Here is a 227,020-nt window from a genome sequence, read left to right as displayed (position 1 = left end):
GCCAAGGACTCGGTCGACGGCAAGGCCGACAAGAAGAACCAGAAGCTCGCGGGCAACTTCAACCAGCTCAAGAAGCTCAAGAAGGTCAGCCCCGACACCAAGATCATGATCTCGCTCGGCGGGTGGACCTGGTCGGACAACTTCTCCGACGCTGCCTCGACCGAGGCCGGTCGCAAGAAGCTCGTGAAGTCCTGCGTCGACCTGTACATCAAGGGCAACCTGCCCGAGATCGACGGCAAGGGCGGCAAGGGCGTCGCCAAGGGCATCTTCGACGGCATCGACATCGATTGGGAGTGGCCTGCCGCCGACGGCGAGCAGCCGAGCCCGCGTCCTGCCGAGGACAAGGCGAACTTCCTCGCGCTGCTGCAGGAGTTCCGCACGCAGCTCGACGCCTACGGCGCCAAGACCGGCGAGGACTACCTGCTGTCCGGGTTCGCCCCGGCCGGGTGGGCTCCGCGCACCAACGGCGGCTGGGTCGACCCGATCGCGGTCGAGGCGTTCGACTACATCAACGTCCAGGGCTACGACTACCACGGTGGCTGGGTCGGCAACCGCACCGGTCACCAGGGCAACCTGCACGTGTACGACTGGCCGGTCGACCCGACCGCGCCCGACGGCGCGCAGACCCAGGCCAACTGGGGCCTCGCCGCTGACGGCCTGATGAACGCCTACAAGGCCGCCGGCTACTCGGGCGACCAGCTCAACCTCGGCATGGCCATGTACGGCCAGGGCTGGGAGGGTGTCTCGGACGCGAAGCCGGGCTCGGCCGCGACCGCGTCGATCGGCACGCCCACGTACAAGGAGCTCCGCAACGCGGGCACCGAGTACTACGACGAGGTGGCTGGCGCCGGCTACATCTACGACGGCGACAAGTGGTACAGCCTCGACACCGTGCGCTCCGTGACGGCCAAGGCCGAGTGGCTCGCGACCAACGGGTTCGGCGGCGCCATGTGGTGGGACATCTCGGGCGACTACGAGAACGAGCTCGGCGACGCCGTCGGCTCGACGTTCCGTGCCGCGACCCCCGGGCCGGCCGTCGCGGACAACTGCGCGGCTCCCTGGTACGGGACCGGCATCTACAGCGGCAAGGACGTCGTGTCGTTCGAGGGCGACGAGTACGCCGCGCAGTGGTGGACCCGTGACCAGAAGCCGGGCGACGTGAACGGCCCCTGGAAGAAGATCGGCCCGTGCGGCACCGCTCCGGCCGTCGACGCCGACCAGTGCGCACCCGCGTGGGACGCTGCCGCAACCTACTCGGGCGGCGACAAGGTCTCGCGTGCCGGCGTGAACCACACGGCACGCTGGTGGACGCGCGGCGAGCAGCCGGGCACGAACCCGACGGGCGCGTGGGCTGCGGGCCAGCCCTGCACCACCGCCTGACGAACCCCCGGTGGTGCGGTGCGCTGAGCCAACCGCACCACTGGGATCGGTCGGTCGATTCGCGGGGGCCTCGACCGGCCAGACCGGGGGCCCGGAGCCGATTTCGGTTTCGGGCCTCCGGCCAGGTATCCTGCTCGGGCTGGGTTCGCCCGGCTGGGTAGCGTGTCCGAGCGGCCTAAGGAGCACGCCTCGAAAGCGTGTGTGGGTGAAAGTCCACCGTGAGTTCGAATCTCACCGCTACCGCAGTACCGAAGGGCCTCCCCCGCAGAATCTTGCGGGGGAGGCCCTTCGGTGTTTCCCACACGCTTTTCGAGTCGTGAGTCCTCGTTGCTCAGCGCGAGGCGAACTCCTTCGTGCCGTGCTGCGGCGTCTCACGCCGGACCGCCGCGATCAGCGCCGCGATCTCCGGGATCACCTGAGGCTCGCCGTCGAGCGCGGCGTCAACCTGGTCGAGTTCTCGCGGGGTCAACCGGATGACACGGTCCCGAAGAAGAACCTCGCGGGCGTGTTCCATCGCGGCGCCGAGCACGAACGCGGACACGTCCTGCTGCTGGGCTGCGGCTGCTTCGCGGATCGTGGCGAGCGCCTCAGGCGAGACCCGCATGTTGAGGCGTTCGGACCGCGCGTGTGCGGTGGGCATCTCTACTCCCTGTGCCAGGTGGGGTGGGCGCTGGTCCGCCATTGTGCATCCATCGTACGTACCTGGTGCGTACGGATCAACCTGGATCCATCGTGGCGAACGTCGCACGGAGGTCCTTGGTCGTGAGGAAGAGGTTGAGTTCGTGGTCCAGGAAGCGCCGGAAGCCGTGCCTGAGGTAGAAGCAGGCGGCGTCTTCATGGAGTGCATGAACGACGACGATCTCGAAGCCGATGTCGTTCGCTGCAGCCAAGAGCCTTTGCAGGGCGTCGAACAGGAGCAGGCGTCCGGCGCCGTGACCCTGGTAGTCGCTGTCGACCGCGAGTCGTGCGAGGAGCATCGCAGGGACGGGATAGCGGCGGCTGCGACCCATGGCTGAGGCCGCATCGGCGGCAGACAGCTCGTACGTGCGCATCGAGTAGTACCCCGCGATGCGGCACCGCTGCTCGTCGAGGAGCAGTGTCGTCCGGACGTTGTCTCTCTTCTCGCTCTGGCCGGCGAACTTGGCGAGCCAGTCGTCGAGCTCGGGCTCGCCGCAGCTGAACGGATGAAGCTTGAGGGCCGCCGAGTCGAACGGCTGCGTGATGAGCATCCTGCTGGCGTACCTTCCGTCCGCGGTGACGAGTGCTGCTGCGGTCACCATAGAGCCAGGCGGAGACGCTGGGGCCGGCGCCAGGATCGTCGCGACCAACGCGGCACGGACAAGCCCACCGCTACCGCCCCTGAAGACCCTGAAGTCCCCGAAGCCACACGATTCCGGGCCCGGCGTTTCGCATCACGGTCACGCCCAGAGTTCCGCGACCCGCCCCGCGACCCTCACGCCCTGCGCGTGCCCGGCCCGCGCCGCCGGCGCCCGGGCCGCGAGGTTCATCATGTCGTCGCCGAACGCGTCGAGCGCGGCGGCGTCGGGGCCGACGACCTCGACGGCGGTGCCCTGCGCCTCGAGCTCCTCGACCTGCGCCGCGAGCTGCATGCGCCAGGCGAGCGGGTGCCGGGTGCGGCCGCCGAACGGTGACAGCACGAGCACGCGGTCGGCGCCTGCGGCGAGGTCGGCGTTCTCGTTGCGGCGGTAGCCGCCGTCGAGGTAGAGGGCGTCGCCGATCCGGTAGGGCGGGCCGTTCGACGTGCTCGCCGCGACGGCGTCGACGAGGTCGATCCCGCTGTCCCGGTCGAGCGCGAGCGCGTCGCCCGTGCGGGCGTCGACCGCGGTGAGCACGAGGTCGTGCTCGGGCCAATCCCGCACGGCGAACCGTGCGGCGACCCTCTCGCGCCACCGTCCCGACCACGCGCCGTCCGACGCGGCGTCGAGGGCGACGGCCGCGGCGCCCAGCCGGCGGCGCATGTCGGCGGCGTCCGAGGCGGACGCGATGATGCGTGCCGTGCGGTCGAGGTGGTCGGACGTCCCGCGAGCGGGCGCGCGCCCGGGACGGGCGGCGCCGACGGGGGTCGCGAGGACGTCGGCGAGGAGCTGCTGCGGCGACGACCCGGCGAGCTGGGCGGCGGCGGTCGCGCCGGCGGACGTGCCGATGGTGAGGTCGGGGCGGGTCACGTCGATGCCTGCGTCGGCGAGGCCGGCGACGAGTCCGATCAGCCAGGCGTTGCCGGCCGAGCCGCCTCCGCCGAGGACGAGGGCGCGACGTGCGGTGCGAGGAGCGTTCATGGTGGTGCCTTCCGGGGTGCGGTGCGGCGCTCCCCGGGCCGTGTCAGCCGCGCGATCGCTCGGGGGAGGAAGCGCCCATGACGAGTGCTGCGTGCACGGTGCTCACCTCCTTCGACGGCCTTCGATCGGTCCCACGCTAGCAGTCCTGGTCGCGCAGTCCTGGCTGGGAGTGCCGGCTGCAGGGCCGTGCGGGTGGCCAAGACGTCCGGCGTTGCCCGGCCGGGACCGATGGTGCATGATTCGAGTTCGGACGTCCGAACTTCTATCAGCAGGGTGGTTGAACAGTGCACGACCAGGCCGAGCCCGCCGTCGCCCCGGCCCCCGTGTCGGACGCCGCCCCCGCGGTCCCGCCCGCCGCGCGGCCCTCGCACGGGCTGTGGCGCCTCCTCGGCCCGGCGTTCGTCGCCGCGATCGCGTACGTCGACCCCGGGAACGTCGCCGCGAACCTCACCGCGGGCGCGCGCTACGGCTACCTGCTGCTGTGGGTGCTCGTCGTCGCGAACGTCATGGCCGTGCTCGTGCAGTACCTCTCGGCCAAGCTCGGCATCGTCACCGGGCGCTCGCTGCCAGAGGTGCTGGGCGCGCGGCTCGGGCGCCGCACGCGCCTCGCGTACTGGGGGCAGGCCGAGGTCGTCGCGGCCGCGACCGACCTGGCCGAGGTGATCGGCGGCGCGATCGCGCTCAACCTGCTGTTCGGCGTGCCGCTCGTGGTCGGCGGGCTCATCACGGGCGTGATCTCGATGCTGATCCTCACGATCCAGCAGCGCCGCGGGCAGCGCGTGTTCGAGACCGTCATCACGACGATGCTCGCGGTGCTCACGGTCGGGTTCTGCGCCGGCCTGTTCTTCGGTCCGCCCGACCCGGTCGCGATGCTCGGCGGCCTCGTGCCGCGGTTCGACGGCGCCGACTCGGTGCTGCTCGCCGCGTCGATGCTCGGCGCGACCGTGATGCCCCACGCGATCTACCTGCACTCCTCGCTCGCGCGCGACCGGCACGTGCCGGACGGCGTCGTGGGCGCCGTCCGCCGTCGTCGCCTGCTCGTCGCGACCCGCTGGGACGTCGTCCTCGCGCTCGTCGTCGCGGGCGGCGTCAACGTCTCGATGCTGCTGCTCGCGGCCGCGAACCTGCCCGGGCGCGAGGGCACCGACACGATCGAGGGCGCGCACGCCGCGATCGCGGACACGCTCGGCCCTGCCGTCGCGGTCGTGTTCGCGGTCGGGCTGCTCGCGTCCGGTCTCGCGTCGACGTCGGTCGGCGCGTACGCCGGCTCCGAGATCATGGCGGGCCTGCTGCACGTGCGCGTCCCGCTGCTCGCGCGCCGCGTCGTGACGCTCGTGCCCGCGATCGTGCTGCTCGCGACGGGCGTCTCGCCCACGTGGCTGCTGGTCGTGAGCCAGGTGGTGCTGAGCTTCGGGATCCCGTTCGCGATGATCCCGCTCGTGCGGCTCACGCGCTCGCGCGAGCTCATGGGCGACGACCGGAACGCGACCGCGACCCAGGTCGCCGCGTGGGCCGTGGCCGGGATCATCGTCGCGCTCAACGCGACGCTGCTCTGGTTGACGTTCACCGCCTGAGCGACCATGGGCGCATGGACCAACGACTGCACTTCGTGACCCTCGCGACCCGCGACCTCGACGCGACCCGGAGCTTCTACGGCGCGCTCGGCTGGGTCTCGACGCTCGACGTCCCCGGCGAGATCGTGTTCTTCCAGGTCGCCCCGGGGACGCTGCTCGGGTTCTTCGACGCGGACAAGTTCGTCGAGGACCTCGCGGGCGCCGTGACGCACGCCGAGGTCTCGGGCGTGACCCTCGCGCACGACGTGGAGTCGCGGGACGACGTCGTCGCCGCGGTCGCGCAGATGGTGGCCGCGGGCGGCACCGTGCTCAAGGAGCCGCAGGACGGCGCGTTCGGCGGGATCTTCCACGCGCACGTCGCCGACCCGAACGGCGTCGTCTGGGAGGTCGCCCACAACCCGGGGTGGCGGATCGAGGACGACGGGCGCGTCGTCCTCGGCTGACGGGACTGTCGCCCGGGGCACCGCACCCTCTACGCTTCGTGCGGCGCGTCGGACCGGTGCGCCACAGGCACGCGTCGCATCGGCGCGCACGTGAGACGGAGACCCCATGGCGCACGGAACCCTCGGCTGGACGGTGCACGGCGACGGCCGCACCCTCGCCCCCGGAGCGGTCGTGGCCCCCGACGAGCGGCTGAGCTGGCCGCGCACGATCGGGATCGGCACGCAGCACGTCGTCGCGATGTTCGGCTCGACGTTCCTCGTGCCGCTGCTGACGGGCTTCTCGCCCGCGACCACGCTGTTCTTCTCGGCGATCGGGACCATCGGGTTCCTGCTCATCACGCGCAACCGCGTGCCGAGCTACCTCGGGTCGAGCTTCGCGTTCATCGCCCCCATCGGCGCCGCGACGGCGTCGGGCGGCCAGAGCGTGGCCGTGGGCGGGATCCTGGTGACCGGCCTCGTGCTCGCCGCGATCGGTCTCGTCGTGCACTTCGCGGGCGCCCGGTGGATCGACGTCCTCATGCCGCCCGTGGTGACCGGCACGATCGTCGCGCTCATCGGCCTCAACCTCGCGCCCGCGGCCTGGAACAACTTCCAACTCGCGCCCGTCACCGCGCTCGTGACGCTCGCGACGATCCTGCTCGTGTCGGTGCTGTTCCGCGGGATCCTCGGGCGGCTGTCGATCCTCGTCGGTGTCGCGGTCGGGTACGTCGTGGCCGTGCTCCAGGGCGAGGTCGACTTCACGGCGGTCGAGAAGGCCGCGTGGATCGGGTTCCCGGACTTCGTGACCCCGACGTTCGACGTGTCGGTCCTCGGGCTGTTCGTTCCCGTCGTGCTCGTGCTGATCGCCGAGAACGTCGGCCACGTGAAGTCGGTCGCCGCCATGACCGGTCGCAACCTCGACGCGTACACGGGTCGCGCGCTGTTCGCCGACGGCCTCGCGACGACGTTCGCGGGCATCGGCGGCGGCTCCGGCACCACCACGTACGCCGAGAACATCGGCGTCATGGCCGCGACGCGCGTGTACTCGACGGCGGCCTACTGGGTCGCCGGCGTCGTCGCGTTCGTGCTCGCGATGTGCCCCAAGTTCGGTGCGGCCGTCGCGACCGTCCCGCCGGGCGTGCTCGGCGGCGCGGCCACGATGCTATACGGCATGATCGGGATCCTCGGTGCGCGCATCTGGGTGCAGAACAAGGTCGACTTCTCGAGCCCGGTCAATCTCTCGACAGCCGCCGTGCCGCTCGTGGTCGGCATCGCGAACTTCACCTGGGTGGTCGGTGACGTGTCGTTCGAGGGCATCGCGCTCGGCACGGCCGCGACCCTCGTGATCTTCCACGGCATGGGCGCGATCGCGCGCTGGCGCGGCACGCACGAGGAGCCCGCGAGCCCGACGTCGCTGCCGGACGTGACGGTCGCCGACGCGCCCGACCCGAAGTAGACGCCCCGCCCCTCACCTCATCCACCCACCCCCTCGACGCGAGATAGAACCGAGCGCGCGAGATAGAACGTCCGACGTTTTAACTCGCGCGCTCAGCTCTATCTGGGGGGGCAGGACGCCGGCCGGTCAGGCATCGACCCGCTCGGCAGGTCGGGGCTCAGGGAGCCGGCCGGTCAGGCATCGACGCGACCGGGGTCTCAGCCGTCGACGCTCGTGATCTCGTTCGGGACCGACCCGAGCTCCGCCGTCCGCCAGACGTCGCCCGTGACCAGGTCGACCGCGTGCACGGCGCGCCCGGCCGGGTCGGTCACGTACGCGAGCTCGCCGCGCACGTGCAGCGCGGGGCGGGGCTGCTGCCAGTCGTCGGGCTCGGTCCAGGCGTCGACCACGTCGATGCTGCGCGTGATCTCTCCCGTGGCGGCGTCGATCACGTGCAGGGCGCCGTCGGTGCCGAGCACGAGCGCCTCGCCGTCCGGGCCACGGCCCAGCGAGCGGAACGAGTAGCTCGCGGGCAGGTCGACGAGGCGGAGGGTCGCGTCGCGCGTGTCGACGAGGGCCACGCGCTCGGGCCGCTCGAGCTCGGCGTCGGGGTCGCTCTTGTAGTCGCCGAGCACGATCGGCGACTCCTCGTGGCCGGCCTGGTTGCCCATGCGCCCGTAGGCGTCAGGGCTCGCGACCTTGCGGATCGTGTCGCCGCTGACCACGAGCATGCCGTCCTGGCAGCCGACGACGACGGTCTCGTCGGCCGCGACCGCCTCGCCGTGCACGCCGGGGCAGGTCTCGTCGCGGGCGACCTCGGCCCCCTCGGCGTCGAGCAGCACGATCCCGGTGCGCTCCTCCTCGGTGCCGAGGGTCAGCACGAGCGAGCCGTCCTCGCGCTCGACCGCGACGCCGTGGTGCGCGTGCTCGGCCTCGACGAGGTCGGCCTCGTCGGGCCCGTGCGCGACGTGGTCGGCGTCGACGACCCGGACCTCGCCCGTGCCGTCGTCGAAGAACGCCGTGCGCCCGCCGTGCACGACGACGTGCCCGGGCTTCTCGGCCGGGTACGTGACGTCGGTCAGGGCCGGGTCGCTCACGTAGTGGTGCGCGTGGTCGCCGTGCGCCTCGCTCCACGTGCCGACGTCGAGCAGGCGGAACCCGCCCTCGGTCGAGACGGCGACGTGGCGGCCGTCGCCCGCGGGGTTGACGCGCACGAACCCGTCGACCGCGACGTCGCCCACGGGCTCGAGCGTCTCGGCGTCGAGCACGGTGACCCCGTGGTCGTCGGTGAGCACGAGGCGGGGCGTGCGGGCCGCGGCCTCGCGGACGTCGCCGCCCGCGCTCGCGGTGTCGGACGCCGTCGCTCCGGTCACTGCGGGGTCGTCGGCGCCTGCTCCGGCGAGGTCGGCGCACGCGCTGAGCAGCAGCGTGACGACCGCCGCGAGCCCGCCGGCGAGCACGGTCCGCTCGCGGGCCGTGGTGGCGGACGGCGTCCGCGGGCCGTCGAGGTCGGGCGCCGTCCCGGGGGTGGTGCCATGCGTCGTGCCGGGCGTCGCGGGGCTGTTTTGGGATGTGCTCATGGGTGTCCGGGGGCGTGCGCGCAGCGCGACGATCCCCCTGCTCCTTCTCTGTCGAGCGGTCGGTGGCGCGCCGCCGCGGTCGGCGCACGCAGGACACTAGCAGAGAATGAGAATGATTACCGTTAAAAAGTGGAGGCAATGCGAAGGTCGAGCTGCTGGGCGGCAGCGGGACGCCGCGAGGTGGGCGGCAGCGGGACGCCGCGAGATAGAACTGAGCGCGCGAGATAGAACGTCCGACGTTCTATCTCGCGCGCTCGGTTCTATCTCGGCGAAGAGGCGCGCCCGGCGACGGGGCCGACCGGCGACGGGGCCGACCGGCGACGGGGGCCGACCGGCGACGAGGCGGGCCGGCGACGAGGCCCCGCGAGGGGAGGGTCAGGCGCGCAGGATCAGCGCGTCGCCCTGGCCGCCGCCGCCGCACAGCGCCGCGACGCCGAGCCCGCCGCCGCGCCGCGACAGCGCGAGCGCGAGGTGCAGCGCGAGCCGCGCGCCCGACGCCCCCACGGGGTGCCCGAGCGCGATCGCGCCGCCGTCGGCGTTGACGAGCGCCTCGTCGACCCCGAGGTCCTGCACCGACTGCAGCGCGACCGCCGCGAAGGCCTCGTTGATCTCGACCAGGTCGAGCTCGTCGACCGTGACGCCCTCGCGCTCGACGGCCTGCGCGATCGCTCGTGCGGGCTGCGAGTGCAGCGAGTTGTCCGGCCCCGCGGTCTGCCCGGCCGAGCGGATCTCGGCGAGCCACTCGAGCCCCTGCGCCCGCGCCCAGGCCTTGCTCGCGACGACGACCGCGGCCGCGCCGTCCGACAGCGGGGACGACGAGCCGGCGGTGATGGTCCCGTCCGGGACGAACGCGGGACGCAGCCCGGCGAGGGTCTCGACGGTGGTGCCGGGACGGATGCCCTCGTCGTCCGCGACGACGACGGGCTCGCCGCGGCGCTGGGGCACGCTCACGGGCGCGATCTCGTCCGCGAGCCGGCCCGCCTCGTGGGCCGCGGCGGCGAGCGTGTGCGAGCGGGCCGCGAACGCGTCCTGCTCGGGGCGCCCGATCTCGCGCGTCGCGCAGCCGCGGTCGGTCGCCTCGCCCATGAGCTGACCGTCGAACGGGTCGCGCAGGCCGTCGTGCGTGAGCGAGTCGGCCATGGTCACGTCGCCGAACGCGTGCCCGTCCCGCGAGCCGAGCAGCAGGTGCGGGGCGTTGGTCATCGACTCCTGGCCGCCCGCGACCACGACCTGCGCCTCGCCGGTGCGCACGAGGCGCGCGGCGTCGATGATCGCCGTGAGGCCCGACAGGCACAGCTTGTTGACGGTCGTCGCGGGCACGTCCCAGCCGATCCCGGCCGCGATCGCGGCCTGGCGTGCGGGCCCCTGCCCGGCCCCGGCCTGGATGACCTGGCCCATGATCACGGCGTCGACGTCGGACGCCGCGACGCCCGCCGCGTCGAGCGCGCCCCGGATCGCGTGCGCGCCCAGCGCGGTCGCGCTCAGCGACGCGAGCGCGCCGCGGAACCGGGTGAACGGGGTGCGGGCGCCGTGCAGGAGCACGGGGGTCGTGGCGTCGTCCGCGTCGTGGCGGTCGGTCGTGGCGCTGGTCATGGGGTGCCTCTCGGTCGCCCGGCCGCGCCGGGGTGGTCGAAACGACCCCGGCGCGGTGAGGAGGGCACCTCGCGCGCCGGGGCCGGGGAGCGTCGTCCTGCCGGACGACGCGGGGTCGGGCCCGCCGTCAGGGCCCGGCCTGGTCAGACGAAGGCGGACATGCCCGTGATGTCGCGGCCGACGATGAGCGCCTGGACGCTCTCGGTGCCCTCGTAGGTGTGCAGCGCCTCGATGTCGGCGAAGTGCCGGGCGACGCGGTTGGCGAGCAGGATCCCGTTGCCGCCGAGCATGTCGCGCGCGACCGCCGCGATCTCGCGGGCGCCGCGCGTGCACGTGTACTTGGTGAGCGACGCCTGCGGGCCGGTCAGGGTGCCGTCGGCCTCGAGCTCGGTCATCGCGGCGACGAGCAGCTGCATCTGGGTCAGCGTGCTCAGCATGCGCGTGAGCCGCTCCTGGATCATCTGGCTCTTGGCGAGCGGGCGCCCGAACTGCGTGCGGGTGCCCGCGTACGCGACGGCGGTCTCGTAGCACGCGACCGCGTGGCCGACCGCGGCCCAGGCCACGGCGAGGCGCGTCGCGCCGAGCACGCGCGAGGTGTCCTTGAACGAGCGGGCGCCCGGCAGGGCGTTCTCGGCGGGGACGAACACGTCGGTCAGGACGATGTGCGCCTGGTGGATCGCGCGCAGCGCGACCTTGCCCTCGATGACGGTCGCGTCGTAGCCGGGGGAGTCCTGCGGCACGAGGTAGCCGTGCACCTGGCCGTCGCCGTCCTCGCCGACCCAGCGGGCCCACACGACCGAGACGTCCGAGTTCGCGCCCGCACCGATCCACTTCTTGGCGCCGTTGAGGACGAACCCGCCCTCGACGCTCGTCGCGGTCGTCTCGAGCGAGACCGAGTCGGAGCCGTGCGTCGGCTCGGTCAGCGCGAACGCCGCGAGCTTCTCGCCGCGTGCGAGGGGCTCGGCCCAGGTGGCCTTCTGCTCGTCGGAGCCGAGCAGCATGATCGAGCGCAGCGCGAGCCCGCCCTGCACGCCGCAGATCGTCGAGACCGAGCCGTCGCCGCGCGACATCTCCATCGCGGCGAGGCCCGCGGCGAGCGGGCTGAGGGCCGGGCGGCCGGGCACGTCGACCGACTCGCGCAGGAAGTCGAGCTCGCCCATGCGTGCGACGAGCGGGTAGGGCACCTCGGCGCGCTCCCAGTACCCGTCGATCACGGGCAGCACCTCGTCCTGCACGAACGTGCGGACCGCGAGCTGGTGGGCGCGGTCCGCCTCGGTCGCGCGGCGGAAGGCCCCCGCGTAGTCGATGTCGAGCGGTGCGGAGAGGCCGTAGTCGGGCTCGGTGAGCCGCTCCTGCGGGGTGGTGGTGCGCTCGACGGACTCGATGGCCATGAGGGTTTCTCCCTGTCGCTGGGGTGCCGACGACTGCGGCGGTCCTTCCATCGTGCGCGCGATTGAGTCTCACGTCAAGATACGCAGTCTCATGCGATGGGGAGAGGGTGGACATCCCTCGCGCACCGGACGCCGCTTCGCTACGGTGTGGCTCGTCGCCGCAGGGCGGCGACCGCACGCCCGGAGTCGCGCGTGCGCAGGTCCCGGGCGACGGAGCCCGGCCGATGCAAGGGGGCACCATGCACGGAACCACGCTGCCTGAAACGACAACACTGCCTGAGACGGCCACACTGACTGACACGGTCACACCGCCTGAGACGACAACACCGCCCGCACGCGAGCACCGCACCTCGCGACGACCCTCCCGCGGCGCGGTCTTCCTGGCCGCGGGCGCCGTCGCGGTCACGGGCGTCGTCGGCGGCAGCGCCACGGCCGACGTCCGCTCGAGCGCGAGCTGGGGCTACTCGCAGGACATCAACCGGGCCTACCAGGTCATGGTCTGCGACACGCTCGGCGACTCGCGCGCGGTCTACGCCGAGTACACGCGCGTCGGCTACGCGGGCCAGTGGCGGTTCGACGACCGCAACGGCGCCAACAACGCGTGCGCGTACTCGGGCTACCAGACGCCCATCGGCAAGCACCGCGTCGGCCGCGACCAGCCGCTCCTGCCCGACAACCACGGGCCCTGGGTCTACGCCAAGTGATTCAGGTCCGCTCGCTCGGCGTCGTGCGGGGCGACGTGACCGTCCTCGCGGAGACCTCGTTCGAGGTCCCCGACGGGACGGTCACGGCGCTCGTCGGCCCCTCGGGCTCGGGCAAGTCGACGCTCGTGCGCTGCCTCGCCGGTCTCGCCGCACCGACGACGGGCACGGTCCTCGTCGACGGCGTCGACGTCGCGCGGCTCGGCGCGGCCGCGCAGGCCGCGTTCCGGCGCGACATGCTCGGGCTGGTCTTCCAGGACCCCGAGCTGCTCGACGAGCTCACCGCGGCCGAGAACGTCGCCCTGCCACGCCTCGTCGCCGGCGCACCGCGTCGCACCGCCCTCGAGGCGGCGCGCGCGGCGCTCGCGGTCGTCGGGTGCGAGCATCTCGCGGGCCTGAGGCCGGGCACGTTCTCGCGCGGCGAGGCCCAGCGCGTCGCGCTCGCCCGTGCGCTGGCGACGCCCGGGCGCAGCGTCGTGGCCGACGAGCCGACGGCCTCGCTCGACCGCACCAACGGGAGGCTCGTCGTCGACCTCCTGGTGCGGCACGCGCGCGAGCACGGCGCCGCGACGCTCGTCGCGACGCACGACCCCGAGGTGGTCGAACGCTGCGACGCCGTGGTCGACCTGCGCGCCGGGGCGGCGGTCGTCGGGTGACCCGCACGCTCCTCGCGCTCGCGGCGCGTGGCGCGACGACGCGCGACCTCGCGCACCGGTGGCGTCAGGTCAGCGTGCTCGTCGGGTCGCTGCTCGCGACGCTCGCGATCCTCGCCGCGACGGCGTTCGTGGTCGCGGCGCACGGCGCGCAGACCCGGGCCGACGCCCGCACCCCCGTCGTCACGGCCGACGGCACGGGCGCACCCCTGCGCATGGTCGAGCGCGGCACGGTGTGGGACCGGCGGCAGTTCCCGGTCGTGTGGCTCGAGGCGTCGGACGGCGCAGGCGACGTCCCCCTGCCGCCCGGTCTCGCCGCGCTGCCCGCGCCCGGCACGGTCGCGGCGTCGCCCGCGATGCTCGACGCGGGCGTGCTCGACGGCCTCGACCTCGTCGCGTCACCCGTGGGGACGGGGGCGCGCGGCGCGATCGGCGACGAAGGCCTGCGCGCGTCGTCCGAGATGCTCGCCTACGCGGTGCCCGCGCCCGGGCGGGGTCTCGGCAAGGGAGGGTCCGTCGTCGGGGTCACGGGGTTCGGGCCCGACGCCGCGGGTGTCGGCACGCTCCAGGGCTGGGAGACCGAGCCCGAGACCGCACCCGTCGCCTGGGTCGTGACGTTCGCGCTGCTCACGCTCGTGCTGCCGGGCCTCGTGCTGCTCGTGGGCTGCGCGAGCTCGGCCTCGGCGTACCGGGGTGGGCGCGCGGCGACGCTGCGCGTGCTCGGGCTGTCGCCGGGTCAGGTGCGCGCCGTCGGGGGTGTCGAGACGCTGCTCGTCGCGGTGCCCGGCGTGCTGCTCGGCGTGCTCGCGTGGATCGCTCTCGCCCCTGGGCGCTCGTTCCCGGGCGGCGAGCTCGTGCTCCTGCCGGGTGCGCTCGTGCTCCCGGCCGGCGCGGTCGCGGTCTGCGCGGTCGCCGTCGCGGGCGTCGCGGGGGTCGTCGGTGCCCTGCCCGCCCGGCCTGCCGCGCGCACGACCGGGGCGCTGACCTCCGCGCTGCGCGCCCGTGCCGGCTCGGGCCGCGCGGGCCTCGTGCTGCTCGGCGCGGGCTTCGCGGTGATGGTCGCGTCCCGCTCGACCGCGGGCGAGCTCGCGTACCTGGTCAACGGCGTGGGCCTGATCGCGACCGCGGTCGGGCTGCCGCTCGCGATGCCGTGGTTCGTGCGCGCGGTCGGGGCCGCCGTCTCACGCTCCGACCGACCCGAGGCGTGGCTCGCCGGACGTCGCCTGGTGCACTCGCCGGTCGCCCTGGCCCGGCCCGGGGTCGCGATCGCCCTGCTCGTGTTCCTGCTCGGGGCCGCGACGTCGGTGGTGCGCGACGCGGCGGACGTCGAGGGCTCGGGCACCGTCGTGGCGAACTGGCGCGACCCACGGCCGGGGGACCTCGCAGCGGTGCACGACCGCCTCGGGGTCGGGTCGCCCGGCGCGGGCGGTTTCGCCGTGGCGATGCGGTCGGACCGCGGCGCGACCCTGCACGTCGCGACCTGCGACGACGCGGCGCGCCTCGCGGGCCTCCCGGACTGCTCGGTCGTGGTCGGCGGCCCGGAGGCCGCGCTCGCCCGGGCCGCCGAGCGCGTGGGCGCGCTCGACGCGACCGTCGGCGACCCGCCCGAGCTGACGGACGCGGGCGCCTGGGACGTGGTCTACACGCTCGGGCCGGGCCAGCGGGTCGAGGACGTCGAGGCGGCGTTCGCCGGACTGCCCGCGGCCAACGTCGGCTCCGACATCGCGCTGCGACCGCCCGCGGCGATGGCGCTGGTCGGCCCCGCGATCCTCATGGCCGCGGGCCTGCTGCTCGCCGCCGCACTGCACGCGTTCGGGAACCGGTCGATCGGGCAGTCCGCGGACGACGGCCGGCTCCTGACCGTCGCGGGGATGACCGTGCGGCAGGTGCGCCGCATGCACCGCCGCACGCTCCTCGCGCCCGTGGTCGTCACGGTGCCGGTCGCGACCGGGGCGGCGGTCGTCGAGGCGTGGGCCATGACGTCGGTCGAGCTCACGCAGGTCGTGGTCGCGCCGCTCGTGGTGCAGGGCCTCGTCACGATCGGTGCGACCGCGCTCGTGGCGCTCGGTGTCGCGAGGTTCCAGCTGCGGCTGCTCGCGGCCGCGACCCGCTGAGCCGGCCTCAGGCCAGCGCGTCGCGGACGGCGCGGGCGACGTCGTCCGCGGTCGCGTCGTCCGCGGCCTCGACCACGGCCACGACGACGCGGGGGCGCCCCGCGGGAATGTCGCCGGTCGGGGTGACCGGTTCGCGTTCCGTCCCTCCGGGCGCGGTGCTCGCGGGCACGGAGTCCTCGGCCGCGGGGCCCGCGGCGCGCGCCGCCGCCCGGCGCAGGTCGCCGAACGCGTCCTCGAGCGCGGGGCGCATGTCGCGCTCGGGGTCGCGCAGCCACCGGCGCAGGATCGCGTTGTGGACCGCGACGACGGACGCCGCGAACGCGACCGAGGCGGTGTCGTTGTGCGGCCCCTCGGGCAGGCGTCCGCGCAGGTAGCGCGTGAACGCGCGCTCGTAGCGGTGGGTCGTGACGAGCTCGCGGTCGCGCAGCGCCGGGACCTGCTGGAGCAGCGCGTGACGGGCCCGGGAGATCCGCGGCTGGCTCACGTGGTGGTCGAACACGAGGCGGGCCGCGCGGCAGACCTCGACGAGCGGGTCGGCGGTGGACCGTGCGTCGCGGGACTCGGCGAGCAGCACGACCACGTCGTCGAGCAGCACCTCGTGGTCGGCGAAGACCACGTCCTCCTTGGACCCGTAGCGACGGAAGAACGTCGCGCGCGAGATGTTCGCGGCGTCGGCGATCTCCTCGACCGTCGTGCGCTCGTAGCCCTGACGGGTGAACAGCTCGATCGCGGCGTCGACGGCCTCGTGGTGCGCGCGGGTGGGGGTCATGCTCCGGACCGTACACGCCGTCTCACCGGCCGGTCACCGGTCTGAGACCGAGTGTCACCCCATCGTGACGTTCGCCCGGGGCGACGACGGGGACCCGCCCCGGGGCCGACGACGGGCGCGACACGACGGTCACCTCACGGGGCGACGAGCTCCCCGCACGCGAGCTCGACGTCGAGGCGGTTGCCCGGGGGTGCGAGCGGGCACGCCCACGCCGGGTCGTACGCGCACGACGGGTTGTAGGCGAAGTTCAGGTCGAGCACGAGCGTCTCGCGCGCCCCGGGCCCGAGGTCGGCGCCCTTGACCGTGTCGAGCAGGTAGCGCCCGCCGCCGTAGGTGCGCGGCCCCGCACCGGCGTCCTTGACGGGCACGAACAGCCCGCCGCCGTACGAGCGCAGCGCCCACACGTCGAGCGAGCCGAGGCCGTCCAGCGCGACCCGTCCGACCCGCTCGAACGGGACGACGCCGTCGGTGCCCGTGGGCACGTCGAGGCGGGCCGCGCCGTCGGCGTCGTCGGGCACGGGGTCGATCCCGACCTCGAAGCGCATCGCCGGGTCGTACGCGCCCACGGGCACGCCCCGGAACGCGGGCCGGTCCGTGGCCAGGACCGGGGTCGCGGGGTGGTGCGCGAGCATGTCGTCGCGCCCCGCGACCCAGTGCGCGTGGGCCGACGCCGGGTCGGTCGCCGCGATCTCGCGGACCGCCGCGTACAGCGCGTGCGTGCGCCGACGCCAGTCGGTGACGTGCAGCTCGGGGATCATGCGTGCCTCCTCGTGACGCACGAAGACCCCGCCCGGGGGAGGTGGGCGGGGCCTTCGGTCGATCGGCTCAGTGCTTGAAGGCGTCCTTGGCCTTCTCGCCAGCCTGCTTGACGTCGGCAGAGGCCTGGTCGGCCTTGCCCTCGGCCTCGAGGCGCTCGTTGTCGGTCACCTTGCCGGTGCCCTCCTTGAGCTTCCCCTTGGCGTCCTCCGCGGCGTTCGAGATCTTGTCTCCGAGTCCCATGAGAGCTCCTTCCGTTGACGTGCCAGGACCGTAGGCACGTCGCGCGGTGCTCGCACGTCGGGGCGGGTGATCCGCAGGATCCTGCGGATCGCGCGGCGTCCCGGCGGGGCACTTCAGCGCCGAGGGTCGCGCCGTGCCGGGTCATGTCGTTCAGGGTCGCGCCGCGCAGGGTCATGGCGCGCAGGGTCGTTGCGCGCGTCCCGTTCGCGCTGCAGCAGGCGCACCTCGCGCAGCGCGATCCCCGCGCACAGCAGGCACGGCACCCACGCCCACGGGTGCCCGCGCAGCACCCCGAGCAGCAGCGCGACGAGCGCGAGCACCCCGCAGCCGAGAACGGTCGCGAGGCTGTCCCAGCGCACCCCGAGCATCAGGCGCCCCGGTGGCGGGTCACGGCGTCCTCGAACACGTCGACGTCGACGTCGAACTGCGTGCCGGGCAGCGGCCAGTGCAGCACGACCTCGTCGATGCCCGCCTCGGCGTAGCGCCCGAGCGCGTCGTCGAACGCGTCGGCCGACGCGAACCACGGGTCGGGCGTGAACCCGGTCAGGAGCACCGTGCGCAGCGGGTCCCGCGCGGCGTCGCCCCCGGCGACCTCCGGACCGTCATGGGAAGTGACCTCCCGTAGCCGGGCCACCTGGGCCGCGACCGCATCGGACGACGCGACCGGGCTCGCGTCGTCCGGCAACCCGGGCGCACCCGTGGTCACCCAGCCCTGCCCGTGCCGCGCAGCGAGGCGCATGCCGCGCGGGCCGTTGCCCGCGACCACGAACGGCAGCCGCGGGGACTGCACGCAGCCCGGGATCGTGCGGGCCTCGTGCGCCGAGTAGTAGGTGCCGTCCGACGTGACGGCCGGGGTGGTCAGGAGCCGGTCGAGCAGCTCGACGAACTCCTCGAACCGTTCGGTGCGCTCGCGCAGCGGCCAGGCCGGCCCGCCCAGCACGGTCGCGTCGAAGCCGGACGACGTGCCCGCGCCGATCCCGAGCGTGACGCGGCCGCCCGAGACGTCGTCGAGCGTCATGAGGTCCTTGGCGAGCGTGACCGGCTCACGGAAGTTCGGCGAGGTCACGAGCGTGCCGAGCCGCAGCGTCGTCGTCGCGACCGCGGCCGCCGTGAGCAGGGGGACCGCGCCGAACCACGGGCCGTCGCGGAACGTGCGCCACGAGAGGTGGTCGTACGTGTACGCCGTGCCGAACCCGAGCTGCTCGGCGCGCTCCCACACGGCCCGGCCCTGCGACCACGGGTGCACGGGGAGGATCACGGTGCTGATCTGCGGGCTGCCTGACGCGCTCATGCGACCGAGCCTACGGCCGTCCTCCCGACGAGGGGCGTGCCCCGGGGTACCCGTACCGGCCGAGCGAGCGGTCGGCGACGACCGCGACCACGAGCAGCACCGCGACGACGAGCATGAACGCGCCCAGGTCGTGCAGCCCTGCGGTCGTCGCGCCGTCGGCGTAGAACGCGGCGTTGGTCGCGGCGGCGACCATGGCGCCCAGGTACATGAAGGTGCGCAGCAACCCGGCCGAGGAGCCCATCCGGTCGGGGTCGGCCTGCGCGTACAGCGCGTTCTGGTTCGCGAGCCCGTTGAGGCCCTGCGGCACACCGAGCAGCACGCCCACGCCCACGAGCGCGCCCACCGGGCTCGACCCGGTCAGCAGCAGGATGCTCGCGCATGCCGCGACGAGCGTGACCGATCCCGCCACGAGCTTGCCGCGCACCCCCGGGCGACGTCCGACCAGCACCGTGACGGCGATCGCCGAGAGCGACATGGGCAGCATGAGCAGGCCCGCGTGCGCGGGGGTCATGCCGCGACCGTCCTCGAGCCACTGCGTGAACCCGTACATGAACCCGTACGACACCGTGTACGCGAGCACCTGGCGGCCGTACGTCGCGAGGAGTGGGCCGTTGCCGCGCAGCACCCGCAGGTCGAGGAACGGCTCGTCGACGTGCCGCTCGCGCCGCACGAACCCGAGCGCCGCGATCCCCGCGAGGGCGAGCAGCCACCACTGCGCGAGGCCAGGGTCCATGAGGAACAGCAGGAACGTCGTCAGCGTCGCGGCGAACCAGGCCATGCCGACGACGTCGACCCGCACCGGCGGGTCGTCCGCGGTGCGGCGTGGGCGCCGGGGCAGGCGCAGCGCACCGAGCGCGAGGCACGCGAGCGACAGCGGCACGTTGATCGCGAAGATCAGGTGCCAGCCGCCCAGGCCGATCAGCACGCCCCCGAGCGTCGGGCCGATCACCGCGACGACCTGGTTCGCGATCGACAGCGCCGCGAGGATCCCCGCGGGGCTGCGCATCCCGGTGCGGTCCGACTCGGTCCGCAGCAGCGACATCGACGCGGGGTACGCGGCGGACGTGCCGAACCCGAGCAGCACGCGCGACGCGATCAGCACACCGAGCGTCGGGGCGACCACGCCCAGCAGCCCCGCGAACCCCACGAGCCCCGTCCCGATCAGGTACAGCGGGCGCGGCCCGAACGCGTCCACGAGCCGCCCGATCACGGGCTGCCCGATCGCGGTCGCGAGGTAGAGCGCCGAGACGAGCCACGCGGTCTCGGACGGCGGCGCCCCGAACGCCTGCCCGATCGGGATCAGCGCGACCGCGAGCATCGACGAGTTGATCGGGTTGAGGATCGACCCGAGGATCATCGGCGCGATCAGCCGGCGGTCGAACCCCGGCCGTGCGTCCCGCCCGGTGCCGGCCGTCACGGCACCTCCCGGGGCGCGGACGCGACGTCGTCCAGGATCGTCGCGGCCAGGACGACGGCCCGCAGCTCGTCGTCGGTGCACCGCGCGCGCAGCGCCGCGGCGAGCCACTCGCCGCGCGTCGCACGGCCTCCCTGGTAGCGCGCGCGGCCCTCGTCGGTGAGCGAGACGAGCAGGCGACGGCCGTCGTGCGGGTCCGGGTGCCGGACGACGAGGCCGGCCTTCTCGAGCGACGCGACCGTCGCGGCGGCGGACTGGGGGCGGATCCGCTCGGCCGCGGCGAGGGCGCTCGCGGTCGCCGGGCCGTCCTTGGCGAGGCGGCTGAGCAGTGCCGTCTGCGAGGGCGTGACCTCGTCGGCCGAGAGCTCGAGCAGGCGGCGGCGCAGCCGGGACAGGGCGGTGCGGACGTCGGTCGCGGCGCGCACGGGGAGGTCGGTCACGGCGTCCACCGTAGAACTTCTCAGTCTCAACTGTCCAGTCATGACTGCCGATCTGGACGGCGGTCGGCCGCGGCACCGCTGGACCGTGGCACGGCGGCACCGTGGCACGCTTGACGCATGACAGACCTCCGCATCTTCACCGAGCCGCAGCAGGGCGCCACCTACGACGACCTCCTCGCGGTGGCCCGCGCGACCGAGGACCTCGGCTTCGACGCGTTCTTCCGCTCCGACCACTACCTCGCGATGGGCGGCGACGGCGGTGCGGGCCCGACCGACGCGTGGACGACGCTCGCGGGCCTGGCGCGGGACACCGAGCGCGTTCGCCTGGGCACGCTCGTGTCGTCCGTGACGTACCGCACGCCCGGGATCCTCGCGATCCAGGTCGCGAACGTCGACCAGATGTCGGGCGGGCGCGTCGAGCTCGGGCTCGGCACCGGCTGGTTCGAGCGCGAGCACACCGCGTACGGGATCCCGTTCCCCGACAAGCGGTTCGGGATGCTCGAGGAGCAGCTCGAGATCGTCACGGGTCTCTGGGGCACGCCGCGCGGCGAGACGTACGACTTCGCGGGCGAGCACTACACGCTCGTCGACTCGCCGGCCCTGCCCAAGCCCGTCCAGCCGCGCGTCCCCGTGATCGTCGGTGGCCTCGGTCCGCGCCGCACGCCCGCGATCGCGGCCCGGTACGCGACCGAGTTCAACGCCACGTTCCCCGAGCTCGACGCGCTCGGCGGCCACCTCGACCGCGTGCGCGAGGCGTGCGAGGCCGTGGGCAGGCCCGCCGACGACCTCGACTACTCGGCGGTCTTCGTGCTGTGCGTGGGCAAGGACGAGGCCGAGTTCCGACGCCGCGCCGAGGCGATCGGGCGCGAGCCCGCCGAGCTGCGCGAGCACGGGATCGCGGGCACCGTCGCGGAGGCGGCCGACACCCTCGCACGCGTCGCGGCCGAGGGCCTCGACCGGGTCTACCTGCAGGTGCTCGACCTGGCCGACCTCGACCACCTCGAGCTCGTGGCGCGCGAGGTCGGCACCCAGCTCGACTGACCGACGCCCGGCAGGGTCTCACCGGCGCGTCAGCGCAGGTCGAGGCCCAGCGTCGTGCCGCCCGACGGCTCGAGCCGCGCGAACCCGAGGTGCTCGTAGAAGCCGATCGCGCGCAGGTTCGTCGCGGAGACCCCCAGGTGCACCCCCGGCACGCCGCGCTCGCGCAGCGCGCCGAACAGCGTCTCGAGCAGACGACGGCCCGCGCCGCCGCCCTGCGCCTGCGGCAGGAGGTCGACGTGCAGGTGCGCGGGGTGCTCCGCGAGCCACGGCTGCGCCGTGCGCCAGGGGGAGTGGATCTGCCGCACGAGCCCGGCGTCGGGGGAGCCGTCCGGGAACGCGTCGGGGCCGTACCGCTCGCGCAGGGGCGGCCACCACTCGCGCTCGAGCCGGTCCTCGAAGCTCGCGGTGTCGGCCGTGCCGACGACGTAGCCCACCGGGACGTCGTCCGCGTCGACGAGTACGAACGCGAGGTCCGGCTCGAGCGCGAGGTAGGCGCCGAGGTAGACCTCGCCGAGCAGGCGCGGGTCGGCGAACGTGCCGGTCGCGTCGTCGCCGTCGGCGCCCGTGCGCAGGCAGATCTCGTACAGGCGGTCGACCTCGCGCGGGTCGTGCGTGCGCGCGGGACGGATGCGGGGTGCGGGCATGGCGGGGCGGTCTCCGGACGGGACGGTGGGGCGGGTCAGCCCGCGGCGGGGGCCTCGGACGCCGTCGGCGTGGGCGTGGGCACGTGACGCGGCGTGATCGCGTCGGCCGGGTGGCAGCCCGCGGGCGCGACGAGCGGGGTCTTGGCCTCGAGCGGCACGACGTCCTCGGGCACGAACTCTTCGAAGTCGCCCCCGATCGCGACGCTCACGGTCGGCTCGGCGCGGTCGTCGAGCACCACGGCCGACTCCTCGAACTGCGCGGCGAGCGTGTACGCCGCGGCCAGGCCCTCGACGTTGGTCGAGATCTCGACGTAGTCGAGGCTCTGGCTCGCGTTGCTCACGTCGACCACGTCGAACCCGCGGTCGGCGAGCACGTCGCCCACGATGCCTGCGAGCCCGAGCCGGTCGCTCGCGTTGACGACCTCGACCTTGACGTCCGGGTAGGGCACGGGCAGCGCGTCCTCGGGCGGGCACACGACCACGGCGGAGTCGATGGCCGACGGCGCGGTGTAGAACTCGCGCTCGAACGGCGACTTGATCGCCCCGGTGTAGACGGCGAGCGCGCCGACGCCGACCACGGCCAGGAGCGCGATTATGACGCCGAACACGACGGCCTGCCGCTCGTGCTCGTGCCTGCGTCGGAGCGCGCGGGCACGCTGGGGATCGGGGGATGTCACGCGAGCAACCTACTAGACCGCGGGGTCGTCGACCGTCAGGACGCGGGCGTGCAGCACGGGTCGCTGCTGCAGGGCGGCCCGCATGGCCCGGTGCAGGCCGTCCTCGAGGTACAGCTCGCCGCGGTACTCGACCACGTGCGCGAACAGGTCCCCGAAGAACGTCGAGTCCTCCGAGAGCAGGTTGTCGAGGTGCAGGATCCGCTTGGTCGTCACGAGCTCGTCGAGCCGCACCTGGCGCGGCGGCACGGTCGACCAGTCCTTCGGGGACTCGAGGCCGTGCTCCGGGTACGGTCGGCCCTCCCCGACGGTCTTGAAGATCATGGCGGCCATCCTAGGCGAGCCGCTGCTCCTCGCACCGGGACGGTCACCCCGTGGCCAGGTCGCGGCGTCGGAACCCGACGAACGACCCCGCGAGGAGCGCCACGGCGACCACGACGAGCACCGCGAGGGGCCACCATGCGGCGTCCGCGTCCGCGAGGGTCGGCACGCTCGCGAACGGCGAGACGTGCACGGCCCACGACGGCAGGTCGAGGAGCGGGCCGAACATCCCGACCACGAACGCGTACGCGAGCAGGGCCCAGCCGAGCTGCACGAGCCGGCCCAGCACCCCGAACGCGAGCGCGCTCACGCCCACGAGCACCGCGACGGCCGGAAGGTACAGGAGCGTCGCGACGAGGATCTCGCCCAGCGCGCCGACCTCGCGACCCACCGCGACCTCGCCGAGGCCCAGCGACAGTCCCGCGCCCGCGAGCAGCACGAGCGTGCCGATCCCGGTGACCGCGAGGTGCGCCCCGAGCCAGCGGCTGCGCGAGACGGGGGCCACGAGCAGCGGCTCGGCGCGGCCCGAGGTCTCCTCGCCGTGCGCGCGCAGGAACGACGCGAGGGCCCACGCACCCACGCCGACCGCGAGGAACAGCACCATGACCGCGTCGAAGGCGTCGAGCACCTGGTCGGGACCGCCGAAGATCTCGGCCGCGAGCGCGTTGTCCTCGACCATCGCCGTGATGTCGTCCATCTGGTTCGCGAACGTCCCCGTCGCGAGCCCGAGCACCGCGATGCCCGAGCCCCACGCGACGACCGAGGCGCGCTGCTGGCGCCACGCGAGCGCGAACGGGCTGCGCAGCCCCGGGCGGGCGTCGGCCCGGCCCGGGCGCACGGGCACGAGCCCCGCGCCGAGGTCGCGCCGCGCGGTGAGCCGCACCGCGACGAGCAGGAGCACGACGACGAGCACGACCGGGAGCGCGAGCGGCCACCAGCGCAGGTCGACGTAGGGCCGCGTCTGCTGCGTCCAGGCGAGCGGCGAGAGCCACGAGACCCACGAGCCGTGCTCGGCCTGGACGTCGCCGATCGCGCGCAGCAGGTAGGCGAGGCCGAGCACCGCGAACGCGGCGCCCGAGGCGGCGCGCGCGTGCTCGGTGACCTGCGACGTCACGCTCGCCACGGCCGCGAACACGAGGCCCGTGAGGGCGACGCCGAGGCAGAGCGCGACCGTGTCGGGGACGGTGATGCCCGAGTCCTCGACGCTCGCGCCGCCGACCAGGAGCATCACGAGGCTCAGCACGCCGACCGCGAGGTTCGCGACGACCGCGGTGCAGAACGCGGCGAGGCCGGGCGCGCGACGTCCGACGACGCCGGCCCGCACGAGCTCGGCGCGCCCCGTCTCCTCCTCGGCGCGGGTGTGCCGCACCACGAGCAGCACGTTCATGATCGCGACGGCCGCCACGACCCAGAGCGTGAACTCGTTCGCGACCATCGCCCCGAGCGTGTAGTCGTCGGTGCCGTACCCGGGGCCGGTCATCATGATCGCGGCGGGGCTCGAGACGAGGTTCGCGCGCACCTGCCGGTCGGACGCGGTCGGGTAGACCGCGCCGAGCGCGACCGTCGCGTACAGGAACATCACGGACACCGAGAGCGCCCACACGGGGATGCGGACGCGGTCGCGTCGCACGAAGAACCGGGTGAGCGTGAGCGCCCCGGCGGTCGTCGGGCTCGCGGGCCGCGTGGTGCGCGGGGTCGCGGCGGTCGGCGCGCCCGTCGTCGCGCTCATCGCGGGCCCGCCGCGGTCGCGTCGCCGTACTCGCGCAGGAACAGCTCCTCGAGCGACGGCGGGGCCGACACGAGCGCGCGCAGGCCGAGCGACGCGAGCGCGCGCAGCACGGGGTCGGTGGCGTCGGTGTCGAGCGTGAACGTGACGGGCGTGCCCTCGGCGGTCACGTCGCCGACGGCGAGGTCGTGCACGCCGTCGAGGTCCTCGAGGCCACGCGGGTCGCCGGCGACCGTCGCGCGCACGGTCGAGCGGGTCAGGTGCCGCAGCTCGGCGAGCGTGCCGTGCTGCACGGCCGTGCCGGCGCGGATGATCGTCACGGTGTCGCAGAGCTTCTCGACCTCGCCGAGGATGTGGCTCGACAGCAGCACCGAGCGTCCCTGCTCCGTGGCCTCCTGGACGCACCGCGTGAACACGGCCTCCATGAGCGGGTCGAGGCCCGAGGTCGGCTCGTCGAGCACGAGCAGCTCGACGTCGGAGGCGAGCGCCGCGACGAGCGCGACCTTCTGCCGGTTGCCCTTGGAGTAGGTGCGGGCCTTCTTGCTCGGGTCGAGCTCGAACCGGTCGAGGAGCTCGGCGCGCCGGGCCGGGTCGACCCCGCCGCGCAGGCGGGTGAGCAGGTCGATCGCCTCGCCGCCGGTCAGCCCCGGCCACAGGTTCACGTCGCCCGGCACGTACGCGAGGCGGCGGTGCAGCTCGACGGCGTCGTGCCAGGGGTCGCCGCCGAGCAGGCGCGCGGTGCCGCCGTCCGCCCGGATCAGGCCGAGCAGCACGCGGATCGCGGTCGACTTGCCGGCCCCGTTGGGGCCGAGGAACCCGGCGACCTCGCCGCGCCGGACGGTCAGGTCGAGGCCGTCGAGCGCGTGCACGGTGCCGAAGTGCTTGTGGACGCCGCGCATCTCGATCGCGGGCGCCTCGGCGGACAGGGGGGTCGGGGTGGGCACGGGGGTCGGGGTGGGCACGGTGCCTCCAGCTCGTCGGGTCGGGGTCCTCGGGTCCTCTGCTCAGGTGTCGGACGACGCGGGGCGGGGCGGGTCCGGCGCGTGCAGCAGGTAGCCGTCGAGCATGTCGCGCGTGGTCAGGAGTCCGTCGGTGAAGAGCTCGAGGGCGGGCAGCGCCATGCGGTCGAGGTACGCGGCCATGAGCTCGCGCGGCGTGGCGGGGCCCGAGATCGCGACGTCGAGCAGCACGGCGCCGAGCGCGGTGAGCACGAGGTAGCGGGCGCGGGCGTGCTCGTCGCGGCTGGGGCGCAGCGTGCCGGCCGCGACGCCGTCGGCCAGGTACTCGACGGCGTCGTCGACGAGGTGGTCGACGAACGCGCTCGCGCGCGGGCCCCCGGTCTGGAGGCTGCGCACGAGGTAGGCGAACAGGGGGGCGTACGCGTCGACCGAGGCGAGGGCCTCGAGCATCGTGAGCGGCGTGCGGTCGCGCAGCACGGGCCCCTTGGCGTCACGCACCTGGGTGAACACGTGCTCGTCGCACGCGTCGCGCAGGCCGTCCTTGGACCCGAAGTGGTGCAGCACGAGCGCGGCGCTCACGCCCGCGTCGGTCGCGATGGCGCGCAGCGGCGCGTCGAAGCCGTCGGTCGCGAAGCGCACGACCGCGGCGTCGCGGATCCGTGCACGGGCCGTGGTGTCCGGCGGTGCTGAACGCATGTTCACCATGCTAAACGTGCGTTCAGCGACTGTCGAGGGACGCGCCGGGCCCGCTCGGGCCACGCGTCCCGCACCGGGGTTAGCGTCGAGGCATGCCCCGCACCTTCGAGGTCCCCCGCCAGCGCGCCGAGGTGTGGATCGTCGACGTCGCGACCGGCGCGTCGCGCCTCGTGCTCACCGCGCGCGACCGGCTGGTCGAGGCGCCCAGCTGGACCCCGGACGGGCGCTGGCTCGTCGTCAACGGCGACGGTCGCCTGTTCCGGGTGCCCGCGGCGCTCGGGGGCGGCACCGACGCCGACCTCGTCGAGATCGACCTCGGCGGGCTCCCTCCCGTCAACAACGACCACGTGCTCGCGCCCGACGGCCGCACGGCCTACGTCTCGTGCGAGGACGGCCACCTCTACGCCGTCCCGCTCGACGCCGCGTGCGACCGCTCGGGCGTGCCGCGCCGGGTGTCCGAGGACCGCGGCGAGGACTTCGCCCACTACCTGCACGGCGTCTCGCCCGACGGCGCGACGCTCGCGTACGTCGGCATGCGCCGGCTCCCCGACGGGGTGCGCACGGACATCCACCTCGTGCCCGTCGAGGGCGGCGACGTGGTCGCGCTGACCGACGACGAGCACGCCGACGACGGCTGCGAGTTCTCGGCGGACGGTGCGTGGGTGTGGTTCAGCTCCGAGCGGGAGGCGGACGTCCCCGGGCACGCACAGCTGTTCCGGGTGCCCGCCGCCGGCGGGACGCCCGAGTGCATGACGCACGGCGAGCGCGTCGACTGGTTCCCGCACCCGGCGCCCGACGGTCGTGTGGCCTACGTGAGCTTCCCGCCCGGGACGCTCGGGCACCCCGCGGACGTCGACGTGCTCGTGCGGCTGCGCGAGGTCGACGGCACCGTGCGGGACCTCGCCGCGGTGCACGGCGGGCAGGGGACCATGAACGTGCCGAGCTGGTCGCCCGACGGCTCGCACCTCGCGTACGTGGCCTACCCGGTCGAGGCCTGAGCGACGAGCGCGTCGAACCCGACCACGGGCACGAGGCGCGTCGCGCCCGCGACGAGCCGCGCGTCGTCCGCCACGAGGGCGTCTGCCTGCAGGACGGCGACGGCGAGGTACTCGGCCGCGAGCGGGTCGTCCCAGCCGAGGTCCCGGGCTACGCGCCAGGCGGTCGCGCGCGAGACCCGGTCGCCGAGTAGCCGGACCTTGAGCGACGCGAGCCGCTCGAGCTGGGCGAGCGCGGTGCGCTCGTCGAGCGACCCCGCCCGGACCTCGGCCCACAGCAGCGCGAGGACGTGGCTGCGCAGCACCGCCGGGCCGACGAGCGGCACGCGCGCGCCGGCGTCGGGGAGCTCGCGCACGAGGCGCAGCGCGGTCGCGGCGTCGATCGCCAGACGGCGGGGATGCTCGCTCACCCGGTCAGTCGACACCGGCGCGCACGGGGCCGCAACGCGAACGGGAGCCCGGCCGGTGGCCGGGCTCCCGTCACGATCTGCGGAGGATGGGGGATTCGAACCCCCGAGGGCTTTCACACCCAACACGCTTTCCAAGCGTGCGCCATAGGCCGCTAGGCGAATCCTCCTGACGCGCTGCACGAGGCAGCCGTTCGAGGATACCGGACCGTGGCGCTGCGACCGAATCCGCACCGGGCCACCGCTCGCGCGGCGTCGGGGGCCGGTGCCGGAGCCGGCGTGGGCGCCGGTTTCTGTCCCGCGCGGGTGCTGGGCTACTCTGTGGGCAGACCCCTCGTGCGGCGTCATCTCACTGAACTCCCCCAGGGCCGGAAGGCAGCAAGGGCAGGTGGGCTCTGGCGGGTGTGCGAGGGGTCCTTCACGTCCGGACGTGGGTGGTGCGCGAGGTTCGTCGGGATCGTCCTGTCTGATGCGTCACATCCAGGTCGACCGACTTTTCCCCGACCGTCCGGCCGTCCCACAATCGAGACCCTGGTGCCGCTCGCGATCCGCGCGGTGCCGACCTTCGACGCTGGAGCACCACCATGTCGCGAGTCCCGTCCGTAGCCCGTTCCGTCACGGCACGCCGTGCGTCAGCCCTGGCGGTCGTCGCCGCGCTGGGCGTCGCGGGGGTCGGCGCGACGGCGGCGATGGCGGAGGCTCCTGCGGCTCCCGTGGTGACCGCGGTCGTCCCGCAGTGCCCCGACGACGGCGACCTGCCGCCCGTGAGCCCGGACTTCCCCGCGTTCACCGACGACTCGGTCGCCGTCTACGTCGAGGGAGACTTCGTCGCGACGGAGAACGCCGCGGAGTCCGAGGGCCTCAACGTCGTCATGGGTGACGCGACCTTCGAGCGCCCCGGGATCTTCAACGTCGGCTCGGTCGGTGTCGGGTCGGGCATCGTCCCGTCGCCCGGGAGCACGATGCTCGCGGTCGGCGGCGACATGACGGTCGCCGCGGCGGGCAGCGTCGACGTCGGCGCGAACGTCTACGACGAGGACGGCGAGCTCGCCGGGGGCGCCGTGCGGGTGGGCGGCACGCTCGACAGCGCGGAGCGCGTCGAGACCAACAACGCTCCGCTCGAGTCCGACCTCGGCGCCGCGGCCACCGCCCCCTACGCCGACTTCGGCGGCGAGATCGACGCCGTCTCGACGGCGCTCGTCGCGCAGGACGACACGGGCACCGTGACCCGCGACGGCAACCAGCTGCGGCTCGTGGGCGACGGCGTCTCGGGCGACCAGGTCTTCACCGTCACGGCGGAGGAGCTCAACGGTGCGACCGAGATGTACTTCTCGGACGTCCCTGCGGGTGCCGGCGTCGTGGTCAACGTGATCGGCGGCCCCGTCGAGATCGCGCCCAACTACTGGGCCGTCGACGGGGTGCAGGTCAACAACCCGAGCTCGGAGTCGTTCGGCAACCTGACCGCGGCCCTGATGTGGAACTTCGCCGACGCGACCGACGTGTCGATCGGCCGCAACGACCAGTTCATGGGCTCGATCCTCGTGCCCGAGGGTGACCTCACGACCACGACGAGCACCAACGGGCGCGTGCTCGTGGGTGGCGACTACACGATGGCGGGCTCGGGCACCGAGCACCACAACTACCCGTGGACGCCTGGGTTCCCGTGCGTCCCCCCGGGCCCGACGCCGACTCCCACGCCGACGCCGACGCCGACCGTGACGCCCACGCCGACGCCCACCCCGACGGTCACGCCGACCCCGACCCCGACCCCGACCCCGACGCCGACCGTCACGCCGACCCCGACGGTCACGCCGACGCCGACGGTCACTCCCAGCGTGACCCCGACGCCGACCCCGACCACCGAGGTCCTGGGTGAGACGCTCCCGTGGACCGGCGCGGACGTGCTGCCCTGGCTGGGCGGCGGTCTGCTCCTGGTCCTCGCCGGGACGGGTGCGGTGCTGCTGGCTCGCCGCCACCAGCACTGACGTTCACAGGGTCTCCACGTGAGCGAGGGCGGACGACGCAGCACGCGCCGTTCGCCCTCGCCTAGTCTCTGGCCATGACCGATCAGGGGGCTCAGCAGGGGAGTGCCGTGCACGAACGACCAGCCGTCCACACGCGACCGCGACGGCCGCACCGGGTGCTGTGGTGGACCGCGCTGTGCGCGACGGGAGTGGTCGCGTTCACGGGCGCCGGCGTGGGTGCGCTCGCGTACCGCGTGGACCACAACATCGAGCAGGTCGAGACCGCGCCGCTGCGCGGGGCGGAGACCGAGCGGCCCGCGGCGCCGACGCCCGACCCGGACGACCCCAACGCAGGGGTCCCGCTCACGATCGCGCTGATCGGCTCGGACGACCGCTCGGGCGAGAACGTCAAGATCGGCGGCAAGGCCGACGGCTCGATGCGCTCGGACGTCACGATGCTCATGCACGTCTCGGCGGACCGGTCGCGCGTCGAGATCGTGTCGATCCCGCGCGACCTCGTCGTCGACATCCCGTCGTGCACCGTCACCGGAGGCGGGACGACGGCTCCGTCGCCGGCCACCAAGTTCAACTCCGCGTTCTCGTTCGGGTTCCTGTCCGGGCACGACCTCGCCTCGGCCGCGGCGTGCACCATGCGCACGATCGAGTCGGCGACGAACGTCCGCGTCGACGGGTTCATCGCGGTCGACTTCGTCGGGTTCCGCGACATGATCGACGCGATCGGCGGGGTCGACATGTGCATCCCCGAGCCGCTCGCCGACGACGAGGCGAACCTCGATCTCGCCGCGGGGAACCAGCACCTCGACGGCCTCGACGCGCTCGCGCTCGCACGGGCCCGGCACGACCTGAGCGACGGCTCCGACACCCACCGGCTCGACCGCCAGCAGGCGCTGCTCGCTGCGACGTCGGCCGAGGTGCTCAGCGCGAGCACGCTCGCCAACCCGTCCAAGCTCCTGAAGTTCGTCGACGCCGTGACGAGCTCGCTCACGCTCGACACGAGCCTCGGCGGGGTCAAGGACCTCACGGGCCTGGGCTTCTCGCTGCGGGACATCGCGCCGTCGCAGCTGACCTTCATGACGGCACCGACCGAGCCGTACGTCTACGACCGCAACAGGGTCCAGTTCTCGGCCGACGCCCCTGCGTTCTGGGCGCGGATGGCCGCGGACGAGCCCGTGGTCGAGTCGTCGCGCGACGTCGTGGCGGCGGCCTCGACCCCGACGGCCGACGCCGGCGTGACCGACGACGGCGTGACGGACGGCGGTGTGACCGGCGGTGGTGTGACCGACGGCGTAGCGGCTGACGACGTGCAGAGCCCCACCGCGACCCCGGTCGACCCCTTGGCGGACCGCACGCCCGGTGAGGCCATCACGGGAGCGGACGCGCGCACGACCTGCTGATGGCGGGTCCTGCTGCACGGCAGGGCGCCGCGTCCGGACCGGGATGAATCAGGACGAAACGGTGTTCTGTCCTGCGATGTGAGCCGGATCTCATCCACATGCCGAGATGATTCGGGATCCCGTTCGGCGGGAGCCGACCGCGCCCCGCATGATGATGACCATGACCCGCACCGCGCACCTCGCCGCCACCGCCCAGGGCCTCCGGCCCCGGCGTTCGGCGTGCCGAATGCCGGTCGCGTGCACGCAGGACGCGTGTCCGCAGCTCGCGTGTCCGCAGCGCTGACGCGTTGACCCGCCGTCGGGCACCCCGACGCACCGCTCCCTCGAGCACTCCCGCCCGCACCGGGCACCCCACCCCGCCGCGCCACGAGCGCGACCTCGCCTGCGCCGTCGTGCAGGCCCACCGGAAGGACGCACCATGCTCCGCAGGACCCTCACCTGGACGGCGATCGCCGCGACCGCAGCCCTGACCCTGACGGCCTGCGGGTCCGACGCCGAGGCCGGGTTCTCGGCCGGCACGGCCGACGACCCCATCGTGATCGGCGTGGTCAAGTCGTCCGACCAGTACTGGACCGACTTCACGGACGCGGCCGCCGACGCGGGCCTCACGGTCGAGATCAAGAACTTCTCGGACTACACGGTGCTGAACCAGGCCCTCGCCGAGGGCGAGCTCGACCTCAACCAGTTCCAGCACCTGCAGTTCCTCGCGGGCTACAACACCGACGCGGGCGAGGACCTCACGCCCGTCGGGGCGACCGCCGTCTACCCGCTCGCGCTCTACTCGACCGCGCACGCCTCGCTCGACGAGATCCCCGACGGCGGCCAGGTCGCGATCCCCAACGACCCGACCAACCAGGCGCGCGCCCTGCTCGTGCTCCAGGAGGCGGGCCTCATCACGCTCGCGGGCGGCGGCACCGCGTTCTCGACGCCCGCGGACATCGACGCCGACGCGTCCAAGGTCACGGTCACGCCCGTCAACGCGGCCCAGACCGCGCTCGCGCTCCAGGACGTCGACGCGTCGATCGTCAACAACGACTACGTCGGCGACGCGGGGCTCACCGAGGACGACGCGCTCTTCTCCGACGACCCCGACTCGGACGCCGCCAAGCCCTACATCAACGTGTGGGTCGCGCGGGCCGACGACGCCGACGACCCCGACGTCGCGAAGCTCGTCGAGATCTTCCACACCGAGAAGGTCGAGCAGGGCGTGCTCGAGGCCTCGGGCGGCACCGGCGTCATCAAGGACAACCCGGCGTCGGAGCTCCAGGAGATCCTCGCGCAGATCGAGTCCGACCTGAAGGCGTCGCAGGGCTGATGAGCGACGCGCTGACGGCGCCCGCGGCCGACGCCGCGGGCGCCCGCCCCGGGGAGCCGATCATCCGGTTCCGCGACGTGACCAAGGTGTTCCGCACGGGCAGCGAGGTGCGCGCCGTCGACGGCGTCACGCTCGACGTGCTCGCGGGCGAGGTGTTCGGGGTCATCGGGTACTCCGGGGCCGGCAAGAGCACTCTCGTGCGCCTCGTCAACGCCCTCGAGACCGCGACGTCGGGCACGATCGAGGTCGACGGCACGACCGTCACCGACCTGCCCGAGGCCCGCCTGCGGCCCGTGCGCGCCCGGATCGGCATGATCTTCCAGCAGTTCAACCTGCTCGGGTCGCGCACCGTGGCCGGGAACGTCGCCTACCCGCTGCGCGTCGCGGGCTGGCCACGGGCCCGGCGCGAGGCACGCGTCGCCGAGCTCCTGGAGTTCGTGGGCATCGCCGACAAGGCGCGCAGCTACCCGTCGCGGCTCTCGGGCGGGCAGAAGCAGCGCGTGGGCATCGCCCGCGCGCTCGCCGCCGACCCGCGCATCCTGCTCGCCGACGAGGCGACCAGCGCGCTCGACCCCGAGACCACGCAGGACGTGCTCGCGCTCCTGCGTCGCGTCAATCGCGAGCTCGGCGTCACGGTCGTGATCATCACGCACGAGATGGACGTCGTGCGCACCACGTGCGACCGGGTCGCGGTCATGGAGCACGGCAAGGTCGTCGAGACGGGTGACGTGTACGACGTGTTCGCGAACCCGCGGCAGCCCGTCACGCGGCGGTTCGTCGAGACCGCGCTGCGCGACCGCCCCGGCCCCGACGTCGTCGCGCGCCTGCGCACCCGGCACCCCGGCCGCATGGTCGTGGTGGGCGTCGACGAGCAGACCGGGTCGAGCGCGCGCGTGACCCAGACGCTGCGCACGCACGGCGTCGACGGCACGATCGTCTACGGCGGCATCACCGAGGTCGCGTCACGCCCCTACGGCTCGCTCACGTTCGAGCTCGTGGGCGACGGCGACCGGATCGCCCGCGTGGTCGCCGAGCTCGAGTCCTACACCGACGTCGTGGACCTCGGCACCGCCGAGGAACCGCGCGACGACGCGTCGTCCGAGGAGGTCGTCCGATGACCTGGGACCAGCTCGAGCCGCTCCTGTGGACGGCGCTCGGCGAGACGCTCCAGATGGTGCTCACGGCCATGGTCGTGGGCGGGTTCTTCGGGCTGCTGCTCGGGATCGGCCTCTACGTGGCCCGGCCCGGCAACCTGCTCCAGAGCCGCGCGCTGTTCGTGGTCATCAACGTGCTGATCAACCTCGTGCGGCCCATCCCGTTCATCATCTTCCTCGCCGCGCTCGGCCCGCTCACGCGCATCGTCGTCGGGACGACGATCGGCACGCCCGCCGTCACGTTCGCGATGTGCGTCATGACGTCGTTCGTGTTCGCGCGCATCGTCGAGCAGAACCTCGTCTCGCTCGACCCGGGCATGATCGAGGCGGCCCGGGCGATGGGCGCCTCGCCGTGGCGGATCATCGTCACGGTGCTCGTGCCCGAGGCGCTCGCACCGCTGATCCTCGGGTTCACGTTCCTGTTCATCGGCGTGCTCGACATGTCCGCGGTCGCGGGCTACGTCGGCGGCGGCGGACTCGGCGACCTCGCGATCGTGTACGGCTACCAGCAGTACAACTGGGTCGTCACGTACGTCGTGGTGCTGGTCATCGTGGTGCTCGCGCAGCTCGCCCAGCTGCTCGGCAACCTGCTCGCGCGCAAGGCCCTGCACCGCTGATCGCACGGGGGCGTGCTCGCACGCCCCCGTGTGGGCGGACCCGTCTAGAGTGGCCGGGGTGAGCACCGCTTTGTACCGCCGCTACCGGCCCGACGACTTCGCCGAGATGATCGGGCAGGATCACGTGACCGGCCCGCTCATGCAGGCGCTGCGTTCGGGCCGCGTCAACCACGCGTACCTGTTCTCGGGCCCGCGCGGGTGCGGCAAGACGACGTCCGCGCGGATCCTCGCTCGCTGCCTCAACTGCGCCGAGGGGCCCACGCCCACGCCGTGCGGCACGTGCGACTCGTGCGTCGACCTCGCGCGCGGCGGCTCGGGCAGCCTCGACGTCGTCGAGATCGACGCGGCCTCGCACAACGGGGTCGACGACGCGCGCGACCTGCGCGAGCGTGCGGCGTTCGCGCCGTCGCGCGACCGGTACAAGATCTTCATCCTCGACGAGGCCCACATGGTCACGCCGCAGGGGTTCAACGCGCTGCTCAAGATCGTCGAGGAGCCCCCGCCGCACATCAAGTTCATCTTCGCGACGACCGAGCCCGACAAGGTCATCGGGACCATCCGGTCGCGTACCCACCACTACCCGTTCCGGCTCGTGCCGCCCGACGTGCTCGGGCCCTACCTCGAGCAGCTCTGCGGTGCCGAGGGCATCGCGATCGGCGCAGGCGTGGTCCCGCTCGTGACCCGTGCGGGGGGCGGCTCGGTGCGCGACTCGCTCTCGGTCATGGACCAGCTCATCGCAGGCGCCGAGAACGGCGAGGTCGACTACGAGCGCGCGGTCGCGCTGCTCGGGTTCACGCACGCGACGCTGCTCGACGACGTGGTCGACGCGCTCGCGACGCGCGACGGCGCGGCGATCTTCCGGGTCGTCGACCACGTGATCGCGACCGGTCACGAGCCGCGCCGGTTCGTCGAGGACCTCCTCGAGAGGCTGCGCGACCTCGTGGTGCTCGCGGTCTCGGGCGACGCCGCCGACGCGGTGCTGCGCGACGTGCCCACCGACCAGCTCGACCGCATGCGCACCCAGGCCGCGGCGCTCGGCCTCGCCGAGCTCTCGCGCGCCGCCGACCTCGCCAACGCGGCCCTGACCGAGATGGCGGGGGCGACCTCGCCCCGCCTGCACCTCGAGCTGCTGTGTGCGCGCCTCCTGGTCCCGGCCGCGGACGGCGCGGGCGGCCTCGCCGCGCGCGTCGACCAGCTCGAGCGCGGGTTCGCGTCAGGTACGCCGGTGACCGCCGCGCCTGCGGGATCTGCCGTGCCCGTGGGCACCGCGACCGTCGCGGGCGCCGGACCCGTCGGGGTGCCGTCCGTGCCCGGCGCACCGGCGGGAGGCCCCCGGGTCGAGCCCGTGCAGTCCGGCCGCCGCGACCCGCAGGCCGCGGCGCGCGGTGCCGCCGCTGCGCGTGCCGCGCTCGAGGCCACGCGCGCCCGGTCCACCGGCCCGGCGACCGCTGCCGGGACGGGGGAGACACCGGAGCCGGCGCGCGGCCCGCAGCCCGTCGCGCGCGTGTCGGACGACGCGGGGACCGGTCACCCGGAACGTGCTTGGGACGTCGCCCGCGGTGAGTCGTCGGTCGACGGGGCCCGCGCTGACGAGTCCCGCGCTGACGAGATCGCGACCGATCAGGCCACGACCGATCAGGCCACGACCGACCAGGTCCCGGCTGACGAGCTCCCGGACGACGCGACGTCCGTCGATCCTTCCGCGGGCGTGACCGGCGACGACGTGACTCCCGTCAGCGAGGTGTCGGACTCGGACGAGCCGCCGGTCAGCGAGCCGCCCGTCGGTGACGGTCCGGACGACGAGCCGCCTGTCGACGAGCCGCTGGTCGACGTGGCCCCCGACGACGTGGCCCCCGACGACGCTGTCCCCGACGACGTGGCCCCCGACGACGCTGTCCCCGACGACGTGGCCCCGGCCGACGGCCGGACCGCGGGCGAGCCCGCCCAGGGGGCTCCCGCGCGCGCGATCCCCGCCGACGAGGTCAAGCAGCGGCTGCGCGAGCGGTGGGCCGACTTCATGGCCGACGTCCGCTCGACCGAGAGCCGCATCGAGCTCGTGCTGCGCGGCAACGCCGCGTGGGACTTCGCCGACGGCGCGGTGCTGCTTGCGCTGCGCGACGCCTCGGCGCTCGACCGCCTCGACTCGCTGCACGGCCGTGACGTGCTCCAGTCCGCCGCGAGCCGCGCGATCGGTGCGGCGGTGCGCGTCGAGGTCAGCGCGCCGCAGCCCGAGGCGCGGGCTCCGCACGAGAACAGCGCGACGTCGCCCGAGGCGGGTGACCCCGAGCCGGAGCCCGAGCGAGCGGCCCGCAGCGCGGCCGACGAGGCCGACGCCGCCTGGCTCGCCGGAACGTCCGCCACCAGGCCCACAGGTTCGGCGTCCACAGGTTCCACGTCTGCGGGTGCTGCGTCCTCAGGGATCCCGGCGGGTTCGGCACCCGACGGGGCAGCGTCCGCAGGTGCCACGTCTGCGGGGCCGTCTGTAGGTGCCCTGCCTGCGGGGGCAATGTCTGCCGATGCCACGGCTGCGGGGGCGATCTCTGCGGGTGCACTGCCCGCAGGCGCTGCTTCCGGTGCATCGGCCGGTTCCGCCGTCGGTGGCGCACCGGGCGCGGGCATGACGGCCGGAGCCACCGGCAGCACGGACGGGCCCGGCACGGAGGCCTCCTCCGCACCGGCCCGCCCGCCGGTCAAGCAGTCCGCCGCCGCGATCGCGATCGCCCAGGCCCGGCAGAACGCCGGGGCCGCGGCGCACGGCACCACGCGGCGTCCGGCACCGGTGAGCGCGCCCGACTACGAGGACTTCTCGGACGACGACCCCGACCTCGCGGCGTCGGGGCTCGTGGGCGTGCCGCTCGTCAAGAAGCTGCTCGGCGGACAGGTGATCGAGGAGATCGTCGACGACGCGTGAGGCGCGCCGCCCGGCTGCCCGCGATGTCGGCGCCGACCCGTACCCTTGCGGGGTGTACGAAGGCGCAGTCCAGGACCTGATCGACGAGCTCGGCCGCCTTCCCGGCGTCGGGCCCAAGAGCGCGCAACGCATCGCGTTCCACCTCCTCGCGGCGGACTCGTCCGACGTGCGGCGGCTCGCCGACGCGCTGACCGAGGTGAAGCTGCGCGTGCGGTTCTGCGACGTGTGCGGCAACGTCGCCGAGGCCGAGCTGTGCCGCATCTGCGCCGACCCGCGCCGCTCGACGGCCGTCATCTGCGTGGTCGAGGAGGCCAAGGACGTCGTCGCGATCGAGCGCACGCGCGAGTTCCGCGGCAAGTACCACGTGCTCGGCGGCGCGATCAACCCGATCGAGAACGTCGGTCCGGACGATCTGCGCATCAGCCAGCTCATGACGCGGCTCGCGGACGCGACGGTCGAGGAGATCATCATCGCGACCGACCCGAACGTCGAGGGCGAGGCGACCGCGACGTACCTCTCGCGCCTGCTCGTCCCGATGGGCGTGCGCGTGACTCGACTCGCGTCGGGCCTGCCCGTGGGCGGAGACTTGGAGTACGCCGACGAGGTCACGCTCGGTCGGGCGTTCGAGGGCAGGAGGGTGGTCGGTGGCTGACACCGCGACGAACCAGGCGCAGACCGACCTGCGCGCCGTCGCCGAGGCCGCGTCGGGCCACGCCCGCACGTTCCTGTCGACCGTCACCGACGTCGCCTCGGGCGCCGCGCCCGACGCCGCGATCTCGCTGCTCATCCTCGCGATCTCCGACGTCCTCGCCGCGGGCGCCCGCCTGGGCGCGATGGTCGACGTCGTCCCGCCCGACCGGTTCGAGCCGGACGCGGGCGACGAGACCGACCTCGAGCCGCTGCGCGAGGCGCTCGAGCTCCAGCTCGGGCCGCTCGACGAGTACGTCGAGATCGTCGACCCGGTGCTCGGCGCCGAGGTCGGCAAGGCGTCGGTCTCGGGCGACGTCGCCGCGGTCGCCGAGGCCATCGCCAAGGGGCTGCAGCACTACGACGCGGGCTGCACCGTCGAGGCGCTGTGGTGGTGGCAGTTCTCGTACCTGTCGCTGTGGGGCGAGCGCGGCGCGAGCGCGCTGCGCGTGCTGCAGATGGTGCTCGGGCACTTCCGGCTCGACGTCGACGACGACGTCGCGGCCGAGGCCGAGTACGACGCGCTGCAGGCGTAGGTGCCGCTCGACCTCGACGTCTCGACGATCCTGCTGCTCGTGCTCGCAGGGTTCACCGCCGGGTGGATCGACGCCGTCGTGGGCGGGGGAGGGCTCGTCCAGCTCCCCGCGCTCCTGCTCGTGCCGGGCATCAGCCCCGTGCAGGCGCTCGCGACCAACAAGCTCGCCGGGATCATGGGGACGTCGGTCTCCGCGGTCACGTACTACCGCCGGGTCGGCCCCGACCTGACGACCGCCGGGCCGATGGCCGCGACCGCGTTCGTCGGGGCGATCGGCGGGGCGGCGCTCGCGTCGTCCATCCCCGAGGAGCTCTTCACGCCGATCATCCTCGTGGTGCTCGTCGCCGTCGCGGCCTACACGATCGCGAAGCCGACGCTCGGGGCGACGAGCGACCTGCGCTGGCAGGGCAACGGACACCGGTGGATCGCCGCGGGCATCGGGCTCGTGATCGGTGCGTACGACGGTCTGCTCGGCCCGGGCACCGGGACGTTCCTCGTGATCTCGCTCGTGAGCGTGCTCGGCTACGCGTTCCTGCCGGCCTCGGCGCTCGCGAAGATCGTCAACTTCGCGACCAACCTCGGCGCGCTCGTGTTCTTCGTCCCGTACGGCGCGGTGCTGTGGGGCCTTGGGCTCGTGGTCGGCACCGCGAACCTGTGCGGCGGGTACGTCGGCGCACGCATGGCGGTCGCTCGCGGCAGCGGGTTCGTGCGGGTCGTGTTCGTCGTGGTCGTGGGCGCGCTGATCGTGCGGCTCGGCGGGGAGGTCGTCGCGGGGCTCTGATCGAGGGCGCGGGCTCCGAGGGCGAGGGCCGGACGCGGGTGGTCAGGATCCGGACCACGCCCGGCTGCGGCGTCCGCCCGTGCCTATCATGGAACGACCTTCACGCACCCGGCGGGCCGTTGAGACAGACGGAGGCCGGCGACAGACGGAGCATCACAGTGGCACTCATCGTGCAGAAGTACGGCGGATCGTCGGTGTCCGACGCCGCGAGCATCAAGCGGGTGGCCAAGCGCATCGCCGAGGCGAAGCGGGCCGGGAACGACGTCGTGGCCGTGGTCTCGGCCATGGGCGACACGACCGACGAGCTCATCGACCTCGCGCAGCAGATCACCCCCCTCCCGCCCCAGCGCGAGATGGACATCCTCCTGACGGCAGGCGAGCGCATCTCGATGTCGCTGCTCGCGATGGCCATCAACAACCTCGGCGTCAAGGCGAAGTCGTTCACGGGCCAGCAGGCGGGACTCATCACGGACGCCGTGCACGGCAAGGCGCGCATCGTCGACGTCGTCCCGCACCGCATCCGGGAGACCGTCGAGAAGGGCTCGGTCGCGATCGTCGCCGGGTTCCAGGGCGTCAACCCCGACGCGGGCGACGTCACGACGCTCGGCCGCGGCGGCTCCGACACCACGGCCGTCGCGCTCGCGGCGGGCCTCGGTGCCGACGTCTGCGAGATCTACACCGACGTCGACGGCGTGTTCACCGCCGACCCGCGCATCGTGCCCACGGCGCGCAAGATCGACCGCATCTCGTACGAGGAGATGCTCGAGATGGCCGCGTCGGGCGCCAAGGTGCTCGTGCTGCGCTGCGTCGAGTACGCGCGCCGGTACGGCGTGCCCGTGCACGTGCGCTCGACCTTCACGACGCACCCCGGCACGCTCGTGACGAACACCCCCAGCGACACCAGTGAGGAAGAGCCCATGGAAGCCCCGATCATCTCCGGCGTCGCGCACGACCGCTCCGAGGCCAAGATCACCGTCGTCGGCGTGCCCGACCGTCCCGGCATGGCCGCGCGGATCTTCGAGGCCGTCGCGGGTGCCGGCGTCAACATCGACATGATCGTGCAGAACGTCTCGGCCGCCGCGACCGGGCTCACCGACATCTCGTTCACGCTGCCCGCCGACCAGGTCGCCGACGGCACCGCGGCGCTCGACGCGCTGCGCGTCGAGGTCGGTTTCGCGTCGCTCCAGATCGACGACCAGATCGGCAAGCTCTCGCTCGTGGGCGCGGGCATGAAGTCCCACCCGGGGGTGTCCGCGAAGTTCTTCGGGGCGCTGCGCGACGCGAACATCAACATCGAGATGATCTCCACCTCGGAGATCCGCATCTCGGTCGTCACGCGCGCCGACTCGCTCGACGACGCCGTGCGCGCGGTGCACACCGCGTTCGACCTCGATGCGGACGCCGAGGCCGTCGTGTACGCCGGCACCGGCCGCTGACGGCCCCGGACCAGGAGGAGAGAACCATGACCGAGATCAACCCCGAGGGTGTGAACGTCGCCGTCGTCGGCGCGACCGGCCAGGTCGGCGCCGTGATGCGTCGCCTGCTCGTCGAGCGCGACTTCCCCGTCGCGAGCATCCGCTTCTTCGCGTCGGCCCGCTCGGCCGGCACGACCCTGCCCTTCGCGGGCTACGACGTGGTCGTCGAGGACGTCGCCGCGACGGCGACCGAGGACCTCGAGGGTATCGACGTCGCCCTGTTCTCCGCGGGCGGCGCGACGTCCAAGGTCGAGGCCCCGCGCTTCGCAGAGGCGGGCGCGCTCGTGATCGACAACTCGTCGGCCTGGCGCCTCGACCCCGAGGTGCCGCTCGTCGTCTCGGAGGTCAACCCCGAGGCGATCAGCGAGGCGGGCAAGGGGATCGTCGCGAACCCGAACTGCACCACGATGGCCGCGATGCCCGTGCTCAAGCCGCTCGCCGACGAGGCGGGGCTCGAGCGCCTCGTCGTCGCGACGTACCAGGCGGTCTCGGGCGGCGGCCTCGCCGCCGCGAACGAGCTCGCGTCGCAGGTCCAGGCCTCGCAGGGGCAGGAGCTGCTCGGCCTGGTCGAGGACGGCGCCGCCGTGACGCTCCCCGAGCCGTCGAAGTTCGTCGCGCCGATCGCGTTCAACGTGATCCCGCTCGCGGGGTCGCTCGTGGACGACGGGTCGGAGGAGACCGACGAGGAGCAGAAGCTCCGCAACGAGTCGCGCAAGATCCTCGGGCTGCCCGAGCTCGCCGTGGCGGGGACGTGCGTGCGCGTGCCCGTGTTCACGGGGCACTCGCTCGCGATCCACGCCGAGTTCGGTGCTGCGATCACGCCCGACCGTGCGCGCGAGCTGCTCGCCACGGCCCCGGGGGTCGCCCTGGCCGACGTGCCGACGCCGCTTGCCGCGGCCGGTGCGGACCCGTCGTTCGTGGGACGCGTGCGCCAGGACCAGTCGGTGCCCGGCGGGCGCGGCCTCGTGCTGTTCGTGTCGAACGACAACTTGCGCAAGGGCGCGGCGCTCAACGCGGTGCAGATCGCGGAGCTCGTCGCGGCCGACCTCGCGGAGCTCGCGACCCTCGACGTGGTGGACGCGGCAGCCGACGTCTGAGGCCCGACCTGCTTCTGCCGCGAGGTAGAACCGAGCGCGCGAGATCGAACGTCCCACGTTCTATCTGGCGCGCTCGCGTCTATCTCGCGGTCGGTGCCCCGCTGGCGGTGCCCGCAGCGTGCCCGTGGGGGCCGCCCACGGGCGTGGCCGACGCCGCGTGCCTAGGCTCGCAGCCATGAAGCCGTTCCTGCTGCTCGCGTCCCGCCCGGAGGACGACGCCGCCGACGCCGAGTCGGCGGCGTTCGCACGCTTCGGCGGGCTCGCGCCCCGGGACCTGCACCGCGTGCGCATGGAGGCGGGGCCGCTCCCGGCGCTCGACCTCGACGACTACTCAGGGGTGCTGCTCGGCGGGAGCCCGTTCACGTCGTCCGACCCCGAGGACGACAAGTCGGAGGTGCAGCGGCGCGTCGAGAAGGACCTCGCACCGCTGCTCGACGAGATCGTCGACCGTGACCTGCCGTTCCTCGGCGCCTGCTACGGCGTCGGGACGCTCGGCCTGCACGAGGGCGCCGTGATCGACGAGACCTACGGCGAGGACGTCGGGCCGGTGACCATCGAGGTCACCGACGCCGGCCGCGACGACCCGCTGCTCGCGGGCCTCCCGCCGACGTTCCAGGCGTACGTGGGTCACAAGGAGGCGTGCCGCACGCTGCCCGCGCACGCGGTGCTGCTCGCGACGTCCGCGACGTGCCCGGTGCAGATGTTCCGGGTGCGCGAGAACCTGTACGCGACGCAGTTCCACCCCGAGCTCGACCTGCAGGGGATCACGCAGCGCATCGAGGTCTACCGCGAGCACGGGTACTTCCCGCCCGACGAGGCCGACGCCGTGATCGCGCACGCCGGCACGCAGGACGTCACGGTCCCGTCGCGCATCCTGGCGGCGTTCGTGCGCCGCTACGCCCGGGCCTGACGGGCGCGGGCGCGTGCCGTCCCGTGACGCCGAGCACGGGGTTGGGCACACTCGGCGCTGCTGATCGTGTGCCCGACCCCGTGTTCGGCGGTGCCCAACCCCGTGCTCGGCGCGGGGCGGGCATGCTGCGGGCGGACGTCGCGCGCCCGGCTCAGCGCACGAAGTACGGCCCGCGCTCGGGCTCGGTGACCGCCTCGACGGCGTGCCGCAGCCGCACCCGGCTGCCGTCCGAGAGCCCCGCGGGCAGCGCGTCGAGCGCGAACCACGCGACGTCGAGCGACTCGTCGGCGACGTGCGCACCGGCCGCCGAGGCCTCCGAGACGGGCCGGCACAGGAACGTGAGGTCGACGAACTGGCACACGTCGCCGTTCGGGTACGTCACGGGCGGCGTGGTCAGGACCGCGACGAGCTGGTCGACGCTCACCTCGACGCCGGTCTCCTCGAGCACCTCGCGGGCCGCCCCGACGGCAGGTTCCTCGCCGGGGTCGAGGTGTCCCGCGACGAGGGCCCACTCGCCGGTGTCGACGCGTCGGCCGAGAAGGACGCGACCGTCGTCCGACAGCACGACGGCCGTGACGCCGGGGAGCCACAGCAGGGCCGTGCCCACGTGCTGCCGCATCGCGACGACGTACGGCGGGATCGGCATGCCCCGAGCCTACGGCCCCGCCCACGTTCACGGCCGAACGCAACGTTCGGCACCTCAGGACCGTCCAGGACGGTGCACAAGGTTGCGTTCGGCCGTGGGGGGGCAGAGCCGGTAGAGGTCAGACCAGCGAGTCGCGCCAGGCGCGGTGCAGCGACGCGTAGTGCCCGTCGCCCGCGATGAGCTCGGCGGGCGTGCCGTCCTCGACGACGCGCCCGTGCTCCATGACGAGCACGCGGTCGGCGTCGGCGACGGTCGAGAGCCGGTGCGCGATGATGATCGCGGTGCGGTCGGCGAGCAGGGTGCGCAGCCCGTGCTGCACGAGCCGCTCGCCCGGGATGTCGAGCGACGACGTCGCCTCGTCGAGCACGAGCACCGCCGGGTCGGCGAGGAACGCGCGCGCGAACGACAGCAGCTGCCGCTGGCCGGCGGAGACGCGACCGCCGCGCTTGTTGACGTCGGTGTCGTACCCGTCGGGCATGGCCGTCACGAACTCGTGCGCGCCCACGGCCCGGGCCGCGGCCTCGACGTCCTCGAACGACGCGTCGGGTCGGCCGATGAGGATGTTCTCGCGCACCGTCCCGGAGAACAGGTACGCCTCCTGGGTGACCATGACGACGGCGCGCCGCAGGTCGGTCGGGTCGGCCTCGCGCACGTCGACGCCGTCGATCGTGAGCCGCCCGGTCGAGACGTCGTAGAACCGGGTCACGAGCTTCGCGAGCGTCGACTTGCCCGCGCCGGTCGCGCCGACGAGCGCGACGGTCTGCCCCGCGGGGATGGTCAGGTCGGTGCGGGGGAGCACGGGCCGGCCCGGCACGTACGCGAACTCGACACCGTCGAACCGCAGCTCGCCGCGCGGCGACGGCAGCGGCACGGGGTGCGCGGGCGGTGCGACGGTCGTCTCCTCGGCGAGCAGCCCCGAGATCTTCTCGAGCGCGGCCGACGCGGACTGGAACGCGTTGTAGAAGACGCCGAGCTGGTGCACGGGCCCGAAGAACCGCTTGGTGTACAGCAGCGCCGCGAGCAGCACGCCGACCTCGACCGAGCCGTCGAGCACCCGTAGCCCGCCCACGAGCAGCGCGACGGTCAGCGTCACGTTGCCGATGAGCACGAGCCCCGGGTCGAACGTGCCGTTGAGCAGGAACGCCCGCGTGTTGGCCTGCCGGTACTCCTCGGCGAGGTCGCCGTACGCCTTCTCGTTGGCCTTCTCGCGGCGGAACGCCTGCACCGCGCGCATGCCGGTCATGGTCTCGACGAAGCTGACGATCAGCCGGGCGGACGTCGTCCGCGTGCCCCGGTAGTAGCGCGCGGACCGCTTCTGGTACCAGCGCGTGAGCATCGCGGCGGGCACGACCGCGACGAACAGCACGAGGCCCGTCTGCCAGTCGAGCGCGAACAGCGAGATCCCGGTGAACAGCATGAGCAGCACGCCCGAGACGATGCCGGTCAGGCCCGAGTCGAGCAGCTCGCGCAGCGCCTCGAGGTCGGACGTCTGCCGCGAGATCACACGCCCCGAGGTGTACCGCTCGTGGAACTCGAGGCTCAGCCGCTGCGTCTGGGCGAACACGCGCCGGCGCAGGTCGAGCAGCACGGCCTGCGAGATCCGCGCGGCGGTGCGCACGTACGCGGCGTAGGTGACGCCCGCGACGATCGCGAGCAGCACGTACAGGGTGCCGATGGTGAGGATCGGCGTGCGGTCGCCGTCGACGAGCGCGGGCAGGGCCCGGTCGATCGCGATCGCCACGAGTGCCGGCCCGGCGACCTGCCCCGCGGTCGAGACGATCACGAGCGCGGCGCCGAGCGTCAGCCTGGCCTTGTGCGGGCGCAGCAGCGAGCCGAGCAGCGCGCGCGAGCGCCCGCGCGCCTCGAGGTGCTGCGCGCGGTCCAGGTCGACGTGGTCCTCGGTCGCGGTCGCGCTCATCGTGCCCCCTCGCTGGTGGTGCTGGTGCTGGTGTCGGACGCCGCGGCCGCGGTCCCGTCGTCGTCGCCGTGCCGCTCGGGCCCGGTCCCGCGCACGACGCCGGCGGGCTCGGTGTGCCGCGCGTCGTCGTCCTGCTGCTCGGCGTCGAGCGTCGAGATGAGGTGCCGGTACGACGCGTGCGTCGCGAGCAGCTCGCTGTGCGTGCCGACCGCGGTGATGCGCCCGTCCTCGAGCACGGCGACCTGGTCGGCGAGCGCGACGGTCGAGGGTCGGTGCGCGACGACGAGGGTCGTGATGCCGGCGAGCTCGGTGTCGAGGCGGGCCTGGATCGCGGCCTCGGTCTCGACGTCGAGCGCCGAGAGCGGGTCGTCGAGCACGAGCACGCGGGGCCGGGCGGCGATCGCGCGCGCGAGGGCGAGGCGTTGGCGCTGGCCGCCCGAGAGGCTGAGCCCCTCCTCGCCGATGGTCGTCTCGACGCCGTCGGGCAGGTCGTGCACGAACCCGGCCTGGGCGACGTCGAGCGCCTGGGCGAGCGCGGCGTCGCCCGCGGGGCCGTCGTGGGCGCCCGCGGGCGCGCCGAGGAGGACGTTCTCGCGCACGGTCGCGGAGAACAGGGTCGAGTCCTCGAACGCGACCGAGACGACCGTGCGCAGGTCGGCGCGCGTCACGTCGCGCACGTCGACGCCGTCGAGCAGCACCTGGCCGCCCGTGACGTCGTAGAGGCGTGGCACGAGCATCGCGAGGGTCGACTTGCCGGAGCCGGTGAGGCCCACGAGCGCCGTCCGCCGCCCGGCCGGGACGACGAGGTCGACGCCGTCGAGCACGTCGGTGTCGGCGTCGCCGAACCGGAACCGCACGCCGCGCAGCTCGAGCTCGCCGCGCACGTCCGTCAGGGGCACGGGGTGCTCGGGGTCGGTCACGGCCACGGGCGTGTCGAGCACCTCGAGGTACCGCTCGAGCGCGGTGCGCGCGTTGAGCGTCATCGACAGGAGCATGCCGAGGTCGATCACGGGCGCGGCGAGCACCGCGGTGGTCGCGAAGAACGCGGCGAGCGCGCCCACGCCGAGCTCGCCCTGCGCGACGAGCCACACGCCGAGCACGAGGGCGACGCCGAGCGTGACGTCGGGGATCGCGGTGAACGACCCCTGGAGGGTCGACAGGATCCGGGCCTTGCGGATCTCGGTCTCGCGCAGGGTCGTGGCGCGCTGGGTGAAGCCCGCCATGGCGTCGCGCCCGCGCCCGAACGCCTTGAGCACGCGGATGCCGTGCACGGACTCCTCGACCGTGGTCGCGAGGTCGCCCGCCTGGTCCTGCGAGAGCCGCGCGACGCTGCGGAACCGGCGCGAGAACCGGAACGCGAGCACGGTCACGGGGATCGCGCCGCACAGGTAGACGAGACCGAGCCACACGTTGGTCGTGAGCAGCAGCACGGTGCCGACCGTGAGCGTGACCGCGTCGACCACGAGCATCACGACGCCGAACGCGATCCACCGGCGCAGCAGGCCGAGGTCGCTCATCGAGCGCGAGAGCAGCTGCCCGCCGGACCACCGGTCGTGGAACCCGACCTCGAGGTCCTGCAGGTGCGTGAACAGCCGCATGCGCATGGACTTCTCGACCTCGGTCGAGGGCGCGAGGATCAGGCGCCGCCGGGCCGCGATGAACGCGGTCTCGAGCAGCCCGAACGCGAGCACCACGAGCGCGCCGACGAGCAGGCCGCGCGTGTCGTGGTTCGCGACGCCGCGGGCGAGCGGGCCGTCGACGATCGTCTCGAGCACGCGCGGGATCGCGAGCGCGCACAGGCTCGCGAGCAGGGCGGACGTCGCCCCGAGCAGGATCCGGGTGCGCGCGGGGCGCACGAACGGCAGGAGGCGGCGCAGCGTCGAGATCGTCGAGGCGTCGCGCTCCTGCGCGGGGATCGCCCCGGAGGCGGGCGGTGGCGTGTGCGCGGCGGTGGTGCGCGGGTGGTCTGGAGGCACCGGACGATTCTCGCACGGTCGTTGCCCCGGGTAATGAGCAAGAGCAAGAACTGGCCGCATCGTGGACGCCCGGTGCCGGACGCCGTCCGCGTGCTAGGTTCGACGCGTGGACATCCGTTGGTATTGGCGCTTTACGCCGGCTCCTGGTGGGGCCGAGCGGGCACGCGCCTGAACCAACCCCACCGGAGCCAGCACAGGGCCTTGGACGCGACCGCGTCCGGGCCCTTCGTCATTCAGACGGGCCGCTCCGGACACCGATGCGGCGAGCGCGCTCCGTCTGAGCCAGCCTGATCAGGAGCCCACCGCATGACCGCCACGACCACCACCACGGAGGACGACGTGACCTCGCACCCCGAGTACGACCTGCAGGCGAGCACGAGCGACCTGCGCATCCGCGCGCTCGCCCCGCTGCCCGCCCCCGAGGCCATGCTCGCCGAGCTGCCGCTCGGGCCCGCGCGCTCCGACCTCGTGACCACGTCGCGCCGCGAGGTGCGCGACATCCTCGCGGGCGACGACGACCGACTGCTCGTGATCGTCGGCCCGTGCTCGGTGCACGACCCCGAGGCCGCGCTCGACTACGCGCGCCGCCTCGCCGCCGTCGCGCACGACCTCGCGGACGACCTCGCGATCGTCATGCGCGTGTACTTCGAGAAGCCCCGCACCACGGTCGGGTGGAAGGGCCTCATCAACGACCCGCACCTCGACGGCACGCACGACGTCAACTACGGCCTGCGTCTTGCGCGCGAGGTGCTGCTCGGCGTGCTCGACGCCGGGGTGCCCGCCGCGAGCGAGTTCCTCGAGCCGACCAGCCCGCAGTACATCGCCGACGCGATCTCGTGGGGCGCGATCGGCGCGCGCAACGCCGAGTCGCAGGTGCACCGCCAGCTCGCGTCCGGTCTCTCGATGCCCGTCGGGTTCAAGAACGCGACCGACGGCGACGTGCAGATCGCGGTCGACGGCTGCGTGACCGCCGCGAGCGAGCACACGTTCTTCGGCATGGACCAGCAGGGCCGCTCCGCCGCCGTCGAGACCGCCGGGAACCCCGACTGCCACGTGATCCTGCGCGGCGGCCGCTCGGGACCCAACTACGCGACGTCCGACGTCGAGGCCGCCCTCGCCGTGGCCCGCACCTCGGGCCTCGGCGGCGCCGTCGAGCACGGCCTGATCGTCGACGCGTCGCACGGCAACTCGGGCAAGGACCACGTGCGCCAGGCCGAGGTCGTGCGCGAGCTCGCCGCGCGCCTCGCCGAGGGCGAGCAGGGCGTGACCGGTCTCATGATGGAGTCGTTCCTCGTCGCCGGCGCCCAGGCGCCCGCGCCGTCGGGGCTCGTGTACGGCAAGTCCGTGACCGACAAGTGCATGGACTGGGACACCACGGCCACGCTGCTCGGCGAGCTCGCGGAGGCCGTGCGCGCACGCCGCGCCCTCTAGCCCCTCGCGCCCGCCCGCGCCCGAGCCCCCGCGCCGAACCGGCGATCGTGGTCGTTCCAGGGCTTCTGGCCGACCACGATCGCCGGTTCGGCGACGCACGACCGCCGGTTCGGCGCGCGCTCGACGAGGCGACCCATCCGGGACCGCGTCGGCCTCGAACCACGTGTGCCCCGTCTGAGGCAGACTGGGCCCGTGCCGAACGCCAGGACGACCGAACCCGACGCGCTGGACGCCGCCCTCGCGGCGTGCGCCGGCGGCGACCCTGACGCGTTCGCGCCGGTGTACGACGCGTTGAGCCCGTCCGTGTTCGGGGCGGCGCTCGCGGTCCTGCGCGACCGGGACCACGCGGCCGAGGTGACCCAGGAGGTGATGGTCGAGGTGTGGCAGACGGCAGCGCGCTTCGACGCGACCCGCGGGTCGGCCCGCACGTGGGCGGTCACGCTCACGCGGCGCCGCGCGATCGACCGCGTGCGCTCCGAGCAGTCGCGCCGTGCGCGTGACCAGAAGGACCTCGACGCGAGCACCGTCGGCGCCGAGCGCGACGTCGTCGCCGAGGAGGTCGAGCGCGGCCTCGACCGGTCGGCCGTGCGCGACTGCCTCGACACGCTCACCGAGACCCAGCGCGACGCCGTCGTGCGCGCCTACTACGGCGACCTGACCTACCGCGAGGTCGCCGAGGGGCTCGGCGCCGCGCTCCCGACCGTCAAGTCCCGCATCCGCGACGGACTGATCCGGCTCCGCGACTGCCTGGGGGTGAACCGTGGCTGACGACCTCGACCGCCAGGCGGTCCGCGACCTGATCCCTGCCTACGCGCTCGACGCCGTGACCGACGCCGAGGCTCGCGCCGTCGAGTCGCTCGTGGCGTCGGACGACGCGGCCCGGCGTGAGCTCGACGAGCTCCGTGAGTCCGTGGCGGCGTTCGTCGTGGACGCCGCGCCCTCCGCCGACGTGCGCGCCGACGTGCTCGCCCGCGTGGCCGCGCTCACGGCCGGCACCGACGCGGCGGCGACCCCAGTGCTCGGGAGCGCGCCGTCCGCAGCTCCGATCGCTGCGATCGGCTCGACGGCTGGCACGGCGGACCGCGCGTCGTCCGACACGGCCGGCCCCGCGTCGTCCGACATGGCTGACGACGCGCCGTCGAACGTGGTGCCGATCGGGGCGCGACGCCGCCGGAACTGGCTGGTCGCCGCGGCGGCGGCCGCGATCGTCGCGGTCGCGGTGCCGACGGGCATCGCCGTGCAGACCCATCAGACGCAGGTCCAGCTCCAGGCGCAGGTCGACCGCGTCGCGCAGATGCTCGCCGACCCGGACGCGCGGCTCGTCACGAGCCCGGTCGCCGGGGGCGGCGAGGCGAGCGCGCTCGTCGCGGACGGCGACGTGCTGTTCACCGCGTCGGGGCTGCCCGGCACGGGCGAGGACGAGGACTACCAGCTGTGGATCGTCGCGGACGGCGCTGCGACGTCGGCCGGGCTGTTCGACGCCGACGACCCGCAGGCCCTCGTCGAGGCTGCCGCGGGCGAGGTCGTCGCGATGACGCTCGAGCCGGCGGGCGGCTCCGACCAGCCGACGTCCGACCCGATCGTGGCGCTGCAGACCTGACCCGGCCTGCCCTCCCCGCCCGCCTCCGGTGCCGAACCGGCGATCATGGTCGGTAAGGACCCCCGCACCGACCATGATCGCCGGTTCGACCGGCGGAGATCGCCGCGCGACGCGTGCGTCGTCCGCCCCGGGCCCCGTGCGGCCGAGCGTCACCTTCTGGCCCGATGCCGGGCGTGCGAACGGGCCAGGACGTGACGCCCGCGAGCCACGGGTGCGCCACCATGGAGGCATGAGCGCACGCACGGTCGACGACCTGATCGCCGAGGCCGAGGCCGCGCCCGTCGACGGCTGGGACTTCTCCTGGCTCGACGGCCGCGCGACCGAGGAACGCCCGTCGTGGGGCTACGCGCGCACGATGGCCGCCCGGTGGGCCGACGCCGACGCCGCGCTCGACCTCCAGACCGGCGGCGGCGAGGTGCTCGCGACGGTCGGGAGCGTCCCGCGCGTCGCCGTGGCGACCGAGTCGTGGCCGCCCAACGTCGCGAAGGCGACCGAACTGCTGCACCCGCGCGGGATCGTGGTGGTGGCCGACCACGACGAGCCACCCCTGCCGTTCGCGGACGCCGCGTTCGACCTCGTCACGAGCAGGCATCCCGTGGTCCCGTGGTGGGGCGAGATCGCGCGCGTGCTGCGCCCCGGCGGCACCTACCTGGCGCAGCACGTGGGGCCCGCGAGCGTGTTCGAGCTCGTGGAGCTCTTCCTCGGGCCGCAGCCAGAGGCGCGCCGGGGGCGGCACCACGACGACGAGGCCGCGGCGGCACGGGCGGCAGGCCTCGAGGTCGTCGACCTGCGCGCCGAGCGGCTGCGCGTCGAGTTCTTCGACGTCGGGGCGGTCGTGTACTTCCTGCGCAAGGTGATCTGGATGGTCCCCGGGTTCACGGTCGACGCGTACCGGGACCGGCTGCTCGCGCTGCACGAGCAGATCGAGGCCGAGGGGCCGTTCGTCGCGTACTCCGCGCGCCACCTGATCGAGGCGCGTCGACCCCGCTGACGGCGACGCGTGCGTTCCGGCGTCGCGTGCATTCCGAACGGGGGGCACCCGCTCGTCGTGGGCGTCGAGCGTCACCTTCTGGCCCGGTCGGCGCCCGGGGAAGGGGCCGGAACGTGACGCCCGCACGCCCCAGCCCGCACGCCCCAGCCCGCACGCACCAGTACGCACGAAGGCCCGGCCGTCGCGCCTGGGGGACGCGCGACGGCCGGGCCGGTCGGGGGCCGTCGACCCGCGTCGACGGCGGCGGGCGCGAGGCCCGGGTCCCGGGCGCGGGGCCCGAGGGGTCACATGCTCGGCATGAGCACCGAGTCGACGAGGTAGACGGTCGCGTTCTGCGTCACGACGCCACCGCAGATCACGTTCGCGTCGTCGACCTTGAGCTCGTCGCCCGAGCCGGTCACGGTCACGGTGTCGCCCTCGACGGTGGTGTGCTCGCCCACGATGTCGTCCGGCGCGATCTGGCCGGGCACCACGTGGTAGGTCAGCACCGAGGTCAGGAGGTCGGCGTCGGTCGAGAGCGTGTCGAGCGTGCCGGCGTCGACCTTGGCGAACGCGTCGTCGACGGGCGCGAACACGGTGAACTCGTCACCGTTGAGCGTGTCGACGAGGTTCACGTCAGGGTTGAGCTCGCCGCTCACGGCCGAGACGAGCGTCGTCAGCAGCGGGTTGTTGGACGCCGCGACCGCGACCGGGTCGGCCGACATGCCGGTGATGGAGCCCGCGCCGTCGGGGACGGCGGCGGCGTAGTCGGAGCAGCCGGGGCCCACGAGGTTCGCGGCGGGGTCGACGCTCATGTCGGACTCCATGTCGTCCATGGGCGTCTCGGCGGGCATGGACTCCTCGGTCATCGCGGAGTCGTCGCTCGACGCGCCCGCGTCGGTGCTGTCGTCGGAGCAGGCGGCCAGGCCGAACACCGCGAGCGCGGCGAACGTGGTGGCAGCGGCGGCGGAACGGGTACGAACGTTCATCGGTCTCTCCTCGCGTCGTCGCCCCACGTCCTGCGGGGCGTTTCACCGGGGGTTCGGAGCCCCCGCCGCACCGGATGGGTCGGATCGCGAGAAACTTCTGCGATGGGTGACGAGCGGTTCGACGGCCAGATCATCGGGTTCGGCACGGCGTCGGGCACGCGCGTCGTCGTGGGCGACTGGTGGGCGTCGCCGTTCGGGCGGTTCGCGGACGTCATGGTCGAGCGCCCCGACGGCCACCGCGTGCTGGTCGCGCCGCCCGACGTCGCGGAGTTCGTGGCCGCGACGTACTCGTTCGACGAGGTCGTCGAGTCCTCCGTGGTGTCGGACGCCGTCCCCGCGCTCGGTCCCGCGTCGCGCCCGCAGCGGCTGACCGTGCGCGCGGGCCCGCTCACCGCCGTCGTGCGGACCGGGCCGCGGACGCCGCTGGGCCGGGCGGTCCGGCTCGTGCCCGCCCGCGTGGCGCGGTCGGTCGGGTTCGCGCGCGCCGTCGACCCGCTCGCGCGCGTGCTCGGGCTGCGGACGTACGGGACGGCCGGGAGCGGGCGGCACGAGGCCTACGGCGCGACCGACGTCCGCCGGGTCCTGGACGTCGAGGCGCGCTGGGACGGCGCGGACCTCGGGGCGCTCGCGGACGTCGACCCGCCCGTGCGGTTCGGCTTCGGGTCGAGCCCGCGCCGTCCGTGCGCGACGCGCATCGTCACGACGGTCCGCACGCGCTGAGCCCGCGCCCATCCCGGGAGCGGTCCGCACCGAACCACCGGCATGGAAACCCTGATCCTCATCGGCCTCCTCGGCGGCCTGATCACCGGCATCTCCCCGTGCATCCTGCCGATGCTCCCGGTGATCTTCTTCGCGGGCGGCGTGCAGGGCGCCCGTAATCCCGGCACCCCGGCCGGCTCCTCGGACGACGCCCCGGCTGACCGGCCGTCGTCGGACGACGCCGCCGCGGCCGGGTCGTCGGCGACCACCGCGGCGCCCTCGCCCAGCCTCTTCGCGGGCGCGCCCGGCACGGTCAGCATCGGTGCGCGCGGCGCGGTCGTGACGGCGACCGCCCCGGCCGCGAGCTCGCGACCTGCGGGGGACCGGGCCGACCGTCGTCCGACGGCGGACGACCCCGACCGTCGTCCGGCACCGGACGGGCCCGGCCGCCGCTCGTGGCGCCCGTACCTCGTGATCCTGGGCCTCGTGCTGAGCTTCAGCGTGTTCACGCTGCTCGGGTCGCTGCTGCTCACGGCGCTCGGCCTGCCGCAGGACCTGCTGCGCTGGCTCGGGATCGTGCTGCTCGCCGCGATCGGCGTCGGGATGATCGTGCCGCGGTTCGAGGAGGTGCTCGAGCGCCCGTTCCAGAAGATCGCGGCGATCGGCTCGCGTCGTGCCGGGCGGCGCTCGAACCCCGACAAGGGTGCGTTCCTGCTGGGCCTCGGTCTCGGCGTGCTGTACGTGCCGTGCGCGGGCCCGGTGCTCGCCGCGATCACGGTCGCGGGCGCGACGGGCAACATCGGCCCGGGGACGGTCGCTCTCACGCTGAGCTTCGCGATCGGTGCGGCGATCCCGCTGCTCGTGTTCGCCCTGGCCGGACGACGCGTGGCCGAGCGGGTCAAGAGCTTCCGCACGCACCAGCGGGGCATCCGGATCACGGGCGGCGTCGTGATGATCGCGCTCGCGGCGGCGCTCGCGCTCGACCTCCCGGCCGCGCTGCAGCGCGCGCTGCCGGACTACACGGGTGCGCTCCAGGAGCAGGTCGACGACAACGCCGCGGTGCGCGAGGCGCTCGACCTCGGGGGGATCGTCACGGACGAGAACCGCGAGCTGTCGAAGTGCTCGAACGGTGGCGAGGAGCTCGAGAGCTGCGGCACCGCGCCCGAGCTCACGGGCATCACGCAGTGGCTCAACACGCCCGACGAGTCGCCGATCGCGCTCGCGGACCTGCGCGGCAAGGTCGTGCTGCTCGACTTCTGGACGTACTCCTGCATCAACTGCCAGCGCGCGATCCCCAACGTCGCGGCCTGGTACGACACGTACGAGGACTACGGGCTGGAGGTCATCGGGGTGCACACGCCCGAGTTCGCGTTCGAGCGCGAGACGCGCAACGTGATCGAGGGCGCGAAGGACCTGGGCGTCGACTACCCGATCGCGCAGGACAACGCGTACTCGACGTGGACGACCTACCGGAACCGCTACTGGCCCGCCGAGTACCTGATCGACGCCGACGGCACGGTGCGCCACATCAAGTTCGGCGAGGGCGGGTACGCGACCACGGAGAAGCACATCCGCGAGCTCCTGACGGCCGCGAACCCGGGGGTCGAGCTGCCGCCCGCGACGAACGTCGCCGACGCGACCCCGGTCGACGAGACGACGCCCGAGACGTACTTCGGCATCAGCAAGTCGTTCAACTACGACGGCGAGCCGGCGTACGACGGCGGGCCGGTCGAGTACACCGCCAACCCCGACCAGCCGCAGGACACCTACTCGCTCGACGGCGGTTTCGACGTCGACCACCAGGGGGCGACCGCGACCGAGGACGGCGCGACGGTCCGGCTCGCGTACGACGCGACGAACGTCTTCGCGGTGCTGGGCGGCGAGGGGACGGCGCGGGCGACCGTGACGCCGGACGGCGGCGAGCCCGTGACGCGCGAGATCGAGGTCTCGGGCAACCCGACGCTGTACGACGTGCTGCGGGGCGAGGGTGCGACGACGGGCACGGTCGAGCTCGAGCTGCCCGCGGGTGCGACGGTCTACACGTTCACCTTCGGGTAGGTCGCGGGCCCGCGCGGGGCGCCGGGTCGTGGGACGCCGGCGCCCAGCGCGCGGACAGCCGTGACACCTTGTGAAGAATGGTGCAAGGTAGGGTCGTGCTGACCATCCCCGAGACCGTGACCGAGCAGGGCCGTGCCGCCGAGACCAAGGTGGCCGGGGCGACGAGCCCTGCCCGCTACCTCGTCTCGGCCATGCTCGCGGGCGCCTACATCGGCGTCGGCGTGGTGCTCATGCTCATGACGGCCGGCCCGTTCCTCGCCGCCGGGAGCCCGGCGCAGCCGCTCGTCGCGGGCGGCGTGTTCGCGGTCGCCCTGACCCTGGTCGTGTTCGCGGGTGCCGAGCTCGCGACGTCCGCCATGATGATCCTCACCCAGGGCGTGCTCACGCGGGCGACACGGCTCGGCGCCGCGGTCGCCACGCTCGCGCTCTGCCTCGTGGGCAACCTGCTCGGGTCGGTGGTGTTCGCGTGGGCCGTCGTGCAGTCACGCGTGCTCGACGGCTCCGCCGGCGCCGACATGCTCGCCTCGATGCTCGACCACAAGGCGCACGAGGGCGTCGGCGAGATGTTCTTCCGCGGCGTCCTGTGCAACGTGCTCGTGTGCGTCGCGATCTGGGCCTGCGCCCGACTGCGCACCGAGATCGGCAAGGCCGTCGTGATCTTCTGGGCGATCTTCGCGTTCATCGCGAGCGGGTTCGAGCACGTCGTCGCGAACATGACGACCTTCTCGCTCGGGCTGTTCCTCGGTGACGGTCTGACGACGGTCGGGGACTTCGCGACGAACGTGCTCTGGGTCGGGCTGGGCAACCTCGTGGGCGGCGCGCTCGTGGTGGGCGTCGGCTACTGGTTCGTGGCGGGCGGCTCGCGTCTGCGCGCCCCGGCGGCTGAGCCCCTCGCTGGAGCAGAGCCTGTCGCAGGAGCGGAGCTCCTCGCGGAGGCACGACCCGTCACGGGCGCCACCCCCCGGCGGTGACCGTCACGCCGTCGACGACGTCGAGGGTCGCCGGCCCGGGGTGGTCCGGGTCGGTGAGCGGCACGACGACCGGTGCGGCGTCCGGGTTCGGCACGACCTCGATCGCGACCGTCACGTCCGGGTCGAGCGACGTCGACCCGCCGCGCCAGGTGATCGCGAGCGAGGTGCTCGCGCCGGGCGCGAGCGACACCGCCTCGCGGGTGGTCGGCTGATCCGGGCCGAGGAACGCGGCGTCCTCGTCGGCGCGGCCCACGTCCGCGAGCTCGCCCGCGAGGGTGCGGAACCGCAGGTCGGGGACCGCGGCGAGCTCGCAGGGTTCCTGGCCGTCGTTGGTCATGACGATCGTGAGCCAGCGCCGACCCATGGCCGAGTCCTGGCCCGTGACGTGCCCGGTCAGGCTGCCGCACGGGGTGTCGGGGTCGGACGCCGGGGTCCCGGCCGGGTCCCGCGTCGAGACCCACCCGGTCACGCCGTCCGCCGTGGACGCCAGGCCCGTGGACGCCGGGTCCGTGGCCTCGGCCGCGGACGGCGTCGCGCCGGGCAGGTCCGGGGGCGTGCTGCCGACCTGCACGACGTACGCCACGGGGTGCGTCGCCGCGGCCCAGCCACCCTGGTCGAGCACGTCCGCGACCGCGCGCGCGGACGCGTCGTCCGCCGCCACGACGACGAGGTGCCCGACGTCGTCCGGACCCGTGCCGCGGGGGTCGGCGGCGTCGTCGTAGGCCGAGCCGACGAACCCGGGGACGTCGCGCACCTCCGCGAGCATCATCAGGAGCGTGGGGGAGGGTGCGCCGCCGTGGCCGCGCGCGAGCGTGTCGCCCGCGGCCCCGAGGTCGGTGAGCGGGGTCCCGCCCTCGGTCGTGCCGCTCGCGATCGCGACGAGCTGGTCGGCGTAGCTCGTGCGCACGCTGCTGCGGGGGCCGTCGATCGTCGCGCTGACGACGCCCGGGCTGTGCGCGATCCGGAATGCGTCGGGCGCGATCCCGGTGGCGTCGGCGTGCACCGAGCGCCGGGCCGGGACCTCGCCGTCGCGGGGTCCGTCCTGGAACCACACGTCCCATGCGAGCGCGCCGCCCGCGCGGACGAGCTCCGCGTGCGCGGCCGTGGCCGCGTCGCCGTCGAGCGCCGGGCCGACGTCGACCCAGAAGGTCACGCGCGTGCCGTCGGACGTCGCTGGGTCGGCCTGGCCGTCCGGCGACGGGTCGGCCGTGGGGCCGGTGGTGTCGGTCGGCGTCGTGACCTCGACGCCGTCGACGCCGGGCACGTCCTCGAGGAGCTCGACGAGAGGGGCGGCGGCGGCCGGGACGTCGTCGGCGGGCGAGCACGCGACGAGGGTCACGCCGAGCGCGCAGGCGAGCGTGGCGGCGAGGGGCGCGCGGGCGCGGCGACCGCGCGGCGACCAGGCCGGGGAATCGCCTGTGGGGGAATCGCCGGTGGGGTAGTCGTCGGTGGGGTAGTCGCTGGTGGGGTAGTCGTCGGTGGGGTAGTCGCCGGTGGGGCCGCGCCGGCGGTCGAGCCGGCGACCGATGCGGTGAGCGGTGCGGCGGTCGAGCTGGCGGTCGAGATGGTTGTCGAGCCGGCGGGCGGCGGTGCGGGCGGTGCGAGGGCGGGAGGGCACGCGATCACGCTAGGGCCCGGTGCGGCCGCGGCGGCTGCGGACCAGGACTCTCTTCGCGATGTTCACGAACCGCTCACAGGCTGTGGACGGCGCCCGCCCAGGGACGGGCGCCGTCGGGGCTCAGCTCGTGAACGCGACGGTCACGCAGGGGCCGCCGTTGTCAGGGCGGAACTTCATGCGGTCGCGGGTCGAGGGGCCGTAGACGCCGTCGGGGCCGTCCCCGGCCGCGCTCTGGACGCTCGTGAGCGCGCTGACGAACCCGGTGCCGTACACGCCCCGGGGGCCCGCCGAGATGCCGTAGCAGGACTCGATGTGGCGCTGCAGCGCGGCGACCCCGGGGCCCTGGACGCCGAGGTGGTCGGGGCGGGGCGAGATGCTGCACCAGGTCGACTTCGCGGTCGGCGAGATCCAGGGTGCGGGCGTCGCGGGAACGGTCACGCCGCCGACCGTGACGGTCGTGCTGCACGCGGAGTAGGCGGCCGATGCCGCGGTCGCGCTCGTGGCGCCGGCGAGCGCGCCGGTCGCGAGCAGCGCCGCGGCGGCGCCGGCGGCGAGGGTGCGGTGGAGGGTCTTCATGCGAGCTCCTTCGGTCGTGCCGAGGTGCGTCGTCGCGCCCCGGGTCGGGCTCAGCGTAGGAGCGGCCGACAACCCGGGCATTCGGGAGAGAAGGTGAATTCTGCGCGCGCTGTCGGTCGGTACGCTCGCGGGCAGGTTGTATACAGGTGTACAGGGGTGCATCATGGCGGGATGACCGACGCGACGACGCAACCCGTCCCGCGCGTGACGACGCAGCTCGCCGCACGCCGACAGTCCGGTGCGCGTGCCGTCTACGAGCACCTGCGCGACCAGATCATCACGGGCGACCTCGCCCCGGCCGAGCGCATCACCGAGCCCGTGCTCGCGGCCCGCCTCGGCGTGAGCCGCACCCCGGTGCGCGAGGCCCTGCGGCTGCTACAGGCCGAGGCGCTCGTCGAGGAGCTCGCGACCGGGGGAGTGCGCGTCGCCCCGCTCGACGCCGACGACCTGGAGCGCGTGTACGACGTGCGCTCCCGGCTCGAGGGCCTGCTCGCCCACGACGCCGCCGAGCGTGCGACCCCCGACGACGTCGCCGCCCTCGACCGCCTCGTCGACCTCATGGACCGCGTGCGCGACGACGAGGCCGAGGTGCTGCGCATCGGCGCCGAGTTCCACGCGCGCATCGAGACCGTCGCCGGCAACGCCTGGTGCTCCGTGCTCCTGCGACAGATCCGCGGGCACGTCGACCGCTACCGCGTGCTCGCGGCCCACGGGCGCGTGGGAGGGAGCGCTCACGTCGACGAGCACCGCGCGGTCGCTGCGGCGATCGCCGCGGGCGACCCCGAGAACGCGGAGGCCGTGATGCGCGCGCACATCGAGCACAGCGCCGCGACGGCGGAGCGCACCCTCGCCGACCCGGCGATCTCGACCCGCCGACCGGCCGACCCGTCACCCCCGCCTGCCGACCCGGCGATCTCGACCCGCCGACCGGCCGACCCGTCACCCCCGACTGCCGACCCGGCGATCTCGACCCGCCGACCCGGCGATCGTGGTCGCTAGAACCGCTCGGAACGGACACAACCACCGGTTCGGCGGACGGGCCGCGCACCCAGAACCTCGAACATCCAGACCCTCGAGCACCCAGACCCTCGAACACCCAGAACCCCGGAGCCCACGATGCCCCAGACGATCACCGTCACCGTCCACCCGAGCGCCGACGACTTCGCGCGCGAGGACCAGCTCGCCTGGAAGCTCGCGGAGCTCGCGGCCGAGCAGGCCGAGCCGACGCCCGAGGTCGTCGACATGGTGATCAACCGCGTGATCGACAACGCGGCGGTCGCGACCGCGTCGCTGACCCGCGGCCCCGCGGTCGCGGCGCGCGCGCAGGCCCTCGCGCACCCGTACGTGCCGGGCGCGACGGTGTTCGGCGCGCCGCTCACGGCGTGCGCGAGCCCTGAGTGGGCGGCCTGGGCCAACGGGGTCGCGGTGCGCGAGCTCGACTTCCACGACACGTTCCTCGCGGCCGAGTACTCGCACCCGGGCGACAACGTCCCGCCGATCCTCGCGGTCGCGCAGCACGTCGGGGCGGACGGCGCGGCGCTCGTGCGCGGCATCGTGACCGGCTACGAGGTGCAGGTCGACCTGGTGCGCGCGATCAGCCTGCACAAGCACAAGATCGATCACGTGGCGCACCTCGGGCCGTCGGCGGCCGCGGGCATCGGCACCCTGCTCGGGCTCGACGCCGAGACGATCTTCCAGGCGATCGGCCAGGCGCTGCACACCACGACCGCGACCCGGCAGTCCCGCAAGGGTCAGATCTCGACCTGGAAGGCGCACGCCCCCGCGTTCGCGGGCAAGGTCGCGGTCGAGGCCGTCGACCGTGCGATGCGTGGCCAGACGAGCCCCGAGCCGATCTACGAGGGCGAGGACGGCGTGATCGCGTGGCTGCTCGACGGCCCCGACGCACGCTACGACGTCGTGCTCCCCGCGCCGGGCGAACCGCGCACGGCGATCCTCGACACGTACACCAAGGAGCACTCGGCCGAGTACCAGTCGCAGGCGCTCATCGACCTCGCGCGCGCCCTGCACGGCGAGCACCCGGAGCTCGCGGACCCCGCGAACGTCGCGAGCGTCGTCATCCACACGAGCCACCACACCCACTACGTGATCGGCTCGGGCGCGAACGACCCGCAGAAGTACGACCCGACCGCGTCGCGCGAGACCCTCGACCACTCGATCCCGTACATCTTCACGGTCGCGCTGCAGGACGGCGGCTGGCACCACGTCGACTCGTACGCGCCCGAGCGGGCCGCGCGCGAGGACACGGTCGCGCTGTGGCGCAAGGTCACCACGGCCGAGGACGCCGCGTGGACCCGTCGCTACCACTCGACGGACCCTGCCGAGAAGGCGTTCGGCGGTCGCGTCGAGATCGAGCTGACGAACGGCGAGCGGATCGTCCGGGAGATCGCCGTCGCGGACGCCCACCCGCTCGGCGCGCGGCCGTTCGCGCGCGAGCAGTACGTCGCCAAGTTCCGCACGCTCGCCGCGGGCGTGCTCGACGACGCCGAGATCGAGCGGTTCCTCGACCTCGCGCAGCGGCTGCCCGAGCTCACGGCCGCCGAGGTGCGCGAGCTCTCGGTCGTCGCGCGCCCCGGGCTCCTTGCCGCCGAGGCCCCGACCGGGCTGTTCGAGCTCGGCCGCGACCACGCCCGCACGGGCACGACGTCGGACGACGCTCGGCCGGTTCCCGCGACGTCGGACGACGCGCCCGCCGACCACGCGACGTCCGACACCACACGGACTGCGCCCGCACCCACGCCCACCGCCCCCGAGAGCGAGGCCCGCTGATGCTGCACGCCACCACGACCCCCGCCGCGAAGCGCGAGAACCTGCGTGCCGCGCTCGCCGGCCCGGGGATCCTGCGGTTCCCGGGAGCCTTCACGCCGCTGTCCGCGCGGCTGATCCAGGAGAAGGGCTTCGAGGGCGTGTACGTCTCGGGCGCCGTGCTCTCGGCCGAGCTCGGCCTGCCGGACATCGGGCTCACGACGCTCACCGAGGTCGCGGGGCGCGCGCAGCAGATCGCGCGCACGACCGACCTGCCCGTGCTGGTCGACGCGGACACGGGGTTCGGGGAGCCCATGAACGTCGCGCGCACCGTGCAGGTGCTCGAGGACGCGGGCGTCGCGGGCGCCCACGTCGAGGACCAGGTCAACCCCAAGCGGTGCGGCCACCTCGACGGCAAGGCGACGGTGGACCTCGAGACCGCGGTCAAGCGCGTGCGTGCCGCGGCCGACGCGCGCCGCGACCCGAACTTCCTGATCATGGCGCGCACGGACGTGCGGGCCGCGGAGGGGCTCGACGCGGCGGTCGACCGTGCCCGCGCGTTCGTCGACGCGGGCGCCGACGCGATCTTCCCCGAGGCGATGCGGGACCTCGCGGAGTTCGAGGCCGTGGCCGCGGCGGTCGACGTGCCGGTGCTCGCGAACATGACCGAGTTCGGCAAGTCGGAGCTCTTCACGTCGCAGCAGCTCGCCGACGCGGGCGCGAAGATCGTCATCTACCCGGTCACGCTGCTGCGCGCCGCGATGGGCGCCGCCGAGCGTGCGCTCGACGAGATCGTGGCGCACGGCACGCAGCAGGGCGTCGTCGACCAGATGCAGACGCGCGCGCGGCTCTACGAGCTCGTCGACTACGCGGGCTACAACGCGTTCGACGAGGAGATCTTCACCTACCGCCCGTGAGGGTCACGTCCTGGCCCTCTCCCCGGTGCGGGAGGGGGCCAGGACGTGACGCTCACCGTTCACGAAGGAGTGACCATGAGCAGCACCGCAGCAGGCGGGCCCGGCGAGATCCGCAAGGGCCTGGCCGGAGTCGTCGTCGACGTCACGAGCGTCAGCAAGGTCGACCCGGAGTCCAACTCGCTGCTGTACCGGGGGTACCCGGTGCAGGACCTCGCCGAGCGCACGAGCTTCGAGGAGGTCGCGCACCTGCTGTGGCACGGTGAGCTCCCGACGCCCGCGCAGCTCGCCGCCCAGACCGTGACCGAGCGTTCCCACCGGGCCCTGCCGGACGCCGTCCGCGACCTGGTCCTGTCGCTGCCCACCACGGCCCACCCGATGGACGTCGTGCGGTCCGCGGTCTCGCTGCTCGGTGCGCTCGACCCGACCGCCGACGACACGAGCCCGGAGGCCGAGCAGGCCAAGGCCGGACGGCTGTGGGCGGTGCTGCCCGGCGTCGTGGCGCTCGACCAGCGGCGGCGTCGGGGGCTCGACCTCGTCGAGCCGCGCGACGACCTCGGGTACGCCGCGAACTTCCTGTGGACGACGTTCGGCGAGGAGCCCGCGCCCGAGGCGGTGCGCGCGTTCGAGGTGTCGATGGTGCTGTACGCCGAGCACTCGTTCAACGCCTCGACGTTCACCGCGCGCGTGGTCACCTCGACCCTGAGCGACCTCTACTCCGCGGTCACCGCCGCGGTCGGCGCGCTCAAGGGTCCGCTGCACGGCGGTGCGAACGAGGCCGTCATGGAGGCGTTCGCCGAGATCGGCTCCGCCGACCGCGCGGCCGCCTGGCTCGACGACGCGCTCGCCGCGCGGCGCAAGATCATGGGGTTCGGCCACCGCGTCTACAAGCACGGCGACTCGCGCGTGCCGACGATGAAGGCGACGCTCGACGACCTCGTCGCGCACCACGGCCGCGCCGACCTGGGCGAGCTGTACGACGCGCTCGCCGACGCCATGGCCGTGCGCAAGGGGATCCTGCCGAACCTCGACTACCCGGCCGGCCCGGCGTACCACCTCCTGGGCTTCGACACGCAGACGTTCACGCCGCTGTTCGTCGCGAGCCGGGTGGTCGGGTGGACCGCGCACGTCATGGAGCAGCGCGCCGCGAACGCGCTGATCCGGCCGCTGAGCGAGTACGTCGGTGCCCCGCGCCGCGAGGTGCCCCGGCGGTGAGAACCCGTCAGACGAACGCCTCGAGCGCCGCGCGGTCGACCTCGTCCTGACCGATCAGCGCGGCGACGTCGTCCTGCCGGTCCCAGACGTTGAGCGCCATGCCCGCGGCGACGCGGTCGTCCTCGATCCAGAAGACCACGGCCTCGCTCTCCTCGAGCGACCCGCTGACGACGATCTCGGCCTTGTCGGGGTGCGCGACGTACCCGGTGTACTCCATGCCGAGGTCGTACTGGTCGGTGAAGAAGTACGGCAGCGTCGTGTACGGGTCGCGTGATCCGAGCATCGCGCGGGCGGCGTGCGGGCCCTGGTCGTTCGCGCGCGCCCAGTGCTCGACGCGCAGCGTGGTCCCGTAGCGCTCGGACGGCACCGCGGCGACGTCGCCCGCGGCGAAGACGTCGGGGTCGGACGTCGCGAGGGTCGGCCCGGTCAGGACGCCACCGGTGGTCGGGTCGAGCGCGAGCCCGCCGACGCTCGCGAGCCGCACCTCGGGCAGCGCGCCGATCGCGACGAGCACGAGGTCGGCGGGCAGGTGCTCGCCCGTGGTCAGGTCGACGCCCGTGACCCGCCCGTCGGTGCCGGTCAGCGCGACCGCGCTCGCGTCGCCCACGAGCCGCACGCCCTGCTCGCGGTGCAGGTCGGCGAAGAACCCGCCGAGGTGCGCGCCGAGCGGCCCCGCGAGGGGCACCGACGAGCGCCCGACGACCGTCACGTCGATGCCGCCGGCCCGCGCGGCCGACGCGACCTCGAGCCCGATCCAGCCCGAGCCGAGCACGACGACCCGCCCGCCGGCGTCCTGCACCACGCCGAGCTGCGCGGCCAGGCGCGAGCTGTCGCCCACGGTCCGCAGCGAGACCACGCCCGCGAGGTCACCACCCGCGACGGGCAGCGCGCGCGGCGTCGACCCGGTCGCGAGCAGCAGCCTGTCGTACGTCAGGAGCGTGCCGTCCGCGAGGGTCAGGTGGTGGTTGGCAGGGTCGAGCCCCACCGCGGGCAGACCGAGCCGGAGGCGGACGTCGCGCTCGTCGTACCAGCCGGACGGGTGGACGAACACCGACTCGCCCTCGACCTCGCCGCGCAGGTAGTCCTTCGACAGCGGCGGCCGCTCGTAGGGTCGGACCCCCTCGCGTCCCACGAGGACGATGCGCCCGCCGAACCCCTCGCTGCGGAGCGTCTCGGCGGCGCGCGCCGACGCGAGCCCGCCTCCGACGAGGACGAACGTCTCAACCATGGGGAACCTCCGGTGACCGCGGTGTCGACCTGCTGCTGCCCAGTGTGGACCGCGGAGCGCTCGCACGTGCTGCGGGCGTGTGTCCGGAGTGTTAAGGATCCTTCGTGGTGCCCACGGGATGGACAGGGTGCCGCGCTCGTCGGGGCACGAGAAAGGCCCTCGAGGGAATCCCTCGAGGGCCTTCTGCTGGTCGGGGTGACAGGATTTGAACCTGCGACCTCGTCGTCCCGAACGACGCGCGCTACCAAGCTGCGCCACACCCCGGTGATGTGTCACCGCGCTCTGCCGGACCGCGGTGAGACCGCGTTCTCCGGTGGAGCCTGCCCAGCATAGACGACGATGGGCCCAGGAACGAAACTCGACCACGGAGCGCTCGGATCCGCCGCGGTCCGCGGCCCTGCGCACGCCCCGGTCCGGGCTCTCGGACGGTCAGGAGCGGGCGGTGAGCGTGAGCAGCACGGCCTCGGGACGGCACGCGAAGCGCACCGGGGCGTAGGGCGAGGTGCCGGCTCCCGCGCACACCTCGAGCCAGGTCGAGTCGTGCCCGCCCGGCGCGTCGGGTCGGGCACCCGGCCAGCCGTGCAGCCCGCTCGCGCGGCGGCGGTCGACGTCGCAGTTCGTCACGAGCGCGCCGTAGAACGGCAAGCGCAGCTGGCCGCCGTGCGTGTGGCCCGCGAGGATCAGGTCGTTGCCGTCGTCGTGCATCTGGTCGAGCACGCGGCGGTACGGCGCGTGCGTGACGGCGAGCCGCAGCGCGGTCGCCGGGTCGCGCACGGCGGGCGGGGTGCTGGCGTCAGGGTCGCTGCGGCCACGGCCACCGAGGTCACTGCGGCCACCGAGGTCACTGCCTTCATCGCGAACGGGGAACACGTCCAGGTCGAGGTGCGGGTCGTCGACCCCGACGAGGTCGATGCGCCGCCCGTCGGCCACGACGGTGTCGCGGCGGTTCGACAGGTCCCGCCAGCCCGCGGAACGCATCGCGAGCGCGAGCTCGGCGGCCGGGAGGTTCGGCTGCTTCGTGGTGCGGGGCGAGCGTGCGTCGGGGAGCAGGTAGCGCGCGGGGTTCTTCATGACGGGCGCGTAGTAGTCGTTCGAGCCCATGACGAACGCCCCGGGCGCGGCCACGAGGAGCGGCTCGAGCGCGTGCAGGAGCGGTGCGAGCGCGCCCCGGTGGGCCATGTTGTCGCCCGTGTTGACCACGAGGTCGGGGGAGAGGTCCGCGAGCGAGCGGACCCAGTCGATCTTGCGCCGCTGACCGGGTGTGAGGTGCAGGTCGGAGACGTGCAGCACGCGCAGGTCGCGCGCGCCCGGGGCGAGCACCGGCACGGTCCGCTCGCGCAGCGTGAAGAGCTTCGTCTCGAGGTGCGCGTAGGCAAGCCCGGCGGCGCAGACCGCCGCACCCGCGCCGAGCCAGCGGCCCGCGCGGGCCACCGCGGGGCTCAGCCGTTGCTCCCGTCGCCCCACAGGTCGGCGTCCCACTGCCCGGAGGCGGCGTCGTCGAGCAGGTCGGTCAGGGTGTTGCTGGTGTTCTCGGCGTCGCCGCCCTTGTCGCCGCCCTTGTCCGACCCGTTGTCGGAGTCCTTGCCCTTGTCGCCGTCGTCCGAGTCCTTGTCGTCGTCGGCAGGCGGGGTGTAGGCGGGCTTGGGCTTGCCGACCATCGTCGGGTCCGGTGCGGCGAAGTCGCGGGCGGGAACGCCCTCGAGCGCGGTCGTCATGAAGTCGTGCCACGTGGGCGCGGCGATCGACGAGCCGTAGAGCGGGGCGTAGCGGACACCCTTGACCGTCGTGTCCATGTTGAACTGCTTGTTCCCCTCCGCGCTGCCGACCCACACCGAGGTCGAGAGGTCGGGGGTGTAGCCCGTGAACCAGGTCTGCGCGCTCATCTGGGTCGTGCCGGTCTTGCCGGCGGCAGGCCGGTCGAGCGCCGCGTGCGGGGCGGTGCCGCCGGGCGCCAGGGGGCCCTTCATGGCGTAGGCGACGGTGTTGGCGATCTTCGGGTCGAGGGACTGCTCGCAGTCCTGCCCGGGCACCGCGAGGTCCTTGCCGTCCGCGTCGGTCACCTTCGTGATCGCGATCGGGGTGCAGTACGTCCCCCCGGAGGCGAAGGTCGCGTACGCAGCGGCCATCTGCAGCGGCGACGAGACGCCCGTACCGATGATCATCGGGGCCTGGAGCTCGATGTCGTCGACGGTCGGGTTGGCGGCGTTGGACGGACGGAACCCGGAGTCCCACGCGGTGTCGCGGATGTTGCAGAGCTTGAGCTTGCTGCCCATGTCCACGAACGCGGTGTTGATCGACTGCGCGGTGGCCTTGAGCACGCTCACGTTGCCGCTGATGTTGCCTTCCGAGTTGGCGATGGTCCATTCCTGGTCAGCGAGCGGCCCGGAGCACGAGCCCGTGTCGAACCAGCTCGGGTTCCGGGGAACCTTGTTCGCGTTGACCGTCTCGTTGAGCGTGTGACCGCTGCGCAGCCACTCGGCGAGCACGAACGGCTTGAAGTTCGACCCGACCTGGAAGCCGTCGGACGCGCCGTGCGCCATGTCAGCGCTGTAGTTGACGACCGTGCCCTCGGCGTTGTCGGTCGCGGCAGGGTTGTACGGGCGGTTCTGCGCCATCGCGAGGATCTTGCCCGTGCCCGGCTCGACCGAGGAGATCGCGGCCTCGAGCGTCGACGGGTCGTCGGCCGGCACGGCCTCGGTGATGTCCTTGTACGCGGCCTTCTGCATCGTCGGGTCGACCGTCGTGACGATGCTCAGGCCGCCGCGGTACAGGAGGTCCTGACGGTCCTTGGCGGTCTCGCCGAACGCGGGCTGCGCGACGATCTCCTTGGTCACGTAGTCGCAGAAGAACGCGTACTGCTGCGACGCGGCGCAGCCGGCCTCTACCGGGTGCAGGTCGAGCGTGTCCTCGAGCTTCGACGTCCGCGCGGTGTTGAACTGGTCCAGGGTGATGTAGTTCTGCTGGTACATCAGGTTCAGCACGGTGTTGCGACGACCCGTCGCGTTCTTCATCGTCGTTTCGCTGATCGTCGGGTCGTACGCGCTGGGGCCCTTGGTGATGCCGGCGATCGTCGCGGACTCCGTGATGTTGAGGTCCTTCGCGTGCTTGCCGAAGAAGTACCGCGCGGCGGTCTCGACCCCGTACACGCCGTTGCCGAACTGCGAGATGTTGAGGTAGGCCTCGAGGATCTCGGGCTTGGTCATCTTCTTCTCGAGCGCGATCGCGAGCTTGGCCTCGCGGAGCTTGCGCTCGTTGGTCTGGGCGCGCGCGGCCTCGGCGGCCAGCGGGTCGTCGTCACGCACGGCCTGCTCGATGAGCACGTTCTTGACGTACTGCTGCGTGAGCGTCGACGCACCCTCGACGTCACCGCCCGAGAAGTTGTTGACGAACGCGCGCGTGGTGCCCGTGATGTCGACGCCGCCGTGCTCCCAGAAGCGCTTGTCCTCGGTCGCGATGACCGCGTCCTTCATGGGCTGCGAGACCTCGTCGAGGCCGACCACGATCCGGTTCTCGGTCCAGTACCGTGCGATCACGGTCTTGCCGTCGTTCGCGTAGATCACCGACTGCTGCGAGAGCGGTCCGGGCTCGAGGTCGTCGGGGAGGTCGTCGAAGACCTGCACCGCGCTGTCCGCGAGCGTCTTGGTGCCGGCCGCCACGGGGATCAGCAGACCGCCCGCGAGGATGCCACCGATCCCTGCCACGAGCACGAGGGCGAGCAGCAGGGCGACGAGCTGGAAGACGGTGACGTGGCGACCGTGGGAGCGCGCGGAAGAAGCCATGGTGCCCAGCGTACGGGAGAAGGCCCCGCCGACCCCGGCAGGTCCACCCTCCGGGGTGTGCGGGTTGTGTGCGGGTTCGACGGACCGGCGGTGCGTCTCCGGCTAGGCTCAGGTCATGGCTACCACCTGGGAATACGCGACCATCCCCCTCATCATCCACAACACCAAGGCTGTCCTCGACCAGTGGGGCGCCGACGGCTGGGAGCTCGTCCAGGTCGTCACGGGCCCCGACGGCAACGGGCTCGTGGCCTACCTGAAGCGTCCGACGGGCGAGGCCTGAGCATGACCGGCGCCCCGGCGGGCGGGTCGGCGCCCGGCGGCTCGGCCGCCGGCACGGTCGCGGCGCGGCTCGCGGAGCTCGGCATCGAGCTCCCCGCGGTGGCCGCACCGGTCGCGAGCTACGTGCCGGCCGTCGTGAGCGGGGGCTACGTCTACACGTCGGGCCAGCTCCCGTTCGTCGACGGCGCCCTGCCCGCCACGGGCAAGGTCGGTGACGGGCCGGGGCTCGTCGCGGCGTCCGACGCCCAGGAGCTCGCACGCACCTGTGCGCTCAACGCGCTCGCCGCGGTGCACGACGTCGCGGGGTCCCTCGACCGGGTCGCGCGCGTCGTCAAGGTGGTCGGGTTCGTCGCGAGCGACCCGTCGTTCACCGGACAGCCGGGCGTCGTCAACGGCGCGAGCCAGGTGATCGGCGAGATCTTCGGCGATCGAGGCGTGCACGCGCGCTCGGCCGTCGGGGTCGCGGTGCTCCCGCTCGACGCACCGGTCGAGGTCGAGATCGTGGTCGAGCTCGGCGACTAGGGCGAACGACGAAGGGCCGCGCACCGGATCGGTGCGCGGCCCCTCGTGTCAGGGGTGCGGGCGTGTCAGCGCGCGCGGCGCTCGAGACGCTCAAGGTCGAGCAGCACCACGGCGCGGCCCTCGCGACGCACCCATCCGCGGGCGGCGAAGTCGGCCAGGGCCTTGTTCACCGTCTCGCGGGACGCGCCGACGAGCTGTGCGAGCTCCTCCTGCGTGAGGTCGTGCGCGACGCGCAGCCCCTCGTCGGTGGTCTCGCCGAAGCGGTGCGAGAGGTCGAGCAGCGCCTTGGCGACACGGCCGGGGACGTCCGAGAAGACGAGGTCGGCGAGCGTCTCGTTGGTGCGGCGCAGGCGGCGGGCGAGCGCGTTGAGCATGTGCGTCGCGACGCCCGGGTGGGTCTCGATCCAGGCGACGAGCTGCTGGTGGCCGAGCTCGTGGACCACGGCTTCGGAGACCGCGCTCGCGGTCGCGGTGCGGGGCCCCGGGTCGAACAGCGAGAGCTCGCCGAACATCTCGCCGGGCCCGAGGATCGACAGCAGGTTCTCGCGGCCGTCGTTCGAGCGGCGCCCGAGCTTGATCTTGCCCTCGCCGATCACGTAGAGGCGGTCGCCGGGCTCGCCCTCGCGGAACAGCACCTCGCCGCGGGCGAGCTCGATCTGGGTCATCGACTCGAAGAGTCGAGCCGTCTCCTCGCGCTCCATGGTCGCGAAGAGCGGGGCCGAGAGCACAACGTCGTCGTCCACGCGAACTGTCCTTCGTCGTCCGTACGTCCGGGCGACGGCCGCGTCCCTTCGGGGGTGGTGCCGCGTCGTCCGAGGATCCTGGGGGGAATCCAGGGTCCAGTCTGCCCTATCGGAGCAACTCGGCCGGTCAGGCGGCGCCCAGGACGCTGTGCGTAGTCTGGCGGGATGACTCCCCGTGCCGGCGAGGCAGCCTCCGTCGAGCGTGCCCCCGAGAGCAGGCTCGCGCTCGTGCGGCGTGCGCGCCGGACCAACCGCGAGCTCGCGCTCGTGCACCCGGACGCGCGGTGCGAGCTCGACTTCACGACGCCGCTCGAGCTGCTCGTCGCGACGGTGCTGTCGGCGCAGACGACCGACGTGCGGGTCAACGCGACGACGCCCGAGCTGTTCGCGCGCTACCCGGACGCCGCGGCGTACGCGGGGGCGGACCCGTCCGAGCTCGAGGAGATCCTGCGCCCGCTGGGGTTCTTCCGGGCCAAGGCGCGCTCGCTCATGGGGCTGGGCGCGGCGCTCGTCGAGCGGCACGACGGGCAGGTGCCGGCCCGCATGCGCGACCTGGTCGCGCTGCCGGGCGTGGGGCGCAAGACCGCGAACGTGGTGCTGGGCGACGCGTTCGGCGTGCCGGGGCTCACGGTGGACACGCACTTCGGGCGGCTCGTGCGGCGGCTGGGCTGGACCGACGAGGAGGACCCGGTCAAGGTCGAGACGGTCGTCGGCGGCCTGGTCGAGAAGCGGGAGTGGACGGCGCTGTCGCACCGGCTGATCTTCCACGGGCGGCGCGTGTGCTTCGCGCGGCGGCCCGCGTGCGGCGCGTGCGCGGTCGCCGGGCTGTGCGCGTCGGCAGGGATCGGCGAGAACGACCCGGTCGCGGCCGCCCGCATGGTCAAGCTGCCCGGGGCCCCGGGCGGCTCGTGACGTCGTCGAGCCAGTCGACCAGCAGCGCGGAGACCGCGTCGGGCGCCTCCTCGGGCAGGTAGTGCCCGACGCCGGGCACCTCCTCGATCCGCAGGTGCCGTGCCAGCGCGGCGGCGTCCGTGTCGACGCCGCGCCGGCGCACGAACGGGTCGTGCTCGCCGATCGCGAGCAGCGCGGGCACGTCGATGCGGCGGCGCATCGAGCCGGTGAACCGGCGTCCGCTGGGCACGCTCAGCGAGCGCACGGGCCAGCGCGCGCCCTCGAGGGCGCCGTGCGCGGCGAACGGGATGCGCAGCGCGGTGCGGTACGTCTCGACGACGTCGCGCTCGAACGGGACCACGGCACCGTCGTCGAGCAGCCGGTCGACGAGGTCGCCGTGCGCGAGCGCGCGCTCGGGCACGCCGGGGACCTGCGCGAACGCGAGGTGACGGCGCGCGACCCGGGTCAGCACGCGGCGTCCGGAGACGTGCAGGCGTGCGGGGTGCGGGGCGGCGAGGGCCGCGACGCCCGCGGTGACCGCGGGCTGGAGCGCGGCCATGGCCCACGCGACGGTCCCGCCCGTGCCGTGGCCGACGACGACCGCGCGGTCCGCGCCGAGAGAGCGGACGACGCCCGCGACGTCGCGCGTGCGCATGGGGGTGTCGTAGCCGAGGGGCGGCTTGTCGGAGGCCCCGTTGCCGCGCAGGTCGATCGCGGCGACGCGGTACCCGGCCGCGGCGATCGCGGGCAGCTGGTGACGCCACGCCCACCAGTACTGGGGGAACGTGTGGAGCAGCACGACGAGGGGAGCGGGCCGCGGCTCGGCGGGCTCGCACACGGCGGCGTGGAAGCGCGCGCCGTTGGCCGGGACGAGCTCGTGGTGCCACGGGCCGTCGTGGAGGGCGCTCGTGTAGTCGGCGATCATCGCCCCCGAACCTACCGTGACGGGGGCCGACGGTCAGACGTCCGACGCGGCCGTGTCCCGGCCTGCCGAGGAGGTAGCGCTCTCACCCGTGGCCTCGGCCGGGGCGGCGCGTCGTTCCTTGGGCGGGTCGAACCGGTAGCCCACATTGCGCACCGTGCCGATGAGCTGCTCGTGCTCGGGCCCGAGCTTCGCGCGCAGCCGTCGCACGTGCACGTCGACCGTGCGGGTGCCCCCGTAGTAGTCGTAGCCCCAGACCTCCTGCAGCAGCTGGGCGCGCGTGAACACACGCCCCGGGTGCTGCACGAGGTACTTGAGGAGCTCGAACTCCTTGTACGTGAGGTCGATCGGGCGGCCGCGCAGGCGGGCCGTGTACCCCGAGACGTCGATCGCGAGCTCGCCCGCGGAGATCTCCTCGTCGGGCGAGTCGTTGCCCGCCGCCGCGGACCGCTCGAGCACGAGCCGCAGCCGCGCCTCGACCTCGGCCGGGCCGGCCGACTCCAGGAGCAGCTCGTCGGCGCCCCACTCGACCGTCACGACGGTCAGACCACCCTCGGTCAGCACGAGCACGAGCGGGACCGTCAGACCGGTCGCGTGCAGCAGCCGGGACGTCGTGCGGGCAGCGACCAGGTCGCGGCGCGCGTCCAGCAGAACGACGTCGGCGTCGGGCGCGTCGACCAGCGCCGACGGCTCCATGGGGAGCACTCGGACCCGGTGCGAGAGCAGCCCCAGGGCAGGGAGAACCTCGGCGGAACCCCCCGTCGACGGGGTCAGGATCAGCAGCTCGGCCACCGGTTACCTCCTCGGGCGGAACACCTCACGGTGGAACGTCACCGTACCGCGCGCCCCGCCGTTTCGGTGCGCACGCACCGATCTGCGAGACTGTCGGGCGTGCCAGACCACCGCGAGAGCCGCCCCACGAGGCCCGTGCGCGCCCAGGAGGGCCCGTGCTGACCTCGACGCGTGCCGTCGGCACGGCCGTCGCGGCCGTCGCCCTCGCCGCCGCGGCCTTCGCCGGCGCGATCCCGCTGCTCGTCGCCTCGGCGGTGCTCGTCGCGCTGCTCGCCTACGGGTGGCCCGCGCTGCTCGACCTGCCCGCCCCGGGCGGCACGCGCACCGTGATGCTGCTCGCCGGGTTCGGGGCCGTCGCCGGGGTCCACCTGACCAAGGGCGAGCAGGCGCTGCGCAACCTCCCCCTCGTGCTCGCGATGGCCGTGCTCCTCGCGTTCGTCAACGAGATGATCCGGCACGACGGCCGCCCGCGACTCGTCGACTCCGTCACGGGCACCGTGACCGGCACCGTGATCGCGGTCGCGACGTCAGGCTGGCTCGCGACCGTGCGCAGCGACGGCGGGGTCGCGCTCGTGGTCGCGTGCGCGGCCGCCCTCGCCGTCGCCGCCGCGTTCTCGGCGCTGTCGTTCCGCGGCTGGTGGGGCGAGGGCCTCACCGTCCTGGTCGGCGTCGTCGGGGGCGGCGCGGTCGCCGCCGTCATGCCCGACCTGCCCGCGGTGGACGGCGTGTGGGCGGGCCTCGTGGCCGGCCTCCTCGTCGCCGCGGCCCACCTGCTGCTCGGCCGCATGCGCGTGGTGCGCGAGAGCCGCGCCGCGGCGCTCGCCGCGATCGTGCTGCCCGTCGCGCTCGGCGGCTCGCTCGTCTACGTCGTCGGCCGGATCGTGGGCGTGTGATGGACCGCCTCGTCCTGCTCGCCGTCGTGGTCGTCGCGACCCTCGTGCTCGGGCTGTGGTGGAGCCGACGGCAGGGCGTCGTGCGCGCCGTCCGCCCCGTGGCCGCGGACGACGCGTTCGCGGCCTGGCACGGCACGGGCGTCGAGCCCGCCGGTGCCGTGTTCGTCCAGTTCTCGGCCGCCGTCTGCAGCCCGTGCCGGCAGACCGCGCGCGTCCTCGGGGCGCTCGCGGCCGAGGTGGACGACGTCGCGCACGTCGAGCTCGACGTCGACGACCACCCCGACCTCGTGCGTCGGCACGGCGTGCTGCGCACCCCCACGGTGCTCGTGCTCGACCGCACCGGCACCGAGGTCGCCCGATCCAGCGGGGCGATGAGCCCCCGCCAGGCCCGCGAGGCGCTCGCCCTCGCCACGACAGGAGCACGATGACCCCCGAGACCCCGGACGTGACGGGCGCCCCCACCCGCGACGTCCCCGTGATCGACGTGCGCGGCCCGCGGTTCGGCGCGGCCGTGACCGCGCTCCTGCTCGCCGTCGTGCTCGTGCTCGGCGCCTCGGTGGGCGGGCTGGTCGTGCTCGCGGTCGTCGCCGCCGGGTTCGCGGTCGGGGCCGTGCGCGGCGCGCAGCACACCTGGCAGGGCTGGGTCTTCGCGCACTGGGTGCGACCCCGCCTCGCGGCGTCCGACGAGGTCGAGGACGCCCGGCCGCCGCGATTCGCGCAGCAGGTCGGGTTCGCGATCACGGGGGTCGGTGCGGTGCTCGGGGCGTTCGGCGTACTCGCCGCCGTGCCCGTCGCGGCCGCGGTGGCGCTCGTCGCTGCGCTGCTCAACGCGGTGTTCGGCCTGTGCCTCGGGTGCGAGCTCTACGTGCTGCTCGGCCGCCTGCGCGGCGCGCGCCGCGCCTGAGGCCGCCGTGCAGATCGACTACGTCGCGACGACCGACGACCAGGTCGCGTACGCCCAGCACCTCGCACGCACGTCCCCGGTCCTCGTCGCCCGGGCGCGGAACCAGCGTCTGGCCGTGACCGCGGCCGTGCTGGTGATCCCGGTCCTGCTCATCGGCCTCGTCGTGGGCGACTGGCTCGGCGGCCTCGTCGTCGCAGCGATCGGTGCGGCCGTCATGTGGTTCGTGTTCCCGGCGGTCGGCCGCAAGGAGCTCGCGCGCAACATCGACCGGCTCGCCGCCGTCGACGGTCTGGGCGCGACCGGCGCGGCGAACCTCCGGACCGACGACGAGGGGCTGCACGAGGACGTCGCCGGGCTGCGGACCTCGGTCGCGTGGAGCGGCGTCTCGCACGTCGAGGAGACGGACTCGCACGGGTTCGTCCGTGTCGGCGCCTCCGAGGCGTTCATCGTCCCGAAGCGGGCGGCGGGAGCGGCCGAGCTGCTCGCGGAGGTCCGGCGCCGCGCCGAGGGCGAGCGAGCAGGCTAGTAGACGAGCGCCTGCGCCCCCGGGCGCAGCGACTCCTCGACGAACACCGCCGCGCCCGCGATGCGCACGCCCGGCATGACGTCGTCCTCGGTGATGCCGCGCCGCGCCGCGCACTGCGTGCAGACCGTGAGCGTCCCGGCGGCGAGCACGACCTCGAGCAGGTCGGCGAGCGGCACCGCGTGCTCGAGCTCGAGCTCGGCCGCCCGCCCGGGCAGCCCGAACCAGGCGGCCTCGCCCGTGAGCCAGACGCTCACCTCGGCGCCCGCCGCGACCGCGGCCGCGGCCACGGTGAGCGCCTGGTTGACGGCCTCAGGGCGGTCGAGCCCCGAGGTCGCCTTGACGACGAGGCTGCGGGTGACGGTCGGGGGTGTCGTGTCGTTGCTCACGGCACGAGCGTAGGCCCGCGCACCGGCGGGTAGGATCGGCCGCATGTCGACCCACGCGTACGAAGTCCTCTTCCTCGGTCTGCTGCTCGCCGCCACCGTGACGATCACGTGGTTCGCCGGGTACGTCGTCTACAAGCTCTTCAAGGGTCAGCGCTGACCCGTGCGGACGCACCGCTGGACGACGCACCGCTGATCGGAGGCACCATGGCGTTCGAGATCCCCGACGACCTCTCGCCCGAGGTCTACCCCCTCGCGTGGCTCCTGGGGAGCTGGCGCGGGCAGGGCGTGCTGGACTACCCCGGCATCGACGCCGCACCCTTCGTCAGCGACGTGACGTTCGACCACGACGGCGGCCCGTACCTGCGCTTCGTCTCGACGGTCCGCGTGCTCGACGCGCCCGTCCCGGAGGTGGGGCCGGACGGCGCCCCGCTGGCCCCGGTCCCGGGCGCGGACGACCCCACGGCGGGCACGGTCTGGTCGACCGAGACCGGCTACTGGCGCGTCGCGTCCGAGCGGCCCGAGGGGCTCGCCGAGGGCCGGTTCCCGCTCGAGGTGCTGCTCGCGGACGCCGCGGGCCGGGTGAGCGTCTACCTCGGCGTCGTGGGCAACGGCCGCGTCGACCTCGCGAGCGACCTGATCGCGCGCACGGGCACGGCCGCCGAGGTCGGGGCGTCCAAGCGCCTGTTCGGCCTGGTCGAGGGCGACCTGCTGTGGATCCAGGAGATCGCGGCGTTCGGCCACCCCATGCAGTCGTACGCGTCCGCGCGCCTGGTGCGGCAGTGACCGCCGCGGCGGGAGCGTCGCCGCTGCTCGCGCGTCACGGCGCGGTCGAGGGCTCGGGTCCCGACGCGGGCGTGGCCTGGCACTACGGCGACCCGGCGGGCGAGCAGCGCGCGCTCGCGAACCACGGCGCCGTCGTCGACCAGTCGCACCTGGGCGTCGTGACGGTGACCGGCCCGGACCGGCTCTCGTGGCTGCACTCGATCACGTCGCAGGACCTCCTCGCGCTCGCGCCGCGCACCTCGACCGAGCTGCTCGTGCTGAGCCCGCAGGGGCACGTCGAGCACGCGGCCGGCGTCGTGGACGACGGCACCACGACCTGGCTCGTGACCGAGGGGTCGCACGCCGCCGACCTCGCGGCCTGGCTCGACCGCATGAAGTTCATGATGCGCGTCGAGATCCTCGACGCGTCCGCGGACTACGCTGCCGTGGGCGAGCCCGTCGACGCCGAGGGGGCCGAGGGCGAGCCCGTGACCTGGCGCGACCCGTGGCCCGCGGTCACGGGCGGCGGCACCCGCTACGGCCCGCCCGCCGACCAGCACCCCGGCACCGAGCGCGCGTGGCGACTCGTGCTCGTGCCGCGCGGCGACCTCGAGAGCGAGGTCGCCGCGCGCGAGGCCGCGGGATGGCGCCTCGCGGGCACGTGGGCGACCGAGGCCGAGCGCGTCGCCGCCTGGCGCCCGCGCCTGGGCACCGAGGTCGACCACCGCTCGATCCCGCACGAGCTCGACTGGCTGCGCACCGCGGTGCACATGGCCAAGGGCTGCTACCGCGGTCAGGAGACGGTCGCGCGCGTGCACAACCTGGGCCGGCCCCCGCGGCGCCTGACGATGCTGCACCTCGACGGCTCGGGGCACCTCCTGCCCGAGCCCGGGGCCGACGTCCGCACGCCGGGCGAAGCCGGTCGCGTCGTCGGGCAGGTCACGAGCGTGGCCCGGCACCACGAGCTCGGCCCGGTCGCGCTGGCGGTGCTCAAGCGTTCCGCGTCCGAGGACGTCGAGCTCGTCGTCGACTGCGAGGGCGGCGCCGTGAGCGCGACCCAGGAGGTCGTCGTGCCGGGCGAGGGCGTCTCGGCCGACCGCCCCGCGGCACGCGGCCCGGTCGCGCGCGGTCTCACGCCCCGGGGGGACGGCGCGCCGAAGAGCATGCTCTGAGGCAGGCTGTGCCCATGGGTCCGGACGCCGAGCGCAGGTCACGTCGGCTCGTCGTCCGGGCGCGCGTGCGCCAGGGCACGAGCCGCGTCAAGGCCGCCTTCTGGCCCGTGCTCCAGGCGTCGCTCGCGGCCGTGCTCGCGTACCTCGTCGGGCACTTCGTGCTCGGGCACGAGTACCCGTTCTTCGCGCCCGTCGCGGCGTGGGTCTGCCTCGGGTTCACGGCCGACCGGCAGCTCCGCAAGGTCGCGGAGCTGGGCGTCGGCGTCGCTCTCGGCGTGCTGCTCGGCGACCTGGTGGTGCACTGGATCGGCAGCGGCTGGTGGCAGGTCGGGATCGTGCTCGCGACCGCGGTGCTCATCGCGCGGTTCATCGACCGCGGCGTGATGCTCGCGACCCAGGCCGGCGTGCAGAGCCTCGTGATCGTCGGCCTGCCGCCCGGCGGGACGACCGGACCCCTCGACCGGTGGACGGACGCCCTCGTGGGTGGCGCCGTCGCGCTGCTCGTCGCGGTGCTCACGCCCGGCGACCCCCGGCGCCGACCCCGGTCGGCCGGCGGGGACGCGCTCACCGAGGTCGGGCGCACGCTCGAACGGCTCGCGACCGGGCTGCGCTCGGGCGACCCCGACGACCTCGCGAGCGCCCTCGTGCGCGGGCGGGCGTCCGAGCCCGCGCTCGAGGAGTGGCGCGCGGCCGCGACGAGCGCGCACGACCTCTCGCGCGTCAACGCCGTGACCCGCCGGTACCGGTTCGAGCTGCGGTCGCTCGAACGCGCCGCGACGCTCGCCGAGCGGGCGATGCGCAGCATCCGGGTCACGGCCCGGCGTGCGGCCGCGATCCCGCCGGGCGAGCACGACCTCGCGCCCGTGGCCGACCTCGTCGAACGGCTCGCGACGGCGACGCACGTGCTCGCCGAGGCGATCGCCGCGGGGGTCGACCCGGTCGTCGCGCGGTCGATGCTCGGCGAGATCGCCCGGGACACGGACCCGCACGTCGTCGGCGCGGGGGACTGGCCCGTGCAGTCGCTCGTGATGATCCTGCGCTCGCCCGTGGTCGACCTCCTGGAGACCGCGGGGGCGACGTCGGACGACGCGCGGGCCGCGCTCCCGCAGCTGTGAGCCGCCGCGGGTACGTTGTGCGGCATGGAGGTCGCCGTGAGTGCCCTGCGGGCCGAGCTGAAGCAGTGGATCGAGCGCGCGAGGGACGGTGAGGAGGTCGTCGTGACCGACCGCGGCCAGCCCGTCGCGCGGCTGAGCGGGATCGGCACGGCCGACCTGCTCCAGAGCCTGGTGCGCGACGGCCTGCTGACGCCCGCGACCGTCGAGCGGCCGCTCGTGACACCGCCCGAGCGCGAGCGCTCGCCCCGTGACCGCGTGAGCGGCCTCGTGCGACGCATCCGTCGCTGATGGCGCTGGTCTACCTCGACACGAGCGCGCTCGTGCACCTGTGCGTCCCGGGCTCGGGCTCGCGCCTGGTCGCGGCCCTGTGGAACCGCGCGGACGTCGTCGTCACCAGCCGGGTCGCGGACGTCGAGCTGCAGGCGGTCCTCGCGGCCGGCCTGCGTTCGGGCGCCCTCGCGCCCGACGAGCACGCCGCCGCGCTCGCACGGTGGGCGGACGTCTGGCCCGCGCTGTCCCTGGTCGAGCTCACGCCCGAGGTCGCGGCGTCGTCGGCCGAGCTCGTGCGGCGCAGCCCGGTCGCGCTGCGCGCGGGCGACGCGGTCCACGTCGCGAGCGCGCTCGTCGTCGCGCACGAGGACACGCTCGTCGCGGCGTGGGACCCGGCGGTCGTGGCCGCGGCCCGCGCCGAGGGCCTCGTGGTGCTGCCGGGCGAGCGGGCCGTCACGTAGGCTCGGACGGTGATCTCCACCGCGCTCGACAGTCTCCAGGCCTGGGTCATGCTGGGCCTCTCCGTGGTCGTGTTCGTGACGCAGCTCGTCGCGCTGATCGACTGCGCACGGCGCGAGCCGCGCGCGTTCGAGGTCGAGGGCAAGCTGACCAAGAACGTCTGGCTGATCATCCTCGGCGTCGCGACCGCGCTCGGGTTCGTGGGCATCGGCTTCTACTCGGGCCTCGGGTTCCTCAACATCGTCGCGGTCGTCGCGGCGATCGTGTACCTCGTGGACGTCAAGCCCCGCGTCGCGCCGTACTCGCGCCGTCCGCCGCGCGGCGGCAGCCCGAGCGGGTGGTGACCGCGGACGCCGCGGCCGGCGTCGTCGACGTGGCCGCGGGTGCGGTGCCGCTCGCGCACGTCGTGCGGGGCGGCGTCGTCGAGTCGGTGCACCTGGGTCACCTGGTCGTGACGGCGCCCGACGGCTCGGTGCGGCACGCGCTCGGGCGGCCCGACGTGGTGGTGTGGCCGCGCTCGTGCGTCAAGCCGGTGCAGGCGGTCGCGATGGTCGACGCCGGCCTCGAGCTCCCGCCGCGCCTGCTCGCGCTCGCGGCCGCGAGCCACAACGGCGAGGACGTGCACGTCGCGGGCGCCCGGGAGATCCTCGCGGGCGCCGGTCTCGACGAGTCGGCGCTGCGCAACACGCCCGACGTGCCGCTGCTGGGCGAGGCCGCGTTCGCGTGGCGGCTCGCGGGGCACGGCCCGGAGCCGATCGCACAGAACTGCTCGGGCAAGCACGCCGCCATGGTCGCGACGTGCGTCGCGGCGGGCTGGGACCTCGACACGTACCTGGACGTCGAGCACCCGCTCCAGCGGGCGGTGCGCTCGACGCTGGTGCGGCTCACGGGCGACGCGCCCGACCTGCCGGTCACGGTCGACGGCTGCGGCGCCCCGCTGTTCGCGACGTCGCTCGTGGGCCTGGCCCGGGCCCTGGGGCGCGTGGGCGGGGCGCCCGCGACGGTGCCCGGGAGCGCCGAGGCGCGCGTCGCCGCGGCGATCGCCGAGCACCCCGGGATGCTCGCGGGGACGCGGCGCGAGGGCACCGCGGTGATGCGCGCGCTGCCGGGCGTGGTCGCGAAGGACGGCGCCGACGGGCTGTTCGCGGTCGGTCTGCCCGACGGCGGCGGCATCGCCTTCAAGGTGCTCGACGGCTCGGGTCGTCCGCGGCCGGCGGTGCTCGTGGCCGCGCTGCGTGCGGCCGGGTTCGACGCGCCCGGTCTCGACGAGATCGCCGCGACGCCCGTGCTGGGCGGCGGCGTCCCGGTGGGCGAGGTGCGCGCGGTCGGGATCGACGCGTGAGGGCGGTCCTGCAGCGCGTGACGCGTGCGCAGGTCCGGGTCGCGGGCGAGGTCGTCGGTGCGCTCGACCGTCCGGGGCTCGTGGTCCTCGTGGGCGTGGCGCCGGGGGACGGGACGGAGCAGGTCGAGCTCGTGGCGCGCAAGGTCGCCGAGCTGCGCGTGCTGCGCGGCGAGGTGAGCGTGCTCGACGCGGGCGCTCCCGTGCTGCTCGTGAGCCAGTTCACGCTCTACGGCGACACGCGCAAGGGGCGTCGGCCGTCCTGGAACGGGGCAGCGCCGGGCGCGGTCGCGGAGCCGCTCGTCGAGGCGGTCGCGGAGGCGCTGCGCGCGCGAGGGGTCGAGGTCGCGACCGGCCGTTTCGGTGCCGACATGGAGGTCGAGCTCGTCAACGACGGGCCCGTGACCCTGCTGATCGAGGCGTGAGAACGGGTCCCACACTGTGGGAGCGCTTCTATTCACACGCTCGACACAACCTGCAACCTGATCGAGATACTCGGGGTACAGACTTTTTCTTCAGGTTGTTAACATTTACACCGTCGTCCGGGCGAACGCATGGACGGAAGGGTCGACGATGACGTCAGTTCAGCGGGACCTGTCTCGTACCGGGGCAGGCGATTCGGCACACGCGCGCGCCCCGCGGCGGGGTGCCGCGCTCGACGACCGCGGGGCCGAGGTCGCGCGCGCCGCGGCGACCGTGACCTCCGGTCACGGCGCGCTCGTCTGGACCGCCGAGCCCGGCATGGGCAAGAGCACCCTCCTCGAGCTCGTCGTCGACGCGCTCGAGTCCGGCGGCTCCGGCGCGACCGACGGCTACGGCGCACCCGTCCTGACCATCGCCCGGATGGGCTCGCAGCAGTCGCCCTCGGGCCGGGGCGCCGGCCGGGCCGTCGACTCGCTCGTCCAGCAGGTCGCCGTCACCACGGGCTACGCGGTGCCCGACCACCTCGTGCCCGCGCTCGCGGTCACCGACCCCGACTACTCGTACCTGCCCGAGGTCGCCGCGGTCGCGCTCACCGAGTACCTGCGCCGCGCGCAGGACGGCCGCACGCTCGTGCTCGTCGTCGACGACCTCGACCTCGTGGACGACCTCAGCCGCGCCGTCGTCCTCGGCGTGCTCACCCAGCGCCAGATCCCCTTCGTCGTCCTCGCGACCGCGACCGACGCCGTGTTCCCGGGCCGCACGCCCTACGAGATCGAGGTGCGGCGCCTGTCGCCCGTGAGCCCCGAGGGCGCGCTGCACCTGCTCACGGTCGAGCGACGCTGCACGGTCGCGCCCGACGTCGCCGCCTGCCTCGCGTCGCTGCTCGGCGGGAACACCGCCTGCATCGCGCAGACCGCGCAGGTCCTGTCGCCCGAGCAGATGGCCGGGACGTCGTTGCTGCCGGACCCGCTGCCCCCCGTGCCCGCGGTGCGTACCCTCATGGGCGGCCGCCTCGTCGGCCTCGGCCCCGAGGACCGGCGTCTGCTGCTGCTGGCCGCGATCTCCGTGGTCGACCGCACCGACGCGCTCATCACGGCGTCGGGCATGACCATGGAGGAGCTCGCCGCCTCGCCCGCTGCCGAGCACCTGGCCCTCGCCGCGGGCCGGTACCGGTTCGTCGACCCCCGCCTGCGCTCGCTCGTGCACGGCGACGCCTCGCTCGCGGACCGCACGGCCGCGCACGAGACGCTCGCCGACGCGCACTCGCGGCTCGGGGACGACGACGTCGCGACCTGGCACACCGCGCTCGCGACCCTCGAGGGCGACGCGAGCATCGTGCCGCGGCTCGTGGAGATCGCGCGTCGGCACCTGCGGCGCGGCGACACCGCCCGCGCGCACGAGGTGGCCCGGGAGGCCGCGTCGCACGGCACGGGCGACGACCGCGTACGCGCCCTCGAGGTCGCGGGCACCGCGGCGCTGTACGGCGGCCACGTGCACGACGCCGCGTCCTGGCTGCGGCACGCCGCGCGCTCGGGCGACGCGCGCACGCGCGCCCGCACGCTCATGCCGCTCGTGGTCACGCTGACCCTCGCCGAGGGCCAGGTGCCCGACGACGTGGTCGAGCGCGCCTTCGCCGAGGTCGACAAGGTCGTGCGGCCGGGCGACGGGTGCACGCGCACCGCGGTCGAGGTGGCCCGCGGCATGTCGCTCGCGGCGTGCCTGCACGTCGAGCGGGGCGAGGCCTCGGTCGCCGCACGGCTGCACGCCGCCGCGCGCGAACTCGTCGGCACCGGCACCACGTGGCGCGACGGCGTCGAGCTGGCCGAGTCCTGGATGGCGGCGTTCGGCCTGGGCGAGGTCCCGCCGAGCCCTGACCTGCCCGAGGACGTGAGCGCCGACCACGAGGCGCTCGTGTCCGTGACGCGCGCGCTGGGCCTCGCCCGTGCGGACCAGTGCTCGGCCGCGTCGCGCGTGCTCGCGAGCTCGGTCGCCGAGCTCGCACCCGTGCGCGAGAGCGGCATGTGGTTCGACGGCCCCGAGCGGGCGGTCTCGCCGCTCGTCGAGGCGCACCTGCGGATCGTGCAGTGCGCGGTCGACTTCTGGGCGGGCGACGTCTCCAAGGCCGCCTCGGGCCTGGCGGACGCCGCGTACCGGCTGCCGGTGGGACTCGCGTTCGCGGGGCTCGGCGCGGCGCTCGCGCGACGGCTCGACCTCGCGCGCGACGGGCACGTCGGGGCGCTCGCGACCGCGCTCGAGAGCACCTGCCCGTGCCCGAGCGCGCCGCCCGTGCGGCTCGGGATCCTCGTCGACCGCGCGATCGCGGCCTCGTTCGGCGGCCGGCACACCGAGTCGGCGACGCTGCTCGAGCTTGCGGCCGAGCGCGAGCAGCGCGAGGAGGTCCGGGGCGTCCCGGTGCCCGGGATCGACGAGGTCGAGGCCTGGGTCCTGGCCGGGCGTCTTGACGCGGCCGAGGTCGCGCTCGCCCGGGTGCGCGCCTCGGCCGACAGGCTCTCGCCGTCGATGCGTGACGCGGTGCTCGCGCGGGCCGAGGTCGCGCTCGCGAGCCACGGCGACGTCGACGCGCTGCGGGAGCGCGCCATGGAGGTGTCGCGGCGGCTCGACTCGCCGTTCGAGCGTGCGCGGACCGAGCTGAGCATCGGGCGCGCGCTCGCGCGCCTGGGCGACCTCATGGTCGCGCAGGGGCATCTGCTCTCTGCCGCCGAGCTCTTCGCGGAGTCGGGCGCCGGTGCGTGGGCGCAGGTCGCGAAGGACGAGCTCGCGGCACTCACGATCCCCGTCGAGGTGCACCACGACCCGCTCGGCGACCTCGCCCGCGAGGGGCTTCCCGTGGGCGACGGTCCGCGGCCGGTCCTCGTGCGCGCGGGCGACGTGCGCCGGCAGGTCGGCGTCCGGCACGTCGCCCCGCCGTTGCCCGAGGCGGGGGCGGACGGCGCGACCGCGGCCGAGGGAGCGTGGGCGCAGGACCTCACCGAGCGCGAGCTCGACGTCGCGCGGCTCGTGATCCTGGGCATGGCGAACCGCGAGGTCGCCGAGCGTCTGTACCTGTCGGTCCGCACGGTCGAGGTGCACCTGGGGCGCGTGTTCCGCAAGCTCGGGGTGCGCTCGCGCGTCGAGCTCACGGTGCTCGCGCACCGGGCCGAGCGGGGCGCGTCGTAGCACGTCGCTCGCGGCGTGTGGCGGGCGACGTGCGCCCTGCCCGTCGCGTCCCGCCCGCACGCCCGGCCCGAGCATCCGGCCCACGCGTACCGCGGCTCGGGAACCGTGCTCCGTACCACGGGTGCCCGGATCGCGCCCGTTGCCGCAGGCTACGGGTTTCCCCCTAGGTGTCAAGGCCTACGCGAAGGATTGTTCGCGAACTGAACGATGTGGGAACCGCTGATTTCGCGCCGCTGACCCGTCGATAGCGTCGGGACGAACGCTGACGTTCAGGGGCCTCGGCGCCCGGGCGCCGGTGTGCGTCCCCAGGCGCCGCAGCGGGCCGCCGGCCCACGCCGGGTGACGTCGACGTCGAGAGGCAGGATCGATGCTTCCCATCTCCAGACGAGCTCGGGCAGGAGCCGCCATCACGACGGCGCTCGCCGTCGTCGGCGCGTCCGTGGTCACGGCGGTCACCTCGTGGGCCGCAGCGCCCGCCGCCGTCACGGCCTGCGCCCCGGCGTGGTCGGCCACGACCACCTACACCGGCGGTCAGACCGTGTCGGTCGCGTCCGAGAACTTCACGGCCAAGTGGTGGACCGTCAACGAGAAGCCGGGCGCCTCGGCCTGGGGCCCGTGGGCCTCGCAGGGGCCGTGCGGCACCTCGACGCCGACGCCGACCACGACGACCACCCCGACGGTCACCCCGACCCCGACGGTCACGCCGGACCCGACGGTCACCCCGACACCGACGGTCACCCCGGAGCCCACGGTCACGCCGACCGTGACCCCGGACCCCACGACCGACCCGAACGCCAACCCCGACGAGAAGTGCCGTCCTGACGGCATGCAGCCCACGGCCGGCGTCAAGACGCCGTACTGCGACGTGTACGACGAGCAGGGCCGCGAGAAGCTCCCGAACGGCCTCGACCGCCGCGTGATCGGCTACTTCACGAACTGGCGCACGGGTAAGAACGACCAGCCCCGGTACCTCGCGAGCGACATCCCGTGGGACAAGCTCTCGACGATCAACTACGCGTTCGCGCACATCGGCCCCGACAACAAGGTCAGCGTCAACGCCGACGTCGCGGGCAACGAGTCGACCAAGATGACGTGGCCGGGCGTCGCGGGCGCCGAGATGGACCCGACGCTGCCCTACCAGGGCCACTTCAACCTGCTGAACAAGTACAAGAAGCAGCACCCGGGGGTCAAGGTCATCCCGTCGGTAGGCGGCTGGGCCGAGACCGGCGGGTACTTCGACGCCGACGGCAAGCGCGTCGCGTCGGGCGGCTTCTATACGATGACCAAGACTCAGGCGGGCATCGACACGTTCTCCGACTCGGTCGTGGCGTTCATCCGTCAGTACGGGTTCGACGGCATCGACATCGACTACGAGTACGCGACGTCGAACAAGGACGCCGGCAACCCGGCCGACTTCGCGATCGCCAACGCCCAGCGCGGCCAGCTCAACGCGAACTTCGTGACGTTCATGAAGACGCTGCGCGAGAAGCTCGACAAGGCGGGCGCGCAGGACGGCCAGTACTACCAGCTCACGGCGGCGCTCCCGGCGTCGGGCTGGATCCTGCGCGGCATGGAGGTCTCCCAGGTCGTCGAGTACCTGGACTTCGTCAACATCATGTCGTACGACCTGCACGGGTCGTGGAACGAGTACGTCGGCGGCCTCGACCCGCTGTTCGACGACGGCAAGGACCCGGAGCTCGCCGCGGCGAACGTCTACGGCGCGTACGACCAGATCGGCTACCTCAACGGCGACTGGTCGGCCAAGTACTTCCGGGGCGCGATGCAGGGCGGTCGCGTCAACCTCGGCGTCGGCTTCTACACGCGCGGCTGGAAGAACGTCACGGGCGGCACGAACGGCATGGGCGGCACGGCCAAGGCGCCGTCCGGCTACCAGTGCCCCGCGGGCACCGAGAACAAGTGCGGCAACGGGGCGTCGGGCATCGACAACCTCTGGTACGACCTCGGTGCGGACGGCACGCCGGAGCCCGCCGGGTTCAACCCGATCTGGCACGCGCTCAACCTGCAGAAGGGTGTCGTGGGCGACTATGCGGCGTCCTACGGGGTGCCGACCGGTCCGCTCACGGGCACCTACGGCCACAACTTCGACACCGTGACCAAGAACGAGTGGTGGTGGAACTCCACGACCAAGACGCTCATCACGGGTGACTCGGACGCGGCGATCACGGCCAAGGCCGACTACGTCCGCGGCAACGACCTCGGCGGCATCATGATCTGGGAGCTCGCGGGCGACTACTCGTACAACAGCGCCAAGGGTCAGTACGAGATGGGTGAGACGCTCGTCGACATCCTGCACTCGAAGCTGTCGACCGCGACGCCGTACGGCGCGACCAAGGCGGAGGCGAACCGCCCCATGCCGACCGACGCGCTCGACGTCGACGTCAAGTACACGGCGTTCGCGCTCGGGGACAACAACTACCCGATCAACCCGAAGGTCGTGTTCACGAACAACGGCACGACGGCGATCCCGGGCGGGGCGAAGATCTCGTTCCAGTACGGCACCTCGGCGCCGGGGGACATGCGCGACCAGAACGGCTTCGGCGCGCAGGTCACGGTCAAGGGCCACACGGGCAACAACGTCGGTGGGCTCAAGGGGAACTTCCACACCGTCGAGATGACGCTGCCCGCGGCCGGCATCGGGGCGGGCAAGAGCGTCACGGTCCCGATGACGTGGCGGCTGCCCGTCGCGCAGTTCTCGAACGTGATCGTCACGTTCGGCGGCAAGAGCTACGCGACCACGTACGACAACCTCCGTGGCGCGAAGGTCGTCGCGCCGGGCACCGGCACGCCGACCGGCACCGCGTCGCCCACGAACCCGGGCACGTGCTCGGCCCCCGCGTGGGACGCGGGGACCGCGTACAACGGTGGCGCGTCGGTGAGCCACGCGGGTCACCGCTGGTCGGCGCGGTACTGGACGCAGGGCGACACGCCCAGCGCGGCCAACCAGTGGGGTCCGTGGCAGGACCAGGGCGCCTGCTGACGCCCCGCTGAGGGACCGGTGTCGGACGCCGTCGGGCGGGCTCCTGCGGGGGCTCGGCCGGCGGCGTCCGGCGTGCGTCGGGCCACGGCAGGGCCGCGGGCATCGGCGGGGCTGCCCGTCCGGCGTCCGAGGTTTCGTCGGGGCTCTGACGTGGACTTTTGCAGGAGTCCTACGCGTAACCACGTAGACGAATATGTTCGGAACGTGAACGATGTGGAAACTGCTGATTCACGACTCACCGGACGCTCATTAGCGTCGTCTCGATCAGTGAACTCCGACCCGGGCGCGGTCCCCGCCGAGGCCCCGGATCGACAGCAAGGAGAGACGACGACGTGCTTCCCATCTCGAAGAGGGCCCGCGCTGCGGCCTCGCTGACGACGGCGGTGGCGGTCCTGGCCACCTCGCTCGTGGCAGCCACCAGCGCGCTGGCCGCGACGCCGGCCACGGCCTGCGCACCCACCTGGAGCGCCTCGGCCTCCTACACCGGCGGTTCCGTGGTCTCGCTCGACAGCGTGAACTACAAGGCCAGCTGGTGGACCACCAACGAGAAGCCCGGCTCCGCGCAGTGGGGCCCGTGGGCCTCGCAGGGCGCGTGCGGCACTTCGACGCCGACGCCGACGGCCACGGCGACCTCGACGCCGAAGCCCACGGTCACGCCGACCGCGACCGCGACGCCGACCCCGACGGCCACGGCGACCTCGACGCCGAAGCCCACGGTCACGCCGACCGTCACGCCGACGCCGACGCCGACCGCGACGACGGCCCCGAACGCGAACCCTGACGAGAAGTGCCGCCCCGACGGCATGGCGCCGACGCCGGGCGTCAAGACGCCGTACTGCGACGTCTACGACGAGCAGGGTCGCGAGAAGCTGCCGAACAGTCTCGACCGCCGCGTGATCGGCTACTTCACGAACTGGCGCACGGGCAAGAACGGTCAGCCGCAGTACCTCGCGAGCGACATCCCGTGGACCAAGCTCTCGCACATCAACTACGCGTTCGCGCACATCGGCAGCGACAACAAGATCTCGGTCAACGCGAACGCCGCGGGCAACGCCTCGACCGACATGACGTGGCCGGGCGTCAAGGGCGCCGAGATGGACCCCGCGTACTCCTACAAGGGTCACTTCAACCTGCTCAGCAAGTACAAGAAGGCCAACCCGGGCGTCAAGGTGCTCCCCGCCGTCGGCGGCTGGGCCGAGACCGGTGGCTACTTCGACGCGAGCGGCAACCGCGTCGCCTCGGGCGGCTTCTACACGATGACCGAGTCGCAGGCGAAGATCGACACGTTCGCCGACTCGACGGTCGCGTTCATCCGTCAGTACGGCTTCGACGGCATCGACATCGACTACGAGTACCCGACCTCGAACAAGTCCGCGGGCAACCCTGACGACTTCGCGTTCTCGGACGCGCGTCGCGGCCAGGTCTTCGACGGCTACGTGGCCCTTATGAAGACGCTGCGCGAGAAGCTCGACAAGGCCGGCGCCGAGGACGGCGAGTACTACATGCTGACCACGGCGACGCCGTCGTCGGGCTGGCTGCTGCGCGGCATGGAGGTCTACCAGATCACGCAGTACGCCGACTACGTCAACATGATGACGTACGACCTGCACGGCGCCTGGAACGAGTTCGTGGGCGGCAACGGCGCCCTGTACGACGACGGCAAGGACCCTGAGCTCGCCGCGGGCGGCGTCTACACCGCCTACAAGGGCATCGGGTACCTCAACGCCGACTGGGCCTCGCACTACTTCCGCGGTGCGATGCAGGCCGGCCGCATCAACATGGGTGTGCCGTTCTACACGCGCGGCTTCCAGAACGTCACCGGCGGCACGTACGGCATGGGCGGCACCGCCAAGGCCCCGGCCGGCTTCAACTGCCCGGCCGGCACCAACAACAAGTGCGGCTACGGCGCCGAGGGCATCGACAACCTCTGGTACGACTCCGACCCGCAGGGCAACGCCGTGCCGGCCGGCGTCAACCCGATCTGGCACGTGCTGAACCTCGAGAAGGGCGTCGTGGGCGACTACGCGGCGGCCTACAAGGTCCCCACGAAGATCACGGGCACCTACGAGCGTCACTTCGACACCGTGACCAAGAACGAGTGGTGGTGGAACGCCACGACCAAGACGTTCCTCTCGGGCGACTCGGACGCGGCGATCACGGCCAAGGCCGACTACGTGAACTCCACGGGCCTCGGCGGCCTCATGATCTGGGAGCTCGCGGGCGACTACTCGTACAACACCACCAAGGGCCAGTACGAGATGGGCCACACGCTCGTCGACCTCATGCACACCAAGTTCGCGTCGGCGACGCCGTACGGCGCGACCAAGGCGAACGCGGACCGTGCGATGCCGACGCAGGCGCTCGACCTGTCGCTCGACTACACCGAGTTCGCGCTGGGCGACAACAACTACCCGATCAACCCGAAGATCGTCTTCACCAACCACGGCAAGAACGACATCCCCGCGGGCTCGGTCATCTCGTTCCAGTACGGCACCACCGACACCGGTGAGATCAGCGACTGGAGCGGGTACAAGACGACGACCACGGCCAAGGGCCACACCGGCTCGAACGTGGGCGGCCTCAAGGGCGACTTCCACACCGCGGAGTTCGTGGTGCCGACGGGCGGCATCCCCGCCGGCGGCTCGATCACGAACCAGATGAAGTGGGCGCTGCCCGTCGCGCAGTTCTCGAACCTGATCGTCACGATCGGCGACAAGAAGTTCTCGACGACGTACGACCACCCGCGCGGCGTGACCGTCGTGGACGCCCCGGCGGCCACCACGGGCGGCGGCACGGGCACGGGCACCGGCACCGGCGGCACGGGCACCTGCTCGGGCGCGGCGTGGGACGCGGCGACGGCCTACTCGGGCGGCGCGAAGGTCTCGTACCAGGGTCGCGAGTGGACGGCCCGCTACTGGACCCAGGGCAACACCCCCAGCACCGCCACGACCTACGGGCCGTGGGCTGACGCCGGGGCCTGCTGATCTCGTGCCGCGCGGCCCTCGGGCCGCGCGGCACGTGGCCGGGTGCGTTGGACAGGGGGCGCACCCGACCGGGAACTGCACGGGGAGACCCGTGGTACCACCTCGGTCGGCGCGCACGCGCCGGCCGACCGGAGGGGAGCGGCGCCACGACCGCCTCACCGCACCGCAGCGGGCTCCCCGAGACTCAGAGAAGAGGAAGTGACATGACCTCACGGTCGACCACGACCCCGATGCGAGGACGGTGGGCACGCGTCGGCGCGCTCGCGACGTCCCTCGCCCTCGTCGGGACGGCGGCGCTGACCAGCGCGGCGTCCGCGGCACCCGCACCGGCAGCGCTGCCTGCCGCCGCCACCGTCACCGGCGGCGAGAGCGCCATCAACGGCTACCGCAACGTCGGCTACTTCGCCCAGTGGGGCGTCTACGGCCGCGACTTCAAGCTCAAGCAGCTCGACACGTCGGGCGCCGCGAACAAGCTCACGGCGATCAACTACTCGTTCGCGAACATCCACCCGACCACGGGCAAGTGCTTCATCGCGAACAAGGCCGTCACCGACGGCCCGAACGGCGCCGACGGCGCGGGTGACGCCTGGGCCGACTACGGCATGACGTACACCGCGGCGAACTCGGTCGCGGGCGTGGCGGACACCTGGGACCAGCCGCTCGCCGGCTCGTTCAACCAGATGAAGCAGCTCAAGGCCAAGCACCCCCAGATCCGCCCGATGATCTCGATCGGCGGCTGGACCTTCTCGAAGTACTTCTCGAAGGCCGCGGCGACCGACGCGGGTCGCAAGACCCTCGTGTCGTCCTGCATCGACCTGTACATCAAGGGCAACATCCCCGTCATCGACGGTCGTGGCGGGCAGGGCGCCGCCGCGGACATCTTCGACGGCATCGACATCGACTGGGAGTGGCCGGGCACGAACAACGGCCTCGAGGGCAACATCGTCGACCCGGTCAACGACAAGGCGAACTTCAAGCTGCTGCTCAAGGAGTTCCGCACGCAGCTCGACGCGCTGACCACCACGACGGGCAAGAAGTATCTGCTCTCGGCCTACCTCCCCGCGAACTCCGAGGACATCAAGGGCGGCGGCTGGAACGACCCCGAGATCTGGAACTACCTCGACTACGGGAACCTGCAGGGCTACGACCTGCACGGCGCCTGGGACCCGGCGCTGACCGGCCACCAGGGCAACGTCTACAAGGACCCCAAGGACACGCGTGAGGCGAAGCGTCAGTTCTCGATCGACGCCGCGCTGACCGAGTACACCTCGGCCGGCGTCAAGGCCTCGCAGATCGGCCTCGGCCTCGCGATGTACGGCCGCGGCTGGAAGGGCGTCAAGCAGGCCGAGCCGTGGGGCACCGCGACCGGCGCTGCGCCCGGCACGTGGGAGCCCGGCAACGAGGACTACGACAAGCTCAAGAACCTCGGCACCGGCTACTACGACGCGAACATCATCGCCTCGTGGCGCTACGACGGTGACAAGTGGTGGACGTTCGACGACAACAAGTCGGTCACCGCGAAGGCCGACTACATCCGGGCCAAGGGCCTCGGTGGCGGCATGTGGTGGGACCTGTCCGGCAACAAGGACGGCGAGCTCATCAACACCCTCATGGGCAAGCTCGGCACCGGCGCCAAGGGCCCCGTGACCGCCGGCGCGAACCCGACGCCGACCGCGACCGCCACGGCCACGGCCACGGCCACCGCGACCGCCACGGCGACCGCGACCGCCACGGCGACCGCGACGCAGACCAGCAACCCGGGCACCTGCAACGCCGCCTGGAGCGCCTCGACCGCCTACTCGGGCGGCGCGAAGGTCACGCACAACGGCCGCAACTACTCGGCCAAGTGGTGGACGCAGGGCAACGAGCCCGGCACCTCGGGCGCTCCGTGGAACGACCTCGGCGCGTGCGGCACCTCGAGCCCGTCGGCGACCGCCACGACCTCGCCCTCGGCGACGGCCACGACGACCGCCACCCCGACGCAGACCACCAACCCGGGCACCTGCAGCGCTCCCGTGTGGACCGCCTCGGGCCAGTACGCGGGCGGCACGACCGTCTCGTACGCGGGCCACAACTGGTCGGCGAAGTGGTGGACGACCGGCGAGCAGCCCGGTGCGACGCAGTGGGGGCCGTGGAAGGATCTCGGATCTTGCTGAATCGCACCATGGCCAAGGCCGTTCCTGTCGCGCTCGCGGTGAGCCTGCTCACCGCGGCGTGCGGGAGCAGCTCGGCACCAGCTGACGGGAACGGCGCCGCCGGCGCCGGGGACACCCACGAGCACGGCGACTACTCGCAGGAGGGTCGCGTGCCGGTCGGTTCGCTCGACGTGTTCGCGGCGGACTACTGGACCGTGCTCAAGGGCTCGGAGGGCGTCACCACGGTGCGCGCCGGCGGGTGCGAGGCGGATGCTCCGTGCGCCTCGTTCGACATCCTCGAGGGCGCTGCCCTCGAGGGCGTCGACCCGGCCGCCGCGTACCTGCCCGACGACGCGGTCTGCCCCGGCACCGAAGGGTTCCCCGTCGGCGAGGCGACCAAGGGCAAGGAGACCGAGGTGGAGGTGGGCGGCAAGCCCGCGACCCTCACGGTCTACTCGGTCGACTGCGTCGTCTCGGACGGCGCACCCGAGCGCACCGTCAGCCAGAACCAGTGGTACGTCCCGGAGGGCCCCAACGGACCCGTCCTGGTCGTCGACCGCTGGTCGTTCGAAGGCCTCAAGGACCGTCTCGCGACGGCCGAGTGGTCGGGAGCCGACGCCTGAGTCGACCCCTTCGCGTGGTCGGGCCCCCGGCCCGACCACGCACCCCGTGCAGGTCCTGCTGACGGCACAGGACGTCTCGAGCAGAGGCGCAGCACGACCCGAAGGCCCCCGGTGGACTCGTCCGCCGGGGGCCTTCGGCATTCGCCCGGTCGTGAGCAGGGGGGGCGTCCGGGCGCTGGCTACCGCCGTGCCGACGACCCGGCGTCCGTCCCCGAACGGCGCTCGCCGCGGCACCAGGTGGCGTCTTCAGGTCTTCGGGTCTCCGAGCTTCCGCCCCGAGGCCGTGATGCACGCGTGGCCGTGATGCACGCGTGGCCGTGCGCGCGCCGCCGTGGGCCCGTCACCCGGAGCGGGGACGGGCCCACGGCGACGTCCTGGGCGTCTCCGGCGCCCCGGAACGCGAGAACCCCCGGTGGTTGCTCCACCGGGGGTTCTCGTCGTGCAGGCGCCCCTGTGGGGCGGCCTGTGCCTGTCAGCTCTCCTTGCGGCGGCGGGTCCAGAGCACGAGCGCGGTGCCGGCGCCGACGAGGAGGAGCGCGCCGACCGCCCAGGCCGCGATCTCGGCACCGGTGCGCGGCAGGAACGAGTCGTCCGGGCTGTCCGGCACGTAGGCGACGGGCGTCGCGTCGTCACCGGGACTCTTGACGCAGCCCGCGGTGTCCTGCGGGTAGGTCACGGTCACGGTCGCCTCGGGGTTGACGGCGAACGTGATCTCGACGTCGCCGACCGCCCAGCCGAAGTCCCGCGTGTTCTGCCACATGTTGTTGACGAGCTCCCACCCGTCGGACGCCGGCAGCTCGACGAACCGCTCGGGGTAGGCCCCGGGCCACAGCACGCGACCCTTGAGCGGCAGGTCGGACTGCACGAAGTCGTCACCGGTCGGGTTGTGCCACGTGATCGAGACCCGGTCGTTCGGGGTCCCGGTCACGGCGACCTCGTAGTCGAGGTAGGTCACGCCCTGGACGCACACGGGGGTGCGCGTCTTGACCTCGATCGTCGGTGCACCGCTCGGCGGGGTCGTCGGCGGCGTGGTCGGCGGGGTCGTCGGAGGGTTCTCGGGGTTGGTCTTGCAGTTCGGGCTCGACGGCGGGTAGCCGATCGTGCGCGGGATGTCCTGGCCGTTGACGGTGAAGACCACCTGGACGGTCGGGCGCACCCAGTCGAACCCGTCGCCGCCCTCGACCCAGGTGCCGTCCGCGAGCTGGCTCCAGCCGGGCCAGTCGAGCGGGGCGCCCGAGCCGTCGACCACCGCGCCCGGCCACAGCAGGCGGCCCGCGAGCGTGCCGGTCTGGACAATGTCGTCACCGCCCGGGTTGATCCACCGGATCGTCACGGTGTCGTCGTCGGCTGCGGGCAGCAGCCCACGCAGGTCGGTCGGCACGGCGGCGCCCAGCCGGGCCCCGCCGCCCGCGAGCCCTGCGGCGTCGGCCGCGGGTGCGTCGTCCGCGCCCTCGGCCTCGGTCAGGTCGGCGGAGTACTCGAGGTACGGGACGTCGCCGTCGCACACCGGGGTGAGGGTCGTGAGCTCGACCGCGGGCGGGTAGGACGGCCCGCTCGGGGACGTGCTCGGGTCGGTCGTCGGAGCGTCGGTCGCTGCGCTCGCCCCACCGGCCGCGACGGGGACGAGGAGGGCGACGCCGGCGACGACGGCCCACGCCCGGGAGGCGGTTCGCGCTGAGTGGTACCTCGGTCTGCGGTACATGGTGGGCCCCGTGGTCGATGTCGTGGGGCGGCCGTGGGCCGTGGTGCGTACCGGCTCGCGGACACCCGTGAAGGTCCCTCTCACGCTACGCGCGCGCAGGGTCCGAGGGCAGTGCGTCCAAGGGTGAAAAGAGGGTGATTCCGGGGTTCTGCGGCAATCGGTGCGTCAGGTGCAGGACGGCACCGCAACGGTCTGCAGCCCGGGCTCGGTGACGGTCGGCGTGCTCCACACGTCGAGCTCGCCCGTGCGCGACGCGCGGCGGGCGTCGGCGTCGCCGAGACCCGGGCCGGCACCGAGCGAGGTGACCTCGACCCGCAGCACGACCGAGTCGCCCGGGGCGAGGAGCTGGGTCACCTGGGTGGCGCCGCGGCGCCCGTGCGTCGTCGACAGGCCGCCCGTGAGCTGCTGGTCCCCGCGCGTCACGACGCCCACGCTCCCGCCCACGGGGGAGTAGACGACGACGTTCATCACGATGTCGCCCGCCGACCAGCCGAGCGGCCCCAGGCCCGTGACGTACGCGGGCAGCGACGTCGCCGCGTCGGCCGGTGCCGTCGACGTGAGGGTCACGTCGACCGTGTCGACCCGGGTCAGGTACTCGCAGCGGCTCGCGACCACCTCGACCGAGCTGTCGAGGTAGTAGCTCATCTTCCCGGAGACCGCGTCGTTGAAGAACACCCCGAGGGAGCTCGCCGCGCGCGGGGACGCGTCGAGCGCGCCCGAGACGACCGTGTCCTGCAGGCGCGCGGCCTCGTCCTCGTGCGTCGACCAGACCTGGATCCGGTGCTCGCCCGCCGCACGGAACAGCGCGTCGGCGGCGGCCGCGGGGTCCGTGCCGCCCGTGGTCAGGGTCGACAGGACGGCGGCCGCGACGTCCGCGAAGAACGCGTCGGTCTCGGGACCGGCCTCGTGCTCGGCGTACGCGTCGCGCAGCAGCATCGCGACCGCGTCGTCCTGCGTCACGTCGACCCCGCGCACGCGCACCGGGCCCGTCGCTCCCAGCAGGTACGACAGCGCGACCGGGTCGGTCGCGATGACCCCGTCGACCTGGCCGGGCTCGGCGCGCTGCCACATCGAGGTGAGCAGCGACGCGGCGGTCGGGAAGTCGGGCGTCAGCACGGTGTCCTGCGGGAACCTGCCCAGCCGGTCGGAGTAGAGCGCGAGGTCCTCCGGGTCGATCGGACCGACGGGCTCCGCGCCCGGCATGAGGTCGCCCGAGGCGAGCTGAGGGCCGAGCGTGACCGCACCGTCCTCGACGTCGAGCGCCGCGACCGCGCCCGGGATCCCGCCCGCGGCGCGCAGCTCGGCGCTGTTGAGGCTCATGAGCAGGTAGCGCCGGGGGCCGTCGTCGCCCAGCATCGGCGGCAGGAGCTCGGCGAGCGTCGCGCCCGCCGCGACCGTGCCGGCGAGCTCGACCGACTTGTCCTGCACCTGCTCGACCGGGTCGGCGAGCACCGGCAGCAGCGCGGAGGTGTCGATCGCCGCGAGGTCCGCCACGACGTCGTCCATCGTGGACGACGCCGCCACGACCTGCGGCGCGACCGCGGCGACCGGGGCGAGCGCGACCCCGCCCCCCTGGCTCCCGCCCGCCGAGAGCAGCCCGGCCGCCTCGACGAGCGGCGGCAGGACGTCCTGCGTGATCGTGTCGACCGACGCCGACGTGACGGTCACGGCGTGCGCGTCGGCGCCCACGCCGGGCACGTGCGCGGCGACCCACCACAGCCAGCCGTCGGTGTGCGTGCGCGCGGACTCCGTCCACGGCTGCACGTCCGCGAGGGCGCGGCGCGCGGCCTCGGCGTCACCGTCGCGGACCGCCTGCTCGGCCGCCGGGACCCCGTCGAGCGCGTGCTCGAGCGCGTCCTTGGCGGTCAGGGCGTCCCGGACGAGGAACGCGACGCACACGAGCACCCCGACGAGCGCGGCGAGGAGCCAGAGCACGACCCAGCGGGCGACCCGCCCGCGCCGACGTCGGACGGCGCCCGCGCTGTCCGGTCCTGCATCGTCCGGCCCTGTGGTGCCCTGCCCTGCATCGTCCGGCCGTGACTCGTCCTGCCCTGACTCGTCCTGCCCTGACTCGTGCTCACCAGCCGGGGCCGGCCGGGCGTCGTCCTGAACGGCCGGGAGGGGCGCGTCGGTGGGCGCCGGGCCGTCGTCAGGGGTGCTCACCGTCACACCCTAGGCGCGACCCGCCCTGCGCGGGCCCCGTGAACCGGGCGAAATCGCTGCGCACCGCACTCCGTGCCGGACCGTGCCGAGCCGTGCCCGGGGCGTGCCCGGCAGACCCCGGACATGCCGACGGCGGCGCCCCGCGAGGGGACGCCGCCGTCGGTGGGACGTCAGCTGCAGCTGATCGCGGCCCAGGGCTTGGTGAGCTGGGTGCTCACCTGGTCGCCCTTGGAGCCGGCGGTGCCGGTGATCGTCGCGGTGCCTGCGGTCACGGACGTGCTCTTCGTGTCGAAGAGCTTGTACGCGGCCGACTTCGGCTTCACGTTCTTGACCGTCTCGGTGCCCCACGGGGTCGTGAGGTCGATCGTGGTCTTCGACGTGCCGCTGTTGTACGCGTAGACGGCGACCATCGCCTTGCCGTTGACGCACTGCGACCGGGCGCTGACGCCGAGCGTGATCGCGGTCGAGGAGTCCTCGACCTCGACGACCTCGCCGCGCTCGCCCGTGGCGTTGTGCATGTGCAGGAGCAGCAGGTCGCCGGTGGCGCCCTTCGCACGGTGCACCTGGAGCTCCGACTCGGGCGAGTCGACGAACAGCAGCGAGTCGGGCGAGCCGCCGTCGAACCAGTAGCCGGGGTTGAACGGGTCGGCGGTGAACTCGACCGAGTCGAGCGCGCCGTCGGCGTACGCCGAGAGGGTCATGACCTCGAACGTCGGGGTCGCCCCGGCCTTGAGGCCGAGCGCGGCGATCGGCAGCGGCACGACGAGCGTGTCGTTGTCGAAGACCGTGGTGTCGAGGTCGCCGAACGCACCGTTGACGCCCTCGAGGGCGACGCGCGCGTAGGACGGCGTGCCGTTGGCCGCGTACGTGATCTTGTACGTGTCCGCGACGGTGACGTCGAGGTCCTCGTACTTGTACACGTCCGTCTCGAACTCGGGGCGGCCGTCGCCGTTCACGTCGGTCAGCACGACGGGGTTCATCGTGCTGCCGAGAGTCGCCCACTCGCCCTCGACCTGGATGCCGATGCCGATGGTCCCCTGGGCGGGGTTCGCCCCGGCGGCCGCGAGCTGCGGCGCGGTCGACGCGAAGCCGACGTTGCGGATGTCGCCCGACGCGATCGACGAGGGCGAGGCCCCGGCGGCGGCGTCGGCCGGGAGCACGGGGCTCGTGGCCTTGAGCTCGAACGGTGCGACGATCGAGAGCCAGCCGCCCGAGTCGACGCCCTTGCCCTCGAGCGTGAGCGGCGCGTTCTCGGCGCCCTTGGCGAACGTGACGTCCTGCGCCGACATGTCGCTCACGAGCTTGGGTGCTGCCTGGACGGGCACGCGCAGCGTGTCGCCGCCCTTGGTCGGGGTCAGCTCGACACGGCCCGAGACCATCGAGACGAAGTCGCGGGGGACACCCACGCCAGATTCGGGGTCGGAGGTCGGGTCGATCTCCTTGGCGAGGGACTTCGGGTTCGCCGTGAGCGTCACGGTCACGGTGCGCTCGCCGCCCGCGGGGACGACGATCTTGCGGGGCGTGACCTTGATGCTCGCGTCACCGCTCGTGCTCGACTGCGTGAAGCCGGTCGTGTACGTCGCGGACTTCGTGCCCGTGTTCTTGACGGTCACGGTCTTGTCGAGCACGACCTTCTTCGAGCCCACGGGCACGACGCCGAACGACACCGACACGAGGTCCGGGTCGGCCGCCGCGTACGCGAGGGTCGTGTTCTCGGTCGCGTCGAGCGCGTCGACACGTCCCGCACCGACCCGCTCGGGGCCGTACGCGACGCCCTGCTGGCCGGCCTCGGTCCACACGTCGTGCGTCGCGGTGTTCATGACCGACGCCTTGACCTGCTGCGGCGTCCAGTCCGGGTGCGCCTGCAGCACGAGCGCGGCGATGCCCGCGACGTGCGGCGTGGCCATCGAGGTACCCGACTTGGTCGACGGGTCGGTGCCCGTGCCCGAGGCGGCCGACGAGATGCCGGAACCCGGCGCTGCGACGTCCGGCTTGACCACGCCGAGCGAGCCGTGCACGCCGCGCGAGGAGAAGTCGGAGACGGTGTCGGCGAGCGAGTCGTCGGTCACGAGCGAGGCGCTCAGGTACGAGGGCCCCATGGCGAGCGTGAGCGTGCCAGCCTCGATCGCCGCGGCGAGCGTCTCGGTCGACTCGCGCGTGAGCTGCGCGCCCGGGATCTTCGCGTTGCCCGAGATGCCGGCGGTGAACACCGGCACCGACGAGGGGAGCAGCACGCCGACCGCGCCCGCGGCCGTGGCGTTGTCGAACCGCGCGGTCGAGCCGCAACGGCGCGTCGCGTCGTCGTCGTCCCACCAGAGGTACGCGATCTTGCCCGCGACGGCCGACTTCTGCGCGTCCGTGAACGCCGTGCAGCCGTCGAACGTGGCGCCGAGGAACGCGACCGGTGCGGTCACGTCCTTCGTGCCCGCGTAGTTGATCGAGTTCTGCGCCGGGTAGGTGCCCGCGAGCGGGCCCTCCGTGACCTCGACCGCGTCGAGCGTGCGCGTGTTGCCGAGCGTGCTCGCGACCGTCAGCGCCGAGCGCGAGTTGCCCGGGGAGCCGCCGACGTCGGTCACGTCGCCCGCGTTGCCCGAGGCGATGACCGACAGGGTGCCGATCTCGCTCAGCTTGTCGACGAACAGGTTCTCCGGGTCGTCGGCGGGCGAGAAGTCGGAGCCGAGCGACATGTTGACGATGTCGACGTGGTCGCTCGTGTCGCCGTCACCGTTCGGGTCGGCCGCGGCCTCGAGCGCGGGGATGACCACGTTCGTCGAGCCGCCCATGTCGCCGAACACCTTGTAGGCGTAGATCCCGGCCTCGGGGGCCGAGCCCGGCCCGACCTTCCAGTCGGAGATGTCCGTGAGCGTCGAGTAGTCGCCGCGGAACGTCGAGCCGTCCGCGAGGACGCCGTACCCGGCCGTGGTCCCGGCGACGTGCGAGCCGTGGCCCGAGCCGAGCGCCTGCGGCGAGTCGATCGGGTTCGCGTCGGGCGACGGCACGAGCGTGGTGCCCGCGACCGTGCCGCTCGCGTCGTAGTCGTGCCCGGCGAAGTCGTACCCGCCGAGGAACTTGGCGTCGTCGAAGGTCCCGGCCGGCGGGGTGCCGCCACCGTCGCCGTGGTACGCCGCGTCGTACGCGGCCTGCGTGCCGGGCCCGCCGAACTCGGCGTGCGTGTAGTCGAGGCCCGTGTCGACCACGGCCACGCGCACGCCCTTGCCGGTCTTGCCCGTGCTCTGCCACGTCGCGAGGGCCTTGGTGAAGACGTCCGTGCCCTTGTTGGACGGCGTCTTCGGGATGATCCGGTACACGGACGTGACGGACGCGTCGTCGGCGAGCGCGCGCACCTTCGCGGCGTCGCCCTCGACGATCACGCCCGAGACGAGCGTGGACGTGACGGACAGCCGGGTCGGCGTCCCGGCCTTCGAGCGCGCCTTCGCGCTCGAGGACTGCGGGACGACCTGCGCGGCCAGGGCCTCGACGTCGTCCTTGACGGCGGCGGCCTCGGCGGGGGTGGCGTCCGTGCCCGCGGCGTCGACCACCGACGGGGTGTCGAGCTGGACGAACGCCGTGACGGTGCCGGTCGCGTCCTGCAGCGCAGGGGCGACCTTGCCGTCGGTCGGCAGGTCGTGGTCGGTCAGGGGGATGGCGGCGCCGTCGGTCGGGTCGCCGTCGGCCGCGACGGCGGGAGCACCCGTCGCGATCAGGGCGAGCACGGCCAGGCTGGACAGTGCAGCTGCTCTTCTTCGGGTCATCGCACTCTTCTCTCGGGTGGTGGGTCACCACTGGCGGTTCGGCCCTGTGAGGCCTGTGCACGACCAAGGTGCACGCTGGGTAACGTACGTCACACAGCGGCGCGAATGTGGCTCAAGTGTTAAATCCGTGAAACATCCGGTGAATCGTTACCGAGACGTGCTGCAAGTCACGGCGGCCTCGGCACACGACAGGGTCGGGGCGGCAGGCCGCGCCCGCCGTCGCCCGACCGGGCCCGAGACGCAGGGAGCGCGCGTTGCCCGACCACGACCGTCGCTGGTTCGACGACCTCTTCACCGCGCACGCGGGCGCGGTGCTGCGGTTCCTGCGCCGCCGCATGCCGTCGGGCGCGGTCGACGCCGAGGACCTCGCGGCCGACGTGCTCGCGACCGCGTGGCGCCGCCGCGACGACGTGCCCGACGGCCACGAGCTCGCGTGGCTCTACCGCACCGCCGGGTTCGTGCTCGCCAACCACCGCCGCCGCGCCGCCGCCGTCCCGCTCGCGGAGATGCCCGAGCCCCGCGCGGACGACGTGCCCGACCTCGACCCCGCGGCGCTCGCGGTCACGGACGACGCCGTGCGGCGCGCCCTCGCCGCGCTCTCGCCGCGCGACCGCACCATCCTCGTGCTGTGCGCCTGGGAGGGCGTGGGCGGCGACGACCTCGCGGTCGTGCTCGGCACCAGCCGTGGCGGTGCGGACGCCGCGCTGTCCCGCGCCCGGTCCCGGTTGCGCGCGGTCTGGGCCGAGGTGTCGGACGACGAGGGGCCGGCCAGGTCCGTGCGCGGCGCAAGCCCGGGGCGGCCCGGGACACGAACGGGGGGAGCCGCGGGCAGCGCGGCGGGCAGGACGACGGGCAGGACGGCGAGGGACGGGTGACGGGCGTGCGGGACGACGGACAGGACGGATCCCGGGCCGACGGGTCCGTGGGGCGCGAGCGCGAGCACGACGGCGAGCACACGGGCGACGTGCGGTCGATCGGGGCCGCCGGGGCGGAGGACGTCGCGTGGCAGCGGTTGAAGGCGGCAGACCCGCACCGCGCCGCCGAACTGGCCCGTTCCGCCGAACTGGAGGGCACCGCTGACCTCGACGCGCTCGCCCGCGTGCGGGCCGCGACCGACGAGCGCGTGCGCGCCCAGGCCGCGGCCGAGCCCGGCCCGGCGCGCGCCGGTGCGCACCGCTGGGGATCGCACCGGGCCGTGCTCCTGGCGGCGTGCGCGGCGGGGGTGCTCGTCGTCGGCGGCGCGGGGTACGTCGCAGGAGCAGGGCGGGGCGGATCCTTCGACGCCTCGCTCGCGGACCAGGCGGGCACGGGGTCGGGCGCCGAGCAGGCGGACGCGGGCCTCGCCGGGCCGGGCTCGGCGGACGCGTCGGAGGAGCTTCCCGCGACCGGCGCGGCCGACGCCGCGTCGTCGTGGGCGTGGCCCGCGACCCCCGAGCGGATCGTGTTCACCGCGGGCGACCTGCCGACCGGCCCGGCCACGGCCGAGGCCTGGGGCTTCGACGCGACGTCGGTCGCGACGTCCGCGGGGGCGTCGCGGGTCGCGGACGCGCTCGGCGTGCCCGGCGAGCCGCGCTACGCCTGGGGGGCGTGGACCGTGGGCACGGACGAGAGGCAGCTCAGCGTGCAGGTCGACGGGCAGGCGTCGGCCTGGTACACCGACGCCCGTGTCGACCTGTGGGCGTGCGGGGACGACGCGGCGTCGTCGACGGGCGACGGCTCTGCGCGTGAGGACGGCTCTGCGCTTGAGGACGGTACTGCTCTCGACGACGGCTCGGTGCTTGACGACGGTTCTGCGCTCGCGGACAGCCCCGGGATCCCGGTCGACGGGTGCGACGGTGCCGCCGACGCGCCCGACGTCGCCGACGCCGAGCAGCAGGCCCGCGACCTCCTCGCGACGCTCGGGGTCACCGCCGGCCTCCCGGCGGGCGCGACGGTCGCGGTCGAGGCCGACGCGGAGGCCGCCTCGCCCGTCGTCCACGTCACGGCGACGCTCGAGCTCGGCGGCGTCGCGACGTCGACCACGTGGGGCGTGGGCGTGGGCCCCGAGGGCGTGACCGACTTCTCGGGACCCCTCGCTCCCGTGGTCGAGCTCGGGCAGCGTCCGGTCGTGAGCCCGGTCGAGGCGGTCGCCCGGCTCGGCGACCCGCGGTTCACGCCCACGCTCGTCGACGACCCGGCGGTGGACGGGCCGCCGATCGGGATCATGGAGGACGAGCCGGAGCAGGGCGAGGACGCGCCGGTCGCGCTGCCGCCCGCCCCGACCCCGGGCGGCGACGTGGCCTGGCCGGTCGAGGACGTCCGGATCACGGGCGCGACCCTCGGCACGGTCGACGTGGTCGACGACGCCGGCACCATGACCCTCGAGCCCGCGTACCTGCTCGCCGCGGACGACGGTCGGGTCTGGTCGGTCCTCGCGGTCGCGGAGTCCGTGATCGACACCACGGCCGGACGCTGATCGCCCGCGGGACGGCCCGGACCGGGCGGCGCTGGCTCAGTGCGGCCTGCTCAGCGCGGCCTGCTCAGCGCGGCCACCTCAGTGCGGCCTGCTTAGCGCGGCGAAGCTCGCGTGGAGGTTCCAGAACTGCTGCCTCGGCAGCGACGTGCCGTCGAGGGCGGCCTCGAAGTAGCTCAGGTGCGTCATCCACCCCGCGCGGTAGTCGTCCACGAGGTCGTCGCGCAGCGCGACGTGCTCGAGCGTGAGGCACGTCCTCGCCGGGTCGTCGTGCACGAGGTCGACGCGGACGCGGGACCTCGGCTCGTCGGGAAAGTCCCAGGTCATCTCCAGGAGGGCTGGGGGTTCGAGGCGCAGGACCTCGCTGCGCGAGACGGCTCCGCTCCCGTGGTCGACGTCCACCCGGCCGCCGACGGCGAGGTCCCACCCGAGGGGCTCGCCCAGCCAGCGGGGTACGAGGCTCGGGTCGGTCAGGCCGCGCCACGCGCGGTCACGGTCGTGCGTCACGCCCCAGACGATCGTGAGCGTCGAGCCGTGGCGGTTCCACGAGGACAGCGGCATCCCGTCAGTATCGGTCAGCGTCGGCCTCGCCACCGTGTTCAGTCGCCACCGTGCCCGTCGGCACCGTGTTCAGTCGGCGCCGTGGCCGCCGACGGTCGTGTTCCCCGGGTTCGTCCTACCCTGGCCGGGGCGCCCCGCCCGGCCGAGCCTCGCGGGCGCCCAGCCACCACGACGAAGGAGACAGCATGCCGCACCGCATCGCACGTACCGCATGGAACGGGACCCTCGAGGAGGGCACCGGGCAGGTCGAGCTCACGAGCTCGGGCGCCGCGACGTTCGACGTGTCGTTCCCGCGCCGCGCCGCCGAGGACGCCGAGGGCGTCACGAGCCCGGAGGAACTCATCGCGGCCGCGCACTCGTCCTGCTTCGCGATGCAGCTCTCCGCGCTGCTCGCGGCCGCGGGCGCGACGCCGGTCGCGCTCGAGGTCTCGGCCGACGTCGCGCTCGGCGAGGACCCGGCCGGCGGGTTCCGCATCCCGACGATCGCGATCACGGTGCGCGGCGAGGTCGAGGGCATCGACGCCGCGAGGTTCGCCGAGGTCGCGGCCGAGGCGAAGGCCACGTGCCCGGTCTCGAAGGCGCTCACGGGCACCGAGATCACGCTCGAGGCGACGCTCGAGTCCTGACCCGGGCGTCAGAGCAGCGGCGGGCTCGCGGGCGTCGCGTCGTCCGCGAAGCCCGCGGCCAGCTCGGTGATCGCCTCGCGGCTCGTGCGGGTCGGTGACCATCGCAGCAGGGTGCGCGCGAGGCTCGTGTCGAGCACGGGCGCGCCGAGCGCGAGGTCGACCCAGCCCGGGTCCATGGGCAGCGCGCGCAGCCGCCACGCGGCGTCGACGGCCGTGCGCGCGGTCCGGGCCGCGACGAGCCGCAGCTTGCCGTCGGCGACCACGTCGGCGACGTCCTGCGCGTGCAGGATGTCGTCGGCCGCGACGTTGAACACGCCCGGCTGCCGTTGGACCACGATCCGCCGGTACGCGTCGGCGAGGTCGGCGGCGTGCACGACCTGGAGCCGCAGGCCCTCGGGCCACACGAGCACGGGGACCGTGCCGTCGCGGCGCAGCGGCAGCGCGGCGAGCGGGCCGAGGAAATACCGGGCGATCTCGCTCGCGGCCTCGCGCTGCACCACGATCGCCGAGCGCACGGCGGTGAACACCGTCCCGGGGTGGCGTCGTGAGTGCTCGGCGAGGAGGTCCTCGGCGACGGTCTTGTCGACGCTGTAGCCCGACGACGTGATGCCGCGGGCGGGCCAGTCCTCGCGCCGCGGCGTCTCGACGGGGCTCGCGGAGTACGCGCCGACGGACGAGGCGAGCACGACGTGCCGGACACCGGCCTCGGCCGCGGCGTCGAGCACGCGGCGCGTCCCGCCGACGTTGGTGCGCCGCAGCAGCTCGCGCTCGTGGCTCGGCTGCACGGCCCATGCGAGGTGGACGACGACGTCCGCGCCCGCGAACGCCTCGTGCAGCGGGTCCGGGGCGCCGTCGGGCACGGGGGCCGACAGGTCGACGCGCACCCAGGTCGCGGCGTCGTGCGGGAACCGGACCGTGCTCGAGCCGTCGGCGCGCGGCACGCGGCGGGCGACGCCCACGAGCGACGTGACGACGGGCTCGTGCGCGAGGGCGGCGAGCAGCGCCGTCCCCACGTTCCCGCTCGCACCGACCACGACCACGCGCATGCTGGACCTCCGGGGGGTTAGGGCCTGCGTCGACGCTATCGGCTGCGGGTGCCCGCCGCCTGCCGACGCAGGTCAGCGCGTCCCGGCGGCGCCCGTGATCGTGGTCAGGGCGGTGCGGGTCGGCTCGGGGAGCTCGGGGGCGAGCACCGCGAGGCTCGCGACGATCATCTCCTCGAGCGCGTCGCGGTCGAGCACCCGGTCGTCGGCGAGCCACGACGCCGTGATGTTCTCGACGAGCGCGACCCACCCGCGGGCGAGCGTGCGCAGGCGGGGGGAGGGGTCGACGCCGATCGTGACGGCCGTCAGGGCCATCCGGTCGACCAGGGCGTCGCGCACCACGTCGAGGGCCTCGCGCGTGGGCGGGTCGGTCGCGAGCGCGCCGAGCCAGACGTCCTGCCAGATGCGTCGCCGCGCGAGCACGGCCGAGACGAACGCGTGCGCGAGGTACCCCGGACGCGCGGCCGCGGGGAGCGTGGGCGGGGCGACGAGCGCGGCGTCGAGCTCCGCGACCGCGACCGCCGCGACGTCGCGGCGCAGGCCCGTCGTGGAGTCGAAGTAGTGGAAGACGAGGGCCTTGGAGCGGCCGGCGCGTGCGGCGACGTCGGCCGGGGCGAGGTCGGCGAGCCCGGCGTCGTCGGCCTGCGCGACCGCGGCCTCGAGCAGCTCGCGACGGCGGTCCTCGGGCTCGCGGCGGGCGGCGCGGCGGGTCGGGGGCGTCATGGGGCCAGTCTGCCCGCACTGTTGACCATGAGTCAACAAGAGGCGTAGCGTTGTTGACCGTCAGTCAACACGTTCGGAGGACCGGTGCAGATCACGCTCGACCAGGTGCGCGTCGACGGGCGGCGCGACCCGCTGCTCGCGCCCTTCTCCGGCACGCTCGCGACGCGCGAGCGCGTCCTCGTCGCCGCCGAGCCGGGCCATGGGCACACCGCGCTCGCGCTCGTCGCGACCGGCCGCATGCGGCCCGCGGGCGGGTCCGTCGTGCTCGACGCCGGCGACCGCGCGGTGGTCGGGGCGCGCACGCTGCGCGACGTCTCCGCCGTCGTCGACGTGCCCGGCATCACCGAGCCCGACGACGCGCTCACGGTCGCGGACGTCGTCGCCGAGGGACTCACGTTCGCGGGCCTGCGCGCGTGGCCCGGTGACGTCGCCCGGTGGATCGCCGCGTACGCGTGCGGCAGCGCCCTCGACCGCCGCGCCCGCGTCGACCAGCTCGCCGGGCCCGACCGGACGGCGCTGCTCACCGCGCTCGCCGCGGCACGGCCCGACGTGCGGTTCCTCGTGCTCGTGCTGCCCGACCGGCACGGCGGCGACCCGCACGCGACCTGGGAGCTCGCCCGGCACTACGCCGAGCAGGGGTACGGCGTGCTCGTCGGCGCGACCCGCGCCACCGCGCGCCTCCTGGGAGCCGAGCTGCTCGGCGCACGCTCCGCCGACCCGCTGCACTCGCCGCCCGAGATCGCGCTCGCCGAACGGTTCCCCGAGCCGGAGCCCGAGCCGGAGCCCGCGCCAGAACCCGGCCCGGCGGCGTCCGACACCGCGCCCGACCACGACACCCGCGACACCCGCGACATCCACGACACCCACGACACCCACGACACCGAACCCGAGGACCCCCGATGACCCCGCTGCGCCTTTCGCTCTCCGAGCTGCGGCGGCTCACGTCCGGCACGCTGCCGCGGCTCGCGGTGCTCGCCATGGCGATCATCCCGACGCTCTACGCGGGGCTGTACCTGTTCGCGAACCACGACCCGTACGGGCGGCTCGACGAGGTGCCCGCGGCGGTCGTCGTGCAGGACCGCGGCGCGACCACGACGGACCCGGCGACGGGCGCGACGTCGACCGTCTCCTACGGGCAGGACGTCGCCGACCAGCTCGAGGACGACGGCGGGTTCGCGTGGGTCCCCACGAGCGAGGCCGCGGCCGAGGAGGGCGTGCGCGACGGCACGTTCGACGCCGCGCTGATCGTCGGCCCGGACTTCTCGGCCGACCTCGTCTCGGCGGGCGAGCTCGCACCCCACCAGGCGAGCCTGCGCCTGGTCACGAACGACGCCAACAACTACCTCGCGACGACCATCGCGAACACCATCGTGGGCGAGGTTCGCGACGCGGTCGCGTCGCAGGTGGGCGAGGAGGCCGCGACCCAGTTCCTCGACGGGTTCGCCGAGATCCACACGAACCTCGCCGACGCGCTCGACGGCGCCGACCAGCTCCTCGACGGCAGCGGGCGGCTCGCCGACGGCGTCACGCAGGCGCACGACGGCGCGACCACCCTCGCCGCGGGCGCGCAGGACGCCGCCGACGGCGCCGCGGACCTCGCCGACGGCGCGTCCGCGCTGCACACCGCGACGGGCACGCTCGCCGACGGGGCCACGGACCTCAGCACCGGCGCGACCGCGCTCGACACCGGCGCGAGCACCCTCGCCGACGGCGCCACGGACCTCTCCGCGGGCCTCGACCGGCTGCGCGACGCGACGTCCGACCTCCCGGCCGACGCCCGCACGCTCGCCGACGGTGCCCGGCAGGTCGCCGACGGCAACGCGAGCGTCGCGGGCTACGGCGACCAGGCCGCGCAGGCCGCCGACGACCTCGTCGCGGGCCTCGCCGACGCGCGCACCGACCTCGAGCGGACGCTGCTCGACCAGGGCGTGCCGCAGGACACCGTCGACGCCGTCCTCGCCGCGCTCGACGACCAGGTCGGCCCGCTCACCGACGCCGCGGACGACGTCCGGGGCGCGGCCGACCAGCTCGACGCGCTCTCGGCCGGGGCGCAGGACGTCGCGGACGGTGCCGAGACCCTCGCCGACGCGGCCCCCGACCTCGCCCAGGGCGTCGCCGACGCCGCGGACGGCGGGGACGACCTCGCCGCCGGGGCGTCCGACCTCGCGACCGGGGCCGGGACCCTCGCGGACGGCGCGTCCGACCTCGCGGCGGGCGCGACCTCGCTCGACACCGGGGCCGGGACCCTTGCGACGGGCGCGGGCACGCTTGCGACCGGCACCGGGGACCTCTCCGCGGGTGCGAGCACGCTCGCCGACGGCACGTCCGACCTCGTCGACGGCGCGGGCGACCTCGTCGACGGCACGACCGACCTGCGCGACGGTCTCGCCGACGGCCTGGCCCAGGTGCCGAACCCCGACGACGACACCGCCGCCGCGACCGCCGAGACCCTCGGCGACCCCGTCGCGGTCGACGCCTCCGAGCTCTCGTCCGCCGGGACGTACGGCGGCGGGCTCGCCCCGTTCTTCCTCAGCCTCGCGACGTGGATCGGCGCCTACGTGCTGTTCCTGCTCGTGCGCCCGCTCTCCACGCGGGCCCTGGCCGCGGGACGGCCCGCGTGGCAGGCCGCGGTCGGCGGCTGGCTCACCCCGTTCCTCGTCGGCGTCGTACAGGTGCTCGCGATGCTCGCCGTGACGTGGTTCGGGCTCGGCATCACGCCCGTGCACGGGATCGGCGCGGCGCTGTTCCTCGTGCTGCTCACCGCGACGTTCGTCGCGATCCTGCAGGCGCTCAACGTGTGGCTCGGCGCCGCCGGGCAGTTCCTCGGCCTCGTGCTCATGCTCGTGCAGCTCGTCAGCGCGGGCGGCACGTTCCCCTGGCAGACCCTGCCCGAGCCGCTGCGCACGTTCCACCACATGCTGCCCATGACCTACGGGGTCGAGGGGCTGCGGCACCTGCTGTTCGGGGGCGACCCCGCCGCGGTGTGGACAGCCGTCGCGGTGCTCGTCGCGTTCCTCGTCGGGGCGCTCGCGGTGACGACGTGGGCGGCGTCGCGGCAGCGCGTGTGGACCGTCACGCGCCTGCAGCCCGAGCTCGTGCTCTGACCCGCCGCACCCCGGACACCTCGGGTGCGCACCCGTGCGAGGGTGCGAGAATCGCAGCGTGTCCGACGCGCCCGCACCCACCGCACTGACCGCCGCACCGACCCCGCCGCCCGCCCAGGAGTCGGCGGAGCAGCGCGTGCACGACGCCGAGGTCGAGGCCGAACGCGCGGCCGCGCAGGCCCGCGAGGCCGTCGCCGAGGCCCTGCGCTCGGTCATGTCGGGCACGGTCGAGACCGGCACGCGCCGACGCGCCGAGTACTCGACGGACGCGTCGAACTACCGGGTCGTGCCCGACGTGGTCGCGTTCCCGACCACGGTCGAGGACGTCGTCGCCGCGGCCGCGATGGCGCGCGAGGTCGGCGTCCCGCTGACCCTGCGCGGGGGCGGCACGTCGACCGCGGGCAACTCGATCGGCTCGGGCGTCGTGCTCGACGTCTCGCGGCACCTGCACGAGATCCTCGAGGTCGACCCCGGCACCTCGACCGCGCGCGTGCAGCCCGGCGTCGTCATGTCGTCGCTGCAGAAGGCCGCCGCGCCGCACGGGCTGCGGTTCGGGCCCGACCCGTCGACGCAGAACCGCGCGACGCTCGGCGGCATGATCGGCAACAACGCGTGCGGTCCGCACGCCGTCGCCTACGGCCGCACGGTCGAGAACGTGGTCGCGCTCGACGTCGTCGACGGCCGCGGCCGACGGTTCACGGCGGGCGCGGGCGACAAGACGTTCGCGCAGGTGCCGGGGCTCGCCGAGCTCGTCGCCGAGAACCTCGCGCTGATCCGCACCGAGTTCGGCCGGTTCGGCCGCCAGGTCTCGGGCTACTCGCTCGAGCACCTGCTGCCCGAGAACGGCTCCGACCTCGCCAAGGCGCTCGTGGGCACCGAGGGCACGGTCGTGACGATCCTCGAGGCGACCGTGCGGCTGGTGCCGGTCCCGAAGCAGCCCACGCTCGTCGTGCTCGGGTACGACGACATGCCGAGCGCGGCCGACGACGTCGTCGCGCTGCTCCCGCTCGAGCCCCTCGCGATCGAGGGGCTCGACGCGCGCCTCGTCGACGTCGTGCGACGGCACAAGGGCGCCGCGTCGGTGCCCGAGCTCCCCGCGGGCGCGGGCTGGCTCATGGTCGAGGTCGCGGGCGACACCCCCGAGGCCGCGCAGGCGAACGCCGAGAAGATCGTGGCGGCGTCGGCGAGCACCGCGACGATGATCCTGCCCGCAGGGCCCGACGCGACCAAGATGTGGCAGATCCGGGCGGACGGCGCGGGGCTGGGTGGGCGCACCCCGGCGGGCGAGCAGGCGTGGCCGGGATGGGAGGACTCCGCGGTGCCGCCCGAGAAGCTCGGTGCGTACCTGCGCGACCTCGAGGCGCTCATGGCGCGCTACGGCGTGGACGGCCTGGTGTTCGGGCACTTCGGCGACGGCTGCGTGCACATGCGCATCGACGTTCCGCTGAACGAGACCGGCTCGGTGCTGCGCACGTTCCTGACCGACGCGGCGATGCTCGTGGGCACGTACGGCGGCTCGCTCTCGGGCGAGCACGGCGACGGACGCGCCCGGTCCGAGCTGCTGCCCCTCATGTACTCGGCCGAGGCGATCGAGCTCATGGAGAAGTTCAAGGCGCTGTTCGACCCGAAGGAGCTGCTCAACCCGGGCGTCGTGGTGCACCCGGCCGGCATCGACGAGGACCTGCGGCGCCCGCTCGCGCTGCCGCTGCTCGCCAAGGCCCCCGCCGACGCGAAGGGCATGCAGAAGAAGTCCGGCTACGTCGGGTTCTCGTTCGCGCACGACCACCACGACATGACGACGGCGGTGCACCGCTGCGTGGGCGTCGGCAAGTGCCGCTCGGACACGTCCGCGTCGGGCGGCTTCATGTGCCCGTCGTACCAGGCGACCAAGGACGAGAAGGACGTCACGCGGGCCCGCGCCCGCGTGCTGCAGGAGGCCGTCAACGGCACGCTCGTCGGCGGGCTCTCGGCGCCCGAGGTGCGCGACTCGCTCGACCTGTGCCTGAGCTGCAAGGCGTGCTCGTCCGACTGCCCCGCGGGCGTCGACATCGCGCAGTACAAGTCCGAGTCGCTGTACCGCACGTACAAGGGGAAGCTGCGTCCGGTCGACCACTACACGCTCGGCTGGCTGCCGCGGTGGGCGCGCCTGGTCACCGGGATGCCGCGCCTCGCCAACAAGGTGCTGTCGTACCGCCCGATCGCGAAGGCGGTCCTGTGGGGCGGCGGCATGGACACGCGCCGGAACATGCTCGAGTTCGCCGAGGTGCCGTTCCGCACCTGGTGGAAGCGCGGCGGCGCGTCGAACGGCGTCCCCGGCCTCGGCCTCGACCAGGTGCCGGGCCGCCCGCCCGTCGCGGGCCGGCCCAAGGTCGTGCTGTGGACCGACTCGTTCTCCGACTCGTTCGACCCCGAGGTGCCGCAGGCGGCGCTCAGCGTGCTGCGGGCGGCCGGCTACGACGTCGTCGTCCCCGACCAGGAGGTCTGCTGCGGTCTCACGTGGATCAGCACGGGGCAGCTCGACGGTGCGCGCTCGCGCCTGTCGACCCTGCTCACGGTGCTCGGCCCGTACGCAGTCAACGGCATCCCGATCGTCGGGCTCGAGCCCTCGTGCACCGCGGTGCTGCGCTCCGACCTGCTCGACCTGTTCCCCGACGACCCGCGCGCGCAGGCCGTCGCCGGGGCGACGCACACGCTCGCGCAGCTCCTCGCGTCGCCCGAGCACGGGCCCGCGCCCGAGACCGGGTGGCAGATGCCCGACCTCTCGGACGTGACCGCCGTCGTCCAGCCGCACTGCCACCAGCACGCCGTCATGGGGTTCCGCGCCGAGGAGAAGCTGCTCACCGAGGCGGGCGCAACCATCACGACGCTCGCCGGCTGCTGCGGCCTCGCCGGGAACTTCGGCATGCAGAAGGGGCACTACGAGACGTCGGTCGCGGTCGCGGAGAACTCGCTGCTGCCCGCGCTGCGCGACGCCCCCGAGGGGTCGGTGTACCTCGCGGACGGGTTCTCGTGCCGCACGCAGGCCGACGACCTCGCGGGCGTGCAGGGCGTGAGCCTCGCGCAGCTGCTCGCCGACCGGCTCGCGTAGCGGCTGCCCGGCGCGCACGCCCGGCGCGCGCGGCCACCAGGTGGGCGGCCCGGATGCGCCGCCCACCCGCGCCCCCGACACTGGAGGCCGGAGCAGTGGAGGGAGCCGGTCATGGCCGTCGTGTCACGAGGGTTCGGCGGACGCCGTGAGCCCACCGAGAAGCCGTTGCCGCCCGGGCAGTTCCTGACCGAGGACTTCCCGGTCCTCTCGGCGGGCCCGACGCCCAACGTCGACGAGTCGCGCTGGGAGTTCTCGATCCACACCGAGACCGGCGAGGCGCACCGTTGGGACTGGGCCGCGCTGCAGGCGATGGACGCCGAGGACGTCTCGACCGACATCCACTGCGTGACGCGCTGGTCCAAGCTCGGCACCGGCTGGCGCGGCGTCCCGCTCGACGCGTTCTTCGCGGACGTCGAGACCGAGGACGATTTCGTCATGGCCCACTCGTACGGCGGGTACACCACGAACCTGCCGCTCGACGACCTGCTCGACGGCAAGGCGTGGCTCGCGTACGAGTTCGAGGGCGAGCCGCTCGCTCCCGTGCACGGCGGGCCCGTGCGGCTGCTCGTGCCGCACCTGTACTTCTGGAAGAGCGCCAAGTGGATCCGCAGCCTCGTGACGCAGGCGGACGACGTCCCCGGGTTCTGGGAGCAGAACGGCTACCACGCGTACGGCGACCCGTGGCTCGAGCAGCGGTACTCGTGATCGGGCGTGAGGGATCGGTCGTGAGGGATCAGTCGTGAGGGGTCTGGCGTGACGGAGCAGTGGCACGTGGCCCAGGTCGTGGGCACGACGCCGGTCACGGCGTCCGCGCGGGCCGTGACGCTCGCCGTGCCCGGGTTCGCGGGGGCCGTGGCCGGCCAGCACGTCGACGTGCGGCTCACCGCACCCGACGGCTACCAGGCGGCCCGCTCGTACTCGCTCGCGGCGGTCGGCGCCGACGAGCGCGTCGAGCTCGCGGTCGACCGGGTGCCCGACGGGGAGGTCTCGCCCTACCTCGTCGACGAGCTGCGCGTGGGCGACCGCATGGAGGTCCGCGGGCCGCTCGGCGGGTGGTTCGTGTGGCGTCCCGAGGACGTCGGGCCCGTGCAGCTCGTCGCGGGCGGGTCGGGGATCGTGCCGCTCGCCGCGATGGTGCGCGCGCGCCGCGACGCGGGGCCCGAGGTCGCGGCGCGCGCGCCGTTCCGGCTGCTGTACTCGGTGCGCACGCCGCAGGACGCGTTCTTCGCCGACGAGCTCGAAGCCGCGGTCGACCTCACGTGGGCCTACACCCGGCGGACGCCGCCCGGATGGCCCCGCCCCGCACGGCGCCTCGACGCCGCCGACCTCGCGGCGAGCACGTTCGCGCCGTCCGACGACCTGACGGTGCTCGTGTGCGGGCCGACGGCGTTCGTCGAGACGGTCGCGGGGCTGCTGCTGGAGGCGGGCCACGACCCGGCGCGGGTCAAGACCGAGAGGTTCGGAGGTGCGTCATGACGGAATCTCCCGACGGCGGTGCGCTCGACGGCAACGCGCTCGACGGCAATGCGCTCGCGGGGCCGCTCGCCGCGGTCTACGCGTTCGACGTGACGCGCGCGCTCGCGCGGTGCGCGCACTGCGGGGACGTCTCGGTGGTCGCGTGCGCCGTGGTGTTCGTGACGGCGATGGGCACGGTCGCGCGCTGCCGCGAGTGCGGCGAGGTGCTGCTCGTCGTGGTCGGGACGCCGACCGGCACGAGCGTCGCCGCGCGCGGCGTGGCCTGGGTGCGGGCCTGACGAGCGGCCGACGGATCAGCGCTGCGCGCGGCGCAGACCGACCGCGAGCTCGGCGGCCTGGACGAGCACGTACGTGAACCCTGACGCGAGCGGGGCCAGGAGCCACGCGGCGGACCCGTCGACCCCGGCGGCCACGCCGAGCGCGACGCCCACGCCTGCGGCGACCGCGAGCACGTCGGACGCCGTCGCGAGCAGCAGGGCCCGGGCCGGCTCGGGCACGCCCTCGGTCGGGTCGCGGCGGATCAGCGCCGCGACCACGAGGTTGAGCACCGAGAACGCGAGCACCGCGCACAGCGCGAAGCCCATGACCTCGCCGGGGGTGGGGGAGTCGTGGTTCGCGGCGACGGCCCCGTAGGTCGCGGTGACCGTGATCGAGTACCCGAACGCCTGGGCGTTGCCCGTGACCGAGAGGCTCAGCCCGTGCAGCAGCAGCCGTCGGGGTCGGACGCCGGAGGTCCGGCTCGCGTCGTCCGGCGCGGCATGGTCCTGCCCGGCGTCGTCGGCTGCCTCGTGCGTCACGGTCCGACGCTACGGCCCGCCCCCACCACCCGCGACCGCGCGATCTGTCACGCGATTCCGCCGAATCGCGTGACAGATCGCGCGGTCGGCCGAGCGTGCTGCGCCGGGTTCTCCGCCAAGTCCCGCGTCGAGTTCTGTACGGCGTCGTCGACCGCGGCGCCGAGCACGTCGACGGCCTCGGCGAGACGCGCGTCGGCGAGATTGCCGTAGCCGACGACGAGCGCCTCGCGGGTCGTCGGGGTCATGCGGTACCGGCGGGCGTCCGTGAGGGTGGCGCCCCGGAGCGAGGCCCGGCGTGCGACGTCCGCCCCCGTGGCTCCCGGGGGCAGGGCGAGCACGACGTGCATCCCGGCCGCGACCCCGGAGACCTCGCACCCGGGGAGCCGCGCGGCCAGCGCGGCGAGGAGCGCGTCGCGACGCCGCGCGTAGCGGCGGCGGGTCGAGCGCAGATGGCGTTCGTAGCCGCCCTCGTGCAGGAACCGCGCCAGGGTGAGCTGGTCGATCGTCGACGGGGCGGCGGCGCGGGCCTGCGCGACCGACGCCCGCAGCGCGGGAGGCAGCACGGCCCAGCCGAGGGCGAACGCCGGCGAGAGCGTCTTGCTGAGGGACCCGAGCAGTGCGACGTGGTCGGGGGCGACGCCCTGGAGCGTGCCCACCGGGCGGCGGTCGTACCGGAACTCGGCGTCGTAGTCGTCCTCGATCACGAGCCCGTCGACGTCCTGCGCCCAGCGCACGACGGCGTCGCGCCGCCCGGGCGCGAGGACCGTGCCCACCGGGAACTGGTGGGCGGGGGTGATCAGCGCGAGGCGTGCGCCGGTGCGCTCGGCGGCCGTGACGAGGGCGCGGGCGTCGACACCCTCGGCGTCGACCGGCACGGGCACCGGGGTCAGGCCCGCCGCCGCGGCGACGTCGCGCAGCCGCGGCCAGCTCGGGTCCTCGACGAGGAGGGCGCGGTGCCCGGCGGCGCGCAGCACGCGCACGAGGGTCGTCATCGCGTCGGTCGAGCCGTGCGTGACCAGCAGGTCGTCGGGCGTGCAGCGCACGGCGCGCGACCGGGCGAGGTAGGAGGCGAGCGCGGTGCGCAGCCCCGGGTGTCCGGAGACGTCGGGCGCCGCGAGCTCGTCGTGCGGCACGGTCGCGAGAGCGTCACGCGCCGCCCGTGACCAGGCCGCGCGAGGGATCGCCCTCAGGTCGGGGACGCCGGCCGCGAGGTCGAGCCGCGACCTGCCGACCTGCCGTGGTGCGGCAGTCGGTGTTGCGGCGTGCGGTGCTGAGACAGGCGGTGCTGCGGCCGGTGGGCCACCCGAACGGGCCGCCCGAGGGCTGGTCGGTCGCAGGGGTGCGCGGGTCCCCGACCCGCTCCGAGCCTCGAGGAAGCCCTCGGCGACGAGCTGACCGTACGCCTCCGTCACGGACCACCGGGAGATCCCGAGCCGGTCGGCGAGCGTGCGGCTCGCGGGGAGCCGCGCGCCAGGCGGCACTCGACCGGACTCGACCGCGGTGCGCAGCGCGCGCTCGAGCCGCGCGTGCAGGGGCCCCGGACCTGCCGCGTCGAGGTCGAGGAGCAGGTCGTCGGCCGAAGTGGTCTGGTCGGCAGGCATCGAAGTGGACGGTACACCCGGACCGTTCGCTTCGTAGCGTCAGGAGCGACCGACCGAGCGCCGCGGGACCGCGGCCCACCGAAGGAGAACCATGCGCTACCGCAGCATCGGGGCCGGCACGGCCCGCACCGAGGTCTCGACCCTCTGCCTCGGCACGATGAACATGGGCACGACGACCGACGAGGCGACCTCGTACGCGATCCTCGACCGCTTCCGCGAGGCGGGCGGGACGTTCCTCGACACCGCGAACAACTACAGCTACTGGGCGGGCGGTCACGGCCGGGACAGCGAGGACCTCGTGGGTCGGTGGCTCGCCGAGCGCGGTGCGCGGGACGAGATGCGGGTCGCGACCAAGGTCGGCGCGGCGAAGAAGGACCCGGCGCTGCCACTGTCGAGCACGCCGCCCACGAACTTCCAGGGGCTCGACGCCGCGACCGTGACGCGTGAGGCGCACGAGTCGTTGCGCCACCTCGGGGTCGACCGACTCGACGTCCTGTACGGGCACGTCGACGACCTGGACACACCGCTCGCGGAGACGGTCGGCGCGTTCGGCGCGCTCCAGGAGGAGGGCGTCGTGGGGATCAGCGGCATCTCGAACGTCGCGCTGTGGCGCGTGGTGGAGGCGCGCGAGGAGGCCGCGCGCCAAGGTGTCGCGCCGTACGGCCTGGTGCAGCAGAACCTCTCGTACGTGTACCCGACGCCCGAGCCGGGGCGCCACAACTGGGCCTCGTACGAGCTGCTCGACTACGCCGGCTCCACACGCGTCGACGGGACCGCGCCCCTCGACGTCGTCGCCTACTCGCCGCTGCTCCAGGGGGCGCTCACGCGGGACGACAAGCCGCTGTGGGCGGGGTTCGACCACCCGACGACGCACGAGCGGCTGCGGCTGCTGCGCGAGGTCGCGGCGGCGGTCGGCGCGACGCCGAACCAGGTCGCGATCGCGTGGCTCCTCGGCGGGTCGGTGCCCGTGGTCCCGGTGGTCGGCCCGAGCTCGGTCGCGCAGCTCGACGAGATCCTCGGTGCTGTCGACCTCGACCTCGAGCCCGACGTGCGGTCGCTGCTCGACGCGGCGTAGCGACCGACCCCACCCGCGACCGCGCGATCTGTCACGCGATTCGGCGGAATCGCGTGACAGATCGCGCGGTCGGCGGTGGGCCCCGGTGGCGGTGGGCCCCGGTGGCGGTCGGCCCCGGCGGCGGTGGGCCCCCGGCGGCGGTGGGGACTACTTGGTGGCGTCCTCGAGGAGGGGCACCAGGTTGTCGATCGCGTAGAGCGTCGCGAGGCTCGTGCCGAGCGAGTAGGCGCTCGACAGGTCGCCGTCGATCACGACGTCACGGTCGTCGGCCACCGCGGGGATGGCCTTCCACTGCGGGTCCTCGGTGATCTCGGTCGTCTCGATCCAGATGGGGAACGCGACGATCAGGTCGGCGTCGAGCAGGTCGAGCTGCTCGGACGAGATGTCGACCGAGAAGCCGCCGGCGTTCGCGGGGATCTCCGCGATGGTCGGGCTCTGCTCGAACCCGAGGTTCTCCAGGAACTCGACGCGGCTCGACTCCTCGACGTACGCGCCCCAGCCCTCGCTCGTGCGGGTCGCGGCGGTCACGGTCTTGCCGTCCCACTCGGGGTGCGCGGCCGTCGCCTCGTCGAACGCGGCGTCGACCTCGTCGAGCAGCTGCTCGCCCTTCTCGGGCACGCCGAGCGCCGTCGAGATCATCTCCATCTGGTCGTCGGCGTCCGCGAGGTAGCTGTCGCCGCCCTCGGGCACGCCGATGGTCGTGGCGATCGACGAGAGCTTGTCGTAGCGCTCCTGGTCGCCCGACGAGCGGATGTCGAGGATGAGGTCGGGCTCGAGCGCGGCGATGGCCTCGTACGAGGGCTCGAGGGTCTCGATGATCTCGGGCGACTCGTCGTACAGGCCCTCGGCCCACGGGCCGACGCCGTCGCCGCCGAACCCGAGCCAGTCGGAGGCGCCCACGGGCTGCACGCCCAGCGCGAGCGCGGTCTCGGCGTCGCCCCAGCCGAGCGCGACGACCCGCTCGGGCTTCTCGTCGACGGTCACGGTGCCGAACTTGGTCTCGACGCTCGCGGGGAACGCGGCGTCGGCCGATCCGGCGGACGCGCCGTCGGTCGCGGCGTCCGTCGTGTCGTCGGACGACGAGCACGCGGTCAGGGTCAGGAGCGCGGCCGCCGCGGTGGCGGCGACGAGGGTACGAGTGCGGCGCGTCATGGGAGCGGCCCTCTCTGTCACGGGGCGTGGCACCGGCCGGTGGGTCGGTGCGGGGGGACGGCGCGATGGAAGCGCTGTCTCAGGCATTGGCAAGGCTAGCCTAAGATGGAACCCATCGTGCACGACAGCCCCCCGACCACCCTCCCGGCCCCACCCAGGCCGCGCGCGCCCGGCCTGCAGAGCCCCGGCGCGCGCACCGCTGCGCTCGTGACCGCCCTCGTGGTGCTCGTCGTGTGCGTCGTGGCGAGCCTCGCGATCGGCTCGCGGGCCGTCCCGGTCGGCACCGTCTGGGCCGCCCTGACCGGGGGCGACGTCCCTGCCGCCGACCACGCGGCCGTCGTCGGGCTCCGTCTGCCCCGCACGGTGCTCGGCCTCGCGGTGGGCGCGTCGCTCGCCGTGGCGGGCGCCGTGATCCAGGCCGTGACCCGCAACCCGCTCGCCGACCCCGGGATCCTCGGCGTCACGAGCGGCTCGGCGTTCCTCGTCGCGGTCGCCGTCGGGTTCCTGGGCGTGACGTCGCCCACCGGGTACGTGTGGTTCGCGTTCGCCGGTGCGCTCCTGGCGACCGTCGCGGTGTACCTCGTCGGGTCCGCCGGGCGCGGCACGCCCGGCCCGGCCCAGCTCACGCTCGCGGGCGTCGCGCTCGGCGCGGTGCTCTCGGGCCTCGTCTCCGCGATCCGCCTGACCGACCCCGAGCGCTTCGCCGCGATCCAGGCGTGGGAGTCCGGCTCGTTCCAGAACCGCGGCTGGGACGTGATCGTGCCCGTGCTGCCCTTCGTGGTCGTCGGCCTCCTGCTCGCGCTCGCTCTCACCGGGCCGCTCAACGCCCTGTCGCTCGGCGACGACCTCGCGCACGCGCTCGGCTCGTCGGTCGGACGCACGCGCGTGCTCGCCGTCGTCGTCGTGACCTTGCTCGCGGGCGGCGCGACCGCGATGGCCGGACCGATCGTGTTCGTGGGCCTCATGGTCCCGCACGTCGCCCGCTGGGTCGTCGGGCCCGACCAGCGGTGGATCGTCGCGCTCAGCATGGTCCTGGGGCCGGTCCTCGTCCTCGTGGCGGACGTCGCAGCCCGGGTCGTCGCCCGACCCGGCGAGATCCCGGTCGGGGTCGTCACGGCCTTCGTCGGTGCTCCCGTCCTCGTCGCGCTCGTGCGCCGTCGGAAGGTCACGGGGCTGTGAGCGCGCCGACGTCCGCCCCGCTGCGCGCGGGTTCGCACCCGCCCACCAGACCGCGGACGCCGCGTCGGCGCGGGCTCGTCGTGGCCGTGTCGCTCGGGGCTGCGGCCCTCGTGCTCGTCGTGCTCGGCCTCGGGCTCGGCGACTACCCGCTCGGACCCCTCGAGGTCGTGCGTGCCCTCGGCGGCGACCAGGGTTTCGCGTCGACCGTGGTGCTCGAGTGGCGCCTGCCCCGCGTGCTCGCGGCGCTCGCGTTCGGTGCGGCGCTCGGCGTCTCGGGGGCCCTGTTCCAGTCGCTCACGCGCAACCCGCTCGGCTCGCCCGACGTCATCGGCTTCGCGACCGGCTCGTTCACGGGCGTGCTCGTGTTCACGGTGCTGCTCGGCGGCTCGGTGCTCGGCGCGACGGGCGGTGCGCTCGTCGGCGGTCTCGCGACCGCCCTCGTGGTCTACCTGCTCGCCTACCGCGACGGCGTCCAGGGGTTCCGGCTCATCGTCGTCGGCATCGCGATCACCGCGATGCTCGGATCGTTCAACACGTGGCTGCTACTCAAGGTCCAGACCGAGGTCGCGATGGCCGCCTCGATGTGGGCGGCCGGATCGCTCGGGCTCGTCGGGTGGTCGCAGCTGTGGCCCGCGGCGCTCATGCTCGCGCTCCTCGTGCCGTGCGTGCTCGCGGTCGCCCGGCCGCTGCGGCAGCTCGAGCTCGGCGACGACGCGGCCGCGGCGCACGGCGTGCGCGTCGAGCCCGCCCGCCTCGTGATCCTCGTGGTCGGCGTGGCCCTGACCGCCGTGGTCGTCGCGACCACCGGACCGATCGCGTTCGTCGCGCTCGCCGCGCCGCAGATCGCCAAGCGGCTCGCGGGCGGCGCGGGGCTCCCGCTCGGGCACACCGCGCTGCTCGGCGGCACGCTGCTCCTCGCCGCCGACCTCGTGGCGCAGCACCTGCTCCCGACCGACCTGCCCGTGGGTATCGTGACGATCGTGCTCGGCGGCGTCTACCTGCTGACGCTCCTCGTCCGCGAGGCCCGGAGGACCGTATGACCGCGAAGGACACCATGAGCACCTCGGACGACGCCGCGACGCCGGCCACCGCCGCGAAGCCGGCCCCCGGGGCGCCGTCCGACAGCCCGGCAGCGCTCGACGCCGCCGCAGCGACCGGGCAGACCTCGCGCCTCGCCGCCGTCGACGTCACGCTCGCCTACGAGCGCACGACGGTCTCCGAGGGGCTCTCGGTCGAGATCCCCGACCGCTCCTTCACCGTGATCGTCGGACCCAACGCGTGCGGCAAGTCGACGCTCCTGCGCGCGCTGTCCCGTCTGCTCAAGCCCGCCGCCGGACAGGTCGTGCTCGACGGCCGGTCGATCGCCGACCTGCACACCAAGGAGGCCGCCCGGCGCATCGGGCTCCTGCCGCAGAGCGCGATCGCCCCCGACGGGATCACCGTCGCCGACCTCGTCGCCCGCGGTCGCTACCCCCACCAAGGCCTGTTCCGGGCGCGCGGGGAGGACGACGCGCGCGCCGTCGCCGCCGCGATGGCGGCCACGTCGGTCACGGCGCTCGCGGACGTGCCGGTCGACGAGCTCTCGGGCGGCCAGCGCCAGCGCGTGTGGGTCGCGATGGCGCTCGCGCAGGAGACCCGGATCCTGCTGCTCGACGAGCCCACGACGTTCCTCGACATCGCGCACCAGATCGAGCTCCTCGACCTGTTCGCACGCCTGCACGCGGACGGCAGCACGCTCGTCGCGGTGCTGCACGACCTCAACCACGCGGCGCGCTACGCGACGCACCTCGTCGCGATGAAGGACGGCGAGGTCGTGACGCAGGGGCCGCCCGGCGAGATCGTGACCGCCGAGATGGTCGAGCACGTCTTCGGGCTGCCGTGCCTCGTGATCCCGGACCCCCTCACGGGGACGCCGCTCGTGGTGCCGCGCAGCGCGACGCGCTGAGCTCGGTCCGGCTGAGCTCAGCCCGCCGGACGGTAGCCCGTGATCGAGCCGCACCGTTCGGCGTCGACGACGGGATCGAGCTCGTACCTCCCGGGCGCGCCGCTCGCCGGGTCGAACACGAACCCTGTGATCGCGGTCGGGTCGGCGTCGAGCCGCGCGAGCAGCTCGTCGATCGTCTCGCCGCCCCACCCGACGAAGGTGTCGACGTCGCGCGGGCCCGCCTCGGTGTCGACCGCGACGATCTTCCCGCCCTCGACCGTGACGACGTACCGGCCGTCGAGGGAGCGCGCGCCGCACGTGCCGTCCAGCGCGAACGTGTAGTCGGTGGCGCCGTTGAGCGCCCAGGTCGAGCGGGCGGTCTCGAGGTCGGCGGCGAACGGTGCCTCGTCGCTCGGCTCGTCGCCCGTGCATGCCGCCAGGGAGACGACGGCGGCGAGAGCGATCCCGGTGACGAGGGTCCGGCGGGCCGACGGTGAGGTGCGGGCAGACGTGGCAGGCGTGGCGCGGCGCGTCGGTGCGCTCATGGTGGTTCCCCCTGGAATCACGACGGGACGATGGACGGATCATGACAGGCCCGGGTCCGGGTCGGCCCGCCCGCTCGTATCCCGGACCGGCCCGGCGGCGATCACTCCGCGGGCGTGAAGTCGCTGATCGTCGCGCACTCCTCGTCGTCGATCGCCTCGGGCAGCGGGTCGAGCTCGTAGCGCGTCGGGACCCCCGTGGCAGGGTCGGCGTCGAACGCCGTGAGGTGTCCGGCGTCGTCCGCGAGTCGGTCGAGGAGGTCGGGGATCGTCGCGCCGCCCCACGACGTGAACGTCTCCGGCTCGACGGATCCGTCCGGCCCCACGACCTCCACCACGACGTCGTCCTCGACCGTGACCTCGAACCTGCCGTAGAGCGCGCGCTCGCCGCAGCCCGCGTCGAGCACGTAGGCGTAGTCCGGCACGCCTGCGGCCGCCCACGCCGTCCGGGCGGCCTCGACGTCGCCGGCGGCGCACCCGCCCAGCAGGAGGCCGAGCGCCACCACGGCCCCGGCGAGGGGGAGGGCGGGTCGGCCGTGCGTGCGACGGCGGGTCATCGGGGCTCCTCGAGGACGGTCGGTGGGGTCACGCCCTGCCTGTGTGCCGACGCCGGCGGGCCTTGCGCACCGGGACGGCTTGCGCACCGGGACACCTTGCGTTCCGGGACACAATGGGCGCATGGCCATCTTCGCGTTCTCCGTCGCCCCGCTCGGTGCAGGGGAGTCCGTCACGGACTCCGTCGCCGAGGCCGTCCGCATCGTCCGCGAGTCGGGCCTGCCCAACCGCACCACGTCGATGTTCACCGAGATCGAGGGCGACTGGGACGACGTCATGCCCGTCATCCAGCGCGCGACCGAGGCCGTGGGCGCGGGCGGGCACCGGGTCTCGTTGGTGCTCAAGGCGGACATCCGGCCGGGCGCGACGGGCGAGCTCACCGGCAAGGTCGAGCGGGTCGAGCGCAGGCTCGCCGAGGGTGCCGCCGAAATGTGACGTCCGTATGGTGGAGAACACGTGAGAAGGCGGGAATGTCTTGTCAGGGGTGTGCACCAAGCGACGTAGGCTATGCGTCACACCGCCCCGCCACCGTGCCGAGAGCCCCCAGGAGACCGTCCGTGCCCCTCTTCGAGGTCGACCCGGAGCGTCCTGTTCTCGTCCAGCCCGACGAGGGCGTGACCCTCTCGACGACCGCGCAGCGCGTGGTCGACGGGCAGATCGACGCCCTGCTCGGTGAGCGGATCTTCCCCATCGCGGAGGGCCGCTCGGCGGCAGACCCGCACCTGCTCGCGATCGACGCGAGCGGCTCGCCCGTGGTCATCGAGGTCGTCGCGAACCTCGACGACGCCGCGCTGCAGCGCGCGCTCAAGCACGCGGGGGCGGCCGGGCGCCTGACCCGCGGCGAGCTCGCCGCCCGGTACAGCGGCGGGGCGGACGCGTTCGCCCCCGACCTCGACGCCTTCTTCGACGGCCTGCCGTACGGCACGGGCGGCAGCATGACGCCGGGTGCGGGCGCGCGGCTCGTCGTGATCTGCTCGGCCGCGCGTGACGACGTGCTCGACGCGGTCGACTTCATCCGGCAGCCCGGCGCGCGCGCCTCGGTGCTGCGGGTCGCGGTCGTCCACGCCGAGGACGGCCGACGCTACGTCGACGTCTCCCCGCTCGCGGTCGAGCGTGCCGTCGACCCGGGCCTCGTGACCATCGACGCCCCCGCGGCGCGCGACGAGATCCCCGTGCGCCAGCACTCGCAGTCGCCCACGAAGAAGCCCGCGCGGTCGCGCCGCGCCGCGCGTGCCGAGGCCGAGTCCGCCCCCGTCGCGGCCGTCGACCCGACGCCCGAGCCGGCGCGCTGGACCCCCGCGGTCTCGGTGTCGGACGCCGTCCCCGCGGTCCCGGCACCGCCCGCGGTCCGGTCGCGCTCGGCCGGTTCCATGTCGCCAGGTGCATCTTCGTCGGGTTCCTCGTCAGCGGGTGCATCGTCTCCGGGCGCTTCGTCGGCGGGTGCGTCCTCGGCAGTGCCGTCGTCCGCCTCCTCCGCGCGGCCGGCGGTCGAGGTGCCGGCCCCCGTGAGCGCCCCGGTGCGCATGACGCGTGCTGCCGCCCGGGCGGCCGCGCGCGCGCTCGAGACGCCCCAGAGCGTGCCGACCACGCACGACGTGCCGGTCGCCGAGTCGTACGGTGCGGAGTCGTCGCGCTCGGTGAGCTCGCAAGCCGAGTCGTCGCCGGCGACCCCACCCACGCGGCGCAGCCGCCGCGAGCCGTCCGGCCCGGTGCCGACTCGACGGTCCGCGCGCGAGGCGTCGTCCGACCTGCCGACCTACGAGAGCGCGCCGCGGTACGACGCGGGGAGCGGGTCGTCGAGCGGATACACGCCCTCGACGGGCTACACGCCGCCGTCGAGCTACACGCCGCCGTCGACGTACACCCCGCCGTCGACGTACACCCCGCCGACCTACGCAACCCCCGCCTACGCACCGCCGACGCCCCCGCGCGGGACGCGCAGCCACGAGCCGGAGACGCCGTCCTCCGAGGCGCCCAGCTACGAGGCGCCCAGCTACGACGCGCCGTCGTACGAGAGGTCTTCCTCCGAGGCCCCCACGTACGGGTCGACGGGCTACGCGTCGTCCGACCGTGACACGTCCGGCTACGGATCGTCCGCGTACGGCGGCTCCACCGACGAGGCGCCCCGTCGCGCGTCCGCGTACTCGTCGGACTACGCGGCCCCGACCTACGAGCCCCCTGCCTACGAGGCGCCGACCTACGAGGCCTCCGCCTACGCGGCCCCTGCCTACGAGCCGCTCTCGTACGAGCAGCCTCGCTACGACCCGCCCGCCTACGACCGTCGCGCCTACGACGAGCCTGACGCGTACGCGCCGCCCGTCTACGACGCACCGCCTGCCGCGGGTCGCGAGCCGAGCCCGCTCTCGGCGGCGTTCCCGGTGCCCGACTTCGACGAGGACGACCCGGACCTCGCGTCGCTCGCCCGCTCGATCGGGACCCCGTGCCACCTGGTGTGGACCCGACCACGTCGTGGCGAGCGGTTCGAGGCGACGCTGCTGACGGACGGCTCGATCGAGCTCTCGGACGGCACGCGCTACCGCAGCCCCGACTCCGCGGCCGCCGCCGCGTCGGGCACCTACACGGCCGACGGCTGGAGCGTGTGGCGGTTCGGCGAGAACGGGCCGAGCCTCACGGACGAGTTCCGCGCGCGCTTCGCCTGAGGACCACCTCCCGGTCTCGTGCCACCCAGGGGTGCGTCGGCCCCGGCGAGAACAGGGTCTCCGGGCGGAGTCAGGCGTCGGCGTCCGGCACCGGCGCGGCGTCGGCGTGCGCGACGTGTCGCAACTGGCCCCAGATCAGCACCACGAACAGCGCGGACCCGGCGAACGCGAACCAGAACGGGGCCGTGACCCCGCCGTGCTGCGCGAGCACCCCGCCGACGGCGGCACCGATCACGAGACCGCCGAACACCCCGACGAGGTTGACCGAGCCGACGCGCCCCTGCAGGTGGGTGGGCACGGCGCGCTGGCGCACCGACGTCGACGTCGCGCCCCACACGAACGCGTGCGCGCCGAACACGAAGAAGATCGCGAGCGCGACCCATGGCGTCGTGGTGAGCGCGAGCCCGAGGTGCGTGAGCGTCTCGATGATCAGGCCGACCCGCAGGAGGTTGCCGAGGCTCACGCGCCGGGTGATCCAGCCGTAGGCGAAGGTCGCGAGCAGCCCGCCGACGGCCTGCACCGTGGTCACGAGCCCGAACCCGACCGCGCCCAGACCGAGGCGCTGCGTCGCGTACAGCACGAGCACCGACCATGCGGCGCCGAACGTGATGTTGAAGATGAAGATGGTCAGCACGAGCGTGCGCACGGCGGCGTGCCGCCACACCCACACGACCCCCTCGCGCACGTCGGCGAGCACGCGCGAGCGCGGGGCGTCGGCTTCCTTGGCGCGCCCGTGCGGCGGCAGCACGACGCGTGAGACGAGCAGCGTGCCGAACGCGACGAGCAGCGCCTGGGTCGCGAACGGCCATGCCTGCCCGATCGCGAACAGGAACGCTCCCACGGGCGGCCCGGCGAGCTGGTTGAGCGTGATGAAGCCGGCCTGCAGGCGCGAGTTCGCGAGCGCGATGTCGTCGCGCTGCACGAGCATCGGCAGGATCGTCCCCGAGGCGTTGTCGGCGAACGTCTCGGCGGTGCCGAGCACGAACATCGCGGCGAGCACGAGCCAGATCGGTGCGGCGTCGACCGCGACGGCGAGCACGAGCACCCCGAGCACCGCGCACCGGGCGACGTTGACCGCGACGACGAGGCGGCGCCGGTCCACGCGGTCGGTCACGACCCCGGCCCAGAGGCCGAACAGCAGGGGCGGCAGCCACTGCAGCAGGGCCGCGAGCGCGACGACGAACGCGTCGTCGGTGCGCGCCGCGACGAGCAGCGGGCCGGCGGCGAGCGCGATGCCGTCGCCCACGTTCGTCGTCCACGACGACGACAGCAACCACCGGAACCCCGTCCCGAACCGGGGCGGGGCGACGAGGTCGACGAGTCTGCTCACGAGCCACAGAGCCTACGTCAGGCCTCCGCGGGACCCGGCACCACGCCGTCCTACCCCCACCCGTAGCCCGCGGCCCACCGCGTGATCTCGGCGTAGAAGCGGGCGCGCGGGCCCGGGGCCGAGAGCGCGAGGTCGTGGATCCCGCCGGGGATGCGCGCGATCGTCACGGTGCTGCCGAGCGACGGTGCGCGCCGGGAGAGCACGTCGACGTCGAGCACGATGTCGGCCGAGCGCATGTCCTCGCTCCAGCGCGGCGTGATGATCGTGCGCGAGGAGAGCAGCACGATGATCGGCTCGGCGATGTGCAGGCCCGCCTGGACCTTCGCGTGGCCGTCGATGATCGCGGCGAGCCACCCGCCGCGCACCGGGAACGACACGGACGGCCGCCACGTCTTGTCGTAGGTCCACTCGCCGCCGTCGTCGACGTGCAAGGTGCGGGCGTAGTAGCCGGGGTCGATGCTCGGCAGGGGGGCCCGGGGCTGGAACCGGGCGAGCTGGCGGATCGCGGGCGTCGAGATGGTGCGGACCACGGCCGAGCCCTGCATCTCGATCCAGGGCGAGTTGAGCACGAGCGCGCTGAGGCGGCCCGGGTTGCGCGCGGCCCACAGCACGCCCGTGAGGCCGCCCGTGGAGTGCCCCACGTACATGACGCGCACGTGCGTGCCGAGCTCGGCGTGAATCTCGGCGAGCGCGGCCTCGATGTCGGCGTCGTACTCGTCGAGGGACTCGACGTACCCCGGGGTCTGGTGCGGTCGCAGGCTGCGCCCGTACTTGCGCAGGTCCAGCGCGTAGAAGGCCGCGCCCTGGGCGTGCCAGTACTCGGCGAGGCCGGTCTGGAAGAAGTAGTCGGACCACCCGTGCACGTAGAGCACCGCGCGCGCGGGCCGCACGGGCGAGTCGCTCGGCGGCTCGTACCGCACGAGCGTCGCGACGACGTCGCCCTCGTCGTCCGCCCCGAGCTCGAGCGTGAGCCGGCGGTAGTCGGGGCCGAGGACGTCCTCGACCCACCCGTCCCGGGCTGCGGTCACGGCTCGAGCACCACCTTGCCGAACTGGTCGCCGCCCGCGATGCGGGCGAAGCCCTCGGCCGCGCGTGCGAGGGGCAGCACGGTGTCGAGCGTCGGGCGCACGCCCGTGCGGTCGACGAACCGCAGGAGCGCGGCGAGGTCGTCGCGCGTGCCCATCGTGACGCCCTGGACGCGCAGCTCGTTGAAGAAGATCCGGGTGAGCTCGGCGGGGCTCGGGTCGCCCGACGTCGCTCCGGCGACCGCGATCGTGCCGCCCGGTCGCAGCGAGCGCACCGAGTGCGACCAGGTCGCGGCGCCGACCGACTCGACGACGGCGTCGACCCGCGAGGGCAGGCGCGCGCCGGGCTCGAACGCGGCGGCGGCGCCGAGCGCGACCGCGCGCTCGCGCTTGTCGGCGCTGCGCGACGTCGCGAACACCTCGATCCCGGCCGCCGCGGCGAGCGTGATCGCGGCCGACGTGAGGCCGCCGCCCGCGCCCTGCACGAGCACGCGGTCGCCCGGCGCGAGCTCGGCCGCGCGGAACAGCATCCGGTACGCGGTGAGCCACGCGGTCGGCAGGCACGCGGCCTCGACGAACCCGAGCCCGGCGGGCTTGGGCACGAGGTTCGCGGTCGGCACGGACACCTGCTCGGCGAGCGTGCCCTGGTACTTCTCGGACAGCAGCGACCGGGTCTCGCGCGGTCCGACGCCGTGTCCGTCGGCCCCGATCACGCCGTGCACCACGACCTCGGTGCCGTCGGGGGCGACGCCCGCGGCGTCGGTGCCGAGGATCATCGGCAGGCGCTCGTCGGGCAGCCCGACGCCGCGCAGCGACCACAGGTCGTGGTGGTTGAGCGACGCGGCGCGCACGTCGACGGTGGTCCAGTGCTCGCGCGGCTCGGGGGCGGGGCGGTCCCCGACCTCGAGGGCGTCGAGCGGGGAGTCGGGGCGGGTCGTGGTCACGTAGGCGGCGAGCATGGATCCAACGTAGCCCGAGGTCACCGGCTGGGCCGGGCGGGGCGGAGAGATCGCGGGGCCGGGCGGGGCGGAGCGGCCGCCGGGCCCGGTGGGGGAGGGCCGGGCCCGGGCGGCGGCGCGTGGGTCGCCCGCGCTAGCGTGTCGCCATGAGCGCAGGCAGCGAGCACGTGGCGGACACGCACGACCTGATCCGGGTGCAGGGCGCCCGCGTCAACAACCTCAAGGACGTGAGCGTCGAGCTCCCCAAGCGCCGTGTCACGGTCTTCACGGGCGTGTCCGGCTCGGGCAAGAGCTCGCTCGTGTTCGGCACCATCGCGGCCGAGTCGCAGCGGCTCATCAACGAGACGTACAGCGCGTTCGTGCAGGGGTTCATGCCGACGCTCGGCCGCCCCGACGTCGACGTGCTCGACGGGCTGACGACGGCGATCGTCGTCGACCAGGAGCGCATGGGCGCGAACCCGCGCTCGACGGTCGGGACGGCGACCGACGCCCTGGCGATGCTGCGCATCCTGTTCAGCCGGCTCGGCGAGCCGCACATCGGGTCGGCGCAGGCGTTCTCCTTCAACGTCGCGTCGGTCAGCGGGGCGGGCGCGGTCGAGTTCGAGAAGGACGGCAAGAAGGTCAAGGAGCGCCGCGAGTTCACGGTCACGGGCGGCATGTGCCCGCGCTGCGAGGGCATGGGCAAGGTCACGGACTTCGACCTGACCGCGCTGTTCGACGCGTCGAAGTCGCTCGACGAGGGCGCGCTGACGGTCCCCGGGTACAGCGTCGACGGCTGGTACGGCCGGATCTTCCGCGGCTGCGGGTTCTTCGACGCGAGCAAGCCGGTCGGGGAGTTCACGGAGCGCGAGCTCGACGACCTGCTGCGCAAGGAGCCGACCAAGATCAGGGTCGACGGCATCAACCTCACGTACGAGGGCCTGATCCCGAAGATCCAGAAGTCGTTCCTGTCCAAGGACCGCGACGCGATGCAGCCGCACGTGCGGGCGTTCGTGGACCGCGCGGTCACGTTCACGGCGTGCCCGGAGTGCGGCGGGACGCGGCTCAACGCGGGGGCGCGCTCGTCGCGCATCGCCGGGGTCAACATCGCCGAGGCCTGCTCGATGCAGATCAGCGACCTCGCGACCTGGGTGCGGGGCCTCGACGAGCCGTCGGTCGCCCCGCTGCTCGAGACCCTGCGGCACGTGCTCGACTCGTTCGTCGAGATCGGGCTGGGCTACCTGTCGCTCGACCGGCCGGCGGGCACGCTCTCGGGCGGCGAGGCGCAGCGCACCAAGATGATCCGGCACCTGGGGTCGTCCCTCACGGACGTCACGTACGTGTTCGACGAACCGACGATCGGCCTGCACCCGCACGACATCGACCGCATGAACGCCCTCCTGCTGCGCCTGCGCGACAAGGGCAACACGGTGCTCGTCGTCGAGCACAAGCCTGAGGCGATCGCGATCGCCGACCACGTGGTCGACCTCGGTCCGCGCGCGGGCACGGCCGGCGGCGAGATCGTGTTCGAGGGCGACCTCGACGGCCTGCGGGCGAGCGGCACGCTCACGGGCCGCCACCTCGACGACCGTGCGACGCTCAAGCCGACGGTCCGGGCGGCGTCCGGCACGCTCGAGATCCGCGGCGCGGGCGAGAACAACCTGCAGGACGTCGACGTCGACCTCCCGCTGGGGGTGCTCGTGGTCCTGACCGGCGTCGCGGGGTCGGGCAAGAGCTCGCTCGTGCGCGGCTCGATCGCGGGCCGCGACGGCGTGGTCTCGATCGACCAGACGGCGATCCGTGGCTCGCGCCGGTCCAACCCGGCGACGTACACGGGGCTGCTCGACCCGATCCGCAAGGCGTTCGCCAAGGCGAACGGGGTCAAGCCCGCGCTGTTCAGCCCGAACTCCGAGGGTGCGTGCCCCACGTGCAAGGGCGCGGGCGTCGTCTACACGGACCTCGCGATGATGGCGGGCGTCGCGACGACCTGCGAGGAGTGCGAGGGACGGCGCTTCCAGGCGGCGGTGCTCGACTACCGCCTCGGCGGCCGGAACATCAGCGAGGTGCTCGCGATGTCGGTCGACGACGCGGTCGAGCACTTCGCGCAGGGCGAGGCGCGCATCCCCGCGGCGCACAAGATCCTGGACCGCATGGCCGACGTCGGGCTCGGGTACCTCACGCTCGGGCAGCCGTTGACGACCCTCTCGGGCGGCGAGCGGCAGCGCCTCAAGCTCGCGACGCACATGGGCGAGAAGGGCGGCGTCTACGTGCTCGACGAGCCGACCACGGGCCTGCACCTGGCCGACGTCCAGCAGCTCCTGGGGCTGCTCGACCGGCTGGTCGACGCGGGCCGGTCGGTCGTCGTGATCGAGCACCACCAGGCCGTCATGGCGCACGCCGACTGGATCGTCGACCTCGGCCCGGGTGCGGGGCACGACGGCGGGCGCGTGGTCTTCGAAGGCACGCCGGCCGACCTCGTGGCACAGCGCTCGACGCTCACGGGCGAGCATCTCGCCGCCTACGTCGGCGCCTGAGCGGGCGCCCGGTATCGCCGTCGTCTCACCGGTTCGTCCCGTGGCGTCCAGGACGCCCGAGATGCGCTAGGTTGCCCGCGACAACTACGAGCGACGGAGCGCGGGATGATCTTCTTCGGCTGGGGCCGCAACGCCCTCACCGCCCAGGTGAACGACACGCAGGCGGTCGTCCTGCGCTACTGGTACGTGCACGTGTTCTGGCTGTTCCGCCTCTCGTTCCCGTCGGGCTACGGCCTCGCGACGCTCACCGAGAACGGGTGGGCGACGCGCGACATGGAGCCGCACGAGAAGGCTCTCGCGCAGCGCGAGAAGCACGTGCGGATCCACTGGTGGTGGCGCTGGGGCCTGCTGATCGGTCTCGCCGCGCTGGTGCTCTTCGGGTCGCTCTGAGGCTCAGGCGGTGCCGGGCGACCCGGCGATGTTGACCATCCAGTGCACCCCGAACCGGTCGATCACGAGCCCGAACGCGTCGCCCCACGGGGCGACCTCGAGCGGCAGGGCGATGGTGCCACCGTCCGCGAGGCCGGCCCAGAACCCGCGCAGCTGCGCGTCGTCGTCGCCGCTGAGCGAGATCGACACCGCGCTGGTGAACCCGGGGTGCTCCATCCCGGGCGGGGTGTCGGCGCACATGAGCACGAGGCCACCGGGCGTCGTGAGCATGCCGTGCATGATCTTGTCGCGCTCGCCGGGCTCGTCGCTGATGCCGCCCTCGGCGAAGGTGCTCGAGTGCACCTCGCCGCCGAGCACCTGCTGGTAGAAGGCGAGCACCTCGGCGGCGTTCGCGTCGAACTGCAGGTAGGGGTTGAGCAGGGTCGCCATGGTCGCTCCTCGGCCGGGACCCGCCCCGACGGCGGGCCGCCCGTCCAGGCTAGGCGCGCCACGTCGTCCGCACCTGCTCAGAGCACGGGCAGCTCGCGGCCGAGGTCGGGCACGGAGCCCGCGGTGAACTCGGGGCGCAGGGCGCGGGCGAGGTCGTCGACGTCGTAGGGGCGCCGGCCCGCGGCGAGGCGCACCCACAGCCGGGCGTCGTCGACCTCGAGGCTCCACCCGCCGCGCGCGACGACGATCGCGAGCAGCTCGTCCGCGACGATCCCGAGCGCACCGCGCTCGACGGGGTCGCCGGGCACCCCGGGCAGCGAGCGCGCGATGTCGTCGGCGTGCACCACGAGCTCGACGACGCGCGAGACGACCATGTCGCGCAGGGTGATCGGGCCGCGGCGTGCCTGCACGACGCCGTGCGCGGGGTCGGCGCCGGGCGCGGGGGCCTCGGCCGGCGTCAGGGCGTCGAGCGTCGCGAACGCCTGGGCCGCGAGCCGGTCGATCCCGGCGAGCCGGTCGGGTGCGAGGGTGCCGTCGAGCTCGCGCGTGACGGCCGTGATCTCCGCGGCGCGGTCGGGGTACGAGCCCAGGTACTCGGCGAACGTGAGCGGCACGGTGCCCTCGGGCACGGCCGTGCACACCGCGAGGGCCTCCATCGAGCGGCCGAGGTGGCTCACGAGCTCGCCCACGGTCCAGCCCGGCAGCACGCTGTCTGCGTCGAACCAGGCGTCGTCGAGGTCGGCGTCGTCGAGCCAGGACCGCAGGTGGTCCCACTGGGCGTGCAGGGCGGCGGTCACGGTCGCGAGGTCGGCGCTCATGAGGCCATCCTGCCCGACCGGCCCGGAACCGCCCGGGCGGGTCAGATCGTGGCGCGCTCGCCCAGGAACGCCGAGACCATGGGTCCGAGCTGGTCGGACTCGATGAGGAACCCGTCGTGCCCGAACTCGGAGCGGATCGTGCGCAGCGGCAGGGCGTGCGGGATCCCGGCGGCGATGCGTGCCGAGTCGGCGGGCAGGAACAGCCGGTCGGTGTCGACCGCGACGACGAGGGCGCGTGCGGTGATGGCGCCGAGCGCCGCGTCGACGCCGCCGCGGTCGCGCCCGAGGTCGTGGGTGAGCATCGACTCGGTGAGGCGCACGTAGCTGTTGGCGTCGAACCGGCGGGCGAGCTTGTCGCCGTGGTGGTCGAGGTACGACTGGACCGCGTAGCGGCCGTCGGTCAGCGGGTCCTCGCCGCCCTGCGGGATCCGGCCGAACCGCGTGTCGAGCTCGCGCGCGGTGCGGTAGGTGGTGTGCGCGATCTGCCGGGCGACGGCGAGGCCCACGTGCGGGCCGTCGCCGTCGGCGGCGTCGTAGTAGTGCCCGTCGCGGAACCGCGGGTCGGCGTGGATCGCGGTGAGCTGCGGGTGCGCCCACGCGATCTGGTCGCCCGTGGTCTGCGCGGCGGTCGCGATCGCGGCGATCGCCTCGACCTCGATGCCGTGCTCGGGCCCGAGCACGGCCCACTCGAGCACGCGGTGCCCGCCCATGGACGCGCCGATCACGAGGTGCCAGCGCCGGATCCCGAGCGACCGGGCGAGCTCGATCTCGACGGCGACCTGGTCGCGCGGCGTGACGCGGGGGAAGTCCCCGCCCCACGCCGCGCCGTCGGGTCCGGTGCTCGACGGGCCCGTCGTTCCCTGGCAGCCGCCGAGCACGTTGGGCGCGACCACGAAGTACCGGTCGGTGTCGATGGGCGCCCCGGGGCCGACCATGGTCTCCCACCAGCCGGCGGTTGCGTGGCCGTCGCCCGCGGGCCCGGTCACGTGCGAGTCGCCGGTCAGGGCGTGCAGCAGCAGGACGGCGTTGCCGCCGTCCGCGTCGAGCGTGCCCCAGGTCTCGTAGGCGACGCGGACGTCGGGCAGCCGCGCACCACCCTCGAGGTCGAACGTGCCGACGTCGACGAACTCGCGGTGACCTGCGGGGTCGCCCTCGCGCCACGCGCCGGAGGCGGGCACGGGCGGGTGGGCGCGGTCGACCCGCGCACCGCGCGGCGTCCGCGCGGTGCGTCGTCCGGGGCCGGTCACGTCGTTCACCGCCGTCCACTGTACGTCGCCCGCCGGGGCGGGCGCGGGGGTGTCCAGGTGCAGGGTCACGGGTGTCAGACGCCGGTCGCGGCCTTGGCGGCGGTGAAGCCGAGCTCGAGGTCGGCGAGGATGTCCTCGACGTTCTCGATCCCGACCGAGAGCCGGACGAGCCCCGGCGTGACGCCCGACTGCGCCTGCTCGTCGGCCGTGAGCTGGCTGTGCGTGGTCGAGGCGGGGTGGATCACGAGCGATCGCACGTCGCCGATGTTGGCCACGTTCGAGTGCAGCTCGAGCGCCGAGACGAACGCCTTCCCGGCCGCGGCGCCGCCGTCGATCTCGAACGCGAGCACTGCGCCCGCGCCGCGCGGCAGGTACTTCTGCGCGGTCGCGTACGACGGGCTGGACGCCAGCCCCGCGTACCGCACCTGGCGGACGTCGTCCCTGGCCTCGAGCCACTCGGCGACCTTCTGGGCGCTGGCGACGTGCCGCTCGACGCGCAGCGACAGGGTCTCGATGCCCTGCGCGATGAGGAACGCGTTGAACGGGCTGATGGCCGAGCCGAGGTCGCGCAGGAGCTGCACGCGGGCCTTGAGCACGTACGCGAGGTTCGCGCCGAGGGCACCGTCGACGCCGAGGTCGCGCGCGTACACGATCCCGTCGTACGACGGGTCGGGGGTGTTGAAGCCGGGGAACCGCTCGGGGTCCTGCGCGAAGTCGAAGTTCCCGGAGTCGACGATCACGCCGCCGATCGCGGCGCCGTGGCCGCCGAGGTACTTGGTCGCGGAGTGCAGCACGATGTCGGCGCCGTGCTCGATCGGCCGTACGAGGTACGGCGTCGCGACGGTGTTGTCGACGATCAGCGGAACGCCCGCGGCGTGCGCGACGTCGGCGACGAGCGCGATGTCGAGCACGTCGGCCTTGGGGTTCGGGATGGTCTCGGCGAAGAACGCCTTGGTGGTGGGCCGGACGGCGTCACGCCACGCCTGGGGGTCGTGCGCGTCCTCGACGAACGTGGTCGTGATGCCCCAGCGGGCGAGCGTGTGGTGGAGCAGGTTGTAGGTGCCGCCGTACAGGGACGCGCTCGCGACCACATGGTCGCCCGCGTCGGCGAGGTTGAGGATCGCGAAGGTCTCGGCGGCCTGCCCAGAGGCGAGGAGCAGCGCGCCGACGCCGCCCTCGAGGTCGGCGATGCGGTTCTCGACGACCTCCTGGGTCGGGTTGCCGATGCGCGTGTAGATCGGGCCGAGGTCCTTGAGCGCGAACCGGTCGGCGGCGGTCGCGGCGTCGGGGAACACGAACGACGTGGTCTGGTAGATCGGCAGCGCGCGGGCCCCGGTCGTGGGGTCGGCGCTCTGGCCGGCGTGGATCTGGCGGGTCTCGAACGACCAGGCGGGCTGAGGTGCGGTCATGGTGGGCTCCAGGGTGTGCGTCGCGGGCTTCCGGGGTCTTGGCGGGCCGGGGTCTTGGCGAGAGGTGGGCGCACGTGCCCGAGCCGGCCCCGCACGGCGGCGACGCCGGGGGAGCGGGTGCCCGGCCGCGCGATGACGGCGGTCGGGCAGGTCGAACGTGCGCGAGGGTCAGCAGCAGCACATTCGACGGGTCATGCGGACGACGGTAGGCCGGGTCGGTCCGCCACGCCAGCCCTGTCTCGCGATGTGGGACCAGGATGTGAGACGGGGTCGTCGAGCTCTTCGGCGGATGACGAGTTCTCCGGCGGATGGCGAATTCTCGGTGAACGACGAAGGCCGCCCCCGCCGAGACGGGGACGGCCTGCGTCGACACGTGCGGCGAGCCGCAGCGGTCGGTGGTTCGTGTGGGTCAGTGACCCGTGTGGTAGCCCGTGTCGACCGCACGCTGGAACGAGCGCTCGATCTCGGCCTCGGCCTCGGAGCGACCCACCCAGTGGGCGCCCTCGACCGACTTGCCGGGCTCGAGGTCCTTGTAGACCTCGAAGAAGTGCTGGATCTCGAGACGGTGGAAGTCCGACACGTCGTCGATGTCCTGGCGCCAGGCGGCGCGCTGGTCGCCCGTCGGCACGCACAGCACCTTGTCGTCACCGCCGGCCTCGTCGCGCATGCGGAACATCCCGAGCGCGCGGCAACGGATCAGGCAGCCGGGGAACGTCGGCTCCTCGAGCAGCACGAGCGCGTCGAGCGGGTCGCCGTCCTCACCCAGGGTGCCCTCGATGAACCCGTAGTCGTCCGGGTACCGGGTCGAGGTGAACAGCATGCGGTCCAGACGGATGCGACCTGTCTCGTGGTCGACCTCGTACTTGTTGCGCTGTCCCTTGGGGATCTCGATCGTGACGTCGAACTCCACTGTTCCTCCAGTCGATACCCGCCCCGCGCACGAGCGTGCTGATCGGTGGGACGAGGGGTGATTCGGCGTTGTGGCGTCGACCGACCGTCTGACGACCGGCCGGGGCCACGCCTGCGTGTGCTGGTCTAGTGTGACACGCCGGGGTGGACGCGCGACGCGGACGTTCCGGAATCCTGCAGGCCGATCAGTGATAATGCGCACTGTGCACGGCAGTGCACGTGCAGCGACGAACGAAGGATGGCGATGGGCTGGGGCAGCCGGGCCGGAGGTGCCGTGGCGGTCGTGCTCGCGCTCACCGCCGGGTACCTGACGTTGGACGCGTACGACGTCGTCCCCGGCCTTCTGACGGTCGAGCCGGCACCCGAACCCGCCGCCCCGTTCCCCGACGCCCCCGGCGCCGTCCTCGGTCCCGACCCGGCCGTGGTCCTGCCCCCGCTGTCGGACGACGCCGCGGCGCCGTCGTCCGCCGCCGTGGCCGACCAGGTGGCCGCGCTCGCCGGCGACGACCGGCTCGGCTCGCGCGTCGGCGTGCTCGTCATGGACCGGGACACGGGCGAGTTGCTCGGCCGGCACGCACCGTCCGCCGCGTTCGTCCCCGCCTCGACCCAGAAGCTCTTCACCGCTGCCGCCGCGCTCGGCACGCTCGACCCCGCCGCGACGCTCGACACGGTCGTGCTCCAGGACCCCGACGACAAGACCTCTCTCGTGCTGCGCGGCGGCGGCGACATGCTCCTCGCGGCGGGAGCGGGCGACCCGGACGCGACCAACGGGCGGGCCGGGCTCGGCGACCTCGCGACCACGGTCGCCGACAAGCTCGTGCTCAGCGGCACGACCACGGTCACGCTCCGGCTCGACGACTCGCTGTTCGGCGGCGAGGCGATCCCCCCGAGCTGGGACCAGGCCAACGTCGACGCCGGCTACGCCGCCCCCGTCGCGGCGCTCGCGGTCGACGTCGCGCGCCTGACCGACGACGAGTACGCGCGCCGCGAGACCGACCCGGCGCTCGCGGCGGCGAACACCTTCGTCGCCGCGCTCGAGAAGGCGGGCGTGAGCGTCACGGGCTCCGTCTCGCGCGGCACCGCGCCGTCGGACGCGACGACGCTCGCGAGCGTGAGCTCGGCACCGCTGCGCGACGTCGTCGACTACTTCCTCGAGCACTCCGACAACACGATCACCGAGGTCGTCGGGCGGCTCGTCGCGATCGACGCGAGCCTCCCCGGGACCACGGCCGGCGCGACCAAGGCCGTGACCGCGGCCGTCGCGCGGCTCGGCGTCGACACCTCGGGCCTGGTCCTGGCGGACTGCAGCGGCCTCGGCGAGGGGTCGAGGTCCAGCCCGGACCAGCTCGGCCAGGTGCTGCGGCTCCTGACCGACCCCGCCCAGCCCCGTCTACGCACCGGCGCCGTCGGCATGCCGATCGCGGGGCTCACGGGCACGCTCGACGACCGCTACGTCGGCACGGACGGGGCGGGCTGGGTGCGCGCGAAGACCGGCTCGCTGCCCAACGTGACCGCGCTCTCGGGCACCGTCGTGACCGCGGACGGGCGCATGCTCGTGTTCGCGCTGCTCGCCGACCGTGTGCCCGACGGAGGCTCGTGGGGCGCACGGGTGATCTTCGACCGGTTCGTCTCTGACCTCGCCGACTGCGGCTGCCAGGGCTGACCGACCCCGCCGGGTGCACGCGGGCTACGGTGGGACGGTGACCCCGACCGTGCGCAGCCGCAGAGAGGCCCCGCCGCCGAGCGGGCCGTCCGTCGAGCACGAGCACGAGCACGCGCACGCGCGTTCCGGTGACGTCGCGGTCGTCGACTGGCCCGTCGCGGCACAGGTCGCGGGCCGGCTCGCGAACCCCGGCCCGAGCGCCTCGCGCGACGAGCTCGACGCACTCGTCGCGGGGCTGCGCGACGCCGCGGCGCGCGCCGTGCCCGCGGTGCTCGACGTGACCCGGATGCGTCCCGCCCCCGAGTCCGCCGCCACGAGCGACCGGCTCTCGGACGTCTACGTCGTGGACCGCGCCCGCTGGGCTCTCGCCAACACCGAGGTCATGGCGAGCATGACGGACCCGCTCATGGCCGGCCTCTCGGCCCGGGAGCGGTCCCAGCTCTCCTCGCCCGTGACGAGCCTCGTGGGCGCCACGCAGGTGGGCGGGGTGCTCGCCGCGCTCTCGAGCCGCGTGCTCGGCCAGTTCGACCCGTACGCGGTCGGTGGCGACGCCGCCGCGCCGCCGCTCGGCCGGCTGCTCCTGGTCGCGCCCAACGTGCTGCACGCCGAGCGCAGCATGCGGGTGCGCGCCGCGGACTTCCGGCTCTGGGTGTGTCTGCACGAGCAGACGCACGCGCTCCAGTTCGCGGCCGCGCCGTGGCTCGTGGGGCACCTGCGCGGCCGGATGGGCGAGCTCGTCGACGAGGTCACGAACCGCTCGCGCGAGATGTCACGCGCCCGCTGGGACGCGCGCATCGCGGGCGCGGGCCGTGCCCTGGTCTCGGCCGTGCGCGGTCGGGACGGGGTGCTCGACGGGCTGCTCGGCCCCGGCCCGCGCCGCACCTTCGAGGAGATGACCGCGGTCATGGCCCTGCTCGAGGGCCACGCCGACGTCGCGATGGACGATGTCGGCCCCCGCGTCGTCCCGACCGTGCGGCAGATCCGACGCAAGTTCGAGGAGCGGCGGGACGGCGCGGGCCGCGGACCCGCGGACGGCGTGCTGCGCCGCGTGCTCGGCATGGACGCCAAGCTCGCGCAGTACCGCGACGGCGCCGCGTTCGTGCGCGGCGTCGAGCGCGAGGTCGGCCGCGACGGGTTCAACGCCGTGTGGACGTCGCCCGCGACCCTGCCCACGGCCGCCGAGATCGCGGACCCGGGCGCCTGGGTGCGCCGCGTGCACGGCTGACCGTGGCCGGACCGCACCCCGCCGAGGCCGCGGCACGCGCCGCGGTGCGCGACGCGCTCGCCGACCTCGCCCCCGGGGCCGATCCCACGCTGCCGCGCGGGACCGTGGCCGCTGCCGCGCCCCTCGTGCTCGTCGCGTGCTCGGGCGGCGCGGACTCGCTCGCGCTCGCCGCCGCCGCCGGGTTCGCCGCGCCCCGGCTGGGTCTGCGCGCGGGTGCCGTGGTCGTCGACCACGGCCTGCAGCCCGGGTCGGACGCCGTCGCCGCGCGGGCCGCCGCGCAGTGCCGCGCGCTGGGGCTGGACCCCGTCGAGGTGCGGGCCGTCGAGGTCGCGGGTGCGCGGGCGGGCGGGCCGGAGGCCGCGGCACGCACCGCCCGGTACGCCGCGCTCGACGCGGCGGCTCAGGAGCACGACGCCGTCGCGGTGCTGCTCGGGCACACGCTCGACGACCAGGCCGAGAGCGTCCTGCTGGGCCTCGCGCGCGGCAGCGGTGCCCGGTCGCTGGCCGGGATCGCGCCCGTGCGGGGGCGGCTGCGCAGGCCGCTGCTCGGGATGCGGCGCGCCGAGACCGAGGCCGTGTGCGCGGCCCGCGGCCTCGACCCGTGGCACGACCCGACCAACGGACCCGGCACGACCGGCCTGCCGCGGCGCTCGCGCGTGCGGCACGAGGTGCTGCCCGTGCTCGCCGCAGTCCTGGGACCCGACGTCGTGCTCTCGCTCGCGCGGACCGCCGACCTGCTGCGCGACGACGCGGACCTGCTCGACCACCTCGCGGCCGACCTGCTGGACCAGGCCCGGCGCGCGGCGTCCGACGTGACGACGGGCGCGACGACGGGCGCCGCCACGGGGGCGGCCGCAGGAGGTGCGGCCGGCGCGGACGTGACGTCAGCCACGTCGTCCGCGGTCGACGGGGCCGTCGTGCTCGACGCCGCGGCGCTCGCGGGCGCGCCGCCCGCGCTGCGCCGCCGTGCGCTGCGGGCCGCGGCGCTCGCGGCCGGCAGCCCCCCGGGCAGCCTGTTCGCGGTCCACGTCGACGCGCTCGACGCGCTCGTGCTGCGGTGGCGCGGGCAGGGTCCGGTCGACCTGCCCGGGGGACGCCAGGGTGCCCGCGCATGTGGCACGCTGGTTCTCGGGCCTCGTCCGCCCGGGTCCGCGCCCGCGTCCCGACCGTGACCGGCACACCCCCGCGCCCCACCCGAACCCCCAGGAGATCTCCGTGGAACCGTCCGACCTCGGCACCGACCTGTCCGCCGTCCTGCTCACCGAGGAGCAGCTGCAGACGCGGCTCGGTGAGATGGCGGAACAGATCGACGCCGACTACGCCGGCAAGGACCTCCTGCTCGTGGGCGTGCTCAAGGGCGCGGTCATGGTCATGGCCGACCTCTCGCGTCGCCTGCACCACCCGGTGAACATGGACTGGATGGCGGTCTCGTCGTACGGCTCGGGCACCAAGAGCTCGGGCGTGGTCCGCATCCTCAAGGACCTCGACTCCGACCTCTCGGGCCGCAACGTGCTCATCGTCGAGGACATCATCGACTCGGGCCTGACGCTCTCGTGGCTCGTGTCGAACCTGCGCAGCCGCGGCCCGGCGTCGGTCGAGATCGCCACGATGCTGCGCAAGCCCGAGGCCGCCAAGGTCGAGGTCGACGTCCGCTACGTCGGGTTCGACATCCCCAACGAGTTCGTCGTGGGCTACGGCCTCGACTTCGCCGAGAAGTACCGCAACCTCCCGTTCGTCGGGACGCTCGCGCCGCACGTGTACCAAGGGGCGTGAGCCCCCGGCCCGGGGCGCGCACACGCCCTGGGCGAACAGACCAGCATCCGTCCAGGCGAAGCGTGTAGTTTCGCGGTCGGAACCGTTGCGCGAGTGGAGGGATGCGGGGTCGGCCCCGTCACCGATGAACGCCAAGAAGATCTTCAGTGGTTGGTACGTCTGGGTCGCGCTCGCGCTGATCCTCGTGTGGATCGGGTTCGCGACGCTCCGGACGCCCTCCGTGCAGCGCATCGACACCTCGCAGGGGCTCGAGCTCCTCGCCGACGGCAAGGTCGACCAGGCCCTGCTCGTGGACGGCGACCAGCGGGTGCGCCTCACGCTCGACGACGACTTCGTCTACACGGACGAGGACGGCAAGGAGCAGAACAAGGGCAAGAACGTCGAGTTCTTCTACGTCGACCCGCAGGGTGACGAGGTCGTCGACGCGGTGACCGCGGCCGACCCGGCGGACGGGTTCAACTCCGAGGTCTCGCAGCCGTCGTTCCTCGGGTCGATGCTCTCGTTCCTCATCCCGTTCCTCATCATCGGCGTGATCTTCTGGTTCCTGCTCTCGCGCATGCAGGGCGGCAACGCGAAGGCCATGGGCTTCGGCAAGTCCAAGGCCAAGCTCGTCTCGAAGGACACCCCGCAGGTCACGTTCGCCGACGTCGCCGGCGCGGACGAGGCCGTCGAGGAGCTCCACGAGATCAAGGAGTTCCTCGCCGAGCCCGCCAAGTTCCAGGCCGTGGGCGCCAAGATCCCCAAGGGCGTGCTGCTGTACGGCCCGCCGGGAACCGGCAAGACCCTGCTCGCGCGCGCCGTCGCGGGCGAGGCGGGCGTGCCGTTCTACTCGATCTCCGGCTCGGACTTCGTCGAGATGTTCGTGGGCGTCGGCGCGAGCCGCGTGCGCGACCTGTTCACGCAGGCCAAGGAGAACTCGCCCGCGATCATCTTCGTCGACGAGATCGACGCGGTCGGTCGCCACCGCGGCGCCGGCATGGGCGGCGGTCACGACGAGCGCGAGCAGACGCTCAACCAGCTGCTCGTCGAGATGGACGGGTTCGACGTCAAGGCCAACGTGATCCTGATCGCCGCGACCAACCGCCCCGACATCCTCGACCCCGCGCTGCTGCGCCCGGGCCGGTTCGACCGCCAGGTCGCGGTCGAGGCCCCCGACCTCAAGGGCCGCGAGGCGATCCTCACGGTGCACGCCGCGGGCAAGCCGATCGTGCCGCACCTCGACCTGCTGTCGGTCGCGCGCCGCACGCCCGGGTTCACGGGTGCCGACCTCGCGAACGTGCTCAACGAGGCCGCGCTGCTGACCGCGCGCTCGGGTGCGCAGCTCATCGACGACCGCGCGCTCGACGAGGCGATCGACCGCGTCATCGCGGGCCCGCAGAAGCGCACGCGCGTCATGAACGTCAACGAGCAGAAGATCACCGCGTACCACGAGGGCGGGCACGCTCTGGTGGCCGCCGCGATGCGGTACACCGACCCGGTCACCAAGGTCACGATCCTGCCGCGCGGCCGCGCGCTCGGGTACACCATGGTCATGCCGACCGAGGACAAGTACTCGACGACGCGCAACGAGCTGCTCGACCAGCTCGCGTACGCCATGGGCGGCCGCGTGGCCGAGGAGATGGTGTTCCACGACCCGACCACGGGGGCGTCGAACGACATCGAGAAGGCCACGGCGATCGCGCGCAAGATGGTCACCGAGTTCGGCATGAGCGAGCGCGTGGGCGCGCTCAAGCTCGGCAGCTCGAGCGGCGAGCCGTTCCTCGGCCGCGACATGGGTCACCAGCGCGACTACTCCGAGGCCGTCGCGGGCACCGTGGACCACGAGGTCCGCCGCCTGGTCGAGGCCGCGCACGACGAGGCGTGGGAGGTGCTCAACCAGTACCGCGACGTGCTCGACCACCTCGTGCTCGAGCTCCTCGACAAGGAGACGCTCAACCAGGCCGAGCTCGCCGAGGTCTTCGCGCCCGTGGTCAAGCGCGACCCGCGCGACGTGTGGCTCTCGTCCGAGCAGCGCGCGGTCTCGTCGCGCGGCCCGGTGATGACGCCCGCGGAGAAGGCCGTGCTGGGCGACCAGGAGGTCGTCCCGCAGGACTACATCGCCGCCGCGAACGACGAGGCCCCGGCCGAGTCGGTCGGCGAGGTGCCGGCCGACAAGCCCGTGGGCGGCGCGACCGACGCGTCGGCCGCCGACCCGTTCGCGGGCGGGCCGGTCGTGGGCGAGCCCGCCCCGAAGCCGGCCCCGGGCGAGGACGAGCGTGGCTGACGTCGGGCACGACGCGGGCGCCGACCTGCCCTCGGCGGCCGAGATCGGGCCGTACGACGAGGCCCGGGTCGAGGCCGCGGTGCGCGAGCTGCTGCTCGGCGTGGGGGAGAACCCCGACCGCGAGGGCCTGCGCGAGACGCCTGCGCGGGTCGCGCGCGCGTATCGCGAGATCTTCGCGGGCCTGCACCAGGACGCGACCGACGTGCTCACCACCACCTTCGACCTCGGTCACGAAGAGATGGTCCTGGTCAAGGACATCGAGCTCTACTCGACGTGCGAGCACCACCTCGTGCCGTTCCACGGCGTCGCGCACGTCGGGTACATCCCGAACGTGGACGGCCGGATCACGGGCCTGTCCAAGCTGGCCCGCCTCGTCGAGGTCTACGCGCGGCGTCCGCAGGTCCAGGAGCGCCTGACGACCCAGATCGCGGACGCGCTCGTCGAGCACCTCGACGCTCGCGGCGTGATCGTCGTCGTCGAGTGCGAGCACCTGTGCATGTCGATGCGCGGCGTGCGCAAGCCCGGGTCGCGGACCGTGACGTCCGCGGTGCGCGGGCAGATGCGGGACGGCGCGACGCGGGCCGAGGCCATGAGCCTCATCCTGGGTCGGTGAGCAGCCCCACGAGGTCGCCGCGCCACCCGGCGCCGCTCCCCGACGCGCTGACGTCGCTCGACCGCACGCTCGTCATGGGCGTCGTCAACGTGACCCCCGACTCGTTCTCGGACGGCGGCCGCTGGTTCGAGCCCGCGGCCGCGGTCGCGCACGGGCGCGAGCTGCTCGCGCAGGGCGCCGACGTGCTCGACGTGGGCGGCGAGTCGACCCGCCCGGGCTCGGCGCGCGTGAGCGTCGAGGACGAGCTCGCGCGGGTGCTGCCCGTGGTCGAGGCGCTCGCGCGCGACGGCGCCGTCGTGAGCGTCGACACGACGCGCGCCGTGGTCGCCGAGCGGGCGGTCGCCGCCGGCGCGCTGATCGTGAACGACGTCTCGGGCGGCCTCGCCGACCCCGCCATGGCGGAGGTCGTGGCCCGGCTCGGGGTCGTGTACGTCGTCATGCACTGGCGGGGTCACGCGGACGTCATGGACTCGCTCGAGCGGTACGACGACGTCGTGGCCGACGTCGCGTCCGAGCTGGCCGCGCGCGTGGACGCGCTGCGGGCCGCCGGGGTGCGCGACTCCCAGCTCGTGCTCGACCCCGGGCTCGGCTTCTCGAAGGCGGGCAGCGCCAACTGGCCGCTGCTCGCGCACCTCGACGAGCTGCGTTCCCTCGGGTTCCCGGTGCTCGTGGGGGCGTCGCGCAAGCGGTTCCTCGGGCACCTGCTCGCGCAGGACGCGCGCGACGTCGTCCCGCCGGAGGCGCGGGACCACGCGACCGCGGCGATCTCGACGCTCGCCGCGGCGGCGGGCGCGTGGTGCGTGCGCGTGCACGCCGTGCCCGGGTCCGCGGACGCCGTGCGAGTGGTCAAGGCTTGGCAATCCGGACGTAGACCGCGAAAGATGGACCCGGGGCAGGACCATCCGCCCGGGCCCGTCGGGTGACGCGCGGCCCGCACGACCGGTGACGGTCGGCGGGCGCGGCGACCGGTCGACGGTTCGACCGGCGGAGTGGACGATGACGATGTGCGACGACGTGACGCAGACCAGGAGAGCGACGTGAACCAGACGATCCCAGGGGGTCTGCAAGGGCCGGACGGCTACCCGTTCGACCAGATCCGGCTCAAGGGCCTGCGGGCGACCGGCTACCACGGCGTGCTCGAGCACGAGCGGCGCGACGGTCAGGTCTTCGTGGCGGACGTCGTCCTGCACGTCGACACGCGCGACGCCGCGGTCGGTGACGACCTGGGCTCGACGACGAGTTACGCCGAGGTCGCCGAGGACGTCGTCGCGGTTCTCGCGGGCGAGCCCGCCGAGCTCATCGAGACCGTCGCGGAGCGCATCGCCGCGACCGTGCTCATGCACGCGGGCGTCGAGGCGATCGACGTGACCCTGCACAAGCCCGAGGCGCCCATCGCGGTGCCGTTCGACGACGCGATCGTCGTGATCCGCCGCGACCGCCTGCGCCGCCCGCCCGTGGTGCCGCCGCTGCGGCTGCCGGTCCAGGAGGCCGAGCCCGAGCCCGCCGCGACGGACCTGCCGCCCGCGTTCGCGCCCGGCGTGACGTCCGTGGACGCGCTCGGCGCCCCGTCGGACGCCGTCCCCGCGGTCGCGCCCGTGGTCGTGCCCGACGTCGCGCCGGCCGTCGCGCCCGTCGACGAGACGGCGTTCGCCGCGCCTGTCGTCGAGCACCGGCCCGCCGAGGTCGACGAGCCGGCCGAGCCCGAGGCGCCGGTGGGCGACGTGCTCGACCGCGAGCCCGAGGGCGTCGTCGAGGTCGTCATCGCGCTCGGCGCGAACCTGGGCGACCCGCAGGCCACGCTCCGACGCGCCGTGACGGACGTCGACTCGATCACGGGTCTCGAGCTCACCGAGGTCGCACCGCTCGCCCGCACCGCGGCCGTGGGCGGTCCCGAGCAGCCCGACTTCCTCAACACCGTGCTGCTCGGTCGCACGCGCCTCGCCGCGCGCGACCTCATGCACCAGCTCCAGGCGGTCGAGCGTGCCCACGGGCGTGAGCGGCACGAGCACTGGGGCCCTCGCACGCTCGACGTCGACCTGATCGTGTACGGCGGCGTCGTGGCCGACACCGACGACCTCGTCGTGCCGCACCCCCGCGCGCACGAGCGCGCGTTCGTGCTCGAGCCGTGGGCGCAGGTCGCGCCCGACGCCGTGCTGCCGGGTCTCGGCGGCGGCGGCGTGGCCGCCCTCGCCGCGACGGCACCCGACCGCACCGGGATCCGCTGGCTCGCGCTCGACTGGCTGAGCGAGCCCGAGCCCCGCGACGTGCCCGCCGCCGACGTGCCCGCCGCCGACGTGCCGGAGCCCGCCGAGAAGGAGCCTGCGACCACCCCGGCCCCCTCGGTCGCGGCGGCCGCGCACGAGCCGCACGTGCACGAGCAGCAGCCGGTGTCCGGGCCCGACGGCACGCAGGACGACGACGCGCGCCCTGCGGCCGGTGAGGCCGGTCTCGACGGTGGTCCCACGGCCGTGCCGGACGGTCTGGACACCGGGAACCCCGGGGGCACGCACGAGGACGTCCAGCACGAGAGCGCTCGACACGAGGGCGCTCCGCAGGAGGCCTACCCGCAGGACGGCACGCCGCAGCACCACGACTCGCCCGCGCAGCCCGTGTCGTTCGAGCCGCGCCAGGTCGAGTGGCAGCATCCCGACGTGCCGCAGGCCGAGGCGCAGCAGGTCGACCCTCGGACGTTCGAGCCGCGCCAGGTCGAGTGGCAGCACGCGGGGGCGCCGCAGGGTGATCAGCCCTACGCCCAGGCGCCGGTCGAGGTCCGGACCCAGGAGCCGCAGCAGCGCGAGCAGCAGGCGTTCCCGGAAGCGCTGCCCGCGTCGCGCCCCGCGGAGCCGCAGGAGTTCCACGATGCCCAGGAGTTCCAGCCTGCGCAGGAGTTCCAGCCTGCCCAGGAGTTCCAGCCTGCGCAGGAGTTCGAGCCCGTGCAGGGCTTCACGGGGCACACGGCCCCGGTGCAGCGCACGCACCAGCCGGACGCCCACCAGCCGGGCGCGCAGCCCGCACCCGAGCAGGCGGCGCCCGAGGGCGAGCAGATGGCGTTCCGGCGTCCGCCCGTGCGCGAGGCGTACGAGTCGGACGAGGCCCCCTACCGTCCCGACGAGCAGTTCGTCCCGCTCGCGCCGCTCGGTGCGGCGCACGGCACCCCGCAGACGGCGCCCCAGCCGCCCGTGGGCCAGCCGACCGGGCAGGTCGCGCAGCAGCAGTCGGCCCCGCAGCAGCAGCCCACCCCGCCGCAGCAGGTCACGCAGCAGCCCACGTCGCAGGACGACGTGGCCTCGCCCGTCGCCGTGCCGGTTCCCGGTGCGGCCCCCGACCTCGTGCAGGTGCCGGTGCGGTGGGCGCCCGCGGTCGACGTGGCCGAGCCGCACGCCGGCCAGCCGTCGGGTCAGCAGCCCGCATGGCTGCCGCCCTCGGGGCACCAGGCCGCGGAGCAGCAGGCAGGGGATCAGCGGGCAGGGGATCAGCAGGCAGGAGCGAACCAGGCCGCGAGCGCGTCAGGTACGGGCCCGGCGCCGGCGTTCGCCCCGGTGCACGCGTCAGGCCGGGCTGCGTGGCCGCCCGCGGACTCGCCGTGGGCGCCGCCGGTCGTCCCCGTGGAGGGGCGTGACCAGGGCGCCGCGGCGCAGGACACCCCGCCGCCGCCGCGCTGGTGACGGGCCCGACCGTGCAGCGCACACGCCTGCGCACCCTCGTGATCGTCGCGCTCCTCGCGACGGCCGCGAGCTGGGCGGTCGTGGGCCTGCTCGAGGACTCCGGCGTCTTCCTGGCCGGTGTCCCGTGGGCGGTCGACGTCACGCTCGTCGTGCTCGCGGGTGCCGTGCTCTGGGCGGGCTGGACGGTGCGCTCGTACCTGCGGGGCAGACGACCGTCGCTCTCGGGGGTGCGGGCCGCACGGACGCTGGTGCTCGCGAAGTCGGCGGCGCTGGCCGGCGTGCTGCTGTTCGGCTGGTACGCGGGGCAGGCGGTGCGCTTCGCCGCCGAGCTCGGGGTCGACGCGCGTCGGGAGAAGGCCGTGGCCGCGCTGGTCGCGGCGGTGTGCGCGCTGCTGCTCACGGCGGCCGGGCTCGTCGCCGAGTCGTTCTGCCGGCTCCCGCCGGACGACGGCGACGACGCGGCGGGGCGCACCCGCCGTCCGGGGTTCGACGACGGGGAGGACGACGAGGCCGGGGCCCGCGCCTGAGCCCCGGGTGGCACAATGCGGGCATGGACCCACAGCCCACGCATCCCGGCCCGTTCGACCCTGCGGGGGTCGAGTGGTCGTCGGTCTCGCCGCGCCTCGTCCCCGCGCGGCTGCTCGTGGTGGGGATCGTGTGCGCGGTGCCCGTGGTCGTGGGTGCGCTGCTCGCCGTCCTCCTGTCCGCCCCCTGGTGGTGGCTGCTCGCCGGCGTGCCCGCCGCGGTGTTCGTCTGGTCCTGCGTGCTCGTGCCGCGTCAGGTGCGTGCGACCCGGTACGCCGAGCGGGACGACGACCTGCTGATCCGACGCGGCATCATGTTCCGCTCGCTCGTCGTGGTCCCGTACGGCCGCCTGCAGTACGTGGACGTCGAGGCCGGTCCCTTCGCGGCGCGCTTCGGGATCGCCAAGGTCCAGCTCCACACCGCGTCGCCCGCGACCGACGCGGCGGTGCCGGGGCTGCCGCCGGCCGAGGCGGCCCGCCTGCGTGACCGCCTGTCGGAGCGCGGCCAGGCCCGGTTGGCCGGCCTGTGAGCGAGCGCCCCGTGCACGACCCTGCGCCCACGGATCCTGCGCTCACAGACCCGGCGCTCACAGACCCGGCGCCCACGGACCTGACGCCCTCGGACGACGCAATGCCCTCGGACGACGCAATGCCCTCGGACGACGCAATGCCCACGGACCGCGCGACGCCCTCGGGGGTCGTCGCGCAGGACGCCGTGCCCAAGGGCGCGACGGCGGACCCGGCAGCGGGTCTCGACTGGCGGCGCGTGCACCCCGTCACGCCGCTCGTGCGCGGCTGGGCGGTGCTGGTCGCGGTGCTCGTGGTCGTGGGGCAGCAGTCGTTCGGCGGCGTCGTCTCGGGCGACGGCCTCGACCTCACCCGGTACTGGGTCCAGGTGCTCCTGGGCGTCGTCGTGCTCCTGCTCGGCGCCCTCGGGATCTCGGCGCTCGCGTGGCGCAAGACGTCGTTCGCGATCGACGACGACTCGGTGCACCTGCGCACCGGGATCCTGTTCAAGCAGCAGCGCAACGCGCGCCTCACCCGTCTGCAGGCGGTCGACCTCAACCAGCCGCTGCTCGGGCGGCTCGTGGGACTCGCCGAGCTGCGCCTCGAGGTCGCAGGAGGCGCGGACTCGGCGGTCCGGATCGGCTTCCTGCGTCTCGCGGACGCCGAGCAGCTGCGCAACGAGATCCTCGCGCGGGCGGCCGGTGTCGCGCGCCGACCGGACGCCGCAGCCGGGGTGCCGGGTCACCCGGCCAACGACGGTGCCGGCCACGCGTCGTCCGCGGGTCACGCGCCGTCCGTCGCGACGGGTCCGGGGGAAGCCCCGGCCGACCCGACCGGGGCCGACGCTGCGATGGTCGATGCTGCGACGGCCGACGCTGTGACGGTCGAGGCTGCGACGGCCGGCGCCGCGGCGTCCACCCCTGCCACTCCCGCCGGCACGCCCGGGCTCGTCCCCGGGACCCCCGCGCACGGCCTCGGCCTCGCGGTCGAGGCGCCCGAGCGCCCCGTGCTGGAGCTCGCCCCCGGGCGGCTCGTGTGGTCGCTCGTGCGGTCGCTGCCGTTCGTCGCGTTCGTCGTGGGCGTGGCCGCGCTGGTCGGCGTCGCGATCGGCACGCGCGACCTCTCGATCGCATACGCGGCGCTGCCCGCGGCGCTCGGCGCGGGCGGGTTCCTGTTCTCGCGGTTCTCGGGCGAGTTCGGGTTCCGCAGCGCGATCTCGCCCGACGGGGTGCGGTTGCGCCACGGTCTGCTCGAGTCGCGCGCGCAGACCATCCCGCCCGGGCGCGTGCAGGCCGTGCAGCTCCACCAGGGGATGCTGTGGCGCGACCGCGACTGGTGGCGCGTCGAGGTCAACGTCGCCGGGTACGGCGTCACGTCGGAGAGCTCGAGCGTGCTGCTGCCCGTCGGCACGCGCGACGAGGCGCTCACGGCGCTGTGGCTCGTGCTGCCCGACCTCGGCGACGCGCACGCGCGCGAGGTGCTCGACGAGGCGCTCGTCGGCTCGGGCCCTGGCGAACGGTTCACGACCGCACCGCGCCGGGCGCGCTGGCTCGACCCGTGGGCCTGGCAGCGCCAGGGCTTCGCGGTCACGGGCACCGCGCTGCTGCTGCGCCGGGGGCGCTTCGTCCGCTCGACCGTCGTGGTGCCGCACGAGCGCACGCAGTCGCTCGGGCTCGACCAGGGGCCGCTGCAGCGTCGTCTCGGTGTCGCGTCCTTCGCGGTCCACTCGACGCCGGGGCCCGTGAGCCCGTCGGTCGCGCACCTCGACGAGCGCGACGCCGCCGCGCTCATCGACGCGCAGGCGGCCCGGGCCCGGCGGGCCCGCGAGCACGCGGGGCCCGAGCAGTGGATGCGCTCGGTGCTCGCGGTCGTCGGGGACGAGTCGTGAGCGCGCGGCCGGGACGCCTCGGCGTCGGCGTGGTCGGTGCGGGGCGCGTGGGCGCGGTGCTCGGCAGCGCGCTGCGCGCCGTCGGCCACGCCGTGGTCGGCGTGAGCGCGATCTCGCAGGCCTCGCTCGAGCGCGCCGAGACGCTCCTGCCGGGCGTGCCCGTGCTCGAGGTCGCCGACGTCGTCGAGCGCGCCGAGCTCGTGCTGCTCGCGGTGCCGGACGACGCGTTGGCCGACCTCGTCGCGGGGCTCGCGGGCACCGGCGCGTGGCAGCCGGGTCAGCTCGTGGTGCACACCTCGGGCCGGTACGGGGTCGAGGTGCTCGCCCCGGCCCGTGCGCAGGGCGCGATCCCGCTCGCGATCCACCCGGCGATGACGTTCACGGGCACGTCGCTCGACCTCGCGCGGCTCGAGGGCACGACGTTCGCGGTCACGTCGCCCGCCCCGGTCCAGCCGATCGGGCAGGCGCTCGTCGTCGAGCTCGGCGGCGAGCCCGTGGTCGTCGCGGAGGAGGCGCGCGGCCTGTACCACGCGGCCCTCGCGCACGGCGCGAACCACCTGGTGGTGCTGGTCGCGCAGGCCGCGCAGGCGCTCGCCGCGGCGGGCGTGGCGCAGCCCGGGCGCGCGCTCTCCCCGCTCCTCGCCGCCGCCCTCGACGGGGCCGTGCGGGCCGCGGACGCCGCGAGCCCCGGCCTCGGCGCGTTCGCCGACCCGACCGGCGCCGTGCCGGGGGCTCGGGCGCCGGGGGGTGGTGCGCCCGGCGACGGCGTGCCGGGCGACGACGTGCCCGAACCCTCCGGTCCGGGCGCGATCGCGGCGCTGACCGGTCCCGTGTCGCGCGGCGACGTCGGCACGGTCGTCGAGCACCTGCGGGCGTTCGAGGACCTCGCCGCGCGGGCCGGCGCGACGGACCTCCCGTCGTCCTACCGTGAGCTCTCGCGCGACGCCGCACGGCGCGCGCTCGCGGTCGGGCGCATCACCGACCACCAGGCCGAGCAGCTGCTCGACGTCCTCGAGGAGGGGCAGTGACCCAGCCCGCCGTCCCGGCACCCCGTACGCCCGGACCGACGCCGCCCGCGTCGTCCGGCACGAGCGCGACCACGAGCGTGACCACCGGACCCGCCGGCCCCAGCGTCGTCACCACCCGCGAGGCGCTGCGCGCCGCGCTCGGGGGCGAGCGCCGCGCCGTCGTCATGACCATGGGCGCCCTGCACGCGGGGCACCTGAGCCTCGTCGAGCGTGCGCGCGAGGCGGTCGGCCCCCAGGGGCAGGTCGTCGTGACGATCTTCGTCAACCCGCTGCAGTTCGGGGCGGGGGAGGACCTCGACCGCTACCCGCGCGACCTCGACGGCGACGTCGCCCGGCTCGCGACCGTGGGTGCCGACCTCGTGTTCGCGCCCGCGCCCGACGTCGTCTACCCCGACGGCGACCCCGTGGTGCGCGTCTCGGCCGGTCGCCTCGGCGACGTGCTCGAGGGCACGCACCGCCCCGGCCACTTCGACGGCGTGCTGACCGTCGTGCTCAAGCTCCTGCACCTCGTGCGGCCCGACGTCGCGGTGTTCGGCGAGAAGGACGCGCAGCAGCTCCTCGCGGTGCGCCGCATGGTGCGCGACCTCGACCTGGACGTCGAGGTCGTGGGCGTGTCCACCGCGCGCGACGCCGACGGCCTCGCGATGTCGTCGCGCAACGCGTACCTGTCGCCCGAGGAGCGGGCCGACGGGCTGGCGCTGAGCGCGGCGCTGCGCGCGGGCGCGGCCGCGGCCGAGGCGGGCGAGGGCGCGGCGAACGTGCTCGCGGCCGCCGCGGGAATGCTCAACGAGCACCCGGGCGTTGTCGTGGATTACCTGGCCCTGGTCGACCCGGTTACCGTAGAGGAGGTCGGGGCGACGTTCACGGGGCAGGCGCTCCTCCTCGTCGCGGCGCGCGTGGGCGCGACCCGGCTCCTCGACAACCTGGCGGTGCACGTACCCGCGCAGGACGGCTCATGGAAGGCACAGGCGTGAAGGCTCCGGCTTCGTTGCAGCGGACGATGATGATCGGCAAGATCCACCGCGCGACCGTCACGCAGGCGAACCTGCACTACGTCGGGTCGATCACGGTCGACGTCGACCTCCTCGAGGCGGCCGACCTCTACCCGGGCGAGAAGGTCGACGTGGTCGACGTGACCAACGGGTCACGCCTGAGCACCTACGTGATCCCGGGCGAGCGCGGCAAGGGCGAGATCTGCATCAACGGGGCCGCGGCGCACCACGTGCGCCCCGGCGACATCGTGATCCTCATCGCCTACGGCCAGATGTCCTCGGCCGACGCGCGCGAGTTCCTCCCGAACGTCGTGTTCGTCGACGCGCAGAACCGCATCGTCGAGGTCTCGCAGGAGCCCGGGCAGGTGCCCGACGGCTTCGACCTCGAGCCCAGCGGCGTGCCGATCCACGGCTTCCAGGTGCCGGTCGCCGCCACCTCCGCCGCCGAGTGACCCGCACGGACCTCCTCGGCCCGCCGCGCCTCGCGCGGAACCTCGCCGCCCCCGACCCGGGGTGGACCACGACGGCCGACGCGATCGTCGTCGGCTCGGGCATCGCCGGGCTGACCGCCGCGCTCGAGCTGCGCACGCGCGTGCCGCGCGTGCTGCTCGTGACCAAGGGCCAGCTGCTGTCCGGCTCGACCGTGTGGGCGCAGGGCGGCATCGCCGCGGCGCTCGACCCCGACGACTCGCCCGCCGCGCACCTCGCGGACACGCTCGCGGCCGGGGGCGGCGTCTGCGACCCCGAGGCCGTCGAGGTGCTCGTGACCGAGGGGCCCGCGCGCGTGCGCGAGCTCGTCGCGCGCGGCGCCGTGTTCGACACCGCGCCCGGCGGCGGCATCGCGCTCACGCGCGAGGGCGGGCACCACGCCGACCGCATCGCGCACGCCGGCGGCGACGCGACGGGCGCCGAGATCGCCCGCGCCCTGGTCGCGCAGATCGAGGCCGTGCGCTCCGACCCCGGCATCGAGGTGGTCGAGAACGCGCTCGTGCTCGACGTCCTGACGACCGCGGACGGCGCGGCGTGCGGCGTGACGCTCCACGTGCGCGGCACGGGCTCGCGCGACGGCGTCGGGCGGGCGCTCGCGGCGGCCGTGGTGCTGGCCACGGGCGGGATCGGCCAGACCTACCGCTCGTCGACCAACCCGGCCGCGGCCACGGGCGACGGCACGGCCGCGGCGCTGCGCGCGGGCGCGGTGCTCGGCGACCTCGAGTTCGTGCAGTTCCACCCCACGGTCCTGTGGCTCGGCACGGGGACCAAGGGCCAGCTCCCGCTCATCTCCGAGGCCGTGCGCGGCGAGGGCGCGGTGCTGCTCGACACCGACGGCGTGCGGTTCATGCCCGCGGTGCACCCGATGGCCGAGCTCGCCCCGCGCGACGTCGTCGCGCACGCGATCGTGCGCCGGCTCGCGGCGACGGGCTCCGACCACGTGCTCCTCGACGCGCGGCACCTCGGCGCCGCGTTCCTGCGCGCCCGCTTCCCGTCGATCACGGCGCGGCTGCTCGAGCTCGGGATCGACGTGACCGAGGAGCCCGTTCCCGTCGCGCCCGCGCAGCACTACCACTCGGGCGGGGTCGTGACCGACCTGCACGGACGCTCGAGCGTCGAGGGCCTGTACGCGGTCGGCGAGGTCGCGTGCACGGGCGTGCACGGCGCGAACCGGCTCGCGTCGAACTCGCTGCTCGAGGGCCTCGTGTTCGCGCACCGCGCCGCGCACGACATCGCCTCGCGCGTGGCCGACGGCACGCTGCGCCGGGGCGAGCCGGCCGTGCGGTCGGGCGGGTCCGCGCTCGTCCCGGCGGCGGCGCGCTCGCGCATCCAGTCGATCGCCTCGGCCGGGCCCGGGCCGATCCGCAGCGCCGACGGGCTGCGGCACGCCGCGACCCGGCTCGCGGCGGTCCGCACCGACGCGCACCGCGGGTCGACGCTCGCCGCCGCGGGGATGCCCTCGGGCGTCGTGGCCGAGCCGCAGGCCGCCGAGTGGGAGACCACGAACGTGCACCAGGTCGCGACCGTGCTCACGCACGCCGCGCTCGCCCGCACCGAGTCGCGCGGCGGCCACTACCGCGCGGACTTCCCCGCGCCGGACCCTGCCTGGGCGCGCCGCGTCACGGTCGCCCTCGACGCCGACGGCGTGCTCGACGTCCGCTGACGGCGGGCGGGTAGCGTTGCGGCCGTGAACCACGCTGCCGCCGCCCCGACCGATCACGCCACGACGGACCCCGCCACGACGGACCCCGCCACGACGGACCCTGCCACGACCGTCCCGTCGACCGTCGAGCCGCCGCTCGACCCCGCTTGGGTCGCGCGCACGGTCGAGATCGCGCTCGACGAGGACCTCGGCCCGGCGCCGGGCCGCGACGTCACGACCCAGGCCACGGTCCCGGCGTCCGCGACCGGCACGGCCGACCTCGTCGCACGGGCGGACGGCGTCGCCGCGGGCCTCGTCGTCGTGGCCGAGACGCTCGGCCAGGTCGCGGCCCGCTTCGGGCTGCCGACGCCCCGCGCCGCCTTCGCGGCGCAGGACGGCGACGCGGTGGTGCGCGGCCAGGTGCTCGCGACCCTCACCGGCCCCACGCAGGTGCTCCTGACGGCCGAGCGCACCCTGCTGAACCTGGCGAGCCGGGCGAGCGGCGTCGCGACCGCGACCCGTGCGTGGGCGCTCGCGCTCGACGGTACGGGCGCGCAGGTGCTCGACACGCGCAAGACCACCCCGGGGCTGCGCGCGCTCGACAAGTACGCGGTCCGTGCGGGCGGCGGCACCAACAAGCGCATGGGCCTGCACGACGTCGCGATGGTCAAGGACAACCACGTCGTCGCCGCCGGGTCGGTGCGCGGCGCGATCGAGGCGGTGCGCTCGCGGTTCCCCGACGTGCTGATCCAGGTCGAGGCGGACACGCAGGCGCAGGCCATGGAGGCGCTCGACGCGGGCGCGGACTTCCTGCTGCTCGACAACATGCCCACGGCGGTGCTCGCCGGGACGGTCGCGGCGGTGCGCGCGCGCGAGGGCGAGCTGGGCCGGGTCGAGCTCGAGGCCACGGGCAACCTCACGCTCGACCGTGCGCGCGAGGTCGCGCTCACGGGCGTCGACTACCTGTCGGTCGGCGCGCTCACGCACTCGGCGCCCATCCTCGACCTCGCGCTCGACCTGCGCGGCTGACGCGGCGCGCTCGGTAGACTCGGGGGCGTGACCCCCGAGAACTCCGCTGCTCCTGCCGTGCCCACCGACGCGACGGCGCCCGCCGTCGACCCTGCGGACGTCGTCGACGACCTGCCCGAGCAGGTGCGCGTGCGCCGCGAGAAGCGCGACCGCATCATCGAGCGCGGCGACGACGCGTACCCGGTGGGCGTGGCCCGCACGCACACGATCGCGCAGGTGCGCGAGCAGTGGGGTCACCTCGAGACGGGCGTCGAGACCGACGACCTCGTCGGCGTGGCCGGGCGCGTGGTGTTCCTGCGCAACACGGGCAAGCTGTGCTTCGTGACGCTGCAGGACGGCGAGGGCAACCGTCTCCAGGTCATGCTGAGCCAGGCCGTGGTCGGCGAGGAGTCGCTCGCGACGTTCAAGGCCGACGTCGACCTGGGCGACCACCTGTTCGCGCACGGGCGCGTGGGCAGCTCGCGCCGCGGCGAGCTGAGCGTGTTCGCCGACGCGTGGCAGATCGCCGCCAAGTCGCTGCGCCCCCTGCCGACGCTGCACAAGGAGCTCTCGGAGGAGGCCCGCGTGCGCCAGCGCTACGTCGACCTCATCGTGCGGCCCGAGGCGCGCGACGTCGTCCGCCTGCGTTCCGGCGTGGTGCGCTCGCTGCGCGAGAACTTCCATTCCCGGGAATTCCTGGAGATCGAGACGCCGATGCTCCAGACCGTCGCCGGCGGTGCCGCGGCACGGCCTTTCGTGACGCACATGAATGCATTCGACATCGACCTGTTCATGCGTATCGCCCCCGAGCTCTACCTCAAGCGCGCGGTGGTCGGCGGAATCGAGAAGGTCTTCGAGATCAACCGGAACTTCCGCAACGAGGGCGCCGATTCGACGCACTCGCCGGAGTTCGCGATGCTCGAGGCGTACGAGGCCTACGGCGACTACGACACCATGGCCGCGCTGACCAAGAACCTGATCCAGCGCGCCGCGCAGGACGTGCTGGGCACCACGACGGTCACGCTCGCGAGCGGCGAGGAGTACGAGCTCGGCGGCGACTGGGCCGCGATCTCGCTGTACGACTCGCTCTCCGAGGCGCTCGGCGAGGAGGTCACGCCCGAGACCGAGGTCGCGTGGCTGCGTGCGACCGCGGACCGGCTCGAGGTCGGCTACGACCCGAAGTCCGCGACGCACGGCAAGCTCGTCGAGCTCGTGTGGGAGCACCTGGTGGGCGACCACCTGTACGCGCCGACGTTCGTGCGGGACTTCCCGGTCGACACGTCGCCGCTCACGCGCGCCCACCGCACGCGTCCGGGCATGGTCGAGAAGTGGGACCTGTACATCCGCGGCATGGAGCAGGCGACGGCGTACTCCGAGCTCGTGGACCCGGTCGTGCAGCGCGAGCGCTTCGAGGCGCAGGCGCTGCTCGCGGCGGCCGGCGACGTCGAGGCGATGCGGCTCGACGAGGACTTCCTCACGGCCATGGAGTACGCGATGCCGCCCTCGGGCGGCATGGGCATGGGCGTCGACCGGCTCATCACGTCGCTCACCGGCCTGGGGATCCGCGAGACGATCCTGTTCCCGCTCGTCAAGCCGCAGGCCTGACGAGCGTAGGATCGTCGCCGTGGACAACACCTTCTGGATCTCCGTCGGGGCGCTCGTCCCGTCGATCGGCGTGGGCCTGCTGTTCTGGGTCGCGATGCGCGCGGTGATCCGCGCCGACCGCACCGAGCGGGCCGCGGTCGCGCGCATGGAGGCCGAGGAGGACGCGCGGGACGCGGCCGCCGCGAGAACGCATTCCGCGGACGAGAAATAGAAATGTCCGCCCGCGTTCTTTGACGAAATGCATTCGTCGTGCCAAACTCGTCGGTGACGAAGCAGTATTCCTCCGATCAGAGGCAGGCACACGTGGCCCAGAAGATCCAGGTCATTCTGACCGACGACCTCGACGGCAGCTCGGCGGACGAGACCGTGTCGTTCTCGCTCGACGGCGTCGCGTACGAGATCGATTTGAGCACCGAGCACGCGCAGAAGCTGCGTGATTCTTTTGCCGAGTGGATCGGGAATGCGCGCAAGCAGGGTCGCAGCACCCCGGCACGCGCGTCGCGCGGCACGCGTCGCGCGAGCTCGTCGGCGAGCTCCAACGCGACCGAGGTCCGCGAGTGGGCGCGCGCGAACGGCTACAAGGTCAACGAGCGTGGCCGCATCGCGGTCGAGGTGCAGCAGGCGTACGACGCCGCGCACTGACGCACCCCCGGCGCGTCCACGGACGCTCCCGCACCACCCGCAGGGCCCCGGCCGATCGGCCGGGGCCCTGCGGCGTCCTGCCCTGCTGCGTCCGTTCTTGCAGCGTCCGGCCCTGCAGCGTCCGGCCCTGCACGGTCCGGCCGGCCCCGCGGCCCGGACCGCGCGGCCGGCCGTGCGGTCGCAGTCGGTAGGGTCGTCGCATGACCACGACGCCCGAGCGCACGCCGTCCGACCTGACGTCCCCCCGCACGATCCCGCTGTGGATCGGCACGTACCCGCACGCCGGTCCCGACCAGGGCGTGGGCACGGGTGAGGGTGTGTGGCGCGTCGACGTCGACCCCCGCACGGGCGCGCTCTCGGGGGCGCGGCGCGTGGTCGAGGTCGGCTCGCCGTCGTTCGTCGCCCTGCACCCGAGCGGGCGCACGCTGTACGCGGTCACCGAGGTGCAGGACGGCGCCCTGACGGCGTACGCGGTCGACGCCGCGGGCGAGACCCTCGCCGAGCATCCCGACCCGGTCCTGCCCACGGGTGGTGCGTACCCGTGCCACGTCGTCGCGGCGGGCGACGCGGTGCGCGTCGCGAACTACGGCTCGGGCACGGTCGCGCGCATCCCGGTCGACGACGGCGGTGCGGTCACCGGGGAGGCCCGCGTGGACCAGCACGCCGGGTCAGGGCCGGTCACCGACCGCCAGGAGGGCCCGCACGCGCACTTCGTGGGCGCGGTCGGCGACGAGTGGTGGGCGGCCGACCTCGGCGCCGACCGCCTCGTGCGGTACGCCGCGGACGGCGCGCCGATCGGCGAGGTCGAGATGCCTGCGGGCAGCGGTCCGCGGCACTTCGTGGTGGTCGACGGGGCCGTGCTGGTCGCGTGCGAGCTCGACCCGGCGGTCGTGGTCGTGTCGCTCGGCGACGGTGCCGCGGCCGAGCCCGAGGTCGTCGCCCGGTACGACGTCACGCGCGCGCCGGCCCCGGTCGACGGCGCGAACTACCCGTCGCACGTCGCGCTCAGCGCGGACGGCCGGCGCGTGTTCGTCGCGGTGCGCGGCGCGGACGTCGTGGCGTCGTTCGAGGTCGTCGCGGCGGACGACGCGCCCGTGACCCTCGTGCACCTGGGCGACGCCCCGATCGGGGGAGCGTGGCCGCGGCACTTCGCGGTCGTCGCCGCGCAGGGCGACGAGCTCGACGGGGCGGACGTCGCGGCCGACGTCCTCGTCGTCGCGAACCAGACCTCGGGCAACCTCGCGACGCTGCGGGTCGACCGCGCCTCGGGCGAGGCCGAGCTGCTCGCGTCGCTCGACCTGCCGTCGCCCGCGTGCGTTCTCGTGGGCCGCGGCTGACCGCGGGGCAGGGCACGCCCGAGGGGACGGATACTGGAGGCATGACCTCTTCGACCGGGCCGCGCGTCGCGATGCTGTCCGTGCACACGTCGCCCCTGGACCAGCCGGGCACGGGCGACGCGGGCGGCATGAACGTGTACGTGACCGAGCTCGCGCAGGCGCTCGCGCGGCGCGGGGCGCAGGTCGAGATCTTCACGCGCGCGACGTCGTCGGCGCAGCCGCGCGAGGTCGAGCTCGCACCGGGCGTGCTCGTGCGTCACGTCCCGGCGGGGCCGTTCGAGGGGCTCGACAAGAACGACCTGCCGGGACAGCTGTGCGCGTTCGCCGCGGGCGCGCTGCGCACCGAGGCGAGCCGCGCCCCCGGCTGGTACGACGTGGTGCACAGCCACTACTGGCTCTCGGGCGAGGTCGGCTGGCTCGTCGCGGACCGCTGGGACGTGCCGCTCGTGCACACCATGCACACCATGGCCCGGGTCAAGAACGCGGCGCTCGCGCCGGGCGACCGCCCCGAGCCGCAGGGCCGGGTGATCGGCGAGGAGCAGGTCGTGGCCGAGGCGGACGCGCTCGTCGCCTCGACGCAGGCCGAGGCTGAGGACCTCGTCGCGCTCTACCACGCGGACCCGTCGACCGTGCACGTGGTCGCGCCGGGCGTGGACCTCGGGACGTTCGCCCCGGCGCCCGAGGGGACGCGCCGCGCCGACCTGCGCGCGGCCCTCGGGGTGTCAGACGCCGAAGCCGGCCTCGTCGTGTTCGCGGGCCGCGTGCAGCCGCTCAAGGGGCCGGACGTGCTCGTGCGGGCGCTCGGGGTCATGCGCGCGGCGGGCCAGCCGGTCCCGACGCTCGTCGTGCTCGGCGGCTCGTCGGGGCGCCGCTCGGCCGTGCGCGAGCTCGAGGCGCTCGCGCACACCGAGGGCGTCGCGGAGCACGTCGTGGTGCGGCCCCCCGCCGACCGGGCGGGCCTGGCGGACTGGTTCCGCGCGGCGGACCTCGTCGCGGTCCCGTCGCACAACGAGTCGTTCGGCCTCGTCGCGGCCGAGGCGCAGGCGTGCGGCACCCCGGTCGTGGCCGCGGCGGTCGGCGGGCTGCGGCACGTCGTCGCGGACGGCGCCTCGGGCGTCCTCGTGCCCGACCACGACCCCGTGACGTGGGCCGCCGAGCTCGGCGCGCTGCTCGACGACGACGTGCGGCGCGCGCGCCTCGCCGCGGGTGCCCGGGCGGCGTCCGAGCGGTTCAGCTGGGACGACGCGGCCGAGCAGGTGCTCAAGGTCTACGACCTCGCGCGCGAGGAGCGCACGCGGCGCCGAGGGTAGCGCAGCGGCCGGGGGAGCGTGGCGGCGCGGGTGGTTCGGCGCCGGTGCGTTCAGGGCGTGGGGTCGAGCGTGGGCGTCAGGCCCGTGCGGCGTGCGCTCTCGGCCCACAGCGCGGTCGCCAGCGCGGCGTCGTCCTGCTGCGGGTTGGGCTTGCGCTTGTCGGTGTAGTACTCACCCGACTGCCAGGTGACGCCGGGCGTGCCGTCCATCGCCCAGACGAGGTTGTCGGCCCCCGACTCGGGCGTGGACAGCAGGCGGGCGAGCGGGCTCTTGTAGATGGCCTTCATCATCGCGTTGCCGGTCTCCTTGCCGAAGTTGGACGCGATGTTGCCCGGGTGCAGCGCGACCGCGCTCAGGCCCTGGTCGTGGTACCGGGCGTGCAGCCCCTTCGCGAACAGGATGTTGGCGAGCTTGGAGTCGCCGTAGGCCTTCATGGTCTTGTACTTCGTCGTCGCGTCGAGGTCGGCGAGGTCGATCTTGCCGAACGCGTGCGCGCCGACGCTCGAGGTGTTGACGACCTTGGCGTCGCTGGCGAGCAGGACGTCGATCAGCAGGTTGGTCAGCAGGAACCCGGCGTAGTGGTTGACCTGCATGGTGCGTTCGTTGCCGTCCTCCGTCACGACGCGCTCGGCGAAGACCCCGCCGGCGTTGTTCGCGAGGACGTCGATGCGGTCGGTCCGTTCCTGGATCTCCTGGGCGAGCGTGCGCACGTCGGAGAGTCGCTCGAAGTCGGCGACGAAGGTCTCGGCGCCCAGGGGGCGCGCCACGGCCTCGAGCTTGTCGCGGCGGCGGCCCACGAGCAGCAGGCGTTCGCCCCGTGCGGCGAGCTGTCGCGCGGCTGCCGCCCCGATCCCGTCGGAAGCCCCGGTGATGACGATGGTGCGCTGGCCCATGGATCCGCTCCTTGCGTTCGATTCGACCGCCACCATACGTCGAACCTGTCACCGGGTGTCAAGTGTGTCGTCGGCTATCCTCGGAGTATGAGTTCGACCGCCGACCACGAGACGCTCCGTGACCGCACGCGCAGGGCGGTGCGCTCCGAGCTGATCGACGTCGCCCAGAACCTTTTCGCCGAGCTGGGTTTCGAGGCGGTCACGGTCGACCAGATCGCAGCCGCGGCGGGAATGTCGAAGCGGAGCTTCTTCCGGTACTTCGCCAGCAAGGAGGAGGTCGTGCTCGGCAAGGTCGACCGGCACGGCGAGTCCTTCGTCCGCGCGCTGGCCGAGCGCCCGGACGACGAGCCGGCCTGGGTCGCGCTCCGGCGCATGTTCGACGACGCCGTGGCGTACGGCAGCGATCCGGTGCTCGGTCCGCGCGCCGTCGAGATGGACCGCGTGATCCAGTCCTCGGAGTCCCTCCGCGCCGGCTACCTCCAGCGCATGCAGAAGGCCCAGGACCTCGTCGCCCAGGAGCTCCAGGCCCGCGAGGAGCGGCGCCGCACCTCCGACTGGGGCGCCGTCGACGCCGCAGCGCTGGCCGCTGCCGCCTTCGCGGCGCTGCTGACGGCCCACGCGCACTCCCAGTCGCGGGGCGAGCCCTTCGCCGCGTGCCTCGACGCGGCGATGGGCGCGATCTCCCGGCACAGCGGGGTCCGCACCCCCGCACCGTGAGCCCGACCGCCGCCGGCCCGGGGCGAACGCCGCGCGGCGGTCAGCCCTCGACGGGCTCGAGCACGACGACCGGGATGAGGCGGTCGGTGCGCTCGGCGTACTGCGCGTAGTCCGGCCACGCGGCGACCGCGCGCTCCCACCACAGGTCGCGCTCGTCGTCGTGCACCTCGCGCGCGACGTAGTCGTGCTTGTCGGGGCCGTCCTGGACCTCGACGTGCGGGTCGGCCGCGAGGTTGCGGTACCAGACCGGGTGCTGGGGCGCCCCGCCCTTGGACGCGACGATCGCGTACGTGCCGTCGTGCTCGACGCGCATGAGCGGCACCTTGCGGACCTTGCCCGACGTCGCGCCGCGCATCGTGACGATCACGACGGGGCGGCCCCGCATGGTCGTGCTCCTCGTGCCTCCCGAGGCCTCGTACTCGGCGACCTGGCCCGCCGCGTGGGGGTCCTTGAGGGGTTCGTACTCTCCGGTGACGGGCATACGACCATTCAACGCCCGGTCGCGTCCGGGTCACCACTCGGGACGCGGATGCCGCCGGGGGGTGGGCTGGGGCAGGATGGGAACCATGACCTACACCCTCGTGCTGCTCCGCCACGGCGAGAGCGAATGGAACGCCAAGAACCTGTTCACCGGCTGGGTCGACGTGGCCCTCTCGGAGAAGGGCGTCGAGGAGGCGAAGCGCGGCGGCACCCTGCTGACGGACGCGGGCGTGCTCCCCGACGTCGTCCACACGTCGCTGCTGCGCCGCGCGATCATGACGTCGAACCTCGCGCTCGACGCCGCGGACCGCCACTGGATCCCCGTCAAGCGCAGCTGGCGCCTCAACGAGCGCCACTACGGTGCGCTCCAGGGCAAGGACAAGAAGCAGACGCTCGAGGAGTTCGGCGAGGAGCAGTTCATGCTCTGGCGCCGCTCGTACGACACGCCGCCGCCCGCGATCGAGCTGGGCTCGGAGTTCTCGCAGGACGCCGACCCGCGCTACGCCGACGCCCCGGTCGTGCAGACCGAGTGCCTCAAGGACGTGCTCGAGCGCGCCCTGCCGTACTGGGAGGGCGAGGTCGTGCCCGACCTCAAGGCCGGCAAGACCGTCCTCGTCGCCGCGCACGGCAACTCGCTGCGCGCGATCATCAAGCACCTCGACGGCATCTCGGACGACGACATCGCGGGCCTCAACGTGCCCACGGGCATCCCGCTGCTGTACGAGCTCGACGAGAACCTCGTGCCCGTGACCAAGGGCGGCACGTACCTCGACCCGGCCGCCGCCGCGGACGCGATCGCCGCGGTCGCGAACCAGGGCCGCTGACGCACCGGCACCCGCACGCACGACGGCGCCGCACCCCCGGGGGGGTGCGGCGCCGTCCGTCGTCCGGGTGCCGGTCAGTCGTTCGAGCCGCTCTCCGGCTCGGAGTGCGCGGCGTTGACAAACTCGCCCGTGACGAGGAACGTCACGCGGTGCGCGATCGACACCGCGTGGTCGCCGAACCGCTCGTAGTAGCGGCTCAGGAGGGTCACGTCGACGGTCTCCTGGGGGCCCGCCTCCCACGTGCCGCCGAGCATCGCCGCGAACGTGCCCTGGTGCAGGTCGTCGAGCACCTGGTCGTCGCGCTCGATCTCCTCGGCGCCCTCGAGCTCGTGCGTCGTCAGCACGTGCTCGACGCGGCGCGCGGCGCGCGTCGCGGCCTCGTGCATCGCCTCGAACGTGTCGCGCAGCGCGGGCGTCGCGGGGGAGGGGTAGCGCCCGCGGGCGATCTCGGCGATGTGCCGCGCGAGGTCGCCCATGCGCTCGAGCGTCGCGCTCATGCGCAGCGCGCTCACGACGACGCGCAGGTCGGTCGCGACGGGCGCCTGCTGCGCGAGCAGGAGCACGCAGCGTTCGTCGAGGTCCTGCTCGATGCTGTCGATCGCCTGGTCGGCGACGATGACCTCCTGCGCGAGCGCGAGGTTCGCGCCGAGGAGCGCGCGGCCCGCCTTGTCGATGGCCTGGACGACGAGCGTGCTCATCTCGACGAGGTCGTCGCCGACCTGCTTGAGCTCGGCCTCGAAGATCTCCCGCATGGGTGCCCTTTCACGGGTGCCGGGTGGGGCTCCCTGTGTGGTCTGTCGTGGTGATGGATGGTGCGTACCGTCGCACGTTCGCACCGTCAGATGAGTCGGCGCGGGACGTCAGGTGAACGCCGCCCCCCGCGAAGGTGAACAGTCGGGGACGCGTGACCGGGTGTCGGACGCCGCAGCCGGGCGGGCCCGGACGTGACCGTACGCTGTGGGTGTGATCGACGGTGAGGTGAATCTCGTGGGAGGGCTGACGCTGGTCGTCGTGGGCGTCCTGGGCGTCGTCGTGGGCGTGGTCGCCGCGTTCGCCTTCCGGTGGTCCGAGCGCGTGCAGCACGGCGAGACGGAGAACCCGCAGAACGAGCTCGAGGAGGGCCTCGTCCGCGTGCTCGCGGTGCTGCGCTCGGCGGCGGTCGTGCTCGACGCGGACGGCGACGTGCTGCGGGCGAGCCCGCCGGCCTACGCGCTCGGGGTGGTGCGGGACGACGCGATCGCGCACGCCGCGATCCGCGACCTCGTGGACGCGGTGCGCCGCGACGGGGTGATCCGCGACGAGGAGCTCGAGCTGCCGCGCGGCCCGGTCGGCCGCGGCACGGTGCTGCTCCAGGTGCGCGTCGCGCAGATCTCGGCGCAGAACATCCTGGTGCTCGCCGAGGACCGCACCGAGGCGCGGCGCGTCGAGCTGATCCGTCGCGACTTCGTCGTGAACGTCTCGCACGAGCTCAAGACGCCGGTGGGCGCGCTCGCGCTGCTCGCCGAGACGGTCCAGGACGCCGCGGACGACCCCGTCGCGGTGCGGCGCTTCACGGAGCGCATGCAGCGCGAGGCGGCGCGGCTCTCCGCGCTCGTGCAGGAGATCATCGAACTGTCCCGGCTCCAGGTCGCGGGCGCGCTCAAGGCGGTCACGACCGTCCCGGTGCGCGACGTGATCGACGAGGCGGTCGACCGGGCCCGCACGACCGCGCAGGGCAAGGGCATCACGATCACCACGGGCGGCGAGCTCGACGCCGTCGTCTACGGCGACCACGCGCTGCTCGTGACGGCCCTGCGCAACCTGCTCGACAACGCGGTCGCGTACTCGAACCAGGGCACGCGCGTGGGCGTGGGCGTGTCGATCGCGAGCGGCGCGGGCCTGGTCGAGATCGCGGTCGTCGACCAGGGGATCGGGATCGCCCCCGACTCGCAGGACCGCGTGTTCGAGCGCTTCTACCGCGTCGACCCGGCGCGCTCGCGCGACACGGGCGGCACGGGCCTCGGCCTGAGCATCGTCAAGCACATCGCGGCCGACCACGGCGGCGAGGTGACCATGTGGTCCGAGCCCGGCCGCGGGTCGACCTTCACGCTCCGCATCCCCGCGGCCCACGAGTCGACCGTGATCGTCGTCGACGACGAGCTGGACCTCGGGACCGACGCCGCCCCCGGCGTCGTCGGCCCGCCCGTGGAGCCGCAGACCCCGACCCGCCCCGCCGGGGCCGGTCCGAACGACCCGGAATCACCGACCAAGGAGGTGGATGCGTGACGCGCATCCTCGTGGTGGAGGACGAGGAGTCCTACCGCGACCCGTTGACCTATCAGCTCACCCGTGAGGGGTACGACGTCGTGGCCGCGGCCGACGGGCACGAGGCCCTCGCCGCGTACGACGACGGCGGCGCCGACATCGTGCTGCTCGACCTCATGCTCCCCGGCCTGAGCGGCACCGAGGTGTGCCGTGAGCTGCGCCAGCGCGGCGACGTGCCCGTCATCATGCTCACGGCCAAGGACTCCGAGATCGACAAGGTCGTCGGCCTCGAGCTGGGTGCGGACGACTACGTGACCAAGCCGTACTCGTTCCGCGAGCTGCTCGCGCGGGTGCGCGCGGTGCTGCGCCGGCGCAACCCCGAGGCCGTGCACGACGCGGACGGCGACGAGCCGCTCGCCGTCGGGCACGTGCGCATGGACGTCGACCGGCACACGGTGCTCGTGCACGGGTCGCCCGTCGCGTTCCCGCTCAAGGAGTTCGAGCTGCTCGAGCTGCTGCTGCGCAACGCCGGCCGCGTGCTCACGCGGGGCCAGCTCATCGACCGCGTGTGGGGCTCGGACTACGTCGGCGACACCAAGACCCTCGACGTCCACGTCAAGCGCGTGCGGGCCAAGATCGAGCCCGACCCGTCCTCGCCCCGGTACCTCGTGACGGTCCGCGGCCTCGGCTACAAGATCGCGGACGACGTCGCGTGACGTGATCCCGTCACGCGCGCCCCGCGCGGGAGAACCGGCCAGCCACTGTTCACCGCCAGTTCACTCGGGCAGCCCGAACGTGTCACTCAGCCTCCTTAGCGTCGTCGACGTCAGCGGTAATCGCCGCGGACCACAGACGCTGAACAGGATGGAACGACAACGTGAAGCTCAGCCGATTCTCCCGCGTAGGGGCCGCCGCAGTCGCCACCGGTGCGCTTGCACTCACGCTCACCGCGTGCGGCTCGGACGACCCGGTCGGTAGCACTGGTGGCTCCGACGCCCCCTCCGAGGCCTCCGAGCTCAGCGGGGAGCTCAACGGGGCGGGCTCGTCCGCGCAGGAGGCTGCGATGGACGCCTGGCGCGCCGGCTTCCAGAGCGCCAACGGCGACGTGACCGTGAACTACGACCCGGTCGGCTCGGGCGGTGGCGTGACGCAGTTCCTCAAGGGCGGGGTCGCGTTCGCGGGCTCGGACGCCGCGCTCTCGGACGACGAGGTCGCCGAGGCGAAGTCGGTCTGCCTCGACGGCGACGTCATCGAGCTGCCGGTCTACATCAGCCCGATCGCCGTGGTCTTCAACCTCGAGGGCGTCGACTCGCTCAACCTCGACGCGGCCACGATCGGCAAGATCTTCGACGGCAAGATCACGACCTGGAACGACCCGGCGATCGCCGACCAGAACCCGGACGTCGACCTGCCGGACACGGCCATCACGCCCGTGCACCGCTCGGACGAGTCGGGCACCACCAAGAACTTCACCGACTACCTCGCCAAGGCCGGCGCGGACGGCTGGCCGTACGAGGCCGACAAGGTCTTCCCGGTCGAGGGCGGCCAGTCGGCCAAGGGCACGTCGGGCATCATCCAGACCGTCACCGGCGGCCAGGGCACGATCAGCTACGCGGACTCCTCGCAGGCCGGCGACCTCGGCACGGTCGCGATCAAGGTCGGCGACGAGTACGTCGCTCACAGCCCCGAGGGTGCTGCCGCGATCGTCGACACCTCCCCGCGCGTCGAGGGCCGTGGCGAGTTCGACTTCGCGATGGAGCTCGACCGCACGTCGACCGACCCGTCGACCTACCCGCTCGTGCTCGTCACGTACGACATCGCGTGCGCGACCTACGAGGACCAGGCCACGGCCGACCTCGTCAAGGGCCTCTTCTCCTACATCGTGAGCGAGGAGGGCCAGCAGGCCGCCGCCTCGGCCGCGGGCTCGGCGCCGATCTCCGACACGCTGCGCACCAACGCGCAGGCCGGGATCGACGCCATCAGCGCCAAGTCCTGACCCCGCGCCGGCCCGGCCCTCACGGGCCGGGCCGGCTCCGGCGTCCGACGGCGCCCGCACCACGACCCGCTGAGACCAGCACACCGAACCACAGGAGAACGAGTGACCTCCACGGCACCGCCCACCGCACGGGCCACCCCCGCGCGCAGGCGCCGGACCCCCCGGGACCGCGGCATGAACCGGGCCTTCCGGCTCGTGTCGACGGGCTCGGGCGCCCTGATCCTCGCGGTCCTCGCGGCCGTCGCGATCTTCCTGGTCGCGCGCGCGTGGCCCGCGCTGACGACGCCGGGCGCCGAGATCGCGCAGGACGTCGGGTGGTTCCCGGCCGACGCGAGCTTCCTGAGCTTCGTCGGCCCGCTCGTGTTCGGGACGCTGCTCGCCGCGGTGCTGGCGCTCGTCATGGCGGTCCCGCTCTCGATCGGCATCGCGCTGTTCATCTCGCACTACGCGCCGCGTCGCCTCGCGACCGCGCTGGGATACGCGGTCGACCTGCTCGCGGCGATCCCGTCGGTGGTCTACGGCCTCTGGGGGGCCATGACGCTCGTCGGGTTCGTCGGGCCGATCTGGGAGTGGCTCGCGAGCTTCCTCGGGTGGATCCCGCTGTTCGAGGGACCGGCGGCGACGCCCGCGCGCGTCATGCTGACCGCGGCGGTCGTGCTCGCGGTCATGATCCTGCCGATCATCACCGCGGTCTGTCGCGAGGTGTTCCTCCAGACGCCCAAGCTGCACGAGGAGGCCGCGCTCGCGCTCGGCGCGACCCGGTGGGAGATGATCCGCACCGCGGTGCTGCCGTTCGCCCGCTCCGGCATCGTCTCGGGCGCCATGCTCGGCCTCGGCCGCGCGCTCGGCGAGACCATGGCCGTGCTCATGATCCTGTCGCCCGGGTTCCTGTACTCGTTCGCGATCCTCCAGGCCGGCCAGCAGCAGACCATCGCGGCGAACATCGCGGCGCAGTACGCCGACGCGGCGCCGATCGGCGTGAGCACGCTCATCGCGACCGGCCTCGCCCTGTTCGTCATCACCATGGCCGTCAACATGGCCGCCCGCGCGATCGTCGCGCGGCGCAAGGACTTCTCGGGGGCGAACTGACATGACCACCACCCTCACCGCCCCCGCCGAGGACGAGCGCACCGCCGCCGTCCGCGCCTCGCTGCGCCAGGTCGACCGCCGCCGCTCGCGCGTCGACCGCATCATGCAGGGACTCGTCTACGTCGCGTTCGCGCTCGCGATGGTCCCGCTCGTGTGGGTCTCGTGGACCGTCGTCGCCAAGGGCATCGACCGGTTCGACGTCTACTTCCTGACGCACTCGATGCGCGGGGTGTTCGGCGGCATGGACGCCGGCGGGATCTACCACGCGATCGTCGGCACGGTCGAGATCACGCTCGGCGCGACGATCATCTCGGTGCCCGTCGGGATCATGACCGCGATCTACCTCGTCGAGTACGGCACGGGGCACCTGGCCCGGTGGGTCACGTTCTTCGTCGACGTCATGACGGGCATCCCGTCGATCGTCGCCGGCTTGTTCGCCTACTCGCTGTTCGTGGTCGTGTTCGGCCCGGACGTGCGCATGGGGCTCATGGGCTCGGTCGCGCTCTCGGTGCTCATGATCCCGGTGGTCGTGCGGTCGACCGAGGAGATGCTCAAGCTCGTGCCCAACGAGCTCCGCGAGGCCTCCTACGCGCTGGGCGTGCCCAAGTGGCTCACGATCCTCAAGGTCGTGCTGCGCACCTCGGTCGCCGGGATCGTCACGGGCGTCATGCTCGCCGTGGCCCGCGTGATCGGGGAGACCGCACCGCTGCTCGTGACGGTCGGCGTGATCGACTCGATCAACTTCAACCTCTTCGAGGGGCGCATGATGACCCTGCCCGTGTACGTGTACGGGCAGTACTCGAAGGGCTTCGCGACGTGCTCCGAGAGCGCGATCGACTGCATCCGCACGATCAACTTCGACCGGGCCTGGGCCGCGGCGCTGACGCTGATCCTCATCGTCATGCTGCTCAACCTCGTGGCCCGCCTGATCTCCCGCTACTTCGCGCCCAAGCTGCGCGGCTGACCGGCCCCGCTCCCGCACCCCGCAGAGCTTCAGCACCCCGCAGACGGCAAGGACAAGGAACCAAGACGATGGCACAGCGCATCGACGTGAAGGACCTCGACATCTACTACGGCGACTTCCACGCCGTGGCGGACGTCAGCATGACGATCGACCCCCGCTCCGTGACGGCCTTCATCGGCCCGTCGGGCTGCGGCAAGTCGACGTTCCTGCGCACGCTCAACCGCATGCACGAGGTGATCCCCGGCGCGCGCGTCGAGGGCACGGTCGCGATGGAGGGCGTCGACCTCTACGGCGACGACATCGACCCCGTCGCGGTGCGCCGCCAGGTCGGCATGGTCTTCCAGCGCCCCAACCCGTTCCCGACGATGTCGATCCAGGAGAACGTGCTCGCGGGCGTCAAGCTCGTGAACAAGCGCATCTCGAAGGCCGACGCCGCGGACCTCGTCGAGCAGTCGCTCGTGGGCGCCAACCTCTGGAACGAGGTCAAGGACCGGCTCGACAAGCCGGGCGCCGGGCTCTCGGGCGGGCAGCAGCAGCGGCTGTGCATCGCGCGCGCGATCGCGGTCAAGCCCGACGTGCTTCTCATGGACGAGCCCTGCTCGGCGCTCGACCCGATCTCGACGCTCGCGATCGAGGACCTCATCGCGGAGCTCAAGCAGAGCTACACGATCGTGATCGTCACGCACAACATGCAGCAGGCGGCGCGCGTGAGCGACCGCACCGCGTTCTTCAACATCGCCGGCACGGGCAAGCCGGGTCGCCTCATCGAGATGGGCGACACGGGCACGATGTTCTCGTCGCCGACCGAGAAGGCCACCGAGGACTACATCTCCGGCCGCTTCGGGTGACCGGACCGTCCTGACGACGACGCCCGGCCGGGTTCTCCCGGCCGGGCGTCGTCGTGCGTGCGGGAGGTCGCTCAGACCGCGGAGCCCTCGAGGCTGCCCGTGACGGCCTCGGCCGACTGCAGGACGCACTGCACGAGGCGGTCGTCGATGCTGTTCCACCCCTCCTTGACGGGCGTGAGCGGCCAGTACTCGAGCTTCGAGGAGTCGTAGTCGAGCCCGACGAAGTCGGCGTACTCGCCGTGGCAGAACTCGTCGGCGGTCGCCGCGACGGCGTCCTCGCCCGGCCAGTCGCCCTCGGGCAGCGTGGTCTCGGCGTAGATCTCGGCGTCGTGCTCGTCGGCGCACGGCACCACCGGAAGGCTCGTGAGTTGCTCGGTGTCGTCGCCGACCTTCGTGGTGTCGAGACAGTCCCCGACGCGCAGCGAGAACACGTCGGCGTCGGACGCCGCGGTGACCGTCCCGCTGGACTCCTCGCGCTGCGCCTCGCCGGGGCCGAGGAGGCCGTCGATGGCCGAGCAGCCGGAGGTCGCGAGCGTCGCGGCGACGGCGAGCGAGAGCAGCACCGCGCGGCGCTGGGGGGAGGGGCGGGTCATGGCGTTCCTCGGGTCGGATGGGCGGCGAACCATGCGGTCGCCGGGAGAACTGTAGGGTCTGCGAGCCACGCGTGGAATAGCCCGTTCATCACGGATCGGCATCGATCTCCGGGTTCGCGCGATCCGGTCGGCCGCGCACGGAACCTCGGCGTGCGCCGCTGCGTGGAGGAGGGCATGAGACGGACGAGAAGCAGGGGGCCGTGCCGTACGACGCGCCGCCACGCGGGCAGGGGGACCGGATGCGGGTGGACCGGATGACGGCGGTCGGGGTGGCGTCGGACGCCACGAGTGGGACCCGGGGGGACGCGGTCGACCGCGAGTCGCCGGCACGGCTCGCGGTCGCGACCGACGCGAGCGCGGAGCAGGAGTTCGTGGCGTTCGTCGAACGCTCGAAGGCGACCCTGCAGCACGTCGCGTACCTGCTGACGGGTGACCGGCACCGCGCCGAGGAGCTCGTGCAGCAGACGTACGAGCGGGTGTGGCGCTCGTGGCGGCGGGCGCGCGACGGCGACCCGCTCGTCTACGCGCGCACGGTGCTCGCGAACCTGCGGATCGACACGTGGCGGCGCACGCGCCGCGAGGTGCTCACGGGCGTCGACCAGGACGGCTTCGGCGACGTCGACCGCAGGTCGGGCGAGCACGAGGCACGGGTCCACGCACGCGACGCCGTCGTGCGCGCGCTGATGCAGCTGCCGGTCAGGCAGCGCCGCGTCGTCGTGCTGCGGCACCTGCTCGACCTGCCCGAGTCCGAGGTCGCGACCGAGCTCGGGATGCCGGTCGGCACCGTCAAGTCCACCGCGTCCAGGGCGCTCGCCCGGATGCGCCAGATCATCGAGCTGTCCGAGGGGGACCAGTCATGAGCAGCAGCGAGGACGAGTTCGCGGCGCGTCTGCGCGCCGCGGTCGAGGGAGCAGGGGCGTCGACCACGCTCGACACCGGCGCCGTGGTGCGGCGCAGCCGCCACCGCGCGCGGGTCCGACGGGGCGGCGCGGTCGCCGCGACCTTGGCCTGCGTGGCGGCGGCCGCAGTCGCCGCACCGGCCGCGCTCGGGGCGCTGGCCACGACGCCCGCGGTGGCACCGGCGTCGGTGGGAGAGGGCACCTCGGCGGCCGAGGTCACCGCGGCGGGTGTCCCGGGCGTCACGGTCGCGGAGGGCGCGGTCGCGCACGAGGTCGACGACGAGCGCACCGTGATCGATCTCGGTCTCGACGCGTGGGTCCCGGGCGAGCGCTTCTTCGTGACGTTCGCGGGCGCATCGCCGAATGAGGTGGCCACGGACGACGTGGACCTCACCTTCGACGTCTGGGCAGGTGACGACGCCGACCTCGCGACCGCGCTCGAGACGGGCACGACGCCCGAGCCGTTCACGACCGGGTCCGACGCGAACCGCGGCTACCTCGTGGTGCGCAGCGCCGACGGCGCGCACGAGCTCGTGGTCGCGGACATGATCTCCTTCGACGACGGCCCGGGCCCGGGCGACGGCGAGAAGCTGGTGCTCGGGGCGCCTTCGGGCGACCTGTACGCGACCGAGCCGTTCCGCACGAGCAGCGGCGATCTGGTCCAGTCGATCGACGTGGCTGCCAACCCGGTCCGGACGGGGTCGGGGTGGGCCGGCAACGTCTACGCAGTGCGGGTCGACGCGACGCAGGACGCGGTGACGCCGCGGTTCTGGGCCATGGACGCGCCCTCGGGCACGCTGTACTGCGCGCGTGCCTGCGTGGCCGTGTGGGACGGTAGCGAGGCCACGCTCGACCCGGAGCCTCGCACGCCGAGCGACCTGCCGATGGGCGATCGTGGGCGCATCGCGTGCGTGGACGCGCTCACCGCCGAGGCGCAGGAGGAGGGTCACGAGCGGTACGTGGGCGACATCGCCGCGACGTGCCGCGTCGGTGCCGAGGTCGCGCTGGAGGAGGCCACAAGCACCTTGAACTCGTGGGCGAGCGAGCGGGGCGAGGTCGCGTCGCTGAGCTACGGCCGTGGCTCGCCGACCACGCATGGGAACTCGGGCGCGCCGGACCCGCAGCAGGCGTACACCCTGCTCGCGACCTGCACCCGGGCCGTCGGCGCCGACGGAGGCGTGGCCTACCGGGTGCTGCAGGGGGGCGTCGTGATCGCCGAGGGGGAGATCGCGTGCTCGTCGACGATCGTCGAGGTCCCGGTCCCCTTGACCTCGACCGGACCCGTCACGATCGACGTGCCGGCGGTGACCGACGAGCTCGACGAGCTCGAGCAGTTCTACGCGACCGTGCTCGTCGATACCGACTGGACTGCGGCCGCCGGGGTGACGTCGTCGCAGGGCTGACGTCCTCGGAGCACTGACGCCCGCGCAGGACTCATCACGCGTGCGGCGGTGCTCGGGACGGCCGGCGTGATCACGCAGAAGGGCCGGCGTGATCACGCAGAAGGGCCCGCACGCTCGGCGTGCGGGCCCTTCGGGCGGTTCAGGCGGGGGTCACTCAGCGGGCGTGGCCGCCGGCGGCGTGTACTCGGGCAGCGTGCCGTCGAGCACCGGGATCGAGAGGTCCTCGGACGTGCCGTTCGCCTCGACCGTGATGGGGGCGAGGCCCCCGGGAGCGGTCTCGACCGACGGGATCTCGACGGTCTCGCCGTCCTCGTTGCCGAAGTACACGGTGCCGCCCGCGGGGACGTCGATGTCGGTGCTCGCGCCCGCGCCGCCCGAGATCGTGACGGTGGTGTCCTCGCTGCCGTGGTTGGCGAACGCGCCGTGCAGCTCGCCGGGCGCGCCGTCGCCGTCCGAGACCACGAGCAGGTTGATGCCGCGCACGTCGCCGAGCTCGCGGGTCGCGAGGCCGTCGGACGCCGAGTAGTTGAGGTTCGTCGTCGTGGGCGAGCACGCCGTGAGCACGGCGGTCGTGCCGAGGGCGGCGACGGCGAGCAGCGCGGTGCGGGAGGCTCGGCGGGACGGGGTGCGGGTCACGGGGCTCTCCTAGGTGCTGCGGTCCGGTCGTGCGGTGCGTTCGGTGCGCGCGGGCGTCCGACGCCCGGCGCGTGCGCTCCCCGCGCGTGTGCGCAGGTCGTGACGCGCGCGTGGTGCTCGCGTGCAGGACCTAGCCTAGTGCGTCTCGCGCGGACGGCAGTCCAGGGGCGGCGCACGGCGGGCGACCTGCGCAGACGCCGCGGGACGCCCGGTCGGGCGCGTGATCCCGCGTGTTAGACTGGTATGCCGCGAAAGGGGACACCAACCGATGACGTTCAACGTAGGCGAGACCGTTGTCTACCCTCACCACGGAGCCGCACTGATCGAGGAGATCAAGACGCGCACCATCCGCGGAGAGGACAAGACCTACCTCAAGCTCAGGGTCGCACAGGGTGACCTGACCATCGAAGTCCCAGCGGAGAACGTCGACCTCGTCGGCGTCCGCGACGTCGTGGGCCAGGAGGGCCTCGACAAGGTTTTCGAGGTGCTCCGCGCACCGTACACCGAAGAGCCGACCAACTGGTCGCGCCGCTACAAGGCGAACCTCGAGAAGCTCGCCTCGGGCGATGTGATCAAGGTCGCGGAGGTCGTGCGCGACCTCTCGCGTCGTGACGCCGACCGCGGGCTGTCCGCCGGCGAGAAGCGCATGCTCGCCAAGGCTCGGCAGATCCTCGTCTCGGAGCTCGCGCTCGCCGAGCACACCGAGGAGGAGAAGGCCGAGGCGATCCTCGACGAGGTCCTCGCCTCGTAACGGGACGCACGATCCTGAACGCCGACGGCGGCACCCCCGGGGTGCCGCCGTCGGCGTTCGTGCGTCCGGGCCGCCCGCCCGCCCGCGCGCCCCGGCGCCGAGCCTCCGCGCCCGGGCGCCGAGCCTCCGCGCGCCGCCGTCGGCTACGGTGACGCCGTGACCACCCTCGCGATCCTCACGTCGGCCGGGTCCGGCGTCCGCCTGGGCGCCGCCGTGCCCAAGGCGCTCGTCCTGCTCGACGGCGTCCCGCTCGTCGTGCGCGCGGCGCGCGGCCTCGCCGCCTCGGGCGTGGTCGACGAGATCGTCGTGACCGCCCCCGCGGACCACGCCGAGCACGTCCGCGGGCTCCTCGACCACCTCGAGCGCGACGACGCCGGGACGACGGTGCCCGTCGTCGTCGTCCCCGGCGGCGTCACGCGCCAGGCGTCGGTCGCGGCCGGCCTCGCCGCGGCGGACCCGGCCCACGACGTCGTGCTCGTGCACGACGCGGCGCGACCCCTCACGCCCCCCGACCTCGTGCGTCGCGTCGCGGACGCCGTGCGGGCCGGGCACGGCGCGGTCGTGCCCGGCGTCCCCGTCACCGACACGGTCAAGCAGGTGCGTCCCGCCGGCGAGGCGGCGTCGGTCCCCGTGCAGGAGGTCGTCGGGACCGTCGACCGCTCGGTGCTCCGCGCCGTGCAGACCCCGCAGGGCTTCGCCCGCGACGTGCTCGAGCGCGCGCACGCGGCCGGGGCGGCCACGGCCCACGCCGAGGGTGCGGCCGCGACCGACGACGCGGGCCTCGTCGAGCGGGACGGCGGACGCGTCGTCGTCGTCGAGGGTGACGAGCACGCCATGAAGATCACGACGCCGCGCGACCTGCGCGTCGCCGAGCTGCTGCTCACGGAGGACCGATGACCACCACGCCCGCCCCCGCCGTCCCGCCGCTGCCCCGGACCGGGATCGGGACCGACGTCCACGCGTACGCGCCGGTGTGGGAGGACCGCGAGCTCTGGCTCGCGGGCCTGCTCTGGCCGGGCGAGCAGGGTCTCGCGGGCCACTCCGACGCGGACGTCGTCGCGCACGCCGCCGCGGACGCCCTGTTCTCGGCGGCAGGGCTGGGCGACCTCGGGTCGAACTTCGGCACGAGCGCTCCTGAGTGGGCGGGGGCGTCGGGCGTGCGGCTGCTCGCCGAGGCCGCGCGCCGCGTGCGCGAGGGCGGCTACGAGATCGGCAACGTCGCCGTGCAGGTGGTCGGCAACCGCCCCCGCCTGGGGTCGCGTCGTGCCGAGGCCAACGCGGTGCTGTCCGAGGCCGCGGCCGCACCCGTGAGCGTCACCGCGACCACGACCGACGGGCTCGGCCTCACGGGGCGCGGCGAGGGCGTCGCCGCCATCGCGACCGCGCTCGTGGTGCCCGTCGCGCCGGGATCGCACGACCCGGAGCCCCGTGCTTGACTCGATCCGGAGGTCGAGCCCGTGAACAGGATGCCCATCGACGAGCGCCGGACGCAGCTCATCGACGCCGCGCTGCGCCTCGCCGCGCGTGACGGCGTCGAGGCCGTCACGGTGCGCGGCGTCGCGCAGGAGGCCGGCGTCTCGCTCGGGGTCGTGCACTACTGCTTCGCGGACAAGGACGCGCTGCTGCAGGCGATGGGCCTGAGCATGGCTCTCGTGGCGTCCGAGCCCGTGCAGTCCGCGCTCGACGGCACGCGCGGCGACCTGCGCACGCTCGCGCACGCCGCGGCGGACGGCCTGTGGGAAGGGCTGCAGCCCCGTCGGCACATGCGCCTGCTCACGTTCGAGTTCGCGACCGCGGGCGTGCGCAACCGGGCGCTGCGGCCCGTGGCGCAGCACCACCTCGAGCAGACCTGGGCCATGACGCGCGGGTCGCTCGAGCAGCTCGCGCAGAGCGGCGGCGTGCGGTTCTCGATGGACCTCGACCTGCTCGCCCGGCTCGTCGCCGGGTACATCGACGGGATCGAGATCGCCTGGCTCATCCAGCAGGACGACGAGGTGACCCTCGCGAGCTTCCACGCGCTCGCGGACTACGTGCTCTCTCTCGTGGTGGACGAGCCCGACGCCGACCCGGCCTGACGCGTCCGGCGGACGCCGCAGGCGGCCTCAGCGCGGACCGATGACCCGGTCCGTGTACGGGTTCGCGAACACGCCCTCGGGGTCGTGCTCCTTGCGCACCTGCCGGAAGTCCTCGAACCGCGGGTAGAGCGCGCCGAGGCGCTCGGCGTCGAGCGTGTTCATCTTGCCCCAGTGCGGGCGCCCGCCGACCGACGCCATGATCGCCTCGACCGCGGCGAAGTACCGCGTGTGGTCCATGCGCGCGTACTGGTGCACCGCGACGTACGCGGTCTCGCGGCCGTGCGCGGTCGAGAGCCAGACGTCGTCGGCCGCGGCGAACCGCACCTCGACGGGGAACGGCACGGGCTCGCCGGTCGAGCGCAGCCACGCGTCGACCTCGCGCAGCACGTCGACGAGCGTGTGGCGGGGGACCGCGTACTCCATCTCGCGGAACCGCACGCGGCGCGGTGAGACGAACACGCGGTGCGACGGGGCCACGAAGTCGCGCGCCGAGATCGCGGCGGCGAGCACGCGGTTGAGCCGGGGCGTGGCGCGCGGCACGAGCGACGCGGTGCGCTCGAAAGCGCCGAGCACGCCGTTCTCGACGAGGTCGCGCTCGAGCCAGCGCCGCACGCGCGCGGCCGGCGTGCCGCTGCGGTCGGTCGCGTCGTCGTCGGGGCCGAGGCGGTTGTTCTGCTTGGTCAGCGCGGTCGTCGTGCCGGGGAACCAGTAGAACTCGAAGTGGTCGTTGGACTCGACGAGCCCGTCCGGGCCGTCGAGGCGGGCGAGGGCCTCGTCGAGCGGCAGCGGCACCTCGCGCGCGTGCAGGAGGTACGCGGGCACGACCTCGAGCGTGACGGTCGACAGCACCCCGGTCTGGCCGAGCCCGAGCCTGCTCGCCTCGAACAGCTCGGGCTCGTGGGTCGCGTCGGCCTCGCGCACGGTCCCGTCGGGCCCGACGACCCGCACGCCGCGCACCTGCGTCGCGAGCCCGCCGAGGCGCGCGCCCGTGCCGTGCGTGCCCGTCGAGATCGCGCCTGCGACCGACTGGTACGCGATGTCTCCCAGGTTCCGCATCGCGAGCCCGAGCCGGTCGAGCGTCGCGTTGAGGTCGTGCAGGCGCGTGCCCGCGTCGACCGTGACGAGGGTCGTGCCGTCGGCCTGCGGCACCACGGCGTGCACACGCCGCATCGCGTCGAGCGACAGCATGAGGCCGTCGGTCACGGCCGCCCCCGTGAACGAGTGCCCGGCGCCGACGGCGCGCACCCGCAGCCCCGCGCCCGCGGCCTCGCGGACGGCGGTCGCGAGCTCGGCCTCGTCGCGCGGCGTCGCGCGGCGGGCGGGTCGCGCGGTCTCGGTGCGGGCCCAGTTGGTCCAGGGGGTGTCCGCGTGCTGCGTCGTCATAGCGACCGAGAATGGCACGTGGCGTGGGTCACTGTCGAGACCGTGACATCTGTTGCTGTCCGCCGCCTGTGACTGCTGGCGTCGTCGTGACCGGATCGTGATCCCGACCGCCCCGGGCGAGGCGTAAGGTCCGGGCATGACCGCGACCCTGGCCCCGAGCGCACCGTCCGCCACGACCGAGACCCTCGGTGCCCGGCTCGACGCCGCGACCGCGGCCCTCCCCGCGCCGCTCGCCGTCGTCGACCTCGACCGGTTCGACGCCAACGCGCGCGACCTCGTGCGCCGCGCCGGGGGAGTCCCGATCCGGGTCGCGTCCAAGTCGGTGCGCGTGCGGGCGCTGCTCGACCTGGTGCTCGCGCTCGACGGGTTCGCCGGCGTCATGGCCTACTCGCTCGCCGAGGCGCTCTGGCTCGTCGACGAGGGCGTGCGCGACGTCCTCGTCGCCTACCCCACGGTCGACCGCGACGCGCTCGCACGGCTCGCCGCGTCTCCCGCCGCGCGCGCCGAGATCACCGTCATGGTCGACCACCCCGACCAGGTCGCCCTCGTCGCCCGGGCGCTCGCGGCGCACGGCACGGACGCCGGCGCCACGCCGCCCGTGCGCCTCGCGATCGACGTCGACGCCTCGCTGCGGGTCGGGATCGGTCCGTTCCGCGCGCACCTGGGCGTGCGCCGCTCGCCCGTGCGCACGCCCGACGACGCCGCCGCGCTCGCCCGCACGATCCGCGCGACCCCCGGCACCACGGTGCACGGCGTGATGTTCTACGAGGCGCAGGTCGCGGGCCTGCCCGACACCCGACGTGCCGTGCGCGGCGTCAAGCGCCTCTCGGTGCGCGACCTCGCCACGCGTCGTCGGGCCGTGGTCGAGGCGGTCGAGGGCGTCGTCGGGCACCGGCTCGCGATGGTCAACTCGGGCGGCACGGGCTCGCTCGAGACGTCCTCGGCCGACGACGTCGTCACCGAGGTCACCGCAGGCTCCGGGCTCTACGTGCCCGGCCTGTTCGACCACTACCGCGCGTTCACGCCGCGCCCGGCCGCGTTCTTCGGGCTCGACGTCGTCCGGCTGCCCGCCCCCGGGTACGCGACCCTGTTCGCGGGCGGCTACGTCGCCTCGGGCGAGGTCGGGGTCGCGCGCCAGCCGCGCGTCGCCGAGCAGCAGGGCTGGGAGCTGACCCCCACCGAGGCCGTCGGCGAGGTCCAGACCCCGCTGCGCGCCGTCCGACGCCGCCGGGGCGGGGCACCGCGACGCGAGCTCGCGATCGGGGACCGCGTCTGGTTCCGGCACGCGAAGGCCGGCGAGCTCATGGAACGGTTCGACACGGTGCACCTCGTGCGCGGCACCGACGTCGTCGAGGGCGTCCCGACCTACCGCGGCGAGGGACGGAACTTCGGCTGACCGGCGTCGGGCCGCGCCTGCGGGCCCGCCTCCGTTCGGCTCAGGCGCAGGGTCACCGGTAGCCTGTCGGGCGTGACCCTTCGCCTGTTCGACACCGCCACCCGGGACGTGCGCGACCTCGTCCCCCGCGTCGACGGCGAGGTCGGCATCTACCTGTGCGGCGCGACGGTGCAGTCGGCCCCGCACATCGGCCACATGCGCTCGGCGGTCGCGTTCGACGTGCTCGTGCGCTGGCTGCGTCGCGGCGGCACGCGCGTCACGCTGATCCGCAACGTGACCGACATCGACGACAAGATCCTCGCCAAGGCCGACGCCGCGGGCGAGCCCTGGTGGGCGTGGGCCGCGATCAACGAGCGCGCGTTCACCGAGGCCTACGACGCGCTCGGCGTGCTGCCCCCCACCTACGAGCCCCGCGCGACCGGGCACGTGACCGACATGGTCGCGCTCGTCGAGCGGCTGCTCGCCTCCGGGCACGCGTACACCACGGGCGACGGGGACGTGTGGTTCGACGTGCGCTCGTGGTCCGAGTACGGCTCGCTGACCAACCAGCGCCTCGACGACCTCGCGCCCGTGCCGGACGACGCCCCCGCGGACGACGCCGACACCGTCAAGCGCGACCCGCGCGACTTCGCGCTCTGGAAGGCGCCCAAGCCCGGCGAGCCCACGACCGCGTCGTGGCCCACGCCGTTCGGCCGCGGACGCCCCGGCTGGCACCTCGAGTGCTCCGCGATGGCCGAGCGCTACCTCGGGCCCGAGTTCGACATCCACGGCGGCGGCCTCGACCTGCGGTTCCCGCACCACGAGAACGAGCAGGCGCAGTCGCACGCCGCGGGCGACGCGTTCGCCCGGCACTGGCTGCACAGCGCCTGGGTCACCCAGGGCGGCACCAAGATGAGCAAGTCGCTCGGCAACGGGCTGCTCGTGCGCGAGGTGCTCGGCCAGACGCGCGCCGTCGTCCTGCGCTACGCGCTGGGCGCCGTGCAGTACCGCTCGATGCTCGAGTGGACGCCCGACACCCTCGCCGAGGCCGAGGCCACCTGGGACCGGCTCGCCGGCTTCGTCGACCGCGCGCAGGAGCGCGTGGGGGTCGTCGCGTGCGAGGAGGTGCGCGACGCCGAGCTGCCCACGGCGTTCGTCGCCGCGATGGACGACGACCTCAACGTGCCCGCCGCGCTCGCCGTGGTGCACGAGCACCTGCGGGCCGGGAACTCCGCGCTCGCCGACGGCACGCGCGCGGCCGACGCGGTCGCGCGTCACCACCTCGTCGCGCTGCGTGCGATGCTTGACGTGCTCGGCGTCGACCCGGGGGACCCGCACTGGGCGACCACGGCCGACACCCGCTACGCGGCAGCGCTCGACTCGGTCGTCTCGGTCGAGCTCGAGGCGCGGGCCGCGGCACGCCGGGCCAAGGACTTCGCGACGTCCGACGCGATCCGGGACCGGCTCGCCGAGGCCGGGATCGTCGTCCAGGACTCCGCCGACGGCGCGCGCTGGACCATCGCGGACCGCCGGACCGACGGCTGACGCCACCCACCTTCCCCACGACACGACGGGCACCACCATGGCAGGCAACTCCCAGCGCCGCGGAGCGACGCGCAAGACGACCAAGAAGGCCACGGGCGGCACGGGCGGCAAGAACCGCCGCTCGCTCGAGGGCAAGGGACCGACGCCCAAGGCCGAGGACCGCACCTACCACGCGGCCCACAAGCGCAAGGTCGAGGCCGAGAAGAAGGCTGCGACCTCGAACGGGCCGCGCGGCGGCAAGGACGCCAAGGCGCGCGACCGCGCCGGTTCGCGCGCGGAGGAGATGGTCACGGGCCGCAACGCCGTGCTCGAGGCCCTGCGCGCCGAGATCCCCGTCGAGGCCCTGTTCGTGTCGAACCGCCTCGAGTCGGACGACCGCACCAAGGAGATCCTCGAGATCGCGATGGGCCGCGGCTACGACATGCGCGAGGCGACCCGCACCGACCTCGACCGCCTGACCGACGGCGCCGTGCACCAGGGCGTCGCGCTCCAGGTGCCCCCGTACGAGTACAAGGACGTCGACGACCTGCTCGACCTCGCGGCCGAGAGCGGGCGCCCCGCGCTCATCGTGGCGCTCGACGGCGTGACCGACCCGCGCAACGTCGGCGCGACCCTGCGCTCGGCGGGCGCGTTCGGTGCGCACGGCGTGCTCGTGCCCGAGCGTCGCGCCGCCGGCGTGACCGCCTCGGTGTGGAAGGTGTCCGCGGGAGCCGCGGCCCGCGTGCCCGTGGCGCGCGCGACCAACCTGGTGCGCGCCCTCGAGGAGCTCAAGCAGGCCGGCTGCTTCGTCGTCGGGCTCGACGCGGGCGGCGACGTCACGGTCGACGACCTCGCGTTCGCGACCGACCCGGTCGTGCTCGTCGCGGGCTCCGAGGGCAAGGGCCTCTCGCGCCTCGTGCGCGCCGCGTGCGACGTGGTCGCGTCGATCCCGATCTCGAGCGACGTCGAGTCGCTCAACGCCGCGACGGCCACGGGCATCTCGCTGTACGAGGTCGCCCGCATGCGCCGCGCCGGCGCGCGCTGAACTGGCCCGCGCTGAACTGGCGCGTGCTGAACTTGTTGCGCTGAGCCGTCCGGCGTCGGACGGCTCAGCGCGGCGGCACCGGACGGTCGCGGGACGACCCCGGGCGCCGCGGGCGCGCTATTCCGTGAAGTCCGGGTCGGTCTCGCCGGGCGCGAGGCCGAGCAGCGACTTCTCGTCGGGGCGGTGCCGCAGCACGTTCTCGACGTACGAGGCGGTCGCCTCGGGGAGCGGCACGTCGCGGCCGGCCCTCTCGGAGATGAACCACCGGTGGTCGAGGATCTCGTGGAAGAGCTGCGCGGGCTCGAGCTTGCGCCGCAGGTCGCGCGGCACCGACTGCACGGTGTGCTCGAACACGAGCCGCAGCCAGTCGTGCGCGACCCACTCCTCGTCGTCGTTCTGCCGCTCCGTGGCGGCCCGGTACGCGTCGAGGTCGTTGAGCAGGCGGCGGGCCTGGTTCTCCTGCACGTCGAGCCCCGTGAGCCGCATGAGGCGGCGCGAGTGGTGCCCGGCGTCGACGACCTTGGGCTGGATGCGCACCGAGGTGCCGTCGATGTCGGTCGTCATCTCGAGCTCGCCCACGTCGAACCCGAGCTCGTTGAGGGCCTCGATGCGCGCCGCGACCCGCCAGCGCTCGGCGTGCGTGAACGACTCGGCGCCCGTGAGGGCGTCCCAGAGGCTCGCGTAGCGCTCGACGAGGCGGTCCCCGATCGCGATCACGTCGACCTCCTCGTCGAGCAGCTCGCCCGCCACGAGGTCCATGAGCTCGCCGATGATGTTGGTGCGCGCGAGGTCGACGTCGTAGTTGCGCTGCCCGGGCGTCAGGGTGCGGTGCAGGTCGCCGGTCTCGGCGTCCACGAGGTACGCCGAGAACGTCTCGGCGTCGCGCCGGAACAGCGTGTTCGACAGGGAGACGTCGCCCCAGTAGAAGCCCGTGAGGTGCACGCGCACGAGCAGCACCGCGAGCGCGTCGATCAGGCGCAGCGCGGTGTCGGGGCGCAGCGCCTGGCTGAACAGCGCGCGGTACGGCAGCGAGAACTGCAGGTGCTCGGTCACGAGGACGGCCTCGAGCCGCTCGCCGTGCTCGTCGACGCGGCCCGTGATGACGCCCACGGGCACGACGCTCGGCACCTCGAGCTTGCGCAGCTGGCGCAGCAGCTCGAACTCGCGGTAGGCGACGGTCTCGCCGATCTCCTTGATCGCGATGACGCGGCCAGAGAGGCGCACGAACCGCACCACGTGCCGCGAGATGCCGCGGGGGAGGGCGGCGAGCACCTCGTCGGGCCACTCGGCGAGCGGGATCTTCCACGGCAGGTCGAGGAGGGCGGGGTCGGGCGCGGACGCCGTGATCTGCAGGGTGTGCACGGGGGCGTTCCTTTCGGGCCGGGCCGGGGCGTCCGTGGCCGTGGAGCGGGAGTTCACCAGGGGGTCCGGCACCCGCACTGCGAGGATAGCGAACCCCGCTGACGACGAACGGGGCGGTACCGGCCGTGGCCGGTACCGCCCCGTTCAGGTCGGGTCGGGGGACGTCAGAGACGCTGGCCCGTCGCCGAGGAGAAGATGTGCTCGTTGCCCGGGCGGATCTTGACGTAGATGCGCTGGCCCTTGGCGGGCACGTTGCGCGGGTCGACGCGCACGATGAGCTGGTCGTTGCCGGCACCCGAGGTGACGTGGGCGTCGACGGCCTTGGGGCCGACGAGGCGGCCGTAGACGAACGCGTCGGAGCCGAGCTCCTCGACGAGGTCGACCTCGACCGGGAAGGCGCCGGAGTCGGCCTGCGAGACGACCTCGAGGGCCTCGGGACGGAAGCCGAGCGTGATCTGGCCCTTGTCCTCGTCCGTGAGCTTGGCGATCGAGGAGCGGTCGAGCGCGATGCGGGCCTCGCCGACGTGCGCGTAGCCGTCGTCGACCTGGAACGAGGCGAGGTTCATCGCGGGCGAGCCGATGAAGCCGGCGACGAACACGTTCTGCGGGGTGTCGTACATCTCGCGCGGCGTGCCGACCTGCTGCAGGAGGCCGTCCTTGAGGACCGCGATGCGGTCGCCCATGGTGAGCGCCTCGGTCTGGTCGTGGGTCACGTAGACGGTCGTGACGCCGAGGCGGCGCTGGAGCGACGCGATCTGCGTACGGGTCTGGACGCGGAGCTTGGCGTCGAGGTTCGACAGCGGCTCGTCCATGAGGAACACCTGCGGCTGGCGGACGATCGCACGGCCCATGGCGACGCGCTGACGCTGACCACCCGAGAGGGCCTTCGGCTTGCGGTCGAGGTACTCGGTGAGGTCGAGGATGGCCGCAGCCTCCTCGACGCGCTTGCGGATGTCCTGCTTGGGCGTGCCGGCGATCTTCAGGGCGAAGCCCATGTTGTCGGCGACGGACATGTGCGGGTACAGCGCGTAGTTCTGGAACACCATCGCGATGTCGCGGTCCTTGGGCTGCACGTCGGTGACGTCGCGGTCACCGATGTAGATGCTGCCCGAGTTGACGTCCTCGAGCCCCGCGAGCATGCGGAGCGAGGTCGACTTGCCGCAGCCCGACGGGCCGACGAGGACGAGGAACTCGCCGTCCTCGATGTGCAGGTTGAGCTGGTCGACCGCGGGACGCTCGGTCCCGGGGTAGAAGCGCGATGCGTGGTCGTAGGTGACCGTAGCCATGGCGGTACATCCCTCCACCGGCAGGTACGTGCCGGACGATCCGTTGTGGTGGTGTGCCTGCGTTCACGACGAACGTGTCTGCTGTGACACCGGACGGGCCGAGGAGGCCCGACCGTCCTGGCGATACTACCCCCGACCGGCGTGTGCCACGTCACCCCAGTCGGATCGTTACGCGCTCGTGCCCGGGGCGGCCACGGCGTCCGCGAGGTGGGCCAGCAGGGCCGCGACCGACGCCGGGTCGGCGACGCGCGCGCCCGCCACGGTGTCGCCGTCGCCGACCTTGACGCTCACGTCGCCGTCGCCCAGCACCTCGAACGCGTGCTCGTCGGTCGTGTCGTCGCCCGCGTACAGGACGCCGACGTCGCCGACGTCGACCGACCGCTCGCCCGCGAGCCGCTCGCGCAGCGCGACCACGGCCTGCCCCTTGGACGTCGCGAGGACGGCGACCTCGACCACGTCCTTGCCCCGCATCGCGTCGAGGCCGAGCCCGGTCGCGACGGCGACCGCGGCCTCGACGGCCCCTGCGGCCTGGTCGGGCGGCGTCCGGCGCGTGTGCAGGACGGCGGCCGTGGGCTTGGTCTCGACCCACGCCCCCTCGGCGCCGGCGGCCACGCGCTCGAGCCCGGCGACGAGCTCGCGGTGCTGCGCGCGCTGGTCGGGCGTGAGGTCGAGCGGCACCGCGTGCACGCCGTCGGGCGTCTGCTCGCCGTGCTCGGCGCCGTGGCTGCCCACGAGCCAGGTGCCCGTCGGCGGCGTGGCCAACCGTGCCAGGCCCGCGAGGTCGCGGCCCGAGACGAGCGCGAGGTGCACGTCGTCGGCGTCGGCGAGACGCGCGATCGCGGTGGCCGAGGCCGGCAAGGGGCGCGACGCCGACGGGTCGTCGACCAGCGGGGCGAGCACGCCGTCGAAGTCGAGCGCGACGAGCAGCGGGCGGCGCGCGGCGAGCGCGTCGAGCGCCGCCACGAGATCGTCGGGGAGGGGAGGGGGAGTCGGGCCGCTCACACGTACTCCGAGCGCGACGGCATCGCGGTGAGCACCCCGAGGAACGAGTCGGACCACTTCGCGACGTCGTCCGAGAGCACGCGCCGCCGCAGCCTGCGCATGCGGCGGCGCTGCTCGCGGTGGTCCATGTGCGCGGCCGCGACGATCGAGTCCTTCATGCCGTCGATGTCGTGCGGGTTGACGAGCAGCGCACCGCTCGACATCTCGTCCGCGGCACCCGTGAACTCCGAGAGCACGAGCACGCCCCGGTCGTCCGAGCGTGCCGCGACGTACTCCTTGGCGACGAGGTTCATGCCGTCGCGCAGCGACGTCACGAGCATCACGTCGGCCGCGAGGTACATCGCGGCCATCTCCTCGGGCGGGTACGAGTGGTGCAGGTAGTGGATCGCGGAGTGCCCGATCTCGCCGAACTCGCCGTTGATGCGGCCCACGAGCCCCTCGACGTGCTCGCGCAGGTCCTGGTAGGCGCCCACGTTCTCGCGGCTCGGGCTCGCGACCTGCACGAGCGTCGCGTGCCCGACGTCGAGGCGGCCGTCCTGCAGGATCTCGCCGTACGCCTTGATGCGGTGCCGGATCCCCTTGGTGTAGTCGAGCCGGTCGACGCCGAGCATCATGACGTCCGGGTCGCCGAGGTCGGCGCGGATCTCCTTCGCGCGGGCCTGGACCTCGGGGGTGCGGGCGAGCTGGTCGAAGTGGTTCGAGTCGATCGAGATCGGGAACGACGCCGCGCGCACGTGCCGCCCGGGCTTGCCGTTGGCGTCGGGCATCGTGATGATCGGCCCGCGCGTCGTGTAGTCGGTGAGGCGGCGGACGGCGCGGATGAAGTTCGACGCGTCACCCGCCCGCTGGAAGCCGATCAGGTCGGCACCGAGGAGCCCGTCGACGACCGCGCGCCGCCAGGGGAGCTGCTGGAAGAGCTCGAGCGGCGGGAACGGGATGTGGTTGAAGAACCCGATGCGCAGGTCGGGCCGCTGCTCGCGCAGCATGCGCGGGACGAGCTGCAGCTGGTAGTCGTGCACCCACACGATCGCGCCCGGCGCGGCCTGCGCCGCGGCGGCGTCGGCGAACCGCTGGTTGACGCGACGGTACGTGTCCCACCACTGCCGGTGGAACGCGGGCGGCGCGATCACGTCGTGGTAGAGGGGCCACAGCGTGTCGTTCGAGAATCCCTCGTAGTACCGCTCGATCTCGTCGGCCGAGAGCGTCACGGGCACGAGGTACATGTCGTCCGCGTCGAACGGCTCGACCTCGAGGTCCGGGCCGCCCGACCAGCCCACCCACGCGCCGTCCGACTTCTGCATCACGGGCTCGAGCGCCGTGACCAGCCCGCCGGGCGACCGCTTCCAGCCGACCTTCCCGTCGTCGTCGAGCGTGATGTCGACGGGGAGGCGGTTGGCCACCACCACCAGATCGTGACCGTCATGTCCAGGCAAGGTGCACTCCTCGGGGTCGTCGCACGACCCGTCGTCCCAGGTCGGCGCCCTGTCAGGGTATCGCGCGGGGCCGTTCCCGGCCGGGTGTCGACGGCCCCCCGCGAGCCGCGTGCCGAGGCGTCCCCGCCTCGCTACGGTGGCGGCATGGAACGCACGCACGACGGGGACGCGCCCGCAGGGGCCGACGGCCCGGACGACGCCGGACCCGACGGCGCGCACCCGGCGACCGCGCCCACGGTCGCGGTCGACACCTCCGCCGGCAGCGGCGGCGGCATCGCCCCCGGGACCGAGATCGGCGGGTACACGATCGTGTCCCGGATCGGCTCGGGCGGCATGGGCACGGTCTACCGCGCCGAGGACGGCGGTGGGTCGCCCGTCGCGATCAAGCTGCTGCACGCGCACGTCGACGCCGACTCGAGCGCGCTCGGCCGCGAGCGGCTGCGCCGCGAGGCCGTCGCGCTGCAACGGCTCGACCACCCCGCGATCGCCGCGATCCTCGACGTCGAGCTCGAGGGAGCGGACGCGTTCATCGTGACCGAGCTCGTCGACGGCGTGAGCCTCGAGGACGAGATCGCCCAAGGCGGCCCGCTCGACGCCGACGACCTGCTCGCGCTCGCCGACCAGCTCGCCGAGGCGTTGCGCGTGGTGCACGCCGCAGGCGTGATCCACCGCGACGTCAAGCCCTCGAACGTGCTCATCACCGAGCAGGGGCCCGTGCTCATCGACTTCGGCATCGCGCACGGCCTCGAGGACTCGCGCGTCACGTCGACCGGGCTCGTCATGGGCACGCCCGGCTACCTCGCCCCCGAGCTGCTCGCGGGCGCCGAGCCCACGCACGCGACCGACTGGTGGGGGTGGGCGGCCGTGCTCGCGTTCGCCGCGACCGGGCGCCCCCCGTTCGGTGCGCGCCCCCTCGACGTCGTGCTCTCACGCTCACGGTCGGGCGACGCGGACCTCGCCGGGCTCGGCGCGCGCACGCACGGCGCGCTGCACTCGGCGCTGACCCCCGAGCCGCGCAAGCGCCTCGGAGTCGACCAGGTGCTGCGGGCCCTCGAGCGCGCCGCGACCGAGGGCGACCCCCGGGCCGAGGACCCGCCCGAGCCCTACGACGCGCGCGACGGGCACACGCTCGCGGTGCCCGTCCAGGCCGACGTCGACACCGCCGAGTCGCGCACCCCCCTGCCGCCGTCGATCCCCGTCGGCGCGGTGCGCCCTCCCGACCAGCAGGCCGCGGACGCCGCCCCGCCCGCCGCGTACGCGCCGTCCGGCTACGTCCGCCCGCACCACCCCACGCGGCGGTGGACGCTCGCCCTGCTCGGGGTCGCGCTCGTGGCGCTCGCGGGCACGCGTCCCGGGGTTGCGTTCGCGGTGCTCGCCGCCGGGATCGTGCTGTTCCGCCTCGTGGGCGTCGGGTCGGAGTCGCTGCACGCGCGCCGCGAGCGGCGCGGGGTCTCGCAGTTCGACGGCGCGCGGGTCGTGCTGCTCTCGCCCTGGTTCCTGGTGCGGGCCGCGATCGGCTCGGTCGGTGGCCTGGTGGTCGGCGGCTGCGTCGGCCTGCTCGTGGTGGTCGGCGGCTGGTGGGCGCTCGAGCCAGGCCGGGTACTGGTCGCCGCCGACCCGTCGGCCGCATCGCGCTCGGTCGGTGGTCGCAACGAGGAATGGGTGTACGTCGCGCTGCTGTGCCTCGCGATGCTGCTCACCGTGGTGCTCGCGTGGTTCGGCCCCATGACGCTCACGACGCGCGAGGGTGCGCGCACGCTCCTCGGCCGCCTCGCGCCCGGGTTCGTCGGGCAGGTCGTGACGATCACGCTCGGGCTCGCGTGCGCGGTCGCGGCCGTCGTGCTGCTCGTCGCGGGCGGCCCGATCGACTGGTGGCCGTTCTCCGGGCCGCCGGACCTGTGACCTCCCTGGGCACGTCCAGGCGATACCGCTAGGCTGACCGCGTGCACGGGACCAGGGGGGCCACCCCGCGACGAGCTGTCGCGTTCCTGCGCGCGTTCGCGCAGGCCGCCGTGGTGCTCTGCGCGCTCGTGACCACGCTGCTCGTGACAGCCGGCTCGTCCGGCTACGCGCTCGTGCACCAGTGCGTGCCGCTCACGGGCGGTGCGGCGTGGGCCGGGTCGCAGCTCGCGGTCGTGCGAGCGACCCCGGACTGCCCCGAGGGCGTCGCGCTCGGCGGCACGACCGCCGCCGCGGTGCACGTCGTGATCGTGCTCGCGCTCCCGGCGCTCGTCGCGCACCTCGTCGCGCTGCTGCTCGTGTGGGGCGGCGCCGACCGGCTCGCGCGCGGGCTCGACCGGCTGCGGGTCATCGTCGGCGCGCGCCTGCACGACGTGCTCGCGCTCCTCGCGCCGCGCGCCGTGGACGCACCCGCCCCGCGGGACGTGCCCGTCGGCGTCGTCAGGTCCCGGCCGCTCGCCCGCCTCGCGGGCGTCGTGGTGCGTCGCGGGCCGCCGGCCCTCGCCGCCTGACGCCGCCCGCGCACCCCGCCCCGCGGCGTCCGACACGTACCGGCCGAGCCGACCACGCGCTCGCCACCCCACGACCTCAAGGACGCATCATGGCGAAGAACGACAGCACCCCCAAGGCCCCGAGCAAGACCAACATGACCAAGGCCGAGCGCCGCGAGGCCGCGCTCGCGGAGGCCGAGCGCCTGCGCAAGGCGCAGGCCGCGCGCGACAAGCGCACCCGCATCATCACCGTGAGCGCGCTCGTCGCGGCGATCGTCGTGGTCGCGGTGGTCGTGTTCCTGATCCTCAACGAGGGCGGCAAGAAGGACGCCGACCCGATGTACGGCGTCACGCCGCCCGCGACCGCGAGCGCCGACGGCGGCATCTCGATCGGCGAGGCGGGTGAGGCCGGCACGTCGACCGACGGAGCGGTCGAGGTCGACGTGTACCTCGACTTCATGTGCCCGATCTGCGGCGACTTCGAGTCCGTCAACGGTGCGACGCTCGACGCGCTGCGCGAGGACGGCACCATCACCGAGGTCGTGCACCCCGTGTCGATCCTCGACCGCCTCTCGGAGGGCACCGAGTTCTCGACCCGCTCGTCGGCCGCGGCGGGCTACGTCGCCGAGAACGCGCCCGAGCAGTTCGGGGCGTTCGTCGACGCGATGTTCGCGAACCAGCCCAAGGAGAACACGGTCGGCCTGAGCGACGACCAGATCGCGCAGATCGCGGTCGGTGCGGGCGTCGCGCAGGACGTCGCGGACGACATCGCGGCGGGCAAGGCGACCGACACGTTCGCCGACTGGTCCGAGGCGATCACGACGCTCGCGACGCAGGACGAGGACCTCGCCAACCCGCAGAGCGGCAGCTTCGGCACGCCGACGATCGTGATCGACGGCGAGCTGTTCACGGGCAACTGGGCGACCGCGGGCGAGCTCGAGGCCGCGATCCAGGCCGCGGCGAAGTAACCCTCGCCGAGTGCGCCGGTCCGCGCGGGCGGACCGGCGCGGTGCCGGCCGGTCGGCCGGGCGGCGTCCCCGGAGGACGGCGCCGTCGTCGGCTAGGCTGTGCGCCGTCGCCGCCTTAGCTCAGCTGGTAGAGCACTCGCCTTGTAAGCGAAAGGTCGTCGGTTCGAACCCGACAGGCGGCTCCAGGCCACGGTGCCCTCGCAGCGCCTGCAGACCCCCGCCCCGCGTGTTGCCGGGGCGGGGGTCTCGTGCGTCCGGGTCCGGGTCCGGGTCCGGGTCCGGGTCCGGCGACGCCGGTGTGCAGGTCAGGCCGTGGCGTCCTCGTGCCCGGACTCCTCGGGCCCGGACTCCTCGGGCCCGGTCGCGGGCAGCACGGGGGCGAGCGTGGGCAGCTTGGGCTCGCGGTGGTCGCCGCTCGACGTGCCGCGCAGGCGCCGCTGCGCCCAGGGGCCGACGTGCTCGCGCAGCCACTGCGCGTTCTCGCGCACCTGGTCGATGCGCGGCGAGGGCGGCAGCGGGTCGAGCGGGTCGTCCCAGGTCGCGTCGTCGGGCTCGAGGCCGAGGCCGACCATGGCGGCCTGCGCGACGCGGTGGTGGGCGTCGGGCACGAGGTGGATGCGGTCGGACGACCACATGCGCCAGTCGCGCAGCCCGCGCATGCCCCACAGGTCGAGCACGTGCGCGCCGTGGCGGCGCGCGATCGACCAGATCAGGGCGTTGTAGATGCCGACGCGGCTGCGCGTGACGCCCACGAGCGAGCCCTGCGCGTCGAACCCGGTCGCGAGAAGCACGTCGATGCCCTCGGCGCGCAGGCGTGAGACGCCGTGCTCGAGGTTGCGCGCGAGCCGGTCGATGTCGGCGCGGGGTCGCAGGATGTCGTTGCCGCCGCCGACGAGGCTCACGAGGTCGGGCTTCATCGCGATCGCGGCGGGGACCTGGTCGACGAGGATCGGTCGCAGGAGGCGCCCACGGATCGCGAGGTTGGCGTACTCGAGGGGGGTCTCGCCCGCGGCGACGCGACGGGCCGAGAGCGCCTCGGCGAGCCGGTCGGCCCAGCCGCGCTGACGGTCCGGGTCCTGCGGGGAGGGGTCCCACAGCCCTTCGGAGAACGAGTCGCCGATAGCGACGTAGCTGGACCAACGGGGTGCGTTCTGGGTGCTCACGGCATCCATTGTGCTCCCGGCGGGTGCCGGGCTGCCCGCCGGGCGCACCCGGGCGGGTCGTGCCGGTCAGAGCAGACGGTCGCTCGGCAGCGCCCAGTCGACGGGTGCGGCGCCCTGCTGCTCGAGCAGCGTGTCGACGCGGGAGAAGGGCCGCGACCCGAAGAACCCGCGCCGTGCGGACAGCGGGCTCGGGTGGGCGCTCGCGACCACGGGCGTCGCGCCGAGCAGCGGGCGCACGCGGGCGGCGTCGTTGCCCCACAGCACCGCGACGAGCGGCGCGTCGCGCGCGACGAGCGCACGCACGGCGGCGTCGGTCACGGCCTCCCAGCCGATCCCGCGGTGCGAGCCGGCGGCGCCGGCCTCGACCGTGAGCACGCGGTTGAGCAGGAGCACGCCCTGGTCGGCCCATGCCGTGAGGTCGCCGTGCCCCGGGGCCTCGACCCCGACGTCGTCGCGCAGCTCGGTGAAGACGTTCTGCAGCGACCGGGGCACGGGCCGCACCTGCGGGGCCACGGAGAACGCGAGGCCGGTCGCGTGCCCGGGGGTGGGGTAGGGGTCCTGGCCGATCACGAGCACCCGCACGGCGGCGAGCGGACGCCGGAATGCGCGCAGCACGTCGGCGCGGGCGGGGAGCACGGTGGCCCCGGCGGCCTCGCGCGCCGCCACGGCGTCGAGCACGCGGACGACGTCGCCCGCGACCGGGGTGAGCGCGGCGGCCCAGTCCGGGGCGAGGTCGGCCGGCAGCGCGGGAGGGTTCGTGCTCATCGGGGCGAGCGTACGCGTCGTGAACCACACCGGTGTGGTTCACGTCGTAGGCTGGGACCGACGTCGACCCGAGGAGGAACCATGAGCGAGGCGGTCCAGGCGGATCTCGCGCCTGCCGGCGACGACGCCGGCCTCGACGAGCGGTCCCGGGCGATCCTCGACTTCGAGCGCCAGTGGTGGAAGTACGCGGGCGCAAAGGAGCAGGCGGTGCGCGAGCTCTTCGACCTGAGCGCGACCCGCTACTACCAGACGCTCAACGCCCTCATCGACACCCCCGAGGCGCTCGAGCACGACCCGATGCTGGTCAAGCGGCTGCGACGCATGCGCTCGACGCGTCACCGGGCTCGCAGCGCGCGACGCCTCGGCGGCGACGCCTGATCCCTCGCGCCGGGCGGGTGCCCACGTTCCGGACGGTGGCGTTTAGCACATCGGCCCCGACCGGTTAACCTTCCTGCGTGACCTCACCTCGCTACCCGTACGCTCCTGACGAGTTTGACGCCCCGGTGGCCGACGGCGCACCCGTCGGCGTGCACCGCGCACCCCGCGGCGCGTGGAGCAAGGTGTGGCCGTTCCTGCTGGTCGCGCTGATCTGCGCGGCCCTCGCGGTGGCCGCCGTCGCGATCCTGTCGCAGACGGGCGACACGTCGGACGACGCCGCGCCCCCGGTCACCCAGGAGACGTCGGCACCGCCCACGGAGGGCACCGAGGAGACGCCGTCGGCCGAGCCGACCGACGCCGCGCCCTCGGACGAGGCCTCGGCGACGCCGAGCGAGGATCCCGCGGGCGACGTCGACGCGCTCGTCGCGGCCGCGGACCCGACCGCGTACGTGCGCGTGCTCAACGAGAGCGCACCCGCCGGCGAGGCGGGCAAGGCCGAGTCGGCCCTCGAGGCGAAGGGCTTCACGAACGTCGTCGCCGCGAACCCGACCGCCCCGACCGGTGCGTCCGGGACGGTCGTCTGGTACGTCGAGGGTCGCGCCGAGACCGCCGCCGCCGTCGCCGCGGTGCTGGGCATCCCCGCCGAGCAGACCTCGCAGGTCAACCTCCGCGAGGGCGAGGTCGTGGTGGTGCTGCAGGGCGCGATCCAGCCCGTCGGCTGAGTCGCCCCCTGCGTCTCGGGCGGTACCTCTCGACCGGTACTTCTCAGCCGGTACGTGGGTGCCGGGACGTCGTTGCCGGCGCGCCTCAGCGGTCGAGCTCGTCGAGCGCGATCACCACGAGCGCGCTGGTCCAGGCGAGCGGCGCGACCGCGGCCGGCGAGCCGTCGGCGAGCACCTTCTCGGGGATCGCCCCGGAGGCGGTGCGGTGCTCGTCGATCCAGCCGAGCCAGTGCAGCGCCTGGTCCCGGTCGCCCGTGCTCGCCGCCGTGAGCGCGTAGAGCGCGGTCTGCGGCGTCCACGAGATCCCGTCGCGGCGCCACGACCCGCCCGGCGCGAGCCCGCCCGCGGGGCGCAGCATGTCGGTCACCGAGGCCCGCCACGCGTCGTCCGCCCCGCGCAGGGGCGTGGGCTGGAACGGCGGAAGCGCGAAGGCGGTCGCGGCGTCGCTCGGCCCGCCCGAGATCTCGCGCGGGTAGCCCGCGGACCCGAACGTCGTCTCGATGCCCGTGCGCAGCCGCGCCGCGCCGGCCGCGGCGCGCTCGGCGCCCGCGTCGTCGTGCCATGCCGCGTGGGTGCGGGACGACGCCTCGAGCCCCGCGAGCAGCGGCGCGGCCGTGCCCAGGGTCAGCTCGGGCGCCGAGACCTCCCAGTAGTCGGGTGACGCGGGCGGCAGACCGTCGGGCGTCGCGACGAGCGCGAGGACGGCGTCGGTGCTGCGTGTCGTGAGACCGGACAGCCGGGCCCGGACCTCGGCCGCGGACGGCGCGGACGCCGGTCCGTCGTCGCGCGCGGTCGCGGCCACGACCTCGTCGACCGCCCACAGGGCCCAGCCCGCGCCGTCGGCCTGCGCGGCACGGTCGTCGGGCACGCCCGAGGCGTCGGGCAGGTAGCGCGCCTCGAACGTGCCGTCGTCGTGCTGCACGGACGCGAGGAACTCGAGCACCTCGACCGCGTCGCCCACGTGTCCCGTGCGCGCGAGCGCGACCGCGGCGAACGAGGCGTCGCGCGGCCACACGTAGCGCCAGTGCGGCTCGATCCCGGCGACCGCGGCGCCGCCGTCGAGCACGAGCGCGCGCAGGTCGAGCAGGGCGGACTCGCCGAGCGCGGCGAACCGTGTGCCGGCACCCGGGAGGCGACCGCCCGCGAGCCAGGCCGCGGACGTCTCGGCGCGCGCGAGCACCGCGCCGCGCAGACCCGCGTCCGGGCCGGGGTCGGCGAGCGGTCGGCCCGCGACGGCGCCGGGCCCGCCCGGGTCGACGACGCGGCTCCCGGCCAGGTACGTGACGCCGCTGCCGGCGGGCAGGGGGCGGACGCTACCGTCGGCGAGGATCTCGACGCCGTCCTGGTAGAGCGCGACGACCGCGTCGTCGGGGCTCGCGACGGCCCCCGGGGGGACGTGCGCGGGTACGGCGTCGTCGAGGGCCGTCGTGGCGGCGGCGACGACGGCCAGGCACCCGGCCGTGATCGCGAGGAGTCCGCGTCGTCGCGGTGTGACCTGGAGCACCCCGGCATCCTACGGGTCGTGCGAAACCACGCGGCGACGCCGCGAGCGAACGCGCTTGCACTCGCCACGGGCGAGTGCCAATAATGGCGTTAGCACTCTCGGTAGGAGAGTGACAGAAACGTCCAGGGTCGACGTGCGAGGCACCCGCGGACGGCGTGACGTGAACGCCGCCCGCGCATGCCGTCCGTCGCGGGCGCAGGCCGACCCACCACGCCACCAGCGGAGGATCAGAACCCCCATGGCCAAGATCATCGCCTTTGACGAGGAAGCTCGTCGGAGCATGGAGCGCGGGCTCAACCAGCTCGCGGACACCGTCAAGGTCACGCTCGGCCCCAAGGGCCGCAACGTCGTCCTCGACAAGAAGTGGGGCGCCCCCACCATCACGAACGATGGTGTGAGCATCGCCAAGGAGATCGAGCTCGAGGACCCGTACGAGCGCATCGGTGCCGAGCTCGTCAAGGAGGTCGCGAAGAAGACCGACGACGTCGCCGGTGACGGCACGACGACCGCGACCGTGCTCGCCCAGGCGCTCGTGCGCGAGGGCCTGCGCAACGTCGCGGCCGGGTCGAACCCGATCGCCCTCAAGCGCGGCATCGAGAAGGCCGTCGAGGCCGTGACCGAGCAGCTCCTCATCGCCGCCAAGGACATCGAGACCAAGGAGGAGATCGCCGCGACCGCCGCCATCTCCGCCGGCGACCCCGCGATCGGCGAGCTCATCGCCGAGGCCCTCGACAAGGTGGGCAAGGAGGGCGTCATCACGGTCGAGGAGTCGAACACCTTCGGCCTCGAGCTCGAGCTCACCGAGGGCATGCGCTTCGACAAGGGCTTCCTCGCGCGCTACTTCGAGACGGACGCCGAGCGCCAGGAGGCCGTGCTCGAGGACCCGTACGTCCTGATCGTCGAGTCGAAGATCTCGAACGTCAAGGACCTGCTGCCGCTGCTCGACCAGGTCATGAAGGCCGGTCGCTCGCTGCTCATCATCGCCGAGGACGTCGAGGGCGAGGCCCTCGCGACGCTCGTGCTCAACAAGATCCGTGGCACGTTCAAGTCCGTCGCCGTCAAGGCCCCGGGCTTCGGCGACCGCCGCAAGGCCATGCTGCAGGACATCGCGATCCTCACCGGCGGCCAGGTCATCTCCGAGACGGTCGGCCTCAAGCTCGAGACCGCCACGCTCGACCTGCTCGGCCAGGCCCGCAAGGTCGTCGTGACCAAGGACGAGACGACCATCGTCGAGGGCTCGGGCGACGCTGACCTCATCGCGGGTCGCGTCAACCAGATCCGCTCCGAGATCGAGAAGTCGGACTCCGACTACGACCGCGAGAAGCTCCAGGAGCGCCTCGCCAAGCTCGCCGGCGGCGTCGCCGTCATCAAGGCGGGCGCGGCCACCGAGGTCGAGCTCAAGGAGCGCAAGCACCGCATCGAGGACGCCGTGCGCAACGCCAAGGCTGCCGTCGAGGAGGGCATCGTCGCCGGTGGTGGCGTCGCGCTCATCCAGGCCGGCGAGGCCGCGTTCGCGACCCTCGAGCTCTCGGGCGACGAGGAGACGGGTGCGCAGATCGTGCGCCGCTCGATCGACGCGCCGCTCAAGCAGATCGCCGTCAACGCCGGCCTCGAGGGCGGCGTCGTGGCGGAGAAGGTCCGCAACCTCCCCTCGGGTCACGGCCTCAACGCCGCGACCGGCGAGTACGAGGACCTGCTCGCCGCGGGCGTCAACGACCCGGTCAAGGTGACGCGCTCGGCGCTGCAGAACGCCGCGTCGATCGCCGCGCTGTTCCTCACGACCGAGGCCGTCGTGGCCGACAAGCCGGAGAAGGCCTCGGCCGCTCCGGGTGGCGACGGCGGCATGGGCGGCATGGACTTCTGATCCACGCCTGACCCGCCGCCCGGCGCACGCCGGACGTCGCACGCACGAGGGCCGTCGCCCCGGGTTCGTCCCGGGGCGGCGGCCCTCGTGCATGTCGGCCGTTCGCGCATGTCGGCCGTTCGTGCGTGCCGGCCTCGTGCGTGTCGGCCTCGTGCGTGTCGGCCTCGTGCGTGTCGGCCTCGTGCGTGTCGGCCCTCGTGCGTGTCGGCCGCCTGCCTGGCGCCCCGACGTCGTCGGGCGCGCCGCGTTCGCGGCGGGTGCTCGCTAGCCGTCCGACGTCGGGCCGTGCGACGTCGGGCCGTGCGACGTCGGGCCGTGCGACGCCGGGCCGTGCGGCGTCCGGCGCCGGTGCGGCACGCGCAGCCCCGACGCGGCGAGCCGGCGCACGAGCTCGCGCCGGTCCACGAGCGCGGCCCCCTGCGCGACGAGCGCGTCGCGGTGCGAGTCGGGGTAGTCGTAGTGGTCCTGGTCGAACGCGCGGCGGGGGAGCCCGGCCGCGGCGGCGAACGCGTGCAGCTCGGCGAGGTCGCTGTCGCTCACGAGGTGCCCCCAGAGGCGGCCGTGGTTGGGCCACCGGGGTTCGTCGATCAGGATCGCCACCCGCCCACCCTAGTCCCGCGCGTCTCCCGGCCGGTCGGGGTGGTCGTCGGGGTGGTCGTCCACGCGATCGTCGAGGAGGTCCTCCGAAGTCGCGTCATGATCGTGACGCCGGCCACTCCCATGAAGCAGAGGGGTGCAGCTGCTCCTCCCGGGCGGAGGGACCACGACAGTGCTGGACACGATGATCGACACGGGACGGGGAGCGTTCGCGACGCTCACCCGACGCGAGCAGGTGGTGCTCGAGCACCTCCTGGAGGGGCTGACGCTGCAGCAGATCGCCGCGGTGCTGTACGTCTCGCGCAACACGGTCAAGACGCAGACGAGCAGCATCTACCGCAAGCTCGACGTCGCGAGCCGCGCCGAGCTGCTCGCGGCCGTCCTCGCCGCGGATGCGGGCGTGGGCGCCGGGACCCTGACTACCGGGACCCTGACTACCGGGACCGCAGCTACCGGGACGATGGGCACAGCGACGACGGACGGCGCCGCCACGCCCGTGTGAGCGTGGCGGGCCAGCCCGCCGTCGTCCGGCGTCAGGCCGAGAACAGGCGCGCGGCCTGCGCCTCGGCGTCCTCGTAGGTGCGTGCCGCGGAGCCGAGCGCCGCGGTGATGTCGTCGAGCACGGACTCGACCTGGACCTGCGTGGCCTGCCACTGGGCCATGAGCCCGCCGAACGCGGTCGCGGCGCTGCCGCGCCAGACCGACTGCAGGTCGTGCAGGTGCCGCATCATCGCCTGGACCTCGCCGCGCATCGCGGTCACCGACCCGCTGACCGCGCCGCTCGCCTGCGCGACCCGGGCGGAGTCGACCTCGTAGCTCGTCATGAGTGCCTCCCGTCGTGGTCCCCGACCGTCGGGGACTGCACCGACCGTAGGAGCGGGACGCTGCACGCGGACGGGCCGCGGGCGTGCCCTGGGGACACGTCCCACGTTCGCGAGGGTGTGGACGACGCCCGTCCGGTGCCGCGCCGCAGGGGCGGCCGGCGGGCGGTTCAGGCCGACGTGCTCGCGGCCTCGATCTTGCGCTGCTCCTTGCCCAGGCGCTGCAGCTCGGCGCCGATGTTCTGGCGCGCGGGCTCCTCCCACGCCGAGCCGAGGGGCGAGCAGAACAGGGTGGGCCGCTCGAGCAGCTTGGTGAGGATCGCGATGCGGGCGCGCACGAAGTCGGCGCGCGGGATGTGCGCGTACTCGGTGCGCACGTCCTCGAGGTACTCCTTGTACCGCTGCGGCTCGGAGGCGAGGAACGCGAGGTCCGCGTCGCACAGCACCGCGCAGTCGAAGTCGGTCGGGTCGGGCGCGTGCCGCACGAGTGCGGTCACGAGGTGCGCGACGCGCTGCGCCGACTCCTCGGGCACGCCCAGCGCCGTGAGCTCGTCGTGCGCGAGTTGCGCGCTCGCGCTCTCGTCCTCGCCGCCCTTGTTCGAGTACGTCGCGGAGTCCGCGGCGTCGAAGACGACGCCGTGGTACCAGGCCGCGAGGCGCACGAGCTCCGGGGAGTGGGTCTCCTGCGAGAGCTCGTCGACGCGGCGCAGCACGTCACCCAGGTGCCGCAGGTCGTGGAAGTGCCGGTCGGGCCGGCTCCACGCGTCCACGAGACGCTCGCCGGCCTCCATGATCTGCTCGGGGGGAGCCGTGGCTCCCGCGCAGTGGACGGTTCTCGCCCACGAGGTCATCAACCACTGCGGTGCGTCTGCGATGTCGACGCCCATGATCAGCCTTCTTCGCCGGGAACGGTGTGTCCGTCACCTCGACCCTACGTCCGGTCGGACGCGGCACGGGGTGACGACCCGCCATCGTAGCGGTCGACCGGCAGGAGCACACCCACCGTGAGGCCGCCCCCGTCGGTCGCCGAGACGCCGACCGAGCCGCCGTGCGCCGCGACGATCGCCGCGACGATCGCCATCCCGAGGCCCGACCCGCCGGACTCGCGCGTGCGCGACGAGTCGACCCGGTAGAACCGCTCGAAGATGCGCGCCGACTCCTCGGGGCCCATGCCGGGCCCGTGGTCGCGCACCTCGACGCGGACCGCGGGGGCGCCGTCCGACGCCGTGGCGGGGGCCAGCACGATCTCGGCCGCGGTGCCGGACGGCGTGTGGCGGGCCACGTTGCCGATGAGGTTGGTCATGACCTGGCGCAGGCGGTCCTCGTCCCCGACGACCACGACGTCGCCGGGGACGTCCCCGCCGTCGGGGCCGACGACGTCGACCGTGCGGCTCGGGTCGAGCGCGTGCAGGTCCTGCGCGGCGTCGCGGGCGAGGCGCCCGAGGTCGACGCGGTCGCGGCGCACGGGGCGACCCTCGTCGAGCCGTGCGAGCGACAGCAGGTCCTGCACGAGCATGCCCATGCGTCGGGCGGAGTCCTCGATGCGGGCCATGGTGTCGGCGACGTGCTCGGGCTCCTGGAGCGCGCCCATCCGGTACAGCTCGCCGTACCCGCGGATCGCCGCGACCGGGGTGCGCAGCTCGTGGCTCGCGTCCGAGACGAACCGGCGCATGCGCGCCTCCGAGGCCTCCTGCGCCTCGAACGCGCGCTCGATCTGGGCGAGCATCGCGTTGAGCGACTCGGCGAGCGACCCGACCTCGGTGGTCTCGGGCGCGGGCCGCACACGACGGCTCAGGTCGCCCGCCGCGATGCCCGCGGCCGTGGTCTCGATCTCGCGCAGCGGGCGCAGCGAGCGCTGCACCGCGAGGTGGGCGACCACGGCGCCGAGCGTCACGATCGCGAGCGCCGCGGCGGCGAGCGTGCGCACCAGGATCTGCAGGGTCTGGTGGATGTCGGCCAGGGGGAGGGCGACGAACGCGCTGCCGACGGTCTGGCCCGTGAGCGAGCTCTGCAGCGGGAGCGTGATGACCCGCCAGTCGGTCGGCGTGGTCGGGTGCTGGTCGGCGCCGGTGCGCGACGACACTGTGAACGGCTCGCCGCTCGCGGCCTCGATCTCCTGCGTCGACATCGCGGGGATGTCGGGCACGCCGTACGCCGACTCGGTGCTCGACTGCACGAGCGGGTAGGACTCGCCGTCGGCCGAGCGGGTCAGGATGTAGTAGTCGCTCGGCAGCACGCCCGCGGCCTGCTGGAGCTGGCCCACGCCGAGGCCGTCGACGCGCTGCGCGGTCTCGGTGAGGGACGCGTCGACCTGCCCGACGAGGTAGTTCGAGACGACCGTCGTGGTCACGAGGGCCGCGACGCCGAGGCCGGCGGCGAGCACGAGCGAGGTGATCGCCACGAGGCGTGCGCGCAGCGTGATGCGCTGCCACCACGACCAGGGCGGGCCGACGGGGCGCCCGTACGGCGGTGGCGGCGGGGGAGGGGGCGGCGGCCCGGGAGCCGTCACGCGTCAGCCCTGCCCGGGCACCGGCTTGCGCAGCAGGTAGCCGACGCCGCGCTTGGTCTGGATGAGCGGGGTCACCGGCACGTCCTGCCCGTCCGGGCCCGTCACGACGACCGCGTCGACCTTGCGGCGCAGGTACGAGATGTACGACTCGACGATGTTCGCGTCGCCGCCCCAGTCGTACTGCCACACGTGGTCGAGGATCTGCGACTTCGACAGCACGCGACCTGCGTTGAGCATGAGGTAGCGCAACAGCTTGAACTCGGTGGGGGACAGGTCGACCGTCTGGCCCGCGCGGCGGACCTCGTACGAGTCCTCGTCGAGCTCGAGGTCGCCCACGCGCATGACCGCGTCGTCGACCGGCTCGGCGTGCGTGCGGCGCAGCACCGCGCGGATGCGCGCCACGACCTCCTCGAGGCTGAACGGCTTGGTCACGTAGTCGTCGCCGCCGACCGTGAGGCCCGCGATCTTGTCCTGCGTGTCGTCGCGCGCGGTCAGGAACAGCACGGGCGTGTGCTGGCCCTTCTCGCGCATGCGCCGCGTGACGGTGAACCCGTCCATGTCGGGCAGCATGACGTCGAGCACGACGAGGTCGGGGGCGGTGTCCGCGACGAGCGTGAGCGCGCTCGCGCCGTCCGCGGCCGCGAAGACCTCGAACCCGGCGAACCGCAACGAGGTCGACAGGAGCTCACGGATGTTCGGCTCGTCGTCGACGACGACGAGACGTGCTTCGGGGGCGGCCATGGCCACAGTCTGCGCCCCGACTCTGGGAGCGGGCTGGGTGCCGCCTCAGAGGTAGCGCAGCGGGTCGAACTCGCCGATGGGGATGATCCGCACGCGCGGCAGCGGGACCTGGAACGCGTTGATGTCGCCCTCGAGGTCGTAGAACTCGAGGCCGCGGCCCGCGAGCTCGGCGAACTTGGCGTTGACGAACTCGCGGAAGCAGAGCACGCCGACCTTGCGGTCGCCGGCCACGAGCTTGTCGACCTGGGGCAGGAAGTCCCCGTCGTGGCTCGCGAGCAGCACGTCGCCCTCGCGGCCCTCGATCGCCTCGAGCGTGCGCTGGATCGCGACGTCGACGACCTTCTCGTTGCCCTCGGCGGCGACCGGGATGGGGCGGTAGCCCATGGCGAGCAGCGCCTGCACGAACGGCATCGGCATCTGGCCCGACGTCGCGTTGAGGAAGAACAGCGGGGTGACGGGCTGGTCCCAGACCCTCTCGGCGAACGCCGCGATGCGGTCCCAGCGTGGGCGCTCCTCGGGCGTCGGGCGGTGGTTGAGCACGCTCATGCCGAGCGTCGCGTCGATGTTCTCGCCGTCGACGAGCAGGTAGGTGCGGCGCGGGGCGCCCGACGCGATCGACGGCTGGGTGGTCACGGCAGTGCTCGGCTCCGACATGCGAGCCAGCCTATCCCGCAGCCCCGGACGCGGCTTTCCCGCCCGCGCCGCGGCGCGGTACCGTGAAACACGTGAACCCGCAACCCGTCGTGACCGTCGTCCAGAGCTCGCCCGCGTTCGGGCTCGGGACTCTCGCCGATGTCCTCGCCGAGCGCGTGCGCCTCGTGCGCCCCTACGCGGGCGACACCGTGCCCGCCCTGGCCGACGCCGGCGACGCCGTCGTCGTGCTCGGCGCCGAGACGAGCGCCTACGACACCGACGCCGCCCCCTGGCTCGGCGCGGTGCGCGCGCTCCTGAGCGAGGCGCTCGCGGCCGGCACCCCCGTGCTCGGTCTGGGCCTCGGCGCCCAGCTCCTCGCGCTCGCCGGCGGCGGGCAGGTGCAGGTCGCCGCGCCCCCGGGCGTCGAGGCCGGCGTGACCCGCGTGTTCTGGCGCCCGGGCGCGTGCGACGACGCCGTCGTCGGGTCGGTCGTCGACCCGGCCGACCGGGTCACGCCCGTCGTGACCCTGCACGCGGACGCCGTGGTCGACCTCCCGGCGAACGCGGCCTGGCTGGGCTCGACCGACATGTACCCGTACCAGGCCTTCCGGATCGGCTCCGGCCTGGGCCTGCAGTTCCAGCCCGAGGTCACGCGCGAGCTGCTCGAGGGGTGGCTCGCGCGGGGCGAGCTCGCCGACGCGACCGCCGCGCTCGACGGCTTCGACCGCGACGCCGACGCCGTGCTCGCGACCGGCCGGCGAATCGCCGAGGCGTTCGCCGCGACGGTCGACCGGCACGCGGGCGCGGGGACCGTCACGGTCTGACCGGCCAGCCCGACTGACCAGCCCGACCGGCCGTTACGCGTCGCCGCGCTTGAGCGCGGCGAGCCGCGCCTCGACCTCGGTCGCCGCGCCCAGGTCCTCGAGCTCGTCGAACTGGGCGTCGATCGAGGACGCCGCGAGCTCGGCCTGGCCCATCGCGAGGGCCTCGGTGCGCCGCACCTTCTCCTCGAACCGCCCGAGCTCGCTCGTCGGGTCGAGCACGTTGATCGACGACAGCGCGCCCTGGACCTGCTGCTGCGCCTCGGCGCTCTTCTGGCGGGCGACGAGCGAGTCGCGGCGCGCGCGCAGGTCGACGAGCTTGGCCTTCATCTGCTCGAGGCCCGTGGTGAGCCGGGCGACGGTCTCGCGCTGCGCGGCGATCGACGGCTCGGCCTCGGCGACCTCGCGCTCGGCCTGGATCTGGCGTCCCAGCGCGACCTTCGCGAGCGCGTCGAACTTGTCGGCGTTCGCGGTGTCGCCCGCGGCCCGGTAGGCGTCCGCGCGCGTCGAGGCCGCGCCGGCCTTGCCGCCCCACTCCGCGACCGCCGCGACGTCCTGCGCGTGGTCCTGCTCGGCCAGACGCAGGTTGCCGATGGTCTGCGCGACGGCCTGCTCGGCGTCCGCGATGTTGTTCGTGAAGTCGCGCACGAGCTGGTCGAGCATCTTCTCCGGGTCCTCCGCGGAGTCGATGAGCGCGTTCACGTTGGCCTTGGTGAGCTGGGCGATGCGCCCGAAGATGCTCTGCTTCTCTGCCATGGGACCTCTCCGTTCGGTGCGCCCGCGGGTGCGGGCCTGGTGTGACGTCAGAAGCGCCCGCCGCGGCCACCGCCGCGCCGTCCGCCCGAGGGTCGGCCGGCGGAGCGCCGCCCGCCCGTGCTGCGGCGTCCGCCGCCGAATCCCGCGCCGCCGTAGCCCCCGCCGAACCCGCCGCGGCGTCCGCCGCCGAGGACCTGGTCGAGCAGGATCCCGCCGAGGACCATGCCGCCGACCGACGGGCCGCGGCCCGTGCCACCGGCGGACCCTGCGGCGTCCTGCTGCGCGCGCCGGGCCGCGGATTCCGCGAGGCGCTCGGCCTCCTGCGCGCGGGCGAGCGCGCCCGCCGCGTCGACGGGCTGCAGCGAGCGGGCCTCGGCGAGGTGACGCTCGGCCTCCGAGAGCGCGGCGCGGGCCTCGGGGCCGACGGCGCCGCGCCGGGTCGCGACGTAGTCCTGGGTCGCGCGCAGCTGTGACTCCGCACGCCCGAGCGTGTCGGTGAGCAGCGCGCGTGCCCGCACCGCCTGCTCGGCGGCCTCGCGCGACGGGGCGAGCGCGTCGTCGAGCGCGGCCTCGGCCGCCGTGACCCGGCGCAGCGCCGCGATCGGGTCTCCGCCCTCGCGTGCCGCGCGCGCCTGCGCGAGCGCCGCCTCGGCCTCGCTCACCGCGGTCCGGACCGCGGGCCCGGTGGCCGCGAGCCGCTCGGCGTCCGCGACGTCGCTCGTGATCGACCCGATCGCGCGGTCGAGGCCCGTGACGGCGGCCTCGAGGTCGGCGCGTGCGGTGTCGACCGCGTCGAGCAGCACGACCGCCTGGCCGAGCGCGTTCTCGGCGCCGCGCGCGAGCGTCGCCGCCCCGGCCCTGTCCTTGGTCGCGAGACGTTCACGACCCTGCCGGACGGCGTCCGCGACCTGGGCCAGCAGCCGCGCGGCCTGGTCGGGGTTGGGGGCGACCGACGCGAGCGCCTGCGCGGGGTAGGTGACCGCGAGGGTCTCGACCTGCGAGCGCGCCGGGCCGAGGCGCCGCTCGACCTCGGCCGCGCGCTGCTCGACCGCGTCCAGGGTCTCGGGCGCGCGGGCCTGCAGCGCGCGCAGCGCGTCGAACTCGGCCGTCTGCTCGTCGAGCGCGTCGGCGATCGCGTCGCACCGCTCGACCACCTCGACCAGGGCGACCCGGCGCTGCGGCTCGGGCGTCGGCGGGTCGGTGTCGAGGCCGGCGCGCAGCGCGAACACGGCCGTCGCGCGCGCCTTCGCGTCCTCGAGCACCGCGGCGAACGACCGCGTGGCCTCGAGGCCGAACTCGGCCTGCGCGAACCCGAGCTCCTGCTCGCACGTGCGCACCGCGTCGTCGATCGCGACCAGCGCTGCGCCGGCCCGTCGCTCGAGGTCCTCGGTCGAGGCGGTCGTGAGGTCCTCGGACGACGCGTCGCGCGGCCTCGCGCCGCGCCGCCGCACCGCACGCCACACGAGCGCCCCCGCGACCAGCGCGAGCAGGGCCGCGCCCGCCCACAGCCAGCCCGCACCACCCCCGCCGCCCGGCCCCGCGACGTCCTGCAGCGCCTGCGCCGCCGCGATCGCGGCGCCCGACCAGTCCTCGTCGCGCAGCGCGGCGCGCGCGGCGTCGTCGACCGCGTCGACGTCCGACGTGCTCAGGCCCGACTCGACGTCCACCGACACCCCGTACCGGCGGTCGTCGACCGCGACCGCGAGCAGGAGGTCCTGCGCGCCGAGGCCCGAGACCGTCGCGGTCTGGTCGGCCCACGTCTCGCCGTCGGTGCCGTCGAACGAGTCGACGTACACGACGAACAGCTGGTAGCCGGTCGCGTTGAACGCCGCGTCGAGCGCGTCCTGGACCGCGGGCGCGTCCGTGCCCAGGACGCCCGCGTCGTCCGTGACCTGCGACGGGACGTCGAACGGCGCCTCGGCGGACGCCGGCGCGAGCGTCAGCACGGTCGACGCGGCGATGACCAGCAACGCCGTCGTGGCCGCGCGACCTGCGGCCCGCACGGGACCGAGAGTCCGGGCGAGGCTGCGTCGTCGGCCGGTCGTCACGCTGCGATCCTTGCCCAGAGGCCAGCATGACGCATCCGCACGGGCACGCTCGGCCGAGGATGCACGCCCCCCCGACCCGGAAGGCGCGCGGCCTGCCGTCACACCGCCGTGTCGCTCGCCGCCCCGAGGTCCTCGGCGTCGACGATCCGGTAGGCGTACCCCTGCTCGGCGAGGAACCGCTGACGGTGCGCCGCGAAGTCCTGGTCGACGGTGTCGCGCGCGACGACGGCGTAGAAGTGCGCGGTGCGGCCGTCGGCCTTGGGCCGCATGATGCGCCCGAGCCGCTGGGCCTCCTCCTGCCGTGAGCCGAACGAGCCGGAGACCTGGATCGCGACCGACGCCTCGGGCAGGTCGATCGAGAAGTTCGCGACCTTGCTGACGACGAGGTGGTTGATCTCGCCCGAGCGGAACGCGTCGAACAGCCGCTGCCGCTCGCGCACGGTCGTCGCGCCCATGATCAGCGGTGCGTCGAGGTGCTCGGCGAGCTCTTCGAGCTGGTCGATGTACTGGCCGATCACGAGCACCTGGTCGTCGGGGTGCTGCGCGACGATCTGCTCGACCACGCGCTTCTTGCCCGACGCGCTCGCGGCGAGTCGGTAGCGGTCCTCGGGCTCGGCGGTCGCGTACGTCATGCGCTCGTGCTCGGGCAGCGTGAGGCGCACCTCGACGCAGTCGGCGGGCGCGATGTACCCCTGGGCCTCGATGTCCTTCCAGGGGGCGTCGTACCGCTTGGGGCCGATGAGCGAGAACACCTCGTCCTCGCGGCCGTCCTCGCGCACGAGCGTCGCGGTCAGCCCGAGCCGGCGCCGCGCCTGCAGGTCGGCCGTCATCCGGAAGATCGGCGCGGGCAGCAGGTGCACCTCGTCGTAGAGCACGAGGCCCCAGTCGCGCGCGTCGAGCAGCTCGAGGTGCGTGTACACGCCCTTGCGGCGCGTCGTGAGCACCTGGTAGGTCGCGATCGTGACGGGCTTGATCTCCTTGCGCGCGCCCGAGTACTCGCCGATCTCGTCCTCGGTGAGGTCGGTGCGGCGCAGCAGCTCGTCGCGCCACTGGCGCGCGCTGACGGTGTTGGTCACGAGGATCAGCGTCGTCGTCCCGGACTTCGCCATGGCTCCGGCCCCGACGATCGTCTTGCCCGCGCCGCACGGCAGGACGACGACGCCCGAGCCGCCGTACCAGAACCCGTCGACGGCCTGTGCCTGATAGGGCCGCATGGCCCACGGCTTGCGGATCTCCGCGCCGTCCGGCGTCGTCGTGACCGTCTCGGTGGACAGCGCGATGGGGTGCTTCTCGCCGTCGACGTAGCCCGCGAGGTCCTCGGCGGGCCATCCGAGCTTGACCAGCACCTGCTTGAGGTGGCCGCGCTCGCTGGGGTGCACGACGACGGAGAGCTCGTCGACCCGTTCGCCGACCAGGCCCGCGGTGCGCTTCGACTTGAGGACCTCGGCGAGCACCGCGCGGTCGAGCGCGTGCAGCACGAGGCCGTGCGCGGGGTCGGAGACGAGCTGGAGCCGCCCGTACCGGGACATCGTCTCGGCGATGTCGACGAGCAGCGCGTGCGGCACGGGGTAGCGCGAGTACTCCATGAGCGCGTCGACGACCTGCTCGGCGTCGTGCCCCGCGGCGCGCGCGTTCCACAGGCCGAGCGGGGTGAGCCGGTAGGTGTGCACGTGCTCGGGGGCGCGCTCGAGCTCGGCGAACGGGGCGATCGCGCGGCGCGCCTCGGCGGCGCGCTCGTGGTCGACCTCGAGCAGCAGGGTCTTGTCGCTCTGCACGATCAGGGGGCCGTCGGCCATCGGGGTCCTTCCGTCGGTCCGGTCGTTCGGGCGAACTCTTCGTGCGGTCAGGCGGGCCGGACCGACGCGATCCGGTGCACGGCCACGGTCAGCTCGGCCTCGCGGTCCGCGTCCACGGCCCGCAGCCGCCCGGCGTCGAGCCGCAGCGGGCGCACGCGGCGCGTGTCGGGCAGGCCGCGCGGTCCGACGACCTCGAGCCACACGTGGCCGCCGAGCTCGATCGTCTCGCGCAGCAGCGCCAACGCGTCGGCGGGCTCGGATGTTCCCTCGCCCCGCGGGGTGTCGGACGCCGGGGCGTCGGCCTGGTCCGCGCCGCCGGGTGTCCCGGGCGTTCCTGGTGTCGCTGGTATCGCCGGGGTCGCGGTCGTCCCGTTCGCACCAGCGTCGGGCCGTGCGGCGTCCGACGCGGTGGACGCTGCGGTGGACGACCCGGGTGACGACCCGAGTGACGACGCGGGCGACGACCGGGGCGACGGCGCGGCTGACGGCGCCGGCCCCGCGGTCGCGACGAGCAGCGCGGCGAGCTCCGAGAGCCGGGCGTGCCGCGCGTCGGCGGGCTCGGGCGCGGGCGCCTCGATCGACTCGGCGCGCGGATCGGGCCGCAACGACCGGGGCCGGCGCGCGGGCGGCCCGCCGAGCCACGCGGGGCGGCGTCGCCCGGCGATCCGCACGGCCGTGCCCTCGGCGTGCAGCACCTGCCCGTCGGGGCCCTCGACGGTCGGCGAGAGCCCGCGGGCCCGCAGGGCCGCGCGCAGCTCGATCGCGGGCACGTGCGCCGCGAGCACGGTCGGGGCGATCCGGAAGAGCCCGAGGCCCCGCAGCGCGGGGTCCTCGACGAGACCGACCACGAGCGCCGGGTCCTCGGCACGCAGGTAGCTCGTCGCGGCCCCCACGCGCAGGCGCCCGTGGCGTCGCGCCGCGTCGCGCACGAGGTACTCGAGCGGTTGCGGCACGCCGCCGCGCGCGTGCGCGCCGAGGTCGTCGAGCAGCTCGTCGGCCGTGCGTCCCGCGTCGAGGGCGCGCGTGACCGAGTCGGCCGTGAACCGCACGGTCACCGCGGCGCCGCGCGACTCGACGTCCGCCGACCCGGCGAGCAGCGACTCGAGCGTGGTCGACGGGCGCCCGGGCACGATCCCGGTCAGGTCGCCCTGGAGCAGCAGCTCGTCGACGGGCGGCGGCACGAGCGTCTCGAGCGCGTCCCCGAGCGCGTCGACGCGCCCCGGCGTCGGCGGCCGGTCGAGGCCCTCGAGCAGCGCGCGACCCACGGGGGACAGGGCACCCGCCCCTGTGACGCCCAGCAGGGCGGCGTCCGCGAGCAGCCCCTCGACCGCGTGCTCGGGCGGCACGGCGCGCGGCGAGCGCCAGCGCAGTACCTCGAGGACGGCGTGCGCGTCGAGCGAGACGCCGGGCTGCGCGGCGAGCACGCCCAGCACCGACGCGCGCAGCGCCGGCACCCACGCGCGGTGCAGCTCCGGGTCGAGAGCCGCCCGCAGCGTGCCGCGCTCGTCGCGCGACCCCACGACCCACGGCGTGCGGGGCGTCGCGCCCCACGACGTCGCGAGCGCGGCCCAGCGCCGCGGCACCTCGAGGTCGAGCCAGTCGTCGGCGGCCGTGGTCGGCGCGAACGACGGCGGGTCGTCCCCGTCGTCCGACACGAGGCCCGCGACCAGGGCGAGCTCGGCCACGCTCGCCGCCGTCGGGTCGTCGACCCCGAGGGTCTGCGCGAGGCGGCGCAGCTCGCGCACCCCGAGCCCACCGGTGCGCAGCACCGGCGGCGGCTGCTCCTGCCACACCGCGAGCAGGTGGGCGACGAGCCGCACCGCCTCGAGGGCGGCGCTCGCGGCCTCGGCCTCGACGGTCTCGTCGCGCACCTGCGCGCCCGCGGGCCGTGGGGGGCGGACGGCGGCCCCGCGGTGGGTCCGCCCGCCGCGCAGGGCCAGTGCGACCTCGCGCGGCAGCACGACGTGACGGCCGTCGACCGCGAGCAGCAGGTGCTGCTCGACGAGCCAGTCGACCGCGGCGCGCGCCCGGGGGTCGGTGCGTGGGGCGACACCCACGGGCGGCCCCCACGTGAGTGCGGCGAGTACCTCGCGCGCGCCCGGGGGCGCGTCGCGCGTCAGCACGTCGGTGTCGTCGCCCGCGCGCGCGACGGCGGCGCGCGCGGCGTCGTCGGACGGGCCCAGGCCGGCCGGGTGCGCGCCGAGCAGCTCGTCGAGGCCGGGGGCGGGGCGCACGGGTGCGACGTCCTGCGTCGGGGCGGCGGCCGGGTCGTCGGGCAGGGGCTCCCACACGAGCCCCGCCGTGCGGACGTCCGCGAGCGCGTCGCGGACCGCGGCGACGTCGTCCGCGTCCGCGTCGGGGCCGAGCACGGCCCGAACGACCACGTCGGCGGGCACACCGCCCGGGCGCGTCGCGTCGTCGAGCGCGAGCACGGCCTCGAGCACCGTGAGCCGGCACGCGTCGAGGTGCGCGACCGCGCGCTCGAGGCTCGTGCGGCTCGTCGCGCGCGCCCCGAGCGAGCGCAGCGTCGAGGGCGAGGGGACCGCGAGGTCGGGCCTGGCCTCGAGCAGGGCGAGCACGCGGGCGGGCCCGTGCGAGCGCAGCGACTCGGCGAACGTCGCGGCGGGCGGGCGTGAGGTGGCCATCCGCACCAGGCTACGCCGCAGGGCCTCGCACGCGGCGCAGGCGCGGATGCGGCGTCGGGCGCCCCCGCCCGGTAGCCTGGCCACTGCCACCGCGCAGAGCCCTGCGCGCCCCCGCTGCGGCACGCCGCCGCAGCGCCCACCGACGAACGAGGTTCACGTGCCCACCGGCAAGGTCAAGTGGTTCGACACCGACAAGGGTTTCGGATTCATCGCGAGCGACGACGGTCACGAGGTCTTCCTCCATGCCTCCGCGCTCCCGGCCGGCGCGCCCGCACCCAAGCCCGGGGCGAAGGTCGAGTTCGGCGTCGCCGACGGCAAGCGCGGCCCGTCCGCGCTGTCCGTCACGGTGCTCGAGCCCGGACCGTCGGTGGCCAAGGCGCGGCGTAAGCCCGCCGACGAGCTCGCGTCCATGATCGAGGACCTCATCAAGGTGCTCGACCGTGCGGGCAACGACCTGCGTCGCGGCCGGTACCCCGAGCCCGCGCGCGCCCAGCAGTACGCGACGCTGCTGCGCCACGTCGCCGACGACTTCGAGGCCTGATCCCATGAACGCCGCACTCGACAGCTCCACGACGACCCGCCGCACGGCGGGGGTCTCGGCCCGCGCCGCGCGCGACGCCGTGCTCACGGGTGCGGTCGACCTCGCACGCGCCACGGCCGAGGCCGCGGCGGAGAGCGCGGCGGACGTCGGCGAGCACCTCGGCACGACCGCGCAGGCCGAGCGACTCATGTCGCACCACTTCGCGTGCACGATGCGCGGGTACCGCGGCTGGCACTGGACCGTGACTCTCGCGCGCGTGCCGCGCGGCAAGGTCGCGACGGTGTGCGAGGTCGAGCTCCTGCCCGGCGACGACGCGCTGCTCGCGCCCGAGTGGCTGCCGTGGTCCGAGCGGCTGCGCCCGGGCGACGTCGGCGCGGGCGACGTGCTGCCGTTCAAGGCCGACGACCCGCGCCTCGTGCCCGGCTTTACCCCGACCGGCGACCCCGAGGTCGACGAGGTCGCGATCGACGAGCTCGCGCTCGCCCGCGCCCGCGTGCTCTCCGAGGACGGCCGCGCCGCGGCCGCGCAGCGCTGGATGGACGGCGCGCGCGGGCCCGGCACGCCCGGGTCGGTCGCGAGCGCGCAGGGCTGCACGACGTGCGGGTTCCTCGTGCCGCTCCAGGGCGCGCTCGGCCAGCTCTTCGGGGTCTGCACCAACGAGTGGTCGCCCGACGACGGCAAGGTCGTCGCGCTCGCGCACGGCTGCGGCGCGCACTCCGAGACCGACGTCGACCCGCACCCGAGCGACTGGCCCGCGCCCGCGCCGATCATCGACGAGACCGCGATCGAGCCCGTCCGGCTCCCGGCACGGGCGGAGGCGCCGGCGGACGTGCAGCACGACGTGTCGGCCGAGACCCCGGCCGAGACCCCGGCCGACGAGGAGCCCCGCTCCTCGTGACCGTCGACCCCTTCGGGACGGAGGCGCTGCGGCGCGCCGTCACGGAGGCCTGGGCCGCGTCCCCCGCGCGGTTCCGGGAGGACGCGAACGCCGAGGAGGACCACGCGCGCGGGCACTACCGCGACCGGGTCGTGGTCGAGCTCGCGCAGAACGCCGCCGACGCCGCGACGCGTGCGGGCGAGCCCGGGTACCTGCGGCTCGAGCTGCGCACCGACGAGCGCGTGCTGCTCGCGTCGAGCACCGGCGCCCCGCTCGACGCCGCGGGCGTCGTGTCCCTCGCGGGCCTGCGGGCGTCGGCCAAGCGCGACGACGCGCGGACCGTCGGCCGGTTCGGCGTCGGCTTCGCCGCGGTCCGGTCGGTCGCGGACGACGTCTCGCTGACCTCCCGCACGGGCGGCGGCGTCGCGTTCTCGCTCGCCCGCACGCGTGAGACGCTCACCAGGCTGGCCGCGCAGCACCCCGCCCTCGCGGCCGAGGTCGCGGCGCGCGGCGACGCCCTGCCCGTGCTCCGGCTGCCCTTCCCGGCTCCGTGGCCCGCCGAGGCGGAGACCAGCAGGTCGGAGAGCCCTGAGCACCCCGACCGCGAGCACCCCGACCGCGAGCACCCCGAGCCCGAGCACCCCGAGCCCCCGGCGCCCGAGACGATCGCCCGGCTCGTGCTGCGCGACGACGCGGCCGCGGCCGAGGTGCGCCGTCAGCTCGACGCCCTCGACGACGCGCTGCTCGTCGCGCTGCCCGGCCTCGCGCGCGTCGACGTCGTGGTCGACGGCGCCGCGCGCACGCTCGCCGACGTCGAGGACCGCTGGCACGTGGTGCGCGCGAGCGGCGACCTGCCCCGCGGGCTGCTCGCCGACGCGCCGGTCGAGCAGCGCGGCAGCTGGTCGGTCGCGTGGGCGCTGCCCCGGCAGGGCGGGTCGCCCGTGGCCCGCGTGCTGCACGCCCCCACGCCCACCGACGAGCCGGTCACGCTGCCCGCGCTGCTCGTCGCCTCGCTCCCGGTCGACCCGGGGCGTCGGCACGTGGTGCCCGGTCCGCTCGCCGACCACGTCGTCGCGCAGGCCGGGGCGCTCGCGGTCGAGCTCGCGCGGGTGCTGGCCGCGGCGGGCGGCCACCCGCTCGCGCTCGTGCCGACCGGCCTGCCCGCGGGCGTGCTCGACGGCGCGCTGCGTGCGGCGGTCGTCGCGGCGCTCGCGCAGGCACCCCTGCTGGCCGCGCCCACGGGCCTGCCAGTGCGCCCGGTCGACGCGACGTTCGTCCCCGGTCCCGTCGGGCAGGACGTCGCGGTGGTCGAGGTCCTCGCCGCGGGCACGGCCGACCTCGTCGTGCTCCCGTCGGCGCACGCCGCCGCGGCGCGCACGTGCGGCGTCGGCGTGCTGGACCTCGCCGACGCGGTCGCGGCCTTGCCCGCCGGGGGAGGGCCGTCGCGCTGGCGTGCCGCGTACGACGCGTTCGCTCCCTGGGCCACCGACCCGCAGGTCACCGAGGCCCTCGCGGCCGTGCCCGTGCCGCTCGCCGACGGCCGTACGGCGTACGGCGCGCGCGGCGTGGTCGTGCCCACCGGCGCGGCCGCCACGACCCCCGACGACGGCGGACCGGACCTCGCGGCGCTCGGCGTGCGCGCCGTCCACCCGGACGCCGCGCACCCGCTGCTCGAACGGCTCGGCGCCCGCGCCGCGGACGCGTTCGACCTGCTGGCCGGTGTCGACCCCGCGGGCCTGCCGGCTGACGCCGTGCTCGCGCTCGTCGCCGCGGCCGTGCGCGACCGCCCCGGCGCCGACGCGTCCCGCTACCCGTTCCGCCTCGGCGAGATCGAGGTCGGGACCGACGACGGCACGGTCGCGCTGCGCGAGTGCGCGCTGCCCGGCACCTGGGCCGCCGACGTCCTCGACCTCGACCTCGTGCCCGAGGCGCTGGTCGACCGCCACGGCCCCGCGGCCCTGCGCGCCGCGGGCGCGCACGACGGCCTCGACGTGTACACCGTGCGGGACGTCGTCACGGCGGACGCCGCTCCCGACCTCGGCGGCGACGACGCCTCGCCCGCGGGCTGGCTCGACGGGTGGTCCGACTACCTCGAGGCCCTGGCGGACGCCGTCGGGCCGGGCGTCCCCGTGGGCGACCTCGACGCGGTCGCCGACCTCGACGCGGCCACCGCGCTCGGGCCCGTGCTCACCCGGGTCGCGTCGGACCAGGCCGCACGGCGTGCGCTGCTGACCGAGGTGCGGGCCCCCGGCCGCGGTGCGGGGGAGCCCGGGCACGCGCCGTCCTACACCGCGTGGTGGCTGCGCGACGCGCTCGGGGCGCCGTTCGCGATGCCCGGGCACGACGTCCCGCTCGTCCCGCGCGCACCCGCCTGGCTGCCGGCGCTCGACGCCGACGTGCTGCGTGCGGTCGGCGGCGTCGCGTCGCTCGCCGACCTCGACGCCGACGCCTGGACGCTCGTGCTCGACGACCTGCCCGACGTCGGCACCGCGGTCGAGCCCGGGCTCGCCCGGCACGTGTGGGCCGGGCTCGACGGCGCACGGCGCGTCGACGTCGACCGGCTCCCCGCGGTGCACGGCGACGCGTGCGTCGTGGTCGAGCACGAGCGGCTCGCGGTCGCCGAGGCGCCGTGCTGGGCCCAGGTGCGGCCCGTCGTGCCCGCCGCGCCCGGCCGGGGGGACGCGCTCGCGCGGGCCCTCGACGTGCCGCTGCTCGACGGGACCGGGCTCGACCGCGGTGCAGGTGACGGCAGTGCAGCTGACGGCAGTGCAGCTGATGTCGTCACCACGGGGACGGCGTCCGACGAGGTGCCGCTCGACCCGCGCGTGCTGGCCGCGCTCGGCGACGTCCCGGCGACGTGGACGGCGCACGACGAGCTCGTCGTCGAGGGCGTCGAGGTCGAGTGGTGGGTTTCCGGGCGCGGCACGGGCGCCCGGGTCGACGCGACGACGCTCGCCGGCGCGGCGCAGGGGCTCGCGCACGCGGCCGGCAGGTTCGAGGACCGCCACCGCGTGCTCGCGCTGCTCGAGGACCCTGCCTCGGCGGGCGCCGACGTGCTGCTCGGCGCCTGGGCGTCGCCTCAGCCGCGCTGACCGCGGCGTCGCACCCACAGCAGACCGAGCCCACCCAGGGCCACCCCGACGACGCACACCGCGACGCCGCGCGCGCCCGTCGTCCCCGTGGCCGCGAGCACCCCGCACACGACGCCCGCGACCGCGAACGCGAGGATCCCCAGCAGGATCACGCGGCGCAGGTCGACCTCGAGCGGGGGCGGCAGGGGTCGGCGCAGCTCGGGGTGCGTCAGCAGAGCGATCACGCCGGGTCGGTGCGCCATGGGTCGATCGTAGGCGGGGAGGCCTCGGCGAACCGGTCCGAGGCTTCACCCGGTGCTTCGCGTCACGATGTGACCCCGGCCACGTCTCCTCTCCATGAGCCGGTTCTCGACGGGGTGCGTTCGGCAGTGATCACCCGGGTGAAATGGCGCCGCACCAGGGCTCCTGGACGGGTGTCCACTTCTACGATGAACCAGCCGATCGCACTCGACGACGGGCGGAGGACACGGTGAGCGGACTGGTCTCGGACCTCGTCTCCGACGTGCGGCGCGGGCTGGGGGCTCGGACGGGTCGTTCACCGCTCAGCGAGGCGCGGGCCGTGGTCGAGGAGGCGGGCGCCGTCGTCGAGGACGTCGCGACCGGCCTCCTGGGAGCCAGAACGGTCGCCTGGACGACGACGCTGCGGCGTCGGCTCACCCTCACGGACACGCTCGCGGTACTCGGCAGCGTTGTGGTCGCGGTGCTGCTCACCACGACCGGCGTGCTCCACCTCGGCGGATCGACCACACCCGTCGTGCAGGTCGGCGTGGGTGCGGGGGTCGCCGCGGCGTGGCTGCTCGGGCTCGCGGTGTGCCGCACGCGCGACCGGCGGCTCATGGGCGAGGGCCCGCGCGAGTACCAGCGGGTCTTCGAGGCGACGTGGTGGCTGTTCGCCGCGGTCGCGGTGTTCTCCTACGTGTTCGGGATCGCCGAGCCGCGCGGGATCGTGCTCGTCGCGCTGCCGCTCGGACTCGTGTGGCTGCTCGTCGGCAGGTACGCGTGGCGGCAGTGGCTGCACCGTCGGCGCGCCGAGGGCGTGTGCACCCGCACGGTGCTGGCCGTCGGGCACGCCGAGCAGGTCGCCCGGCTCGTCGGCGAGTTCAACGGCAACGATCGCTCGGGCTACGTCGTCGTCGGCGCGTGCGTCCCCGGGGCCGTCGAGGGCCAGCGGGTGCGCGGCGTGCCGGTCCTGGGCGACGTGGCCGCGGCGGGGGCGATCGCGCTCCGCGAGGGCGCCGAGTGCGTCGCGGTCTCGGGCTCGGACGCGGTGACCGCCGACGCGGTGCGTCGGCTCGGCTGGGACCTCGAACGGTCGAGCATCGACCTGATGCTCACGACCGAGCTCACCGACGTCGCCGGCCCCCGGCTGACGATCACGCCGGCGCAGGGCGTCTCGCTCGTGCACGTCGACGCGCCCCGGTTCAGCGGGCCCAAGTACGCGGTCAAGACCGCGCTCGACGTGGTCGGTGCGCTCGTCGCGCTGCTCCTGCTCCTGCCCGTCCTGCTCGCGGTCACCGTGGTCGTCGCGTGCTCGGGCCGCGGGGGCGTGATCTTCCGGCAGGAGCGCGTGGGCCGCAACGGCGAGACCTTCTCGATGCTCAAGTTCCGGACCATGCGCAGCGGGGCCGAGTTCGAGGTGGCCGACCTCGCCGACCTCAGCGAGGGCGCTGGGCCGCTGTTCAAGATGCGCGAGGACCCGCGCGTCACGCGCGTCGGCCGGTTCCTGCGGCGGTACTCGATCGACGAGCTCCCGCAGCTCGTCAACGTGCTGCGCGGCGAGATGAGCCTCGTCGGGCCGCGCCCGCCGCTGCCGTCTGAGGTCACCGCGTACGGGGTCGCCGCCCAGCGTCGTCTGCTCGTCAAGCCCGGCCTGACCGGGCTGTGGCAGGTCGGGGGGAGGTCCGACCTGAGCTGGGACGAGAGCGTGCGGCTCGACGTCTACTACGTCGAGAACTGGACGCCGTTCGTCGACCTCCTGCTCATCGCGAAGACCGCTCGGGCGATCGTCGTGGGCGAGGGCGCGTACTAGCGTCCTCCTGACGTTCGCCGGGAGGCCACCTTCCGGACGGAACGGCGAAACCTCGACCCTCGAGGCTCGCCCGCAGCATGAGATCTGGCACGATGTCGCCCATGACGACCACCCCTGAGAAGACGGTCCGGCCCGAGCCGGGACGATCCTTCGTCGACCGCTACTTCAAGATCACCGAGCGAGGGTCCACCGTGGGCCGCGAGGTGCGTGGCGGGCTCGTCACGTTCTTCGCGATGTCCTACATCATCATCCTCAACCCGCTGATCCTCGGCGGCGTGCCCGACATGAACGGCGAGACGCTCGGCGGACCCGACGGCATGGCCAAGATCGCCGCCGTCACCGCCCTCGTCGCGGGGCTGCTGACGATCGCGATGGGTGTCGTCGCGAACTTCCCGCTCGCGCTCGCCGCGGGCCTCGGCATCAACGCGCTCATCGCGTACCAGGTGGTGGGTGCCGGGAACGTCACCTGGGCGGACGCGATGGGCCTCGTGGTCATCGAGGGCATCATCATCCTGGTGCTCGTCCTGACCGGGTTCCGCGAGGCCGTGTTCCGGGCCGTGCCCGTCGAGCTCAAGACCGCGATCAGCGTCGGCATCGGCCTGTTCATCGCGTTCGTCGGGTTCGTCAACGGCGGCTTCGTGAGCCCCGGCGGCGGCACGCCGCTCGAGCTCGGCGCGAGCGGCTCGCTCGCGGGCTGGCCCGTGCTCGTGTTCGTGATCGGCCTCGCGCTCGCGATCGTGCTCTCGGTGCGCAAGGTGCGCGGCGCGCTCCTCATCGCGATCGCCGCCGCGACCGTGCTCGCGGTGATCCTCGAGAGCACGCTCTCGATCGGCACGAGCAGCGAGGACAACCCGACCGGCTGGCACCTCAACGCGCCCGCCGTGCCCGACTCGCTCGTCGCCGTGCCCGACTTCTCGCTCCTGGGACAGTTCTCGCTGCTCGGCTCGTTCGAGCGGATCGGCGCCGTCGCCGTCGTCCTGCTCGTCTTCTCGCTGCTGCTCGCCGACTTCTTCGACACGATGGGCACCATGGTCGCCGTCGGCGGCGAGGCCGGGCTGCTCGACGAGGAGGGCAACCCGCCCAACACGCGCCGCATCCTCGTCGTCGACTCGGTCGCCGCCATCGCGGGCGGTGCCGCGAGCGTGTCGTCCAACACGAGCTACGTCGAGTCCGCGACCGGCGTCGGCGAGGGCGCGCGCACCGGTCTCGCGTCCGTCGTGACGGGGTGCGCGTTCCTGCTCTCGACGTTCCTCGCGCCGCTCGTCGGGCTCGTGCCCGAGGAGGCCGCGACGCCCGCGCTCGTGTTCGTCGGGTTCCTCATGATGACGCAGGTCACCGGCATCCGGTGGACCGACTGGGAGATCGCGATCCCCGCGTTCCTCACGATCGTGCTCATGCCGTTCACGTACTCGATCTCGGTCGGGCTCGGCGCCGGCTTCATCGCGTTCGTCCTCATCAAGGTCGCCGTCGGCAAGGCGCGTGCGATCCACCCGCTGATGTGGCTCGCCGCCGCCATGTTCGTCGTCTACTTCACGATCGGCCCGATCGAGAACCTGCTCGGCGTCAACCTCTGACATGCCCGTCTTCTACCGCCTGCGCAACACGCTGCAGCGCTACGACTGGGGCTCGACGACGGCGCTCCAGGGCCTGCTCGGCCTGCCCGTCGACGGCGAGCCCGCGGCCGAGCTGTGGATGGGTGCGCACCCCAAGGGCCCGTCGTACGCGGTGCCCGAGGGGGGCGGGGAGGGCGTGTGCCTCGAACGGCTCGTGCGATCGGCGCCCGAGGCGCTGCTCGGGGCGCGGGCCGTCGAGGAGTTCGGGCCCCGGCTGCCGTACCTGCTCAAGCTCCTCGCGGCCGACAAGGCGCTCTCGCTCCAGGTGCACCCGCAACCGCACCGGGCCCGTGCCGGGTTCAACGCCGAGAACCGGCGCGGGCTCGCGCTCGACGCCCCCGGACGCAGCTTCCTCGACGACCAGCACAAGCCCGAGATGGTCGTCGCGATCACCCGGTTCGAGGGCCTGTCGGGCTTCCGGCGGCCGCGACGCATCCTCGAGCTCCTCGACGGGCTCTCGGGCGAGCTCGTCGGGCGCATGCGCGCGGCGCTCTCGGCCCGCACCACGACCGACGGCGTGCGCGAGGCGTTCACCCTCGTGGTGCACGCCCGCACCCTGCCGGACGTCGCCGCCGACCTCGACCGGACCGTGGCCGACCTGCGGGCGCGCATCGCCGTCGGGACGGCCTCGCCGCGCGCCGACGAGACGGCGGTCGCGCTCTCTGAGCAGCACCCCGGCGACCCGGGCGCACTCGTGTCGCTCATGCTCAACCGCGTCACCCTCGAGCCGGGGGAGTCGATGTACGTCCCGGCCGGGCACGTGCACGCCTACCTGAGCGGGTGCGCGGTCGAGATCATGGCGAGCTCGGACAACGTGCTGCGCGCCGGCCTCACGACCAAGCGCGTCGACGTCGACGCGCTGCTCGAGTGCGCGACGTTCGCCCCGGGCCCCGCCGCCCGCCCCCGGCGCGTGCCCGCCGGCGGGGGGCTGGTCGACCACCACGCGCCCATCCGGGAGTTCCGGCTCACGTACGGTCGGCCCGGGGAGTCGCGGTCCGTCGCGCTCGCCCCGGCCGGGCCGCGCATCGCGGTGGTCGTCGAGGGCACGGTCGTCCTGCGCGCCCGCGACCAGGAGATCGTGCTGCGAGCGGGTGAATCTGCCTTCGTCCCGCACGAGGCGGGAGGCCTCGCGGCGCGCGGGGCCGGACTTCTCGCGCTCTCCCAGTTGCCGTGACGTAGGTCACCGGCCAGCATCGACCCAGGGACCGTCGTCCGAGGCATGCGACGTGCGCGTGCGGCGCCCCTCCCTGTCGTCGACGCGGCAGGTGATCGCGCTCATGGCAGGCGGGTCGATGGCGGAGCTCCTCGGTGGGACGCGGCGTGCGCTGTGGCACCTGCGCGCGGGCGGTCTCGCACAGCTGCGTGCGCACAGGCTGCGGCGCTCCGCGGGAGGAGGACCGGGGCAGGCCCCGGTGCGCGTCGGGCGGTCGTCGCGCGGCACGACCGTGCACGTCGACCCGTGGCCCGTCCCGGCGGTCGTGCCCGTGCGCGACGTGCGCGTCGGGGTGATCCTCGACGACTTCTCACGACTGGCCCTGGCGCCCGAGTGGGAGCAGGTGCTGCTCGACCCGTCGACGGGCGTGCGCGTGCTCGACGACGAGCCGATCGACCTGCTGTTCGTCGAGTCGGCCTGGAACGGCAACGGCGGTGCGTGGCAGTACCACCTGACGGGCCCGACGGCTCCCCGCCCCGCGCTCGTCGACCTCGTCGAGGCCTGTCGCGCGCGCGGCATCCCGACGGTGTTCTGGAACAAGGAGGATCCGGTCCACTTCGAGGACTTCCTCGACACCGCGCGCCTCTTCGACCGCGTCTGCACGACCGACGGCGACATGATCCCCGGGTACCGCGCGGCCCTCGGGCACGACCGCGTAGAGCTGCTGCCGTTCGCCGCGCAGCCCACGATCCACAACCCGGTCCGGTCGCACGGGCACGGCCCGCAGCGCGACGTCGCGTTCGGCGGGACCTACTTCGCCCACAAGTACCCGGAGCGGCGCGAGCAGATGGACGTGCTGCTCGGCGGGGCGCTCGACGCGTCGGCGCACATGGAGCACGGGCTCGAGATCTTCTCCCGGTTCGCCGGCCGCGACGAGCGGTACCAGTTCCCGCCGCCCCTGGACGAGCGCGTCGTCGGCTCGCTCGACTACGAGCAGATGCTTACCGCGTACCGCGAGTACAAGGTGTTCCTCAACGTCAACTCGATCGTCGGCTCGCCCACCATGTGCGCGCGCCGCGTGCTCGAGATCAGCGCGTGCGGCACGCCCGTGGTGACGACGCCCAGCCCCGCGATCAGCGCGCTCTTCGAGCCCGACGAGGTCTTCGTCGTCCACGACCGCGAGGAGGCCGCGCACACCGTGCGCGCGCTCGTCGGCTCGGCCGAGCTGCGTGACCGCGCGACGCACCGGGCACGTCGCCGCATCTGGCGCGAGCACACCTACGGTGCGCGCGTGCAACGCGTGCTGCACGACGTGGGCCTCGCGACGACCTCGACCCTGCCGCGGCCCCGCGTCACGGCCCTGGTCTCGACCTGCCGACCGCACCGGCTCGACGACGTCGTCGCGACCGTCGCCGCGCAGCGCGACGTCGACGTGCAGCTCGCGGTGCTCGCGCACGGGTTCGAGGTCGACGCAGACGAGCTCCGCCGCAGCGCCAAGGAGGCCGGGATCGACGACGTGCTCGTGCTGCACGCCGACGCCGACGTCCCGCTCGGCGAGTGCCTCAACCGCCTCGTCCGGGCGGCCGACGGCGACGTCGTCGCCAAGATGGACGACGACGACCTGTACGGCCCGTACTACCTCTCGGACCAGCTCGACGCGCTCGCGTACAGCGGGGCGGACGTCGTCGGCAAGCAGGCGCGTTACGTGTACGTCGAACGCCAGGACGTGACGCTGCTGCGCTCCGCGGATCGCGAGCACCGGTTCACCGACCTCGTCGCCGGGCCGACGATCGTCGCGCGGCGTGACCTGGTGGGCGACCGGCCCTTCGCGGCGCTGCGCACCGGGGAGGACACCGCGTTCCTCAGGGGCGTCGTCGCCGACGGCGGGACGGTCTTCAGCGCCGACCGTTTCGGGTTCGCCCAAGTCAGGAGCGCGGACGGCGGGCACACCTGGGACGTGGACGACGCGGCGCTGCTCGCCGAGGGGCGTGTCGTGCACCTGGGACCCCCCGTCGCGCAGGTCGCACTGTGACCGACGAGCAGGCGGGCGTGGGCACCGTGGCCGTGGTGGGCCTCGGGTACATCGGGCTGCCCACCGCCGCGATCCTCGCGTCGAAGGACGTCAAGGTCGTCGGCGTCGACGTCAACGAGCGGACCGTGGCGGCGGTCAACCGCGGCGACGTGCCGTTCGTGGAGCCGGAGCTCGCCACCTACGTGGCGGGCGCGGTCGCGCACGGCCACCTCCGTGCGTCCTGCGTCCCGGAGCCCGCGGACGCGTTCATCATCGCCGTCCCGACGCCGTTCACGGCACGGCGCACGGCCGATCTCAGCCACGTCGAGGCCGCGGCCCGCTCGATCGCACCGCACCTCAACGGGGGCGAGCTCGTGATCCTCGAGTCGACCGCGCCGCCCCGCACGACCGCCCGGATGGCCGAGTGGATCCTCGACGAGCGTCCTGACCTCAGCGTCGACGGCAGCGGCGGCCGACCCGTCATCCACGTCGCGCACTGCCCGGAGCGCGTGATGCCCGGGAACGTGATGGTGGAGCTCATGACCAACGACCGGGTCGTCGGCGGGCTGACCCCGCGCGCGTCCGTGCGGGCCAGCGACCTCTACCGGATCTTCTGCCGCGGCACGATCGTGCAGACCGACGCCGTGACGGCCGAGATGACGAAGCTCGCCGAGAACACGTTCCGCGACGTCAACATCGCGTTCGCGAACGAGCTCGCGGCGATCTGCGAGGTCGTCGGCGTCGACGCGCGCGAGCTCATCGCCCTCGCGAACCACCATCCCCGCGTGGACATCCTGCAACCGGGACCGGGTGTGGGAGGGCACTGCGTCGCGGTCGACCCGTGGTTCCTCATCGACGCCGCCCCCGAGGCGGCGCAGCTCGCGCAGCGGGCGCGCCGGATCAACGCCGCGCGTCCTGCAGCCGTCGCCCGGCAGCTGCTCGAACGCGTCGAGGGGACATCGAGCCCCCGGGTCGTGGTCCTCGGGCTGGCCTTCAAGCCGAACGTCGACGACGTCCGGGAGTCGCCCGCCGTCGAGGTCGTCCACCGGATCGCCGAGCACCGGCCCGACGCCCACGTGAGCGTGGTGGACCCGCACGTGCACGACCTCCCGCCCGCGCTCGCCGCGCTCGAGAACGTCGAGCTGCGCGAGGTGTCGTCCGCGACGGCGGTCGCCGACCTGCACGTGCTGCTCGTCAACCACGACGCCCTCGGGCCCGCCGTGCGGGTGCTCGGGCGGCGTCCGACCTTCGTCGACGTCTGTGGCGGGACACCACCGCGTCGACGAGGACACGCATGAGGGCCGGCACGCGCCGCGGTGCCGTGGCGATCGTGGCGGCGCTGCTCGCGCTGCTCGTCGCGCTCGACCACGACGCCGCGTGGGTCCCGGCCCTGGTCGTCGGGCTCCTGGTCGTCGGCCTCGGGCTCGGGCTCGAGGCCGTCCTCCTCGGACGCCGTGCAGGACGCCGGCAGGCGGAGCTCGCGGCCAGGATCGCGCACAACCACGAGCGCGCCTCGGTGTGGAACCACCACCTCGAGCGTGCGCTCGGCATCGACCGGGACGCGGTCGTGCCGGAGCCCGCCCCCGCCCCGGACTCCGCTGCGACCGGGCCCGACCGGTGGGACGACGCCCCGGGCGTCGTCCCGGGGCGCACGAGCATCGTGATCGAGGCCCAGGGCCCTGCCGACGGCGTCCTGCGGGCCCTGGCCGGCGTCGCGGCGTCCGACACCGTGCCCGGCCGGACCACCGAGGTCGTCGTCGTGCACCGCACCGTGGCCGAGCCCGACCGGGCGCGCGCACGGGCCGCGGTCGGGGAGACGGGCGGGACCTACCTGCCGCTCCCCGACGGCACGCCCTGGGATGTCGCCGTCGACGCCGGGATCCTGCGTGCGTCGGGCGACGTCGTCGTCCTCCTGCGCGGCGGCGGCGTGCTGCGCGGCGGGGCGCTCGCGTCCCTGGTGCGCGCGCTCGACGACGCGGACGTCCGCGCGGCGCAGGCGCTCGCCGTCGACCACGACGAGCGGATCCTGGCAGCGGGTCTCGTGCAGGTCGACCGCCGCGCCCTGCCCGTCCGGCTGCTCGCCGGCCTCTCCCCGGACGACGCCCGCGGGCTCGACGGCGCGCGCCCTGCGGCCGTGTCCTCGGTCGCATCCGCGTGGAGGACGAGCGAGCTGCGGGCCCTGCGGGGGTTCCGGGCCAAGGAGTCGCACGCCAGGCACCCGGACGACGCCGACGTCGACCTGTGCCGTCGCGCGCGAGAGACGTTCGGTGGCTCCGTGCTCGTGCTGCCCGCGGCCCGTGCCAGCGTGCCTCCCGAGCGGCCGTCAGCGGGGGGACCCGGCAGGGACGTGCGAGCCCCGTCGGAGGTCCGCGGCGTGCACGAGCTCGACGCGCTCCTCGACCGGTGCGGGTTCGTCGCCGCACACCTCGACCCGGGGGACGGACGGTCCGGGCCGTCGCCGGTGCTCGTGCGTGCGCCCGCCCGGCCCCGGCGGTGGGGCGTCGTCGTCGCGAGCACCCCCGGCTCGGCCGGGGACACGTGGGGCGACACGCACGTCGGGGAGTCGCTGCGTCGCGCGCTCGTCGCCCAGGGTGACGAGGCGGTCGTGCACCGGGCCGCGGCCGCCGCCTCGGGCGCGCCGCGGTTCGACGACGTCGTCCTCGTCGTCCGGGGCACGCGCCGCGTCCGACCGGTCCCGGGACGGATCAACGTCCTGTGGGTCATCAGCCACCCGGAGGACGTCACGCCCGACGAGGTCGCGGAGTTCGACCTGGTGCTCGCGGCCTCCGAGTCGTGGAGCGCGCGCACCTCGCGCGCGACCGGGCGGGAGGTCCACGTCATGCACCAGGCCACCGACGCGTCGGTCTTCGGCACGGACGTCCCTCCGGTGCCGAGCGACCTGCCGATCTTCGTCGGCGGTGCGCACGTCGGGCGGGAGCGACCGGTCGTGGACGTCGCCGAGCGCGCGGGGGTGCGGATCGCCGTCCACGGCGAGGGCTGGACCGCGGGCCGAGGACGGCTCGCGGTGCACGGCCCCTACATACCGAACCACGAGCTCTGCGCCCGGTACCGCGGGGCGCCGCTCGTGCTTGCCGACCACTGGAGCTCGATGGCGAGGGAGGGTTTCGTGCAGAACAGGGTGTTCGACGCGTTGGCGTCGGGGGCGAGGGTCGTCTCCGACCCCGTGGTCGGGATGCGCGACCTGCTGGGCGACGCGGTGCGGACGTACGACTCCCCGGGCGAGTTCGCGCGCCTCTGCGACCCGGCCGGGGCAGACCTGTTCGGCTCGCTCGAGCAGCGCGAGGAGGTCGCGCGATGGGTGCGCCGGGAGCACTCGTTCGACGCGCGTGCGCGCCGGCTCATGTCGCTCGTCGACGCGACCGAGGAGGTCGCGTCGTGGCGCTGATCATCGCGGGCTTCCATCGCAGCGGCACCTCGGCGCTCGCGCAGATGCTGCACACGGCCGGTCTGTTCGTCGGGGACCGCCTGCTCGGCGCGATGCCCTCGAACCCCTACGGCCACTTCGAGGACCGTGACTTCCTCGACCTCCACCGCCAGATCCTGGGAGCTCACGGTGGCGACTGGCAGTGGGTCGAGCCGCACCCGTTCCACGTCGCGCCCGACCACTGGAGGGCCATGCGTGCGCTGGCCCGCAAGCGCGAGATCCACCACGAGCGCTGGGGCTTCAAGGACCCGAGGGCCTGCTTCTTCCTCGGCCACTGGAAGTACCTGCTGCCCGACGCGAAGACGGTCGCGATCTACCGGGACCCCGCGGACTGCGTCCGGTCCATGGAGGTCCGGCACGCGCGAGCGATCCTCACCGCCGAGGGCAACGCGGCAGCGCACCGGCGGTTCTTCGAGGAACCGGACCACGGCCTCCGGCTGTGGGCGACCTACAACCGTCGTCTCGTCTCCTTCGTGGAGGCGCACCTCGAGGACTGCCTCGTGATCCCGTTCTCGGCGCTCGGGCGCGGGGCGCCGGTGGTCGAGATGGTGAACGAACGTCTCGGGACCGGTCTGGTGCCGCAGGCGGGCGCAGGGACGTTCGACGCCGCGGCGACGTCGCAGCGCGACGCCCCGCAACGAGTGTTCGACGGTGCGGTGGCCGACGAGGTGCGCGAGGTCTGGTCCGCGCTCGAGTCGCTCGCCGCACGGACCAGCCCGACGGAGACGAGGAGCCTGCATGCGTGACCTGAGCCCGACCACCGACAAGGACGCCGCGAGCCTCGCGATGGAGAACGAGCTGCTGCGGTACGAGACGCTGCACCTGCGGGCCCGGCTGGCCGGGGTCGAGCGCCGGCTCGTCGCCGCGAACCAGGAGCTCCGGAGGGTGAGCGCCGCCCCCGCCCCGGGCAGGGCGACCGCCGTGGCGGCCCCCGGTCCCGCTGCCGCACCTCAGGTCGACAGGTCGCGCAACGACCTCGTCTGGCTGCTGCGTCGCCTCGACGGGTCGGCGGGACGGTGGGTCGTGCGCCGGTTCTCCGGCTTCCGCGACCTCAAGGCGCGCTATCTCGAGGAGACGCCGTGACCGCGACCGCGCCCGGGCGCGAGACCGACTTCGTCTGGCGAGGCCGGTTCGCGTCGCTCGTCGAGGGCTACGACGGGTGGAGGATCCCGCGGATCGACGTCGAGGAGGAGCTCGACCGGGCGCAACGGGTCGTCGTGGTGGACCCGTTGTCGTTCCCCTGGGACGCGCTGCGCCCGCGGCACGAGCGCAAGCCGCTCGTGATCTGCATCGACGACGACGACGTCGCGGAGGTCGTGGACGCCGTGATCGGCGCCGGCGGGCTCGCGAGCAGGATCACGCCCTTCGACACGGTCCTCAGGGACCGCGCCGAGCTCCCCGACGCCCTCGCGGCGCCCGCCCCGGCGCCCTTCGGCAAGGACCAGTTCCTCGTCCTCGTGGAGCACCTGGCCACCGAGCTCGACGTGGTCGGGCGGACGTTCGGGCTGGAGGCTCCGCTGGTCAGCGTGCACGGGACCTCGACGCGCCCGTTCGAGGGCTGGCTCGAGGCGCGCGCGACCGCCCGCCGTGCGGAGCCCGGCGCGCACGGCTGCGCGCACGCGGCGGTCGTGCTGCTCCTCGACGACGCACCCACCGAGACCGCCGACGTGCGCGCCGCGATCGACGAGGCGATGCGTGCGCTGACCCCGGGCGGCAGCCTCGTCGTGGTCGGCGACGTGGTGACGGCGCCGGGTGGCCCGGCCCGGCCGTGGCTGTCCGAGCTCTGCACGGTCGTCGACGCCGCGGCCGGTGGTGCGGTCTCGGTCGAGGAGATCCGTGCCGTGCGCTGGCCGGGGGAGATCCTCACGCGCGGCGTGCTCCTGAGGTACCACGCACTCGTTCTCTCGGACGACGGAGGGACCGCATGAGGGTCGTGGTGTTCTCGAACGACGTGGTGCCGGGCATGGCGATGCCCGTGGCCGCACCCGGGCTGCGCGCGTGGGGCCTCGCGCAGGGTCTGCGTGCGCACGGGCACGACGTCACCCTCGTGGTCGACGACCGGGTCGTCGCACGCGTGTGGCGTCGAGGGGTGCCTCCCGCGACGCCGCGCGGCACCGTCGTCCTGTCGCCCCAGGACCTGCAGACGTACGCGAACGCGCACCGCGCCGACGCGCTGGTCGTGACGAACTCGAACCCGGTCCGCTGGCTCGACGACGGACTGCGCGCGCGTCTCGTGTACGACTTCTTCGCACCCAAGGTGCTCGAGTTCGAGGAGAAGATGCCGACCCTCCCGCCCTCGGTCGCGCGCCGTCAGCGTGAGGGGCTGGTCCGCCAGAAGATCGACGGGCTGCGCAGGTGCGACGCCGTCGTCGTCAACGGCGCCAAGAAGCTGCCTTACGTCCAGTCGTGGCTCGAGCGCGCCGGCGTGCCCGGCACCCCGACCGCGCTGGCGACCATGGCGCTCCCGCTGCACCCACCACGACGCCGCACGGAGGGCCCGGTCGAGCTCGTCGTCTCGGGCTACCTCCAGCCGTGGTCGCGGCCCGGGGCGTGGGTGGAGGCGGTGCTTCCGCTGCTCGACGCCGGCACGGCGCGCCTGCACCTCATGGTCGCGCACCACTGGGGCGCGACCGAGGTCGGCGCCCTGCCGGACTCGCTCGCGCGGCTCGCGGCGCACCCGGCGACGACCCAGCACGGGACGATGGACTTCCGGGAGTTCCGGGGCCTGCTCGCGGGGTGCGACGTCAGCATCGACGTCTTCGCGCGAAACCCGGAGCGCGAGCTCGCGATGGTGACCCGGTCCGTCGTCGCGCTGTCGTGCGGCGTCCCCGTGAT

Annotated in this window: 203 protein-coding genes, 4 tRNA genes, 1 other RNA gene and 2 pseudogenes (2 of these 210 cut by a window edge); 132 read left to right on the top strand and 78 right to left on the bottom strand. The window is 74.2% G+C overall.

Features of this window, described 5'->3' with window-relative positions:
- On the top strand, positions 1 to 1,380 hold the 3' portion of the coding sequence (locus tag CLV28_RS10955) for a glycosyl hydrolase family 18 protein (RefSeq protein WP_100423352.1). 357 nt of this gene lie to the left of the window's left edge; the window shows 1,380 of its 1,737 coding nt (coding positions 358-1,737); the start codon falls outside the window, past its left edge; it ends in the stop codon at positions 1,378 to 1,380.
- Positions 1,381 to 1,536: 156 nt separating this feature from the next.
- Positions 1,537 to 1,623, top strand: a tRNA-Ser gene (locus CLV28_RS10950).
- A gap of 88 nt (positions 1,624 to 1,711) precedes the next feature.
- Here CLV28_RS10950 and CLV28_RS15555 read toward each other — a convergent pair.
- From CLV28_RS15555 to CLV28_RS10935, 3 genes are all read right to left on the bottom strand, one after another.
- Positions 1,712 to 2,020, bottom strand: coding sequence for a type II toxin-antitoxin system TacA family antitoxin (locus tag CLV28_RS15555; protein WP_157802611.1), 309 nt, complete (start codon positions 2,018 to 2,020; stop codon positions 1,712 to 1,714).
- Positions 2,021 to 2,096: 76 nt separating this feature from the next.
- Complete coding sequence (locus tag CLV28_RS10940; protein ID WP_100423351.1) at positions 2,097 to 2,660, bottom strand: GNAT family N-acetyltransferase; 564 nt, start codon at positions 2,658 to 2,660, stop codon at positions 2,097 to 2,099.
- Positions 2,661 to 2,798: 138 nt separating this feature from the next.
- Positions 2,799 to 3,677, bottom strand: a complete 879-nt coding sequence (locus CLV28_RS10935; RefSeq protein ID WP_100423350.1) for a patatin-like phospholipase family protein — start codon at positions 3,675 to 3,677, stop codon at positions 2,799 to 2,801.
- Positions 3,678 to 4,000: 323 nt separating this feature from the next.
- Here CLV28_RS10935 and CLV28_RS10930 point away from each other — a divergent pair, with 323 nt between their 5' ends.
- From CLV28_RS10930 to CLV28_RS10920, 3 genes are all read left to right on the top strand, one after another.
- Positions 4,001 to 5,251: an Nramp family divalent metal transporter gene (locus tag CLV28_RS10930; RefSeq protein WP_100423475.1), complete on the top strand. Its 1,251-nt coding sequence runs from the start codon at positions 4,001 to 4,003 to the stop codon at positions 5,249 to 5,251.
- 14 nt (positions 5,252 to 5,265) lie between these two features.
- A complete protein-coding gene (locus CLV28_RS10925) occupies positions 5,266 to 5,694 on the top strand; it encodes a VOC family protein (protein WP_100423349.1) in 429 nt (142 codons plus the stop codon).
- A gap of 106 nt (positions 5,695 to 5,800) precedes the next feature.
- Positions 5,801 to 7,129, top strand: a complete 1,329-nt coding sequence (locus CLV28_RS10920; protein WP_100423348.1) for a uracil-xanthine permease family protein — start codon at positions 5,801 to 5,803, stop codon at positions 7,127 to 7,129.
- Between the two features lie 197 nt (positions 7,130 to 7,326).
- Here CLV28_RS10920 and aztD read toward each other — a convergent pair whose 3' ends face one another.
- From aztD to CLV28_RS10905, 3 genes are all read right to left on the bottom strand, one after another.
- Positions 7,327 to 8,688: a zinc metallochaperone AztD gene (gene aztD / locus CLV28_RS10915; RefSeq protein ID WP_239073063.1), complete on the bottom strand. Its 1,362-nt coding sequence runs from the start codon at positions 8,686 to 8,688 to the stop codon at positions 7,327 to 7,329.
- 375 nt (positions 8,689 to 9,063) lie between these two features.
- Positions 9,064 to 10,281, bottom strand: a complete 1,218-nt coding sequence (locus tag CLV28_RS10910; RefSeq protein ID WP_100423347.1) for an acetyl-CoA C-acetyltransferase — start codon at positions 10,279 to 10,281, stop codon at positions 9,064 to 9,066.
- 143 nt (positions 10,282 to 10,424) lie between these two features.
- Entirely contained in the window at positions 10,425 to 11,672 is a 1,248-nt protein-coding gene (locus tag CLV28_RS10905) for an acyl-CoA dehydrogenase family protein (protein ID WP_100423346.1), read from the bottom strand.
- 239 nt (positions 11,673 to 11,911) lie between these two features.
- On the opposite strand from CLV28_RS10905, the gene CLV28_RS15550 reads away from it, so the two are divergent.
- Genes CLV28_RS15550 through CLV28_RS10895 form a run of 3 tightly spaced genes read left to right on the top strand, consistent with a single transcriptional unit; the run spans position 11,912 to position 15,140 of the window.
- Positions 11,912 to 12,376, top strand: coding sequence for a hypothetical protein (locus CLV28_RS15550; RefSeq protein ID WP_157802610.1), 465 nt, complete (start codon positions 11,912 to 11,914; stop codon positions 12,374 to 12,376).
- Complete coding sequence (locus tag CLV28_RS10900) at positions 12,373 to 13,029, top strand: ABC transporter ATP-binding protein (RefSeq protein ID WP_157802609.1); 657 nt, start codon at positions 12,373 to 12,375, stop codon at positions 13,027 to 13,029. The genes CLV28_RS15550 and CLV28_RS10900 overlap by 4 nt, the downstream gene beginning before the upstream one ends.
- Positions 13,026 to 15,140, top strand: a complete 2,115-nt coding sequence (locus CLV28_RS10895) for an ABC transporter permease family protein (protein WP_100423344.1) — start codon at positions 13,026 to 13,028, stop codon at positions 15,138 to 15,140. Before CLV28_RS10900 ends, CLV28_RS10895 begins: the two co-directional genes overlap by 4 nt.
- 7 nt (positions 15,141 to 15,147) lie before the next feature.
- Here the strand turns inward: CLV28_RS10895 and CLV28_RS10890 are convergent, their stop codons facing one another.
- From CLV28_RS10890 to CLV28_RS16215, 7 genes are all read right to left on the bottom strand, one after another.
- Complete coding sequence (locus CLV28_RS10890) at positions 15,148 to 15,909, bottom strand: TetR/AcrR family transcriptional regulator (RefSeq protein ID WP_100423343.1); 762 nt, start codon at positions 15,907 to 15,909, stop codon at positions 15,148 to 15,150.
- Between the two features lie 134 nt (positions 15,910 to 16,043).
- A complete protein-coding gene (locus CLV28_RS10885; protein ID WP_100423342.1) occupies positions 16,044 to 16,667 on the bottom strand; it encodes a DUF1684 domain-containing protein in 624 nt (207 codons plus the stop codon).
- Between the two features lie 67 nt (positions 16,668 to 16,734).
- Positions 16,735 to 16,908 carry a CsbD family protein gene (locus CLV28_RS10880; RefSeq protein ID WP_100423341.1) on the bottom strand — a complete coding sequence of 58 codons (174 nt, stop codon included), beginning with the start codon at positions 16,906 to 16,908 and terminating at the stop codon, positions 16,735 to 16,737.
- A gap of 113 nt (positions 16,909 to 17,021) precedes the next feature.
- Entirely contained in the window at positions 17,022 to 17,276 is a 255-nt protein-coding gene (locus CLV28_RS10875; RefSeq protein ID WP_100423340.1) for a hypothetical protein, read from the bottom strand.
- The gene (locus CLV28_RS10870) at positions 17,276 to 18,199 is read right to left on the bottom strand and encodes an LLM class flavin-dependent oxidoreductase (RefSeq protein ID WP_100423339.1); all 924 of its coding nucleotides are present in this window, start codon (positions 18,197 to 18,199) and stop codon (positions 17,276 to 17,278) included. The genes CLV28_RS10875 and CLV28_RS10870 overlap by 1 nt, the downstream gene beginning before the upstream one ends.
- Positions 18,200 to 18,209: 10 nt before the next feature.
- Positions 18,210 to 19,616, bottom strand: coding sequence for an MFS transporter (locus tag CLV28_RS10865; RefSeq protein WP_203968032.1), 1,407 nt, complete (start codon positions 19,614 to 19,616; stop codon positions 18,210 to 18,212).
- Positions 19,613 to 20,053: a MarR family winged helix-turn-helix transcriptional regulator gene (locus CLV28_RS16215; protein WP_275405011.1), complete on the bottom strand. Its 441-nt coding sequence runs from the start codon at positions 20,051 to 20,053 to the stop codon at positions 19,613 to 19,615. Before CLV28_RS16215 ends, CLV28_RS10865 begins: the two co-directional genes overlap by 4 nt.
- A 117-nt stretch (positions 20,054 to 20,170) precedes the next feature.
- Here CLV28_RS16215 and CLV28_RS10855 point away from each other — a divergent pair, with 117 nt between their 5' ends.
- A complete protein-coding gene (locus tag CLV28_RS10855; RefSeq protein ID WP_100423337.1) occupies positions 20,171 to 21,094 on the top strand; it encodes an LLM class F420-dependent oxidoreductase in 924 nt (307 codons plus the stop codon).
- A 29-nt stretch (positions 21,095 to 21,123) separates the two neighbouring features.
- On the opposite strand, the gene CLV28_RS10850 is transcribed toward CLV28_RS10855, so the two are convergent.
- The 6 genes from CLV28_RS10850 to CLV28_RS10825 form a co-directional block, all read right to left on the bottom strand.
- The gene (locus CLV28_RS10850) at positions 21,124 to 21,738 is read right to left on the bottom strand and encodes a GNAT family N-acetyltransferase (protein ID WP_100423336.1); all 615 of its coding nucleotides are present in this window, start codon (positions 21,736 to 21,738) and stop codon (positions 21,124 to 21,126) included.
- Positions 21,739 to 21,773: 35 nt separating this feature from the next.
- Positions 21,774 to 22,415 carry a LytR C-terminal domain-containing protein gene (locus CLV28_RS10845; protein WP_157802608.1) on the bottom strand — a complete coding sequence of 214 codons (642 nt, stop codon included), beginning with the start codon at positions 22,413 to 22,415 and terminating at the stop codon, positions 21,774 to 21,776.
- A gap of 12 nt (positions 22,416 to 22,427) precedes the next feature.
- The gene (locus tag CLV28_RS10840) at positions 22,428 to 22,736 is read right to left on the bottom strand and encodes a type II toxin-antitoxin system VapB family antitoxin (protein ID WP_100423334.1); all 309 of its coding nucleotides are present in this window, start codon (positions 22,734 to 22,736) and stop codon (positions 22,428 to 22,430) included.
- Between the two features lie 43 nt (positions 22,737 to 22,779).
- Complete coding sequence (locus CLV28_RS10835; RefSeq protein WP_203968031.1) at positions 22,780 to 24,462, bottom strand: ABC transporter permease; 1,683 nt, start codon at positions 24,460 to 24,462, stop codon at positions 22,780 to 22,782.
- Entirely contained in the window at positions 24,459 to 25,358 is a 900-nt protein-coding gene (locus CLV28_RS10830; RefSeq protein ID WP_100423470.1) for an ABC transporter ATP-binding protein, read from the bottom strand. Before CLV28_RS10830 ends, CLV28_RS10835 begins: the two co-directional genes overlap by 4 nt.
- Before the next feature lie 105 nt (positions 25,359 to 25,463).
- On the bottom strand, positions 25,464 to 26,114 hold the full coding sequence (locus CLV28_RS10825) for a TetR/AcrR family transcriptional regulator (protein ID WP_100423471.1): 651 nt from the start codon (positions 26,112 to 26,114) through the stop codon (positions 25,464 to 25,466).
- A 92-nt stretch (positions 26,115 to 26,206) separates the two neighbouring features.
- Between CLV28_RS10825 and CLV28_RS10820 the strand changes: the two genes are divergently transcribed.
- Entirely contained in the window at positions 26,207 to 27,112 is a 906-nt protein-coding gene (locus tag CLV28_RS10820) for a TolB family protein (RefSeq protein ID WP_100423333.1), read from the top strand.
- Here CLV28_RS10820 and CLV28_RS10815 read toward each other — a convergent pair.
- A complete protein-coding gene (locus CLV28_RS10815; protein WP_100423332.1) occupies positions 27,094 to 27,519 on the bottom strand; it encodes a hypothetical protein in 426 nt (141 codons plus the stop codon). The two genes, CLV28_RS10820 and CLV28_RS10815, sit on opposite strands and share 19 nt — an antisense overlap.
- A gap of 80 nt (positions 27,520 to 27,599) precedes the next feature.
- Positions 27,600 to 27,686: transfer RNA gene (locus CLV28_RS10810), tRNA-Ser, on the bottom strand.
- A 155-nt stretch (positions 27,687 to 27,841) separates the two neighbouring features.
- On the opposite strand from CLV28_RS10810, the gene ffs reads away from it, so the two are divergent.
- The 13 genes from ffs to CLV28_RS10745 all read left to right on the top strand — a co-directional run bounded on the left by ffs (position 27,842) and on the right by CLV28_RS10745 (position 42,377).
- An RNA gene (ffs, locus tag CLV28_RS10805) (signal recognition particle sRNA small type) lies at positions 27,842 to 27,938 on the top strand.
- Positions 27,939 to 28,100: 162 nt separating this feature from the next.
- Positions 28,101 to 29,501: a choice-of-anchor A family protein gene (locus CLV28_RS10800; protein WP_100423331.1), complete on the top strand. Its 1,401-nt coding sequence runs from the start codon at positions 28,101 to 28,103 to the stop codon at positions 29,499 to 29,501.
- A gap of 74 nt (positions 29,502 to 29,575) precedes the next feature.
- A complete protein-coding gene (locus CLV28_RS10795; RefSeq protein ID WP_100423330.1) occupies positions 29,576 to 30,895 on the top strand; it encodes an LCP family protein in 1,320 nt (439 codons plus the stop codon).
- 418 nt (positions 30,896 to 31,313) lie between these two features.
- A complete protein-coding gene (locus CLV28_RS10790; RefSeq protein WP_100423329.1) occupies positions 31,314 to 32,210 on the top strand; it encodes a MetQ/NlpA family ABC transporter substrate-binding protein in 897 nt (298 codons plus the stop codon).
- On the top strand, positions 32,210 to 33,328 hold the full coding sequence (locus CLV28_RS10785) for a methionine ABC transporter ATP-binding protein (protein WP_100423328.1): 1,119 nt from the start codon (positions 32,210 to 32,212) through the stop codon (positions 33,326 to 33,328). Before CLV28_RS10790 ends, CLV28_RS10785 begins: the two co-directional genes overlap by 1 nt.
- Entirely contained in the window at positions 33,325 to 33,981 is a 657-nt protein-coding gene (locus tag CLV28_RS10780) for a methionine ABC transporter permease (protein ID WP_100423327.1), read from the top strand. The genes CLV28_RS10785 and CLV28_RS10780 overlap by 4 nt, the downstream gene beginning before the upstream one ends.
- Before the next feature lie 58 nt (positions 33,982 to 34,039).
- Positions 34,040 to 36,892, top strand: coding sequence for a DNA polymerase III subunit gamma and tau (locus CLV28_RS10775; RefSeq protein WP_100423469.1), 2,853 nt, complete (start codon positions 34,040 to 34,042; stop codon positions 36,890 to 36,892).
- Positions 36,893 to 36,944: 52 nt separating this feature from the next.
- Positions 36,945 to 37,544, top strand: a complete 600-nt coding sequence (gene recR / locus CLV28_RS10770) for a recombination mediator RecR (protein ID WP_100423326.1) — start codon at positions 36,945 to 36,947, stop codon at positions 37,542 to 37,544.
- Complete coding sequence (locus tag CLV28_RS10765) at positions 37,537 to 38,115, top strand: DUF5063 domain-containing protein (protein ID WP_100423325.1); 579 nt, start codon at positions 37,537 to 37,539, stop codon at positions 38,113 to 38,115. The genes recR and CLV28_RS10765 overlap by 8 nt, the downstream gene beginning before the upstream one ends.
- On the top strand, positions 38,116 to 38,895 hold the full coding sequence (locus tag CLV28_RS10760; RefSeq protein WP_100423324.1) for a TSUP family transporter: 780 nt from the start codon (positions 38,116 to 38,118) through the stop codon (positions 38,893 to 38,895). It begins immediately after the preceding gene.
- 158 nt (positions 38,896 to 39,053) lie between these two features.
- On the top strand, positions 39,054 to 40,331 hold the full coding sequence (locus CLV28_RS10755; RefSeq protein ID WP_100423323.1) for an aspartate kinase: 1,278 nt from the start codon (positions 39,054 to 39,056) through the stop codon (positions 40,329 to 40,331).
- A 26-nt stretch (positions 40,332 to 40,357) separates the two neighbouring features.
- Complete coding sequence (locus CLV28_RS10750) at positions 40,358 to 41,467, top strand: aspartate-semialdehyde dehydrogenase (RefSeq protein ID WP_100423322.1); 1,110 nt, start codon at positions 40,358 to 40,360, stop codon at positions 41,465 to 41,467.
- 175 nt (positions 41,468 to 41,642) lie between these two features.
- The gene (locus tag CLV28_RS10745) at positions 41,643 to 42,377 is read left to right on the top strand and encodes a glutamine amidotransferase (RefSeq protein WP_100423321.1); all 735 of its coding nucleotides are present in this window, start codon (positions 41,643 to 41,645) and stop codon (positions 42,375 to 42,377) included.
- 151 nt (positions 42,378 to 42,528) lie between these two features.
- On the opposite strand, the gene CLV28_RS10740 is transcribed toward CLV28_RS10745, so the two are convergent.
- From CLV28_RS10740 to CLV28_RS10730, 3 genes are all read right to left on the bottom strand, one after another.
- Complete coding sequence (locus tag CLV28_RS10740) at positions 42,529 to 43,023, bottom strand: NUDIX hydrolase (protein WP_100423320.1); 495 nt, start codon at positions 43,021 to 43,023, stop codon at positions 42,529 to 42,531.
- Between the two features lie 118 nt (positions 43,024 to 43,141).
- Complete coding sequence (locus CLV28_RS10735; RefSeq protein ID WP_100423319.1) at positions 43,142 to 44,941, bottom strand: ABC transporter ATP-binding protein; 1,800 nt, start codon at positions 44,939 to 44,941, stop codon at positions 43,142 to 43,144.
- Positions 44,938 to 46,977, bottom strand: a complete 2,040-nt coding sequence (locus CLV28_RS10730) for an ABC transporter ATP-binding protein (protein ID WP_100423318.1) — start codon at positions 46,975 to 46,977, stop codon at positions 44,938 to 44,940. The genes CLV28_RS10735 and CLV28_RS10730 overlap by 4 nt, the downstream gene beginning before the upstream one ends.
- 246 nt (positions 46,978 to 47,223) lie before the next feature.
- On the opposite strand from CLV28_RS10730, the gene CLV28_RS10725 reads away from it, so the two are divergent.
- The 4 genes from CLV28_RS10725 (at position 47,224) to CLV28_RS10710 (ending at position 50,939) form a co-directional block, all read left to right on the top strand.
- Complete coding sequence (locus tag CLV28_RS10725) at positions 47,224 to 48,348, top strand: 3-deoxy-7-phosphoheptulonate synthase (RefSeq protein ID WP_100423317.1); 1,125 nt, start codon at positions 47,224 to 47,226, stop codon at positions 48,346 to 48,348.
- Positions 48,349 to 48,540: 192 nt separating this feature from the next.
- Positions 48,541 to 49,116, top strand: a complete 576-nt coding sequence (sigK, locus tag CLV28_RS10720; RefSeq protein WP_100423316.1) for an ECF RNA polymerase sigma factor SigK — start codon at positions 48,541 to 48,543, stop codon at positions 49,114 to 49,116.
- Positions 49,109 to 49,948, top strand: coding sequence for an anti-sigma factor (locus tag CLV28_RS10715; RefSeq protein ID WP_100423315.1), 840 nt, complete (start codon positions 49,109 to 49,111; stop codon positions 49,946 to 49,948). The genes sigK and CLV28_RS10715 overlap by 8 nt, the downstream gene beginning before the upstream one ends.
- A gap of 229 nt (positions 49,949 to 50,177) precedes the next feature.
- Positions 50,178 to 50,939 carry a methyltransferase domain-containing protein gene (locus CLV28_RS10710; protein WP_100423314.1) on the top strand — a complete coding sequence of 254 codons (762 nt, stop codon included), beginning with the start codon at positions 50,178 to 50,180 and terminating at the stop codon, positions 50,937 to 50,939.
- A gap of 284 nt (positions 50,940 to 51,223) precedes the next feature.
- On the opposite strand, the gene CLV28_RS10705 is transcribed toward CLV28_RS10710, so the two are convergent.
- Positions 51,224 to 51,907 carry a fasciclin domain-containing protein gene (locus tag CLV28_RS10705; RefSeq protein ID WP_100423313.1) on the bottom strand — a complete coding sequence of 228 codons (684 nt, stop codon included), beginning with the start codon at positions 51,905 to 51,907 and terminating at the stop codon, positions 51,224 to 51,226.
- A gap of 102 nt (positions 51,908 to 52,009) precedes the next feature.
- Between CLV28_RS10705 and CLV28_RS10700 the strand changes: the two genes are divergently transcribed.
- The 3 genes from CLV28_RS10700 (at position 52,010) to CLV28_RS10690 (ending at position 55,635) form a co-directional block, all read left to right on the top strand.
- Positions 52,010 to 52,627, top strand: coding sequence for a hypothetical protein (locus CLV28_RS10700; protein WP_100423312.1), 618 nt, complete (start codon positions 52,010 to 52,012; stop codon positions 52,625 to 52,627).
- Positions 52,628 to 52,669: 42 nt separating this feature from the next.
- Entirely contained in the window at positions 52,670 to 54,664 is a 1,995-nt protein-coding gene (locus tag CLV28_RS10695; RefSeq protein WP_100423311.1) for a cytochrome c biogenesis protein DipZ, read from the top strand.
- A 77-nt stretch (positions 54,665 to 54,741) separates the two neighbouring features.
- Positions 54,742 to 55,635: a formate/nitrite transporter family protein gene (locus tag CLV28_RS10690; protein WP_244900154.1), complete on the top strand. Its 894-nt coding sequence runs from the start codon at positions 54,742 to 54,744 to the stop codon at positions 55,633 to 55,635.
- Here the strand turns inward: CLV28_RS10690 and CLV28_RS10685 are convergent.
- Together CLV28_RS10685 and CLV28_RS10675 are read right to left on the bottom strand one after the other, a co-directional pair.
- The gene (locus tag CLV28_RS10685) at positions 55,610 to 57,253 is read right to left on the bottom strand and encodes a DUF4232 domain-containing protein (protein ID WP_157802607.1); all 1,644 of its coding nucleotides are present in this window, start codon (positions 57,251 to 57,253) and stop codon (positions 55,610 to 55,612) included. The genes CLV28_RS10690 and CLV28_RS10685 overlap by 26 nt on opposite strands.
- A gap of 120 nt (positions 57,254 to 57,373) precedes the next feature.
- Positions 57,374 to 57,829 (bottom strand): peptidoglycan-binding domain-containing protein, encoded by a 456-nt coding sequence (locus tag CLV28_RS10675; RefSeq protein ID WP_100423307.1) that lies wholly within the window; start codon positions 57,827 to 57,829, stop codon positions 57,374 to 57,376.
- A 171-nt stretch (positions 57,830 to 58,000) separates the two neighbouring features.
- Between CLV28_RS10675 and CLV28_RS10670 the strand changes: the two genes are divergently transcribed.
- The 4 genes and pseudogenes from CLV28_RS10670 to CLV28_RS10655 all read left to right on the top strand — a co-directional run bounded on the left by CLV28_RS10670 (position 58,001) and on the right by CLV28_RS10655 (position 62,721).
- Positions 58,001 to 58,828: a GntR family transcriptional regulator gene (locus tag CLV28_RS10670; protein ID WP_100423306.1), complete on the top strand. Its 828-nt coding sequence runs from the start codon at positions 58,001 to 58,003 to the stop codon at positions 58,826 to 58,828.
- A gap of 117 nt (positions 58,829 to 58,945) precedes the next feature.
- Positions 58,946 to 60,457 (top strand): annotated as a pseudogene (locus tag CLV28_RS10665) (MmgE/PrpD family protein); the annotation flags it as partial.
- Positions 60,458 to 60,615: 158 nt separating this feature from the next.
- Positions 60,616 to 61,509: a methylisocitrate lyase gene (gene prpB, locus CLV28_RS10660; RefSeq protein WP_100423304.1), complete on the top strand. Its 894-nt coding sequence runs from the start codon at positions 60,616 to 60,618 to the stop codon at positions 61,507 to 61,509.
- Positions 61,510 to 61,584: 75 nt separating this feature from the next.
- Positions 61,585 to 62,721 (top strand): bifunctional 2-methylcitrate synthase/citrate synthase, encoded by a 1,137-nt coding sequence (locus CLV28_RS10655; RefSeq protein ID WP_100423303.1) that lies wholly within the window; start codon positions 61,585 to 61,587, stop codon positions 62,719 to 62,721.
- Between the two features lie 7 nt (positions 62,722 to 62,728).
- Here the strand turns inward: CLV28_RS10655 and CLV28_RS10650 are convergent, their stop codons facing one another.
- The 4 genes from CLV28_RS10650 to CLV28_RS10635 all read right to left on the bottom strand — a co-directional run bounded on the left by CLV28_RS10650 (position 62,729) and on the right by CLV28_RS10635 (position 67,728).
- Positions 62,729 to 63,949, bottom strand: coding sequence for an NAD(P)/FAD-dependent oxidoreductase (locus CLV28_RS10650; protein ID WP_100423302.1), 1,221 nt, complete (start codon positions 63,947 to 63,949; stop codon positions 62,729 to 62,731).
- 187 nt (positions 63,950 to 64,136) lie between these two features.
- Positions 64,137 to 64,213 (bottom strand) — tRNA-Pro (locus CLV28_RS10645).
- Positions 64,214 to 64,378: 165 nt separating this feature from the next.
- Positions 64,379 to 65,380: a metallophosphoesterase gene (locus CLV28_RS10640; RefSeq protein ID WP_100423468.1), complete on the bottom strand. Its 1,002-nt coding sequence runs from the start codon at positions 65,378 to 65,380 to the stop codon at positions 64,379 to 64,381.
- Between the two features lie 8 nt (positions 65,381 to 65,388).
- Entirely contained in the window at positions 65,389 to 67,728 is a 2,340-nt protein-coding gene (locus tag CLV28_RS10635) for a transglycosylase domain-containing protein (RefSeq protein ID WP_100423301.1), read from the bottom strand.
- A 115-nt stretch (positions 67,729 to 67,843) separates the two neighbouring features.
- Between CLV28_RS10635 and sp36 the strand changes: the two genes are divergently transcribed.
- Both sp36 and CLV28_RS10630 read left to right on the top strand, forming a co-directional pair.
- The gene (gene sp36, locus CLV28_RS15545) at positions 67,844 to 68,008 is read left to right on the top strand and encodes a Sp36 family protein (RefSeq protein ID WP_157802606.1); all 165 of its coding nucleotides are present in this window, start codon (positions 67,844 to 67,846) and stop codon (positions 68,006 to 68,008) included.
- Positions 68,009 to 68,010: 2 nt separating this feature from the next.
- Positions 68,011 to 68,529 carry a RidA family protein gene (locus CLV28_RS10630; protein ID WP_100423300.1) on the top strand — a complete coding sequence of 173 codons (519 nt, stop codon included), beginning with the start codon at positions 68,011 to 68,013 and terminating at the stop codon, positions 68,527 to 68,529.
- Positions 68,530 to 68,594: 65 nt separating this feature from the next.
- Here the strand turns inward: CLV28_RS10630 and CLV28_RS10625 are convergent, their stop codons facing one another.
- Positions 68,595 to 69,272 (bottom strand): Crp/Fnr family transcriptional regulator, encoded by a 678-nt coding sequence (locus tag CLV28_RS10625; RefSeq protein WP_100423299.1) that lies wholly within the window; start codon positions 69,270 to 69,272, stop codon positions 68,595 to 68,597.
- Between the two features lie 165 nt (positions 69,273 to 69,437).
- Here CLV28_RS10625 and nth point away from each other — a divergent pair, with 165 nt between their 5' ends.
- Positions 69,438 to 70,184 carry an endonuclease III gene (nth, locus tag CLV28_RS10620; protein ID WP_100423298.1) on the top strand — a complete coding sequence of 249 codons (747 nt, stop codon included), beginning with the start codon at positions 69,438 to 69,440 and terminating at the stop codon, positions 70,182 to 70,184.
- Here the strand turns inward: nth and CLV28_RS10615 are convergent.
- Both CLV28_RS10615 and CLV28_RS10610 read right to left on the bottom strand, forming a co-directional pair.
- Positions 70,153 to 71,088, bottom strand: coding sequence for an alpha/beta fold hydrolase (locus CLV28_RS10615; protein WP_100423297.1), 936 nt, complete (start codon positions 71,086 to 71,088; stop codon positions 70,153 to 70,155). The genes nth and CLV28_RS10615 overlap by 32 nt on opposite strands.
- Positions 71,089 to 71,121: 33 nt before the next feature.
- On the bottom strand, positions 71,122 to 71,877 hold the full coding sequence (locus tag CLV28_RS10610) for a winged helix-turn-helix transcriptional regulator (protein WP_239073062.1): 756 nt from the start codon (positions 71,875 to 71,877) through the stop codon (positions 71,122 to 71,124).
- Positions 71,878 to 72,032: 155 nt separating this feature from the next.
- On the opposite strand from CLV28_RS10610, the gene CLV28_RS10605 reads away from it, so the two are divergent.
- The 4 genes from CLV28_RS10605 to CLV28_RS10590 are packed head-to-tail and all read left to right on the top strand — an operon-like array spanning position 72,033 to position 74,200.
- Complete coding sequence (locus CLV28_RS10605) at positions 72,033 to 72,770, top strand: hypothetical protein (protein ID WP_100423296.1); 738 nt, start codon at positions 72,033 to 72,035, stop codon at positions 72,768 to 72,770.
- Positions 72,770 to 73,198 (top strand): thioredoxin family protein, encoded by a 429-nt coding sequence (locus CLV28_RS10600; protein ID WP_100423295.1) that lies wholly within the window; start codon positions 72,770 to 72,772, stop codon positions 73,196 to 73,198. The genes CLV28_RS10605 and CLV28_RS10600 overlap by 1 nt, the downstream gene beginning before the upstream one ends.
- Positions 73,195 to 73,674 (top strand): DUF4395 domain-containing protein, encoded by a 480-nt coding sequence (locus CLV28_RS10595; protein ID WP_100423294.1) that lies wholly within the window; start codon positions 73,195 to 73,197, stop codon positions 73,672 to 73,674. The genes CLV28_RS10600 and CLV28_RS10595 overlap by 4 nt, the downstream gene beginning before the upstream one ends.
- Positions 73,675 to 73,681: 7 nt before the next feature.
- Positions 73,682 to 74,200: a YcxB family protein gene (locus CLV28_RS10590; protein WP_100423293.1), complete on the top strand. Its 519-nt coding sequence runs from the start codon at positions 73,682 to 73,684 to the stop codon at positions 74,198 to 74,200.
- Here the strand turns inward: CLV28_RS10590 and CLV28_RS10585 are convergent.
- Positions 74,197 to 74,586, bottom strand: a complete 390-nt coding sequence (locus tag CLV28_RS10585; RefSeq protein ID WP_239073061.1) for a DsrE family protein — start codon at positions 74,584 to 74,586, stop codon at positions 74,197 to 74,199. The genes CLV28_RS10590 and CLV28_RS10585 overlap by 4 nt on opposite strands.
- Before the next feature lie 204 nt (positions 74,587 to 74,790).
- Between CLV28_RS10585 and CLV28_RS10580 the strand changes: the two genes are divergently transcribed.
- From CLV28_RS10580 to CLV28_RS10520, 14 genes are all read left to right on the top strand, one after another.
- On the top strand, positions 74,791 to 75,369 hold the full coding sequence (locus CLV28_RS10580) for a heme-binding beta-barrel domain-containing protein (RefSeq protein ID WP_100423291.1): 579 nt from the start codon (positions 74,791 to 74,793) through the stop codon (positions 75,367 to 75,369).
- The gene (ygfZ, locus tag CLV28_RS10575; RefSeq protein WP_100423290.1) at positions 75,366 to 76,520 is read left to right on the top strand and encodes a CAF17-like 4Fe-4S cluster assembly/insertion protein YgfZ; all 1,155 of its coding nucleotides are present in this window, start codon (positions 75,366 to 75,368) and stop codon (positions 76,518 to 76,520) included. The genes CLV28_RS10580 and ygfZ overlap by 4 nt, the downstream gene beginning before the upstream one ends.
- Before the next feature lie 14 nt (positions 76,521 to 76,534).
- Positions 76,535 to 77,635 carry an FUSC family protein gene (locus CLV28_RS10570; RefSeq protein ID WP_100423289.1) on the top strand — a complete coding sequence of 367 codons (1,101 nt, stop codon included), beginning with the start codon at positions 76,535 to 76,537 and terminating at the stop codon, positions 77,633 to 77,635.
- Positions 77,636 to 77,659: 24 nt separating this feature from the next.
- On the top strand, positions 77,660 to 77,923 hold the full coding sequence (locus CLV28_RS10565; protein ID WP_100423288.1) for a type II toxin-antitoxin system Phd/YefM family antitoxin: 264 nt from the start codon (positions 77,660 to 77,662) through the stop codon (positions 77,921 to 77,923).
- Positions 77,923 to 78,366 carry a type II toxin-antitoxin system VapC family toxin gene (locus CLV28_RS10560; RefSeq protein WP_100423287.1) on the top strand — a complete coding sequence of 148 codons (444 nt, stop codon included), beginning with the start codon at positions 77,923 to 77,925 and terminating at the stop codon, positions 78,364 to 78,366. Before CLV28_RS10565 ends, CLV28_RS10560 begins: the two co-directional genes overlap by 1 nt.
- Positions 78,367 to 78,375: 9 nt before the next feature.
- Entirely contained in the window at positions 78,376 to 78,708 is a 333-nt protein-coding gene (locus tag CLV28_RS10555) for a DUF2516 family protein (protein ID WP_239073060.1), read from the top strand.
- Positions 78,705 to 79,706, top strand: coding sequence for an asparaginase (locus CLV28_RS10550; protein ID WP_239073059.1), 1,002 nt, complete (start codon positions 78,705 to 78,707; stop codon positions 79,704 to 79,706). Before CLV28_RS10555 ends, CLV28_RS10550 begins: the two co-directional genes overlap by 4 nt.
- Positions 79,703 to 80,128: a D-aminoacyl-tRNA deacylase gene (gene dtd, locus CLV28_RS10545; RefSeq protein WP_100423286.1), complete on the top strand. Its 426-nt coding sequence runs from the start codon at positions 79,703 to 79,705 to the stop codon at positions 80,126 to 80,128. Before CLV28_RS10550 ends, dtd begins: the two co-directional genes overlap by 4 nt.
- Positions 80,129 to 80,276: 148 nt before the next feature.
- Positions 80,277 to 83,303 carry a helix-turn-helix transcriptional regulator gene (locus CLV28_RS10540; RefSeq protein ID WP_100423285.1) on the top strand — a complete coding sequence of 1,009 codons (3,027 nt, stop codon included), beginning with the start codon at positions 80,277 to 80,279 and terminating at the stop codon, positions 83,301 to 83,303.
- A 367-nt stretch (positions 83,304 to 83,670) separates the two neighbouring features.
- Complete coding sequence (locus tag CLV28_RS10535; protein ID WP_100423284.1) at positions 83,671 to 86,301, top strand: glycosyl hydrolase family 18 protein; 2,631 nt, start codon at positions 83,671 to 83,673, stop codon at positions 86,299 to 86,301.
- Between the two features lie 592 nt (positions 86,302 to 86,893).
- On the top strand, positions 86,894 to 87,082 hold the full coding sequence (locus CLV28_RS15690) for a hypothetical protein (RefSeq protein ID WP_170062656.1): 189 nt from the start codon (positions 86,894 to 86,896) through the stop codon (positions 87,080 to 87,082).
- Positions 87,083 to 87,104: 22 nt separating this feature from the next.
- Complete coding sequence (locus CLV28_RS10530) at positions 87,105 to 89,285, top strand: glycosyl hydrolase family 18 protein (protein ID WP_170062655.1); 2,181 nt, start codon at positions 87,105 to 87,107, stop codon at positions 89,283 to 89,285.
- A gap of 203 nt (positions 89,286 to 89,488) precedes the next feature.
- Positions 89,489 to 91,441 carry a glycosyl hydrolase family 18 protein gene (locus tag CLV28_RS10525; protein WP_100423282.1) on the top strand — a complete coding sequence of 651 codons (1,953 nt, stop codon included), beginning with the start codon at positions 89,489 to 89,491 and terminating at the stop codon, positions 91,439 to 91,441.
- The gene (locus tag CLV28_RS10520; protein ID WP_157802604.1) at positions 91,435 to 92,043 is read left to right on the top strand and encodes a hypothetical protein; all 609 of its coding nucleotides are present in this window, start codon (positions 91,435 to 91,437) and stop codon (positions 92,041 to 92,043) included. The genes CLV28_RS10525 and CLV28_RS10520 overlap by 7 nt, the downstream gene beginning before the upstream one ends.
- 472 nt (positions 92,044 to 92,515) lie before the next feature.
- On the opposite strand, the gene CLV28_RS15540 is transcribed toward CLV28_RS10520, so the two are convergent.
- The 3 genes from CLV28_RS15540 to CLV28_RS16210 all read right to left on the bottom strand — a co-directional run bounded on the left by CLV28_RS15540 (position 92,516) and on the right by CLV28_RS16210 (position 99,660).
- Positions 92,516 to 93,745 carry a hypothetical protein gene (locus CLV28_RS15540; RefSeq protein WP_157802603.1) on the bottom strand — a complete coding sequence of 410 codons (1,230 nt, stop codon included), beginning with the start codon at positions 93,743 to 93,745 and terminating at the stop codon, positions 92,516 to 92,518.
- Between the two features lie 165 nt (positions 93,746 to 93,910).
- Positions 93,911 to 95,908: a DUF4012 domain-containing protein gene (locus CLV28_RS10510; RefSeq protein ID WP_157802602.1), complete on the bottom strand. Its 1,998-nt coding sequence runs from the start codon at positions 95,906 to 95,908 to the stop codon at positions 93,911 to 93,913.
- 170 nt (positions 95,909 to 96,078) lie between these two features.
- The gene (locus CLV28_RS16210) at positions 96,079 to 99,660 is read right to left on the bottom strand and encodes a S8 family peptidase (RefSeq protein WP_157802601.1); all 3,582 of its coding nucleotides are present in this window, start codon (positions 99,658 to 99,660) and stop codon (positions 96,079 to 96,081) included.
- Between the two features lie 254 nt (positions 99,661 to 99,914).
- On the opposite strand from CLV28_RS16210, the gene CLV28_RS10500 reads away from it, so the two are divergent.
- A complete protein-coding gene (locus tag CLV28_RS10500; protein ID WP_157802600.1) occupies positions 99,915 to 100,535 on the top strand; it encodes an RNA polymerase sigma factor in 621 nt (206 codons plus the stop codon).
- A 5-nt stretch (positions 100,536 to 100,540) separates the two neighbouring features.
- Complete coding sequence (locus tag CLV28_RS10495) at positions 100,541 to 102,115, top strand: hypothetical protein (protein ID WP_157802599.1); 1,575 nt, start codon at positions 100,541 to 100,543, stop codon at positions 102,113 to 102,115.
- A gap of 78 nt (positions 102,116 to 102,193) precedes the next feature.
- Here CLV28_RS10495 and CLV28_RS10490 read toward each other — a convergent pair whose 3' ends face one another.
- Positions 102,194 to 102,673 carry an SRPBCC domain-containing protein gene (locus CLV28_RS10490; protein ID WP_100423277.1) on the bottom strand — a complete coding sequence of 160 codons (480 nt, stop codon included), beginning with the start codon at positions 102,671 to 102,673 and terminating at the stop codon, positions 102,194 to 102,196.
- A 185-nt stretch (positions 102,674 to 102,858) separates the two neighbouring features.
- On the opposite strand from CLV28_RS10490, the gene CLV28_RS10485 reads away from it, so the two are divergent.
- Positions 102,859 to 103,299, top strand: coding sequence for an OsmC family peroxiredoxin (locus CLV28_RS10485; protein ID WP_100423276.1), 441 nt, complete (start codon positions 102,859 to 102,861; stop codon positions 103,297 to 103,299).
- Positions 103,300 to 103,307: 8 nt separating this feature from the next.
- Here CLV28_RS10485 and CLV28_RS10480 read toward each other — a convergent pair whose 3' ends face one another.
- A complete protein-coding gene (locus CLV28_RS10480; RefSeq protein WP_100423275.1) occupies positions 103,308 to 104,345 on the bottom strand; it encodes an NAD-dependent epimerase/dehydratase family protein in 1,038 nt (345 codons plus the stop codon).
- 72 nt (positions 104,346 to 104,417) lie between these two features.
- Positions 104,418 to 105,065 carry a TetR/AcrR family transcriptional regulator gene (locus CLV28_RS10475; protein ID WP_100423274.1) on the bottom strand — a complete coding sequence of 216 codons (648 nt, stop codon included), beginning with the start codon at positions 105,063 to 105,065 and terminating at the stop codon, positions 104,418 to 104,420.
- An 84-nt stretch (positions 105,066 to 105,149) separates the two neighbouring features.
- Here CLV28_RS10475 and CLV28_RS10470 point away from each other — a divergent pair, with 84 nt between their 5' ends.
- The 6 genes from CLV28_RS10470 (at position 105,150) to CLV28_RS10445 (ending at position 113,011) form a co-directional block, all read left to right on the top strand.
- Positions 105,150 to 105,968, top strand: a complete 819-nt coding sequence (locus CLV28_RS10470) for a hypothetical protein (RefSeq protein WP_100423273.1) — start codon at positions 105,150 to 105,152, stop codon at positions 105,966 to 105,968.
- Entirely contained in the window at positions 105,965 to 108,169 is a 2,205-nt protein-coding gene (locus CLV28_RS10465) for a YhgE/Pip domain-containing protein (RefSeq protein ID WP_100423272.1), read from the top strand. Before CLV28_RS10470 ends, CLV28_RS10465 begins: the two co-directional genes overlap by 4 nt.
- Positions 108,170 to 108,383: 214 nt before the next feature.
- Positions 108,384 to 111,257, top strand: a complete 2,874-nt coding sequence (locus CLV28_RS10460) for an FAD-binding and (Fe-S)-binding domain-containing protein (RefSeq protein ID WP_100423465.1) — start codon at positions 108,384 to 108,386, stop codon at positions 111,255 to 111,257.
- Positions 111,258 to 111,368: 111 nt separating this feature from the next.
- Complete coding sequence (locus CLV28_RS10455) at positions 111,369 to 111,962, top strand: sulfite oxidase-like oxidoreductase (RefSeq protein WP_100423271.1); 594 nt, start codon at positions 111,369 to 111,371, stop codon at positions 111,960 to 111,962.
- Between the two features lie 48 nt (positions 111,963 to 112,010).
- Positions 112,011 to 112,733: a ferredoxin reductase gene (locus CLV28_RS10450; RefSeq protein WP_239073058.1), complete on the top strand. Its 723-nt coding sequence runs from the start codon at positions 112,011 to 112,013 to the stop codon at positions 112,731 to 112,733.
- Entirely contained in the window at positions 112,730 to 113,011 is a 282-nt protein-coding gene (locus CLV28_RS10445) for a DUF6510 family protein (protein WP_100423269.1), read from the top strand. Before CLV28_RS10450 ends, CLV28_RS10445 begins: the two co-directional genes overlap by 4 nt.
- A gap of 15 nt (positions 113,012 to 113,026) precedes the next feature.
- On the opposite strand, the gene CLV28_RS10440 is transcribed toward CLV28_RS10445, so the two are convergent.
- Both CLV28_RS10440 and pdxR read right to left on the bottom strand, forming a co-directional pair.
- On the bottom strand, positions 113,027 to 113,530 hold the full coding sequence (locus CLV28_RS10440) for a hypothetical protein (RefSeq protein WP_100423268.1): 504 nt from the start codon (positions 113,528 to 113,530) through the stop codon (positions 113,027 to 113,029).
- Between the two features lie 47 nt (positions 113,531 to 113,577).
- A complete protein-coding gene (gene pdxR, locus CLV28_RS10435; protein ID WP_100423267.1) occupies positions 113,578 to 115,131 on the bottom strand; it encodes a MocR-like pyridoxine biosynthesis transcription factor PdxR in 1,554 nt (517 codons plus the stop codon).
- A 91-nt stretch (positions 115,132 to 115,222) separates the two neighbouring features.
- Here pdxR and CLV28_RS10430 point away from each other — a divergent pair, with 91 nt between their 5' ends.
- Positions 115,223 to 116,206 (top strand): aldo/keto reductase, encoded by a 984-nt coding sequence (locus CLV28_RS10430; protein WP_100423266.1) that lies wholly within the window; start codon positions 115,223 to 115,225, stop codon positions 116,204 to 116,206.
- Positions 116,207 to 116,353: 147 nt separating this feature from the next.
- On the opposite strand, the gene CLV28_RS10425 is transcribed toward CLV28_RS10430, so the two are convergent.
- Positions 116,354 to 117,358, bottom strand: coding sequence for an iron-siderophore ABC transporter substrate-binding protein (locus CLV28_RS10425; RefSeq protein WP_100423265.1), 1,005 nt, complete (start codon positions 117,356 to 117,358; stop codon positions 116,354 to 116,356).
- A gap of 105 nt (positions 117,359 to 117,463) precedes the next feature.
- Between CLV28_RS10425 and CLV28_RS10420 the strand changes: the two genes are divergently transcribed.
- Genes CLV28_RS10420 through CLV28_RS10410 form a run of 3 tightly spaced genes read left to right on the top strand, consistent with a single transcriptional unit; the run spans position 117,464 to position 120,482 of the window.
- On the top strand, positions 117,464 to 118,537 hold the full coding sequence (locus tag CLV28_RS10420) for a FecCD family ABC transporter permease (protein ID WP_100423264.1): 1,074 nt from the start codon (positions 117,464 to 117,466) through the stop codon (positions 118,535 to 118,537).
- Positions 118,534 to 119,577: a FecCD family ABC transporter permease gene (locus CLV28_RS10415; RefSeq protein WP_100423263.1), complete on the top strand. Its 1,044-nt coding sequence runs from the start codon at positions 118,534 to 118,536 to the stop codon at positions 119,575 to 119,577. The genes CLV28_RS10420 and CLV28_RS10415 overlap by 4 nt, the downstream gene beginning before the upstream one ends.
- Entirely contained in the window at positions 119,574 to 120,482 is a 909-nt protein-coding gene (locus CLV28_RS10410; protein ID WP_239073057.1) for an ABC transporter ATP-binding protein, read from the top strand. The genes CLV28_RS10415 and CLV28_RS10410 overlap by 4 nt, the downstream gene beginning before the upstream one ends.
- Positions 120,483 to 120,499: 17 nt before the next feature.
- Here CLV28_RS10410 and CLV28_RS10405 read toward each other — a convergent pair whose 3' ends face one another.
- Positions 120,500 to 121,006: a DUF6174 domain-containing protein gene (locus CLV28_RS10405; protein ID WP_100423262.1), complete on the bottom strand. Its 507-nt coding sequence runs from the start codon at positions 121,004 to 121,006 to the stop codon at positions 120,500 to 120,502.
- A gap of 101 nt (positions 121,007 to 121,107) precedes the next feature.
- A complete protein-coding gene (locus CLV28_RS10400; protein WP_100423261.1) occupies positions 121,108 to 121,560 on the bottom strand; it encodes a DUF6174 domain-containing protein in 453 nt (150 codons plus the stop codon).
- A gap of 121 nt (positions 121,561 to 121,681) precedes the next feature.
- Between CLV28_RS10400 and CLV28_RS10395 the strand changes: the two genes are divergently transcribed.
- Together CLV28_RS10395 and CLV28_RS10390 are read left to right on the top strand one after the other, a co-directional pair.
- A complete protein-coding gene (locus CLV28_RS10395) occupies positions 121,682 to 121,993 on the top strand; it encodes an MTH1187 family thiamine-binding protein (protein WP_100423260.1) in 312 nt (103 codons plus the stop codon).
- A gap of 122 nt (positions 121,994 to 122,115) precedes the next feature.
- The gene (locus tag CLV28_RS10390; protein WP_100423259.1) at positions 122,116 to 124,218 is read left to right on the top strand and encodes a restriction system modified-DNA reader domain-containing protein; all 2,103 of its coding nucleotides are present in this window, start codon (positions 122,116 to 122,118) and stop codon (positions 124,216 to 124,218) included.
- Between the two features lie 70 nt (positions 124,219 to 124,288).
- Here the strand turns inward: CLV28_RS10390 and CLV28_RS10385 are convergent, their stop codons facing one another.
- Genes CLV28_RS10385 through CLV28_RS10375 form a run of 3 tightly spaced genes read right to left on the bottom strand, consistent with a single transcriptional unit; the run spans position 124,289 to position 127,532 of the window.
- The gene (locus CLV28_RS10385; protein ID WP_100423258.1) at positions 124,289 to 125,548 is read right to left on the bottom strand and encodes an MFS transporter; all 1,260 of its coding nucleotides are present in this window, start codon (positions 125,546 to 125,548) and stop codon (positions 124,289 to 124,291) included.
- A gap of 50 nt (positions 125,549 to 125,598) precedes the next feature.
- The gene (locus tag CLV28_RS10380; RefSeq protein ID WP_100423257.1) at positions 125,599 to 126,576 is read right to left on the bottom strand and encodes an alpha/beta hydrolase; all 978 of its coding nucleotides are present in this window, start codon (positions 126,574 to 126,576) and stop codon (positions 125,599 to 125,601) included.
- Complete coding sequence (locus CLV28_RS10375; protein ID WP_100423256.1) at positions 126,573 to 127,532, bottom strand: zinc-binding dehydrogenase; 960 nt, start codon at positions 127,530 to 127,532, stop codon at positions 126,573 to 126,575. The genes CLV28_RS10380 and CLV28_RS10375 overlap by 4 nt, the downstream gene beginning before the upstream one ends.
- Before the next feature lie 146 nt (positions 127,533 to 127,678).
- On the opposite strand from CLV28_RS10375, the gene CLV28_RS10370 reads away from it, so the two are divergent.
- Together CLV28_RS10370 and CLV28_RS10365 are read left to right on the top strand one after the other, a co-directional pair.
- Positions 127,679 to 130,045 carry an ATP-binding cassette domain-containing protein gene (locus CLV28_RS10370; RefSeq protein WP_100423255.1) on the top strand — a complete coding sequence of 789 codons (2,367 nt, stop codon included), beginning with the start codon at positions 127,679 to 127,681 and terminating at the stop codon, positions 130,043 to 130,045.
- A 105-nt stretch (positions 130,046 to 130,150) separates the two neighbouring features.
- Entirely contained in the window at positions 130,151 to 130,435 is a 285-nt protein-coding gene (locus CLV28_RS10365; RefSeq protein WP_100423254.1) for a hypothetical protein, read from the top strand.
- A gap of 3 nt (positions 130,436 to 130,438) precedes the next feature.
- On the opposite strand, the gene CLV28_RS10360 is transcribed toward CLV28_RS10365, so the two are convergent.
- The 5 genes from CLV28_RS10360 to CLV28_RS10340 form a co-directional block, all read right to left on the bottom strand.
- Positions 130,439 to 130,864: a VOC family protein gene (locus CLV28_RS10360; protein ID WP_100423253.1), complete on the bottom strand. Its 426-nt coding sequence runs from the start codon at positions 130,862 to 130,864 to the stop codon at positions 130,439 to 130,441.
- A gap of 77 nt (positions 130,865 to 130,941) precedes the next feature.
- Positions 130,942 to 131,682 carry a maleylpyruvate isomerase N-terminal domain-containing protein gene (locus CLV28_RS10355; protein ID WP_100423252.1) on the bottom strand — a complete coding sequence of 247 codons (741 nt, stop codon included), beginning with the start codon at positions 131,680 to 131,682 and terminating at the stop codon, positions 130,942 to 130,944.
- 41 nt (positions 131,683 to 131,723) lie between these two features.
- Positions 131,724 to 132,929 carry a homoserine O-acetyltransferase MetX gene (metX, locus tag CLV28_RS10350; RefSeq protein ID WP_373314234.1) on the bottom strand — a complete coding sequence of 402 codons (1,206 nt, stop codon included), beginning with the start codon at positions 132,927 to 132,929 and terminating at the stop codon, positions 131,724 to 131,726.
- Between the two features lie 74 nt (positions 132,930 to 133,003).
- Positions 133,004 to 134,338, bottom strand: a complete 1,335-nt coding sequence (locus CLV28_RS10345; RefSeq protein ID WP_100423251.1) for a bifunctional o-acetylhomoserine/o-acetylserine sulfhydrylase — start codon at positions 134,336 to 134,338, stop codon at positions 133,004 to 133,006.
- Positions 134,339 to 134,747: 409 nt separating this feature from the next.
- A complete protein-coding gene (locus tag CLV28_RS10340; RefSeq protein WP_100423250.1) occupies positions 134,748 to 135,248 on the bottom strand; it encodes an inorganic diphosphatase in 501 nt (166 codons plus the stop codon).
- A 243-nt stretch (positions 135,249 to 135,491) separates the two neighbouring features.
- Here CLV28_RS10340 and dacB point away from each other — a divergent pair, with 243 nt between their 5' ends.
- The 21 genes from dacB (at position 135,492) to mshA (ending at position 159,421) form a co-directional block, all read left to right on the top strand.
- On the top strand, positions 135,492 to 136,910 hold the full coding sequence (gene dacB / locus CLV28_RS10335) for a D-alanyl-D-alanine carboxypeptidase/D-alanyl-D-alanine endopeptidase (protein ID WP_100423462.1): 1,419 nt from the start codon (positions 135,492 to 135,494) through the stop codon (positions 136,908 to 136,910).
- 37 nt (positions 136,911 to 136,947) lie between these two features.
- Entirely contained in the window at positions 136,948 to 138,135 is a 1,188-nt protein-coding gene (locus CLV28_RS10330) for a zinc-dependent metalloprotease (RefSeq protein WP_239073056.1), read from the top strand.
- Positions 138,136 to 138,137: 2 nt separating this feature from the next.
- Positions 138,138 to 139,307, top strand: a complete 1,170-nt coding sequence (gene tilS / locus CLV28_RS10325; protein WP_100423461.1) for a tRNA lysidine(34) synthetase TilS — start codon at positions 138,138 to 138,140, stop codon at positions 139,305 to 139,307.
- 43 nt (positions 139,308 to 139,350) lie between these two features.
- Positions 139,351 to 139,908, top strand: a complete 558-nt coding sequence (gene hpt / locus CLV28_RS10320) for a hypoxanthine phosphoribosyltransferase (RefSeq protein WP_100423459.1) — start codon at positions 139,351 to 139,353, stop codon at positions 139,906 to 139,908.
- Positions 139,909 to 140,032: 124 nt separating this feature from the next.
- Positions 140,033 to 142,171, top strand: a complete 2,139-nt coding sequence (gene ftsH, locus CLV28_RS10315) for an ATP-dependent zinc metalloprotease FtsH (RefSeq protein WP_100423249.1) — start codon at positions 140,033 to 140,035, stop codon at positions 142,169 to 142,171.
- A complete protein-coding gene (gene folE, locus CLV28_RS10310) occupies positions 142,164 to 142,784 on the top strand; it encodes a GTP cyclohydrolase I FolE (protein WP_100423248.1) in 621 nt (206 codons plus the stop codon). Before ftsH ends, folE begins: the two co-directional genes overlap by 8 nt.
- Positions 142,781 to 143,707 (top strand): dihydropteroate synthase, encoded by a 927-nt coding sequence (folP, locus tag CLV28_RS10305; protein ID WP_239073055.1) that lies wholly within the window; start codon positions 142,781 to 142,783, stop codon positions 143,705 to 143,707. The genes folE and folP overlap by 4 nt, the downstream gene beginning before the upstream one ends.
- 114 nt (positions 143,708 to 143,821) lie before the next feature.
- Complete coding sequence (gene folK / locus CLV28_RS15840; protein WP_239073054.1) at positions 143,822 to 146,449, top strand: 2-amino-4-hydroxy-6-hydroxymethyldihydropteridine diphosphokinase; 2,628 nt, start codon at positions 143,822 to 143,824, stop codon at positions 146,447 to 146,449.
- A gap of 11 nt (positions 146,450 to 146,460) precedes the next feature.
- Entirely contained in the window at positions 146,461 to 146,976 is a 516-nt protein-coding gene (locus CLV28_RS10295) for a DUF3180 domain-containing protein (protein ID WP_100423456.1), read from the top strand.
- 23 nt (positions 146,977 to 146,999) lie between these two features.
- Entirely contained in the window at positions 147,000 to 147,503 is a 504-nt protein-coding gene (locus CLV28_RS10290; RefSeq protein WP_100423247.1) for a PH domain-containing protein, read from the top strand.
- 137 nt (positions 147,504 to 147,640) lie between these two features.
- Positions 147,641 to 149,368 carry a PH domain-containing protein gene (locus CLV28_RS10285; RefSeq protein WP_100423246.1) on the top strand — a complete coding sequence of 576 codons (1,728 nt, stop codon included), beginning with the start codon at positions 147,641 to 147,643 and terminating at the stop codon, positions 149,366 to 149,368.
- Positions 149,365 to 150,396 carry a Rossmann-like and DUF2520 domain-containing protein gene (locus tag CLV28_RS10280; RefSeq protein WP_100423245.1) on the top strand — a complete coding sequence of 344 codons (1,032 nt, stop codon included), beginning with the start codon at positions 149,365 to 149,367 and terminating at the stop codon, positions 150,394 to 150,396. The genes CLV28_RS10285 and CLV28_RS10280 overlap by 4 nt, the downstream gene beginning before the upstream one ends.
- 77 nt (positions 150,397 to 150,473) lie before the next feature.
- Positions 150,474 to 151,370, top strand: a complete 897-nt coding sequence (panC, locus tag CLV28_RS10275) for a pantoate--beta-alanine ligase (protein ID WP_203968058.1) — start codon at positions 150,474 to 150,476, stop codon at positions 151,368 to 151,370.
- Positions 151,371 to 151,396: 26 nt separating this feature from the next.
- Complete coding sequence (gene panD / locus CLV28_RS10270; RefSeq protein ID WP_239073068.1) at positions 151,397 to 151,840, top strand: aspartate 1-decarboxylase; 444 nt, start codon at positions 151,397 to 151,399, stop codon at positions 151,838 to 151,840.
- Positions 151,837 to 153,540 carry an L-aspartate oxidase gene (locus tag CLV28_RS15835; protein ID WP_100423242.1) on the top strand — a complete coding sequence of 568 codons (1,704 nt, stop codon included), beginning with the start codon at positions 151,837 to 151,839 and terminating at the stop codon, positions 153,538 to 153,540. Before panD ends, CLV28_RS15835 begins: the two co-directional genes overlap by 4 nt.
- Before the next feature lie 168 nt (positions 153,541 to 153,708).
- A complete protein-coding gene (gene nadC / locus CLV28_RS15830) occupies positions 153,709 to 154,548 on the top strand; it encodes a carboxylating nicotinate-nucleotide diphosphorylase (RefSeq protein WP_239073067.1) in 840 nt (279 codons plus the stop codon).
- Positions 154,549 to 154,605: 57 nt separating this feature from the next.
- Entirely contained in the window at positions 154,606 to 156,132 is a 1,527-nt protein-coding gene (gene lysS / locus CLV28_RS10255) for a lysine--tRNA ligase (RefSeq protein ID WP_170062663.1), read from the top strand.
- A gap of 19 nt (positions 156,133 to 156,151) precedes the next feature.
- A complete protein-coding gene (locus CLV28_RS10250) occupies positions 156,152 to 156,343 on the top strand; it encodes a hypothetical protein (protein WP_100423240.1) in 192 nt (63 codons plus the stop codon).
- 92 nt (positions 156,344 to 156,435) lie between these two features.
- Positions 156,436 to 156,774 (top strand): histone-like nucleoid-structuring protein Lsr2, encoded by a 339-nt coding sequence (locus CLV28_RS10245; RefSeq protein ID WP_100423239.1) that lies wholly within the window; start codon positions 156,436 to 156,438, stop codon positions 156,772 to 156,774.
- Positions 156,775 to 156,974: 200 nt separating this feature from the next.
- Positions 156,975 to 158,111 carry a lactonase family protein gene (locus tag CLV28_RS10240; protein WP_100423238.1) on the top strand — a complete coding sequence of 379 codons (1,137 nt, stop codon included), beginning with the start codon at positions 156,975 to 156,977 and terminating at the stop codon, positions 158,109 to 158,111.
- Positions 158,112 to 158,152: 41 nt separating this feature from the next.
- Positions 158,153 to 159,421, top strand: coding sequence for a D-inositol-3-phosphate glycosyltransferase (gene mshA, locus CLV28_RS10235; RefSeq protein ID WP_100423237.1), 1,269 nt, complete (start codon positions 158,153 to 158,155; stop codon positions 159,419 to 159,421).
- 50 nt (positions 159,422 to 159,471) lie between these two features.
- On the opposite strand, the gene CLV28_RS10230 is transcribed toward mshA, so the two are convergent.
- On the bottom strand, positions 159,472 to 160,314 hold the full coding sequence (locus CLV28_RS10230) for an SDR family NAD(P)-dependent oxidoreductase (protein ID WP_100423236.1): 843 nt from the start codon (positions 160,312 to 160,314) through the stop codon (positions 159,472 to 159,474).
- Positions 160,315 to 160,401: 87 nt separating this feature from the next.
- On the opposite strand from CLV28_RS10230, the gene CLV28_RS10225 reads away from it, so the two are divergent.
- Entirely contained in the window at positions 160,402 to 161,031 is a 630-nt protein-coding gene (locus CLV28_RS10225) for a TetR/AcrR family transcriptional regulator (protein ID WP_100423235.1), read from the top strand.
- Positions 161,032 to 161,071: 40 nt separating this feature from the next.
- Here CLV28_RS10225 and CLV28_RS10220 read toward each other — a convergent pair whose 3' ends face one another.
- Positions 161,072 to 161,512 (bottom strand): nitroreductase family deazaflavin-dependent oxidoreductase, encoded by a 441-nt coding sequence (locus CLV28_RS10220; RefSeq protein WP_100423234.1) that lies wholly within the window; start codon positions 161,510 to 161,512, stop codon positions 161,072 to 161,074.
- A gap of 85 nt (positions 161,513 to 161,597) precedes the next feature.
- Here CLV28_RS10220 and CLV28_RS10215 point away from each other — a divergent pair, with 85 nt between their 5' ends.
- On the top strand, positions 161,598 to 162,335 hold the full coding sequence (locus tag CLV28_RS10215) for a phosphoglyceromutase (RefSeq protein WP_100423233.1): 738 nt from the start codon (positions 161,598 to 161,600) through the stop codon (positions 162,333 to 162,335).
- Positions 162,336 to 162,409: 74 nt separating this feature from the next.
- On the opposite strand, the gene phoU is transcribed toward CLV28_RS10215, so the two are convergent.
- Positions 162,410 to 163,087, bottom strand: coding sequence for a phosphate signaling complex protein PhoU (gene phoU / locus CLV28_RS10210; protein ID WP_100423232.1), 678 nt, complete (start codon positions 163,085 to 163,087; stop codon positions 162,410 to 162,412).
- 235 nt (positions 163,088 to 163,322) lie between these two features.
- On the opposite strand from phoU, the gene CLV28_RS10205 reads away from it, so the two are divergent.
- From CLV28_RS10205 to pstB, 6 genes are all read left to right on the top strand, one after another.
- On the top strand, positions 163,323 to 164,600 hold the full coding sequence (locus tag CLV28_RS10205) for a sensor histidine kinase (RefSeq protein ID WP_239073053.1): 1,278 nt from the start codon (positions 163,323 to 163,325) through the stop codon (positions 164,598 to 164,600).
- Positions 164,597 to 165,295 carry a response regulator transcription factor gene (locus CLV28_RS10200; protein WP_100423231.1) on the top strand — a complete coding sequence of 233 codons (699 nt, stop codon included), beginning with the start codon at positions 164,597 to 164,599 and terminating at the stop codon, positions 165,293 to 165,295. The genes CLV28_RS10205 and CLV28_RS10200 overlap by 4 nt, the downstream gene beginning before the upstream one ends.
- 161 nt (positions 165,296 to 165,456) lie before the next feature.
- Positions 165,457 to 166,575, top strand: coding sequence for a phosphate ABC transporter substrate-binding protein PstS (pstS, locus tag CLV28_RS10195; protein ID WP_100423230.1), 1,119 nt, complete (start codon positions 165,457 to 165,459; stop codon positions 166,573 to 166,575).
- 174 nt (positions 166,576 to 166,749) lie between these two features.
- A complete protein-coding gene (gene pstC / locus CLV28_RS10190; RefSeq protein WP_100423229.1) occupies positions 166,750 to 167,664 on the top strand; it encodes a phosphate ABC transporter permease subunit PstC in 915 nt (304 codons plus the stop codon).
- 1 nt (position 167,665) lies between these two features.
- Entirely contained in the window at positions 167,666 to 168,628 is a 963-nt protein-coding gene (gene pstA / locus CLV28_RS10185) for a phosphate ABC transporter permease PstA (RefSeq protein ID WP_100423228.1), read from the top strand.
- A gap of 68 nt (positions 168,629 to 168,696) precedes the next feature.
- Positions 168,697 to 169,476: a phosphate ABC transporter ATP-binding protein PstB gene (pstB, locus tag CLV28_RS10180; RefSeq protein ID WP_100423227.1), complete on the top strand. Its 780-nt coding sequence runs from the start codon at positions 168,697 to 168,699 to the stop codon at positions 169,474 to 169,476.
- Positions 169,477 to 169,547: 71 nt separating this feature from the next.
- Here pstB and CLV28_RS10175 read toward each other — a convergent pair whose 3' ends face one another.
- Positions 169,548 to 170,069, bottom strand: a complete 522-nt coding sequence (locus CLV28_RS10175) for a septum formation family protein (RefSeq protein ID WP_157802598.1) — start codon at positions 170,067 to 170,069, stop codon at positions 169,548 to 169,550.
- A 239-nt stretch (positions 170,070 to 170,308) separates the two neighbouring features.
- On the opposite strand from CLV28_RS10175, the gene CLV28_RS10170 reads away from it, so the two are divergent.
- The gene (locus tag CLV28_RS10170) at positions 170,309 to 170,929 is read left to right on the top strand and encodes a SigE family RNA polymerase sigma factor (protein WP_239073052.1); all 621 of its coding nucleotides are present in this window, start codon (positions 170,309 to 170,311) and stop codon (positions 170,927 to 170,929) included.
- Positions 170,926 to 172,371, top strand: a complete 1,446-nt coding sequence (locus tag CLV28_RS10165) for a hypothetical protein (protein WP_100423225.1) — start codon at positions 170,926 to 170,928, stop codon at positions 172,369 to 172,371. Before CLV28_RS10170 ends, CLV28_RS10165 begins: the two co-directional genes overlap by 4 nt.
- A gap of 150 nt (positions 172,372 to 172,521) precedes the next feature.
- On the opposite strand, the gene CLV28_RS10160 is transcribed toward CLV28_RS10165, so the two are convergent.
- On the bottom strand, positions 172,522 to 173,007 hold the full coding sequence (locus tag CLV28_RS10160; RefSeq protein WP_100423224.1) for a hypothetical protein: 486 nt from the start codon (positions 173,005 to 173,007) through the stop codon (positions 172,522 to 172,524).
- A gap of 268 nt (positions 173,008 to 173,275) precedes the next feature.
- Here CLV28_RS10160 and CLV28_RS10155 point away from each other — a divergent pair, with 268 nt between their 5' ends.
- The 4 genes from CLV28_RS10155 to CLV28_RS10140 all read left to right on the top strand — a co-directional run bounded on the left by CLV28_RS10155 (position 173,276) and on the right by CLV28_RS10140 (position 175,833).
- A complete protein-coding gene (locus tag CLV28_RS10155) occupies positions 173,276 to 173,758 on the top strand; it encodes a CarD family transcriptional regulator (protein WP_100423223.1) in 483 nt (160 codons plus the stop codon).
- Between the two features lie 156 nt (positions 173,759 to 173,914).
- The gene (ispD, locus tag CLV28_RS10150; protein WP_100423222.1) at positions 173,915 to 174,655 is read left to right on the top strand and encodes a 2-C-methyl-D-erythritol 4-phosphate cytidylyltransferase; all 741 of its coding nucleotides are present in this window, start codon (positions 173,915 to 173,917) and stop codon (positions 174,653 to 174,655) included.
- A complete protein-coding gene (ispF, locus tag CLV28_RS10145) occupies positions 174,652 to 175,194 on the top strand; it encodes a 2-C-methyl-D-erythritol 2,4-cyclodiphosphate synthase (protein WP_100423221.1) in 543 nt (180 codons plus the stop codon). Before ispD ends, ispF begins: the two co-directional genes overlap by 4 nt.
- A 30-nt stretch (positions 175,195 to 175,224) precedes the next feature.
- The gene (locus CLV28_RS10140; protein ID WP_100423220.1) at positions 175,225 to 175,833 is read left to right on the top strand and encodes a TetR/AcrR family transcriptional regulator; all 609 of its coding nucleotides are present in this window, start codon (positions 175,225 to 175,227) and stop codon (positions 175,831 to 175,833) included.
- Between the two features lie 27 nt (positions 175,834 to 175,860).
- Here the strand turns inward: CLV28_RS10140 and CLV28_RS10135 are convergent, their stop codons facing one another.
- A complete protein-coding gene (locus CLV28_RS10135) occupies positions 175,861 to 177,216 on the bottom strand; it encodes a D-arabinono-1,4-lactone oxidase (protein ID WP_100423219.1) in 1,356 nt (451 codons plus the stop codon).
- A 136-nt stretch (positions 177,217 to 177,352) separates the two neighbouring features.
- Between CLV28_RS10135 and CLV28_RS10130 the strand changes: the two genes are divergently transcribed.
- The 3 genes from CLV28_RS10130 (at position 177,353) to rlmB (ending at position 181,160) form a co-directional block, all read left to right on the top strand.
- Positions 177,353 to 178,612 (top strand): alanine racemase, encoded by a 1,260-nt coding sequence (locus CLV28_RS10130; RefSeq protein WP_100423218.1) that lies wholly within the window; start codon positions 177,353 to 177,355, stop codon positions 178,610 to 178,612.
- A 72-nt stretch (positions 178,613 to 178,684) separates the two neighbouring features.
- A complete protein-coding gene (gene cysS / locus CLV28_RS10125; protein WP_100423217.1) occupies positions 178,685 to 180,136 on the top strand; it encodes a cysteine--tRNA ligase in 1,452 nt (483 codons plus the stop codon).
- A gap of 37 nt (positions 180,137 to 180,173) precedes the next feature.
- The gene (rlmB, locus tag CLV28_RS10120) at positions 180,174 to 181,160 is read left to right on the top strand and encodes a 23S rRNA (guanosine(2251)-2'-O)-methyltransferase RlmB (RefSeq protein WP_100423216.1); all 987 of its coding nucleotides are present in this window, start codon (positions 180,174 to 180,176) and stop codon (positions 181,158 to 181,160) included.
- 117 nt (positions 181,161 to 181,277) lie between these two features.
- Here the strand turns inward: rlmB and CLV28_RS10115 are convergent, their stop codons facing one another.
- The 4 genes from CLV28_RS10115 to CLV28_RS10100 form a co-directional block, all read right to left on the bottom strand.
- Positions 181,278 to 182,522 carry a DUF4032 domain-containing protein gene (locus CLV28_RS10115; RefSeq protein ID WP_100423215.1) on the bottom strand — a complete coding sequence of 415 codons (1,245 nt, stop codon included), beginning with the start codon at positions 182,520 to 182,522 and terminating at the stop codon, positions 181,278 to 181,280.
- A 164-nt stretch (positions 182,523 to 182,686) separates the two neighbouring features.
- Positions 182,687 to 183,808: an ABC transporter ATP-binding protein gene (locus CLV28_RS10110; RefSeq protein WP_100423214.1), complete on the bottom strand. Its 1,122-nt coding sequence runs from the start codon at positions 183,806 to 183,808 to the stop codon at positions 182,687 to 182,689.
- Positions 183,809 to 183,976: 168 nt separating this feature from the next.
- Entirely contained in the window at positions 183,977 to 184,810 is an 834-nt protein-coding gene (gene otsB / locus CLV28_RS10105; RefSeq protein ID WP_100423213.1) for a trehalose-phosphatase, read from the bottom strand.
- A complete protein-coding gene (locus CLV28_RS10100; protein WP_275405010.1) occupies positions 184,807 to 186,213 on the bottom strand; it encodes an alpha,alpha-trehalose-phosphate synthase (UDP-forming) in 1,407 nt (468 codons plus the stop codon). Before CLV28_RS10100 ends, otsB begins: the two co-directional genes overlap by 4 nt.
- A gap of 174 nt (positions 186,214 to 186,387) precedes the next feature.
- On the opposite strand from CLV28_RS10100, the gene CLV28_RS10095 reads away from it, so the two are divergent.
- The 4 genes from CLV28_RS10095 (at position 186,388) to CLV28_RS10080 (ending at position 189,846) form a co-directional block, all read left to right on the top strand.
- Positions 186,388 to 188,145, top strand: coding sequence for a serine/threonine-protein kinase (locus CLV28_RS10095; protein ID WP_100423211.1), 1,758 nt, complete (start codon positions 186,388 to 186,390; stop codon positions 188,143 to 188,145).
- Between the two features lie 41 nt (positions 188,146 to 188,186).
- Positions 188,187 to 188,714, top strand: coding sequence for a hypothetical protein (locus tag CLV28_RS10090; protein ID WP_157802596.1), 528 nt, complete (start codon positions 188,187 to 188,189; stop codon positions 188,712 to 188,714).
- Positions 188,715 to 188,803: 89 nt separating this feature from the next.
- The gene (locus CLV28_RS10085) at positions 188,804 to 189,661 is read left to right on the top strand and encodes a DsbA family protein (RefSeq protein WP_100423209.1); all 858 of its coding nucleotides are present in this window, start codon (positions 188,804 to 188,806) and stop codon (positions 189,659 to 189,661) included.
- A 109-nt stretch (positions 189,662 to 189,770) separates the two neighbouring features.
- Positions 189,771 to 189,846, top strand: a tRNA-Thr gene (locus tag CLV28_RS10080).
- Between the two features lie 120 nt (positions 189,847 to 189,966).
- On the opposite strand, the gene CLV28_RS10075 is transcribed toward CLV28_RS10080, so the two are convergent.
- On the bottom strand, positions 189,967 to 190,833 hold the full coding sequence (locus tag CLV28_RS10075; protein ID WP_100423208.1) for an SGNH/GDSL hydrolase family protein: 867 nt from the start codon (positions 190,831 to 190,833) through the stop codon (positions 189,967 to 189,969).
- A 57-nt stretch (positions 190,834 to 190,890) separates the two neighbouring features.
- Complete coding sequence (locus CLV28_RS10070; protein WP_100423452.1) at positions 190,891 to 191,589, bottom strand: uracil-DNA glycosylase; 699 nt, start codon at positions 191,587 to 191,589, stop codon at positions 190,891 to 190,893.
- Between the two features lie 81 nt (positions 191,590 to 191,670).
- Between CLV28_RS10070 and CLV28_RS10065 the strand changes: the two genes are divergently transcribed.
- The gene (locus CLV28_RS10065; RefSeq protein ID WP_100423207.1) at positions 191,671 to 191,967 is read left to right on the top strand and encodes a DUF3263 domain-containing protein; all 297 of its coding nucleotides are present in this window, start codon (positions 191,671 to 191,673) and stop codon (positions 191,965 to 191,967) included.
- A 77-nt stretch (positions 191,968 to 192,044) separates the two neighbouring features.
- Positions 192,045 to 192,689 (top strand): LytR C-terminal domain-containing protein, encoded by a 645-nt coding sequence (locus CLV28_RS10060; RefSeq protein WP_157802595.1) that lies wholly within the window; start codon positions 192,045 to 192,047, stop codon positions 192,687 to 192,689.
- Positions 192,690 to 192,774: 85 nt separating this feature from the next.
- On the opposite strand, the gene CLV28_RS10055 is transcribed toward CLV28_RS10060, so the two are convergent.
- A complete protein-coding gene (locus CLV28_RS10055) occupies positions 192,775 to 194,193 on the bottom strand; it encodes a glycoside hydrolase family 15 protein (RefSeq protein WP_100423205.1) in 1,419 nt (472 codons plus the stop codon).
- Positions 194,194 to 194,431: 238 nt separating this feature from the next.
- Here CLV28_RS10055 and groL point away from each other — a divergent pair, with 238 nt between their 5' ends.
- Positions 194,432 to 196,057: a chaperonin GroEL gene (gene groL, locus CLV28_RS10050; protein WP_100423204.1), complete on the top strand. Its 1,626-nt coding sequence runs from the start codon at positions 194,432 to 194,434 to the stop codon at positions 196,055 to 196,057.
- A gap of 339 nt (positions 196,058 to 196,396) precedes the next feature.
- Here the strand turns inward: groL and CLV28_RS10045 are convergent.
- Positions 196,397 to 196,657, bottom strand: a pseudogene (locus CLV28_RS10045) (DUF4031 domain-containing protein); the annotation flags it as partial.
- 181 nt (positions 196,658 to 196,838) lie between these two features.
- On the opposite strand from CLV28_RS10045, the gene CLV28_RS16270 reads away from it, so the two are divergent.
- Positions 196,839 to 197,156, top strand: a complete 318-nt coding sequence (locus CLV28_RS16270; RefSeq protein WP_100423451.1) for a LuxR C-terminal-related transcriptional regulator — start codon at positions 196,839 to 196,841, stop codon at positions 197,154 to 197,156.
- 31 nt (positions 197,157 to 197,187) lie between these two features.
- Here the strand turns inward: CLV28_RS16270 and CLV28_RS10035 are convergent, their stop codons facing one another.
- The 5 genes from CLV28_RS10035 to CLV28_RS10015 all read right to left on the bottom strand — a co-directional run bounded on the left by CLV28_RS10035 (position 197,188) and on the right by CLV28_RS10015 (position 201,379).
- On the bottom strand, positions 197,188 to 197,478 hold the full coding sequence (locus CLV28_RS10035; protein WP_100423202.1) for a WXG100 family type VII secretion target: 291 nt from the start codon (positions 197,476 to 197,478) through the stop codon (positions 197,188 to 197,190).
- Positions 197,479 to 197,645: 167 nt separating this feature from the next.
- Positions 197,646 to 198,362, bottom strand: coding sequence for an HD domain-containing protein (locus CLV28_RS10030; RefSeq protein WP_100423201.1), 717 nt, complete (start codon positions 198,360 to 198,362; stop codon positions 197,646 to 197,648).
- A 44-nt stretch (positions 198,363 to 198,406) separates the two neighbouring features.
- The gene (locus CLV28_RS10025; RefSeq protein WP_100423200.1) at positions 198,407 to 199,984 is read right to left on the bottom strand and encodes a sensor histidine kinase; all 1,578 of its coding nucleotides are present in this window, start codon (positions 199,982 to 199,984) and stop codon (positions 198,407 to 198,409) included.
- A gap of 3 nt (positions 199,985 to 199,987) precedes the next feature.
- A complete protein-coding gene (locus CLV28_RS10020; RefSeq protein WP_100423199.1) occupies positions 199,988 to 200,725 on the bottom strand; it encodes a response regulator transcription factor in 738 nt (245 codons plus the stop codon).
- A gap of 45 nt (positions 200,726 to 200,770) precedes the next feature.
- Positions 200,771 to 201,379: an NYN domain-containing protein gene (locus tag CLV28_RS10015; RefSeq protein ID WP_100423198.1), complete on the bottom strand. Its 609-nt coding sequence runs from the start codon at positions 201,377 to 201,379 to the stop codon at positions 200,771 to 200,773.
- A 71-nt stretch (positions 201,380 to 201,450) separates the two neighbouring features.
- On the opposite strand from CLV28_RS10015, the gene CLV28_RS10010 reads away from it, so the two are divergent.
- Entirely contained in the window at positions 201,451 to 202,182 is a 732-nt protein-coding gene (locus CLV28_RS10010; protein WP_239073051.1) for a type 1 glutamine amidotransferase, read from the top strand.
- Positions 202,183 to 202,215: 33 nt separating this feature from the next.
- Here the strand turns inward: CLV28_RS10010 and CLV28_RS10005 are convergent, their stop codons facing one another.
- The 4 genes from CLV28_RS10005 to CLV28_RS09990 all read right to left on the bottom strand — a co-directional run bounded on the left by CLV28_RS10005 (position 202,216) and on the right by CLV28_RS09990 (position 209,424).
- Positions 202,216 to 202,935 carry a PspA/IM30 family protein gene (locus CLV28_RS10005; protein WP_100423196.1) on the bottom strand — a complete coding sequence of 240 codons (720 nt, stop codon included), beginning with the start codon at positions 202,933 to 202,935 and terminating at the stop codon, positions 202,216 to 202,218.
- A gap of 47 nt (positions 202,936 to 202,982) precedes the next feature.
- Entirely contained in the window at positions 202,983 to 204,983 is a 2,001-nt protein-coding gene (locus CLV28_RS10000) for a TPM domain-containing protein (RefSeq protein ID WP_170062654.1), read from the bottom strand.
- Between the two features lie 98 nt (positions 204,984 to 205,081).
- Entirely contained in the window at positions 205,082 to 206,779 is a 1,698-nt protein-coding gene (locus CLV28_RS09995) for a DNA repair helicase XPB (RefSeq protein WP_100423194.1), read from the bottom strand.
- A gap of 47 nt (positions 206,780 to 206,826) precedes the next feature.
- Positions 206,827 to 209,424 (bottom strand): helicase-associated domain-containing protein, encoded by a 2,598-nt coding sequence (locus tag CLV28_RS09990; RefSeq protein WP_100423193.1) that lies wholly within the window; start codon positions 209,422 to 209,424, stop codon positions 206,827 to 206,829.
- Between the two features lie 157 nt (positions 209,425 to 209,581).
- On the opposite strand from CLV28_RS09990, the gene CLV28_RS09985 reads away from it, so the two are divergent.
- Genes CLV28_RS09985 through CLV28_RS09975 form a run of 3 tightly spaced genes read left to right on the top strand, consistent with a single transcriptional unit; the run spans position 209,582 to position 213,934 of the window.
- Positions 209,582 to 209,965, top strand: a complete 384-nt coding sequence (locus CLV28_RS09985; RefSeq protein ID WP_100423192.1) for a cold-shock protein — start codon at positions 209,582 to 209,584, stop codon at positions 209,963 to 209,965.
- Between the two features lie 4 nt (positions 209,966 to 209,969).
- Positions 209,970 to 210,863, top strand: coding sequence for a DUF3027 domain-containing protein (locus CLV28_RS09980; protein WP_100423191.1), 894 nt, complete (start codon positions 209,970 to 209,972; stop codon positions 210,861 to 210,863).
- Positions 210,860 to 213,934 (top strand): ATP-binding protein, encoded by a 3,075-nt coding sequence (locus CLV28_RS09975; RefSeq protein WP_100423190.1) that lies wholly within the window; start codon positions 210,860 to 210,862, stop codon positions 213,932 to 213,934. Before CLV28_RS09980 ends, CLV28_RS09975 begins: the two co-directional genes overlap by 4 nt.
- On the opposite strand, the gene CLV28_RS09970 is transcribed toward CLV28_RS09975, so the two are convergent.
- Positions 213,922 to 214,176 (bottom strand): DUF2530 domain-containing protein, encoded by a 255-nt coding sequence (locus CLV28_RS09970; protein WP_100423189.1) that lies wholly within the window; start codon positions 214,174 to 214,176, stop codon positions 213,922 to 213,924. The genes CLV28_RS09975 and CLV28_RS09970 overlap by 13 nt on opposite strands.
- Positions 214,177 to 214,403: 227 nt before the next feature.
- Here CLV28_RS09970 and CLV28_RS09965 point away from each other — a divergent pair, with 227 nt between their 5' ends.
- The 10 genes from CLV28_RS09965 to CLV28_RS09920 form a co-directional block, all read left to right on the top strand.
- Positions 214,404 to 215,963, top strand: coding sequence for a sugar transferase (locus CLV28_RS09965; RefSeq protein ID WP_239073050.1), 1,560 nt, complete (start codon positions 214,404 to 214,406; stop codon positions 215,961 to 215,963).
- A 101-nt stretch (positions 215,964 to 216,064) separates the two neighbouring features.
- Positions 216,065 to 217,537 (top strand): NCS2 family permease, encoded by a 1,473-nt coding sequence (locus CLV28_RS09960; protein WP_373314227.1) that lies wholly within the window; start codon positions 216,065 to 216,067, stop codon positions 217,535 to 217,537.
- 1 nt (position 217,538) lies between these two features.
- Positions 217,539 to 218,750 (top strand): mannose-6-phosphate isomerase, class I, encoded by a 1,212-nt coding sequence (manA, locus tag CLV28_RS09955; protein WP_100423186.1) that lies wholly within the window; start codon positions 217,539 to 217,541, stop codon positions 218,748 to 218,750.
- Between the two features lie 58 nt (positions 218,751 to 218,808).
- On the top strand, positions 218,809 to 220,761 hold the full coding sequence (locus tag CLV28_RS09950) for a glycosyltransferase family protein (RefSeq protein ID WP_308440367.1): 1,953 nt from the start codon (positions 218,809 to 218,811) through the stop codon (positions 220,759 to 220,761).
- The gene (wecC, locus tag CLV28_RS09945; RefSeq protein WP_100423185.1) at positions 220,758 to 222,038 is read left to right on the top strand and encodes a UDP-N-acetyl-D-mannosamine dehydrogenase; all 1,281 of its coding nucleotides are present in this window, start codon (positions 220,758 to 220,760) and stop codon (positions 222,036 to 222,038) included. The genes CLV28_RS09950 and wecC overlap by 4 nt, the downstream gene beginning before the upstream one ends.
- Positions 222,035 to 224,146, top strand: a complete 2,112-nt coding sequence (locus CLV28_RS09940) for a glycosyltransferase family protein (protein WP_157802594.1) — start codon at positions 222,035 to 222,037, stop codon at positions 224,144 to 224,146. Before wecC ends, CLV28_RS09940 begins: the two co-directional genes overlap by 4 nt.
- The gene (locus CLV28_RS09935) at positions 224,137 to 224,931 is read left to right on the top strand and encodes a sulfotransferase (RefSeq protein ID WP_157802593.1); all 795 of its coding nucleotides are present in this window, start codon (positions 224,137 to 224,139) and stop codon (positions 224,929 to 224,931) included. Before CLV28_RS09940 ends, CLV28_RS09935 begins: the two co-directional genes overlap by 10 nt.
- Positions 224,924 to 225,268, top strand: a complete 345-nt coding sequence (locus CLV28_RS09930) for a hypothetical protein (RefSeq protein WP_100423182.1) — start codon at positions 224,924 to 224,926, stop codon at positions 225,266 to 225,268. The genes CLV28_RS09935 and CLV28_RS09930 overlap by 8 nt, the downstream gene beginning before the upstream one ends.
- Entirely contained in the window at positions 225,265 to 226,113 is an 849-nt protein-coding gene (locus CLV28_RS09925) for a hypothetical protein (protein ID WP_100423181.1), read from the top strand. The genes CLV28_RS09930 and CLV28_RS09925 overlap by 4 nt, the downstream gene beginning before the upstream one ends.
- On the top strand, positions 226,110 to 227,020 hold the 5' portion of the coding sequence (locus CLV28_RS09920; protein ID WP_157802592.1) for a glycosyltransferase family protein. 229 nt of this gene lie beyond the right edge of the window; only the first 911 of its 1,140 coding nucleotides appear in the window; it begins with the start codon at positions 226,110 to 226,112; its stop codon lies off the right edge, out of view. Before CLV28_RS09925 ends, CLV28_RS09920 begins: the two co-directional genes overlap by 4 nt.

The sequence above is a fragment of the Sediminihabitans luteus genome, assembly GCF_002797595.1.
GTDB lineage: Bacteria > Actinomycetota > Actinomycetes > Actinomycetales > Cellulomonadaceae > Paraoerskovia > Paraoerskovia lutea.
The sequence above is the reverse complement of the archived record's forward strand: the minus strand, read 5'-3'. Positions and strand labels throughout refer to the sequence as shown.

What these genes read in the sequence shown, in the direction of transcription:
- CLV28_RS15555 (WP_157802611.1), bottom strand. Translation starts at nt 2,020, where the DNA reads ATGCCCACCGCACACGCGCGGTCCGAACGCCTCAACATGCGGGTCTCG.
- sp36 (WP_157802606.1), top strand. Translation starts at nt 67,844, where the DNA reads ATGGCTACCACCTGGGAATACGCGACCATCCCCCTCATCATCCACAAC.
- CLV28_RS10070 (WP_100423452.1), bottom strand. Translation starts at nt 191,589, where the DNA reads ATGAGCACGAACCCTCCCGCGCTGCCGGCCGACCTCGCCCCGGACTGG.
- CLV28_RS10065 (WP_100423207.1), top strand. Translation starts at nt 191,671, where the DNA reads ATGAGCGAGGCGGTCCAGGCGGATCTCGCGCCTGCCGGCGACGACGCC.
- ftsH (WP_100423249.1), top strand. Translation starts at nt 140,033, where the DNA reads ATGAACGCCAAGAAGATCTTCAGTGGTTGGTACGTCTGGGTCGCGCTC.
- CLV28_RS10695 (WP_100423311.1), top strand. Translation starts at nt 52,670, where the DNA reads ATGGAAACCCTGATCCTCATCGGCCTCCTCGGCGGCCTGATCACCGGC.
- CLV28_RS10615 (WP_100423297.1), bottom strand. Translation starts at nt 71,088, where the DNA reads ATGATCGCCGACTACACGAGCGCCCTCCACGACGGCCCGTGGCACCAC.
- CLV28_RS15550 (WP_157802610.1), top strand. Translation starts at nt 11,912, where the DNA reads ATGCACGGAACCACGCTGCCTGAAACGACAACACTGCCTGAGACGGCC.
- CLV28_RS10650 (WP_100423302.1), bottom strand. Translation starts at nt 63,949, where the DNA reads ATGGTTGAGACGTTCGTCCTCGTCGGAGGCGGGCTCGCGTCGGCGCGC.
- CLV28_RS10110 (WP_100423214.1), bottom strand. Translation starts at nt 183,808, where the DNA reads ATGGCTACGGTCACCTACGACCACGCATCGCGCTTCTACCCCGGGACC.
- aztD (WP_239073063.1), bottom strand. Translation starts at nt 8,688, where the DNA reads ATGAGCACATCCCAAAACAGCCCCGCGACGCCCGGCACGACGCATGGC.
- CLV28_RS10370 (WP_100423255.1), top strand. Translation starts at nt 127,679, where the DNA reads ATGAGCGCAGGCAGCGAGCACGTGGCGGACACGCACGACCTGATCCGG.
- CLV28_RS10745 (WP_100423321.1), top strand. Translation starts at nt 41,643, where the DNA reads ATGAAGCCGTTCCTGCTGCTCGCGTCCCGCCCGGAGGACGACGCCGCC.
- CLV28_RS10155 (WP_100423223.1), top strand. Translation starts at nt 173,276, where the DNA reads ATGACGTTCAACGTAGGCGAGACCGTTGTCTACCCTCACCACGGAGCC.
- CLV28_RS10730 (WP_100423318.1), bottom strand. Translation starts at nt 46,977, where the DNA reads ATGCGGCCAGTTCTTGCTCTTGCTCATTACCCGGGGCAACGACCGTGC.
- CLV28_RS10410 (WP_239073057.1), top strand. Translation starts at nt 119,574, where the DNA reads ATGACCGCGAAGGACACCATGAGCACCTCGGACGACGCCGCGACGCCG.
- CLV28_RS10165 (WP_100423225.1), top strand. Translation starts at nt 170,926, where the DNA reads ATGAGCAGCAGCGAGGACGAGTTCGCGGCGCGTCTGCGCGCCGCGGTC.
- CLV28_RS10885 (WP_100423342.1), bottom strand. Translation starts at nt 16,667, where the DNA reads ATGATCCCCGAGCTGCACGTCACCGACTGGCGTCGGCGCACGCACGCG.
- CLV28_RS10290 (WP_100423247.1), top strand. Translation starts at nt 147,000, where the DNA reads ATGGACCCACAGCCCACGCATCCCGGCCCGTTCGACCCTGCGGGGGTC.
- panD (WP_239073068.1), top strand. Translation starts at nt 151,397, where the DNA reads ATGATGATCGGCAAGATCCACCGCGCGACCGTCACGCAGGCGAACCTG.
- CLV28_RS10015 (WP_100423198.1), bottom strand. Translation starts at nt 201,379, where the DNA reads ATGTCGGAGCCGAGCACTGCCGTGACCACCCAGCCGTCGATCGCGTCG.
- CLV28_RS10355 (WP_100423252.1), bottom strand. Translation starts at nt 131,682, where the DNA reads ATGAGCGCCGACCTCGCGACCGTGACCGCCGCCCTGCACGCCCAGTGG.
- CLV28_RS09980 (WP_100423191.1), top strand. Translation starts at nt 209,970, where the DNA reads ATGAACGCCGCACTCGACAGCTCCACGACGACCCGCCGCACGGCGGGG.
- CLV28_RS10480 (WP_100423275.1), bottom strand. Translation starts at nt 104,345, where the DNA reads ATGCGCGTGGTCGTGGTCGGTGCGAGCGGGAACGTGGGGACGGCGCTG.
- CLV28_RS10075 (WP_100423208.1), bottom strand. Translation starts at nt 190,833, where the DNA reads ATGGATGCCGTGAGCACCCAGAACGCACCCCGTTGGTCCAGCTACGTC.
- CLV28_RS10035 (WP_100423202.1), bottom strand. Translation starts at nt 197,478, where the DNA reads ATGACGAGCTACGAGGTCGACTCCGCCCGGGTCGCGCAGGCGAGCGGC.
- mshA (WP_100423237.1), top strand. Translation starts at nt 158,153, where the DNA reads ATGACCTCTTCGACCGGGCCGCGCGTCGCGATGCTGTCCGTGCACACG.
- dacB (WP_100423462.1), top strand. Translation starts at nt 135,492, where the DNA reads ATGGGCTGGGGCAGCCGGGCCGGAGGTGCCGTGGCGGTCGTGCTCGCG.
- CLV28_RS10705 (WP_100423313.1), bottom strand. Translation starts at nt 51,907, where the DNA reads ATGAACGTTCGTACCCGTTCCGCCGCCGCTGCCACCACGTTCGCCGCG.
- CLV28_RS10375 (WP_100423256.1), bottom strand. Translation starts at nt 127,532, where the DNA reads ATGCTCGCCGCCTACGTGACCACGACCCGCCCCGACTCCCCGCTCGAC.
- CLV28_RS10940 (WP_100423351.1), bottom strand. Translation starts at nt 2,660, where the DNA reads ATGGTGACCGCAGCAGCACTCGTCACCGCGGACGGAAGGTACGCCAGC.
- CLV28_RS10085 (WP_100423209.1), top strand. Translation starts at nt 188,804, where the DNA reads ATGGCGAAGAACGACAGCACCCCCAAGGCCCCGAGCAAGACCAACATG.
- CLV28_RS10780 (WP_100423327.1), top strand. Translation starts at nt 33,325, where the DNA reads ATGACCTGGGACCAGCTCGAGCCGCTCCTGTGGACGGCGCTCGGCGAG.
- CLV28_RS10925 (WP_100423349.1), top strand. Translation starts at nt 5,266, where the DNA reads ATGGACCAACGACTGCACTTCGTGACCCTCGCGACCCGCGACCTCGAC.
- manA (WP_100423186.1), top strand. Translation starts at nt 217,539, where the DNA reads ATGCCCGTCTTCTACCGCCTGCGCAACACGCTGCAGCGCTACGACTGG.
- CLV28_RS10140 (WP_100423220.1), top strand. Translation starts at nt 175,225, where the DNA reads ATGCCCATCGACGAGCGCCGGACGCAGCTCATCGACGCCGCGCTGCGC.
- CLV28_RS10535 (WP_100423284.1), top strand. Translation starts at nt 83,671, where the DNA reads ATGCTTCCCATCTCCAGACGAGCTCGGGCAGGAGCCGCCATCACGACG.
- CLV28_RS10825 (WP_100423471.1), bottom strand. Translation starts at nt 26,114, where the DNA reads ATGCGTTCAGCACCGCCGGACACCACGGCCCGTGCACGGATCCGCGAC.
- CLV28_RS10710 (WP_100423314.1), top strand. Translation starts at nt 50,178, where the DNA reads ATGAGCGCACGCACGGTCGACGACCTGATCGCCGAGGCCGAGGCCGCG.
- CLV28_RS15540 (WP_157802603.1), bottom strand. Translation starts at nt 93,745, where the DNA reads ATGTACCGCAGACCGAGGTACCACTCAGCGCGAACCGCCTCCCGGGCG.
- CLV28_RS10400 (WP_100423261.1), bottom strand. Translation starts at nt 121,560, where the DNA reads ATGACCCGCCGTCGCACGCACGGCCGACCCGCCCTCCCCCTCGCCGGG.
- CLV28_RS09990 (WP_100423193.1), bottom strand. Translation starts at nt 209,424, where the DNA reads ATGGCCACCTCACGCCCGCCCGCCGCGACGTTCGCCGAGTCGCTGCGC.
- CLV28_RS09930 (WP_100423182.1), top strand. Translation starts at nt 224,924, where the DNA reads ATGCGTGACCTGAGCCCGACCACCGACAAGGACGCCGCGAGCCTCGCG.
- CLV28_RS16270 (WP_100423451.1), top strand. Translation starts at nt 196,839, where the DNA reads ATGATCGACACGGGACGGGGAGCGTTCGCGACGCTCACCCGACGCGAG.
- CLV28_RS10855 (WP_100423337.1), top strand. Translation starts at nt 20,171, where the DNA reads ATGACAGACCTCCGCATCTTCACCGAGCCGCAGCAGGGCGCCACCTAC.
- CLV28_RS09995 (WP_100423194.1), bottom strand. Translation starts at nt 206,779, where the DNA reads ATGGCCGACGGCCCCCTGATCGTGCAGAGCGACAAGACCCTGCTGCTC.
- CLV28_RS10240 (WP_100423238.1), top strand. Translation starts at nt 156,975, where the DNA reads ATGACCACGACGCCCGAGCGCACGCCGTCCGACCTGACGTCCCCCCGC.
- CLV28_RS10795 (WP_100423330.1), top strand. Translation starts at nt 29,576, where the DNA reads ATGACCGATCAGGGGGCTCAGCAGGGGAGTGCCGTGCACGAACGACCA.
- CLV28_RS10690 (WP_244900154.1), top strand. Translation starts at nt 54,742, where the DNA reads ATGGTGCAAGGTAGGGTCGTGCTGACCATCCCCGAGACCGTGACCGAG.
- CLV28_RS10880 (WP_100423341.1), bottom strand. Translation starts at nt 16,908, where the DNA reads ATGGGACTCGGAGACAAGATCTCGAACGCCGCGGAGGACGCCAAGGGG.
- CLV28_RS10735 (WP_100423319.1), bottom strand. Translation starts at nt 44,941, where the DNA reads ATGAGCGCGACCGCGACCGAGGACCACGTCGACCTGGACCGCGCGCAG.
- prpB (WP_100423304.1), top strand. Translation starts at nt 60,616, where the DNA reads ATGCTGCACGCCACCACGACCCCCGCCGCGAAGCGCGAGAACCTGCGT.
- nth (WP_100423298.1), top strand. Translation starts at nt 69,438, where the DNA reads ATGACTCCCCGTGCCGGCGAGGCAGCCTCCGTCGAGCGTGCCCCCGAG.
- CLV28_RS10460 (WP_100423465.1), top strand. Translation starts at nt 108,384, where the DNA reads ATGTCGGGCACGGTCGAGACCGGCACGCGCCGACGCGCCGAGTACTCG.
- CLV28_RS10570 (WP_100423289.1), top strand. Translation starts at nt 76,535, where the DNA reads ATGGGTCCGGACGCCGAGCGCAGGTCACGTCGGCTCGTCGTCCGGGCG.
- CLV28_RS10345 (WP_100423251.1), bottom strand. Translation starts at nt 134,338, where the DNA reads ATGACCGCACCTCAGCCCGCCTGGTCGTTCGAGACCCGCCAGATCCAC.
- CLV28_RS09940 (WP_157802594.1), top strand. Translation starts at nt 222,035, where the DNA reads ATGAGGGCCGGCACGCGCCGCGGTGCCGTGGCGATCGTGGCGGCGCTG.
- CLV28_RS10725 (WP_100423317.1), top strand. Translation starts at nt 47,224, where the DNA reads ATGACCGCCACGACCACCACCACGGAGGACGACGTGACCTCGCACCCC.
- CLV28_RS10220 (WP_100423234.1), bottom strand. Translation starts at nt 161,512, where the DNA reads ATGCCCGTCACCGGAGAGTACGAACCCCTCAAGGACCCCCACGCGGCG.
- pstB (WP_100423227.1), top strand. Translation starts at nt 168,697, where the DNA reads ATGGCACAGCGCATCGACGTGAAGGACCTCGACATCTACTACGGCGAC.
- CLV28_RS10475 (WP_100423274.1), bottom strand. Translation starts at nt 105,065, where the DNA reads ATGACGCCCCCGACCCGCCGCGCCGCCCGCCGCGAGCCCGAGGACCGC.
- CLV28_RS10225 (WP_100423235.1), top strand. Translation starts at nt 160,402, where the DNA reads ATGAGTTCGACCGCCGACCACGAGACGCTCCGTGACCGCACGCGCAGG.
- CLV28_RS10425 (WP_100423265.1), bottom strand. Translation starts at nt 117,358, where the DNA reads ATGACGCGCCGCACTCGTACCCTCGTCGCCGCCACCGCGGCGGCCGCG.
- pdxR (WP_100423267.1), bottom strand. Translation starts at nt 115,131, where the DNA reads ATGCCTGCCGACCAGACCACTTCGGCCGACGACCTGCTCCTCGACCTC.
- CLV28_RS10465 (WP_100423272.1), top strand. Translation starts at nt 105,965, where the DNA reads ATGACCCCGCTGCGCCTTTCGCTCTCCGAGCTGCGGCGGCTCACGTCC.
- CLV28_RS10750 (WP_100423322.1), top strand. Translation starts at nt 40,358, where the DNA reads ATGACCGAGATCAACCCCGAGGGTGTGAACGTCGCCGTCGTCGGCGCG.
- CLV28_RS10420 (WP_100423264.1), top strand. Translation starts at nt 117,464, where the DNA reads ATGGAACCCATCGTGCACGACAGCCCCCCGACCACCCTCCCGGCCCCA.
- CLV28_RS10655 (WP_100423303.1), top strand. Translation starts at nt 61,585, where the DNA reads ATGAGCAGCACCGCAGCAGGCGGGCCCGGCGAGATCCGCAAGGGCCTG.
- CLV28_RS10800 (WP_100423331.1), top strand. Translation starts at nt 28,101, where the DNA reads ATGTCGCGAGTCCCGTCCGTAGCCCGTTCCGTCACGGCACGCCGTGCG.
- CLV28_RS10910 (WP_100423347.1), bottom strand. Translation starts at nt 10,281, where the DNA reads ATGACCAGCGCCACGACCGACCGCCACGACGCGGACGACGCCACGACC.
- CLV28_RS10525 (WP_100423282.1), top strand. Translation starts at nt 89,489, where the DNA reads ATGACCTCACGGTCGACCACGACCCCGATGCGAGGACGGTGGGCACGC.
- CLV28_RS09960 (WP_373314227.1), top strand. Translation starts at nt 216,065, where the DNA reads ATGACGACCACCCCTGAGAAGACGGTCCGGCCCGAGCCGGGACGATCC.
- CLV28_RS10405 (WP_100423262.1), bottom strand. Translation starts at nt 121,006, where the DNA reads ATGAGCGCACCGACGCGCCGCGCCACGCCTGCCACGTCTGCCCGCACC.
- ispF (WP_100423221.1), top strand. Translation starts at nt 174,652, where the DNA reads ATGACCACCACGCCCGCCCCCGCCGTCCCGCCGCTGCCCCGGACCGGG.
- CLV28_RS10430 (WP_100423266.1), top strand. Translation starts at nt 115,223, where the DNA reads ATGCGCTACCGCAGCATCGGGGCCGGCACGGCCCGCACCGAGGTCTCG.
- groL (WP_100423204.1), top strand. Translation starts at nt 194,432, where the DNA reads ATGGCCAAGATCATCGCCTTTGACGAGGAAGCTCGTCGGAGCATGGAG.
- CLV28_RS10785 (WP_100423328.1), top strand. Translation starts at nt 32,210, where the DNA reads ATGAGCGACGCGCTGACGGCGCCCGCGGCCGACGCCGCGGGCGCCCGC.
- CLV28_RS10870 (WP_100423339.1), bottom strand. Translation starts at nt 18,199, where the DNA reads ATGAGCGCGTCAGGCAGCCCGCAGATCAGCACCGTGATCCTCCCCGTG.
- CLV28_RS10230 (WP_100423236.1), bottom strand. Translation starts at nt 160,314, where the DNA reads ATGGGCCAGCGCACCATCGTCATCACCGGGGCTTCCGACGGGATCGGG.
- CLV28_RS10890 (WP_100423343.1), bottom strand. Translation starts at nt 15,909, where the DNA reads ATGACCCCCACCCGCGCGCACCACGAGGCCGTCGACGCCGCGATCGAG.
- CLV28_RS10445 (WP_100423269.1), top strand. Translation starts at nt 112,730, where the DNA reads ATGACGGAATCTCCCGACGGCGGTGCGCTCGACGGCAACGCGCTCGAC.
- CLV28_RS10670 (WP_100423306.1), top strand. Translation starts at nt 58,001, where the DNA reads ATGACCGACGCGACGACGCAACCCGTCCCGCGCGTGACGACGCAGCTC.
- CLV28_RS10175 (WP_157802598.1), bottom strand. Translation starts at nt 170,069, where the DNA reads ATGACCCGCCCCTCCCCCCAGCGCCGCGCGGTGCTGCTCTCGCTCGCC.
- CLV28_RS10560 (WP_100423287.1), top strand. Translation starts at nt 77,923, where the DNA reads ATGGCGCTGGTCTACCTCGACACGAGCGCGCTCGTGCACCTGTGCGTC.
- CLV28_RS10850 (WP_100423336.1), bottom strand. Translation starts at nt 21,738, where the DNA reads ATGCCCGCACCCCGCATCCGTCCCGCGCGCACGCACGACCCGCGCGAG.
- CLV28_RS10875 (WP_100423340.1), bottom strand. Translation starts at nt 17,276, where the DNA reads ATGCTCGGGGTGCGCTGGGACAGCCTCGCGACCGTTCTCGGCTGCGGG.
- CLV28_RS10580 (WP_100423291.1), top strand. Translation starts at nt 74,791, where the DNA reads ATGGCGTTCGAGATCCCCGACGACCTCTCGCCCGAGGTCTACCCCCTC.
- CLV28_RS10135 (WP_100423219.1), bottom strand. Translation starts at nt 177,216, where the DNA reads ATGACGACGCAGCACGCGGACACCCCCTGGACCAACTGGGCCCGCACC.
- CLV28_RS10020 (WP_100423199.1), bottom strand. Translation starts at nt 200,725, where the DNA reads ATGGCCGCCCCCGAAGCACGTCTCGTCGTCGTCGACGACGAGCCGAAC.
- pstC (WP_100423229.1), top strand. Translation starts at nt 166,750, where the DNA reads ATGAACCGGGCCTTCCGGCTCGTGTCGACGGGCTCGGGCGCCCTGATC.
- CLV28_RS10600 (WP_100423295.1), top strand. Translation starts at nt 72,770, where the DNA reads ATGGACCGCCTCGTCCTGCTCGCCGTCGTGGTCGTCGCGACCCTCGTG.
- CLV28_RS10635 (WP_100423301.1), bottom strand. Translation starts at nt 67,728, where the DNA reads ATGGCTTCTTCCGCGCGCTCCCACGGTCGCCACGTCACCGTCTTCCAG.
- CLV28_RS10935 (WP_100423350.1), bottom strand. Translation starts at nt 3,677, where the DNA reads ATGAACGCTCCTCGCACCGCACGTCGCGCCCTCGTCCTCGGCGGAGGC.
- CLV28_RS10285 (WP_100423246.1), top strand. Translation starts at nt 147,641, where the DNA reads ATGCCCACGGACCGCGCGACGCCCTCGGGGGTCGTCGCGCAGGACGCC.
- CLV28_RS10830 (WP_100423470.1), bottom strand. Translation starts at nt 25,358, where the DNA reads ATGCGCGGCGTCCACAAGCACTTCGGCACCGTGCACGCGCTCGACGGC.
- CLV28_RS10455 (WP_100423271.1), top strand. Translation starts at nt 111,369, where the DNA reads ATGGCCGTCGTGTCACGAGGGTTCGGCGGACGCCGTGAGCCCACCGAG.
- CLV28_RS10130 (WP_100423218.1), top strand. Translation starts at nt 177,353, where the DNA reads ATGACCGCGACCCTGGCCCCGAGCGCACCGTCCGCCACGACCGAGACC.
- CLV28_RS10005 (WP_100423196.1), bottom strand. Translation starts at nt 202,935, where the DNA reads ATGGCAGAGAAGCAGAGCATCTTCGGGCGCATCGCCCAGCTCACCAAG.
- CLV28_RS10395 (WP_100423260.1), top strand. Translation starts at nt 121,682, where the DNA reads ATGGCCATCTTCGCGTTCTCCGTCGCCCCGCTCGGTGCAGGGGAGTCC.
- CLV28_RS10540 (WP_100423285.1), top strand. Translation starts at nt 80,277, where the DNA reads ATGACGTCAGTTCAGCGGGACCTGTCTCGTACCGGGGCAGGCGATTCG.
- CLV28_RS09970 (WP_100423189.1), bottom strand. Translation starts at nt 214,176, where the DNA reads ATGGCGCACCGACCCGGCGTGATCGCTCTGCTGACGCACCCCGAGCTG.
- CLV28_RS16210 (WP_157802601.1), bottom strand. Translation starts at nt 99,660, where the DNA reads ATGACCCGAAGAAGAGCAGCTGCACTGTCCAGCCTGGCCGTGCTCGCC.
- CLV28_RS10905 (WP_100423346.1), bottom strand. Translation starts at nt 11,672, where the DNA reads ATGGCCATCGAGTCCGTCGAGCGCACCACCACCCCGCAGGAGCGGCTC.
- phoU (WP_100423232.1), bottom strand. Translation starts at nt 163,087, where the DNA reads ATGCGGGAGATCTTCGAGGCCGAGCTCAAGCAGGTCGGCGACGACCTC.
- CLV28_RS10565 (WP_100423288.1), top strand. Translation starts at nt 77,660, where the DNA reads ATGGAGGTCGCCGTGAGTGCCCTGCGGGCCGAGCTGAAGCAGTGGATC.
- pstA (WP_100423228.1), top strand. Translation starts at nt 167,666, where the DNA reads ATGACCACCACCCTCACCGCCCCCGCCGAGGACGAGCGCACCGCCGCC.
- CLV28_RS10820 (WP_100423333.1), top strand. Translation starts at nt 26,207, where the DNA reads ATGCCCCGCACCTTCGAGGTCCCCCGCCAGCGCGCCGAGGTGTGGATC.
- CLV28_RS10740 (WP_100423320.1), bottom strand. Translation starts at nt 43,023, where the DNA reads ATGCCGATCCCGCCGTACGTCGTCGCGATGCGGCAGCACGTGGGCACG.
- CLV28_RS10920 (WP_100423348.1), top strand. Translation starts at nt 5,801, where the DNA reads ATGGCGCACGGAACCCTCGGCTGGACGGTGCACGGCGACGGCCGCACC.
- CLV28_RS10490 (WP_100423277.1), bottom strand. Translation starts at nt 102,673, where the DNA reads ATGCCGCTGTCCTCGTGGAACCGCCACGGCTCGACGCTCACGATCGTC.
- rlmB (WP_100423216.1), top strand. Translation starts at nt 180,174, where the DNA reads ATGGCAGGCAACTCCCAGCGCCGCGGAGCGACGCGCAAGACGACCAAG.
- CLV28_RS10485 (WP_100423276.1), top strand. Translation starts at nt 102,859, where the DNA reads ATGCCGCACCGCATCGCACGTACCGCATGGAACGGGACCCTCGAGGAG.
- CLV28_RS10360 (WP_100423253.1), bottom strand. Translation starts at nt 130,864, where the DNA reads ATGGCGACCCTGCTCAACCCCTACCTGCAGTTCGACGCGAACGCCGCC.
- CLV28_RS10675 (WP_100423307.1), bottom strand. Translation starts at nt 57,829, where the DNA reads ATGAAGACCCTCCACCGCACCCTCGCCGCCGGCGCCGCCGCGGCGCTG.
- CLV28_RS10835 (WP_203968031.1), bottom strand. Translation starts at nt 24,462, where the DNA reads ATGAGCGCGACGACGGGCGCGCCGACCGCCGCGACCCCGCGCACCACG.
- CLV28_RS10095 (WP_100423211.1), top strand. Translation starts at nt 186,388, where the DNA reads ATGGAACGCACGCACGACGGGGACGCGCCCGCAGGGGCCGACGGCCCG.
- CLV28_RS10170 (WP_239073052.1), top strand. Translation starts at nt 170,309, where the DNA reads ATGCGGGTGGACCGGATGACGGCGGTCGGGGTGGCGTCGGACGCCACG.
- CLV28_RS10790 (WP_100423329.1), top strand. Translation starts at nt 31,314, where the DNA reads ATGCTCCGCAGGACCCTCACCTGGACGGCGATCGCCGCGACCGCAGCC.
- CLV28_RS10595 (WP_100423294.1), top strand. Translation starts at nt 73,195, where the DNA reads ATGACCCCCGAGACCCCGGACGTGACGGGCGCCCCCACCCGCGACGTC.
- CLV28_RS10030 (WP_100423201.1), bottom strand. Translation starts at nt 198,362, where the DNA reads ATGGGCGTCGACATCGCAGACGCACCGCAGTGGTTGATGACCTCGTGG.
- CLV28_RS10365 (WP_100423254.1), top strand. Translation starts at nt 130,151, where the DNA reads ATGATCTTCTTCGGCTGGGGCCGCAACGCCCTCACCGCCCAGGTGAAC.
- CLV28_RS10530 (WP_170062655.1), top strand. Translation starts at nt 87,105, where the DNA reads ATGGCGCCGACGCCGGGCGTCAAGACGCCGTACTGCGACGTCTACGAC.
- CLV28_RS10840 (WP_100423334.1), bottom strand. Translation starts at nt 22,736, where the DNA reads ATGATCTTCAAGACCGTCGGGGAGGGCCGACCGTACCCGGAGCACGGC.
- CLV28_RS10700 (WP_100423312.1), top strand. Translation starts at nt 52,010, where the DNA reads ATGGGTGACGAGCGGTTCGACGGCCAGATCATCGGGTTCGGCACGGCG.
- CLV28_RS10215 (WP_100423233.1), top strand. Translation starts at nt 161,598, where the DNA reads ATGACCTACACCCTCGTGCTGCTCCGCCACGGCGAGAGCGAATGGAAC.
- CLV28_RS10630 (WP_100423300.1), top strand. Translation starts at nt 68,011, where the DNA reads ATGACCGGCGCCCCGGCGGGCGGGTCGGCGCCCGGCGGCTCGGCCGCC.